Here is a 182,509-nt window from a genome sequence, read left to right on the forward strand (position 1 = left end):
TTCTGGAGGCCTACAAGGCCAAGACCATCATCGTCAACAAGCGCTCCATGGCCGCCGGCTACGCCGGTCTCGACAACGAGCTGTTCTACCTGGACAAGACCATGATGGTGTTTGGCGATGCCAAGAAGGTCGTGGAGGACATGGGCAAGGCGATCGAATGATTTAGAGGCAGCGTTCGAGAAAGTACTAGGGAAAACACAGCCATCAAGAGCTGTGTCGGCGACGACAATCCCGCCCGTTGATACAAGATTTTGGAGACAAGACAATGACAGACCGCATTTGGCTCAAGAGCTACCCGCAAGGCGTGCCCGCCGACCTCGATACCTCGCAGTACCCGTCCCTGGTGGCGTTGATGGAGGAGAGCTTCAAGAAGTACGCCGGCCGGACAGCCTACAGCTTCATGGGGCGGGATGTGACGTATGGGCAAACCGACAGCCTCAGTCGGGCCTTCGCCGCCTACTTGCAGAGCCTGGGCCTGGCCAAGGGCGATCGCGTGGCCATCATGATGCCTAACGTCCCCCAATACCCGGTGGCCGTTGCCGCCATACTGCGCGCGGGCTACGTCGTGGTCAACGTCAACCCGCTGTACACACCGCGCGAGTTGGAGCACCAACTCAAGGACGCTGGCGCCAAAGCCATTGTCATCATCGAAAATTTCGCTGCCACGCTCGAAAAATGCATGGCCGCCACGCCCGTCAAACATGTGGTGCTGTGCGCCATGGGCGATCAACTGGGCTTGTTGAAAGGCGCTTTGGTCAACTATGTGGTGCGCAATGTCAAGAAGATGGTGCCCGCCTACAACCTGCCTGGCGCGGTGCGCTTCAACGATGCGGTGGCGCGGGGCACCAAGGGCTCGGTCAAGGCCGTCAACATCAAGCCCGACGACGTGGCGGTGCTGCAATACACCGGTGGCACAACCGGTGTCTCCAAAGGCGCCGTGCTCTTGCATCGCAACGTCATCGCCAATGTGCTTCAGTCTGAAGCCTGGAATGTGCCGGCCATGAAGCAGGTGCCAGCCAATGAACAGCTGACCACGGTTTGCGCTCTGCCGCTCTACCATATCTTCGCTTTTACCGTTGGCATGATGCTGTCCATGCGCACTGGCGGCAAGCTGATCCTGATTCCCAATCCAAGGGATTTTCCGGCAGTCCTCAAGGAGCTGTCCAAGCACACCATCCACAGCTTCCCCGCCGTCAACACGCTGTTCAATGGACTGGCCAACCACCCCGATTTCAAGACCGTAGACTGGAGTCATCTCAAGGTGTCGCTGGGCGGCGGTACGGCCGTCCAAAGTGGAGTGGCCAAACTGTGGTTTGAAAAGACCGGGTGCCCCATTTGCGAGGGCTACGGCCTGTCCGAGACCTCGCCCTCCGCCAGTTGCAACCCCGTGACGTCCCGGGAATACACCGGCACCATTGGTGTGCCCTTGCCCAGTACCTACATGAAGCTGCTCGACGACGATGGTCATGAGGTAGCTCCCGGCCAGTCAGGCGAGATCGCCATCAAGGGTCCCCAGGTGATGGCGGGTTATTGGCAGCGCCCGGACGAGACCGCCAAGGTCATGACAGCCGACGGCTTCTTCAAGTCAGGTGACATTGGGGTGATGGACGAGCGCGGATTCTTCAAGATCGTGGATCGCAAGAAGGACATGATTCTGGTCAGCGGCTTCAATGTCTTCCCGACCGAGCTGGAAGATGTCGTGGCCCAGCTGGAGGGGGTGATGGAGTGCGCCTGCGTAGGTGTCCCGGACGAAAAAACCGGAGAGGCGGTCAAGCTGGTGATTGTCAAGAAAAATCCGGAACTGACCGAGCCGCAGATTCGTGCTTACTGCAAGGAAAATCTCACGGGCTACAAGCAACCCAAGATCATCGAGTTTCGCACTGAACTGCCGAAAACCCCGGTTGGCAAAATTCTGCGACGGGAACTGCGCGCCAAATAATTGACTACCACCGCCATCCTCAGCGCCCTGGCCGAAGAGCAGCAGGGCCTGATCGAACAGCTGAAAAATCCGGCGCCGGTCACGCGTGCCGGTCGCGATTTTTGGTGCGGTGAATTGCAGGGCCGCAGCGTGGTGTTGGCTTTGTCAAAAATTGGCAAGGTGGCGGCGGCCACCACCGCCACGACCTTGATTGAGGCGTTTGACGTCAGCCGTATCGTCTTTACGGGCGTGGCAGGTGGTGTGGGGGCCGGTGTTCACGTGGGCGATGTGGTGGTGGCCACTGAATTCGTGCAGCACGATATGGACGCTTCGCCGCTCTTCCCGCGGTACCAGATTCCTCTTTACGGACGCTCCCTGTTGGCCTGTGATGCCACTTTAACTGCAATGCTTTTAGAAGCCTCTCGTGCTGGATTGGCGGGGGCTAGCGGTCACTTTGATAAAAACAATGCGCGCGCCAGCATGGGCATTCACTCGGGCCTGATTGCAAGTGGTGATCGCTTTATATCCGGTGCCGACGAAGCACGGGCTTTGCAGCACGCTTTGCAGGCGGCAGGTTTTGCACCGCTGGCGGTTGAAATGGAGGGCGCCGCCGTGGCCCAGGTGTGCTTTGACTACGGCGTGCCATTTGCTGCCGTACGCACGATCTCGGACCGCGCCGACGACCAGGCCCATGTGGATTTCCCCTTGTTTGTCACCGAGGTCGCCAGTCGTTACGCGCTGGCGATCATTCAGAATCTCATGCCATTGCTATAAAATATATAGCTAATTGCGTATAAAGAGAGGGGGCTGCAGCCGGTTTTACTTCAACCAGCCACGTTTACGGAAGTACCACATCGGCACCAGTGCGCTGGCCACCATCATGGTTACGGTGTATGGGTAGTTCCAGGCCCCCAGAAACTCCAGCTCCGGGAACTTCAGGTTCATGCCATACACACTGGCAATCAGGGTCGGCGGCAGCAGTGCTACGCTGGCGACCGAGAAAATCTTGATGATCTTGTTCTGGTTGATGTTGATGAAACCCACGGTGGCGTCCATCAGGAAGTTGATCTTGTCGAACAGAAATGCCGTGTGCGAATCCAGCGAGTCCATATCGCGCAAAATTTGCCGTGCCTCTTCAAACTGCTCGCCATTGAGCATTTTGCTGCGCATCATGAAACTCACGGCACGGCGGGTATCCATCACATTGCGGCGAATGCGTCCGCTCATGTCTTCGTGCCGTGCGATGGCGCCCAGCACCTCACCCGCCAAGGCATCGGTCATATCGCCTGATAGCACTTTCTTGCTGACTTTTTCAACTTCGTCGTAAATGCCTTCCAGCGTATCGGCTGAGTATTCGGCGTCGGCGTCGAAGAGCTTGAGCAGCACTTCCTTGGCGTCTTCAATCAGTCCGGGGGCGCGGCGTGCCCGCATGCGCAAGAGCCGGAACACCGGCACGTCTTCATCGTGAATGGAAAACAGCACGCCCTTGCTTTTGAGCTCGTCATTTTCCATGTTCAGGATGAACGCGACCCGTACGGTGTGGGGTTCTTCGTCGTCGGCAACCAGAAAGTCGCTGCGAATATGCAATTCGTCGTTGTCTTCTTTGTAAAAACGGGCCGATTCCTCAATGTCCTCGTCCATCGCATCTTCCGGAATGGACAGGCCGTAATATTGCTTGACCCAGCGCTTTTCCTCGAGGGTCGGGGACTCCAGGTCGACCCAGATCGGCTGGAATTGGGACAGCTCTTCCAGTGACTCAATCTCTTCCTGGAAGAGTCGGCCATTGGCAAGCGTGAAGATGTTGAGCATGACTCACTCCCTTGAAATTGATTGCATCTGGCAGAGGTTGCGGGTTGTTGCTTTCAACCCCGATGCAGCTAAGGGAGTTGAAAGCTACCGACTAGGGCAGGTTTCCAAGGAGTTTTCTCCGGGAGTCAGAATGGCGAAATTATCGCATTGCGGCGTAGTCATGTATCAACGGAATATTCCAGAAGCACTGAATTTTCAACATCAAGGTGGGGCGCACACATGCCGATGGCGACGCAGGTCCCTCTCTTGGTGACAGGTCTTGTTACAGGTTTTGTTGTGTCGCGTCAATGATAAGTGTTGCATTTGCGGTCTATCGGGGGCATAGTTAATTCAGTGACGAGTTTGTGTGTTGCCTGCATTCTGTAGGCAGCTTTTTCAACCCCGAGAGCAACAGGAGGCTATTTATGAACTTGACGATCAGCGGTCATCACCTCGAGGTCACCCCCGCCCTGCGTACTTACGTTATAAGCAAACTTGACCGGATCGTTCGGCATTTTGACCAGGTCGTGGATGTCAAGGTGCTGCTCACTGTGGAGAAGCAAAAGGAGAAGGAGCGAAGGCAGCGGGCGGAGTGCAATATTCATGTCAAGGGCAATGACATGTTTGCCGAAAGTTCCCACGCCGATCTGTATGCTGCTGTAGATGAGTTGGTGGACAAACTTGATCGCCAGGTCGCCAGACACAAAACTCGCTTGCAAAATCATCATCACGATGCACCAAAGCGGATAATGTGAAGCCATAAGACTGAATCCGAACAAAGCCGCACGATAAATCGCGCGGCTTTTTTATGCCCGCCATGGCTTGGGTGCATAATCTGACACCGAATTATGAATCGACTCGCGTCCATCCTGCCCGCTGCACAAGTGCTTGTGCACGTTGATGCCACCAGCAAAAAGAGGGCTTTTGAAGAGGCTGGCTTGCTGTTTGAAAACCTGCATGGCCTCAGCCGTTCATTGGTGACCGACAGCCTGTTTTCCAGAGAGCGCCTGGGATCGACCGGACTGGGTCACGGCGTTGCCATTCCGCATGGCCGTATCAAGGGTCTCAAGGCCCCCATGGCCGCGGTTCTTCAGTTGGCAAACCCTATCGGTTTTGATGCACCCGATGAGCAGGCGGTCAGTTTGCTGATCTTTCTGCTGGTGCCCGAGGCGGCGACGCAAAAACACCTGGAAATCCTGTCGGAAATTGCCGAAATGCTCAGCGATGCGAGTTTGCGCGAAAAACTGGCCGGCAGTGCCGATGCGGCTGATTTGCATGGCCTTATCGCCAACTGGCAATCGGCGCAACTCGCCTGAAGACTGCTCGGGAATCTGCTTGCTGCCCCTGGATTTGATGTGAAGCCTACCGTTGTCAGCGCCGATGTATTGTTCGAGGAGTTTCGTGGCACCTTGAAATGGGAGTGGCTGGCGGGTCTCGGTGCCTCAGAGCGTCGCTTTGATGAGGTGGCGGTGCGTGCTGCGCGCTCCGGGGCCGATCTGGTCGGTTACCTGAATTACATTCATCCTTATCGCGTCCAGATTTTGGGGGAGCGCGAGATTGCCTACCTCACCAACGCCACGCCCGAGGACTGCGCCCGCCGGATTTCCCGCATTGTCACGCTGGAGCCGCCCGTGCTGATCCTGGCCGATGGCCAGCTCGCGCCGGATGCCCTGTTGTCCATGTGCGAGCGTGCCCAGATTCCCATGTTCGCGACGCAAGGCTCATCAGCGTTTGTGATTGATGTGCTGCGGGCTTACCTGTCCAAGCATTTTGCTGACCGCACCCTGATGCACGGCGTGTTCATGGACATTCTCGGTCTGGGCGTGCTGATCACGGGCGAATCGGGGCTGGGAAAAAGCGAGTTGGGTCTGGAGCTGATCTCGCGCGGCAACGGCTTGGTCGCTGACGATGCGGTCGACCTGTTTCGTATCAATCAGGACACCATTGAGGGTCGCTGCCCTGAATTGCTGATGAATCTGCTGGAAGTGCGGGGCATCGGCCTGCTTGATATTCGCTGCATCTTTGGTGAGACTGCGGTGCGGCGACGGATGCGGCTCAAGCTCATTGTGCATCTGGTGCGCCGCGAAACCATGGAGCGCGAGTACGAACGAATTCCCTACGAGCCCCTGACGCAGGACGTGCTGGGTGTGCCTGTGCGAAAAGTGGTCATACAGGTGGTGGCGGGCCGCAATATCGCCGTGCTGGTGGAGGCAGCGGTACGAAACACCATTCTTCAACTCCGTGGCATTGACACCTACCAGGAGTTCGTCGAGCGCCACCGCAAAGCCATGGATCCGGCGGAGTAAAACCGGCCTGAATTCTGCTGGGGCGAGGCGGGGCGTCCGTTAACCTTGACCGCGCGTGTTCACGGGCCGGTTCGGGCATTTGTCCTTGACACAGTGCGCGTAAAGACTCAAAGCATGGTCGGCGATGGCAAAGCCTTTGGCCTTGGCCACGGCGTGCTGGCGTTTTTCAATTTCGGCATCGTAAAACTCTTCTACCTTGCCGCAATCGAGACACACCAGATGGTCATGGTGCTGTCCTTCATTGAGTTCATAGACGGCCTTGCCACTCTCAAAATGACTGCGCCGCAGAATATCGGCTTGCTCGAACTGGGCCAAAACACGGTAAACCGTGGCCAAGCCGACATCAGAACGGTCTTCCAGTAAAACGCGGAACACATCCTCGGCCGTCATGTGCCGCTGCGTGCCCTTCTGGAATATCTCCAGTATTTTCAGCCGCGGCAAAGTGGCCTTGAGGCCGGTACTTTTCAGTTCGTCAATATTGGTCATGGATGTCTCTTGTCTGCGAGCCGGCAGGCTGCCCCTGCGGGTGCAGCCGGTACAATGGGTCGATCATATCGCCACACCTCATCTCATGTCTGATCTTCAACATCGTAGCGCCTGGTTGATTCTTGTCTGCGCCGCAAGCCTGAGCCTGGTGGCCTGTGGCAGCCTCAACGGGGCCAGCCGCAGTATTGCCGGCGTGGTCACGCCTTACAAAATGGACATTGTCCAAGGTAATTTTGTGTCCAAGGAACAAGCGGCCGCGGTCAAACCGGGCATGAGCCGGGTGCAGGTACGTGACATCCTGGGCACGCCATTGCTGACCAGTATTTTTCATGCCGACCGCTGGGACTATGTGTTCACCTTCAAGCGTCAGGGTGTGGAGCCGCAGGCGCGCAAAGTCACCGTATTTTTCAAGGGCGACGCGCTGGAGCGCATCGAAGCCGATGCCTTGCCCACCGAAGCCGAGTTTGTGGCCTCGCTGGATTCCGGGCGCAAGTCAGGCAAGGTCCCTGTGCTTGAGATGACGGAAGAGAGCTTGAAGCAGTTGCCTGTCCCGGCAAAAGCTGTCGATCCGAAGCCGCTGCCGCCCCTGCCCGCAAGTTACCCCCCACTGGAGCCTGCAGGCCAATAATTTGTGCCTGGTCCACTATGACTGAAACCAAGACCCATCGGATTACCGTCGCGGGCGCCTCTGGCCGCATGGGGCACATGCTGATCGAGGCCATCCGGGCGAACGAAGATTGTGAACTGGTCGGCGCGCTCGATGTCGCCGCAGGTCATGCCGTCGGCTTCGATGCGATGGCTTTCCTTGGGCGCATGAGTGGCGTGTCGATTACGGACGACCTAGCCGCCGGCCTGACGAACGCCCACACCCTGATTGACTTCACCCGGCCGGAAGGTACGTTGGCCCATTTGCGGGTATGCCGTGAACTGGGTGTCAACGCGGTGATCGGTACCACCGGCTTCACCGACACGCAAAAGTTGGAGATCGCGGCCGCCGCCCGGGACATCGCCATTGTGATGGCGCCCAACATGAGCGTGGGTGTCAATGTCACGCTCAAACTGCTTGAAATGGCCGCCAAGGCTTTGGCCACCGGTTATGACATTGAAATCATCGAGGCGCATCACCGTCACAAGGTGGACGCCCCGTCCGGCACCGCCCTGAAAATGGGTGAGGTGATTGCCGACGCACTCGGGCGTGACCTGAAAGACTGCGCGGTGTATGCCCGCGAAGGCGTCACCGGCGAACGCGATCCCTCCAGCATTGGTTTTGCGACCATCCGGGGCGGCGACATTGTGGGCGACCACACGGTGCTGTTTGCCGGTATTGGCGAGCGCATCGAGATCACCCATAAATCCTCCAGCCGTGCCACCTATGCCCAGGGCAGCCTGCGTGCCGTGCGTTTTCTGAGCAGTCAGAAAACGGGTTTATTCGACATGTTTGATGTACTCAAACTGAAATGAACGCGGCCCGCTTGCTGTTGCAGGGCGATGCGGTTACCCAGGGTGTCGCACTGCTGTTGCTGGCCATGTCGGTGGCCAGTTGGGTCGTCATCCTGTGGAAATCGTGGCTGCTGCACCGCTCCAGTGGCGATGTGGTGCGTTGCGTGGCGGCCTTTTGGAGCTCGGCGTCGATTGACGAGGCACTGCAGAAGTTAAGGGCTTTTGATCGTGAAACCCTCATCGTTCCCATGGTTGTTGCTACCCAGATTGAAGCCAATGGCACGCTGGCGGCAGCCGGCGACAAGTCGCAGCAGCTGACCCGCGTGCTGCGCGATGCGCTGCACGCCGCCCTGGCCAAGCTCCAGCATGGTCAGGTCTTGCTGGCCACGGTGGGGTCCACAGCACCTTTTGTCGGCTTGTTGGGTACGGTGTGGGGCATTTATCACGCCCTCATTGGCATTGCCAATGCCGGCCAGGTCACGATCGATAAAATCTCCGGCCCGGTGGGCGAGGCCTTGATCATGACGGCCGCCGGTCTGGCCGTGGCTATTCCGGCCGTGCTGGCTTACAACGTGCTCGGTCGCGCCATCGGGCGCATTGAGGCCGAGCTCGAAGGTTTTGCCCGCGACATCCGTGAGCTTTTGGCTGGCACGCCAGGGCCTGAGGCGCGATGAACGCCGCCGCGCCGGGCGGCGCAATGCACACCGTGACAAGCGTGGGAGCCGCGTAGCATGTCTTTTGGCCGTTTAGAGCGCACCCCGGGCCCGCAGCCGATGAGCGAGATCAACATGACGCCGCTGGTCGACGTGATGCTGGTGCTGGTGGTCATCTTCATCATCACGGCGCCGCTGTTGGCAAGTTCCATCAAGCTGGATCTGCCCAAAACAGAAGCCGCCCAAGCCGGTGAGGCGCCGAAGTTCGTGACGGTGGTGGTGGACAAGTCCGGCCAAGCCTTCCTGAACGACAAGCCACTGGTTCTGGCCGAGCTGGCTGCACAACTGACTCAAACTGCGAACGCGAATCCCGAGACCGAGGTGCAGTTACGCGCCGATGCAGCCGTGCCCTATGGCCGCATTGTGGAGGTCATGGGAACGGCACAAAAAGCGGGCTTGAACCGGATAGGTTTTGTGGCCGACGCGCCGACCCGTGTGGCGCCCGCCGTCAAACCCTAAAATCGTCTGATCGCGATCCCTTGATCGCCTGAGAGTGAATCCAAATGCAAGAAAAATACAACCATATTGACGTCGAAAAAGCCGCGCACAGCCACTGGACAGCGGCGGACGCCTATCGCGTGACGGAAGACGCTTCCAGGAAGAAGTTCTACGCCTGCTCCATGCTGCCTTACCCCAGCGGCAAGCTGCACATGGGCCACGTACGCAACTACACCATCAACGATATGCTCACGCGCCACCTGCGCATGAACGGTTACAACGTGCTCATGCCCATGGGCTGGGACGCGTTCGGCCTGCCCGCCGAGAACGCGGCGCTCAAGAACGGCGTGCCTCCGGCGCAATGGACTTACGAGAACATCGCCTACATGAAGAAGCAGATGCAGGCCATGGGTCTGGCGGTGGATTGGAGCCGTGAGGTCACCACCTGCGATCCTCAGTACTACAAATGGAACCAGTGGCTGTTCTTGAAGATGCTCGAAAAAGGCATTGCCTACCGCAAGACCCAGGTCGTGAACTGGGACCCGGTGGACATGACGGTGCTGGCCAATGAGCAGGTGATCGACGGCAAGGGCTGGCGCACCGGTGCGGTGGTGGAAAAGCGCGAGATCCCGGGCTACTACCTCAAGATCACCGACTACGCCGAAGAGTTGCTGGAGCATGTGCAAAGCGGCTTGCCGGGCTGGCCCGAGCGCGTCAAGCTGATGCAGGAAAACTGGATTGGCAAGAGCGAGGGCGTGCGCTTTGCCTTCACGCACGACATCGCCGACGCCTCCGGCCAGTTGATTGACGATGGCCGCATGTACGTTTTCACCACGCGTGCCGACACCATCATGGGCGTGACGTTTTGTGCCGTCGCGCCCGAGCACCCGCTCGCCACGCACGCCGCCCAGACCAACCCGGCCTTGGCCGCATTCATCGAAGAGTGCAAAAAAGGCGGCACCACCGAGGCCGAGCTGGCGGTGCGGGAAAAAGAAGGCATGCCCACTGGCCTGTACGTGACGCATCCCCTGAACGGCCACCAGATCGAAGTCTGGGTTGGCAACTACGTGCTGATGAGCTACGGCGATGGTGCCGTGATGGGCGTGCCAGCCCATGACGAACGCGACTTCGCCTTCGCCAAGAAATACGGCATCGACATCATCGAGGTGGTGCTGGTCGATGGCATGACCTACGACTACGACCAGTGGCAGGACTGGTATGGCGACAAGCAGCGCGGCGTCACCATCAACTCCGACAGCTTCAGCGGCTTGTCCTTCAAGGACGCCGTCAATGCCGTCTGCCACTCGCTGCAGGTCAAGGGCCTCGGCGAGAAAAAGACCACCTGGCGCCTGCGTGACTGGGGCGTGAGCCGCCAGCGCTACTGGGGCACGCCGATCCCCATCATCCACTGCCCGGAACACGGCGCCGTGCCGGTGCCCGAGAAGGATTTGCCCGTGGTGCTGCCGCAGGATTGCGTGCCCGACGGCTCCGGCAACCCGCTGAACAAGCATGAAGGCTTCCATGCCGGTGTCGTCTGCCCGATTTGTGGTGTGGCTGCGCGGCGCGAAACCGACACCATGGACACCTTTGTGGATTCCAGCTGGTACTACATGCGCTACTGTGACCCGAAGAACGACCAGGCCATGGTCGGTGCGGGCGCGGAATACTGGATGCCGATGGACCAGTACATCGGCGGCATCGAGCATGCCATCCTGCACCTGTTGTACGCGCGCTTCTGGACCAAGGTGATGCGCGACCTGGGACTGGTGAAAGTGGACGAACCCTTCACCAAGCTGCTGACGCAAGGCATGGTGCTGAACCACATCTACTCGCGCAAGGCCGACAAGGGCGGCATCGAGTACTTCTGGCCGCAAGAGGTCGAAGACATCCAGGACGTCACCGGCAAGGTCATCGGCGCCAAGCTCAGACAGGCCAAGGGCGACCTGCCCGCCGGCACGCTCATCACCTACGAAGGCGTGGGCACCATGAGCAAGAGCAAAAACAACGGCGTCGATCCGCAGGACCTGATCGAAAAATACGGCGCCGACACCGCGCGCCTGTACACCATGTTCACTGCGCCGCCCGAGGCCACACTGGAGTGGAACGATGCCGGCGTGGAGGGCAGCTACCGCTTTTTGCGCCGTGTCTGGAATTTTGGCGTCAAGCAGTCCGCTATTGATATGGGAGCTACTTACGCAGATGGGACGGGGGCTACAGCCCTAAAAGATATAAATTTCAGCAAGGACGCCAAAGTCCTGCGACTGGAAATCCACACCGTGTTCAAGCAGATTGACTACGACTACCAGCGCATGCAATACAACACCGTGGTGTCGGGCGCGATGAAGCTGCTCAATGCGCTGGAGAACTTCAACGACGATGGCGCCCAAGGCAGCCGTGCTGCGGTGCGTGAAGGCTTTGGCATCTTGCTGCGCGCCATCTACCCGGCCACGCCGCACCTGACGCATGCGCTGTGGGGCGAGCTGGGCTACGCTACGCAGTACGGCGATTTGCTCGATGCGCCCTGGCCGGTGGCGGACGAAGCCGCCCTGCTGCAGGATGAGATCGAGCTGATGCTGCAGATCAACGGCAAACTGCGCGGCGCCATCGTGGTGCCGGCCGGCGCGAGCAAGGCCGAGATCGAGCACGCGGCGACCCGCAGCGAGATCTTTCTGAAGCTGGCCGAAGGAGCGACACCCAAGAAGATCATTGTGGTGCCGGGTCGTCTGGTCAATGTGGTGGTCTGAGGCCATGAACATGAAACGTCGCTCCGTCATCACGCTATTGGGACAGGTCAGCCTGGCTGGTTTGACCTTGGGCGGCTGCGGCTTCAAGCTGCGCGGCCCGCAAAATTACTCTTTTCAGACCCTGGCAATCATGCCCAACCCGGGCGGGCCGCTGGTCACGGAGTTGCGCCGGTCTTTTGGCAGCAACGTGCATGTGCTGGCGCAGGGTGAGGCGCTGACGCAGGCGCAGGTCGTGCTCGAGATCCTGCAGGAGCAGCGTGAAAAAATCGTGGTCGGGGTCAACAGCTCGGGCCAGGTGCGTGAGTTCCAGCTGCGCATCCGGGTGAAGTTCAGGGTTCGCTCACCGCAGGGCCTGGAACTGACGCCGGACGCTGAAATTTTGCAGCAGCGCGACATCAGCTTCAACGAATCGGCGGTGCTGGCCAAAGAAGCCGAGGAAGTCTTGCTGTACCGCGACATGCAATCCGACATCGTGCAGCAGCTCATGCGTCGCCTGGCAACGGTAGGCCATGCAGCTAGCTCCTAGTCAACTCACGGCGCATCTGCAGAAAGGCCTGAAAAGCCTGTACACCCTGCATGGCGATGAGCCGCTGCTGATCCAGGAAGCGGCCGACGCCATTCGCACATTCGCCCGCACGCAAGGCTTTACCGAGCGCACATCGCACACCGTGGCCGGTGCCCATTTCGACTGGAGCGAGGTGCTGGCGGCCGGAGGTTCGCTCAGCCTGTTTGCCGACAAGCAGATTGTCGAGCTGCGGATTCCGTCCGGAAAACCCGGCAAGGAGGGCAGTTCCGCGATTCAATTGCTGGCCGAACAAGCGCGCGGCAATGATTCGACCCTCACGCTCGTCATGCTGCCGCGCCTGGACAAACTCACCAAGGGCGGCGCCTGGTTCGGCGCGCTGGAGAGCTTTGGCGTCACGCTGCAGGTTGAGCCGGTCGAGCGCAATGCCTTGCCGCAGTGGATCGCGCAGCGGCTCTCCAGCCAGGGCCAGCGCGTCGCGGCCGGGGAAGACGGCCAGCGCACCCTGCAGTTTTTTGCCGACCGCGTGGAAGGCAATTTGCTCGCCGCCCATCAGGAAATCCAGAAGCTCGCTCTCTTGTACGCACCCGGCGAACTGACCTTTGACCAGATCGAGAGTGCGGTGCTGAACGTCGCGCGCTACGACGTGTTCAAACTGTCCGAGGCCGTGCTGGCGGGCCACACCTTGCGCGTGCAGCGTATGCTGGACGGCCTGCAGGCCGAGGGCGAAGCCGAAGTGCTGGTGCACTACACGGTGGCCGAAGACATTCGCGCGCTCAAGCGCGTCAAGGATGCGATGGCCCAAGGCAAGCCGATGCCGATGGCGCTGCGCGAACAGCGCGTGTGGGGTCCCAAAGAGCGTTTGTTCGAGCGCGTGTTGCCGCGCCTGAGTGAAGCCACCTTGGCCCAGCTGCTGCAGGCGGCGCATCAGGTCGACGGCATTGTCAAGGGCCTGAAACAGCCGGATTGGCCGGTTGACAACTGGCAAGCCCTGCAACGGCTGGCCATGTTACTGTGCCGTCAATGCGCCGTACAGGCCCCGCCACCGCGCGGACGGTAAGGGTTTATCCCATGCGAAAATGAACTTCATGAACGCGCTCAACATCCCCGATTACACCCAAGCTCTTGGTTTAAAGGCAAAACAGGCCTCAGCCCTTATGGCTAAAGCGCAAGCAGCTACTAAAAATATAGCACTTCGCAAACTGGCCGAATTGCTGCGCGCCAACGTGCAAGCACTGCAAATCGACAACGCCAAGGACATTGAACGCGCCGTCGCGGCAGGCCTGGCCGCGCCGATGGTGGACCGGCTCAAACTCAGCCCCCAGGTGATCGAAACCTGCGCCCAGGGCTGCGAGCAGCTCGCCGCCATGCCGGACGTGATCGGCGAGATCATCGGCATGAAGCAGCAGCCCAGCGGCATCCGCGTCGGTCAAATGCGGGTGCCGATCGGCGTCTTTGGCATGATTTTCGAGAGCCGGCCCAATGTCACGATCGAGGCGGCCAGCCTGTCGATCAAGAGCGGCAACGCCTGCATTTTGCGCGGTGGCTCGGAGGCGATTGAGTCCAACAAGGCGCTGGCCCGGTTGGTGCAGGAAGCGCTGGCGGCCAGTGGTTTGCCGGCCGATGCCGTGCAACTGGTGCAAACCACCAACCGCGAGGTGGTCGGTCAGCTCATTACCATGCCGCAGTATGTGGACGTGATCATTCCGCGCGGCGGCAAGGGCTTGATCGAGCGCATCAGCCGCGATGCCAAAGTGCCGGTCATCAAGCACCTGGACGGCAATTGCCACGTTTATGTCGATGATCCCTGCGATCTCGAAATGGCGGTGCGCGTGGCGGACAACGCCAAAACCAGCAAATACAGCCCCTGCAATGCGGCCGAGGGCCTGCTGGTGGCGCGCGGCGTGGCCGCTGAATTCCTGCCGTTGATCGGCCGGATTTACACCGCCAAAGCCGTGGAGATGCGCTGTGATGCCGAAGCCCTGGCCCTGCTGGCCGTGGTGCCGGGTGCCAATGGCCAGACCGCCAGCGAGCAGGACTGGTATGAGGAATACCTGGCCCCCATCATCAGCATCAAGGTGGTGGAAGGCCTCGATGAGGCCATTGCCCACATCAACCAGTATTCATCGCATCACACCGATGCGATCATCACGCGCGACCACATGCACGCGCAGCGTTTTCTGCGCGAGGTGGATTCGGCCAGCGTCATGGTCAACACCAGCACGCGTTTTGCCGACGGTTTCGAATTTGGCCTGGGGGCTGAAATCGGCATCAGCACTGACAAGTTCCACGCCCGTGGCCCGGTCGGCATTGAGGGTTTAACGTCGCTCAAGTACGTGGTGCTGGGCGACGGCGAGGTGCGGGTTTAGCATCGGGGCAGGGCCGGGGTGTTCCTTGCAAGTGGGGCGCTCGTCCCCAAATCCTAGAATACATCCCGTTTCGTACTTTATTCATCCAAGAGGGCCGCATGGTTCCACATCTCGTCACTGCGCTCACTGGCCCCATCAACGAACTTGAGCAGCGCGTCCTCGACTCCATGCCCGCCATCGAGCGCTGGTTTCGCCTGGAATGGATGGAGCACACGCCGCCGTTTTACAGCGCCGTGGACGTGCGCAATGCCGGCTTCAAGCTGGCGCCGGTCGATACCAATCTGTTTCCCGCCGGCTGGAACAATATGACCTCCGAGATGCTGCCGCTGGCGGTGCAGGCGGCCATGGCGGCGATTGAGAAAATTTGCCCGGAAGCCCGCAATCTGCTGCTGATCCCCGAAAACAACGCGCGCAGCACAGCCTATCTGTCAAACGTGGCGCAACTGCGGCGCATTTTCCACATGGCGGGATTGAATGTGCGCATTGGCTCGATTGATCCGGCCATCAAGAAAATCACCACGATTGAGCTGCCCAACGGTGAAACCGTGACGTTGGAGCCTGTCATTCGCGGCAAACGCCGCCTGGGCGTCAAGGACTTTGACCCCTGCACCATTTTGCTGAACAACGATCTGAGTGCCGGCGTGCCCGGCATTCTGGAAGATATTCACGAACAATACCTGCTGCCGCCGCTGCACGCCGGCTGGTCGACGCGGCGCAAGAGCAAGCATTTCAAGTGTTACGAAGAAGTGGCCAAGCGCCTGGGCAAGTTGCTGGGCGTGGACCCCTGGCTGATCAACCCCATGTTCGAGAAGTGCGGCGCGGTCAATCTGGCCGACGGTGTCGGCATGGAAAACCTGAGCAGCCACGTCGATACCTTGCTGGGCAAAATTCGCCGCAAGTACAAGGAATACGGCATCAAAGAGAAGCCTTTTGTGGTGGTCAAGACCGACAACGGCACCCATGGCATGGGCATCGTGACGGTGCGCGACGCCAAGGATCTGGAGCTGCTCGGGCAAAAAGCGCAAAGTCAGACCAACGGCACACGGGACGGCCCGCAAACGCACGATATTCTGGTTCAGGAAGGCGTGCTCACCAAGGAGCGCATGCATGACGCAGTCGCCGAGCCGGTGGTCTACATGATGGATCGTTACGTGGTCGGTGGTTTTTATCGCATTCATGCCGGCCGTGGCGTCGATGAGAACCTCAATGCACCGGGGTCCAGCTTCGTGCCGCTGGCGTTTGAGCAAAGCACCCACTTGCCGCAACCCGGCATCCGGCCCGGCGCCAGCGCCCCCAATCGTTTCTATATGTACGGGGTCGTGGGGCGGCTGGCCATGCTGGCCGCCAGCTACGAGCTGGAAGCCACCGACCCGAATGCGGAGGCGTACGACTAAACGAGATTGGCGTGAAAGTCAACGTCGCGTCGGGTAGTTGTTGCGTTGCAACATTTTCTGAACCGGTCGAATTTAGAGCTTATCCCGCTATTGCAAGTCCGACGAGCGGGCGCACAATGGCGGTCCCCAATGTAACGGAACCCCGCGCTAGCAAGACGGGGTGATCTTGTGTCTGTATCCAAATCCTCCCTCACAGCGCTCACGCTGGGCGCCATCGGTGTTGTTTACGGCGACATCGGGACCAGCGTTCTGTACGCGGTCAAAGAAGTGTTTGGCTCAGGCCATGTGCCGTTCACGCCCGACAACGTCTACGGCATTCTGTCCATTTTCTTCTGGACCCTGACGATCATCATATCGCTCAAGTACGTCTCGCTGGTGCTGCGCGCGGACAACAATGGCGAGGGCGGACTGGTGGCCATGTTGGCGCTGGCCTCGCAGTCCGTCAAGGACAAGCCCAAGTTGCGGCGCGTGCTGCTGCTGGTCGGTATTTTTGGCACCTGTCTGTTCTATGGTGATGGCGTGATCACGCCAGCCATCTCCGTGCTGTCGGCCGTGGAAGGTCTGGAGGTGATTTCACCGGCCTTCAAGAAGTTTGTGATCCCCCTCACGCTGGTCATCCTGTTTGGCCTGTTCGCCGTGCAAAAGCGGGGCACCGCCGGCATCGGCAAGTTTTTTGGGCCAATCACCGTGGTCTGGTTTCTCTGCATTGCGGCGCTGGGTGTGGCGCAAATTCTGACCCACCCCACCATTTTGTGGGCCCTCAGTCCCCACTACGCGCTTGGCTTCATGTGGCACAACCCCGGCATCACCTTCATTATTTTGGGCGCTGTGGTCTTGTGCGTGACCGGGGGCGAAGCGCTGTACGCCGACATGGGTCATTTCGGCAAGCGGCCGATCCGGCTGGCCTGGTTTTCCATCGTCATGCCCTGCCTGACCCTCAATTACTTTGGCCAGGGCGCCTTGTTGTTGAACAACCCCGCAGCGGTCAAGAACCCGTTTTACATGATGGCCCCGGATTGGGCCCTGATTCCCCTGGTCGGTTTGGCCACCATGGCCACGGTGATCGCGTCGCAGGCCCTGATCTCGGGTGCCTTCTCGGTCACCAAGCAGGTCATTCAGCTGGGCTACCTGCCGCGCCTGCAGGTCTTGCACACCAGCGTGAAAGACACGGGGCAGGTCTACCTGCCCTTTGTCAATTGGGGCCTGTTTGTCGCCATCGTGCTGGCCGTGGTGATGTTCCGCTCCTCCAGCAACCTGGCGGGCGCCTATGGTATTGCCGTCACGCTGGACATGCTGATCACGACCGTACTGACCTTTTTCGTGATCCGCTACAGCTGGAAGTACCCGCTGGCTTTGTGCATAGCGGCGACCGGGTTTTTCTTCGTGGTCGACCTGGCCTTCTTCAGCTCCAACATGATGAAGCTGTTTGATGGCGGCTGGTTCCCTCTCATGATCGGGGGCTCGGTCTTTGTGCTCATGCTGACCTGGAAAGACGGGCGACGCATGATGAATGAGAAACTGCGGGTCGATGCCATCGACTTGAACAGCTTCCTGGAGGCTGTGTTTGTCAGTCCACCGGTGCGGGTGGAAGGGACTGCCGTGTTCCTCACGGCCGAGCCTGGCACCGTACCCAATGCCATGCTGCACAACCTCAAGCACAACAAGGTGCTGCATGAGAACAACCTGTTCGTCACGGTGCGCAACCACGAGGTGCCCTGGATCGGCATGGCCAAGCGCCTGACGATCGAGTCCCTGGGGCACGATTGCTGGCAGGTGATCGTGAACTACGGCTTCAAGAACGATCCCGACCTGCCCAAAGCGCTGCAGCACATCAAGGGCCGCGGTTGCGAACTCGATCCGATGACCACCAGCTACTTCCTTTCGCGCGACATCGTGGTGCCGACCATCGGCAGCGGCATGTCGCAGTGGCGCGAAAAGCTGTTTGCACAAATGCACCACAATGCCAGTGCCGCAGCCGAGTTTCTGAACTTGCCCAACAATGCGGTGGTCGAACTGGGCTCGAAAATCGAAATTTGACCCATTTTCAGACCCCATCCCGACGCCGGATGGTTGTTGTTTGCTCTTAATCTGGTAGTTTCCCATGAACATTCTCTTCATCGCCGATCCGCTCGAATCCTTCAAGATTTACAAGGACACCACCTTCGCCATGATGCGCGAGGCGCAAAGGCGTGGCCATAGCGTGGCGACCTGTGAACCGCAGGACGTGATGTGGCAGCGCGGCGCCCTGGTCACGGCGCATGTGCGCGATATCGTGCTCACCGGGCAGCCCGATGCGTGGTTCGAGGTCAAAGGCGCGCGCGCCGTGGCGCTGAAGGACTTCGATGCCATCCTCATGCGCAAGGACCCGCCCTTCGACAGCGAATACTTCTACGCCACCCACCTGCTGGAGCAGGCCGAGCGCGACGGCGCGCGCGTATTCAACAAGCCTGGCGCACTGCGCGACCACCCGGAAAAGCTCGCCATCATGGAGTTCCCGCAGTTCATCGGCCCGACGCTGGTGACGCGCGACGAGGCCGACATCAAGCGTTTCCACGCCGAGCACCAGGACATCATCCTCAAGCCGCTCGACGGCATGGGCGGCATGGGCATCTTCCGCGTCGGACCGGACGGCCTGAACCTGGGCTCCATCACCGAGACGCTTAACCGCCACGGTGCGCAGAGCCTGATGGTGCAGAAGTTCCTGCCCGAGATCGTGGATGGCGACAAGCGTGTGCTGGTCATTGGCGGCAAGCCGGTGCCCTATTGCCTGGCGCGTATCCCGCAGGGCAGCGAAGTGCGCGGCAATCTCGCGGCCGGCGGCAAGGGCGTGGCGCGGGCCTTGAGCGAGCGCGACCGTTTCATTGCCGAATCATTGGGGCCGATTCTGTATGACCGGGGTTTGCTGCTGGTGGGGCTGGACGTGATTGGCGACAGCCTGACTGAAATCAACGTCACCAGCCCGACCTGCTTCCAGGAAATCTTCGATCAGACCGGCTTTGACGTGGCTGCCATGTTCGTGGAGACACTGGAGCAGGCCATCAAGGGCTGACTCAGCCACGGCATGCGTGTGGTGCAGCTACAGCCTGCCACGGCGCCATCCACAAACACCTGAAGCTCGCCGGGGGCCATGGCGACCCAGGTCTCGTTGGTGGTCAGCGGCTCGGTCACCACAATGGCCAGCCGGTCTTGCGGGCTGTTGAGGCTGGCCAGATCGACCTTCACATCGTCATCCTTGAGATGCACTTCGGTGAACGGGTGCTGGCGCAGCACGTAATACAGTTTGGTGCTGGCATGCGCCCACAAGGCCTGGCCATTGCTCATCAGGAAATTGAAGGTGCCGTACTTGGCGATTTTGGGCACCAGCTCGGCCAGTGTGCGCGTCAGCTCGTCCACCGTGGGCACCCCGACATGTGACTTGGCCAGCTCCTGCAGCAGCCAGCAGAAAGCCAGTTCGCTGTCGGTATTGCCCACCGGCCTGAAGCTGCCGTGCAGCGTGGGCGCGTAGTTCTTCAGGTCGCCATTGTGGGCAAACACCCAGTAGCGCCCCCACAGCTCGCGCACAAACGGGTGGCAATTCTCGAGGGTCACAGCGCCCACCGTGGCCTTGCGCACATGGGCTACCACGTTATGGCTTTTGATCGGGTAGGTGCGCAGCATCTTGGCGATGGGCGAGGTGGAAGCCCCTTCCTTGTCGACAAAGTAGCGCACCCCTTTGCCCGGCTTGTCCGGCGTAGCATCTTCGCTCTCGAAGAAGGCGATGCCCCAGCCGTCGGCATGGTGGTCTGTGCAGCCGCCGCGCTGCGAAAACCCCGTAAAACTCAGGTGGAGACTGGCGGGCAGGCGGCTGTTCATTCCGAGCAATTGGCACATGTTGTAAGTTTACTGCGCTGTAACACTCATAGAAAGCCGTGTGTGGCCCGGAAGGCACGAATAGTTGATAAGCAAGTCATGTTTCTCCGTCCAGGCTGGACACTGTCCATCCGCGCTGCTATGGTTTTACAGGCGGTCTACACCACTAAAGCCCGTTTCATCGGGCTGACAGCCGGCCTACCGTACGACTCGCCGCCTTGATCCGCAAAACTTTGCGAGCGAAACACCTGTCATGCAACACGCCAAGGAGGATCTATGGCCACTCAAATCTTTGTGAATCTGCCCATCAAGGAACTCGCCCGTTCGGTTGAATTTTTCACCCGTGCCGGTTTCACGTTCAATCCCCAGTTCACCAACGAAAAAGCCACCTGCATGGTCGTCGCCGACGATATTTTTGTCATGCTGCTGGTGGAGGACTTTTTCAAGACCTTCACCCCCAAGCCCATTTGTGACGCCAGCAAGAGCACTGAAGTGCTGATCTGCCTCGCCCTGGAAACCCGGGCCATGGTGGACGAGATGGTCGATAAAGCCCTGGCCGCCGGTGCAAGCGGGCCCAAAAAGCCCATGGACCAGGGCGGCATGTACCAGCGAAGCTTTCAGGACCTGGACGGGCATCTGTGGGAAATCATGCACATGGCCAACACCGCCGTCAACATCGGCCCGGTGGACGTCTAGCCAAGCTGTCAGGGATCTCGCACCATGTCCACCAGCCCCGTCCTGCATGTCAAACCGCTCGGTTTTCCGTGGGAAACCATCGACCCCTTTCTGTTCTGCGCCTACCACGACGACGCCTACCCCCAAGGCAATGCGCAGATGGGGCCGAACGCATCGCTCACTGGCCGCGTCATGGGCACCGACTTCAGCCGCAAGGACGGCTGGAGCATGTACCACGGCAGCAAGGTGCCGGGCTTTCCTGCGCATCCGCACCGTGGCTTCGAGACCGTCACCATCGTGCGCAAGGGCCTGATCGACCATTCGGACTCGCTCGGCGCGGCCGCACGCTTTGGCCGGGGCGATGTGCAGTGGCTGACCGCCGGCAAGGGCGTGGTGCATTCGGAGATGTTTCCGCTGCTCGACACCGCCGGACCCAACCCCTTGGAGCTGTTTCAGATCTGGCTCAACCTGCCGGCTGCCGCCAAGATGTCGACGCCGCACTTCACCATGTTCTGGTCCGAAAACATCCCCCACCGCACGGCCAGCGACGCGCAGGGCTGTAGCACCGAGGTCGCCGTGATTGCCGGCCGGCTGCTGGACGATGATGCTCCGCTGCCGCCGCCGCCCGATTCCTGGGCTGCGCGAGCGGACGCCGACGTGGCGATCTGGACCATCCGCATGGCGCCCGGCGCCCGCTGGACCCTGCCCGCCGCGACTGGCCAACGCACGCGGCGCACCCTGTACTTCTTCAAGGGCCGATCGGTGACCATCGCCGGGCAGGAGGTGCACAGCGAAGTTGCGATCGAGCTGCGCGGCGATGCGCCGGTTGAGCTGGTGAACAGCGCGCAGAGCGACGAAGCGGCCGAATTCCTGCTGCTGCAGGGTCGCCCCATTGCCGAGCCGGTGCTGCAATACGGTCCGTTCGTGATGAACACCCAGGCCGAGATCGAGCAGACGCTGGCCGACTACCAGCGCACGCGCTTCGGCGGCTGGCCCTGGCCCGACGCCGCGCCGGTGCATGGTCACGACCCGGCGCGCTTCGCTCGCCACCCGGACGGGCTGGTGGAAACGCCCGGCTTGGACCTAAGCCGAACTTGACGGGTCCAGCTGCCGGTACAGCGCGTTCGCGCGCGTCAGGTGCTCGCGGATGGCAAACTCGGCGGCCTGCGGGTCGCGCGTGGCGATGGCATCGACCAATCGCGCATGCTCGGCCAGGGTGACCTGCTCTGCGCCGGGTGCGCGGACAAAGGGGTGGTAATACTCGATCGCCCAGCCGAACAAGGCCTCCAGAATGGCCGGGAAGATCGGGTTGCCGCTGATGCGCGCGATCTCGCGGTGCAAGGCCATGTCGCGCTGGAGGAATTCGTCCACCTTGCCGACAGAGGCGCGGTGTTCGGCCAGCCGTTCGCGCAGCCGCGCAATGTCTTCTTCGGTGGCGCGCTCGGCCGCCATGCGGGCCATGCCGACCTCCAGAAATACACGCGCGTCTTTCAGGTGTGCCAGCATGTCGGGCTGGCTGTGCAGCAGGTGGCGCGCGCCGCCGGCAAGTTGTTCGATCAGGCGCCCGGCCGTGGGGATGACGACCAGCGCCCGCTCGCCATGGGTGATCTCGACAATGCCCGAGCGCTCCAGTGCCTGCAAGGCTTCGCGCACCGCTGGCCGGCCCACGCCATAAAATTCCATCAGCTCGCGCTCGGAGGGCAGGTGGGCGCCGGGCGGAATCTCGCCGCTGCGGATTCGCTCCAGCAGCCGGTCAAGTACTTCCTGGTACAACTTGCGGCGCTGAATCTGTTCGGGGATCATGGTGAAGAGGTGCGAATGGCGGCGCAAAGATGGCTGAAAGAGGGGCTTTTAAGAGGGCTTTTTATTATCCCTTAGTCAAGCAGGCGGCCGGCCCGCACGGCGCCGAAAAACGAGTGCGTGCCCATCTGCCCGCCCTTGAGCACAATCTCCAGGCCGTCGCGTTCGCGCCGCTCCGACCAGGCTCGGCACAGCGGCGCGCCCGGCGCCAGGCCGGCCACCACACTGAGCGCGGTGATGTCGAGCGCGCTGGCCACTTCGCCCGAGCTGTCGCCGCCGGCGACCACCACGCGCGTCAAGGGCGCACGCGCCAACAAGCGCCGCATCACTTCAGCCAAGCCGCAAGCCACACGCTGCGCCGCCTCACCGCGGGCCAGCCCGGCTTGCGCGGCCGTGGCGTCGAATTGCAGCACGGCGGCGTCGTCCGGGCCGGCGGCCGAATACACCAAGGGGCTGATGCCTTGCTGGATCGCCTGCACGGCGGCAGCGACGGCGCGTTCGATCTCGGTCTCACCCTCGCGCGCATCGAGCAGGCGCGGCAGGTTCAGGCGCTCGGCGTGAAAGCCGTGTTCTCGCGCCCAGGCGATTTGCGCCGCCGACACCGGCGAGCAACTGCCGCTAACCACGGCGATGGTCGGGACGGCAGGCGCCGTCGGCAGCGAGGGCTGGGCCGGCAACAGGCCCTGGCTGCGCCAGTGCGCCGCCAGCGCGTATTGCAGGCCCGACGATGAGGCTGTGAACAGGCCCTGGCCACGCTGCGTCCACACCAGCCGGCCAGCGGCGGCCAACGTTTCTTCGTCGAGCACATCAATGAGCACCACCGGCGCATCGGCCCCGGCGAGCGCCTGCACGCGCTCGGCAGCGCCATCCGCACGCAGCTGCACCAGGTCGATCAATTCGCTGCGCCGCTGCGTCTGCGCTGCCAGATGCACACGCAGGTCGGCCTCGGCCATGGGCGTGACCGGATGGCGCGACATGGTGGGATGCCGGTCCAGGCGGTAGCCGACACCGTCAACCGCCGCGAACAAATGGCCGAAGGTCTGGTAGCGCTTCAGGCGCGGCGCACCGACCACCATCGGCGACCAGTTGCCCGGCATCAGCGGCACGCCGAGGTCGATGGCGCGGCCGATCGAGCCGAGCTCGGGCGAGGAGTCGAAGGTCGAGCAGACCTTGTATTGCAGAATCGGCGCCCCGAGTGCGGCCAGGCTGGCGAAGGCCGGCGGCAGCTCGCGCGCCATCCAGTCCGGACTGCGGCCACGCGACTGGCCGGCCAGACCGACGCAACGCACGTCGGGAAATCGCTTCAGCCAAGCGGGCGTTGGCGGACGCAGGAACAGCACGGTCGGCACGCCGGCGGCGGTAAAAGCTTCCATGACGTCGGTCGAGCCGGTGAAATCATCGCCGTAGTAGGCGAGCAGCAGGCCGTCGGGCCAGGCCTCGGTGGTCGAGGATTCCGGCGCGTTCATCACCAAAACTCAAGCGCCGCGCGCAACTCGGGATGCGTGCGCGCCTGTTCCGTCAAAGGCGTACCCGCCATCGCCGCATCCCACGCCTGGCGAAACGCGCTGACGCCGGCGGCGATGCCACCCGGGTGGCCGAAGATACCGCCGCCCGCCGCGTGAATCAGGTCTGCGTTGCCCAGCGCCGCATAGGTGCCGGGTGCCTGCAGCCCGGTCTGGCCGGAGCTGAACACTGGCATGGCCTGCATGGGGGCGTGCGCGAACAGCGGCTTCTGCACCGCACGCGCGGCGGCAATCACGCTCTCGTCGGATTCGCTGAACTTGTTGCGCAAGCCGTTCACATGCAAATGGTCGGCGCCAGCCAGGCGCCAAATTTGTTGCCATGGCGCGAAGTCCCAACCGAGCGCGGGGCTGCGGCTCAGGGCGCCCCAGCCACAGCGGTGGGCATGAATGGGCAGGCTGGCGTGGCGGCGCAATTCCATCAGGCCGACCAGGCCAATCGCGTTCAGGCTCGCCATGACGCAGGTGCCGCCCAGCGACTGCACCAGGTCGTGGCGCCGGCGCATCTGGTCCAGGTCGCCAGTCAGGTTGAAGGCCACCATCACTTTGCGCCCATGGCGCTGTGCGGCGTCGTTGACGACGTGCATCACGGCGCGCACGCGTTGGTCGAACGGGCAGTGCGGGCCATCGGCCTGCAACTCATCGTCCTTGATGAAGTCAATGCCACCCTCCACCAGTTGGCGCACCTGCTCCGCCGTCTCCTCGGGGTTCAACCCAACGCTGGGCTTGATGATGGTGCCGATCAGCGGCCCCTGCGCTACACCGGCGAGCCGGCGCGTACCCGCCACGCCAAAGGCAGGGCCGGGGTAGGCGGCGGCAAACGACGGCGGCAGCGTCAGGTCCAGCAGGCGCAGGCCCGACACCTGGCGCAGCTCGAACAGGTTGCCGGCGATGGTCGCCATCAGGTTCGGCAGCGAAGGCCCGAGGTTTTCGATCGGCCACGACAGTTCCAGCTTGCAGCGCGTGTAGACGCTGCTGGCCATGCCGCCCGGCAGGCTGGGCTGGCCGACCTGCTCCAGCACCTCCAGGCGCTCGACGCGCGCGCCGGAGCGCGCCTTCAGCGCCGGGGTCTCGTTCGGCAGCGCGAGGAAGGTGCCGCTGGACTGCTCGCCGGCGATGGCCTCGGCGGCGCGGCGCGGATCGTCACCGGTTTCCAGCCAATAGTTGGCGTAAATGCGTTCACTCATGGTTAGTCTTTCAGTTCGGCAGTGCCTGCACGATGGCGTCGCCGAGTTCGCGTGTCGTGGCCCGGCCACCCAGGTCCGGCGTGCGTGGCGTGTCTGCGCTGCCCAGCACTTTTTCAATCGTTTTGACAATCATCTGACCGGCTTCGACCTGGCCCAGGTGTTCCAGCATCATCGCCGCCGACCAGATCTGGCCGATGGGGTTGGCGATGCCGCGACCGGCAATATCGGGCGCCGAGCCATGCACCGGCTCGAACAGCGAGGGGTAGGTCCGCTCCGGGTTGATATTGCCCGAGGGCGCGATGCCGATCGTGCCGGTGACCCCGGGGCCGAGGTCGGACAGGATGTCGCCAAACAGGTTGCTGGCGACCACCACGCCAAAGCGCTCCGGCGTCATCACAAAGCGCGCCGTCAGGATGTCGATGTGGTCCTGGTCGGCGCGCACGTCCGGGTACTCGGCGCGGATCGCGGCAAAGCGCTCGTCCCAGAACGGCATCGAATGGAACAGGCCGTTCGACTTGGTGGCCGAGGTCACATGCAGCTTGCCGCTGCGCCGTGCCAGCTCAAAGGCGTAACGCATGATGCGGTCGGTCGCGCGGCGCGTGAAGATCGACTGCTGCACCACGATCTCGTGTTCGGTGCCGGCGTTTTGCCGACCACCAATCTGCGAGTACTCGCCCTCGCTGTTTTCGCGCACCACCCAGAAATCGATGGGTTCTGCACGCTCGCGCACGGCCGGCGTCACGCCGGGCATCAGGCGCACCGGGCGCAGGTTCACGTACTGCTCGAAGGCGCGGCGGATCGGGATCAACAACCCCCAGGCCGAGACGTGGTCCGGCACGCCGGGAAATCCGACCGCGCCGAGGTACAGCGCATCAAAGTCACGCAGGCGCTCCAGGCCATCGTCCGGCATCATGCGGCCGGTGGCTTTGTAGGTTTCGCAACTCCAGTCGAAATGCCGGGCCGAGATGTCAAAGCCGAAGCGCGCCGCCACCGCCTCCAGCACACGCAGGCCCTCGGGCACGACCTCGCGGCCGATGCCATCGCCGGGAATCACGCCAATGCGGTAAGTCGTCATGCTGCCAGTTCAGATGCAGCGGCCACCGTCGACTTCAAGCGCGACACCGGTGATGAAGTCGGCTTCCCCGCTGGCGAGAAAGGCCGCGGCCTTGGCAATGTCCAGCGGCTTGCTCAGGCGCCCGAGCGGGATGGTAGCGATGATTTTTTGCCGCACTTCCGCGCTGTCCTCGCCGGGCAGAAAGTCGGCCAGCAAGCCGGTCTCGCCCATCACCGGGTTGATCGCCACGACGCGGATCTTGTCCGGCGCGAGTTCGATCGCCATGGCCTTGGTCAGCGTGATGGCCGCACCCTTGGTGCCCGCATACCAGCTCAGGCCCGGTCGCGGGCGCAAGCCGGCGGTGGAGGCGATGTTGATGATGACGCCGCCGCGGCCCTGTTGGCGAAACACCGGCACCGCATGGCGCGCGCCGAGGTAAATGCTTTTCACGTTGGTGGCGTAGACGCGGTCGAAGGTCTTCTCGTCGGTCTCCAGCATCGGCTGGTTTTTGTGCGTGGTGCCGGCGTTGTTGACGAGGATGTCCAGACGGCCGAAACGCGCCAGCGTCGCCGCCACCATCGCCTGCACCGAGGCGTCCTGGGTCACGTCCACATGCACCGCGATGGCCTGGCCGCCGGTCGCCTCGATGGCAGCGGCGACCTGTTGTGCCGCCTCGTCACGCAGATCGGCCACCACCACTTGGGCCCCGAGTTCAGCAAAATGTTTGGCGATGCCTTCACCAAATCCGCCGCCGGCGCCGGTGACGATGGCCACCTGGTCTTGCAGTTTTTTCACGCGCTTCTCCTGGGTTGTTGAGTTGAAAAGATCAGCCATGCTGGATGGCGATGGTCTTGACCGTGGTGAAGCCGCGCAAGCCCTCGAAGGCTTTTTCGCGGCCGTAGCCCGAATGTTTCATGCCGCCAAAGGGCAGCTCGATGCCGCCGCCAGCGCCGTAGTTGTTGATGAACACCTGGCCGGCCTCGATGCGGTGTGCCACGCGCAACTGGCGTGCGCCGTCGCGCGTCCACACCGCTGCCGTCAGGCCAAAGGGCGTGCCGTTCGCGATCTCAATGGCTTCCTCCTCGCCGTCAAAACTCATCGCCGCCAGTACCGGGCCGAAGACCTCGGCTTGCGCAATCGTGTGCGTCGGGGGCACGGCACCGAGCAGCATCGGTTCGAAGAAAAAACCACCTTTTGGCGCGCCCGTCACCAGGCGGGCCCGTGCCGCCACTTGCACGCCGTCGCCGCAGGCCGCGTCCACCATGGCCTGCACGCGTTCAAACTGCTTGCGGTTGATCAGCGGGCCACAGTCGGGGCCTTGCAGGCCCGGGCCGGTCGTCAAGGCCTCGAAGCGGTCCTTCAGCAGCGCCATGACTTGGGCATAAATGGCACGATCGATCAGTACCCGGCTGCCGGCGGCACAGGTCTGGCCGGCGTTCTGCACGATGGCGTTTACCACCACCGGCAGCGCCAGGTCCAGATCGGCATCGGCGAACAGGATTTGCGGCGACTTGCCGCCCAGCTCCAGCGTCACCGGCACATGGTTGACCGCAGCGGCCTGCGCCACGGCGGTGCCGGTCTGCGGCGAGCCGGTGAAGGAAATATGGTTGATGCCGGTGTGTCCGGCCAGCGCCGCGCCGGCCTCCATGCCGAGGCCGCAGACGATATTCAGCGCACCCGCAGGCAGGCCGGCCTCCAGCGCCAGCGCGGCGATGCGTAGCGGCGTCAGGCAGGCGTCTTCGGCCGGTTTCACGACGCAGGCATTGCCGGCGGCCAGCGCGCCACCGACCGAGCGGCCGAAGATTTGCGCCGGGTAGTTCCACGGAATGATGTGGCCGGTGACGCCGTGCGGCACGCGCACCGCCAGCACGGTCGAGCCCTGCGCATAGGGAATGGTCTCGCCGTGCAGCTTGTCGGCCGCGCCGGCGTAGTACTCGAAGTAGCGCGCGCAGGCCGTGATGTCGGCTTGCGCCTGCTGGATCGGCTTGCCGGTGTCGCGGCACTCCAGTTCGGCCAGCGCGGCGTGCTGCCGCAGGATCAGGTGGGAGAGCCGCATCATGATGCGGCCACGCTCGGTGGCCGTGGTGCGGCCCCAGGCGCCGCGGTAGGCAGCCCGTGCCGCTGCCACGGCGGCGTCCACGTCGCGCGTCTCGCTGCGCGGCAGGGTGGTGAAGACCTCGCCGTTGGACGGGTCGAGCACGTCCAGCGTGCGCCCCGAGAGGGCGGCGCAATGCTCGCCGGCGATGAAGTTGCGTTGGGCTTCGATTGGTGTCATGGCATGGCTCCCAAAATCAGAAAAAAGAGGTGAGTGGCCGCGGCATCACTTCGGCGGATAAACCAGGTCGCGCAGCGCCAGGCTGATGTCGGGCACGTAGGTGACGAGCATCAGGCAGGCGATGATCACCAGCACGAAAGGCAGCAGGTGGCGCACGATCTGGTCCAGCGAAATCCGGGCCACCGTGCAGGCCGCAAACAGGTTCACGCCGAACGGCGGCGTGATCATGCCCAGCGCCAGGTTCACCACCATGATGGTGCCGAAGTGCACCGGGTCCACGCCGAAGTGGCGCGCGACCGGCACCAGGATTGGCGCCAGCACGATGATGGCGGCAGAGGTCTCGATGAACATGCCGATGACGAACAGCGCCGCGTTGACGCCCAGCAAAAACCACATCGGCGACTTCAGCACTTCGGTCAGCCAGGCGCCCAGCGCCTCCGGCACACCGGCGCGCGTGATCAGGAAGGCGAACAGCCCCGCGTTGGCGATGATGAACATGATGATCGCGCTGGAGATCACCGATTTGCGAAAGACCACCACCAGGTCCTTGAGCTCCAGCTCGCGGTGAATGAGCAGCCCCACCGTCAGCGCATAAAACACCGCCACCACCGAGGCCTCGGTGGGCGTGAAGATACCGCCGTAGATGCCACCCAGAATGATCACCGGCATCAACAGTGCCCAGCCAGCCTTGAGCGTGGCGACGCGCACCGGCAACCGGCCGTCGCCATCGCGCTTGCCCCAGCCCTTGTAGCGGCAGTACAGGTGCACAAACAGCATCAGCGCGGCACCGATCAACAGGCCCGGCCCGAAACCGGCAATGAACAGTTCGCCGATGGACACTTCGGCCGAGACGCCGTACAGAATCATCGGGATCGACGGCGGAATGATCACGCCGAGTTCGGCCGAGGTCGCCTGCAGCGCCGCCGCGTAGGCGGTGGGGTAACCGTGCTTGATCAGCGCCGGGATCAGGATGGCGCCGATGGCGAAGGTCGTGGCCACCGAGGAGCCCGACACGGCGGCAAAAATCATGCAGGTCAGCACGCAGGTCATCGGCAGCCCGCCCTGCACGCCGCCGACCAGCGACTTGGCGAACTCCACCAGCCGGCGCGAGATGCCGCCGGTTTCCATCAGGTTGCCGGCCAGGATGAAGAAGGGCACCGCCGCGAGCGGAAACTTGTCGATCGCTGTGAACATTTCCTTGGGCGCGAGCACCAGCTTGTCGGCGTCGAACAGCGCCAGGCCCAGCATGGCCGAGCCGCCGATGGCCACGGCAATGGAGACGCTCAGCGCGAACGCGAGCACCATGGAGATCAAGAGTGTGACGGGCATGGCAGCTTCCTACTGGGCGTTTTCAAGTTCTTCGTTCATTGGGTCGATGTGCTGGGCGAGCACCGCCAACACCGCCAGGGCCGCCCCGACCGGCAGCGCGGCGTAGGCCCAGGCCATCGACAGCTCCATGCTGGCAAAGGTCTGGAAGCGCACCCGCCACACCAGCTCGATGCCGAACCACATCAGCGCCAGCAAAAAGGCCAGCGACACCAGCGTGATCAGCGCGCGCACCGCCTGGCGCCACCAGCCGCGCGACACGCGCAGCATCAGGTCCACCGACACCAGCGCGCCCCGGCGAAACGCCACCACCACGCCCAGCATCACGCACCAGATCAACAAGCGCCGCATCGCCTCCTCGGTCCAGGTCGAGGGTTGCGAGAGCACAAAGCGCGCCACCACCTGCCACAGCCCGAGGCAGCAAATCACCGCCAGCAGCAGACAGGCGAGGTTCAAGGCGACGCTGGTGGTGCGCCGGTCGAGCGCGAGCACGCCGGTCCGCAGGCTGGCGTTCATTTCACCGCCTGAATCGCGGCGATGCGCTCGGCGCCGAACTCCTTGGCGAAGTTGGCGTAGGCCGGTATCACCGCCTTGCGGAAGCTCTCGCCGTCCACCTTTTCAACCACCTGCATGCCGTCCTTCTTCAGTTGGGCGATGCCATTGGCCTCGTCGTCGTTCACGCGCTTGCGCTGCGCCACGGCGGCTTTCTGCGCGGCCGCGAGGAAGACCTTGCGGTCCGCCTCCGACAGCTTGCCCCAGACCGTGGGCGACAAGATCAGCACCGCCGGTGAGTAGACATGGCCGGTCAGCGACAGGTATTTTTGCACCTGCGAAAACTTGGACGAAAGAATCACCGGAATCGGGTTCTCCTGGCCGTCCACCGTGCCCTGTTGCAGTGCCGTGAACAGTTCCGGAAAGGCCATAGGCGTGGGCAGCAGACCGAAGGTGCGGTAGCCGTCCATGTGCACCTTGTTTTCCATGGTGCGAATCTTCAAGCCCGAGGCGTCGCTGGCCTGCAGGATGGCGCGCTTGTTGTTGGTCATGTGGCGAAAGCCGTTCTCGGTCCAGGCCAGGCCCATCAGGCCCTTGGCCTGCATCTTCTTCAGCAGCTCCTGCCCGATCGGGCCATCCATTACCTTGCGGGCGTGGTCGTAGTCGCGAAACAGAAAGGGAATGTCCACCACCCGCGTTTCCGCCACAAAGTTGCCCAGCGGACCGGTTGAGGTGTTGACCAGGTCCTGCGTGCCGAGCTGCACCGATTCAATCATCTCGCGCTCGCCGCCGAGTGCCGAGTTGGGATAGTGCTGGCATTTGTAGCGGTCCTGCGTGCCCTTCTCGATCTCGTCGCAGAAGGTCGTCGCGCCGACGCCGTAATGCGAGTCCTTGGGCGGCGTGTAGCCGATCTTCAGGATGGTCTGGGCGCCGGCGCTGCCGGCAAGAGCCATCAAGGTGGCCAGGGTAGCGAGGCGAAAGGTGGAACGTGAGGTCATGTTTGTCTCCTAATGAAAAGGCATGCTGGAACCAAGGGGGGGCCGGGAACGCGAAAACTCAGGTGATGCGGCGGATGCTGTCGGCGATCTCGTCGCGGTCGAACACTTTTTTCCAGTCGTCGCGCATCAGGCGCGGCTTGCCGAAAGTGATGGCCTTGTTGCAGGCATCGGAGAACTGGCCCGGAATTTCCTTGAATATGACGGCCGCCAGAATCGTCATGTGGCCGAGCAGAAAGTCGCGCGCCGCGTCCTTGGGCACACCGCGCGCCACCACCTCGTCCATCGCTTCGCGCATCACGTCCAGCAGGGTGGCGCAGACGGTTTCGGACAGGCCCGGCTCCAGCAAAGCCATCTGGTCGACCGTGAGGCGATAGGAGCGCAGGATGGGCTGGTAAATCACCTTGGCCACCGCCTCGCCGAGTTCGAAATCGGCGTCCGTACCTTGCATCAGCGCGCTGACGATGGACTGCTTGGCGTGGGCGCCGCCGAAGAAGTCGCGCCGCGCCTCGGGCGTGCTTTCGTCGTTGAAGATCGGCGGATGGCAGGGATGGGCGACGAAGTAAACCAGGTCCGGCCGGTTCGGCAGGTGGCCGGCGAAGGGCGCGGCAGCGTCCAAGGTGATCACCATCGTGCCGGGCTGCAGCAGCGGCGAGATCTCGGCCGCTATTTTGCCGATCAAAGTGTCGGGCACCGCGAGGATCACGACCTGGGCGCCGTCCAGCGCGGCCTCGACCGACACGCAATCAATGCCCAACTCGTCCTTGAGCCGCTGGCGGCCGGTGGCGCCGACCTCGACATGGCGCACCCGGTAGTCCGAACCCTGCAGGTTCTTGGCCAGCCGGCAGCCCATTTTTCCTCCGGCGCCGAAGAGGGCGATGGTCGTATTCATTTTTTCAGACTCCAGTTGGTGGTGAGTGGAAGCACACCTCTTTCACGAGGAAAGTGCTGATGTGGTCTGATGGTATGATGAGTATGTCAATAGGTCAACATGGTGGAAACCCGAATGGCTAGAGGCCGGCTGGCCAGTAGCGCGTGCGCGGCGTCTTTATAAAGATAATTGCGAAGCCGCGCCCTTGGCGCCTACCGGAAAACCACCATGAACTTTGGACTTGTCGCACACCGATTGCACCGGCTCGGCCCGGACAGCAGCTTGCTGCACTGGGCGCGCGTTTGCGAGCCTGCCTTGCGTGCTCTCGGCTGGGGCCTGCACGCCACCGGCGGCGCCCATGACGCACTGTCGAAGTACAAATTGCTGGAGAGTCAACTCGTGCCCGTGGGCAACGGCCGCGACGGGGGGCTGATGCGCCTGGTGTCGCGCATGGCCGGCGGCCTGGTGCCGCAGGATGCGCTGGACGGCGTGTTTTTCCTGATCGACCCGGTCGACCCGACCTCGATTTACCCCGAAGCCCAGGCGCTCAAACGCCAGTGCGTGATTCACGGCAAACCGTTTGTGGCCACGCTGGCGGGCGCGATTGAATGGGTGGCGGTGGAACTGCGCAGCGCCGGGCTGAACGCGCTGAGCCTGCCCGAGGCCGCGCCCCTGTTTGACCTCGAATCCCAGGTGCTCGCCCTGATCGCTCACGATGCGCTGAAAAACAAGATGGTGGCCTTTGCCGCCGAGCATTTCGACACCCTGTCGCGCTTTGCCGGCCGCGTGGCCACCGGCACCACTGGCAGCCGCTTGAACGAGATGGCCTGGTCGCGTGGTTGGCCCGCATCCCAGCCATGGGTCACCTGCTACCAGAGCGGCCCGCTGGGCGGCGACGCGCAGATTGCTGAACTGGTGCTGGACCAGCGGTGCCAGAAAGTCATCTTTTTTGAAGACCCGCATGTGGCCCGCCAGCACGAGGCCGACATCCAGTTGCTGGAGCGCGCCGTGTGCAGCGCCCACCACGCCACCACCTGCTTCAATACCCCGGCCATGGCCACCCGCTGGGCGCAGGCCGTGTCGCGTCCGGTCTAGCGTTTTTCCGGTCGCAGGAAGCGCAACGATGATCGATTCCTTCCTGGGCGGGCTGTCTCCGGTTCCGGCGTGGATGTTTTTCGCCGTCGTTGCCCTGCTGGTGATCATCATCTGGTCGATCAGGCGTCATCGCAGCCCCAGGCTGCGCATCGAATGTGCTGACTCCATCGCAGATCTCATTCCTTCACTGGCCGGCTTGACACTGGGCACAGCCGTTGCCGGCAACTCCGTCGAATTGCTTGAGAACGGCGCTTTTTTTGAGGTGCTGCTGGCGCGCATCGGCGCCGCACAGAAGTCAGTGCACTTCGAAACCTTCTTGTGGAAAGAAGGGCGGCTGGGCCAGCGCGTGGCCAACGCGCTGTCGGAGCGCGCCCGCGCCGGCTTGAAGGTGCGTGTTCTGCTCGATGCGACGGGTTCCCGGAGAATGGGCAAGGGCACCCAGCGCCAGATGGAAGAAGCCGGCTGCAAGGTCGCGTTTTTCCATGAAAAGAAGTTTCGCAATATCGGCGTGCTGAACGACCGCGATCACCGCAAGCTCGTGGTCATCGACGGCCGCGAAGCCTTTGTCGGTGGCCATTGCATCGTCGACACCTGGCTGGGCGACGCCCAGGACAACCAACACTACGCCGACCTCAGCGTGCACTTGCACGGCCCCATCGTGAACAATGTGCAGGCCGCGTTCAGCGAAAACTGGGGCGGACAAACCGGAGAGTTGTTCGTCGGCGACGACGTGTTCCCGACGCTGGCACCGGCCGGCGACATATTGATCCACGCGGCGTACGCCAAGCCGGAAGGCTCGGCCCCGGCCGTGAAGATTCTTCACCACACCGCCATCTGCCTGGCCCGCAAGCGCATTTGGATTCAGAACCCCTATTTCATCCCCAAGCCCGAAGCGATTGACGCGTTCGGCGAGGCCGTGAAACGCGGCGTTGACGTGCGTGTGTTGATGCCCTCGACCAGTGGCTCGGACAACCCGATGGTGCAGCACGCCGGGCACCGCAACTTCGAAAAGCTGCTGCGCTGCGGCGTGCGCCTGTTCGAGTACCCGCACACGCTGCTGCACCAGAAAGTGATGACGGTCGATGGCGTGTGGAGCGCCATCGGCTCCAGCAATTTCGACGACCGGTCCTTCGACACCAATGACGAAATAACGCTGGGCATCAAGGACGCCGCGATCGCGCAGCAGCTCGATGCCGTCTTCGAGAAGTACGCCCCGCACTGCAAGGAGATCGAGTTGGCGGCGTGGACCCAGCGCGGGCTGTGGCACAAGTTCAAAGACAACCTGTTTTACCTGTTCAACGAAATTCTCTGAACTGGAACAACCGTTCAGCTCGCCACCACCACCCGGTTACGGCCGGCGCTCTTGGCCTCATAAAGCGCCCGGTCGGCCGCCAGCAGCAAGGCCTCCACCGTCGTGCCGTGCGTCGGAAACTGTGACAGGCCGATGGAAATCGTGACCGTTACCACTTCCTTGCCCGAGGCATGCAGCACCAGCTGCTCCACTTTTTGGCGCACCCGCTCCGCGCGCTCAAACGCCAGCTGGTCCGTGATGTCCGCCAGCACGATGGTGAACTCCTCGCCACCGTAGCGCGCCGCCACGTCGCTGCCGCGCGTCTGGCTTTGCAGCACCTGCGCCACCTCACGCAGCACCTGATCGCCGACCTCATGCCCGTGCGTATCGTTAAAGCGCTTGAAGTGGTCAATGTCAATCATCATCAGCGCCAAACCTGCGTAGTCGCCCTTGGTCTGCTGGCGCAAGGCACGTATCAATGCGCGCTGCGATGACTCATCGAAGAACCGCCGGTTATACAGGCCCGTCAACACGTCGCGTATAGCGGCCTGGCGCAATGATTCACGCAGCTTCAGGTTGCCGATGGAGAAGCCAACCTGCTCCAGCGCAAAGCGCCGGCTGCCTTCGTTTTCCTGACTCTCTTGCGGGTCGCTCGCCGCGTCCGCCTCCAGCACCACGATGCCCAACAATTCACCGTAGGCCATCAGCGGCAAGCATTGAATATTGTTGTTGTTGTGCGCACTCGCGTACTCGGATTGCAGATGCGCGCAGGAGGCCGAACCGGTCTCAAACGGTTGCCGAAACGGCTGCCTCAGCCGCGCCGCCCAACACTCGTTGGGCTCGAAGTATTCGACGAATGATTTGTCACCCCAGGTGAAGGCCTGGCGCAAGGGGTCTTGCCCGGCCGTCGCCAGATAGAGCGAACCGCTTGCCGCCCGCATCAAAGGCGGCAGGTGCTGCTTGAGCAAGCCCGCGGCTTCATCCAGGTCCTCGCAAGACTGCAAAAAGCGGCTCAGCTCGGACAAACCGTGCACTTGCTCGTTGCGGGTGGCCGCCGCTGCCAGCAGTCGCGACAACTCGACGTTGCGCTGATCCATTTCCTGCTGGGCAGCGTCCTTTTGGACTGCCGCGTTTCGAAAGCGCTGAACCAAGCCGGCCAGCAAAAGCAGGTTAACCAAAATCGACACCCCCAATGTCAAATAGTAATTTCTGATTTCCTGCTCAATTTCGGCCTCCAACTGGCTCGTGCGGCGAGCCTGATCCGTGCCCAAGCCACGCCACGCCGCGCGCACCGCGTTCATGGTCTGGTTGTCCGTGTCTGTCAGGATCAACTCCACCGCTTCATCGGAGCGTCCTTCACTCTTCAGCTTCACGATACGGTCAAGGTCCTGCAACTTGGCCGCGATGGCCTTGTCCAGTGCGCCCAGCGGGGCGATGGCGGATGGGTCCTGGCTCAGCGCCACGCCGAGTGCGGCACGCGACACCCGCATTTGGGTCAGCGCGGTGTAGTACGGCTGCAGATAGGGCGCGCGGCCACTGAGCAGAAAACCGCGCTGCCCGGTTTCTGCGTCCAGCAGCTGGTTCATCAGGTCATTCAAGGCCTTGTTGACGACCAGAGAATGGGTATTCACCTCGCGCGAATCCGCCAGGCGGGACAGGCTGCGCTGCGTCAGCACCGCGGTGGCGAACATGGCCGCGATCAGCAGCACCCAAATGGCCGAGGTCAAATTCCAGTAGCGTTTAGTTGGATCGGTGCGTGCGAGCGACATTGGCGATTCCCAGGTTTGAGGTCTATGGCCGACCTCTTGAAGCCAAGTAGAACAGCTTTGACTATGCACTGTTACAGGCCGTTTCTCTGTGCGGTGCCCCGCACAGCCACGCCCACCGGGCCTAACGCTGGTTCAGCTGCGCGGCCGAACTCAGCAACTCCTGCTGCAGCCAGTCGCGCAAGGCGACCAGCGGTGGCCAATCCTGGAGCTCGGGTGGGTGCAGCAACCAGAAAGCGTCCGCGCCCTGGTCCGGGTCCGCCAGCGCAATTGGCGACAGCTGCACCAGCCGCCCGTCACGCAAGGCATCCGCCGCCAGCAGCTGGCGGCCCAGCGCCACCCCCAAACCCTGCTCGGCCGCCTGCAGCAGCATGCCCATGTCGTTGAACACCGCCACCGGCTTGACGCGGCAACGCTGGCCCGCCAGCGCGAACCAGTGGTTCCACCGCTGGGCATTGCCCAGCAAGGGCTCATGCATCAAGGCCGCCGGGTCGCCGCCGAGCAGGCGCCGGGCCACCGTGGGGGAGGCCACCACGATCAGTGGCGAGTCGATCAGACAGGTGCCCGCCAGCCCCTGCCACGGGCCTTTGCCCTGCCGCAAGGCCGCGTGATAGCCCTCGCGCGGCAGGTCAATCACCTGGAGCGATGTATGCAAGTCGATCACGATGCCCGGATGCTGCTCACGCCAGCGCGCCATGCGCGGCAACAGCCAGTGCTGCGCAAAAGACGGCAGGGCGGTGAGGCGCAAGCTTTGCTCCGTGCCACTCGCCGCCAGCGCCGCCGCGCGCACGCCCTCGTCGATTTGCGCCAGTGCCGGCTCCACCGCGCTCAGCAGCGCCGCACCGGCCGCATTCAGCACCACGCGGCGGCCACGCCGGTCAAACAGGGCAAACCCAAGCTGCTCCTCCAGCACCCGCATCTGCTGGCTGATGGCGCTGTGCGTCAAATGCAACTGCTCCGCCGCCGCGCGCAGATTGGACAGCCGGGCTACAGCACGAAAGGTGGGCAAGGTTTGAAGCGGAATGCGGCTCATGCTGGTCAGTATATCTAACCAAATTCGCCAGAATTGATTGCTTTTATTGGCGCGTTTGGGTAGCTATGCTTACCTGTCACTCAACAAGGAGCCCCGCATGAACCCATCCACCTCCTGCACAACATTGCCCTTGGCTCCGGCCCAAGGCCCCTGGCTGGCCCGGCTGCTGCGGCGCACTGCGCGCACCAGCGGGCGCTACCTGTTTGCGCTGTGGAACCTGCGCCTCGGCCGGCCCGGGATCAGAGCCCGGCGCCTGTCATTGAGCGAGATGAACGACCACATGCTTCGCGACATCAACGGACGCGACGGTTTTGACCTGTGGCGCGAACTGGATCGCTACGAGCAAACCAAGGCGCGTTTGCCTCTGTAACACTTTTAGCAATTGGTTACAAAGAAATAGGGTGGGTCCATAATGCGCCACAAACCATCTCAGGGACGGGATAAGAACAATGGCTACCTTGATACCGGCGCTTGGCGCCTGCGTGTCGCGCATGACCGCAGGCGAGCGCCGGCTGGCTGAGCGGCTGGAGCAAAAACTCGACGACGATTATTGGTGATCACCGACCGCAATGATCTGGACGATCAGCTTTTTGACACCTTTGCAGCTTCTAAGCAGTTGCTGCGTCAGGAGGCCGTGGGCCTGATGCTGGAGAAACTTGAGGTGATCTCGGCCCTGTATCACGGCTTTGCCTATGAACACTATTTCGAAGCGGATACCGCCCAGAAGCTGTCGCTGATTCTCGCGGCGGAAGAGCATATCCTCGGCTTGGATGACGGCCGCAAGCGTTATATCAATGAGGTCACGGCACTTTCGCAAGCCTTCGCCATTGCCATACCGCATGAGCAAGCGATGGACGTGAAGGACGAAGTGGGCTTTTTCCAGGCGGTGAAGGCGAGGCTGGTGAAGTACGACAGTGTCGGGGGCGGGCGTAGCAACGAAGAAATCGAAACCACCATTCGCCAGGTGATTGACCAAGCGTTGGTGTCGGAAAAAGTGATTGATGTGTTTGACGCGGCGGGCATAAAGAAACCAGACATTTCCATTTTGTCTGACGAATTCTTGGCCGAACTGAAAGGCTACGAGCATAAAAACGTGGCCTTGGAAGTGCTCAAGAAACTCCTCAATGACGAATTGAAAATCCGCGCCAAGCGCAACCTGGTGCAGAGCCGGTCACTGATGGAAATGTTAGAGACCGCCATTAAAAAATACCACAACAAAATTCTGACCGCTGCCGAGGTGATGGACGAGCTGATCAAGGTCAGCAAGGAGATCGTCGCCGCCGACGATGAAGCTAGACACATGGGGCTTTCCGACTTTGAATATGCGTTCTACACAGCAGTCGCCAACAACGACAGTGCCCGCGAGCTGATGCAGCAAGACAAGTTACGCGAACTGGCTGTGGTGTTAACCCAACGTGTGCGCGAAAACGCATCCATAGATTGGACTATCAAAGAGAACGTCAGAGCCAAGCTCAAGGTGATTGTGAAACGTACCCTGCGGCAATTTGGCTATCCACCCAACATGGAATTGCTCGCGACAGAAACGGTACTTAAACAGGCGGAGATGATTGCGAACGAGCTTACGGGCGTTGTTTAGGTAACCATGAGCATTGACGACCGAGACTACCTGCGTGATCGACATGGAGCTTCCAACACGGAGGCTCGGCGATTCCGCACGTCTGAGCAGCAGAAAGCACGTCAGGCAGAAGAGTTGAAGAATCGTTTTGCCAGGTACAGCGGCTCTTCTCGTGGGCTGGCTGCGCCCAAAGCGCGTCGGAGTCGTTTCTTTCTTATCGCGCTGGTGTTGGTGATCGGGGTCATGTTCTGGACGCGCTGGCCAGACATTCCGGCGCGTTTTTTAGCCCGGTTTGCCAGCACCCCATTCCCAGAGACTGGCGCGGTGCGCTGGTTTACGCCGGTTGCGGTCAATGGGATGGGTGATGTGGAGAACCATGGAGAAGTACCAAGTTGACTTGGAGTTTCGAAGTAGTCCTTAATTGATAGCTACTCATGCAGGTAGGACGGGGGCTAGAGCCTTATTTTGCATAAAGTTTTGACTTTCAGGCCACCCCGCGTGAGCCGATTCAATAAAAATACGGCTCACATATTGAGCCGTATTAACTAGAATGCGGCTCATGACCACCCCATCGCAAGCCGCTCAACCCACCTACATCTGGCAATACCCCGGCTGGCCGACGCTCGTGTTTGATGCTGGGGCCGTGGCGCACGACCTGAATGTGGCCCATTTGCAAATGGGTCGGGTATTGGGTTTGCTGGACGCCATTGGCTTGACCGACGCGCAGGAAATTACCCGTGATCTATGGGTGCAAGAGGCCATCGCCACGGCGGCGATTGAGGGTGAACAGCTCGATCTGACCGCCGTTCGATCGTCGGTGGCGCATCGCTTGGGGCTGGCCGATGCCCCCACCCGTGACCGCCATGTGGATGGTTTGGTGGCGGTGATGCAGGACGCCACCAGCGGCTACCAATCGGTGCTCGACAGTGACCGTTTGTGTCGCTGGCAGTCCGCCCTGTTTCCGGGGGGCACGTCGAGTCTGCGTCGTATTACCGTCGGGCGTTACCGCGAGCACACCGATCCGATGCAGATCGTCAGCGGGCGGCAAGGGCACGAGGTGGTGCATTACACCGCACCTGCGTCAGACAAGATGGAGGCTGAAATGGCGAAGTTTCTGGCATGGTTTGAGGCCACGCGCCCCACCAGCGATGCAGCCCCCAGCCTCAACGGCCTAGCTCGCGCCGCACTGGCACACTTGTGGTTTGAGTCGATTCACCCGTTTGAAGACGGCAATGGCCGTCTGGGGCGCGCCATTGTGGACCTGGCGCTGGCGCAGGCGGTGGGCGCACCCGCGCGCCTGTTGGGCATGTCGCGGCAACTGCTGGCGACCCGTAGCGCGTATTACGACGCCTTGAACCGGGCGCAGTCAGGCGGGCTGGACGTGACGCCCTGGGTGCAATGGTTTGTGCAGGCCTTCACGCAGGGCTGCATCCAGTCGCAAGCGGTGGTGAGGCAGGCGCTGGACAAGGCCCGCTTCAGGCAGCGCGCGACCAGCTTGGCGGTCAATGAGCGGCAAAGCAAGGTGTTGAACCGTTTGCTGGAAGCGGGAAGCAGCGAATTGGGCGGCGGCTTTCTCGGCGGCATGACGGCGGAAAAATACAGCAAGATCACCGGTACCTCCAAAGCCACTGCCACCCGCGACCTGGCAGAGCTGCTGCGGCATGGTTTGCTCAAAGTTGAGGGCGTCGGCAAGGCCACCCGCTATGCCGTCAACGTCGAAGGGTGGAGCCAACCCACCACGAGTTGAATCGCCAAGACAGCAAGACGATGGGTGCGCGCAGGTCTTTTCCGTCTTTGTCCTGGTGCGGCAAGAGTCTGGCACTGGACTCGTCGGCACCTCACGGGCGTTCAGTGAATTGAAGCGACTAAGCTCGAATAATTGCTGCAATATGCGAGACCCTCATGAGCATTGACGACCGAGACTACATGCGTGATCGAAATCGCGCCTCCGACATGGAGGCTCGACGATTCCGTACGTCTGAGCAGCAGAAAGCACGCCAGGCAGAAGAGTTGAAGAATCGTTTTGCCAGGTACAGCGGCTCTTCTCATGGGCTGGCCGTGCCCAAAGCGCGCCGGAGTCGTTTCTTTCTTATTGCGCTGGTGTTGGTGATCGGGGCCATGTTCTGGACGCGCTGGCCAGACATTCCGGCGCGTTTTCTGGCCCGGTTTGCCAACACCCCATTCCCGGAGACAGGCGCGGTTCGCTGGTTTATCCCGGTTGCGGTCAATGGGGTGGGTGATGTGGCACCCCTGACAATTACCGGGCTGGCCGAGGCGGGTCAACATGTGGTGGTCAAGCTCGACACTTGGGAGGCCCACGCCCCCATCGCCATGATCCCCATTTTTGAGCCGCTGGAGTTTTACCGGGCGGGCAATCGGCTCATGGGGCATCGTATCGACCTGGGCGGTCGCATCAACGGCAACCTCAAAATTCGGCGGTCCAGTTTTGTCTAAGACAGAACAAGCGCTCGCTGGCGACGTTTGTGGCGCGGCCGGCGGTGGCGCGCGGATTGGGGATTCCGGCGCGATCCTGATTTGATAGCGGCTTGCGCAGGTGGGACGGGACTGGAGGGCTGTTTATTCAGGTAGCGTTCCCGCCCACTCCGCTAGTTTCTGTTGCAGCTCTTCCTTGCTGGGCAAATAGAGCTGGTATTCCTTGGCGTGGATGTTCGCGTCTTTGGGCAGGGTGATTTCAACCAGCGCCGCGTGCTTTTTCTTGCAGAGCACGATGCCGATGGTGGCGCTCTCGGCGTCGGTTTTCACGTAGCGGTCAAAGTAGTTGACGTACATCTGCATCTGGCCCAGGTCCTGATGGGTGAGCTTGCCGATTTTGAGGTCGATCAGCACGTAGCAACGCAACAAGCGGTTGTAGAACACCAGGTCCACAAAGAAGTGGTCGTCGTCAAAGGTAAAGCGCTTTTGGCGCGCTTCAAACAGGAAGCCCTTGCCCAGCTCCAGCAAAAAATGCTCGATCTGGCTGATGATGGCGGCTTCCAGGTCGGATTCAGAAAACCGGGCTTGTTCGGAGAGGCCCAAAAATTCCAGCACCAGTGGCTCTTTGAGCAGGTCATGCGGCTGGCTGACGATCTGCCCTTGCTTGGCGAGTTGGCGAATGCCGTCCTTGTCGCGGCTGAGCGCCAGTCGCTCGTACAGGCCACTTTGAAACTGACGCCTGAGTTCACGCAGAGTCCAGTTTTGGCTGGCGGCTTCGATCTCGTAGAAGCTGCGTTCATCCGCTTTCTTGATGCCCAGCAGGAAGACGTAGTGAGACCAACTCAGGCTGAAGGGGCGGTTTTCAGTGCTTTCCAATAAGTCAGACAGCGTCTGTCCAATGGGACGTTTCTGGATTTGGAATAAGCCAGACGCTGTCTGACCTATTCGCTGGGCGTGCAGCACATAAAACTGCCGCATGAGTTTGAGGTTGGTCGCCGAGAAACCGCTGCCAAATTCGGCAGTCAGGCGTTCGGCCAGGCGCTTGAGCACTTGCTTGCCGTATTCCGCGCGACTTTCTCCTTGCTGTTCGTATTCAACAATGTGCCGACCGATTTCGAAGTTGGTATGCACTTGCACCAGATCGACGCCACGCGCAACGGTGTTGCGGGCCGACGTGATCAGCGCTCGGATGCTGGCGTAAAGAGCCGATTCAGCGTCCGCCGCAGCCGACGCGCTCATCGCTTTGTTCATGCAAATCCCCTGATCTTCTGATGTGGGAGGCAATGTGCCTCTGCTCACTGAAGAATATACGAAGTCTGTTTTTTGCAACCGGACGGCGAACGGCCACGCTCCAGGTCTCGCTCGGGCGCTATCTCTCCCCCACGTCCTCAAACTGGCTCAGCAGATGGTTGCGTCGCTTGCCACAACAGCGACACCGGCGCCGCGTGCAGTCGCTCGTCAAACGGCGTGATGCGGTCATGGTCGTGCAGCACCAGATCCACCTCGTCTTGCTCCTTGGTTCGAAAGTGTGAGATGCGCAGCCGCTTCCCGGACCAGGTGGTGAGCTTGCGGACTTCGGACACGACGAAGTTCTCCAACAGCGGGCCATAGGCGGTGCGGTCTTTTTGCAGTTGGGCGGCGGTGACATCGCGCAGCGCAGCCAGTAAACAGGTGTCCAAAAAATGAAGCTTGGGCGTTTTCGTGAGGCGACTGACGGCGTTGCTGGACCAGGGCGGCACCTGCCGCGTCAAAAACAAGCGCTCCAGAATGCCCACATATTTCTGCGCCGTGGGTGTGGTCCAGCTGGTCGATGTTGGCGATGTCGCGCACATCCCGGTCCAGAATGAGCGCCACATAGTCTTGCAGCCAGGCCTGGCGGCGGCTGAGGCTGGTGCGGCGCAGCGCTTCGGGGTAGCCGCCCTTGAGCACGCAATCCATCGAACGCAATAACCGCGCCTTGATGGCGCTTATGGCGAGGCCGGCGGTGGTGGTGCCGGGGATTTTGGTGCGATCCTGATTTAATAGCGGATTGCGCAGGTGGGACGGGGGCTAGAGCCAGATTCGGCATATATTTTTGATCAAACTTGCCTGTCGCCCCGCAATACAATCCACATCGCCCGAGCGCCACGGGCTTCAAGCGCCCACATTCAGCCGCTACCAGCACCCAACATCTACAGCCGGCAGCGTGACCAAGGAGCAAGTGGCGATGCGCCTTAATCGTGACGTTCTGAGCGCCTTTCGCGCCGCTGGCTGCGCACGCATTCGGAGGTGTAAGGGTTGGCCGAGGTGGCCAAGCTGTCTTGCTTAAATCTCAAATGAGACACATAATTGAAGCCTGTAACACAGGAGGCCACACCATGGCAGCACAAACTTCAATGCTCCACATTCGGGTGGACGATGACATCAAAGAGCAAGCCACCGTGGCGCTGACGGCCATGGGCTTGTCGGTGTCGGATGCGGTGCGGCTGTTTTTGCGCCGGGTGGTGATCGATCAGGCCTTTCCGCTCGAACTCAAGGTGCCCAATGCGCAGACGCAGGCTGCCATGGAAGAGTCCCGCGCCATGATGGCCAGCCGTCGCCAAGCCGACGCAAGCCAAGCCCGTTTCGCAACCGCTGACGAACTGTTTGCCGATCTTGAAAAGAACAGCCGCCAATAAGCAGAGCAAGCGCGCGGCCCTGCCGCGGTCTGCCGACTACACAAAAGCATTTTTAAAAGACTGGGTGCGCTTGTCGCACGCCGGCCGCTATGACATGGTGCGACTCAAGGAGGCGATGATGTTGCTGATCGCAAACGACGCGCCGCTTGGCCCCGAATGGCTGGACCATGCCTTGAAGGGTGATTGGGCCGATCACTGGGAATGCCACATTGGGGGCGACTTCTTGCTGATTTATCAGGTTGAAGCCAACTCGATTAACTTCGTTCGATCCGGCACGCATTCTGAACTGTTCAGTAGTTAAGGAATAACGCATGAAGCCATCGTCATCCGCGACGAAAAGTTTGCCCGGGCCTACGCGCATGTGTATGACCACTACTACGGAGCAGGGTTGAGTGCTCATGCCCACCCCATCGCAAACCGCACAGCCCACCTGCATTTGGCAACACCCCGGCTGGCCGACGCTCGTGTTTGATGCCGGGGCCGTGGCGCACGACCTGCATGTGGCCCATTTGCAGATGGGTCGCGTATTGGGTTTGCTGGACGCCTTTGGTGTAGCCGCCGGGGGGTTGCCAATGGCGCAAGGGGGCTTGCTGGAGGACGGGCTCAATGGCCTGCAGCAGAACGCCATCACCCTCTCTGGCAAAGCCGTGCAGCAGTACCGCGCCGGGCGCGATCTGCGTCGGCGCGGTCTCGGGGGGCAAGTCGTCAAACAGGTCCATCGGGGTGATTTTGCTATTTTTTGCGAGCCTCTTGCCCGCCTCAGTTGGCGACGGTAAAGCGTTCTTTCACATGGCGCGGGGTTTCAATCTCGTCCACGATGGCGACCGCCAGATCGGCCACCGAGATACCGGCGGGCGCGTCACCCACGCCGGGCAGCACGTCGTCCAGACCCGTGCGGTACTGGCCGGTACGCGCGCCGGGGGCCAGGGCGATGGGTGGCGACACAAAGCTCCAGTCCAAGGAAGTCTCCAGCTTCAGTTGATTCAGCGCTTCACGCGCGGCCAGTGCGCCTTGCTTGTATTCGGCGGGGAACGGCGGCGTGTCCACCAGCTGCACGCCAGGCGCCACAAACAGGCTGCCCGCGCCGCCCACCACCAGCAGGCGTTTCAGGCCGGCGCGTTTCACGCCTTCCACAATGGCGCGGCTGCCCTGCAGGAACAGGTCATGGATTTGCGGCTCGGTCCAGCCCGGGTTGTAGGCGCTGACGACAGCGTCGTGACCGGCCACCGCCTGGGCCACCTGCGCGGTATCCAGTACGTCTGCCGCTACCACGGTCAGCTTGGGTTGTGCCGCCAATTTGGCCGGGTGGCGCGCCAGCGCGGTGACCTGGTGGCCCCGGCTGAGCAGTTCGACCAGGACAGCGCTGCCAACAAAACCTGTGGCGCCAATGAGTGCAATTTTCATGTGAATCTCCGGTGGGTGTAAGAAGGCTCTAGTGTGTTGGCTTCACAAACGTTTGAATAGTCGGTAAATTTCGCTAATACTGTGAAGTAAAACTAAACAAATAAAGGTTTTTTGCATGGGCCAACTCAAACGCATGGCGGTTTTTGCCGAGGTGGTGGCCGCCGGTTCGCTCACCGCCGCCGCCCGCCACTTGGGCATGACGCCGTCCGCCGTAAGCCAGCATTTGCGCCAGCTGGAAGGCGCGCTGGGGCTGGCGCTGTTGCACCGTTCCACACGCAAGCTGACGCTGACCGAGGCCGGCGCACGCTACATCGAGGGCTGCACCGCCATGGTGGCCGCCGCACGCGCCGCCGACCAGGCGCTGGCCCGCCACCGGGACGAGCCCGAGGGCGAGCTGCGCATCGCCGCGCCCATCGGCTTTGGCGGCTTGCTGGCGCAGGCGCTGGCACCCTTGCGCAACCACCCCAGGCTGACCCTGCGGCTGTTGCTGGATGACGCGCTGATTGACCTGATCGAGGAGCGCGTGGACATTGCCTTGCGCGCGGGCAGCCAGCCCGACTCCAGCCTGGTGGCCCGCAAGCTGGGCCGCATGGACGCCCAGATGTGCGCCGCCCCCGCTTACCTGGCGGAGCGCGGCTGGCCGCGTACGCCGCAAGACCTGGCCGCGCACGACTGGCTGGGTGGCCGGCCTTCCAGCAACGGGGCCGAGACTTTGGTTTTGCACAACCAGGGGGGTGAACAAGTGACGGTGCAGGTCAGCAGCCGGGCCCACGCCAGCCAGGTGACGGCCTTGCATGCGCTGTGCGTCGAGGGCTGGGGCATCAGTGTGGTGGTGAGTGATGACGACCGGCGCGCCCTGGCCGATGGGCGCCTGGTGCCGGTGTTGCCGGGCTGGCAGTTGCCCGACCTGCCGGTCTACGCCATCACGCCCCGGCGTGGCGAGCAGCCCGCCAAAGTGCGCCATGCACTGGCGCTGTTGGCCGCCCATTTTGAACAACTGCCACGCCAGGGGCTGTAGCGGGTGATCCGCCCCCGCCGCGGCAAGGCCAATAACTTTCCGGCCAAAATGCGCGACGCAGGGCGCTCACCGTCCCTCACCGCCCACATCCATCGCAAGGAACCCCATGACCGATCTCTCCCGCTTTCCCGTCACCCACAAATGGCCCGCCCAGCATCCCGAGCGGCTGCAGCTCTACTCGCTGCCCACGCCCAACGGCGTCAAGGTGTCGATCATGCTGGAGGAAACCGGCCTGCCGTACGAGCCGCATCTGGTCAGCTTCGAAACGCACGACCAGATGACGCCGGAATTCCTCTCGCTCAGCCCCAACAACAAGATTCCGGCCATCCTTGACCCCAACGGTCCCGGCGGCCAGCCGCTGGCGCTGTTCGAGTCCGGCGCGATCCTGCTGTACCTGGCCGAAAAGACCGGCCAGTTCCTTCCGCAGGACGCGGCGCAGCGCTACGAGACGATCCAGTGGCTGATGTTCCAGATGGGCGGCATCGGCCCGATGTTTGGCCAGCTGGGATTTTTTCACCGGTTCGCCGGTAAAGAGTACGAGGACAAGCGCCCGCGTGACCGCTATGTGGCCGAGGCCAAGCGCCTGCTGGCCGTGCTGGAGCAGCGGCTGACCAACCGCGACTGGCTCATGGGCGAGGCCTACACCATCGCCGACATCGCCACCTTCCCCTGGGTGCGCAACCTCATCGGCTTCTACGAGGCGGGCGATCTGGTGGGCATGCGGGATTTTCCGAATTTGAACCGGGCGCTGGCGGCGTTTGTGGCGCGGCCAGCGGTGGTGCGCGGGCTGGGGATTCCGGCGCGGTCCTGATTTGATAGCGGCTTGCGCAGGTAGGACGGGGGCTAGAGCCTGTTTTTAGTGTGAATTTAGAAGGCCTGATCCGGCTTGCTTCGACTCAAAGCTGCGAATCTCGGTCAGCGCCTCGCTCAGGCTCATTTCGCTGGTCTCCATCAGCTTGCCGACCAGGTGCTCGGTCAGCGGCTTGAGCCGGGCCAGCACGGTCTTGGTCTCAAGGTAGAGCCGCTCGCTCTGGGCTTCCATGATGGAGCGCGTCTCCGCATCCAACTCGCGGCCAACGCCCTGGCGGTCCTTGTTGAGCGCCCCAAAGTTCAGGCGGGTCTTGCGGTACATGCCCATCTCGCCCACCGCGTGATGCAGCAACTGCGTCACGCGGGTGATGTCGTTGTGGGCGCCGTTGGTCGTGCCTTCCTCGCCAAAGAACAGTTCCTCATTGGCCATGCCGCCCAGCAGCACGCGCACATCGTGTTCCATGTCGCTCTTGGTCTTGAGCAGGTTGACGCCCTGCTTGTGGAACACAAAGCCCAGTGCGTTGGTGCGTGGGTTGGCCTTGAGCGAAATCTTGATGGTCTTCATGTTGGCCAGGACCTGCGCCCAGTCGCTGTTGGGCAGCTGGCGTTCGTGCTCCAGGTCCACCAGGAAATGGCCCCATTCGTGCACGGCAATGATGCGGCGGTCGCGCTCTCGCTCCTGGGTGGTGTGGATGTTGACGTTGCCCACCAGCACGCGCTCGGCGGCCTGCATCAGGGTCTCGGCATCGATCATGCTGCCCGCCTGCACGGCCGTGATGCCCGCCTGGTTGACGATGGTTTCCAGATCGGCCGGGCTGCAGCCCTCGGTCACGTCCACCACATGGTGCAGGTCGAGATGGGGCAGCACCTTGTCGGCGCGCTGAAGCAGGTAGTGGCCGATGATGGCCAGGCGCTCTTCCCCATTCGGCATGCGAAAGTCCACCTTCATCTGAAAGCGCCGCAGCATGGCCTCGTCCATCTGCATGGTTTCGCTGTTGAAGTTGCTGGCCACGATCCAGATGATCTCGGCTTCGTTCTTGCTGCGCACGCCATCGAGCACGGACAGCAGTGTGTTGGCCGTGTCGTCGTCGAATTTGCGGCGACCGCCGCGCTTCATGAACAGGTCCTGCGCCTCGTCCAGGAAGACGATGCAGCGCTTGCGCCGCTGGGCCATGGCCACGATGCGGCCGAGTGTGGTCGCGCCGCCGGCCACGTAGCCTGTTTCCAGGTTGGCCGCCGAGTGGAACAGGATCGGCAGATTCAGCTCCTTGGCCAGGTAGCTGGCCAGCTTGGTCTTGCCGGTACCCGCCGGGCCACTGAACATCACATTGAAGGGCTTGTTGATGCCGTACTCGGCATACTCGGCGCGGCGCAGATATTGGTCCTTGATTTGCGCCACCTCGGCCTTGATGTCGTCCATGCCCACCAGGTCGTCGATGGAGCCTTGCACCTGCGTCGGCTCAAGGAACTTGAGCGACTTGTGCTGGCTCTTGAGCTGGATATACAAAAAGGCCAGCACGCCGAGCGTCAGCGCCGCCGACAAGCCGCCGCTCAGGCCGGCCTTCCAGCCCGCTTTCTCGGACTGCGGGCGGGCATCGGCAAAGCGCTGGTCCAGGCGCTCGAACACCGCCAGGCTGGCGGGCGAGAGCTCTGCCCGTGGAACAAAGTTCAGCTTGCTACCCCAAGGGGCGGTGACGGCTTTGTCGGTGAAGATTTTGGTCTCCATATCGCTTGGATAGTACGCGTGCTGTTTGCCCTGTGACTCAATAAGGACAATGCGCTCCGACACGTTCCACAGCAGGGGCTCATAGACCACTGTGATGCGCTCGACCGGGTTCGTTTCCAGAAAGTTCAGCACCGATCCGCTGCCCAAGACCACGGGCAGCTTGTCGTTGAGTGCCCACATTCCCTCGCCCGCCGTGCCCGCCACGGCCATGGCCTTGACCTGCTCGGCGAGGGCGGCCTGCTTGCGCAGAAGCGTGAACGAATAGATGGCGCTGACCGGAATCAGCACGGCGATGACCAGCACGGTCAGCTTGACGGCCATCGACTGGATCACGAACCAGTCCTGCAGCCGGCTGGCGGCTTTTTTGAGGGTGGGCCACGAGCCGGTTGGGGCCGCGGTTGAGGTTGAGTCCAACGCGGGGTCACCGGGTTTCGATAAATCTGACATGACAGTCCTTCGTGGCGGGCGCCCCGTTTGATACAAGCGATACAAGCCGCATGGGTTCGGCCGCCATGCTACGCTTAGATTTATCGGCCTGGAAGCCGTGCCGCCAAAATGCCGGCATCAAGACGCTCACGACCCGTGCCATTCCAAGAAACCCCATGTTCAAGCTCTTCCCATGACACTGACGTTACGAGACAAGGCGCGACTGTGGCGCAGCCCCTTGTTACCAGATGCTGAACTGCTGACAGCGGAGTACTACGCGCAGGAGTTTGCGCCGCATTGGCATGAGGGGTTTTCGATTCCGGTCATCCACACGGGTGCGCAGAGTTACCGTTATCGGGGCGCGCTTTGCATCGCCGGGACGGGCTGCATTGCGGCGATCAATCCGGGTGAAATTCATACCGGTCAACGTGCCACCGATAAGGGCTGGGCCTATCGCGCGTTTTATCCGTCCGTGGCCTGGATGCAGGGCCTGGCGTCGGATGTGGCGGGCCACCCGGTCGACGTGCCATGGCTTCCAGACGATGCGATTGCCGATGTCGAGGTGGCTGGCAAGTTGGAGTTTGCCCACCGGCTGCTCGAAGACGGGGCCGATACTCTGGCCGCTGAGTCCGCGCTGACCGGCGCGTTTGCCTTGTTGTTGTCACGTTATGCGCGCATCCAGATGCAAGCGCGGCCTCTGCACCCGGATGCCGTGCGGGTGGCGTGCATGAAGGCCAGGTTGGCCGATGATTTGACCGAACCGATCAGCCTGTCGGCGCTGGCCGCTGCGGTCGACTTGTCGCCGTTTTATGCGGCGCGTTTGTTCTCTCGCACCGTGGGCATGCCGCCCCATGCGTGGCGCAACCAATTTCGCCTCAGTCTCGCGCAAGGCTTGTTGCGGCAGGGCTTGTCGGTGACGGAGGTGGCCGCCATGCAGGGCTTTGCGGATCAAAGCCATTTCACGCGCCACTTCAAGCGGGCCTTTGGCATCACGCCGGGCCGCTGGCAAGTTTGACCAGCGCAAGAACGTACAAGCGCATATCAGGCGATCTGCCTAAGATTCCTCTCAGTTTGTTTGACAGGAGTTTTCATGACGCAGTCTTCTGCATTGGCCAGCTTCATGGCGGGCGCTCGGGATACCGTTCCGATGTTGGTTGGCGCCGCGCCCTTCGGCATCATTTTTGGCGCCCTGGCTGGCACCACGCAGCTGGCGCCATGGCAAGGGCAAATGATGTCGCTCGGTGTGTTTGCCGGGTCGAGTCAGTTCATTGCCATTGGGCTGATGGCGGGGCTGGCCGGCGCCATGGTGATCTGGCTTGCCACCTTCATCGTGAACCTGCGCCACATGCTGTACGCGGCAGCCCTGTTGCCGCATGTGCGTCATTTGCCCGGTCGCTGGCGCTGGGTGCTCGGCTTTTTGCTGACCGATGAAACCTTTGCGGTCATGGACAGCTACTACCGCAAGCACCCGCATGCGCCCTTGGGGCACTGGTATTTTCTGGGCTCGGGTTTGTCGATGTATGCCAACTGGCAATGCGGGACCCTGGTGGGGCTGTTGTTTGGCGCGGTTTTTCCCCAATTGCAAACACTGGGCCTGGACTTCGCGATGGTGGCGACTTTCATCTCTATCGTGGTGCCGCAAGTGGTTCGTTTGCCCCATTTCTCCGCCGCCGTGGCGGCCGCAAGCGTGGCGTATCTGCTGAAGGACGTGCCGTTCAAGCTGGGCTTGCTGGCGGCCGTCGTGGTCGGCGTTGCCATTGGCGTGCTGCTGACCAGACTGCGCACACCCGCTTCGACGCAAGGGGGCATGGCATGAGCGTTACCGTCACCATCATCGGCATGGCGGTGATCACATTCGTGATCAAGGCGCTGGTCTTTATTTTGGGTGACCGGGTGGTTTTTTCGCCCACCTTGAAGCAGGCGCTGGGCTTTGTTCCTGTCACCGTGCTCACCGCGATCATTGTGCCGATGGTGCTGGCACCGCACGGTCAAGGCTTGGAGTTGAGCTGGCGAAATCCGCAGCTGGTGGCGGCACTCGTTGCGGTGGCGGTGTGCGCCGTGACGCGGCACCGGCTGCTGACCATCATGGTCGGCATGACCGTGTTTTTTGGGTGGCAGTTTTTTTATGGGGCGACAATCTAGCCCCAACGCCTATGGCGAAACCTCCCCTATCACCACATTGAAGAGCCGCAACATGACCCAAGACTTGAACCCCAAAAACGAAGTGAAGACCCCGGCGCTGTGCGATTCGTGCGCCGGCATCCAGCGCAACTGGCGCGGCGCCCCCGGCCATCCCGAGCTGATGCAAGGCGTTAACCGCAAAGAGCCGCGCAGCCACGGCCAGGTCACCGTCACCAAGTACCGCTGTGAACGCTGCGGCACGGCGTGGGAGTACGAGAACAACAAGGTCAACTTGCACGCGGGTTGGTCGGTGGTGGGCTGATAGACGGCGCTCCGCAGACCTCTTCAATTCAACTCACCGCCATGTCCATCACCCTGGACACCCTGCGCCGCTACGCGGTGGCGCGCTCCCTGTTCACGCCCACCACCCTGGCCCGCGCCATCCAGCGTCTGGGCTTTGTGCAGGCCGACCCGATCCGCGCACCGGCGCGTGCGCAAGACCTGACCTTGCGCCACCGCGTCAAGGGCTACTGCGCGGGCGATCTGGAGCGGCGTTACGCCAGGCTCGACATTGAGGAGGACTTCTTCGTCAACTACGGCTTTTTGCCGCGCGCCACGCAGGCGTTGATGCACCCGCGCACGCCGCGCACGGCGTGGCCCCCGGCCCGCTGGGCGCAGGCCCATGCCGTGCTGGACTTTGTGCGGACACACGGGGTGGTGCACCCGCGCGAGGTGGACGCGCACTTTGCCCATGGCGCGGCACGCAACTGGTTTGGTGGTTCCTCCAATGCCAGCACGCAGCTGCTGGACGACATGCACCACCGCGGCCTGCTGCGCATTGCCGCGCGCGTGAGTGGCGTGCGCACCTACGTCGCCTGCGAGCCACGGGAGCCCTCGGGGCCGCTGGTCGATCCCGCCCAGACCATGGACGCGCTGGTCGATGTGATCGTGGGCAAGTACGCGCCCTTGCCTGAACGCTCGCTCGGCGAACTGATCAGCCACCTGCGCGGCGGTGCCCCGCAGTGGGCCGATCAACGCCAGGCGGCGTTCCGGCGCGCCAAGCTGAGGCTGGCCTCCATCAAGGTGGATGGCGTTGTCTGGTATTGGCCTGCGGATGAGTCACCGGTATCACGCCGGCCTGTGCCCGGCGCCGTGGTGCGCTTGCTGGCACCGTTTGACCCGGTGGTCTGGGACCGCCGGCGCTTCGAGCTTTTGTGGGGCTGGGCCTATCGTTTCGAGGCCTACACGCCCGCCGCCAAACGGGTGCGGGGCTACTACGCGCTGCCGCTGTTGTGGCGCGATCAAGTCATCGGCTGGGGCAATGTGACGGTGAGCGGTGAGCTGCTCAAGGTCGATCTGGGCTATGTGTCCGGCACCGCGCCGCGCGAAGCCGGTTTTGCGCATGCCCTGGCGGATGAATTGGCGCGGCTGCGCACCTTTCTCGCCTTGCCGGCGCTTTGAACGGTGCGCTGGATGGCCTTGATTTACTCCTGATTAGATAGCTGTCTACGCAGGAGATACAAGGGCTAGAGCCCGATTTATTTTAAATCGCTGTTCAAATCGCGCCAAGGTGCGGCAAGTGCTGCTCAAGCATCTCTTGCACGGTGTCGGCCTGCAGCACATCACGGCGGCGCTTCATGGCTTCGCGCTCGGTTTGGGTGGACATCCATCGCTTGAATGCGACAAACGTCGCGGGGTGGACTGTGTTCATGCGCGCCATGGTGCCATTGCTGGCCACGATCACGGCCGAGAATCCGGGCGAATCCAGCAACATATTGGCACGGCGCGCCTGGACTACCCAAAAGTCTTCGTCCTCAGCGCCGAGTTTGATCGGGTGCGGATCGTCCCCGGTACGCTCCCGGCGGATGATGTCCACTTCAAAGCCGTCTTTGTTGACGGCGGTGTATTTTTGGCTTTTGCGGATGCGAAATGAGCTGTCCACCTTTTTCAAGACGCCGAGCATGGAGCTGTCCACGCGCGCCAACTGGGTGGAAAAGATGATGTGTTTGCGTGTGTCCCCCAGCAGGTCGATGTCACGTGTCGCCAATGCCTCGGCGTCCAGACGAACCCCGGCGGCGGCCTCGTAGGCATACAGCGCGTGGGTTCCCACCACCCGAAAATGCTCACTCAGTTTGGTGCTCGCCAAACGGTTCAGCAAGGCGATGACAAGCGGGTCCACCCGGCCCACGCGCAGGGCGCGGTTGAGCCGCTGTTGTTGTACGAGGGCCGCCTGCAGGCCGGCTACCCGCTCGGCGCTTTCACGCTTTCTTTGCGTGAATCGGGCGTAGATGGCATCAAGTTCCGCAGTGCGTGCGCCCAGGCTGGTCTCGGCACCAGCGGGCGTGGTTCGCACCAGGTATTTGGAGTCGGGTGATGTGGGCGGGCCCGCATGCCAGTACATGCCGCCACGAACATGGGCCGCCTCTTCCAATGCCTCTTCCAGGGCTTCGAAGACCGAGACTGCATCGATGTATTGACGCGAAATGGTTGCACTTGTTTCTAACATTTCGGCATATTAGTATAAATTTCATTTTTATGCCGAATATTAATATAAAACAACGACTTACGCTTTCTATTGTCTTGCCTGATTGAGGCCAACTGGCGTTCGCATTCGGGTGTGCGAGCTGAATGGACTTTCATCGCGCCAGCCCAGCTGACGCCGATAAACTTCGGAGCTTCACCTTCCTGGAGTTGCCCCATGCTTTTGATAACCCGCCGCACTGCGGCCCTGGCGCTGTGTCTGGCCGCCAATCTCTGCCTGGCCCAGGCCGTGGCCCCGCCGGCATCCAGCGTGCGCTTGCGTGGCACGGTGCAAAGCGTGGCGCCCGGCCTGCTGACCGTGAAGGCGCGTGGCGGCGAAGTCATTGAGCTGGTGATGCCTGACAAGCTGGCCGTCCCGTCGGGTCGCACGCTGCGCCTGAAATACAAGGACGGCGAACGGGCGATTGTGGTTCCGCCGGATGCGCCCATCGTGACCTTCCGGCCCGGCGACCGCAGCCTGCTGGTGCCCGGCGCCAGCGTGTCGCTGACGGCGCAGGTGACGGATGGCAAGCCCACCATTTCGCGCATCAGCGCTGGTCGCAACGGCTTTGCGTTGCCCTACTGAAGACGTCGCGCCCGGGGCCACAGCCTGAAGGCCAGCGCCAGCAGCAGCACCACGATCGGCAGCACATAGACCGGTGACATCGGAATGCGCTTGCCGAAAGTGATCACGAAACTGATCCATAGGTAGTACATGCCGGCCAGGTGCAGCCGCTGCCAGGCGGGCCGCCCGAGCCAGGCGGCTGTGGCGTCGAACGAGGTGGCCGCGAGTACGGCGATGAAGCCGTAGGCGATGCCGCCCGAGATGAAATTGCCCACGCTGCTCGCCTGGTGAAAGGCGACCGGATCGAGCTGGGCGAAGGTGGCGATGGCCAGCGCGTGAATGGTGTGCGACACCGCGAAGCCCAGTCCCAGGTAGCGCCGGTTGCGCACTTGCCAGCGCGTCCACGCGCCTGGCCACTGGCGTGCCGCGGCCGAGGCCGTGAACGCCAGCAGAAACAGCAGCAGGGAGGTGCGCGCGGTCACGCGGATCAGGCGGCGCACGCCTTCCACGCTCGGGTCCAGCGCCAGCACGGCGGCGGCCAGCAGCAACAGGCCCAGGCTTAGAAAACCCAGCAGGCGCCAGCCTTGTGGCGTCTGGCTGGAAGGTAGGGTATGTGCGGTGTTCATTCGTGACTCCAATAAAAAATGAAAATACGTGACTGCAATGTGATCGGAGATTACATTTCTGGGTGAATACCGTCCAACCCCCACACAAGGTGCTTACATGGTCTTGCCCCGATCCGCCCCTGGCGCCATGCCGCGCACCTACCACCACGGCAACCTCCGCCAAGCCCTGGTGGAGGCCGCTCTCGAACTGGCCCAGCAAAACGGCCCCGAGCGTGTGAGCGTGCGCGAGGCGGCGCGCCGCCTGGGCGTGTCGCCAGCGGCGCCGTTTCGCCACTTCCCGAACCGCCGTGCGCTGATGACCGCCGTGGCCGAAGAAGCCGCTGAGCGGCTGCGCATCGAGGTGCGCAAGTCTTTGGGCGGAGAAAAAGGTGGCGGGCTCGCACGCTTGCACGCGGTGGGGCGGGGCTACCTGCAGTGGGCACGGCGCCACCCCGCGCATTTCAGGATCGTTTCGGCGCGCGACCAGATCGACCTCGAAGGCTCAGCGGCCCTGCGTCACAACATTGAAGAGGTGCGCGAGGTGACCGTGCAGGCACTGCAAGCGGCGCAGGCGCAAGGGCAGATCGCCAGGCACCACGACGCGTCGGCGCTGGCCTTGCTGGCGCGGGCCACGGTTTATGGGTTGGCGCGCATGGATCTTGATGGCCACTTCGGGCAGTGGGGCGTGGCGCCGGCCGCAGTGCCGGCGGCCATGGACGCGACGCTGGACTTGCTGATCACCCTGCTGGCTGGCGCGGCAGATCCTGCCACCGCTGCAACAAGTTAAGCCAGCGGCAGGTAGATGTCAGACAGCAGTTGCGCCGGTGGCGTGTCGCGCGGATTGTTCAGGTATTCCTCGAACACCGGGCTGTCCGCTGCCTCAAAGCCTGACTGCACCAGCCATTGTCCGTACAGCCACTGGTAGGCCGCGCGCATGGTGGCATAGGGACCCTGGTGGCGCAGCACGGCGCACAGGCCACCGCCCAGGGTGAAGGGTTCCAGCGGCGGCTGGGGCGCACCGCCTGCAGGCAGACTCAGGCCCGCGCGCGATTGCAGCTGCGCTTCCGGCACGGCAAAGGGGTCGTCGTAGTACACCGCCATCCAGCGCATGTCGGGGCGCGCCAGGCCTTGCGCAGCCATGCGGGCGTAGGCCATCTCAAACGCCTTGCCGATCTGCATATACGAGCCGCGGTGCGAAATGCCGGCCAATTGCTCCTGGGGCACCTGCCGCAATTCAACCGTGTAACCCGCCGTCGCCACGGGCTGCATCTGACCTTGCAGAAACGCTACGTGGCTGCCCTCGGCCCGGTAGCGCGTCGGGCTTGTGCCATACAGGCCGCTGAAGGCGCGCGTGAACGATTGCGCGTTGGGGTAGCCGCATTTGCGCGCCACTTGCGCCACCGGCAGGCTGGTGTTGGCCAGATAACCGGTGCCACGGTGCAAGCGCAGGCGCCGCACCGTGGCGGCAATGGTCTCGCCATACAGCGCCTGGTACACGCGATGCCAGTGGAAGGCCGACAGGTGCGCCACTTGGGCCAGGCGGTTCAGGTCCAGCTCCTCGGCCAAATGGTCGTGAATGTAGGCCGTGACGCGGCTGAGTCGTTCCTGGTAGTCGGTCCAGCTGTGGCTTTTGTTCATGGCTGCGGGGCAGAGGGGCTCAGGCCTATCGAGATGGTGATGTCGCCACTGGCGCGGTACTGCTCGTATTCTGCGACAAAGGTCTTGGCCAGCTCAGTGCGCGCCCAGATCGCTTGCCATGCGGCGCCGACCAGATCAAAACGGCCCTTTTCCACGCCAAACACCACGCGTGGCGAAGCCGGCACCACCACGCGCACCATACCTGCGGGCACCGGTGCGTCGGCCGGCACGGCGGCGCCGATGACCAGCGAGTACAGGCCGGTGTTGTTGCTGCCCGCGTTCTCGAAATGGGTGTACACCGCGAAGACATCGTCACTGCGCCTGAAGCCGATGTTGGCCAGCACGCCTTCTTGGCCAAAGCGCTGCCAGTGCGGGGGAATCGTCTGCATCGCCTCGGCGTTGGAGGTGCGCAGCTCGATACCGACAACGGTGATGGCCTGCGCCAGCGCTTCAAAATGATGGGGAAATTGGGGGGTGCTCATGCTCTTGCTCCTGGTGGGTTGGACATGGCATGGAGTCTAGAAGCCGCGGCATGACAAATCTTGCGGAGTTGCGGGATGCGGGTGCGAGGGCCTGGTCAAGACCGTCCCCATTTCCAGGCCGATGATGCCGCCGCCAGAATCAGCATGCGTTTGGGCACTTCTTTCAATTCCAGTGCGCCGGTCGAATCAACCACGCGTGGAACTTCCGGCATGAAGGGCAGGCGCACGGCCTGGCTGCCGGCGGCGATGATGCAGTTCTTGAAGCCTATGGTCTGCGTCTTGCCGGTTTTTTCTTGCGCGCTGCCGGTGGTTTCCTCCACCTGCACCTGGTTGGGCGTGGGCGCGCCAAAGTCAACGCCGATGGCAGCCAGGTGATTGACCTCGTCCATCACGGCGGCCACATGCAGCAAGGCCTTGGACGGGGATGCAACCCATAGTCTGTGACTTGATGTAAGAAAAATGGGCAACTAAGCACATCGTTTTCACGCATCCAGGGACTGGCATCGCTGACGCCGACTTGATCGGGCAAGCGGCTGGATTGGTTCCTTTGTAATCTACCTTTCGTTACAACTGTCGGCAACATTTAATAAAACCATAAGAATTGGATCTTATCGTTCATCAACGTTTCCTATTTACAAAAACACAACTCATTGGAGGTTCGACTTGAAAATCCGTATCCTTGCTATTAGCGTCGCGCTAGCTGGCGTCAACGTCGCATGGGGAGCGATGAATGAACCTATCAAACCCATATCGGCCGCCAAGGTCACCGACCCGGCCCTGGTCGAACTCGGCAAAAAACTCTTCTTCGATCCGCGCCTGTCAAAATCCGGCTTCATTTCCTGCAATTCCTGCCACAACCTGTCAATGGGCGGCACCGACAACCTGAAGACCTCCATCGGCCACAACTGGAACCAGGGTCCGATCAATGCGCCCACGGTTCTCAACGCCAGCATGAACATCGCCCAGTTCTGGGACGGACGCGCCAAGGACTTGCAGGCGCAGGCGGGGGGCCCGATCGACAACCCAGGCGAAATGGGCTCGACTCATGTGCTTGCGGTCTCGGTGCTGCAATCGATTCCCGCGTATGTCGCCGACTTCAAGAAATCGTTTGGCACCGACAAAATCGCCATAGAACAAGTCACCAAAGCGATGGCCGCTTTCGAGGAAACCCTGGTCACGCCAAACGCCCGATTCGACAAGTGGCTGGAAGGCGACCAGAAGGCCTTGTCGGCGAATGAGCTGGCCGGCTACAAACTCTTCAAGGACAGTGGCTGCGTGGCCTGCCACAACGGCCCGGCCGTTGGCGGCAATTCCTACCAGAAGATGGGTGTCGTCACGCCTTACAAGACATCCAACCCCGCTGAAGGCCGATTCGCCGTCACCAGCAAGGATGCCGATCGCTTCAACTTCAAGGTACCGACCTTGCGCAACGTGGAAATGACCTACCCCTATTTCCACGATGGCGCCGCCAACACCTTGACAGAAGCCGTCGACACCATGGGTCGCATCCAGTTGGGCAAGAAGTTCACGGGCGATGAGAACACCAAGATCGTCGCCTTCCTGAAGACCCTCACCGGCGACCAGCCGAACTTCAAGCTGCCGGCGCTGCCGCCGTCTTCCGACACAACGCCAAAACCGCAACCGTTCGCGAAAAAGTAAGCGCCTCGCCCGCGAAAGGCGAGAGCCAATGGGGAGCAATGAGGACTGCTCCCTTTCCCATTTCTTAATTGTTATGAAGGAATATTATGAGCTTGAGCACTACCCCCAAACGTTACGGATCGCTGTCCATCGGGCTGCACTGGGTCATGCTGCTGCTGCTCGTAGCGGTGTATGCATGCATTGAACTGCGCGGCTATTACCCCAAAGGAAGCGATCCGCGCGAGGCCCTGAAAACCTGGCACTTCATGCTGGGCCTATCGGTTTTTGCACTGGTCGTGGTGCGCCTGGTAGCCCGGATGATGAGCACCACCCCGCCTATCGAGCCCAATCCGCCCAAGCTGCAGACGCTGTCGACCAAGCTAATGCACCTTGCACTCTATGCCCTCATGTTTGGCATGCCGCTGGCTGGCTGGCTGCTTCTCAGCGCGGCCGGAAAGCCGATCCCGTTCTTCGGCCTGCACCTGCCGGCGCTCATCAGCCAGAGCAAAGATACGGCGGAGTTCATCAAGGAAATCCATGAGACCGGTGGCACCGTCGGCTACTTTCTCATTGGTTTGCATGCCGTTGCCGCCTTGTATCACCACTATGTGGTGCGCGATAACACGCTGCTGCGGATGCTGCCGAGCCGCGCTTGAGTCAGCACAAGCGCCGATGACCTCTGCCGATGCGCTACAGCCAACGCCACCGCCACGGTGATTGGATCAGCAGAACCGCCAGGGCCAGGTCTTCATGGCTGCGGTCACGCCATGGCCCGAAGATTAAGCCGGCCCGCGCAACAAGGAGGGCATCATTTCGCTCAAGACCGTGACGCGCTAGCCAATCAAAGCCTCCGCCGTGATCTGCGCCCAGACCACCCGGCCCGGCGATGCAACGCAAGAGCGTGGTTTTTCCGGAACCAGAGTGGCCGAACAGCGCGCTCACACCGCGCGCGGGCAAGTCCAATCGGTCCTTTCCACCATACCCTGCTGCGCGCCAACCACCAGGCAATCGGAGCGCCCAGCAGCAACGGCTTGCGGTCGGCCGCGCACGCAGCCTGTCGGCGGCAAAACCGATGTGTAATACTGCCTGTAGATCAGCGCAGCGCCGTCACTTTCAGCGTCGAGCAAGCTGTTGAACTCGGGGTACTTCTTGAGTGCGACCACGCAAGCCTTGATCAGGAACGCGAGCATGGTGATCTTGATGCCGCTCTTCTCGTTCTCCTTGTTGGTCGAGACGCGAAACGCTTCCAGGTCGGTGATGTCTACATCGTCATGGTTTGTAACAGCTGGAATCAGGATGGCGTTGCACAGTAGATTGGCACCGCTGATCTTCTTGATGCGGCTGAGTTCCTTGCGCTCGATCGGTCCGAACTTGGCAAAGTCCACTTTCGGCCAGGGGATCAGGCCCGAGCCCGGTCCATCATTGCCTGAAGAGGCTGCAGCCGGCTTGGCTTGTTCTTTAGCAGCTACCGTTTGGATAGCGCCGCTCATCACCGGGCGTGTAAATGACTGCATATCGTGGTCGGTGATGCACCCTTTCATGCCTGTGCCTTTGCGAGGCCGGCACCACCACGCACACCATGCCTGCGGGCACCGGTGTGTCGGCCGGCACGGCGGTGCCGATAACCAGCGAGTACAGGCCGGTGTTGTTGCTGCCCGCGTTCTCGAAATGGGTGTACACCGCGAAGACATCGTCACTGCGTTTGGCGTCGATGTTCGCCTGCGCCAGCGCTTGTGACCATAATATTGAGCCGCACGCCACCCCACGCAACCTATGAAATCGGAGAACCGCCATGGCCTACACCTTGCTGATCGTCGAAGACCCTCACCAGCGCGACACCCGGACGCCCGCCGAAGGGCGTGCGGCGTATGACAGCATGGTGCAGTTCGCGGAGCAGCTCAAGGCCCGGGGCTTGTTGCTGGCGACCCAATCCTTAACCTCACACGCCGCCGCTACCCGTGTGCGGGTGCGCGATGGGCAATCACAGGTGCTGGACGGTCCGTTTACCGAGGCCAAGGAAATGGTGGGGGGCTTCTTTTTGCTCGATTGCAAGACCCAGGCGCAGGCCATTGCCATCGCCGCCGAATGCCCGGCGGCGCAGTGGTGCACGGTGGAGGTCAGGGAAGTAGGCCCCTGCTTCGTGTGATGCGGCCCTGGAACCGGGTGATCAGGGTTTTCACCTAGAGAGTAGTTGTCGAAATGGATGGCGCTGGTTCGTCGTGGAACTGAGGAATGCAATGACCGATCAACACCAGACCGGCCCATGGCGCCTCAACCCGCAACACACAAGGAGAGCCCATGCGATTCATGATTATTGTCAAAGCCACGCCGGACTCGGAGGCGGGCGTGATGCCACCCGACACGCTGCTGGCCGAGATGGCCGACTACCACGAGCAACTGGCCAAAGCCGGTGTGTTGCTCGATGGCTCGGGCTTGCAGCCCAGCGCCAAAGGGTGGCGCATCCGCTATGACGGCAAGAAGCCGGAGGAGCGCACGCTGATCGACGGCCCGTTTTCCGAGAGCAAGGAACTCATCGCCGGTTACACCCTGATTCAGGTGCGCACGCGCGCGGAAGCGCTGGAGTGGACGCGGCGTTTTCCCAACCCCTCGATCGATGGCAGGCAAGCCGAGATTGAAGTACGCCAATTGTTCGAGCTGGAAGATTTTGGCCCGAGCGAAGTCGTGGAGCGCTTTCGCGACATCGGCGTGGGTGCGTCTGCGCAAATTTCCAATCCCCCTCAACATTGAAACAAGGAGTCCTGATCATGTCCCAACCATCCGTCAAGCCCATTCCCGAGGGCATGCACACGTTGACACCGCACCTGGTCTGCGCCGGTGCGGCCGATGCCATCGAGTTCTACAAAAAAGCCTTTAACGCGGTTGAGGGCTATCGCCTGCCGGGGCCCGATGGCAAGCTCATGCATGGCAGCGTGGTGATTGGCGACTCCATGCTGATGCTGGTGGATGAAAATGCCGCGTGGGGCACGCTCGGACCCAAGAGCTTGAAAGGCTCGCCGGTGACGATTCACCTGTATGTGCCAGACGTCGATGCCGCCGTGGCCCAGGCCGTTGCTGCCGGTGCAACCGTCACCATGCCGGTCGCCGACATGTTTTGGGGCGATCGCTATGGCGTGCTGCAAGATCCTTTCGGCCACAACTGGTCGGTGGCGACGCATCAGCGGGATTTGAGCCCGCAAGAGATACAAGAGGCGATGCCCAAGATGGACACGATGAACAAGACGTGCACTTGAGCCGCTGCAGCCGTGGTGGCCAGCGTGACACAACAGTCGCTGGAGGCGATTTGGCGGATTGAGGGCGCCAGCATCATCGCGGCGGTGGCTCGCATGGTGCGCGACATCGGCCTGGCCGAAGAACTGGCGCAGGACGCCTTGGTCGCGGCGCTGGAACACTGGCCCGCTGACGGCGTGCCGCAGAATCCGGCCGCCTGGCTGATGACGACTGCCAGGAACCGGGCACTGGACCATTTGCGACGCGCCAGGATGCTGCTGGAGAAGCACGATCAGATCGGCCATGAGCTTGAGGCCCAGCAGGCTTTGTTCGTGCCCGATTTTGTGGATGCCCTGGATGCGGCCCGATCGGACCAGATCGGCGACGACTTGCTGCGCCTCATCTTCACGGCCTGCCACCCAGTGCTCTCGACCGAGGCGCGCGTTGCCTTGACCCTCAAGCTGCTTGGCGGCCTGAGCACCGCCGAGATCGCACGGGCCTGCCTGGTGCCAGAGCCCGCCGTCGCGCAACGCATCGTGCGCGCCAAGCGAACGCTGACCGAGGCGCATGTGCCGTTTGAACTGCTCCAGGGGGACGCCTTGAGACCGCGCCTGGGCTCGGTGCTGGAGGTGATTTACCTGATTTTCAACGAAGGCTATACCGCCACCCGTGGCGGCGAGTGGATGCGCCCGGCTCTCACCGACGAAGCCGTGCGCCTGGGGCGCGTGCTGGCCGGGCTGGCCCCCGGGGAAGCCGAAGTGCATGGACTGGTGGCGTTGATGGAGCTGCAGGCCTCGCGTGTCGCCGCACGCATTGACGCATCGGGCCGGCCCATACTGCTGCCCGATCAGGACCGCAGCCGGTGGGACCGGCTGCTCATTCGCCGCGGCCTTGCGGCATTGGAACGTGCTGAGTCGTTGGGCGGGACGCTGGGGCCTTATGCATTGCAGGCGGCCATTGCAGCCTGCCATGCCCGCGCCAACACGCACGCAGAAACCGACTGGCCGCGCATCGTCGCTATTTACGATGCCTTGGCGCAGGTGATGCCCTCACCCATCGTCGAGCTCAACCGTGCCGTCGCCGTAGGGATAGCTTTCGGCCCGGCTGCGGGGCTGGAGATCGTGGATTCTTTGTTGGCCCATCCACAATTGGCGCGTTACCAATGGTTACCCAGTGTGCGGGCCGACTTGCTCGCCAAGCTGGGTCGGCATGACGAAGCGCGGACAGAGTTTGAACGTGCGGCAGGGTTGGCGCAGAACGCGCAGGAACGCCAGCTGCTGCAGGAGCGTGCGCTGGCGCAGGCCCGTTACCGGTAGCGCGGATCGCTGGGCCGTGCGTCCCACGGATTGGGCACCCCATCGCCGTCACGGTCGCGGTCGTAGCGGTTCGGAACACCGTCGCGATCCTGGTCGCGCGTGCGCGGGCGGCTGGGCTGAGCCCGGCCGTCATCGCCGTAGCGGTACACGCCGCTGCCATAAACGGTGACCGGCGGCGCCACCTGCGCCCGAGATGGGCCATAGCCGCCATGCGGGGCCGGGTACACGGCGCAACCCGAGACACCGGCGGTGACCACCAAAACCAAAAGAAGTTTTTTCATGAAATGTCCTGACATCCGCCAATGACGGGCACATCCATTGGATGCGCGAAAGGTGTCTGGGAGGTGTCGGCTTGTGCAACAGGGGTGTCTGTTGGTTACCAAGTGTTGCGGTGCGAAACGCAGCAGGTGCCGGGTAAGGGGAACTATCGGCCATGGGCGGTGGTCGCACGACATAAGCAAAAAACTGGAGTATCGCTATGCAAATCGGCATGATCGGATTGGGGCGCATGGGCGCCAACATGACAACGCGGCTGCTGCGTTCAGGCCACGCCTGCGTCGTCCATGGCACGCACCCCGAGGTGGTCGAGCGCCTCGTCGCCCAAGGCGCCACCGGTGTGGCCTCGCTGACGCAGCAGGTCAAGACGCTGACGCAGCCGCGCGTGCTCTGGCTGATGGTGCCGGCGGCCGCCGTCGACGAGACGCTGGACAAACTGGTGCCGTTGCTCGACGCTGGCGACATCGTCATCGACGGCGGCAACTCCTGGTACCGCGACGACATCCGGCGCGCCACCGCCTTGCGGGCCTCGGGCCTGCACTATGTCGATGTGGGCACCAGTGGTGGCGTCGCCGGCCTGGCGCGCGGCTACTGCCTGATGATCGGCGGCGAGGTTGACGTCGTGCAGCACCTGACGCCGCTGTTCGCGGCGCTGGCGCCCGGGGCGGGCAGCGCCCCACCCACGCCGGGGCGCAAGCCCGACAGCGGCAGCGCCGACCAGGGCTACCTGCACTGCGGACCGCACGGTGCCGGGCACTTCGTCAAGATGGTCCACAACGGCATCGAGTACGGTGTCATGGCCGCCTACGCCGAGGGCCTGAACATCCTGCGCCACGCCAACATCGGCAAGCAGACTGGCGCGGTCGATGCCGAGACCACGCCCTTGCGCGAACCCGAGATGTACCAGTTTGAAATGGACCTGCCCGAGATCGCCGAGGTCTGGCGCCGGGGCAGCGTGATTGGCTCGTGGCTGCTCGACCTGACCGCCAGCGCGCTCGCCGCCAACCCGACGCTGGAAGGCTTGCAGGGCCGAGTCTCCGATTCCGGCGAAGGGCGCTGGACCATCCAGGCCGCCGTGGACGAAGGCGTGCCGGCGCCGGTGCTGAGCGCCGCGCTCTATGCCCGCTTCGGCTCGCGCGGCCAGGCCGACTTTGCCAACCGCGTGCAATCGGCAATGCGGCACGAATTCGGCGGCCATGTCGAGAAGGCTACGGACGAACCCAGGCCGGAGTCCTGAGATGGGTCTCGGGATGCCCGCCGATCTGGTGCGCGGCCAGTATGCCGGCTACCGCGACGAGCCGCGTGTTGCCAAGGACTCGGACGTCGAGACCTACTGCGATTTGTGGTGCCGGGTCTTGAAGGGAAGGGCTTTGGGCGAGCGGCGCACAATCAGGCCAGCAAGGGGGACCCTGAATGCATCGTAGATTCTTTTTAAGCGCAGTTCGTTGCCTGACATTGGCCGGGGTGGTTTGGGCGACCTTGCCGGGTGCCCAGGCCCAGCCTCGCTACACCGTGTCTGCCGAGCAACTGCAGCAGGCGGCAGCGCAGCGTTTCCCGCTGCGTTATCCGGTGGCGGGTCTGCTGAATCTGGACGTGCAGGCGCCGCGCCTGCGCCTGCTGCCCGAGCAAAACCGCCTGAGCGCCGAGATGGCGGTCGAGGCCGCCGGCCCGGCGCTGGAGCGCAGCCACGCGGGCACTTTCGAGATGGACTTTGCGTTGCGCTACGAGGCCAGCGACCGCACTATTCGCGCTCACCAGCTGCGCTTCAAGCGCCTGCGCTTTGCGGATCTGCAGCCGGCGGCGTCCGAGTTGCTCAACACCTACGGGCCAGCCTTGACCGAGCAGTCCTTGCACGAGGTGGTGGTGCACCAATTGCGTCCGCAGGACCTGGCGCTGGCCGATACCATGGGGCTGCAACCGGGCAGCATCACGGTGACGGACAAGGGCCTGGTGATTGGCTTTGTGGCCAAGCCGCTTTGAACGCGGACTGACCGAACTTAGCGGCGACGCGGATCGTGGGGTCGGCGATCGAAGCGGTTGGGAACGCCATCGTGGTCACGGTCGCGCATGCCGGGACGAGCGCGGTAGTAGCCTCGCGGGTAAACGTGAGGGGTGGCGCGAGGGTAGGCGTTCTGGTACACAACGCTGCCGTGAATGTACAGAGGCGGCGCCACCACGTAAGGCGCGCTCGGGCCATAAGTTTCATACGGGGCCGCCGGGTAAACCGCGCAACCCGACAGGCCGGCAACGGCCAAAACAAGTAGAAGCGTTTTCATGATGCGTCCTGACACCCGGCATGACAACACGCTGGGTGATTTGATTGGACTCGCCCGAAGTTTCGCGCGTATGTCGGCTTGTGGAGAAGGTGTATCTCCCGTTACCAAATGTCACATAAGTAGGCAGGCCGTTGACGCCCCGTTCAGTCCTGAAAATACCAATAGCCGGCATTCACCCAGGCGCTGAGCTGACGCGCAAACTCAGGGTCTTGCAAGCCGGTTTTCAGCATGGCATGGCTCAGGCTGTCGTTGTCGCACAGCACCCTGACCGTGGCCTGGAGCGCCGCGCCGAATTCAAAACGCTCGCCGTCGATGTGGCAAACCCCTTGTGTCACCGTCTCGTCCACATAAAAGCAGCGCAAGCCACCGGTTCGGAGCAGGTCTTGTTCCCTCAGGGTGTTGGCCATATCCGCCGCATCCAGGGGTTCCTCCAGGGCTTGCAGATCGAGTGCGCATTTGGTCCTGGACAGAAAGCTGCCGGCGAAATCCGCCATCAGGGCATCGTTGTCCAAAAGGCCTTGTAGCTGCGCTTTGATCATCGCGAAATCGCGCGCGTTGATCTGACCCTGATGCTGGTGAATCGGCCGCCCGGGGTCGCTCAAGAGCGCCTTTCCGAGCTCCTTGTCGATCACATGGTCGGCCAGCCCGCTGAGCATGTCGCAGGCCGATTTGCCGCGGAAACCGACCGAAAAACTCATCGACTTTTCCAGCGATACGCCGTCATGGGGGAAGCCCGGCGGGATGTACAAAATATCGCCGGGCAGCAGTTCGACGTCAATGATGGCCTCGAAGGGATCGGTATGCAGCAGCGCGGCATGGGCGGCAAATTGCCGGTGATCGCCCCGGTCGCCCACGCGCCAGTGGCGACGCCCGGAACCCTGGCAAATAAAAACGTCGTACAGGTCGATGTGCGGGCCGACACCGCCGCCGGGCGTGGCGTAGCTGATCATCACATCGTCGAAACGCCACTTCGGGATGAACGAAAAAGGCGGCACCAGCGCGGCCACCTCGGGCGACCAGTGGTTCACGGCCTGCACGACGAGCGTCCAGCCCTCGTCGCCAAAACGCGCATAGGACTCGAACGGACCGACCTCGGCCTGCCACTGGCCGGCGTCCTTGTAAACCAGGCGCGACTCCACCTCTTCCTCGCAGGCCAGCCCGGCCAGTTCATTGGGGCTGATCAAGTCCGCGAAGTGCTCAAAGCCCTGCCGGATGACCACCGGCTTTTGTTGCCAGTAATGCGCCATAAAGTGTTCCAGGGAGAAGTCAGCCAGGTTGAGTTTGAGCATTGCCGTCGAGTAGAAAGGTGAAGCGAATAGGAAATCGAGGCCTAGTGTCGGGGCTTATGGCCGTGGTTTGCAGCACCTTGACCGACAGCTTGCCAAGTTATTGTTTTCGATCAAGCATTCGCGCGGCGAAACGTCAGATTGATGCGGCGCCGGCCCAGCAGCGCATGCTCGCCGTCCGCCAGGGGGGCGACGCCGTGGTACGCCAGCCGCGCCGGCCCGCCCCAGACGACGACGTCGCCATGGCTGAGCCGGTAGCGCTGCGGACGCTCGCTGCGGCGCGGCGTGCCAAACAGAAACACCGCGGGCAGGCCCAGTGACAGCGAAACAATGGGGGCGGAAAAATCCTTCTCGTCCCGGTCCTGGTGGAGCGAGAGCTTGGCGCCGGGCGCGTACTCGTTGATGAGGCAGGCGTCGGGCCGGAACTGCGCGAAGCCGGCCTGCGCTGCCGCCCGTTGCGCCAGATCCAGGCAGCAGGCCGGCATGGCCGGCCAGGGCTGGCCCGAGAGCGGGTCCAGCGCGGCGTAGCGGTAGCCGTCCGGGTCTGACACCCAGCCGAGCGGGCCGCAGTTGCTCATGGCCACCGACGTGGTGTAGCCGCCGGGCGTGCGCATGTGGCGCAAGGGCGCCCTGGCGATGACCGCGTTGATGGCCTGCAGCAGGGCGGCATCGTCCGCCCGGGCAAAGCCATGCAGCAGCACGGCGCCGGGCGCCAGCAGCGTCTGCGCGGCCTCGCAGGACGGCGGCAAGTCATCAAAAAGATCGGCGGTCAAACGGTTTCCTGTGGCGTGTGTTGAGATCCTGCCATGCTACTGCGCATCATGAAAAATTACACCCAGTGTGTGGCGCTGGCCCGAGCGCAGCTGGCTCACGCCATGGCGCATATTGACCCGGTAAAAACCCTTGCTGCCCTGCACCGGTCGGTGGTGCACGGCAAAAATCACCGCATCGCCTTGCGCCAGCGGCACGACCTCGGGCCGGGACTGCATGCGCGGGCGCTGCTCGGTCAGCACAAACTCGCCACCGGTGAAATCTTCATGGGGCCGTGACAAGAGCACCGCCAGCTGCAGTGGAAACACATGTTCGCCGTACAAGTCCTGGTGCAGGCAGTTGTAGTCGCCCTCTGCATACTGCAACAGCAGCGGCGTCGGGCGGGTCTGGCCCGCCGCGTGGCAGCGCGCCAGAAAATCCGCATGTTCCGGCGGGAAACGCACATCAATGCCCATGGCCTCGTTCCATCGATTCGCCACGCCGACCAGCCGGGGGTACAGCGTGGCGCGAAGCGCTTGTACCAGCCCGGGCAGCGGGTAATTGAAGTACTGGTATTCACCGCGGCCAAAACTGTGTCGCGCCATCACCACCCGGCTGCGAAAGTGGCTAATCTGCGGGTAGAGCTTGACGAGGGACTCGCACTCGGCAGCGCTGAGCAGTTGCGCAAGCACCGCGCTGCCATGACTTTGCAGCGTTTCTGTGAGCGCTGTCCAGTCGGTATCCGACCGCAGGTGCGGCCCTGGCGGGGCTTCAAATACAGGGTTGGTGTTCATCGCTTCGAGTCTAGATCGACAGCGATGCCTTGTCTGGCCGGAAACGGACCCGCCCTTTTGCCCTTGCCGCTGTCGTGGCCTGCGCTGGACAGCCGCACCGTGCCCCCGACATAATTCAAAAGAACTCCTGACGCGACAAGAGAACCATCCATGCTGGCTAACGCGCAATCGCCTTGTGATGAAGGGATTATTCAGGCCCAGCGCAAGCTGGCGCGTGCTGCTTCAGCTGCATCCCAGCCATCTGCTCGGCCCGCTTCGGCCGGGGGAGAGACGTCCAGAAAAGGCTACGCCCTGGCCGCCACCGTGCTCGGCTCGTCCATGGCCTTCATCGACGGTTCCGTCGTCAACATCGCGCTGCCCGCGATTCAGCGTGACTTTGCCACTGGCGCCGGCGGCAATCTGGCGGCCATGCAGTGGATCATCAATGCTTATCTGCTGACACTGGGTTCGCTGGTACTGGTAGGTGGCTCGCTCGGGGATCGGTTCGGGCGCCGCCGCATGTTGATCACGGGCATTGCGATTTTTACCGCGGCCTCCGTGGCCTGCGGGCTGGCCTCGGGTGCGACGGCCTTGATTGCCGCGCGGGCGCTGCAGGGCGTGGGCGCGGCGCTGCTGGTGCCGGCCAGTCTGGCCATCATCGGCAATGTGTTTGACGGTGATGCCCGCGGCAAGGCGATTGGCACCTGGGCGGCGTGGGCCTCCATCACCGGCGCGGCCGGGCCGGTGATGGGTGGCTGGCTGGTGGATGCGGTGTCGTGGCGCGCCATCTTTTTCCTGAACCTGCCGCTGGCCGCGGCCACCGTCGGGCTGGCCTGGTATGCGGTGCCGGACAGCCGCGACCCCGATGCGCCACAGCAATTCGACTGGCTGGGCGTGCTGCTGGTGGCCAGCGGCCTGGGAGCCCTCACTTATGGGCTGACGCGGGTCCCCGAACTCGGCTGGCTCCACCCAAGCGTGTTGTGGCCCATGGTGCTGGGCGTCGTCACGCTGGCGGCTTTTGGCGTGGCGCAGGCGCGGGTGCGCGCGCCCATGATGCCGCCCGCCTTGTTCCGCTCACGCGATTTTGTCGGCGCCAATCTGCTGACCTTGCTGCTGTACTTTGCACTGAGCGGGGTGCTGTTTTTTCTGCCCTTTGTGCTGATTGGCGCTTTCAGTTATTCAGCCACTGCGGCCGGTGCCACGCTGCTGCCTTTCTCCCTCATGGTGGGCCTGCTGTCATCCACTGCCGGCAAAGCCATGGAGCATCTTGGCGCCCGGCGCATGCTGACTTGGGGTCCGGTGATTGCCGCCCTCGGCCTGGCGCTGATGGCGCTGCCAGGTGTCGGCTGGTCGTACTGGGCGGGTTTTTTCCCGGCTATGCTGGTGCTCGGCCTGGGCATGACGATTGCCATCGCGCCGCTCACCACCACGGTGATGAACGCGGTCTCAACGGCCCACGCCGGGGTCGCCTCGGGCGTCAACAATGCGGTGGCGCGTGTGGCGGGTTTGCTGGCCGTGGCCGTGCTCGGTGTGGTGTTTGCCCTGGCCCTGGGCGGCCCGCTGGCAGGCGCACCGGCCGCGATGCTGATCCATGCGTTTCGCTGGGTCGTGCTGGCCACCGTGTTGTGCGCGCTGGCCTCGGCGGCCTGCGCCGTGGTGTTCATAACGCCTTGTCAATCGCCTCGTGCAGGTGCTGCAGGCCAAATGAAACATCGGTGAGCAGGCCATTGACATAGAACGCCGGCGTGGCGCGCAGGCCCAGTTGCTGTCCGCTTTGCATATGCTCCTGCACGCGCTGCAGGTAGACGTGATCGTTCATCTCGTTTTGGTAGCGGGCCATGTCCAGGTCGAGCCGGCGGGCGTACTCCAGCAGGTGTTTTTCCTTCAGGTGCTGCTGGTGCTCGAACAGCAGGTCGTAATACGGCCAGAACTGGCCCTGAGCAGCAGCTGCCTCGGCCGCTTCGGCCGCCAGTTCGGCATCGGGATGGGCCTGGCGTTGCGGGTAGTGACGGTAGACAAAACGCAATTGGGGGCCGAAATGCGCGAGCATGATTTTCATCGCGGTATGCGCCTGCGCACAGGACGGGCATTGGAAGTCCCCGTATTCCACCAGCGTCACGCGGGCCGACGCGGGCCCCTGGACGTGTTCAATGGCTGCGTTGGGTTCGAACACAGATTTGGGCCTGGCATGCTTGTTCATGACAATCACCTCTGAAATGTGAACAGCACAGTATGCACCGCATGGCGCTTCCATGCAGCGCAGATCAGGGTACGCGGACTTCGTTTGCCTGTGGCTCCGGCTCGCTCGGTCCTGGTGTGACTAGTGGTTCAGACGCCGGTCCGGTCGGCGAACTTGCGGGTGGTGCCTGCGGCGTAACCGTAACTTCCGTCGGATCTAGGCGCTTCTCAGGTGGCAAGCCCGCCTCGGCGGGCGGCAGCGACTCCGTTGGGGCCGCTGGCGGTAACTCGGGTTCGGGCTCAGGCGTGGGGGCCGAGGCGGGGGCTGGCGCTGGCGCGGGTTGCGGCACCGGCTGGGGTTCGGGCGCCCGCCCGGTCTCTGGCGCTGGACCGAAAACGCTCTGACGCCAATCGCGCAGGCGGTCCCGCAGCAGACTGAAAAAGCCTGTGTCTTGCGGTGGCGCAAAACGGGCGCGCGAGTCGATGGCGCGCGCGCGCAGCGCCTGCACGGTGAAGTCGCCCACGATGGGCAGTGCACTGTGCGCGCCCTGGCCCCAATAGTCGCTGCGCAGGGTGACGCGGCCGTCGTTAAAGCCGACCCAGGCGCCCATCACCAGCTGCGGGTGCATCAGGATGAACCAGCCGTCGGTGTTGTCTTGCGTGGTGCCGGTTTTGCCGGCCAGGTCGGCGCGCAGCCCGTAGCGGCTGCGAATGGCGTTGCCCGTGCCCTTGTCCACCACGCCGCGCAGTGCGTCGAGCAGGGTGTAGTTGGCCTCGGCGGACAACGCAGGCTCGGGCGTTGCGGGGGCGAGCTCGGCCAGTACTTTGCCCTGGGCGTTTTCAATGCGCGTGACCAGCACCGGCTCCAGATAGGCGCCGGCGTTGGCGATGGTGGCGTAGGCACTGACCATCTCTTTCAGGCTGACCGGACTGGTGCCCAGCGCGAGCGAAGGCACGAGGTCGAGCTTGCTTTGGCGTACCCCCATGGCGCGGGCCAGTTTGGCAACCCGTTCCGGGCCGACGGCCTGCATGAGCTGGGCTGTGATGGTGTTTTTGGAATAGGCGAGGCCGTCGCGCAGGCTGATGGTTTGGCCGCTGGGTGGGGTGCCGTCGGTGGGGCGCCATACTTCGCCGCCCGGCATGGGGATTTCCACGGCCTGGTCGATGAAAGTGTCATCCGGGCTGGCCCCTTTGTCAAACGCGGCGCCGTAGACAAAAGGCTTGAAGGTGGAGCCGGGCTGGCGCCGCGCCTGCTGCACATGGTCAAACGGGTCTTGTGCGAAATCGCGGCTGCCGACCCAGGCGCGGATCTGGCCCGTGCGCGGGTCCAGCGCCATGAAGCCGGCCTGCAGCCGGGTTTTTTGCTCACGCAGATTGCGCATGAAGTCGACATCTTTCATGAGATTCTGCAAGGCCTTTTTGGCCGGCAGCCCGGCCTCCAGGGCGTTACGGTACTCGGGCGATTCGCGCACAAAAGCTTGCACCAGCGGGTTGCGCTCGCCCCAGACCGCGCGCGCTTGCCAGGCGGCATCGGCCACGCCCTGCAGTTGCCGGCCCTGGCGCGCCACCGCCTGGTTGGCCAGGTTTTGCAGGCGCGAGTCGAGGGTGGTGCGCACCACCAGGCCATCGGTGTAGAGGCTGTAGTCGTTGCGGTCGGCCCAGTCGATCAGCCATTTGCGCAGTTGCTGGGCGAAGTGGGGTGCTGGGCCGGCCGGCTCGGTCTGGCGTTCGAAGTCGACACGCAGCGGCCGTTTTTGCAGCGTCTCGAATTGGGCCGCATCGAGCTGTTCGCGCTTGACCATTTGCGCCAGCACGATGTTGCGGCGCTGCACGGCGCGTTCGGGGTTGAGCACCGGGTTGTAGTAGCTGGTGCCCTTGAGCATGCCGACCAGCGTGGCGCTCTCCAGCAGGTCGAGCTGGTCGGCCGATTTGTCGAAATAAGTGCGCGCCGCCATCTCGATGCCGACGGCGTTGTAGAGAAAGGGCACGGTATTGAGGTAGGTCTCCAGGATTTCACGCTTGGTGTAGAGGGCCTCGATCTTGAACGCGGTGATGGCTTCCTTGAGCTTGCGCGTGAGCGTGGGCGCGCGACCCACTTCCTCCGGGTACAGGTTGCGCGCCAGTTGCTGGGTGAGGGTGGAGCCGCCTTGCCGGTCCCCCGAAAAGGTGCTCAAGGCGGCCGCGCCGGTGCGCCGCCAGTCCAGGCCGTGGTGCTGGTAAAAGCGGTGGTCTTCGGTGGCGATCAGGGCCGCGACCACCGAGGGGGCGATCTGTTCCAGCGGCACCCAGTCGCGATTCGCCCACTTGTACTCGGCCAGCAGCTTGCCGTCCGCCGAGAGGATCTGCGCGGGCTGTTCCAGCCGGGCCTTGCGGATGTCGCTGATGCCGGGGGTGAAGGGAATCAGCGCCAGCACATACAGCAAGAACAGCGCCGGCACGGCGGCCAGCGTCCATACCACGACGCGCCGGCTGGGACGGTGAAGGTGATGCAGCCGCTCTGAGAGCAGGGGTTTGAGTTGGGACAGTTTGATCACGCAAGAACCAAGGACGAGGGGTGGGAAGGCCCGGGGGGTCTATTGTGGCTGTCACGGGATTCGGGTAGCGCCGGTGATCAACTTGGTCTATGCTGCAGCGCAATATAAACTTCAGGGAGTAACGATGAAAAGCAAAATAGTTCTTGCACCAAGTCGGCGTTGGGGGGCAGGCGCGCTGGCATGGCTGTTAGCGTGCGGTTTGGCCCAAGCGGCAGATGATTTGCCTGTGCTGCATGCCCAACCGCAACGCACCTCGGTCTCGGGCCTGTCCTCGGGGGCCTTCATGTCGGTGCAGTTTGGCACCGCCTACTCGGCCAGCGTCATGGGCGTCGGGGTCGTGGCCGGTGGTCCCTACAACTGTGCCTACGTCAACTTCGGGGGCATCATGACTTGCATGTCGGGCAGCCCATCGGGACAGCTGTCCTGGCTGGCGGCAGAGGGCTTTTCCACACTGGGCCAAATCGATCCCGTGGCGGGTATTGCCAAGCAAAAGGTCTACGTTTTCAGCGGCACCCAAGACTCAGTGGTCAAACCACCCGTGGTGCAGGCCACGCGGGATTTCTACCAGGCCGCCGCCGTGCCCCAGACCAATCTTGCTTACGTGAACTCCTTGCCCGCCGGACACGCCTTTATTGCGTCGGCATTTGGCAATGTGTGCGCCACCAATGCGGCGCCCTACATTGACCAGTGCGCTCAAAAAGGCAAAGCGTATGACCAACCACGGGCCATCCTGCAGCATATTTACGGGCCGCTGCAGCCCGCCGTGGCCAGTCTGTCCTCCACGGTGCGACCCTTCGATCAGCGTACCTTTGCCAGCGCCGACACCGGGCTGGACAGCGTGGGCTATTACTACGTGCCCACCAGCTGCACGGCCAATTCAAGCGCGTGTGCCGTGCATGTGGTGTTCCATGGCTGCCAGCAGGGTGCCGCTGTCGTGGGCAGTGATGTGTACAGCAAGGTGGGCTACAACGCGTGGGCCGATAGCAACCGCGTCATTGTGTTGTACCCCCAGATACTGGCCAGCCAAATGTCTCCTATGAACCCGGAAGGTTGCTGGGACTGGTGGGGTTACAGCGGCGATAACTTCCAGGTGCAAAGCGGGCCGCAGATGCTTGCCGTCAAGGCCATGGTGGATCGCCTCACTACGCCTTAAACACATCAAGCCAACAAGTACTCCCGGGTCAGAGTGCGGGCGCGGTGCAAGCGGCTTTTGACGGCGGCCGACGTCAGCTGCAGCTGGACAGCGATTTCAGCAATCGACAGTTCTTCAAAGTCGCGCAGCAGGATGACCTCCCGATACGGCGCGGGCAAAGACTGCAGCGCGGCCGCCAGATCCAGCCGTAAATCAGCGGTCGAGTGGCGCGCCACCCAATGCTCAACCGCTGCTTCGTCGTAGGGGTCGTACTTAAAAGCCTGGCGGCCCAGGCGCCGGCACTCGCGTTTCACCACGGTGAACAACCAGCCCGAAAAAGCGGCCAGGGTGCGCACCGACTGCAGCCGGCGCGCCAGCACCAGCAGGGCCTCCTGCACGGCATCGTCCACATCGCTGATCAGGCAGTGGCGTTGCGCATAGCGACGAATGTCGGGGCGACACACGCGCAGCAAGGTCTCCAGCGCGCCAAGGTCACCGCCGTGCGCGGACTGCAAGACCAAGGCGTTTTGCGCACTGAGGGCCATGAAGGTTCAGGCCTTTTTGTCCAGCCGGCGCCCCACCAGCGCGCACATGGGGCAAAAGCCCACCAGGCCAGACACCGCCATACCCAAGGCGCCTGCGGCCACCAGCCAACCGGCAAGACCGGCCAGGGTGTAGACCGCGAATCCGGCGACAGCCAGGCCCATCAGGACGCGCAACAGCCGCTCCCAGGCGGGAAGATTTTTTACATACAAAGCAGACATGGTTTGAAACCTTTTGACATTCCGGGAACATTCCCATGAGCTAAGAGGCGGGCGCCCGGGCAATGGATTCGCGTGCATGCAACTATTTTTTATTTCTTCACGGTGCGGGGAAGGATAAAGCTAGCTTGCGCTCGGCCACAGGCGCACCGCCAGCGCGGTCAGGCCGGCGAGGGCCGCCATCGCACACACACCTTGCCAGCCCCAATGGCCCAGCACCAGGCTGCCCAATAAGGCACCGCTGGCCATGCCAATGAACATGCCGACAAACAGCACCGCATTGAGCCGGCTGCGGGCAGCGGGCTCGATGCTGTAGACGAGGGTCTGGTGGGCAATCAGCGCCGCCTGGGCGCCCAGGTCAAACACCACGGCGCCTGCCGCGATCAGCCACAACTGGCCGGGGCTCAGGGCCATCGCCACGAAGGCACCCGTCATCAGGGCGGCACCCAGGCGGGCGACCCGCTCGGGGCCTTGCCGGTCGGCCAGTCGTCCCGCCAAAGGCGCCGCCAGTGCGCCCGCCGCGCCAGCCAGACCAAAGGCCCCTGCGGCACTGCTGCCCAAGTGAAAAGGGGCGGCGTGCAGCATCACCGCCAGGGTGGACCAGAAGGCGCTGAAACCCAGGCTCAGCAGACCCTGCGCCAGGGCGGCGCGACGCAAGCCGCTGTGCCGCAGCCACAGCGTAGCCAGTGAACCCAGCAGCGCGCCATAGCTCAATTGGGTGGTGGGTGCAAAGCGTGGCAGGCCGTGCCAGACGGCCACGCCCAGCAGAGCAATGCTGACAGCGGCGGCCACAAACATGGTGCGCCAGCCCAGGTGTTCGGCCACGAAGCCGCTGACCACGCGGGACAGCAAGATGCCCATCAGCAGGCCGGTCATCACGGTGCCGACCATCTTGCCGCGTTGCGCCTCGGGCGCCAGCGTGGCGGCAGCCGGCACGATGTCCTGCGCCAGCGTGGCCGCCAGGCCAATGGTCAGGCTGGCCGCCAGCAGCACACCCAGTGAAGGCGCGCTGGCCGCCACCAGCAGCGCCGCACTCAGCGCCACCGCCTTGCCCAGAATGATGCGGCGCCGGTCGAAACGGTCGCCCAGCGGCGCCAGCAACAAGATGCCCAGCGCATAGCCCAGTTGCGTCAGCGTCGGCACCAGGCCCATGGCGCCGGGCGGGGACTGAAACGCTTCTCCCAGTAGGCCGAGCATGGGCTGGCTGTAGTACAGGGTTGCGGCGGCCAGCCCGGCGCCGGTGGCCAGCAGAAGCATCAGGGAGGTGGGGAGGGAAGTCCCTGATTGGTTATGCGTAATGACATGGGACGACATCGTAAAAACTCCGTTTTTGGGTGAGGCGCTAGTGTCGGATAGCTGAATTGCTTCTGGAACCCCCGGGCTGAGCACAATTGTTATACGCTATGCGTATGAAAACCGCCCCAGACCGGATTGAACTCATGCAGACCTTTGTGCGCATCGTGGAGGCGGGCAGCCTGTCGGCGGCGGCGCTCCAGATGGGGGCGACCCAGCCCACCGTGAGCCGGCGCCTGCAGGCGTTGGAACGCTCGCTGGGACTGCGGCTGCTGCAGCGCTCGACCCATGCGATGAAGCTGACGGAAGAGGGTCAGCGCTGCTTTGCCCGCGCCAAGGAATTGCTGGGCAATTGGCAAGCCTTCGAGGCCGACCTGCGCGGCGCCACGGATATGCCCGAAGGTACGCTGCGTGTCGTCGTGCCGCACGCCATTGGCCAGCAGGAACTGGTGGCGCCGCTGGCAGAGTACCTGCGGCGCTACCCGCGCGTGGCGGTGGAGTGGCTGCTGCACGACCGCACACCGGAGTTCATTGCCGGCGGCATTGACTGCGCCGTCCATGTGGGCGCGGTGGACGATCCGTCGGTGGTGGCCGTCAAGATCGCCGAGGTGCCACGCATCGTCGTCGCGGCACCGTCGGTGCTGGGCGATGCGCCTCTGCCGGCGCATGCGTCGGAGCTGGCCGGGCTGCCCTGGCTGGCGTTTCGCACGTTCTACCGCAACGACATCACCTTGATCCACGCCCAGGGCGAGCAGCACCGCTTGCCGATCCAGCCGCGCATGAGCACCGACAGCCTGTTTGCCTTGCGCAACGCGGCCTTGCTGGGCTTGGGTGTATGTGTGGCATCTGCCTGGGCGGTGGCCGACGATGTGGCGCAGGGCACGCTGCTGCACCTGACGCCGCAATGGCACGCCGCGCCCTTGCCGATTTACCTGCTCTACCCCTATGCCCATTTCTACCCGGCCAAGCTGCGCCGCTTTGTGGAAGTGCTGCGTGCGGCGCTGCCCGAGGACATCGGCCAGCCGCCCTCGCCCTAGGTCCCCGACCCCGGCTGCTGCACCAGCGCCATGGCGAAAGTGCCTTCGCCCACGGACCAGTCCGAGTAATCGTTTTCGTGCATGAAGATGAACACATCCTGCGGCGCCACGTCGGCGCGCTGCGCCAGGTTGCGGGCGATGGCCGCGTACAGGGCGCGTTTCATGGCGTCGCTGCGGCCACGGCGCATGGTGATTTCGACCACCACGACGCGGTCGGAGCGCGCCATGCCGTTGAACGTGCGGTTGCACCAGAATTGGCCGGGTTCGTAGGGCGCCACCATGTTGAACAGCTCATCTTGCGGCATGCCGATGCTGTCCACCAGGGCCTGATGGATGCCTTCCACAATGCCTTGTTGCTGCGCGGGGCTGGTGTCTTTGGGAAGATGGGTGTGAATGAATGGCATGTGATTTTTTCTCAAAAATAAAAACAGAGACGTCGATTTTTTAAGAAATTTCATCCAAAGAAAAGCGAGTTTTTGGGACTGTCTATATGACATAAACTCAAATAATGAAACGCCGCCTTCCCCCTCTCAATGCCTTGCGCGCCTTCGAGGCCGCAGCCCGTCTGGGCCGGATGACGGCAGCCGCCGACGAGCTGGCGGTCACCCCCGGCGCCATCAGCCGCCAGGTCCGGCAACTGGAAGACAGCCTGGGCCTGAGCCTGTTTGAAGGGTCCAAAAACAAACCCGAACTCACCTCGGCGGCACGCACCCTGCTGCCGGTACTGTCGGCCGCGCTGGACAGCATCGAGGCGGCGGTGCGCGCCCTGGGCGATACCGACAGCGGCACGCTGGATGTGTCCTGCTTCAGCACCTTCACCGTCAAGTGGTTGATTCCCCGGTTGTTTGATTTCCATAGCCGCTACCCCGACATTGAGATCCGGCTGCAAACGGCGGGGCATCTGGGCGACCTGGCGCGCGAGCGCTGCGACATGACCATCACGGTGGAAGCGTCCGCACCAGTCCAGGCCGAGGCAGGCACCACCTTGCCACTGTTCCCTGAACGTCTGGGTCCTGTGCTGACCCCCGCATTGGCCGCCCGCGTGGGGCTGCGCACACCGGACGATCTGGCGGGCCAGACGCTGCTGCAGTCCCAAACCCGGCTCAATGCCTGGGCGATGTGGGCGCAGGCCCACGGATGCGCCGCACCCACTCCCACCGGCCCGGTGTTCGAGCACTACTACTTCGCACTGCAAGCGGCCGTGGCGGGTCTGGGCATTTGCGTGGCGCCCTGGCATCTGGTGGCCGATGATGTGCAGGCCGGCCGCCTGCTGGCACCGCTGGGCTTTTGTGACAGCGGCTACCACTACGTGGCCAAGCGCCGCCCGCAACGCAGCAAGAAACTCGACCTGTTTGGTGCCTGGCTGCAGGCGCAGGCGGCGCAGACCTGACGCGACTTAACGCGCCGCCCATTGCCGCACATAGCCGGGCGGTGCCACGGTGCACAGCGGGTCCACCACGGGTGGCGCGGCCTGCACCACCCAAGGCAAGACACCGGCCCAGGCCGCAATGTGCATGTCTTCGGCATCGTCCACCGGCCCGCCGCTGCGCACCTTGCAGGCGGCCTCAATCAGCCCGATGCGCATGACGGTGGTGGCGGCAAATTCCTTGTCGCTACCGGTGCGGATTTCAGCCTGCCGGCCTAGCGCAATCTTGTCCATGAACGCGGCCATGGAGGTGTGTTTTTCCAGCACCCGTTCGAACACGCCATACACCATGGCCGAGCGGTAGTTCATCGAGTGGTTGAAGGCGGAGCGCGCCAGCACCAGCCCGTCGAGATGGGTGATGGTGACGCAGGCCTGCGTGCCCTTTTGCAGCAGCTTGAGCAGACGCCCGCCGTTGGAACCATGGATGTAGAGGTGCTCGCCTTCGCGCCAGCAGGCGGTGGGGATGCAGTGGGTTCCCTTGTCGTCGGCAAACGCGATATGGCACAGGTAGGCGGCGTCGATGATGGCGTGCAGGGTGGCGTGGTCGTAACGGGCGTTTTCGGCAATGCGCCGCACCTGGGTGCGGTCGGAAGGGGCGTGGGCTGCGGTGGTTTCCATGGTGTTTCAGCAAAGGGGTTATGTGTGAATGGGGAGCAAAATGTAAGAGAAATATGGCTCCAAAATAAGATCCATAGACGTATTATTTTTTAGGACCACAAAAATGGACTATCAACTCTTGTTCAGCGCTTTCACGGCGCTGCCGGCACACATGCCCTGGTCACGCCAGCGGCAGTTGCATGAATGCCTGCGCGGCGCCATCCGCAACGCCACCCTGGCCCGCGGCACCCGCTTGCCAGCCAGCCGCACCCTGGCGCTGGAACTGGGGGTGTCGCGCAACACCGTGCTGTACGCCTACGACCAGCTGGCGACCGAGGGCTTCGTCCTGTCGGACCGGCGCGGCACGGTCGTGGCCTCGCTGGGTGCCGTGGCGCTGCCAGACCGGTTGGCGGTGCCCTTGCGCACCGGTTTGTCGCGGCGCACCCAGGGTCTGTCGGCCTTGCCGGGTTCGGACATGTCGGTGGCGTTTGCGCCCGGCGTGCCCTCGCTGGGGGATTTTCCGGTGACGCTGTGGCGCCGCTTGCTGGACCGCGCCTGGCGCTCGCTCAAACCGGCGCAACTCAACTACGCCGACCCGGCGGGCGAGTTGCCACTGCGCACCGCCATTGCAGACCACCTGCGGGTGGCGCGTGGCGCGCTGGTGGAGAGTGGGCAGGTGTTTATCACCGATGGCACGCAAAGCAGCCTGGACCTGTGCGCGCGGGCCTTTGCCGACCCCGGCGACAAGGTCTGGATGGAAAACCCCGGCTACCAGGGTGCACTGGCGGCCTTTCGCGCCGCGCAACTGAAACCCGTCGGCATTGTGGTCGACGCCGAGGGCCTGGCACCGGTGGCCAGCGACTGGCTGCGCCACCGCCCCAAGCTGATTTATGTGACGCCCTCCCACCAGTACCCGGTGGGCACGGTGCTCAGCCTGGCGCGCCGCATGGCCCTGATCGCGCAGGCCAGAAACGCGGCGGCGCTGATCATCGAGGACGACTACGACAGCGAGTTTCGCCACGAGGGGCCGCCCCTGTCGTGCATGCAGGGGCTGGCACCCGATGCGCCGGTGCTGTACCTGGGCACCTTCAGCAAGACCATGTTTCCGGCCTTGCGCATTGGCTTCATGGTGGTGCCTGCCGCACTGGTGGCACCGCTGGCGGCCCTGCTGGCGCGCTCGGCGCCGCGGGGGCGCACTGCCGACCAGTTGGCGCTGGCGGAGTTCATGCAAAGAGGCCATTTCAGCCTGCATTTGCGGCGCATGCGCCGCCTCTACCGACAGCGCCGGGACGCGTTGGTGGCGGCGCTGGAACAGCATCTGGGCGATGTGGCCGACGTGTATGGCGGCTCCGCCGGCATGCACCTGGCCCTGCGGCTGCGCGACGCAAGCACCGACGATGTGCGGCTCAGCACGCGTTTGCTGGGCTTGGGCATCGTGGCGCCGGCGCTCAGCCTGCATGCGGTGGGCACGCGCATACAGCCCTGGCGGGGCTTTTTGCTGGGCTACGCCCAGGTGCCCGTCGAGGCGATGGAGAAGCTGGTGAAAATGCTGGCTGCCGTGGTTCACAATGCCTCATGAAGTCCTGAAACGATAGCTGCTTGCGCAATATAGACGGGGGCTAGAGGCCGATTTGGCTTAAATTCTCCGCAGCAATCGTCCTGAAGCCTGTCGACACCCGCGCATCGCTTGCCACCGCCTGCCAGCAGGCGCAGGGTGCGAGCGTCCTCTGGCGTCAGCAGGCCGCGCGCCAGGAAATTGTTGATACGCAAGGCATGGTCTTTCTGGATGTGGACACTGTTCGAAAGCAGCGGCACATACCCACTGCCGATCGCTGTTTTGACCCATGGATAACAAAAAGAGGAGATGAAACATGAGCGAGAACAAGGCCACCGTCGAAAGATACATGGACGGCTTTGGCAAATCCGATCACGCGCAAATCTTGTCGTGCCTGAGCGAGGACATTGAATGGGACATGCCGGGCGCATTTCATCTGGTCGGACGGGACGCGTTTGACAAGGAAATTGAAAATCCGGCATTCGTCGGCCGCCCAAGCATCACCATCAGCCGGATGGTCGAGGAAGATGATGTTGTCGTGGCCGAGGGGGCGGTACGCGCCCAGAGAAAGGACGGTGGTCTTCTCAACGCCGTATTTTGCGATGTGTTCGTCATGGAACACACGAAGATCAAGCGCTTGACGACGTACCTGACCGCGGTGACATAGTGCCTTTGTTGGAGGAACCCATGGCTCAACTGACTCTTACGGCTTTTTTGACCCTTGACGGCGTCATGCAGGCCCCCGGTGGCCCGGACGAAGACACCAGCGGCGGTTTTACCCACGGCGGCTGGCTGGTGCCTTATGCGGACGCCGACATGGGGCAGTTCATGGTCGAGGTCCTTGCGCGTGCCGACGCGTTTTTGCTCGGGCGCGGCACCTATGAGATTTTTGCCGCGCACTGGCCCCGCGTCACCGATCCCACCGATTCGATTGCCACAGCGCTAAACGGGCAACCCAAATACGTGGCATCGAAGACGCTGGAGCGCGCCGACTGGCAGGGCACGACCGTGATCCGCGACGTGGTGGCCGAGCTCGCGCGGCTGAAGCCGCAATACCCGCGCGAGATCCAGGTGCACGGCAGCCCCGGCCTGGCGCAAACACTGCTCGCCAATGACCTGGTGGACGTGTACCACCTGCTGCATTTCCCGCTGGTGCTGGGACAGGGCAAGCGCCTGTTCGGCGCCGGCACGGTTCCCGCCGCGCTCAAGCTCGCCGCCACCCAAACGACCAGCGCCGGCGTGATGATCAGCACCTACCAACGCGTCGGACAGCCAGCCTACGGTTCGTTCGAGGTGGACGAGCAGCCCAGGTTCTGGGATTGATCGAGCCCATCCATGATCAAGTCAATTCTGGGGCTTGAAAACCTGAACTCGATTACAGAGAATGAGTTCCGGTCGTTTCATAACAAGCCAGCTTAAGGAGTAGATCTGTATGCAAAAAATTACCCCCTTCCTGTGGTTCGATAACCGGGCCGAAGAGGCCATGAATTTTTACACCTCGATTTTCAAGAACTCCAAGGTCTTGACGGTCACCCGTTACGGCGATGCCGGGCCAGGGCCGAAGGGCACGGTCATGACCGCCAATTTCCTGCTCGACGGGCAGGAGTTTGTGGCATTGAACGGCGGCCCGGAATACAAGTTCACGCCGGCCATCTCCTTTGTCGTGAACTGCGAGTCGCAGCAAGAGGTTGATGAGTACTGGGACAAGCTCTCCGCTGGTGGACGGGAAGACCAATGTGCCTGGTTGCAGGATAAGTTCGGTGTGTCCTGGCAGATCGTGCCCACAATTCTCGTCAAGTTGTTGAGTGACCCCGACCCGATCAAGGCGCAGCGCGTCATGGCGGCCATGATGAAAATGAAGAAGATCGACATTGCTGCTTTAAAGCGCGCCTACGAGCCGCAATAGTTCGTTGTCATTCACCCGCCGATATCGGCAACACAACCCCCATCAAGGAGCACACCCATGAGTACAGTCAAACCGACGCCCGAGGGCTTTCACGCCATCACGCCTTATCTTTCGGTCAAGGATGCGAAAGCCGCTATCGCGTTTTATGAAGGCGTCTTTGGCGCGAGCGAGGTTGGGCGCATCCTCATGCCGGGCGGCACCGTGGGGCACGCCGAGTTGCAGATCGGGGATACCCGGCTCATGCTGGCCGAGGAGATGCCCGAGTGGGGCAATAAAAGCCCGACGACACTGGGCGGCTCGCCGGTCGGCATCGCCTTGTATGTGGCCGATGTGGATGCCACCTACCAGCGGGCGATCGACGCGGGCGCGACCGTGGTCGAGCCGGTGAAAGACCAGTTCTACGGTGACCGCGCCGGGTCCTTGCTGGACCCGTTCGGGCACAAATGGCACGTCATGACGCACATTGAAGATGTCACGTTCGATGAGATGCAGAAACGCTGCGACGCGATGTTCGCGGCCAAGGAAACATGATGGCCCAAAGCAGCACCGTCAATGGCCGAGGCACGGGTGAAGCCGAGATTCGCAGCCTGGTCGCGGATTCGGTCAAGGCCTTGCGTGCCAAGGACATCGACCGACTGGTGGCCAGCTATGCGCCGGACGTTATGTTGTTCGATGTTGTCAACCCACTGCGCTCCCGGGGTGCGGATGCCGTCAGAAAGCGCCTGGAAGATTGGCTCACGTTCCGGGACCCGATCGAGTACGAAGTTCGGGACCTGAGCATTAGTACGGCCGGTGACGTGGCCTTTTCCCACAGTCTGAACCACGTCAACGCCACAACAAACGACGGAAAGAAACTTGATATGTGGTGGCGCGCCAGCGTGGGTTACCGAAAGCTGGACGGCAAGTGGCTTATCACGCTTGAGCATGTGTCCGTGCCTTTCGACGTGACCAGCGGCAAGGCCTCGCTGGATCTCAAGCCGGAATGACGCTGAGAGAACACATGATTTACAAAGGTAGTTGTCACTGCGGAAAAATCGCATTTGAAGTGGATGGCGAACTCACCGGGGCGATGGCATGCAACTGCTCTATCTGCTCTCGCAAAGGCTCGCTCATGTGGTTCGTGCCGCGTGACAAGCTTCGCTTGCTCACATCGGAAGAAGGCATGGGCACCTATACCTTCAACAAGCATGTCATCAAGCACCACTTCTGCCAGACTTGTGGCATACATCCGTATGGTGAGGCGGTAGACCCCCAAGGCAATCGAATGGCCGCCATCAATATTCGCTGCCTCGAAGACCTTGACTTGACCACCGTTCCGGTGAAAAACTTCGACGGTCGAGCCCGGTGACGGCCGTGAAGAAGTGAGATGGAGAGATCAACACTAACCACTGATAAAGGAGATAGCCATGCTGGTTCAGCCCTATTTATTCTTCGATGGCCGCTGCGAAGAAGCCCTGGAGTTTTACCGCGCCAAGCTGGGCGCCGAGGTGACGATGCTGATGCGCTTCAAGGAAAGCCCGGAGCCGATACCCGCCGACATGTGCCCGCCCGGCTCGGAAGACAAAGTGATGCACGCGAGTTTCACCATCGGTGAGACAACGCTGATGGCTTCGGATGGCCGCGCCACGGGGAACCCGGTGTTCAAGGGTTTTTCGCTGTCGCTGTCGGTCCCGAATGACGCCGAGGCCCAGCGCCTGTTCAACGCCTTGAGCGAGGGCGGCAAGGTGGAAATGCCGCTGGCCAAGACCTTTTATGCCTCGTCCTTCGGCATGGTGGCCGACCGCTTCGGCGTGGGATGGATGATCATCACGGCGCCTTGAGGCGAGCCAGCTCATAAAAAAAGCGCCCGAAGGCGCTTTTTTTATCGAAGCCGAAGGCCGCTTATTTGGCGACGACGCGCACCATTTCCAGGCACTTGTTCGAGTAACCCCATTCGTTGTCGTACCAGGCGACGATCTTGACGAAGGTGCCGTCGAGCGCGATGCTGGCGTCGGCGTCGAAGATCGAAGTGCGGGCGTCACCGCGGAAGTCGGTCGCGACGACCTTGTCTTCGGTGTAGCCAAGCACGCCTTTGAGGGCGCCTTCACTCTGGGCTTTCATCTCGGCGCAGATTTCCTTGAGGGTGGCGTCCCGGTTCAGCTCCACGGTCAAGTCAACCACCGACACGTCGGAGGTCGGCACGCGGAACGACATGCCGGTAAGCTTTTTGTTCAGCTCGGGAATCACCACGCCGACCGCCTTGGCCGCGCCGGTGCTGGAAGGAATGATGTTTTCCAGAATGCCGCGGCCGCCGCGCCAGTCCTTGTTGCTGGGGCCGTCCACGGTTTTTTGCGTGGCGGTGGCCGCATGCACGGTGGTCATCAGGCCGCGCTTGATGCCCCATTTGTCGTTCAACACCTTGGCCACGGGCGCCAGGCAGTTGGTGGTGCAGCTGGCGTTGGAGATGATGGCCTGGCCGGCGTAGGTCTTGTCGTTGACGCCGAACACGAACATCGGGGTGTCGTCTTTGGACGGGGCCGAGAAGATGACTTTTTTGGCGCCGGCAGCCAGGTGTTTTTCACCAGACGCTTTGTCCAGGAAGAGACCGGTGGATTCCAGCACGATGTCGGCGCCGATTTCATTCCACTTCAGGTTGGCGGGGTCGCGCTCTTGCGTCAGGCGGATTTTCTTGCCGTTGACGATGAGGGTGTTACCGTCAACCGAGACCTCGCCCTTGAAGCGGCCATGCACCGAGTCGTACTGCAGCATGTAGGCCAGGTAGTCAGGCTCGAGCAGGTCGTTGATGCCGACGATTTCGATGTCGCTGAAGTTCTGCACGGCGGCGCGCAACACGTTGCGGCCGATGCGGCCGAAGCCGTTGATACCAATCTTGATCGTCATAATTTTCTCCGATAGTTAAAAATTGAAAACTGATTACTTGCGCAAAACTTGTTCCACGGTGTCCGCGACATTGTCCGGCGTGAAGCCGAAATGCTTGAATAACACCGGCGCTGGTGCGGATTCGCCGTAGGTGTCGATGCCGACCACGGCTGCACAACCGTATTTCCACCAGCCATCGGTCACGCCCATTTCCACCGCGATGCGGGGCACGCCGGCGGGCAGCACGCTGCTCTTGTACTCGACGCTTTGCTTGTCAAATGTGGTGGTGCTCGGCATCGAGACCACACGTACCGCGATCTTGCGGGTGGCCAGAATCTCCTGCGCCTTGAGCGCCAGCTGCACTTCGGAGCCGGTGGCGATGATGACGGCCTGGGTCTTCTTCTTCAGACCGACTTCGCTCGGCTCGGCCAGTACGTAAGCGCCCTTGCTGATATCACCCAGGCTGCTCTTGGGTGCGTAGTTGATGTTCTGGCGGCTCAAGAGCAGGGCGGTGGGCTTGTTCTTGTTTCGCAGGGCCACGGCCCAGGCGACGGCGGTTTCAGCCGTGTCACCCGGACGCCACACGTCCAGGTTCGGAATCAGGCGCAAGGATGCGGCGTGTTCGATCGACTGATGGGTCGGGCCATCTTCGCCCAAGCCAATCGAGTCGTGCGTGAACACATGCACCACGCGCAGCTTCATCAGCGCCGCCATGCGCACGGCGTTGCGGCTGTAGTCGCTGAAGGTGAGGAAGGTGCCGCCGTAGGGAATGAAGCCGCCATGCAGCGCGATGCCGTTCATGATGGCGGCCATGCCGAATTCGCGTACGCCGTAGTTGATGTGGCGCCCGCCCACCGCCACGCCGTCGGCGTTCGGCGTCTGGACCACGCCACCGGTGAAGTTGAAGCGCAGGCTGGGCGTGCTCTTGGTGTTGGTCAGGTTGGAGCCGGTCAGGTCGGCCGAGCCGCCCAGCATTTCCGGCAGCGCGGCGGTGAAGGCTTCCAACGCCAGTTGCGAGGCTTTGCGCGAGGCCACGGTGTCGGCCTTGGTGTGGGCGGCCACGGCGGTGTCCACGGCCACCTGGGCAAAGTTCTTCGGCAGCTCGCCCTTCATGCGGCGCACCAGCTCGTTGGCCAGTTCGGGGTGCGCAGCTTTGTAGGCGGCGAACTTGTCGTTCCAGGCGGCCTCGGCGGCGGCGCCGGCGGTCTTGGCGTCCCACGCGGCGTACACGTCTTGGGGGATGCTGAAAGGCTTGTGCGCCCAGCCCAGCGCGGCGCGGGTCAGCAGGATTTCTTCCGCGCCCAGGGGTTCGCCGTGCGCCTTGGCGGTGTTTGCGCGGTTCGGGCTGCCCTGGCCAATGGCGGTCTTGCAGATGATGAGCGTGGGCTTGTCGGTCGAGGTCTTGGCCTCGGCGATGGTCTTGGCCACCAGTTCGGCATCGTGGCCGTCGATCGGGCCCAGCACGTTCCAGCCGTAGGCGACAAAGCGCAGGGCGGTGTTGTCGATGAACCAGGGCGCGACCTGGCCGTCAATCGAGATGCCGTTGTCGTCGTACAGGGCAATCAGCTTGTTCAGCTTCCAGGCGCCGGCCAGGGCGGCGGCTTCGTGGCTGATGCCTTCCATCAGGCAGCCGTCGCCCATGAAGGTGAAGGTGTTGTGGTTGACGACGTCAAGGCCTTCGCGGTTGAATTCACTCGCCAACAGTTTTTCCGCCAAGGCCATGCCGACCGCGTTGGAGATGCCCTGGCCGAGCGGGCCGGTGGTAGTTTCCACGCCGGGCGTCACGCCCATTTCGGGGTGACCGGCGGTTTTTGAGCCCAGCTGGCGAAATTTCTTCAGCTCAGTCAGCGGCAGCTTGTAGCCGGTCAGGTGAAGCACCGAGTACAGCAGCATGGAGGCATGGCCGTTGGACAGCACGAAGCGGTCGCGGTCGAACCAGTGCGGATTGACTGGGTTGTGTTTGAGGTGTGAACCCCACAAAGCCACGGCCATGTCGGCCATGCCCATGGGCGCGCCGGGGTGGCCCGAGTTGGCCGCTTGCACGGCGTCCATCGCCAGGGCACGAATGGCGTTGGCCATGTCAGCGTGATTGGCAGCGCTTGTGGGCTCCGCTTGTACCGTTGGAACAGATTGCTGTTCTGGTAGCGCTAATTCTGTTTGATCTGTATTTGCCATCTGTGCCAACTCCGGGGTAGTTCTGGGTGTGTGGGGGAAAACCCAGCATTTTACCGGGCGCAGGGAAATGCCCGATTTGTTCGGCTTGCTGGCCGCTGCCACGCCTTGCATGCGTATAGTCTCCACCCATGCACGGACTCCACCTCACCGCCGATCTTCACCAGTGCCAATGCGCCTCGCAATGGCTGACGGACGCTGCCTTGTTGGGCGAGCGTTGTGTGCTGGCCGTGGCGGCTGCGGGCCTGCAGGCGGTGGCGCATGTTGTTCATGCCTTTCCCGGCACGGCGCAAGGCCCGGGCGGCGTCACGGCCACGGTGCTGCTGGCCGAGTCGCACCTGTGCGTGCACACCTGGCCCGAGCAACAAGCCGTGACGCTGGACGTCTATGTCTGCAATTTTGGCGGCGACCACAGTGCCAAGGCGCACCTGCTGATGGCCGCGCTGGTGGCCTTGTTTGAACCTGGCGACGTGGTGCGTAACAGCCTGACACGAGGAAGAATCACCGCATGAAATTGACGCCTGCATCCACGCACCCCAAGACGGTGTCGCCCATCAAGGCCATGATTCTGGCGGCCGGGCGTGGTGAGCGCATGCGACCGCTGACCGACACCACGCCCAAACCGCTGTTGCCGGTACGTGGCAAGCCGCTGATGCAGTGGCCGCTGGAAGCGCTGGCGCGCGGCGGCTTTGACGCGGTGGTGGTGAACACCGCCTGGCTGGGAGCGCAGATTGCCGACCGGTTCAAGAGTGTTTTTGTGCTCCAGCCCCCGTCCAATAAGCGCGAACAGCTACTAAATGAGGAGTGCTTGCACATCACGTACTCGGATGAGGGGCGTGACTTTGGCGGCGCCCTGGAAACCGCTGGCGGCATTGCACGGGCCTTGCCGCTGCTGTGTCCGCCGGCCGCCATCGGCGCCAGTGCGGAGGTGTTCTGGGTGCTGGCCGGCGACGTGTTTGCGCCGGATTTTGTGTTTGCGCAAGCGGCGGTGGATCGCTTTGCTGCCAGTGACAAACTGGCCCATCTGTGGCTGGTGCCCAACCCCGAGCACAACCGCAAGGGCGATTTCGGCCTGTCGGTGAATCCAAATGACGTACAGGGCATGGGCCTGGCGCTGAACCTCGGCCCGGATGACGCGCGCCCACGCTACACCTATTCCACCATCGGCCTGTACCGGCGCCAACTGTTTGCGCAACCCTGGTGCGACATCGCCCCCGGCAATCCTCACGGCATCAAGGCGGCGCTGGCGCCCTTGCTGCGTGCGGCCATGGATCAGGCACGGGTCAGCGCCGAGCTCTACACGGGATGCTGGACCGATGTCGGTACACCGCAGCGGCTGGCGCAATTGAACGCCTCAGCCCCTTAACTTCACCAGGGCTGCCATACGGGCAGCGTCCGTGCCCTGGCTGCTCAACCCGGCCGCAACACCTTGCTGGTCGGCAGCGGTGCAGTTCTGGCTGACCTTCCATTTGCCCACCCAGCGTTGCACCGGGATCTCGATCGCGACGATGGCTTTGAGCATGCTGGCGATGTAGTCGGCCGGCGCGTCAGACACCTGCCAGGGCAGGGCCTGGCCAGCCTCGTGGGCCTGGGTCAGGCGGGTCACCACCTCCAGCACCCGGGCCGGATCTTCGAAGGCCTGCGGCACGCCGTGGGCGTGCACGGTGGCGTAATTCCAGGTCGGCACGGCCTTGCCGTGGGCGTGCTTGCTGGGGTACCAGTTGGGCGACACATAGGCCTGCGGCCCGGTGAACACCGCCACCGACGGGGCACCTGCAGCCAGCGCCTGCCACACCGGATTGGCGCGCGCCACATGGCCGACCAGCGTGCCGTGTTCGCCCCGGTCCGCGTCCAGCAAAAACGGAATGTGGTTGACCAGCAGCTCGCCCTGGTGCTGGACGATCCAGGTGGCCAGCGGGTGGGTGCGCACCAGCGCGTGCAGCGTGGCGGCGTCGGTCTCTTCGAAGTGGGGCGGCAGATAGGTCATGGGTTGGAGCTGGTGGGGGTTGCAAAAACGGGTTCGCACAGCACTTCGGTCTTGACCGAGTTGGCGATAAAGCAGGAGGCATGTGCGCGGTGGTGCAAGTCCTGTAGCTCCGCCAGCGTGGGGCAGCGCTCTGGCGCAAACTGCACGGCCGGGCGCAGGGTGACACGGGTCATGGCCACCTGGCCTTCGGCGTTGCGCGCCATCACGCCCACGGCCTCGTCGCGGTAACTGTCCACCACCCAGCCGGCCCGGGCGGCCACGTCCAGAAACCAGAGCATATGGCAGCTGGACAGGGATGCGACAAAAGCCTCCTCGGGGTCCACGCCCGCCGGGTCGGAATAGGGCAGCGGCACCACATGCGGCGAGGACGAAGCGCTCACCACCGCCCCGCCGTCGAAGTGCCAGGCGTGGCGGCGGCTGTAGCGGTGGTCGGTAAACGGCGCTTGGTCGCGCTGCCAGAGAACGGTGCTGGTGTGCTGGGCCATGGTGGGCTCTCGGTTGGACTGCAAGGAAACGACGCTGAAGGCGCCTTGGGCGCGGTAGCACGGGCTGCTACAGTGGTTCCTTAGTTTATAAAACTTCCATGCATTGCAAAGGGCCAATTCAGCATGAGTCAAAGAGCCAATGCACCCAAGACCGCACCTCAACCGCGCGCCGAGTCGGTGCGTCAGCGGGTTTACCTGGAGCTGCGCCGCGCCATTGAACAAGGCACTTTCAAGCCCGGCACGCGCCTGCCCGCGTCGCGTGCGCAGGCCCAGACCCTGGGGGTGTCGCGCAACAGCGTGTTGTGGGCGCTGGAGCGCCTGCAGTCCGAAGGTTATGTGGTGGCGCGCGTGGGGGACGGCAGCTACGTGGCCGACGACTTGGGCGCCTTGGGTGCTACGCCCATGGGCTTGCGTCCCGCCGTGAGTGCCGGCCTGTCGCAGCGCGGGCAACTGATTGCCGACACCGTGCTGCACTGGAACCCGCCCCTGCAGGCGGCGCTGCCTTTTCGCATCGGGGCGCCCGAGGTGGCCACCTTCCCCTTTGCCCTGTGGGACCGGCTGGCGCGCCAGGCCTCCAAGGCCCAGCGCATGGCGCAAGCCCAGTACCTGGACCCGGCCGGTGCGCCCGCGCTGCGTGACGCCGTTGCGCAGTGGCTGTGGGTATCGCGCGGCATCCGCTGCGAGGCCGGCCAGGTGGTGGTGTGCTCGGGCTCGCAGCAGGCCATCGACCTGATTGGCCGCCTGTTGCTGGACGTGGGCGATGAAGCGCTGGTGGAGGACCCCGGCTACCCCGGCATCCGCGCCAGTCTGGCAGGCCATGGGGTTAGCGTACGGCCCGTGCCGGTCGATGCAGAGGGGCTGGTGATCGACCAGACCGTCACGCAATGGCCCGCCGCGCGGCTGGCGGTGGTCACACCCACCTCGCAGTTTCCCACCGGCGTGCGCATGAGCCTCAAGCGTCGCCTGGCCCTGCTGGATTGGGCCAACGCGCAGCGCGCCTGGATTGTCGAAGACGACTACGACGGGGAGTTCCAGTACGGCACACACCGCCTGCCGGCCCTGTGCAGCCTGCCCCACGCAGAGCGCGTGTTGTATGTGGGCACCTTTTCCAAAACACTGCACCCCGGCTTGCGCCTGGGTTTTGTGGTGCTGCCGCATGCGCTGGCCAACGCTTTCGCCATGGCCCGCGCCATCAGCGACCGCCATGCGCCCGGCGACGCCCAGGCGGTGCTGGCCCGCTTCATCACGGAGGGTCATCTGCTGCGCCACTTGCGCCGCATGCGCGAGCTCTACCCGCAGCGCCAGCGGGTGCTGATAGACGCCCTGGCCGACGCCAGCCACGGCCAGCTGCAGCTGCGGCCCAGCGAGCAAGGCCTGCATTTGCTGCATGAATTGCCGGCGGACCAAAACGACCAGACCCTGTCCGCGCGCGCCCAGGCTGCGGGCATTCTGCTGGCGCCCCTGTCGCGTTACACCATCGCGTCCACGCGCCGGGGCTGGCTGTTTGGTTACGCCGGTTATGACACGGCTGCGCTGCGTGCTGCAGCCGCCAGGCTCGGTGTTTTGCTGCAAGCCAAGTAGCCAAGCACAAGTCAGTGCCGCGCTTTACACTGGACCATTGAACACCTGATCCACACCATGACCTTCGCCCTGTATTCACAACGTCGCGCTGCCCTGGCAGCCCAACTCGGCCCCAAGGGCATCGCCATTTTGCCCACCGCGCCCGAACAGCAGCGCAACCGCGACGCCGACTTTTTGTTCCGGCATGACAGCTACTTTTATTACTTGACTGGTTTCACCGAGCCCAGGGCCTGGCTGGTGATTACCGGCGACGGCAAGAGCACTTTGTTTTGTGCGCCGAAAGACCTGGAGCGTGAAATCTGGGATGGCTACCGGTTGGGGCCGGAGGCCGCGCCCGCCCAACTGGGTGTGGACGCGGCTTTTTCGGTTACTGAGTTGGACGCCCAGATGTCCGGTCTGCTGGACGGCCGCGATGCCATCTGGTATCCCTTTGCCACCCACAAGGGGCTGGAATCGCGCGTCGATGGCTGGCTGGGCAGCCTGCGCGCCCGTGTCCGTTATGGCACCTTGTGCCCCGAGCAGCAACGCGATTTGTGCGGTCCGCTCGACGAGATGCGACTGGTTAAAGACCCCTATGAGCAAGCCACCATGCGCCGCGCCGCGCAGATCAGTGCCGGTGCCCACATCCGCGCCATGCAGTTGAGTGCCCGCATGCTGCGGGGTGGCCAGGAGGTGCGTGAATACCACCTGGACGCCGAACTGCTGCACGAGTTTCGCCGCCATGGTTCGCAGTACCCGGCCTATGGTTCCATCGTGGCCGCCGGCGCCAACGCCTGCGTGCTGCACTACCGCGCCGACACGGCTCCGGTGCGTGACGGTGAACTGGTGTTGATCGACGCGGGTTGCGAACTCGATGGCTATGCGTCCGACATCACCCGCACCTTCCCCGCCAACGGCAAGTTCAGCGGACCCCAGCGCGCGCTGTACGAGCTGGTGCTGGCCTCGCAGGAAGCCGCCATTGCCGTGACAAAGACCGGCGCCCGCTTTACCGACCCGCACGAAGCCAGCGTCAAGGTGTTGGCACAGGGCCTGCTGGACTTGGGGCTGCTGGACGCCAATAAGGTGGGGACACTACAGGACGTGATTGAAAAACGCGCCTACTTCCAGTTCTACATGCACCGCACCGGCCACTGGCTGGGTATGGACGTGCACGACTGTGGTGGCTACATCGAGCCGTCAGAAGTCGGCACGGTGAGCGAGCGAAAAGACCCGTTGAGCGGCGAAGTCATCAAAAACCGGCCCAGCCGCATTCTGCGAGCCGGCATGGTGCTGACGATAGAGCCCGGCCTTTATGTGCGGCCGGCTGACGGGGTGCCGGCCCAGTTCCACAACATCGGTATTCGCATCGAGGACGATGCCATCGTGACGGACTCCGGCTGCGAATTGATCAGCCGCGGTGTGCCGGTGCAAGCGGACGAGATTGAGGCACTGATGCGGGAGTGAGTGCATTCAGGGCGCCAATCCCGTCGGGATATTGCGAATTAGCAACTGAACCGTCAATATCGAGGCAGTTGGCGTCGGATTCCGATAGCATGTTTGCTCAAGGATCAAACATGCCATGCCTATCCATATCGGTCACCAGACGCGAACTGCCCTAGTCACTGTCGGCTGTGTCGGCGTCATCGGCATGGCCGGTCTGGCCCGCGCCGAACCGATGGTTGAATTGACCGCAACGCACATCCCTGCGTTTGGCCCGGTCAAGAACGTCCCATGGTGGGAGAAAGAGGCCAGTCCAGCGTTGGATGCCACCGATGTCGAAGGCCGGACAAACGATGCCGATGATGCAATCTCAGCGCAAGAACTGCTTGTCAGGAATCGTCCAGCGGGTCACTCAGATGCCGGACGAAGTGAAAGAGGACAAGCCGCAAGATCGCTGTTGCCGGCGGGCGCCCAAGTCACGGGGCCATCGACTTCATTCGCGGAGGCCTCGGGTGTCAAAGAGGACGCGGCGTGGCGCGCTGAACTTGCCCACACCGTTCTGGACGCGGTTCGCCCGGCCTACGAAGGACTGGCCGGCGCTGGCGTCCTGGGTGCCATACGCGATATGGAGTCTGGGCTCGGCCTGGACAGGGGCTGGTCGTTTGATGACGCACTGTCAGGCAATTACTCGCCGAATGGAGGCCCGGGCTCCCATGCCGAATCGGTGTCGTGGGCCGGGTCCGGCAATCGATCCGACACGTCCAATCGACCGCGCTCCGCCGCACAGATCGCCGATGACCAGAGGAACGCCGCAGTCCTCCTGGAAAAATTCATTGACGAAATCATGCCGTGGGTCCTCGCGCTGGTCGGGGTGTATGCGCTCGGGTACATGGTCAAGTTTTCGCTGGAATACAGTCAGTGGAGAGCGGTACGCCGGCGCAAGCGCAGCGCCTTCAGTTCAAGACAGCCGGTACGCACGGTGCGCAAGCGACACAGGCGACATAAACACCGCCCCACGGTCTGATTTTCGACGCCTGTTGCCGATTATTTTTGGGACAGCGGGCGCTCAGCGAGGAAGATTTCAATACGGCGGTTCCTGGCCCGACCGGTCTCGCTGTTGTTATCCGCAATCGGCTCGCGCGAACCCCGGCCATCGATCTGGATGCGACGCCCATCCACGCCGCGCGAAACCAGATAGTCGCGTGCGCTGGCCGCACGGTTGACCGACAAGGGATTGTTGATGGCGTCAGATCCGGTGCTGTCGGTGTGTCCGATCACACGGATTTCAGTATTGGCCTGGCTGCTCAAGCCTTGCGCAAACTGGTCAAGAATGGGCCGCAGGTTCGGCCTGATGTCGGATCGGCCTGTGTCGAACGAGATATCACTCGGAATGTTCAGCTTGAGCTGGTTGTCGGGCGTCTGCGTCACAGCCACACCGGTGCCCGCCGTGGCCTTTTCCATGGCGGCCTTTTTCTGGGCCATCTGGTTGGACCAGATGTAGCCCCCCAGTGCACCCAAACCGGCGCCGACTGCCACCGCGCCCCGGTCATCCCCGATGGCCGCACCCGCCAGGGCGCCTATGCCCCCGCCGATGGCTGCACTGCGCTGCGCATCGCTCATGTTGGCGCAGCCTGTGGCCAGCACGGCGACGGCGCCAAAAATCAAAGCGATCGAACCGCTACGTGATGCAATAGTTGTCATAAGTCATCCTTCATGTGAAGTTTTAGTGTAACTATTTGGCGCTTTTCATGGGGGAGGCGGCTCCCCGCACGGGCTCAATGATGCAGCGTAGTAGCACCGTCTTTGTCCATTTTTGCGTTTTCGCAATGGGCGATTTCCGGTTTCTGAATTTAATGATTCACCAGTCAGCCGCAGGTGCGGCGATGCCGGTTCGTGCATGGCCCGGCTGCGACGCGAAGGAGGCCCACCATGAGCACGATCACGACAAAAGACGGTACCCATATTTTCTATAAGGATTGGGGGGCGGGACAGCCGCTGGTGTTCAGTCACGGCTGGCCCCTCAATGCGGACAGTTGGGAGTCCCAGATGCTGTTTCTGGCCTCACACGGCTTTCGCTGCATCGCCCATGACCGCCGCGGCCATGGCCGGTCGAGCCAGCCTTGGGGCGGCAACGACATGGACACTTTTGCTGACGACCTGGCCTTGCTCATCGACACGCTGGTTCTGCAAGACGCCGTTCTGATCGGCTTCTCCATGGGCGGCGGTGAAGTGGCCCGCTACATCGGCCGTCACGGCACGCAACACGTGGCCAAGGCGGCGCTGATCGCCGCCGTGCCACCGCTGATGCTGAAGACGCCGGCCAATCCCGATGGTGTGCCGATGGCGGTGTTCGATGGCTTGCGGGCCAGCGCCACCGCCGATCGCGCCCAGTTGTACAAAGATCTCGCCAGCGGCCCGTTCTTCGGGGCCAACCGGCCCGGTGCCAAGGTTTCGCAGGGCATGATCGACGCCTTCTGGCTGCGCGGCATGCAGGCCAGTCACAAGAGCACGCTGGACTGCATCAAGGCCTTCTCCGAGACCGACTTCACCGACGACCTCCAGAAATTCGACGTGCCGACGCTGATCGTGCATGGCGACGACGACCAGATTGTCCCGATCGCCACCTCGGCCTTGCGCGTATCGAAGCTGGTCCCGAAGGCGAGCCTGAAGGTCTACGCCGGGGCACCCCATGGCCTCGCGGATACGCACAAAGACCAGCTCAACGCTGATCTGCTGGCTTTCCTGCGATCCTGAAGTCGAGTTTGAATTGCTCAGTCGCGGCGACCAGCGCGCTGGCAATACCGGGTTCGAAGGCCGCGTGCCCAGCGTCTTCAATCATCCGAAAACTCGCCTCGGGCCAAGCCTGATGCAGGCGCCAGGCGGAGCGCGGGGGGCACACCACGTCGTAGCGCCCCTGAATGATGACGGCCGGCAGGTGGCGAATTCGGTCCACGTTGCGGATCAGCTGGTCGTCCGTCAAAAAAGCGTCGTGGCGAAAATAGTGCGCCTCCAGCCGGCCCACGCCCAGCGCCACCGCGTCCGAGCCAAACTCGTCCGCCACCTCGGGGTGGGGCAGCAGATGCAGGCAACTGCCCTCGTAACGGCTCCAGGTACGCGCCGCCTGCAAATTTTCTTCCGCGTTGTCGCTGAACAGGCGCTTGACGTAGGCTTGCAGTAAATCACCCCGTTCTGCCTCTGGAATATTGGCCACGAACTGGGCATGCTCTTGCGGAAAAAACCACTGGACGCCATTCAGAAACCAGTCGATCTCGGGCTGGGTGCACAGAAAGATGCCGCGCAGGACGAAACCGGTGCAGCACTCGGGGTGCGCCTCGCCATAGGCCAGGGCCAGTGTTGAGCCCCAGGAGCCGCCAAACACCAGCCACTGCGTGATGCCCAGCATCTGCCGCAGGCGCTCGATATCGCCAATGAGCAGCTGGGTGGTGTTGTTGCGATACTCGCCCAGCGGCGTTGACTTGCCCGCGCCGCGCTGGTCAAACAGCACGATGCGGTAGTAGGCCGGGTCAAAAAATTGACGATGCCGCGGTGACAGGCCCGCGCCCGGCCCACCATGCAGGAACAGCACCGGCACCCCCTTGGGGTTGCCGCACTCTTCCCAATACAGGGTGTGCACCTCGTCCACTGGCAAGCGGCCGCTGCGGTAAGGTTCGATGAGGGGATAGACGGCGGTGCGCAGGGTCAATTCAGTCACGGGCATTTCCTTTCGATGGGATGGCGACACTGTAATCTGGCGTGCAGTGCCCGCGTGCGTGGATGGTATGGTCAGGCCATGAAAACACAAATTGATCATCTGGTTGTCGTGGCGAAAACCTTGGAGCTCGGCGTGCAGTGGTGCGAGGCCACGCTGGGCATCACGCCCGGTCCGGGCGGTGAACATGAACAGTATGGCACCCACAACCGCTTGTTCAAAATCGCCACACCGGCCCACCCGCTGGCTTATTTCGAAATCATCGCCATTAATCCAGACGCCAAAAGGCCCGCCAATGCGCCGGCCAGGCGCTGGTTTGACATGGACGATGAGGCGCTGCGAGCGGCCGTCGCGATTGAGCCAAGGCTGGTGCATTTCGTGGCCAATACCGACGACATTCAGGCCGCCCGCATCGCCTTGAAGAAGCAGGAGATTGAACGCGGGCTGGCCGTGCAAGCCAAGCGTCATTCACGCAAAGGCGTATTGCAATGGCAAATCACCGTGCGCGAGGATGGGCAACGTCTGTTCAATGGTGCACTGCCCAGCCTGATTCAATGGGGCAAACCCGATGCCGCCGAGCCCTTGCGCCTGCACCCCCGGAACAGCCTGCCGCGTTCGGGCGTGACGCTGCAGAGTATTGGTGTCACCCATCCCACGGCCGTCAAACTGCAGGCGGCTTTTGAGGCCATCGGGCTCACGGGTGTGGCGGTTGAGACGGGCCCGGCCAACATCACCGCAACCCTGCACACCCCCAAGGGCACCATCGAGCTTCATAGCCACGGGATTTAGCGGCAGCTCTCTAATCCGCACGCTTTTCGTGCACGGATGCACTGAGTTTGTGCGATACTAGGGTTTACCCTAGGAAGACGGGGGTGTCGTCTTCATTTCCGGAGTCATCGCCATGAACATCCTCTTTTCCCTGTGGTTCTCTGCCCGAAGTCTGGTCCGCGCTTGGGCGCGCCTTGTCGACCGGCATGAGCAGCGGGATCTCGAATCCTATCTCTCCCAATCCCAGTCTCTCGCCGACCTTGAGTACCGCGAACGTCACGGGATGCAACCTCACTAATCGGGCGGCCTCCCGTTGCCAACGGGCACCCGACCCAGACTTTCCAGAACATTTATATGCACATCTTTTTTTTCCTCAAATCTCTTTTCGCCGCCCCCACATTCGAGGCGGGTGAACGCGTCAATCTGGTTCGCCGCGGCACCATCGAGCGCACCGACGGCTACGTTGTTGGCCAGACGGCCGAGGGCGTCCTGGTCGAATGGCCGCGCGCAGGTTCCAGCTTTGTGGACGCCTCGGAGCTGTCCGTCATCGGCTAAATAACTGGCACGGCGCTCTTGTCATGCGCTGTTCGCAGGAAGCATCCAGTGGCATGGTCGTTGACAATGCCCACCGCCTGCATCCACGCGTAAACGATCGTTGGCCCGACAAACTTGAAGCCGCGCCGCTTCATTTCAGTCGAAATCCGTGCTGAGAGCGGGGACGAGGCGACGAAAGTCCTGCCGTCACCGTGGAGCACCTGGCCATCGGTGAAGGACCAGCAGAACGCGCTGAAGTCCTCTGCCCGATCCGCCATGTCGCAGAAGATGCGGGCGCCCTTGATCGTGGCCTCGATCTTGGCGCGCGAGCGGATGATGCCCGGGTTGTCGAGCAGTCGAAGCACATCGCTTTCAGTGAAACGTGCCACCTTGACCGGATCGAAGCCGGCGAACGCTTCGCGGAACGCCTCACGCTTGCGCAGCACCGTGATCCAGGCGAGGCCGGCCTGGAAACCTTCGAGCATCAGCATCTCCCACAATGCACGTGAGTCGTGCTCCGGCACGCCCCATTCTTCATCGTGGTACGCCTGCATCAGCGGCTCAGTGCCGGCCCAGCTGCAGCGTTGGCAAGTAGGCAGGCCGGTCGTGGCATGGTCAGTGTTCAAAGTTCAAGGCCGGTTTAGCGGTCCGCAATTGGTTTTTCGGTGAACAAGTAGTCCTTCAGTTCGCTGGAAAACTTGGGGTCTTTGCGCCGGAGCCACTCCTGCACCATGGAGGCGTGCTCCTTCTCCTCGTCTCGATTGTGCTCAAGTATGGCACTACAAAAAAACCTGTCGAAAATGTTGGAACTCCGCGTGGCGCGTCCTCCAGGACGACAAAAAGCAAGGTCTCAGCTTTGGTGAATCCGCAGAGACCGGCCGCTGTCGCCAGGCGCTGCTGCGCCTCATCCACCGACGACGCCTCCACGGTCAGCTGGATTTGTCGGGTCACTGGGTCAAAGGCACAGTAAAAGCGGCCCCTGATGCCGATATTTTCCGCTTGTCGAAATGCTGAAGTGTTCATGACTTGATTACCGGAAAAGTTGCGTGCTTGAATTCAAGGGTTCAACAAAATTCACTGGCCTGATCCATTTTTCATGCCGCATAGTAGGTCAGACAGGCCTTGCGCATCTGTGCGACACCGTACGCTGTGTGGCTTACATTTGAGGCGTTCCCTTTGTCATCGAAAATCACCGCGGGCGCCTCCTGGCCCAGGACCAACTACACATCAAGGCGCCCATGGTTGCTGCATATAAGCCACAAATTACCCCCATCTCCTACGACGGTATTGACAGCAATACTTCAGCAGGGGCGTTGCCCGAGCTCCTGGATCGCCTCGATTCACGAGGGGGCTACGACCCCCGGACCGGCAAGCTGACCCCGTTCAAAAACATGAGCGATGATTTTGACGAGAGCCTGATCAACGAAATGCTCGACAGCCTGACCGCCGCCGTGGAAGCGGGCTTGAGCACGCCAGCCACTTTCTTGAAGGACTTCTTTGCCACTGACGCAGATGTGCAGAACTTTGCCGATGCACTGGATGAGTACGCCGACGAAGGCACGTTCTGGGTCAATGACCGGCACTTCAACGCCTTCGTCAATGCAATCAATGCCGACGAAAGAGACGCGGTGACTTACGCGGCGATGGCAGAACGCATTCGCGAACTGGTGGAGTTGGCGCGTGAATCGGCTCAAAAATCCGCCAAATCGGCGGCCAAGAAATCCAGGTAATTGATTCAGGGAAACCCTTTTAAGTTTGCTGTCCGTCAAATGCCGAGCAGCGCTTTGGCCTCGTCCAAGGCTTTCAAGGAGTCCTCGTGCTTGCCTTCCTTGTGCAGCTTCTCGCCCTCGGCACGAAGGGATTTAACTTTTGACAAATCAGCGGCAGCCAGAGCGGGTTTGGTGGCGAGCTTGGCATCAATCGCTTTCATCTCGTTCGGACAGTGGTTGGCAAAAACTGAAGTGGCAACAAGAGCCATTGAACAGAGCAGAAATTTTTTCATACGGCACCTCATGAGTGGCCAGAATATGCTGGCGAATTAATTTTCATGCAGCCCAACTGGGGCGTCCGCGCCTTTTGGGATAACTACTCTCTCAGTGATGTTTTCCTGAGTTGGCGGACAACGCGGGCGAGTTCATACGGGGGGCGCGGATTGGCCGTCCCTACGTCCACTACTGTTTGCCCATGGCCACCGCGTCATGCCCCAGCGTGAAGGCTTCTTCAAACACCGAGTAGCCTGCCCAGTCGCTGTGGGCAAAACTCAGGCGATCGTGGGTTATCACTTGTTGCTCTCGTTTTTGTAGCTTCTTTCGCATATGGAACGGGGGCTGCAGGCCGATTTCATCCCTATTTCTCGGTACAGGGATGGCCATGGCGTGGCCGTAGCGTGTGATGTCGATGCGGCTGGTCTTGGCGGCCAAATCGGGATGCGCTACAGCCAGCTCGGCCAGGATCTCGTCGCGCCACGCCTGCCACGGTTTCTCCAGCAGTTGACGCCGGCCAGTGCCGGGGCCGCCGCGCACGTCGCCCAGCGACCGGTAATAGCTCAGCACCGTGGCGCCCGGCACCGGCCGCAGGCTCTGGTGCATGGCGTCCACATAGCCCAGGCCGGGCGCGCCATACAAGACGTTGTCCCAGCTCGGCGCCGGGCCGGGGCGGTCATGCAGCGGGGACTTGATGTGGATATTGGCCACCAGCCAGGGCGCATACACGGTACGGAGCGCCGCCTGGCGCAAAAAGTCGGGCGCATCCTGCACCACACGGGCCGCAACAAAAAGCGGCAGCGCGACGATGGCGCGACTGGCCTGCCAGCGCTCCACGGTCTGGGTGGCGGTGTTGAAGGCGTCCACCTCCACGCCGTGTTTGAGGTTGGCGATGCGCAGCACCACGCGTCCGGTGTGCAGGCGCTCCTTCAAGGGGGCGGCCAGGCGCTGCGTGAGCCAGGCGTTGCCCTCGGGCCAGGTCAGCACGCCCTCGCGCTCCGCCGTCTCCATGCCGAGTGCGTGAAAACCGTGGCGGCTGGCAAAGTAGTGGAGGCCGGCCCAGGCCGACACGGTGGCGACGCCGGCGCCATAGTCGTCGCGGCAACAGTAGTCCAGGTACCAGCGCAGCTGCGGGTCACTCAGGCCGTTCTGGCGCAGGTATGCTTCGAAAGTGATAGCTGAAAGCGCATGTTGTACGGGGGCTAGAGGCCTGTTTGACACTGGAATCGTCCAGCGCGCCTGCTGGCGAACCTGCTCCACCAGGGCCGCGAACTTTTGGTACTGCTGCAGCGTTTCGCGGCCCACCCCTTGCATGGGCAGCAGGCCGTCTTGCCATTCGCCATTGAAGAACAGGCGCTCCTGCGGGCTGTGGCACAGGTGGCGCTCGTCGTATTGCCAGCGGCCGGCGATGCGACGGCGCAAGCCCAGCTCTTCCAGCAAGTCCTGCACCGCGGGCGCATCGTCGCTGGGCACGGGCAGGTAGTGCGCGCCCAGTGGGCAGGCGATGCCGTTCACGGCGCCGCCTCGGCTGTTGCCACCGGGGCTGTCCTCCAGCTCCAGCAAAGCAAAATCGTCGCGGCCCTGCAGACGCAAGGCGCGCGCGGCAGCGAGGCCGGCCACGCCGCCGCCGGCAATCAGCACGTCGGTTTTGAACGTGACGGACGGCGCCGGCCACGACTTGCCATCGCGCAGCAGATGGCCACGTTCATGGTTGATGCCGGTGAAGCCGCCGCTGATGTCATCGGGTTTTGTGCAGCCGAGCAAGGGCAGGGCGGAGGCGGCGAGAAAGTGGCGGCGCAGAATTCCGGAAGATTCTTGTGATGGCGCTGGCTTGGCGTCCATCAAAGTGCGATAGGGCTGGTGCGCAGGGCTTGGAGTTCTCTTGGGCTCAGACGCATGGTGTTGTCAGGTGAAGTATTTGGCAAGTTTACTGTGCCACCTGAAGAAAATGAGAGAACAAGCCCATGTGAGCCCACCATGGTCAAGTGCGAGTGGGGTCTACTCTCGGTGATTCGGCCGTCAAATGGCGTGGCCCAAAGCCTCAGCCTTTGGCTGCAAGTAGTCTGTCAATCCTTGAAACCACATCACTTCCACAAAGTCGCCACTGATCACCAGATCCTCGTCGTGCAGGGCTGCCAGAAAGGCTTCCTTGCCATCCTTGGCGGAAAGAATGGCATACCCCCTGGCCGCATCTTTAAAAGTCAGGCTGAACTTCGGACTGCCAGTGAGTCCCGCGATAGAGCTCACCTGACCATTTCTGATGCTGAAATGGCGGCCAACTCCGTCATTCGTTTGAATCTGAAATACAAGTTCCTTTCCTTCCACATACTTCGCGCACGCAGGATTTCTTTTGACGGCTCTCTGTAGTAGCTTCGTCAAGGCCCATAGCAAAATTTTGAACTTCAACATAGTGGTTTACTTTTTTTAAATTTGTTTCGTACGTCTCTACCGCGGACTACTCGCCGAGAAACTGGAGAGCATGCTTCAGGAAGCGTTCCGGGTACTGGAACTGCGCCGCATGGCCGGCGTCCGGGTAGACGAATAGCTGCGCATTCGGGATGTTCTGGACCATGTACCAGGAATTGATGGTTGGAATCATCACGTCGTTCACGCCATTCAAGATAAATGTCGGCTGTTTGATGTCACGCAAGTGGGCGAAAGGCGCTTTGGAATCCAGCTTTGGCAGGTAATACATGTTGGCCTCGACTTGGGCCTGTATCACGGCGGGAGAGCTTGGCGGATCCTGGTCCACACGCTGGTGACGGCGCTTCCAGAAGTCGCGCCCGGCTTGCTGCGCAACTTCGGAACGACCAAAGAAAAGGAACAGGAAATCCTCGACCGTCGGAACCGGACGCGGTGCCGCTTCCAGCACGCCAGGATCTGAGTCGGGATTGCCACCCCGTGGCCCGGTTCCCAGCAGCATGAGCTGGCGAACCAGATCAGGGTGGCGCCGCGTCAGGTCCTGGGCCTGAAACCCACCCAGCGAGAAACCCAGGACATCAACCTTGGGAATGCCAAGTGCTCGTATGACCGCTGCCGCGTCGTCTGCCATATGTTCAATGCGGGTGCGGGGTTGGCCGGACGAGGAGGCAACGCCACGACCGTTGAAGAGGATCACCTCGCGCCCGGCCGCCAACCCGTCGGTCATCAGCGGGTCCCAGTGGTCCATGCCTCCACGGAAGTGCTGGAGGAAGAAGAGTGGCGGCTGGTCCGTCGCAGGGTTGCCCCAGCGGCGGTAGGCAAACTGGTCGCCATCGATTTCCACGAAGCGGGTAGGGGCGGTGAGGTGGGTGTGGTTCATGTTGAAATCCTTCGGTGATGAGTGGGGTCTGCCTGCGCTGCTGCGATCTCAAGTCACGCTTCGCACCGGCAACACGAATCGCGGCTTGCCGAGCACTTGGGTCGCAACCCGTGATGCCAAGCGCCGCGTCAAGAAGCGCACGCCGAAGGTTGATAGCTTGTTGAACAGGCCGGGCACCACCGTGCGCTTGCCAGCCAGCATCGCGCGGATCGCGGCCTGCGCCACAAACTCTGGGCTTTTCGTCGACGCGTTCGCGATCCACGAGTAGTCGCCCCCGCCGGACGCGGCGTGGAACGCGGTCTCGGTGCCGCCAGGGCAGATGCAGGTCACCGACAGCGGCGCGCCACGGTGCTCGTCATGGAGGCCCTCGCTGAAGTTGCGCACGAATGCTTTCGACGCGGCGTACAGCGCCATGTTCGGCACCGACTGGTACGCGCCGGTCGACGCGATGTTCAGCATGTGCGCGGGCGTGGTGCTGGCCTTGTGCGCGTCGACGAAGCAGCGCGCGAGCGCCACGAGCGAGGTCATGTTGAGTTGGACGAGCTCGGCGTCGCGCGCCCAGTCGACCTCGTCGAACCGGCGGAAGTAGCCGAACCCGGCGTTGTTGATCAGGATGTCGATCGGACCACCGGCGGTCGCGGCCGCCCACAGCGCACGCGCGGCATCGGGCTTGCCGAGATCTGCGGTGACGATCTCGACCTTGACGCCCTTGCAGGTCGCGGCGACCGCCTCCAGTGCGTCGCGGCGCCACGCCGTCAGCACGAGATCGATGCCCAGCGCCGCGAGCTCACGCGCAATTGCCGCACCAATGCCGCTGGATGCGCCGGTCACCAGTGCACGCTTGCCCATGTGGGCGGAGGTGTAGGTACTCATATCGTTCTCCTTGTTGCGTGTAACGGCCAAGGACCTCCAAGGCCTGCGAGGTTTGCGTGTTCGAGTTCGCTGCCATCAGGGACGCTTGATGCTCAACCCGCGAGCGCCGGATAGTCCGTGTAACCCTTGGCGCCGGGCGTGTAGAACGTCTCCGGGGCAGGACCATTCAATGGTGCGTCTTGGCGCATGCGCTCGACCAGGTCAGGGTTGGCGATGAAAGGCCTGCCCATGGCGGTCAGGTCCGCGCGGCCTTCGCTCAGCGCCTGTTGTGCGCTGGCTTTGTTGAGCCCGCCGGCGAGGATGAAGGGGCCGTCGAATGCAGCCTTCAAATCGGCCTTCAGCTTCACCGGAACAGGCGGGGCGCCCATGGCCGAATGGTCCAGGACGTGAACGTACATGAGGCTGAGTGCGGAGAGTTGCTTCACCAGAGCCAGGTACTGTTCGTCCACGCCCTCGAATGCGCCGGTGCTATTGACCACACCGTGAGGCGACAGGCGGATGCCGACTCGCTCAGCGCCGATCTCCTTCACGGCCGCACGGGCGACCTCGAGCACCAGCCGGTTGCGCCCTTCGGCGGTGCCGCCGTAGCCGTCGGTGCGGCGGTTGACATTGGCGTTCAGGAATTGCTCAAGAAGGTAACCGTTGGCCGCGTGCAATTCAATGCCGTCAAAGCCGGCCTTGATCGCGAGGCGTGCGGCCGTTGTGTACTCTGCAATCACGGCCTGGATGTCGGCCTCGGTCATGACGCGCGGCGGCGTGTGCGGCTGGCTGCCTTGCGTATCGGTCCACATCTCGCCAGGGCAGGTCTCGGGCGAAGGTCCAAAAACTTCGGCGCCGGCCGGCAGGTTGGCCTGGTGGGACACCCGACCGGTATGCATCAGCTGCACGACGATCTTGCCGCCCTTGGCATGGACCGCGTCGGTCACCAGCTTCCAGCCTTGCACCTGGGCGTCATTGAACAGACCCGGTATCCGGGCATAGCCCAAGCCGTTGGGCGACGGTGAGGTTCCTTCCGTGATGATGAGGCCGGCGCTTGCACGCTGGGCGTAGTAGGTGGCCATCAGGCTATTGGCCGTGTTGTTGTCGCTCGCGCGGCTGCGCGTGAGCGGGGACATCACAGTGCGATTGTTGAGCGGGGTGGCACGCAGGGAGAAGGCTTCGAAGAGCATGGGGTTGTCCTTGGAAAAATGGAAAAGGGAGAGAAAGGAAAGAGCAGCAACGGTCAGTTAGCTGGAATCAACCGATCTTGTAACGAGGGGCCGGCGTTCCAGCTTGGGTACCCGCGAACAGTTCGGAGCGAGCTGCTTCGTACTTTTCCCACAGACTTGCATCGGCGACTGACGGCCAGGTGATCGTTTCGCCCTGGTCCAGGCCCGCCAGCGCCGCATCGACCATGTGCTCGGTTGTCATCAAGGTCTCCTTGTTGAGGGCCGCCAGTGGGACGCCCGACAGATCCCAGAGCTCGGTGGCTGTCGACGCTGGCAGGACCAGCTGAACCTTCACCCCGGTTTCAGCCAGTTCTTGCTGCAAGCCTCTGCTGTATTGCAATACGAAGGCCTTGGTACCGCTGTAGATGGCGCTGATCGGCAGCGAGTGGACGGCCAGGACGGAAGCGATGTTGATGATCAGGCCCTGGTTCCTCGCCACGAAGGCCGGCACCGCAGCTTGCGTCAGGCGCGTCAGTGCGGTGATGTTGAGGGCAATCTGGGACAGCACGTCGTTTGCAGACGTCTGGGCAACAGGTGCCAGGCGCGCAACACCGGCATTGTTCACCAGGACTTGCACATCCGCATTGGTGGCCAGAATCGTCTCGATTCGCGCCACATCCTGATCTTTGGTCAGGTCGGCCACGATTGGATCCGCTTTGACGCCGTGCGCCTTTGAGACCTGCGTGCAGAGGGCTTCCAGGCGGTCAGCGCGCCGGGCGACAAGGATGAGATCGTATCCACGCGCAGCGAGGCGATCCGCATAGACGGCGCCGATGCCGGAGGAAGCCCCGGTGATAAGGGCGAATTTTTTAGAACGAGGATTTGTCATTGATAGCTTTCTAATTAAATTGAGTGCTTAACGTGCGAATGCCTGAATCTGCCTATCGGGCAAGGAACTCCAGTGCGCTGGGCACGAAATCGGCATGGAACTGGAATATGCCGCCATGACCCGCATCGGGATAAACGATCAAGGTGCTGTTCGGAAGCCGCCGCGCCAAGTCGTGGGTGTTCGGCGTCGGGACCATGCGGTCAGCATCACCATTGACCACGAGTACGGGTTGCTTCACGACCGAGAGGTCCACGGGTTCTTTTTTGCCCCAGGCACGCAGCGCCTCCAACTGGGCTAGAAATGCACTCACGGTGATTTCCTTGTCACGATTCTCAGAGCGCTCCTTCAGTCGATCAAGGAACGCCTTGCCAGCCTCGATGCCATTGGGTGTACGCGTGAAGAACAGGTACTGCTTCGCATCCTGGCCCGTAAAGAAGCCCCTGAGCATGTCGTAGAAGGTCACACCCGACACTGAACTGATGCCCTCGCCACCCGCAGGTCCTGTTCCTGCGAGAACCATTTTTCGCACGAGTTGTGGCTCCTTCAAAACGATTTCCTGGGCAATCATGCCGCCCATGGAAAATCCCAAGAGGTCAACCTGCTTGAGCCCCATCGCCTGGATGAAAGTGATGGCGTCGTCGGCCATTTGCGCCATCGAATTCGACGGTGAACCACTCGACGCCCCGATGCCGCGGTTGTCAAACGCGATGACGTGGTGCTTGGCGGCAATGCCATCCACGATGCGCGGATCCCAGTTGTCGAGTACGGCTGCCAGGTGGACGAGAAGCACCACCGGCGTGCCACCATTGCTCTTCCCCAGCTCGCGGTACGCGAAGCTCACGCCGTCTGCCGTGATGGTTTGCGTTGCTACGGTTTTCCAAGAATTTTGGGTTACACCTTGGGGTATCGCTGCTGGCAACTCAGTGGCTGTCGCATAGAGGGATGCGGCCAACGTGAGTCCGAAGATGGCGAACTTGAGTAAATGCTTCATGATGCCTGGGGCAGGTAGGCTGGACGTGGTGCCGTCAGACCTTGCCGGATCTGTTGGGTCAGCGCATCGGCCAGCACTTCATCCGCACCCGCTTCCAGTCCGTCCAGCGCGCGCTGGACGATTTCCTCGGCGCTGCTCTTCTGAACTTCGAAGCCCCGTGTGAGATCGGTATCGACATAGGCCATGTGCAAGCCCAGCACCTGGGTCTTCTGCCCCGCCAGCTCATGGCGCAGTGCATTCGTCAGCGACCAGGCTGCCGACTTGCTCGCCGAATAGGCGGCCAACTCGCCACCGTTGATCCACGATGCGACCGACAACACATTGAGCAGCGCGCCACCGCCATTGGCTTTGAGCACGGGCGCAAAGGCCTTGCTCATGTTCAGCATGCCAAAGACGTTGGTCTCAAAAATGCGGCGTGTGACTTCATCACTGTCCGGTGCGAGAAACCCGCCGGGTTGGGCGATGCCCGCGTTGTTAATCACCAGCGTCACATCAGATGCTTGTTGAACGGCAGCAGCGACCTCTTCAGGTTTGGTGACGTCAAGCTGCAAAGCCTCGACACCCGGCAAGGTCACGGAGGCGGGATTGCGCGCGGCAGCGTAGACCTTGCGCGCGCCACGGGCGAGCAAAGCGCGCGCAAAGGCCAGACCGATTCCGCGGTTGGCGCCGGTGATAAGAACAACAGAATTTTCAATTTTCATGGGGGACTCCTGGGGTTAAATGGGTACTAGGCATGACGAACGTCATACAAAAAGACGTGCCATTGCGTGAGCAATGGCGACGATTCAGCGAACCTTGATCACAGCCTTGCCTTTGGCACGTCCGCTTTCGACGTAGGCCAATGCCTCGTTGGTGGATTCGAAGGAAAAGACCTTGTCGACGACCGGGCGTATGGCGCCCGACTCGATCAAGGGCGTGATCTGCCGCAACTGGCTCCCGCTGGCTTTCATGAACAGGAAGGAGAAGCCGACATGGAGGCGCTTCGCTTTTCTGCGGGTTCCAAAACTCAGAGCGCGCATCACCTGTTTCACAAACCAGGGGGCCTTGATTTCTTCAGCAAACGCGGGATCAGGGGGGCCAGAGATGGAGATGAGTTTTCCGCCGGGTTTGAGCACATTGAGAGACTTCCCTAGCGTTTTGCCATCCTGGCTGTTCAGGACCACGTCGTAGTCGCGCAAGACATCCTCAAAGTCCTGCTTCTTGTAGTCGATGACGACGTCCGCGCCCAGACTCTTCACGAGCGCGACATTGGTCGTGCTTGTCGTCGTGGCGACGGTCGCGCCCAGATGCTTGGCCAACTGGATGGCAAAAGTGCCGACACCACCGGAGCCGGCCTGGATGAAGACCTTCTGCCCCTTCTTTAGCTTGGCCCTCTCGACCAGCGCCTGCCAAACCGTCAAAGCCACCAGGGGAATGGAAGCGGCTTCTTCCATCGTGAGATTCTTGGGCTTGAGCGCCAAGGAGCCTTCTTTGACGGGGACGAATTCCGCGAACGTGCCGATCCGAAAATCATCCGGCCGCGCATAAACCTCATCGCCTGGTCTGAACTGCCGCACGCGCGGGCCGACCTTGACGACCACCCCTGCCACATCGTGACCCAAGGCGGTGGGCAGTTGATAGGGCAGGATGAGCTTGAACTCTCCGCTCCGGATCTTGGTGTCCAGCAGGTTCACGCCTGCGGCGTGGACCTGGACCAGGACTTCGTCATCGCGCAGCTCCGGCGTCGGCATCTCTGCCAAGCGCAACGCGCGCTTTTTCCCATATCTCTCAAGAATAAATGCTTTCATGTTTTTTTCCTTATGTAAGTGCGACTGCAAGAACGCCATGGCGAGCGCGATCTCGACGGCAACGGCCACCAAGACGTCGGGCCCGACAAATAGTGCCCAGAATGCGGTTGATGGGGAGGTGTCGCGGCATATTCATGCGTTGACGTCAACGACGGTGCGGCCCTGGACTTGTCCGGCGAACAATCGCTCGACGATCGCGGGCACGTCGGCCAGGGCCACCACCTGAGTCGTTCGCGCGAGCTTGCCCAGATCGAGGTCCCGCGCCAGTCGTGACCAAGCCTCGATGCGCACTTGTTGGAGCGCATTGACCGAATCGATGCCGGCCAGCGTTACGTTGCGCAGGATGAAAGGCAGCACCGAGGCCGGAAGATCCATGCCCTGGGCCAGGCCGCAAGCGGTGACCACGCCGCGGTACTTGGTCTGTGCCAATACATTGGCCAGCGTGTGGCTACCCACCGAGTCGACGGCGCCGGCCCATCTTTCAGCCGCGATCGGCGCGCCCGGCCCCGAGAGGGTCCGGCGATCCATGATCTCGGCGGCCCCCAGGCTGCGCAGATACTCGCTTTCCTCAAGTCGCCCTGTGGACGCGACGACGCGGTAGCCCAGACCCGACAGGAGGGCGATGGCGATGGAGCCGACGCCGCCATTGGCACCCGTCACGAGAATGTCTCCGTGCTGGGGTGTGAGCCCGCCATGCTCGAGCGCCAGCACCGACAGCATCGCCGTGTAGCCCGCCGTCCCGATGGCCATCGCGTCCTTGGTGGACAGGGCCGCTGGGAGTTTGACCAGCCACTCGCCTTTCACGCGCGCCCGCTGCGCATAGCCGCCGTGGTGGGTTTGGCTCAAGCCCCAGCCATTGGCGACGACGCGGTCGCCCGCCGCGATGCCGGGGTATGAGGAGGTCTTGACCGTGCCGGCGAAGTCGATGCCGGCAATCAGGGGGAACTGGCGAATCACCTCGGCACGACCGGTGATGGCCACGGCGTCCTTGTAATTCACGGTGGAGTAATCGACGTCGACCACGACGTCTCCGGGCATGAGGTCTTGTTCGCTCAGCGAGACCACGCTGGTCGTAATCTTGTCACCCGTCTTGCTTGCGAGCAGTGCTTGGAATGTCATCGTTTTCTTTCAAATAGAGTGTTATCAAAGGCCAAAAGCGGCATGCGAAACGGCTAGCCGCCTAGGCTTCGAGTCGAAGGTCTTTCCGAACCCCGGCATCCAGCACGCTGGCGGGCGCAAACCTGCGCAGCAGGCGCATGCGGTTGGCCATCAGGTGCACGGCCCAACAAAAGGGTTCGCCGGGGGGGGGCGGTATGTTTATGTCGCATGATGATTATCATATTTATGGGTGAGCGAAAAGGCAGTGAGTCTCCGTGGATTCAGGCGGGAGGCAGGTGCTTCAATGCGGCCGCGCACAAGCTGTCCGACAGCGCGGGGTCGTCGACCACTCGGGCCAACAGCAATGTGCCCACCATGGTGGAAACGGTCACGAGGGCGCGTTCGTGGGCCCCGGGCTGCCCCCAGTCAGGCGACTGACGGGCGACAAGATCGATCATTTCCTTGATGTGCCGGGTGGTCACGCGGCGGACTTCGGGCGCCTGGCGCGGTGTCTCCGAGCCCAGTGCGGCCAGGGGACATCCCATTTCAATCTGCACCAGATGCTCTGGCGAGAGGTAGGCGCGAAGCATGGAGGCCAAAGCCTGTCCGGGAGGCACGCTGGCAACAACCCCCGCCACGACGGCGGCTGACTCCGCGCACGCCCGGCCCGCGGCTTCCGCCAGCATGGCCTCGCGCGATGCGAAGTGGGCATAGAAGGCGCCATGGGTCAGGCCGGCCTCCTTCATGATGTCGGCGACGCCGGTGCCGTCGTAGCCGCTGCGCCGGATCGCCCGCGCCGCGGCGGATACGATGCGCTCGTGGGAGGCTTCCTTGGCTGCTGTTCTGACGTTGTGCTTTGAATTTCGCATGATGCATATCATACACAATTTCCCAAAAACACGTGCAGGGACATTTTGGCAATGCCGACCGACCGACTTGAGGGGCAACCCCCGACCTTGGCAACCGCCTTATTCCATTTCTAAATCATCCGTGTCGTTGTTGCTTCGCCTTGTCGTGCTACAGCACTGCCTGCGGCTTCGCGCCTAGACACGAATGATTTGGAAACGGAATTACTTCGCCACCTTCCCCCACTCCGCTTCATACGTCGTCACCAGCAGCTGATTCGACAAACGGTTCACCGGCGTGGGCAGCCGCGCCATGTCCAGCGGAAAGTCAAACAGGGGCGGCAGGCTGTGCGGTGTAAGGAAGCGCAGGCCTTCAGGCAGGGCTGTGGGCAGCCGGTACGGCCGGCGGCTGGCGACGACAAAGCCCCATTCACCGAAGCTGGGCACATGCGCGTGGTAGGGCGTGGCCGTGAGCCCGACCGACTCGATGGTGCTCACCACGGTCCAGAAACTCTTGCGCGCCACCAGCGGCGAGGTGGTCTGGATCACGGCATAACCGCTGGCGGCGAGGTGTTTGTCCAGCAGCGCGTAAAACGAGTTGGTGTAGAGCTTGCCGATAGAAAAATTGGTGGGGTCGGGGAAGTCCACCACGATCACGTCAAAGGTTTCTGTGCTGCGCTCCATCCAGCCGAAGGCATCGGTGTTGATGACCTTGACCTTGGGCGACTGCAAGGCCGCGCCATTGAGCTGCACCAGTGTGGTTTGCGTGGAGAAAAGCGTGGTCATGGCCGGGTCCAGTTCGACCAGGGTGACGCTTTCCACGCCCGGGTATTTCAGGATTTCACGCACCGCCATGCCGTCGCCGCCGCCCAGCACCGCTACTTTTTTCGGCACGCCACCAGAAGCTGAGAAGGCCGCCATCACCGGGTGCACCAGCGCTTCGTGGTAACGGTATTCGTCGCGCTGGGCGAACTGCAGGTTGCCGTTCAAAAACAGCCGGTAGCCGGCCCGGCCCTCGCCACCGCCGTAGGTGAGCACAATGCGCTGGTAGGGCGAGGTGCTGGCAAACACCACGCGGTCCTGGTACATCTTGTCTTCGGCCCAGGTGGTCATCTGGTCGGCCGCCGCCATGCCGGCGGCCAGCGCGGCCAGCGTGGCGACGCAGGCGAAGGCGTGCGCCCTGAATTGCCGCAACTCATGGCGAAACAGCCACAGCGCCCACAGGGCCACGGCCGCGTTCATCAGGCCAAACAACAGGCCGGTGCGGATCAGGCCCAGCTGCGGCACCAGCACCAGCGGGAAGGCGAGCGACACCGCCAGCGCGCCCAGGTAGTCATAGGTCAGCACCTGCGACACCAGGTCTTTCAGCGCGACGTTGCGCTTGAGGATGCGCATCACCAGCGGAATCTCCAGCCCTACCAGCGTGCCCACTGCCAGCACCAGCGTGTACAGCAACAGGCGAAAAGAGCCAGGCAACCAGGCGTTAGCTATAAAAAGAATAGCTGGTAGCGCACCACCGACGAGGGCTACCATCAGTTCTATGCGCAAGAAGTGAGCGGGGAGCTGGCGCTCGAAAAAACGCGACAGATACGAGCCCACGCCCATGGCGAACAGGTAGGTGCCGATGATGGTGGAAAACTGCAGCACCGAGTCGCCCAGCAAATAGGACGCCAGTGCGCCGGCCGCGAGTTCATACACCAGGCCGCAGGCCGAGACGACAAAAACCGAGGCCAGCAGGGCGACTTCAACCGGGCGCGGCCCGGTCTGCTCGGCCGGGCTCACCCGTGGATGGCGGCTGCCACGATGATGCAAATGCCCAGCGACATGGCGGCCACCACCAGCGCCAGCGCCCGGTTTTGCTTTTCGACAATTTCTTCCCACAGGTTGTAGGGCGTGAGCTTGTCGATGATCACAAAGGCCACCAGGAAAATGATCACACCCATCAGTGCAAACATGATGGAGCCAAAAAAGGCTCCCGATTTCAACCATTCCATACCCATGATGCGTTCCTTTAAAAATTCAAATCGTCGTCATCGCGAGCGCAGCGTGGCAATCCAGGCTGCATGGATTGCCACGCTGCGCTCGCAATGACAGAACAGTGTCATTTATGTCCACCGCCACTGGAGAAGCCGCCAAACGAGCCGCCGGAGCTGCGCGAACTGGTGCTTGAACAATTCTCGACCTTTGGGTCGCAGCGGGAGCAGCGGCTCATCAAGAACAGGAACAGCAGGATGATGAGAAAGAGCACGATGACCGTGCCGCAGCCTACCCCTTTGGTGAGGCTGGCGGGACCGGCGTCGCTGCGCTTGAGCAGCTCTTTTTTGTCTTCCAGCTTGAAGGCCTTGGCGACGGTATCGCTCTCGATCTGGTTGCCCGCCGACCAGGTGACTTCGTTTGGCGACTGCTCCAGCGACAGCAGGCTTTTGCCGCTGGCAAAGTCGCGGTTCGAGGTCTTTTGCCCGCGGCTGACCTGCCAGTAAAACTCGCCGGCCACATAGGTGGTCTCGGCGCTGTAACTCTCCTTGAGCTGGTAGCGGGTGCCCAGGTACGTGGCGCTCTGGCCGTTGCTGCTCATCACCGGCGCGCCGGTGGTGGGCTTGACCACGCTCCAGCCCTCGGTCGAATCCACCAGAAGAGTAAAGCCGCGTTTGGCGTTGTAGAGCAGATACTCTTCCCAGCCAAACTGCTCGTCGGGGTCGCTCGGGTCGCGGCCCATGCGGTGCTGAAAGCCCACCACCTGCCAGTCCAGACCCTGCAGTTTGCCTACCGTGCCGAGGGCGATCAGGGGCTTCACCGGCTCGTCCTGAATCGCGTGCTTCAGCTCCGCGCCGACGCCCTGAGACAGGTCGATGAGGCTGTTGCAGGAGGCACAGCTCACGCTCTTGCTGGTGGCCAGCAGCACCGCCACGGGCGCGCCGCAGTTGGGGCAGCTGAACTGGCGGCCTTTTTCATCCTTGACCGATTCGTCGCGCAGGCCGGACAGCTTGAGATCGTCCAGCAACACCGATTGGCCGATGGACACATTCGGCGGCTGGGTGCCGTAGTCGATGCTCAGCACGTCACCCGGCGAACGCCCGGTGGAACTCGTTGCCAGGTTTTGCCCGATGAGCCTGGTCCCGCCCTCCGGGTTGGTGCTGCTTGTGCCCTGGCTGCGCAATTCCACCATCGCAAAGGGCTGGCCCAGCGCCGGCAGGCGCGGTAGCTCGCCCTGCGCGGACATCAGGCTCACCTGCTGGTTGGACGCAACGGTGAATGAGGTGCCGTTGATGGCGGTGGTGGCGCCAACCCGAAAGCGCTCGGCCGCCGGCAGTTCGCGCTGCAGGGCCAGGGGCGTGCTGAAAACGTAGGCGCCGTTGTCTTCGCTCAAAAAGGCGCTGCGGCCGTCCGCCAGCACAGCGTGCCACTCGGTCCAGGTGCCTTCGCCATAACGGTATTGCAGGCGGCCCACCAGTGTGAACGCCTGGCCCTTCCAGTTGCCGCTGACCTGAAGTTGCAACGGGCTGTGGTCGTCGAACAGCTCGGCCATCTTGCCGATGCGCGAGAGCGTTTCGCCACTGCGCACCACCGTGCTCTGGCAATAGGCGCAGACTGCATGGGTGGACTGCGCACTGCGGAATTCAACCGGCGCGCCGCAGCCGGGGCAGGGCGCGCGGTAGGCGCGCTGGGGGGATTCGGTGGCCAAGCTCAGACCAGTTTTTTCAGCAGCTCCGCCTTCTTCGCGTCAAACTCTTCCTGCGTCAGAATGCCCTTGGCTTTGAGTTCGCCCAGTTTTTCCAACGTCGCCATCACGTCTTCGGGTTTCACGCCCACCACGGGCGCCGCAGCGGCCGGGCCGGCAGCCGCGCCGCCCTGCAAACCGGCCTGCAGGTTCTGCGCCAGCACCTGGCCCAGGGCGACGCCTGCGCCCAGTCCCATCGCGTCCCCGGCAATGCCACCGCCACCGGAGCCGGCACCTTCGGCAAATTTCGGAATCGCCTGGGCCGTCTGGTACTGCATGAACTTCGCCATGTCGTTGCCCACCATGCCCATGCCGATTTTCTGGTCGAGGATTTTTTGCAGCTCCTCCGGCAGTGACAGGTTTTGCACCGTCATGCCTTCGAGCTTCAGGCCGATCTTGGCGAACTCGGGCGCCAGCTGCGTGGTGAGCGCCTGCGCAAACATCAGCTGGTTGGCGGCCAGGTCCAGAAATGGAATGCCGCTGCTGGCGATGGCATTGCTGATGTTTTGTAGCACCAGTCCGCGCAATTGGCCATCCAGATCGCCCACGCCGTAGCTGTCGCGCGTGCCCGAAATTTCGGTGTGGAACAGTGCCGGCGTGGCCACGCGGAAGCTGTAGTTGCCAAAGGCGCGCAGGCGTATGGCGCCAAAGTCATTGTCGCGGATGGTGATGGGCTGGGGCGTGCCCCACTTCTGGTCGACCTGCTGGCGTGTGCTGAAAAAATACACATCGCTCTTGAAGGGTGACTCGAACAGCTTGTCCCAGTTCTTCAGGTAGGTCAGCACCGGCAAGGTCTGGGTGCCGAGCTTGTAGGTGCCGGGTCCGAACACGTCGGCAATCTTGCCCTCGTTCACAAACAGCGCCATCTGCGACTCGCGCACGGTCAGCGAGGCGCCGTTCTGGATCTCCATCTCCGCCATGGGAAAGCGCCAGGAAAGTGTGCCATCCGAGGTTTCGGTCCACTGAATGATGTCAATGAACTGTTTCTTGATGAAGTCCATGAGTGCCACGGGCTGCTCCTGTAGGTGGGATGGGATTGGAATGATACCCGGCGTGGGGCAATGCGGCGCGATTTTGCGTTTTCTCAATGGAGGGTTTTTCCGGTCGCGATAAACGTATCGCCTCAAGACTCAAAAGACGCGCGAGCCCTGCATTCGCAGATGCCGGGAATGCTGGACTGTTTGCTTCAATTTCATACAAAGCCATGTCAATTGCCCTGCACTTTGTCCCCACGAAAGCCCCGCCCATGAATGGCGCCCTGCGCCAGCGCTGGAGGCGGCTGGTCCTGCTGAGCGCCTTACCGTTGGCGCTGATCGCCTGCGGCAAGTCCACGGGTGCGCCCGACGGCGCCGGGGGCGCCATGCCGCCGCCCGAGGTGGCGGTGGTCACCGTCCAGGCCAAGGCCCAGCCGGTGGAGCAGGAATATGTGGGCCAGACCGCAGGCTCGCGCGAGACCGAAGTGCGGGCGCGGGTGGCCGGCATCCTGCAAAAGCGCCTGTATGAAGAGGGCACGACGGTCAAGGCCGGCACGCCCTTGTTCCAGATTGATCCGGCCACTTTCCAGACCCAGCTCGCCTCCGCCGAGGCGGCGGTGGCGGTGGCCGAGGCCAGGCTCAACCAGGCCCGGCGTGATGCCGCCCGCCTGGGGCCGCTGGCCGCCGAAAACGCCATCAGCCAGAAGGAATTCGACGACAGCAAATCGGCGCTGGAGACCGCGCAGGCCTCGCTGAAGCAGGCCACAGCGCAAGCCCAGGAAGCGCGCCTGAACCTGGGCTATACCCGGGTCGTGGCCCCCATTGGCGGCACCACGGGCAGCGCGGCCAAGTCGGACGGCAGCCTGGTTTCCGCGGGCGACAGCCTGCTGACGACCCTGGTGCAAACCAACCCGATGTACGTGAACTTCAGCATCTCGGAAAACGACTTGCTGCGCATGACCCGGCAGGTCAGCAGCGGGCAGCTGACCGTGCCCGGCAAGCGCGCCGCCAACGGCAGTCTGGGATTCACGGTGACCGTCAGGCTGGCCGACGGCAGCCTGTACCCGCGCAGCGGCAAACTCAATTTCGCCAGCGAACGGGTCAATCCCCAGACCGGCAGCTTCGATGCGCGGGCCGAGATTCCCAATCCGGACGGCAGCCTGCGTCCCGGCCAGTTTGTCCGTGTGGTCCTGGGCGGCGCGAGTCGCCCCAACACCTTGAGCGTGCCGCAGCGTGCCGTGATCGACAGTCCGATGGGCAAGATGGTGTTCGTGGTAACCCCGGACAACAAGCTGGCCCCGCACCCGGTGGAGCTGGACGGCTGGACCCAGGGCGAGTGGATTGTGAGCAAAGGCCTGAAAGACGGCGACCGCGTGCTGGTGGACGGTTTCATCAAGGCGCATGAGCCGGGCATGACCGTCAAGCCCGTGCCGTATGTCGCCAATGCACAGGAAAAAACCGCTGCAGCGCCCGTTAATAAAGCGTCATCCGCTACAAAATAAGGAGCGACGTTTTATGTTCTCCAGATTTTTCATCGACCGGCCGATTTTTGCGTCGGTGCTCGCGCTGTTTGTCGTGCTGGCGGGGCTGGCGTCCATGCGCATCCTGCCCGTCTCGCGTTACCCGGAAATCTCGCCACCGGTGGTCAATGTGTTCGCCATCTATCCCGGCGCCTCGGCCGAGGTGCTGGAAAGCACGGTGGCCGCGCCCATCGAGCAGTCCATCAACGGTGTCGAGCGCATGCTCTACATGGACAGCACCTCCTCGGGCGACGGCACGGTTTCGATCAACGTCACGTTTGATGTCGGCACCGACCTGGACATCGCGGCGGTGAACGTGAACAACCGCGTCAACCAGGTGCTCTCCAAACTGCCGCAAGAAGTGCAGCGCCAAGGCCTGACGGTGTCCAAGAGTTCGGCCAATTTCCTGGTGGTGGCCACGCTCTACTCGCCGGATGATCGCTACGACACCTTGTTCATCTCCAACTACATCACGCAAAACGTGCTCGACGCCATCAAGCGCGTGCCCGGCACGACCAATGTGCAAGTCTTCGGTGCCAAGGATTACGCCATGCGCATTTGGCTGCGTCCGGACCGCATGGCGCAACTGGGCGTGACGGTGGCTGACATCTCCAGCGCGGTCCGCGAGCAAAACGCCCAGTACGCCGCCGGCAAGATCGGCGCACCGCCCGACAACACCGAAGAGCTGACCTTGACCGTCACCGCCCGGGGCCGCTTGCTCGAGCCCGAGCAGTTTGGCGACATCGTGATCCGCAGCGGCGACAAGGGCGCCATCGTGCGCCTGAAGGATGTGGCGCGGGTCGTGCTGGGTTCCAAGGACTACAGCTTTTATGGCCGCATCGACGGGCACCCGTCGGTGCCGGTGGGGGTCTTTCTGCAGACCGGTGCCAACGCGCTGGACACCCGCGAGGCGGTGGAGAAGACTCTGCAGGAACTCAAGGCCAAGTTCCCTGAAGGCATGACCTATTCCACACCCTACGACACCACGCCGTTCGTGACGGAATCCATTTATGAGGTGCTCAAAACCCTGGCGGAAGCCATGGTGCTGGTGTTTCTGGTCGTCTACCTGTTTCTGCAAAGCTGGCGCGCCACCATCATTCCGGCGCTGGCGGTACCCGTGTCCCTGATCGGCACCCTGGCCGGCCTGCAGCTGCTGGGCTACAGCATCAACACGCTGACCCTGTTCGGCATGGTGCTGGCCATCGGTATCGTCGTGGATGACGCGATCGTGGTGCTGGAAAACGTCGAGCGCCTGATGCACGAAGAAAACATGAGTCCGCGCGACGCCGCCATTGAGGCCATGCATGAGGTCACCGGGCCGGTGGTCGCCATTGTGCTGGTGCTGTGCGCAGCGTTTATTCCGGTGGCTTTTCTGGGCGGGCTGGCCGGCGAGTTGTACCGCCAGTTCTCGGTCACGATCTCGATCGCGGTGGTGCTCTCCGGCCTGGTCGCTTTGACGCTCACGCCGGCCTTGTGTGCGGTCTTCCTCAAGCCGGGGGCCGAGCGCAAGAACGCGTTTTTCAATTGGTTCAATCGCAGTTTCAGTCGCGTGACCCAACGCTACACGAAAGGTGTGGCCTTTTTTCTCAGGCGTGGCGTGCTGGGTCTGATCCTGTTCATCGCGATGGGGGCCCTGACCGGGCTGCTGTTCAAACTGGTTCCCGGCGGCCTGGTGCCGGACGAGGACCAGGGCTATTTCATAGGTGCCGTGATCCTGCCCGAAGGCTCCTCGCTGGAGCGCACCAACCAGGTCGTGAAGCAGGTGGAAGCCGCCATGTCGCCGAATAAAAATATCGAAGCGGTGTTCAGCCTGGTGGGCCTGAATTTTCTGGGCGGCGGTGGCCTCAAGTCGTCGGCGGCCACCATGTTTTTTCCACTGCGCCCGTGGGGTGAGCGCAACCAGACCGCCCAGGAACTGGTGATGGAAACCTATATGAAGACCGCCGGCATCAAGGAAGGCCTGCCGCTGGCGTTTGCCCCGCCGTCCATCCAGGGCCTGGGCCAGACCGGCGGTTTTGAGTTCTACCTGCAAAACCGGGGCGATGGCGGCGTGCGCCGGCTGGCGCAACTGCTGCCGGGTCTGTTGGCAGAAGCCAACAAGCAGCCCGAGCTGCAAGGTGTCAAGACGATATGGCAGGCCAATTCGCCGCAGCTGTTTGTCAGCGTGGACACCGAAAAGGCGCACGCCATGGGCGTTGTGACGGCCGACATCTACAACACCCTGGCCGCCACCCTGGGCAGCCTCTACGTGAACGACTTCAACAAGAGCGGGCGCATCTACCAGGTGCTGATGCAGGCCGAAGGCCAGTACCGCGCCAAGCCGCAGGACATTGGCGCGCTGTATGTGCGTGCCAAAACCGGCCAGATGATCCAGATCCGCTCGGTAGCCGAAGTCACGTTTGTCGCCGGGCCGGACTCGGTGCAGCATTTCAACGCGCTGCCCGCGATCCAGATTCTGGGTGAGGCCAAACCTGGTTACAGCTCGGGCCAGGCCATCGCCGCGATGGAACGGGTGGCCAACCAGGTGCTGCCCGGTGATGCGGCTTACGACTGGGGTGGTTCCGCCTTCCAGCAAAAGCGCAGCAGTGGTGCGGGCGGTCTGGCACTGGGGGCGGGCTTTGTGATGATCTTTTTGATTTTGGCCGCGCAGTATGAAAAGTGGTCGCTGCCGTTCTCTGTCTTGCTGGCGCTGCCGTTCGGTATTTTTGGCGCCTTCCTGGCCGTGTATTTGCGCAACTTCACCAATGATGTGTATTTTCAGATCGGCCTGGTCACGCTGCTGGGCCTGTCGGCCAAGAACGCGATTCTGATCGTGGAGTTTGCGATGATGAAGGTGCACGAAGGCCTGTCGCCAGTCGCCGGCGCGCTGGAGGCGGCGCGCTTGCGCTTTCGGCCGATTCTGATGACCTCGCTGGCCTTTATCCTGGGGGTCTCGCCGCTGGCCTTTTCCAGCGGCGCGGGCGCCGCAGCGCGCCAGTCGATAGGCACCGGAGTGCTGGGCGGCATGCTGGCGGCCACCTTCCTGGCGATATTTCTGGTACCGCTGCTGTTCAAGCTGGTGAACGACTGGCATTTCCGCAGCCAGCCGGAGGACTACCAGTACCTGAACAAACCGGCCCATGGCCAGGGAGCGCCCCATGGCTGAGCGCACCCCCATTCGCTGTTCAATAACTATCACTTTGGTCGCTGTCTGCGCCCTCGCAGCCTGCGCTAGCACGTCTTTAGGCCCAGCCTACCAGCGGCCTGCGCTGGCGCTGCCCGACAACTTGCCTGCGACCGGTGGCAGCGCCCGCGTGGACTGGGCGGTGTGGTGGAAAGGTTTCCAGGACCCGGTGCTGGACGCCCTGATGGCCGAGGCCGCGCGCAACAGCCAGGACCTGGCGCTGGCCAGTGCCCGCATTGCCGAAGCCCGCGCGACCCTGGCGCAGAACCAGGCCAACTTTTACCCGACGGTGGACCTGAACGCCAGCGCCGCCCGCCAGCGCGCAAGCGAAAACGCCGCCAGCTTCAATGCCGAAACCCGTCCTTACTCGACCACGCAACAACTGGGCTTGAGCGCCAGCTACGAGATCGACTTCTGGGGCAAATACGCGCGTGCCGATGACGCCGCCCGGGCCCGTCTCCTGAGCCAGACCGCCAACCAGGGTACGGTGCTGACCACCTTGTACGCCAACGTGGCACAAAGCTATTTCGCCCTGCGCGCGCTCGATGCGCAGACCACGCTGGCGGAGCAAACCCTGGCCACCCGGCAAGAGAACCTGCGTTTGCAACTGCGCCGCTTTGACGGCGGTGTGATCGGCGAGCTGGACCTGCGCCAAGCCGAGTCGGAGGCGGCCGGCGTCGAGGCGACCCTGCAAGCCACCCGGCAAAACCGCGGCAACGCGGAGTCCGCGCTGGCGCTGCTGCTGGGCCGCCAGCCGGCCGGCATCATGCAACCGGTGCTGACACGTGGTCTGGAGGTGGGGGCGCTGTATGCCAGCCAGTCGATTCCGGCCGATTTGCCGTCGGACGTGTTGAGCCGCCGCCCCGACGTTCTCAGTGCCGAGCAAAGCCTGGTGGCCGCCAACGCCGACATCGGGCAGGCGCGCGCCGCCTACTTCCCTAAATTGAGCCTGACGGCGGGCCTGGGGCAGCAGTCGAAAGACCTGTCCAGCCTGTTCGATCCGGCCTCCCTGTTCTGGAACCTGATGGCGAATTTGACGCAGCCGGTGTTTCGCGCTGGCGCCATCGGCGCGGTGGTGGCCGCCGCCAATGCCCGAGAGCAGCAAGCCCTGGCCCAATACACCCAGACGGTGCAAAACGCCTTTCGCGATGTGCATGATGCATTGAACAATGTAGCGGCCGGGCGCGAGATTGCCGCCACCACCAGCCGACGCATCGAGGCCCTGCGCAACACCTTGCGGCTGTCCGATCTACGCTACAAAAACGGCTACTCCAGCTACCTGGAGGTATTGAATGCCCAGCGCGATCTGGCCCAGGCCGAATCCGCCCTGATCGACACCCAGCGCAGCCAGCTCAATGCGGTGGTCAGCCTGTACCGGGCTTTGGGGGGTGGCTGGGAGGCGCAGGGCGGGGTGGCGCAAGCGGCCACGCCCTGATGACCGCTTAGAGTTTGGCCGCCTTGAATTCGCTTGTTTCGATGAGCTCGCAAAAGATGCGCATCAGGTGCGGGTCGTGTTTCTCGCCGGTTTCCTGGTGCAGTATGGGCATGATTTGCGCGTGCGTTTTCGAGCGATGGTAGGAGCGGGTCTGGGCCATGGCGTCGTAACTGTCGGCGATGCTAATGATGCGCGAGGCAATTGAAATGGCTTCGCCAGCGAGCTGGTCTGGGTAACCCCGGCCGTCGTAATGCTCATGGTGGTGGCGAATCGCCAAAGCCGCCTGCCGCGCGCCTTCGAGGTGGGTGACGGACATGATTTCCCAGCCGATCTCCGAGTGTTGTTTCATGATCTCCCACTCGGGCGGGTCAAATTGCGCCGGTTTCAAAAGGATGCAGTCGGGGATGCCGATTTTGCCAATGTCATGGAACGATGCGGCAATCTTCAGGATGCCCAATTCTTGTCGGGACAGGCCGCACGCCATGCCAATGGTTTCGCTCAGGCCCCGCACCCGCTCGGAGTGGAGCTGTGTCAAGGTATCGCGGTAACCCAGCGCCACCGAGAGCGCTCGGGTGTAGCTGTACAGGGCCACGTAGACGGGGTCTTCTGGTTCCATTTGAGCCTTTGGAGAAAGTCTGGGGTCGCTGGGGCGCTCAAATTATGACCGGCATCACAGTCTGCGAATCGGTTTCTTGCGCCAGACCAGCCGGTAATAGCATGTCTGCAAGGTCAGCATGGCCAAAAACGCCACGGGGTAGGCCGCCCAAATGCCGTTCAAGCCATAGGTGCTGCTCAACACCCAGGCCACCGGAATTTCAATGCAGGCGATGGCAAACATCGCAATCGCCGTGGGCGCGAACACCGTGCCGCTGGCCCGCATCAGGCCCGACAAGACCATGGACATGCCCATGATGACGCTGCTCCACAGCATGATGTGCAACAGCGTTTGCGCCATATCCACCACGGCCGCATCGGTGATGAACAGCCCGATGATGTTGCGCGAAAACAGGTAGCCCAGCAAGACCAGCGAGCCAGTCAGCATCACATTCATCATGATGCCGGTGCGGGCAATCTGGCCCAGGGTGTGGGCACGTCCGGCACCAATGGCTTGTGCGCCCAGGATGGATGCCGTGATCGCGATGGAGATGGCGGGAAACTGCACGTAGGACACAATTTGGTTGACCGCGCCATAGGCTGCGGTGGCTTGCGAGCCATAGCGGTTGACCAAAAACAGCACGGCAATTTCGGCCACCGAGATCGTGATCATTGACAAGGCCGTGGGCAGACCCACGAACAACACTTTTCTCAAAATGTGGCGGTCGATGCGCAGGTGTTTCATGAAGGCCGCGTTGGGTGCGAGGACGTGCTTCTTGCGCAGCAAATACCACGCGGTCCAACCCAGCGCGACGAGGTACGACATGACAGCGGCGTAAGCACCGCTGGCTACCCCCATGGCGGGCAATCCCGCCCAGCCCCGGATCAGCGCCGGTGTCAGCAACAGACCCACGGCCGTGGAAATCAGCAGTGTCATCAGCGGCGTGGTGGTGTCCCCGACGCCGCGCAGCATCGAGGTGATCAGCAAGAAGATAAACACGCCAGGTGTTGCCATCAACATGACGCGGGCGTAGGCGGTTGCCCCCGGCAAGATGTCAGCGGGTGTGCCCAAGGCCCGCAGCATCATTTCCGCGAAGGTACCGCCAAAGATCGCGACGACCAGTCCTGCGCACAGGCCCACGCTCAGGGTGGTGCCGGCAATGGCCTTGACGCGCCCCATCTCTTTGGCGCCCCAGGCCTGACCAATCAGGACGGCGGCGCCCGAGCCCATGCCGATCACGAAGGCAATCAGGAAGAACAGCACCGGAAAGAATGCAGACACCGACGCCATCGCATTCACGCCCAGCATTTGCCCCAGATAGATGTTGTTCACTGTGCCCGAGAGCGCTTGCAGGATGTTGCTGATGATCATGGGCAACAGAAATGCCAGATAGCTTTTCCACAAGACGGGCGGCGATGCCGCAGGGCCTGAGACCGTCAAGTCCGTGTTGGGGGTCAGGGCGGTATTTGTATTCATGGCCATTTCAGTGGTCATGCCCCGAAGGTGCTCATCAGGATTTTTTTCAGATGGGTTTGCACGTCCACGGGCCAGTTGGCGATCTGCGCCTCGAACCCGGCCTGGTCCCCGGCAAACAAGGCGCGGCTGGCTTCCTCGAAACAACGTTCATGACCGGCCATGGTGGACATGAACTTGTAAGCCGCCGCACTGCTTTGCCGCACGCGGTCTTTCACTTCGGTGTCGCGCCGGGCCACTTCCACCAATTTGCGCAGCGCCACCGAGGCGCCGCCGGACTGGCTGCTGAGCCATTCCCAATGGCGCGGCAGCAGTGTGACTTCACGCGCCACCACGCCCAAGCGAGGGCGACCGGGACCGCGCGCTGCGCCGGCGCTGACCCGGGGATCGGCCGCTGGCTCGGCAGCCGTTTGCGGAGCGGCGGTCTGGTCCGGCCCGGCAAGGGCGGTATTCGCTTGCGCCTGCAGACGCAGTCTGGCCGTGAACTCGTCCATCGAGCCGCGCCAGTCCAGCTCCAGGGTCTCGCTGCTGGCGTTGTCAAAGATCAGCACGGGGAGGGCTGTGCTGCTGTTTGCGGCCCCGTCAACCGCGATCTTGGCGACGACGGCCACGTCCTTGAGTTCTCCCGTCGCGATGCATTGGCTGCCTTCAAAGGCGGTGCAGAGGGTCTTGAGCCATTCCATAATTTATCCGGGTTTAATTAAAGATTGAATTTTATCCGGGTATAAAAACCTTTAGTTTTAGCCGGGTAATACTGTGATTGTCTTGGCGTGACCGATAGTTCCTATCAATCATTTAGCCAAAAGCAATTGGCTCAGTTGATTGATGCGTTCTACCATTCAACCCATGCCGATTTAAAACCTCTATCGGCAATTGTTCAACCCACTGGAGCCCACGATGACTGCAAGCCAACGCCCCGAGATCAAAACCATGGCCAATCTGGAATCCGCCTTTGCTGGCGAATCCATGGCGCACATCAAATACCGTTACTTCGCCAAACTGGCACGCGAGATGGGTGACGAGGAAACGGCCCGCACCTTTGAAGCCACCGCCGACCAGGAGGTGATGCACGCCTTTGGCCACCTGGATTTGCTCTACCCCAAGGCCAGCATGACGCCGGCCAAGGCGCTGCAAATTGCCATTGACGGCGAAACCTACGAGTACACCGAGATGTACCCCGGCTTTCGCAAAACGGCGGAAGAAGAAGGCCATGCCGCCGCCGTGGCCGAGATGGACGAGCAGATTGAAGAGAGCAAGCTGCACGCCGCTGCCTTCCGCGCCACGCTGGAAAAAGCCCAGAAGCGCTTTGCCGCGCTGGCCAAGGTCGAAGAGCGCCACGCCAATCACTACAAGGCCCAGCTGGCCAAAGTGGTGGCGACAGCCTGAACCGGAGTCCGGCCGCGGTAGCTACTTAATTAATAGCTATCTGCGCTTATTCGACGAGGGCTGGAGCCCGATTTGATCAATATTTACTGGAATACCCCATGAAAACCTATCTTTGCATTGTTTGCGGTTTTGTCTATGACGAGGTCAGCGGCCGCCCTGAAGACGGCATTGCGCCCGGCACGAAGTGGGCCGACGTGCCCGAGTCGTGGGAGTGCCCGGACTGCGGCGTTGCCAAGGCCGATTTCGAAATCGTGGAAGTATGACCCCCACGCTTGCCACTTCGTGTGCTGCGCTGCCCCCCGAGGGGGCGAATTTTGGCTCTCGCCGAACTTCGTTTCCTTGGGGCGGCCCGGCGGAAAATTGTCTTGAGAAGCCGATCATCATCATTGGCGCCGGCCTGGCCGGCTGGACCACGGCGCGCGAGTTGCGCAAGCTCGACACCAGCACGCCGCTGATGCTGATCACGGCGGACAGTGGCGACTTTTATGCCAAGCCCTCGCTGTCCAACGCCTTCAACCAGGGCCGCATCCCGGCGCAATTGGTCAGCACGGCGGCGGCGAAGATGGTGGAAACTCTCAAGCTCACCCTGTTGGCCAACACCCGCGTGCTGGCCATCGACCCGCAAACCCGCACGGTCAGCACGGCGCAGGGCGAGTTCCCCTTCAGCCAGCTGGTGCTGGCCACCGGGGCGCAGCCGATTCGCGTGCCCATGGCAGGGGATGGGGCGGACCAGGTGCTGTCGATCAATTCCCTGGATGACTTCTCAAAGTTTCATGCCCGTTTGACGGGCGCAGACGGTTTTGAAAACCGTCGCCGCCCCCACGTCCTGATCATGGGTGCGGGCCTGATTGGCTGCGAGTTTGCCAATGACCTGGCCGCTTCCAACTACCAGGTCAGCGTGGTGGACCCGTCCAGCGGCCCGATGGCGGCCTTGCTGCCGGCCGAGAGCAGTGCGCAACTGCACGACGCGTTGGCGGCTCTGGGCGTGACGTGGCATTTCGGGGCCACGGTGACAGCGGTGAATTCGATCAAGGGTGCGGTCAGCACGGGCGACAAGCCCAACGGTCACACGCTGCAGGTCGATCTGTCCAATGGCCATCGGGCGCCCGTCGATATGGTACTGAGTGCCATCGGATTAAGAGCCGACACAACACTGGCACAAGCCGCCGGCCTGGTCTGCGAACGCGGCATCGTGGTGGACGCCGCCCTGCAAACCAGCGCGCCGCACATCTATGCCCTGGGCGATGGCGCGCAATATGCCAGCGCGGGCGGCCGAACCCTGCCTTATGTGATGCCGATCATGAGCGCCGCCAGGGCACTGGCGGCCACCCTGGCCGGCACGCGCACGGATGTGGTTTTCCCCCTGATGCCGGTCGCCATCAAGACCCCGGCGCTGCCCATTGTGGTGGCAGCTCCAATCTCCGGCTCTGCCGGTGACTGGCGTGGCGCCGAGCCCGGGCTGTGGCAGTTCATCGACGCACAGGGTCAGGCGCGCGGCTTTGTCCTGAGCGGCCAACAAACGGCCCGGCGCGCGGAACAGTCCAAACTGCTCATCACGGCCTGAGCCTCTGCACCGGCGACAAGCACGGGCCGAATCCCCAGCGCCGTCAGTAGCCCCAGGCAAGCGAGGGGTGCTTGTTGGGGCTAGCTTGTATCGAGCGGGGTCGCTATCTATACTGGTTTTTGCTGCTGCTTTGTGCATCAACCATTGGGGAGCTCACCATGATTCATGATCCGTTCGGCGCCTTGCAGGATTTCCGGCTCGCCTCCGGAAAAGTGGCGCGTTACTACGCGCTGTCGACACTCGAAGCGGCCGGGCTCGGCCCGGTGTCACGGTTGCCGGTGTCCATCCGCATCGTGCTGGAGTCCCTGCTGCGCCATTGCGATGGGCGCAAGGTCACCGAGGAACATGTGCGCCAGCTGGCCGGCTGGCAGCCGACCGCGCCGCGCAGCAGGGAAGTGCCCTTTGTCGTTGCGCGCATCCTGTTGCAGGACTTCACCGGTGTGCCCTTGCTGTGCGATCTGGCGGCCATGCGCGGCGTGGCGCAGCGCTTCGGCAAGGACCCGAAGATCATCGAACCACTGGTGCCGGTGGACCTGGTGGTGGACCACTCGGTGCAGGTGGACCACTACAACGTCGCCAACGCGCTCGACCTCAATATGCGGCTGGAATTCCAGCGCAACGCCGAGCGTTACCGCTTCATCAAGTGGGGCATGCAGGCCTTTGACACCTTCCGCGTGGTGCCGCCCGGCATCGGCATCGTGCACCAGGTGAATCTGGAATACCTGGCGCGCGGCGTCTGGCAAAAAGACGGCGTCTATTACCCCGACACCCTGGTCGGCACCGACTCGCACACCACCATGATCAACGGCCTGGGTGTGGTCGGCTGGGGCGTGGGCGGCATTGAGGCCGAAGCCGGCATGCTGGGCCAGCCGATCTACTTTTTGACCCCCGACGTGGTCGGTGTGCACCTGGGCGGCCAGTTGCGCGAAGGCGTCACCGCCACCGACCTGGTGCTGGTGATCACCGAGATGCTGCGTCGCGCCAAGGTGGTGGGCAAGTTTGTCGAATTCTTCGGCAGCGGCGCCGTCTCGCTGACCCTGCCGGACCGCGCCACGCTGGCCAATATGGCACCCGAATACGGCGCTACCATGGGCTTCTTTCCGCCGGACGAAGAAACCGCGAACTACCTGACCGCCACCGGGCGTACCGACGAGGAGGTCGATGCGTTTCGCGCCTACTTCCAGGCGCAAGGCCTGTTCGGCATGCCCGAGCCGGGGCAGATCGATTACAGCGACGTGCTGGAGCTGGACCTGGCCTCGGTCGTGCCCAGCGTGGCCGGGCCGAAGCGGCCGCAGGACCGGATTCCCCTGCCCGAGCTCAAGGCCAAATTCACCGAGCTGTTCAGCCAGCCGGCCGCGGTCAATGGCTACGGCAAGTCCGCGCTGGACTTGGGTCAGCGCCATGTCCTGCCGCACTATCTGCCGCTGGAATGCCTGCCCGCCGTCGAGGCCAGCGGCAAGGGCCACGCCATGGCCCGGAACGAGGTCGAAATGGTGGACAACCGTCCCGCCGGCGGCCCGGTCTGCCCCGACCCGGAAGAGCATGTGGAAGGCATCAAGCAGCCGGTCGGCGACATCGGCCATGGCGACGTGCTGATAGCAGCCATCACCTCGTGCACCAACACCTCGAATCCGGGCGTCATGCTGGCCGCCGGCCTGCTGGCGCAGAAGGCCGTGGCGCGCGGTCTGACGGTGCATCCGCGCACCAAGACCTCGCTTGCCCCCGGCTCGCGCGTGGTGACCGAATACCTGACTCAGGCCGGGCTGCTGCAACCTCTGGCGCAGCTCGGTTTTCGCCTGGTGGCCTACGGCTGCACCACCTGCATCGGCAACTCCGGCCCGCTCGACAGCCGGCTGGAAGAGGTGCTCACCGAGCAGGATCTGGTATGCGCCGCCGTGCTCTCGGGCAACCGCAATTTCGAGGCCCGCATCCACAGCAGCATCAAGGCCAATTTCCTGATGAGCCCGCCGCTGGTGGTGGCCTTCGCCATCGCCGGGCGCGTCGGCATCGACCTGATCAATGAGCCGCTGGGCCTGGGCCGCGACGGCCAGCCGGTGATGCTGAAAGACATCTGGCCGAGCGCGCAGGAGATTGCGACGGCGATGAAGCATGCCACCGATCCCGCGACCTACCGCGCGCTGTACCAAGACTTTGCGCGCGGCAATCCGCTGTGGAACGAAATCTCGACCCACACCGGCCAGGTCTATGCCTGGGAGCCCTCGACCTATATCGCCGAGCCGCCTTTCTTCGAGGGTTTCAGCTTGACGCCGGGCGCCGTGCAGGACATCAGCGCCGCGCGGGCGCTGGCCATCTTCGGCGACTCGGTCACCACCGACCACATCAGCCCCGCCGGCTCCATCAAGCCGGGCTCACCCGCCGGTGAATACCTGCTGGCGCACGGCGTCTCGGTCGCCGACTTCAACAGTTACGGCTCACGCCGCGGCAACCACGAGGTGATGATGCGCGGCACCTTCGCCAATGTGCGCATCCGCAACCTGATGCTGGCGCCGCAGGCGGACGGCGCGCGCGTCGAGGGCGGGGTCACGCGTTTGCAGCCGGGCGGCGACGTCATGTCGATCCACGCGGCAGCGGTGACCTACCAGGCGCGCGGCACACCAACCCTGGTGTTCGCGGGCGAGGAATACGGCACCGGCTCCAGTCGCGACTGGGCGGCCAAAGGGCCGCGCCTGCTGGGCGTGCGCGCCGTGGTGGCCAAAGGCTTCGAGCGCATCCACCGCTCCAACCTAGTTGGCATGGGCGTGCTGCCGTTCCAGTTCAAGGGGGCCGACAGCGTTGAATCTTTGGGCATTGTTGGCGATGAGGAGTTTGACTTGCTGGATCTGGATGCCCATCTGCGGCCCGGTCAGGATGTGGTGCTGACGATCCGCCGGCCCGACGGTACGCGGCGCGAGGTGACGCTGCAGCTGCGGGTTGATACGCCGATCGAGGTGGACTATCTGCGCCATGGTGGCATCCTGCCTTACGTGCTGAGCGAGCTGCTGACGGGCGCTCCCAGCTAAGCGCGATCTACATGGTCAAGCTCGCGACCTGACAATTCGGACCGCCCAACGGGCGCTACGAGGAAAATCGGCCTCTAGTGACCGTATTCATTGCGCAAGAAGCTATTGAATTAGGAGTAAATTGGCCTCCCCTCGGCCTGCTCCGCCTACTTTTGGAAGCCCGAACCGGGCACGCGAAGGCCTAGAATCGATCAACCGGCGCTAAGGCGCCTTTTTTCTGCCAGTCTGATCGTTTCACCCAGCCCATGTCCCCATCCAACTTCACCTACGATCACCCCGCCAGCAAGTCGAGTCACGTCGTCAAGGAAGAGCAGATCGAGTACGGCTTCATTGGCAAACTCCAAGGCCTCAAATACGAATACCGGGCCGACATTCGCGACCGCGCTGCGCTGGAGCGCAACTTTCGTGAAAAGTTCGAGGCCCTCAACCGCGTTCACCTCTCCGATGGTGAGTTCGCCCGCCTGCTTGACGAAATCGTCACCCCCGACGTTTTCACCGCCGCTCGCACCCTCCGCGGCATCAACGCCTTCACCCGCGAAGACGGCACGCCGCTGAACTACACCCTGGTCAACATCAAAGACTGGTGCAAAAACACCTTTGAGGTCGTCAACCAGCTACGCATCAACACCGACTACAGCCACCACCGCTACGACGTACTCATCCTCATCAACGGGATGCCGTGCGTACAGGTCGAGCTGAAAACGCTGGGCATCAATCCGCGCCGCGCCATGGAGCAGATCGTTGACTACAAAAACGACCCCGGCAACGGCTACACCAAGACCCTGCTGTGCTTTTTGCAGCTCTTCATCGTCAGCAATCGCACCAACACCTACTACTTCGCCAACAACAACGCGCGCCACTTTGCGTTCAATGCCGACGAGCGCTTCCTGCCCATCTACCAGTTTGCGGACGAGGCCAACAACAAGATTGCCCAGCTCGACGAGTTTGCGGACAAGTTCCTCGTTAAATGCACCTTGGGCCAAACCATCAGCCGCTACATGGTGCTGGTGGCAAGCGAGCAAAAGCTGCTGATGATGCGGCCCTACCAGGTGTATGCGGTCAAGCAAATCGTGGACTGCATCCACCAGAACTGCGGCAACGGCTACATCTGGCACACCACCGGCAGCGGCAAAACGCTCACGTCCTTCAAAGCCTCTACCCTGCTCAAGGACAACCCCGACATTGAAAAATGCCTCTTTGTGGTGGATCGCAAAGACCTCGACCGCCAGACCCGCGAGGAATTCAACCGCTTCCAGGAAGGCTGCGTGGAGGAGAACACCAACACTGCAGCGCTGGTGCGCCGCCTGCTGTCTGACGACTACGCCGACAAGGTCATCGTCACCACCATCCAGAAGCTGGGCCTGGCGCTGGATGAAAACAGCAAGCGCAACAAACAGCAAAAGAAAGACGGCAAGGCAACCTACAAAGAGCAGCTAGCGCCGCTGAGCGACAAGCGCATCGTCTTCATCTTTGACGAATGTCACCGCTCCCAATTTGGCGCGAACCACGACGCGATCAAAGAGTTCTTCCCCAAAGCGCAGCTCTTTGGCTTTACCGGCACGCCCATTTTTGAAGCAAACGCAACAGCCAAACAGTTCGAGGGTGAAGAAGGGCAGTTCAGAACCACGGAAGACCTCTTCCAAAAGCAGCTGCACGCCTACACCATCACCCACGCCATTGAAGACGCGAACGTGCTGCGCTTCCATGTGGACTACTTCAAGCCCGAAGGCAAAAACCCGCCCAAGCCTGGTGAGGCTTTGACCAAAAAGGCGGTGATCGAAGCCATCTTGGCCAAGCACGGTACGGCCACCGCCGGGCGCCGTTTCAACGCCATTCTGGCCACCGCCAGCATCAACGACGCCATCGAATACCACAAGCTGTTTGCAAAGCTGCAACAAGCCAAGCAAGCGGCTGACGCCACCTTTGTGCCGCTCAACATAGCCTGCGTGTTCTCGCCACCTGCCGAGGGCGATGCCGATGTCAAACAAATTCAAGAAGACCTGCCGCAAGAAAAAGAAGATAACCAGGTAGATCCCGAAGGCAAAAAAGCCGCCCTCAAGGCCATTCTGGCCAGCTACAACACCCGCTATGGCACTAACCACACCATCAGCGAATTTGACCTGTATTACCAGGACGTGCAAAAGCGCATCAAAGACCAGCAATGGCCCAATGCGGACTTTCCCGCAGCCCAAAAAATCGACATCACCATCGTGGTGGATATGCTGCTCACAGGCTTTGACTCCAAGTACCTCAATACCCTGTACGTGGACAAAAACCTCAAGCACCACGGCTTGATACAAGCTTTTTCACGCACCAACCGCGTGCTCAACGGCACCAAGCCCTACGGAAACATCCTCGACTTTCGCCAGCAGCAGGGCAATGTGGATGCCGCCATTGCCCTGTTCTCGGGTGAGAAGACGGGTGAGCAAGCCCGCGAGATCTGGCTGGTAGACAAGGCCCCCGTCGTCATTCAAAAGCTGGACGCAGCCGTGCAGAAGTTGGCCGACTTCATGCAGTCCCAAGGGCTGGCTTGTGCGCCAGAGTCTGTGCCCAACCTCAAGGGTGACGACGCCCGCGCCGTCTTCATCAAAAACTTCAAGGAAGTGCAGCGCCTTAAAACCCAGCTCGACCAATACACCGACCTGACCGAAGACAACGCGGCCGCCATTGCGCACATCTTGCCCGCAGAAAACCTGCAAGGCTTTCGCGGTGCATATCTGGAAACAGCCCAGCGCCTCAAGCAACAACAAGCCCAACAGGACAAGGGTGGCGAGGCGAAAGACGGCGACGCGGCAGATGTGGACCAACTCGATTTTGAATTCGTGCTCTTCGCCAGCGCCGTCATTGACTACGACTACATCATGGGCCTCATGTCCCGCTTCTCGCAACAGGGGCCGGGCAAGCAGAAAATGAGCCGCGAGCAGCTCATTGGCCTTATTCAGGCCGACGCCAAGTTCATGGACGAGCGCGACGACATTGCTGCGTACATCAACACCCTGAAGGCGGGCGAGGGCCTGAGCGAGGCCGCCATCCGCGAGGGTTACACCCGATTCAAAAAGGAGAAGGACAGCGTTGAACTTGCCAGCATCGCGGATAAGCACCACTTGGCGCCCGCTGCCCTGCAAACCTTTGTGGACGGCATCTTGCAGCGCATGATTTTTGATGGCGAGGCCTTGAGCGACCTCATGGCCCCGCTGGAGCTGGGCTGGAAGGCGCGCGCCCAGGCTGAACTGGCGCTAATGAAAGAGCTGCAGCCATTGCTGACTAAGCGCGCACAGGGTCGCGAGATTTCTGGACTGAGTGCGTATGAGCAATAGAAACAAGGCTACGCTGGTACCTAAGCTGCGCTTTCCGCAGTATCGGGGGGACGGGCAGTGGACCGTTGAAGTACTTTCCGAGGTTGCAGAATTCGTTAACGAAAAGATCTCACTTGAGAAGATCGAATTGGACAACTACGTCAGCACGGAAAACATCCTTCCTGACTACAGCGGAGTAACTCGGGCCTCCAAATTGCCGACGACGGGCTCGGCCACTAGGTTTAGACCAAACGACACGCTGGTTTCTAATATTCGGCCCTATCTCAAGAAGGTATGGTTTTCAAACAAGGATGGCGGTGCATCGAATGACGTGATCGTGATTCGCGCAAAACACAAACTGCTCACCCAATACCTTCCCTTCCTGCTCAAGAATGATTCGTTCATCGACTATGTAATGACTGGGGCAAAGGGCGTGAAGATGCCTAGGGGCGATATTGACTCGATGAAGAAATATCCAACCTTCTTCCCTGCACCGTCCGAACAACAAAAAATCGCCGATTGCTTGAGCTCATTGGACGAGCTAATCTCCGCGCAAGCCCGCAAGGTGGATGCACTCAGGACCCATAAAAAAGGGCTGATGCAACAGCTTTTCCCCCGCGAAGGCGAAACCCAACCGCGCCTGCGGTTTCCTGAGTTTAGGGATGCAGGGAAGTGGGAAAAGATGACCCTAGGTAAAGCCGCGAACTTCTACAACGGCCGAGCGTACAAACAGGAAGAACTTCTCGAAGCCGGGAAATATAAAGTGCTTCGCGTTGGAAATTTTTTCACCAACAACAATTGGTATCACTCGAATCTTGAATTGGATGAAACGAAGTATTGTGAGGACGGCGACCTCCTTTATGCATGGTCTGCCTCATTCGGGCCACGCGTCTGGCGTGGCGAAAAAACCATTTATCACTACCGTATTTGGAAGGTTGTTGAGCAGTCTGGGATCGATAAACAATTCCTCTTCATCGTCCTAGAACACGAGACCGAGAGAATGAAAGCCAAGACCACAAACGGGCTTGGCATCATGCACATCACAAAGGGCGCGATCGAGAGCTGGGAAAGCACTTTCCCGGGCATCGCAGAGCAGAAAAAAATTGCTGAACGGCTAATGAATTTGGATGGCGCGATCAGTACTGGAACTCGAAAAATTGAACTTCTCACCGGGCACAAAAAAGGACTTATGCAGCAACTTTTTCCGTCCTTTGATGACATCAAAATATGAGCAAGGCATCCACCATCACCAGATTCAGATCCCTGGAATCTCTGGCCCGGAAGTTCCGCAAGGATTTAAAGGGCATCCAGAAGCGTAAGAAGACCCCCCAGCGTAAGGGTACTACGGCGGTTGCGGGTAATGACTTCGTTCTGGTGTTTGCGCACAATGGCGTAGGAAAAACCCGGCTGTCAATGGAGTTTAAAGGCCTTGGCAAAAATGAAGAGAAAAGAGACACGCTTTACTTCAATGCCTTTACTGAAGATCTCTTTGATTGGGACAATGATTTCGATGAAGACAAGGATCGCAGGATTAAGTTCAAGGCCGAGTCCCAATTCTTTGATGGCCTTGATGGTATGGGTATTGAAGGGCAAATTCGACCGCTCTTACATCAATACACTGACTTTGATTTCAGAATCAACTACGCTGCAGCAGAGATACGCTTTTATCGCGACGTGACGATAGCCGGAAATCGCAGACGACTTGAGGACATCAAGATATCGCGAGGTGAAGAAAACATCTTTGTCTGGTGTTTCTTCCTGGCTATTCTTCAATTAGCGATCGAGGCGGAAAAAGGCCAGCCCTACGATTGGGTGAAGTATGTCTATATTGACGACCCAATTTCTTCATTGGATGAGCAAAACACCATTGCAGTTGCGGCCGGCCTCGGAGGCTTGTTGAAGCGCGAAGACAATAAGCTCAAGGTCGTCATATCGACGCACCACGGTTTATTCTTCAACGTAATGTTTAATGAGCTCACAGGGAAACGAACCTCTGAGAACAAAGAAAATATCAAGAAGAAGGCATATATCCTTCACCGGTTAAACGAGGCCCAGACATACTCTCTCGAAGATACAGGCGAGTCTCCATTTTTACATCATGTCGCGGCTTTAGAAGAACTGCGTACGGTTGCAAAATCAGGAAAGATATCTCAGTACCATTTCAATTCACTTCGAAGCATTCTTGAGAAGACGGCCATATTTTTTGGCCGCCAACACATCTCATCGTGCTTTGAGGGGCTTCCTAAAAAGGCGCTATATGCGCGCTTTCTGAATGTGCGAAGTCACGCGAAATATTCAGTATTCGAGTCTGAATCCATCACCGCATCCGATAAAGAGATGTTTCGGGAAATACTGACTGCTTTCCTCACCCGTTATTCGTTTCGCCTTGCAGCGGCTGGGGCTATACCAGCGCAAAAAACCATTCCATCGTCAACTCCTGTCACATGACTTAGCAATACCAAATGCAACAAGCTAGCAATGCTTCACCCAGATGCAGGAGATGAGTGCATGAACAACCTGATTCTTTACACCACTGATGACGGCATGAGCCAGATTCAACTCCGGGCCGACCTAGGCACGGTGTGGCTGACCCAGTTGGAAATGGCGGAGCTGTTTGACGCTACCAAGCAGAACATCTCCCTGCACCTCAAGAACCTCTTTGAGGACGGTGAATTGGATGCAGCGGCAACTGTCAAGGAATCCTTGACAGTTCAAACCGAGGGCACGCGCGAGGTAAAGCGGCCCATCACGCTCTACAACCTCGACGCCATCCTGGCCGTGGGCTACCGGGTGCGTTCGCCGCGCGGCGTGCAGTTCCGCCGCTGGGCGTCCACGGTGCTCAAAGAGTACCTGGTCAAGGGCTTTGTGATGGATGACGAGCGGCTGAAGAACCCGGATGGCCGCCCGGACTACTTTGACGAGATGCTGGCGCGCATCCGGGACATAAGGGCCTCGGAAAAGCGCTTCTACCAAAAGGTGCGCGACCTGTTTGCGCTGGCGGCGGACTACGACAAGTCAGATGAAACGACACAGACGTTTTTTGCCACGGTGCAAAACCTACTGCTGTACGCGGTCACACAAAAAACTGCTGCCGAACTGATCGTGAGCCGTGCCAACCCTACCGACCAACACTTTGGACTGCTGAGCTGGAAAGGCGCCCAGGTGCGCAAGCAAGACATTGTGGTGGCCAAGAACTACCTGACCGAGGACGAAGTCGATACTCTGAACCGGCTGGTGGTTATCTTCCTGGAGACGGCAGAGCTGCGCGCCAAGCGGCAGGCCATCACCAGCATGAGTTTCTGGCGCGAGAACGTGGGGCAGATCGTCGTGTTCAACGGCTTTCCACTGCTCAGTGGCGCGGGCACGGTGAGCCACGCCCGCATGGAGCAAAAGCTGGAGCCGTTGTATCTGGACTTTGACCAACGCCGCAAGACGGAAGAGGCCCGTACCGCTGATGCGCAGGATGAGGCTGATTTAAAGGCATTGGAAAGCACGATCAAGAATCGACCAAAGACATGACTGGACAAAGCAAGAAACAACTTGGCAAGAAGGTCAGCGGAGGTAACACGCTCGCTGAAGACGTTGCACCTTTGCTGGGCGCTTTGCGCCAAATAATTTCCGATTCGCGCCAGCAGGTTCTGCGGTCGGTGGATGTGGTGCAGGTGCAGACCTACTGGCACGTCGGGCAGCACATTTTGGAGTTTGAGCAAGGCGGTGCGCAGCGGGCAGCCTATGGGCAGCGCTTGCTGCCACAGTTGGGGCAGGCACTGTCGGCGGAGTTTGGACGGGGCTTTGATGCTACCAATTTGCGGCACATGCGCGGGTTCTACCAGGCGTTTCCAATTCGCGACGCACTGCGTCGCGAATTAAGCTGGACGCACTACCGCCTGCTGCTGCGGGTGAACAGCGACGAGGCCCGCCAGTGGTACGTGCAGGAGGCCGCAGCCCAGAACTGGAGCACCCGCGCGTTGGAGCGGCAAATCGGCAGCCTGTATTACGAGCGCTTGCTGCTGAGCCAGGACAAAGCGGCGGTGACTGTCGAGGCGCAAACCAACTTGGCTGCACTGGATCAATCGCCGCGCGCTTTTGTGCGCGACCCGGTGATGTTGGAGTTCTTAGGGCTGGCAGACACGGGCCGCCTGTTGGAAGCCAAGCTGGAGACGGCCTTGATGGACAAGCTACAACATTTTTTGATGGAGCTGGGCAAGGGCTTTGCCTTTGTGGCCCGCCAGCAGCGCATTAGCACCGAAACGCAAGACTTCTACATTGACTTGGTGTTTTACAACTACTTGCTCAAGTGCTTTGTGTTGATCGACCTGAAAACGGGGCCACTCACGCACCAGGACGTGGGCCAGATGGACATGTATGTGCGCATGTACGACGACTTGCGCCGAGGCGAGGATGACAACCCCACGGTGGGCATCTTGCTGTGCGGAAGCAAAGACAAGTCGGTGGTGCGCTATTCCGTGTTGAACGGCAGCGAACAGCTTTTTGCCAGCAAGTACCGTTTGGTGCTGCCCAGCGAAGAAGATTTGCGGCTAGAGCTACAGCGCGACCGTGAAGAAATTGAAGCCCACCAAGACCTGCGTGGCGAAGGCAACGACGGTAGCAAAACATGACCGAACAAAACCAAAAACAACTGGGTAACACCCTCTGGGCGATTGCCGACCAACTGCGCGGGGCGATGGATGCGGATGATTTCCGCGACTACATGCTGTCCTTCCTGTTTCTGCGCTACCTGTCTGACAACTACGAAGCGGCGGCCAAGAAAGAGCTGGGCAGCGACTACCCCCAAGTGGAAAAAAAGGACGATAGCAGTGCGCGCCCCGTGCCACTGGCGCTGTGGTACGCCAACAACCCGGCGGACGTGACCGCGTTTGAAAAACAAATGCGCCGCAAGGTGCACTACGTTGTCCAGCCGCAGCACTTGTGGAGCAGCATTGCCAATATGGCCCGCACCCAAAGCGGTGAGCTACTCAACACGCTGCAAGCGGGGTTCAAGTACATCGAGACCGAGTCTTTTGAGAGCACGTTTCAGGGCTTGTTTTCTGAAATTGACCTGGGTTCGTCCAAGCTCGGAAAAGGTTACCCAGAGCGCAACGCCAAGCTGTGCGTCATCATCAAAAAGATCGCGGATGGGCTGGCAGAGTTCTCTGATAAATTGGACACCTTGGGTGATGCGTATGAGTACCTGATTGGCCAGTTTGCCGCTGGCTCAGGCAAGAAGGCGGGTGAGTTTTATACGCCGCAGCAAATCTCTGACATTCTCTCCACCATAGTGACGCTGGACAGCCAGGAGCCTAAAACGGGAGTAAAGCAACGGCTGGAAAGCGTAATGGACTTTGCCTGCGGTTCAGGTTCGCTGCTGCTGAACGTCCGCAAGAAAACCAAGGAAGCTGGCGGCACTATCGGCAGGATTTACGGGCAAGAGAAGAACATCACCACCTACAACCTGGCGCGCATGAACATGCTGCTGCACGGGGTGAAGGACACCGAGTTTGAAATTTTCCACGGTGACACACTGACCAACGACTGGGACATCCTGCGTGAGCTGAACCCGGCCAAGAAGCCCACGTTTGACGCCATTGTGGCCAACCCGCCGTTTAGCTATCGCTGGGAGCCTACTGACGCGTTGGCCGACGACGTGCGATTCAAAAACCACGGCCTGGCCCCCAAGTCTGCGGCGGACTTTGCCTTTTTGCTGCACGGCTTTCATTTCCTGAAAGACGAGGGGGTGATGGCCATCATCCTGCCGCACGGCGTGCTGTTTCGTGGTGGGGCGGAGGAACGCATCCGCACCAAGCTACTCAAGGATGGGCACATCGACACGGTGATTGGTTTGCCATCCAACCTGTTTTATTCCACCGGTATCCCGGTTTGTATTCTGGTGCTCAAGAAGTGCAAGAAGCCAGATGACGTGCTGTTCATCAATGCGGCAGAGCACTTTGTCAAAGGCAAGCGCCAGAACCAACTGACTGACGAAAACATTGCCAAGATCATCGAGACCTACCAGTTCCGCAAGGAAGAGGCTCGTTACTCACGCCGGGTCGAGATGGCAGAGATCCAGAAAAACGACTTCAACCTGAACATCTCACGCTACATCAGTACGGCAGTGGGTGAGGCGGAAATCAACCTAGCAGAAACGAATCGCAAGTTGGTCGAAATTGAAAAAGCCATTGCGGCGGCCAAGCAAAAGCACAACGACTTTTTGAAAGAGTTGGGGCTGAATCTGTTGCCGTGAATACCATGAACAGCAGGCGCCCAGTCGGCGCCGACTGGGCGTATCGATGCCGCGTACTTCGATGCTCTGCGCAAGCGTATCAGCAGCAAGAAATCTAGGTGATTCCAGGTGATTGCTTAAGTAAGTTCCAAAGTTGGAATCCGTTCGTACCCCCGACCTGACGGTTCAAGTTCATGGCTTTGCGTTGGCCAGGCAAAACGCAACGACCGCATTGGCATGCCCATGTCTGAGTGAACCTGCTCATTTCGCTACCTAAGTCACGAACAGCAGCGCCGGGCATTCGAGTGTGCGGCGCACCGCCTGCACAAAACCCGCTGCGTCCACGCCGTCGACCACGCGGTGATCAAACGAAGACGACAGGTTCATCATCTGGCGCGCCACCACGGCCCCGTCGCGCATGACCGGCCGCAGCACCATGCGGTTGACACCGATGATGGCCACCTCGGGCGCATTGATCACCGGTGTCGAGACGATGCCGCCCAGCGGCCCGAGGCTACTGAGGGTGATGGTCGAGCCGGTCAGTTCGTCGCGCGTGGCTTTGCCGGCGCGGGCGCTGGCCGCCAGGCGCGCCAGCTCCGCAGCCATTGACCACAGGTCGCGCGCCTCGGCGTGGCGCAGCACCGGCACCATCAGGCCGGCCCCGGTCTGGGTGGCGATGCCGATGTGCACCGCACCATGGCGCGTGACAATGCCGGCCTCGTCGTCAAAACGCGCATTGATCTGCGGGAACTCGCGCACGGCCAGCACCATGGCGCGCAGCAGCAGGGGCAGCAGCGTCAGGTGGCCACGCTGCGCCGCCCATTGCGCGTTCAGCTGCGCGCGCAGCGCCTCCAGTTCGGTGACATCGACTTCTTCGACATAGGTGAAATGCGGGATACGACGCTTGGCGTCCTGCATGCGCTGGGCGATGCGCCGGCGCAGGCCGATGACCGGTATCTGTTCTTCGTCGTGGCGCGGCGCGACGCCCGCACCGGCAATCGCGCCCGTGGCGGCTGGCGTGCCGACGCCATGCGCCACGACGTGGGCATCGAGATCGGCTTGCAGGATGCGGCCACCGGCACCGCTGGCCGCCACCTGCGCCAGGTCAAGACCCAGTTCCCAGGCGCGCCGGCGCACGGCGGGCGAGGCGATCGGCTTGTCGACGCCGGTCGGTGCGTCGACCGACTCAGAGCGAACCGGACCCGCTGTGGCCTGCGGCGTGACAAGGTCAAGCGGTGTTGGCGCTCGCGCCGGTTCGGGTGTTATCCCCGGCGGCGCGGCGGGCGCCATGGCCTGCGGTACCTTCGACGCAGCAGCGGACATTTCGCTGCTGGCCCCCGGTCCAGCCCCCGCCACCTGAATGCGGATCAGCTCCGCCCCCACCGCCAGCACCTGGCCGACCGCGCCGCCCAGGGCCAGCACCGTGCCGACCACCGGTGACGGGATCTCGACCGTGGCCTTGTCGGTCATCACGTCGGCCAGCACCTGGTCCTCGGCGACGCGCTCGCCTGGCTGCACACGCCAGGCTACCAGTTCGACCTCGGTGATGCCTTCGCCGAGGTCCGGCATCTTGATGACGTGAATTCCGGACGTTGTATTCATGTCATTTCTCCATCGCCCGCAGGAGCGCCGCGCCCACACGCGCCGGCCCCGGAAAATAAGCCCACTCCTGCGCGTGGGGATAAGGCGTGTCCCAGCCGGTCACACGTTCAATCGGCGCCTCCAGGTGGTAAAAACAATGCTCCTGCACCAGCGCCGTCAGCTCTGCGCCAAAGCCGCTGGTGCGCGTGGCCTCGTGCACCACCACGCAGCGCCCAGTCTTCTTTACCGAGGCGACCATGGTCGGTAGGTCCAGCGGCCAGATGCTGCGCAGGTCGATGATCTCGGCGTCGATGCCGGTCTCGCGCGCGGCCGCCTCGGCCACAAACACCATGGTGCCGTAGGTCAGAATCGTCAAGTCGGCGCCGGCGCGGAACACGCTGGCCGATTCCAGCGGTACGGTGTAATAACCCTCCGGCACCTCCGCCGACGGATGGCCGGACCAGGGCACCGCCGGTTTCTCGTGGTGGCCGTCGAACGGGCCGTTGTACAGGCGTTTGGGCTCCAGAAAAATCACCGGATCGTCGTTCTCGATGCAGCTGATCAGCAAGCCCTTGGCGTCATAAGGGTTGGACGGCATCACCGTGCGCAGCCCGCAAACATGGGTGAACAGCGCCTCCGGACTCTGGCTGTGCGTCTGGCCGCCGAAGATGCCGCCGCCGCAAGGCATGCGAATCGTCATCGGCGCCGTGAAGTCGCCGGCCGAGCGGTAGCGCAGCCGCGCCGCCTCCGACACGATCTGGTCCGATGCTGGGTAAAAATAGTCGGCGAACTGGACCTCCACCACCGGGCGCAAGCCATAGGCCGCCATGCCGATGGCCGTGCCGACGATGCCGCCTTCCGAGATCGGCGCATCGAACACGCGCGAGCGGCCGTGCTTGGCCTGCAGTCCCTCGGTGCAGCGAAACACGCCGCCGAAATAACCCACGTCCTGGCCGAACACCACGACGTTGGGGTCACGCGCCAGCATCACGTCCATCGCCGAACGCAGGGCCTGGATCATGGTCATTTGCATGCTCAGGCCTCCCGCCGTTGTTTGTCCATCTCAGCGCGCAGCATTTGATCGCGCTGCTGGCGCAGGTGTTCCGGCATGTCCTTGTAGACATCCTCGAACATGGCGGCGGCGCCGGCCATGTGGCCGGCGGCCAGCGAGCCATAACGTTCGGCTTCTTTCAGCGCGGCGCTGACCTGGGCCTCCAGTTCCTGCCGGACCGCCTCGTGCTCGTCTTCGGACCAGGCGCCCAGCAGCATCAGATGGGCTTTGAGTCGGGCGATCGGGTCGCCCAGCGGAAAATGCGCCCAGTCGTCGGCCGGGCGGTAGCGCGAGGGATCGTCCGAGGTCGAGTGCGCGCCGCCGCGGTAGGTCACCCACTCGATCAGGGTCGGCCCCAGGTTGCTGCGCGCGCGCTCCGCCGCCCAGAGCGAGGCGGCGTGAACGGCGAGGAAGTCGTTGCCGTCGACGCGCAGCGAGGCAATGCCGCAGCCCACGCCGCGCGCCGCGAAGGTGGTGGCCTCGCCGCCGGCAATGGCCTGAAAGGTCGAGATCGCCCACTGGTTGTTGACCACGTTCAGGATCACCGGCGCGCGGTAGACATGGGCGAAGGTCAGTGCGGTATGAAAGTCGGACTCGGCGGTGGCGCCGTCGCCGATCCAGGCCGAGGCGATTTTGGAGTCACCCTTGATCGCCGAGGCCATGGCCCAGCCCACCGCCTGGATGAACTGCGTGGCCAGGTTGCCGGAGACGGTGAAAAAACCGGCGCGTTTGTACGAATACAAGACCGGCAACTGCCGCCCCTTGAGCGGATCACGCTCGTTGGACATGAGCTGGCAGATCATCTCCACCAGGTCGATGTCGTCGCGCGCCAGCAGCAGGCCCGGCTGGCGGTAGGTCGGAAAACACATGTCACCGGGCTGCAGCGCCAGCGCTTGCGCGACGGCGATGGCTTCCTCGCCCAGGCAGCCGATGTAGAACGAGATTTTTTTTTGCCGCTGCGCGATCAGCATGCGGGCGTCGTAGATGCGCGTTTTCATCATCGCCCGCAGCCCGGTGCGCAGCCGCTCGGGCGCCAGCTTCGGGTCCCAGGGGCCGAGCGCGTTGCCCTCCTCGTCAAGCACCCGCACCAGGCTGTAGGCCAGGTCGCTGGTGTCGGCGGGCGCGGCCTCGACCGGCGGGCGCCGCACCGCGCCGGCCGGTGACAGATGCAGATAGGAAAAATCAGTGACCTGCCCTGGCCGCCCCGAAGGTTCCGGCACATGCAGACGCAACGCTTGGCTTTTGTTCTGGTTCATCAAGGCCCCCTTGCGCGCCTATCGTAATCCTGAGTGGGGCAAGACGCAAACGATAGCGAGACGGCGGCCGGCAAGGGTGCGCGGCGATTGCAACAGGTCTGGACCTCGGAAATGCTGGCGCATGACTTGTGAGAAAATTTATGCTAAATCAGGCTCTAGCCACTATGGAATAAGCGCATATAGCTATTAATTTAATAGTGAATAGATCGGCGCCCGTTGTCAGGTCCGTTCCAGAAATTGCTGGATCACTTCATTCACCTGCTCGGGGTGGGTCACCGGGCCCATGTGGCCAAGATGTTCAAACTCCACCAGCTCCACGCGCGGCAGCGCGCTCGCCAGCAGCCGTGCCACGCCGTGCGCCGACGCTGTCGAGCGCTTGCCGACCATGTAGAGCACCGGGATATCCAGTGCGCGGAATGCCGCCAGCGGGGTGGGTTCCGTGAACAAGGCGTGCGCCCAGCGCCGCACATTCGTCACCGACGTGGCAATAGCCGGCTTGCGGGCTTCGGGCGTCTGCTGCCAGGCGCCGGCACCCATCCAGTAGTCAATAAAGTGCTCGGCGGCAGCCCCCGGCTTGCCGGCGTCCAGGGCAAGGCTGGCCTGCGCGGCGGTCTCGCGGATGCCGTCCGCCTCGTTCGGCGCCGGCGTCTGCGCGTCGAGCAGCGCAAACAGCGTCGGCTCAAACAGGGCCATGGCGCGGACCCGACCGGGGTTGGCCTGGGCGGCGATCAGCGCAACCGCCGCACCATAGGAATGGCCCACCAGCGCCAGTGGCGAGCCGGCCCGCGTGAGCACGGGCTCGATCAGCGCGACCTCGTCGCCAAGGGAGATGACGCGGTCCGACGGCCAGGGCGGGCTCTTGCCGGCGTCGTACGAATCAGGCGCGAGGACGTGGAAATTCGGCGCCAGCCGGTCCAGCAGCCCGCGCCATTGCGCCGAGCTGCTCGCGTTCGCGTGGGTGCAGACAACGCCGGGGCCGGCTCCAGCCTCGCGGAAGAAGGGGGTTGGTTGATGCATACCTGGCTCCTGGTTGGGTTCCACGCCGAGACCTATTTTGACCTTGTTCCGGTGCGTTCGCCGTTCGGCGATTTGGTGCGAACATACGTCCTGCAAACAAGCTCTCACCGTCAGCCATTCTTTGGAGCCTCTCATGATTGTCGAACGCATCTGGACCGGAAACGCCTACCGCAACTTCAACTACCTGATCGCCTGTCCCGAAACCGGCGAAGCCCTGGCGATCGACCCGCTTGACCATGAAAAAACATTGGCCACTGCCCGCGTCAAGGGCTGGCAGATCACCCAGATTCTCAACACTCACGAGCACCACGACCACACCGGCGGCAACGCGGCCGTGATTGCCGCCACCGGCGCCAAGCTGATCGCCCATCACCGCGCCGGCGGGCGCATTGCCGGCGTGGACCGGGGCGTGCAGGCCGGCGATGTGATCAAGGTCGGCAAGACCGTCGAGCTGGAATGTCTGGACACGCCCGGCCACACGATGTGCCACATCTGCCTGCTGGCGCACACCGACCAGCCGGCGCTGTTTTCGGGCGACACGCTGTTCAATGCCGGCGCCGGCAATGTGCACAACGGCGGCGATGTCAACGCGCTGTACGCCACCTTTGCCGAGCAGCTGGCGCGGCTGCCGGAGAGCACCCGGGTCTATCCCGGCCATGATTACATCGAGAACAATCTGCGCTTCACCCTGGACCGCGAACCCGACAATGCCGCCGCCAAGACCTTGCTGCCGAGCGTGGTGGCGCATGACCCGGCGACGTCGGCGGTCACCACGTTGGCGACGGAAAAACAGGTCAACACATTTTTGCGCCTGAACAGCCCCAGCGTCATCGCCCGGCTGCGCGACGATTTCCCCGACCTGCCGGACGCGCCCGATGCCAGGACCGTGTTCAGCAAATTGCGGGAACTGCGCAACAAGTGGTGAGCGCCGCGGCCGACCTCATGCAGTGCGATGTCGCCCTCCGAGCGCTGATCCAGCAGCACTTGCACGCTTTCAGCGTCGAGGTGGGCGTGCGTGAGCTGCAGCATGCGGCGGCGGTGGCCGTGGCCATCACCGACGCTGGCCATGGCGCCGGGCTACCGGGTCTGCCGCGCCACGCGGCGTGGAGCACGCAGGCGGCGCTGATCCTGACACGCCGCGCCAGCCATCTGCGCAAGCATGCGGGTCAGTGGGCGCTGCCGGGCGGGCGCATGGATCCGGGCGAAACGCCGGAGCAGGCGGCCCTGCGCGAGATGGCCGAGGAGGTGCATCTGGAACTCGACGCCGACGCCGTGCTGGGCCGATTGGATGACTTCGTCACGCGCTCTGGTTTTGTCATCACCCCGGTCGTGGTGTGGGCCGGCGCGGCCCCCTACATCCGGCCCAATCCGGCCGAGGTTGCCAGCATTCACCGTATCCCGATTGCCGAGTTTTTGCGCAAGGATGCGCCGTTGCTGGAGCGCGTCGAGCACAGCGAGCATGCCGTGCTGCGCATGCCGGTTGGCAGCGGCTGGATCGCGGCGCCGACGGCCGCCATCCTGTACCAGTTTCGTGAGGTTTGCATCGAAGGCCGGCCGACCCGCGTGGCGCATTTCGAGCAGCCGGTGTTTGCCTGGAAATGAGGACGCGCTAGAGGCTGACCGCCGCTGGCATACCCGCGAGCGCGTGTCAGGATCGGGTCGCGGCCGCACAATGCCACCGACATAACCCTGTGCTACTTCCCAGGAGATGCCATGGCCTTGCCAATGCACGTTCACCGGTTCCCCGTCACCCGCCGCACCGCCCTGGGCGCACTCTGCGCCGCCTTGCTCATGCCCAGCACTGGGCGTGCCCAGGCACTCAGTTCCGCTCGCCTGCAGTCCTGGCCGCTCAAGACGCCGCGCAGCACCGGCATTCATGACGTGGCGCCGGCACCCGATGGCGGGGTGTGGTTCTCGGCGCAGCGCAGCGGGCACCTGGGCTGGTTCAACCCGCGCACCGGCCAGTCGGAACTGATCGCCCTGGGCAGTAACAGCAGTGGCTCGTCGCCGCACGGCGTCATTGCGGGACCCGACGGCGCGGCCTGGCTGACCGACGGCGGGCAAAACGCCATCGTTCGCGTGAGCTGGCCGGCACGCGAGGTCAAGCTTTTTCCCTTGCCCGCCGGCACACCCTACGCCAACCTCAACACCTGCGCCTTTGATGGCGACGGTGATCTGTGGTTCACCGGGCAGGGCGGCTTTGTGGGCAAAGTGGCCGTGCGCGGCGGCGTGGTCAGCGTGCAGGCGTCGCCGCGCGGGCGCGGGCCTTACGGCATCTGCGCCACGCCCAAGGGGGAGGTCTGGTGGTGCTCGCTGGCCGGCTCGTTTATTGCGCAGATCGACCGACAGAGCGGGGCGTCGCGCATCGTCGAGCCGCCCACGCCGCGCCAGGGTGCGCGCCGCGTCTGGTCCGACAGCCGTGGCCGCATCTGGGTGGCCGAGTGGAACAGCGGCCAGCTCTCGGTGCACGACCCGGCGCTGGGCACGGGGGCCGGCAGCTGGCGCAGCTGGAAGGCCCCGGGCAGCCATCCGCAGGTATACGCCGTGTACGTGGACAACCAAGATATCGTCTGGGCGTCGGAGTGGAGCAACAACGCCATGCTGCGCTTCGACCCGGGCAGCGAGAAGTTCGACGTCATCACGATGCCGCGGCCCGGCGCCAACGTCCGCCAGATCCTGGGCCGGCCCGGCGAGGTCTGGCTGCCGGAGAGCGGGACCGAGTTCATCTCGGTGTTCCGAACCGGCTGACCGACGCGAAGCGCCCTTGTACGCACATTCCCCTATCCGGGGTGGGCTGTGCCAGGGTCTACAATTTCAGGCCCATACAGTCGCTGACGGGCTGGCCGTTCGGTCATACTGATTGCAGCAGGAGACAAAAATGCCCCATACAACGGCCAACGCCGAAGAAAAACGCGCCGAATTGCGCCGTGCCGCCCTCGAATACCACGAGTGCCCCCGTCCCGGCAAAATTGCCATTGCCGCCACCAAGCAGCTGGTCAATCAGCATGATCTTGGCCTGGCTTATTCACCCGGCGTGGCGGCGCCCTGCGAAGAAATCGTCAAAGACCCGAACAACGCCTTCAAGTACACCAGTCGCGGCAATCTGGTGGCGGTGATCACCAACGGCACCGCCGTGCTGGGTCTGGGCGACATTGGCCCGCTGGCGGCCAAGCCGGTGATGGAAGGCAAGGGCGTGCTGTTCAAGAAGTTTGCCGGCATTGATGTGTTTGACATCGAGATCAACGAAAAGCACGACCTCGACAAGCTGGTGGACATCATCGCCTCGCTGGAGCCCACCTTTGGCGGCATCAACCTGGAAGACATCAAGGCGCCCGACTGCTTTTATGTGGAGCGCAAGCTGCGCGAGCGCATGAAGATCCCGGTGTTCCACGACGATCAGCATGGCACGGCCATCTGCGTGGGCGCGGCGATTCTGAACGGCCTGAAAGTGGTGGGCAAAGACCCCAAGCAAATCAAGCTGGTCACGTCGGGTGCCGGCGCGGCAGCATTGGCCTGCCTGGGCTTGTTGTTGAAGCTGGGCATTCCGCGCGAAAACATTTATGTGACCGATCTGGCCGGCGTGGTCTATGAAGGTCGCACCGAGTTGATGGATGAAGACAAGATATTCTTTGCGCAAAAGACCTCGGCGCGCACGCTGGGAGACATCATCGAAGGGGCTGACGTCTTCTTGGGTTTGTCGGCGGGCGGCGTGCTTAAGGCCGACATGGTGCGGAAAATGGCGCCGCGGCCGCTGATATTCGCGCTGGCCAATCCGACCCCGGAAATTCTCCCGGAAGAAGTCAAGGCCGTGCGTGACGATGCCATCATGGCCACAGGGCGTTCGGACTACCCCAATCAGGTCAACAACGTGCTGTGTTTCCCGTACATCTTTCGCGGTGCGCTGGATGCGGGTGCCTCCACCATCACGCTTGAGATGGAAATTGCCGCGGTGCACGCCATTGCCGAGCTGGCACAGGCGGAGCAGAGCGAGGTGGTGGCCGCGGCTTATGCCGGCGAACAGCTCGCCTTCGGACCGGAATACCTGATCCCCAAGCCGTTCGATCCGCGGTTGATGATGAAAATCGCGCCGGCCGTGGCCCAGGCGGCGGCCGACAGTGGCGTGGCCTTGCGTCCCATCCTGGACATGGATGCCTACCGCCAGAAGCTGCAAAGCTTTGTCTATGCCTCAGGCACTGTGATGAAGCCGATCTTCACCGCAGCCAAGATTGGGCTCAAAAAGCGCGTGGCCTATTCGGAGGGGGAAGACGAACGCGTGTTGCGGGCCTGTCAAATTGTGGTGGACGAGGGTCTTGCCCTGCCAACCCTGATCGGCCGCCCCGTCGTGATTGCCGAACGGATCAAGAAGTTTGGACTGCGCTTGCGTGAAGGTAACGACTACAGCGTGGTGAACGTGGAGCAGGACCACCGCTACCGCGATTTCTGGCAGACCTACCACCGCTTGACCGAGCGCATGGGCGTCACGGCCCAAATGGCGAAAATTGAAATGCGCCGCCGCCTGAGCCTGATTGGCGCCATGTTGCTGCACAAAGGCGACGTGGATGGCCTGATTTGCGGCACTTGGGGCAGTACGGCGCTGCATTTGCAATACATGGATCAGGTGATTGGCAAGCGCGCTGGCGTGAACACCTACGCCTGCATGAACGCACTGATCTTGCCCGAACGCCAGTTGTTCCTGGTAGATACGCACATCAATTACGACCCCACCGCCGAGCAATTGACGGAGATCACGATCATGGCGGCGGAGGAAATGTTGCGTTTTGGCATCCAGCCCAAAGTGGCCCTGTTGAGCCATTCCAACTTTGGCAGCAGCAGCCAGCCGAGCGCCATCAAGATGCGCCAGACATTGGAAATGCTGCGCGCGCAGGCGCCCTGGCTGGAGGTGGACGGTGAAATGCACGGTGATGTCGCGCTCGATGGCAAGGCTCGCGCCACTCTGATGCCCCGCAGCACCTTGTCAGGCGACGCCAACTTGCTGGTCTTGCCCAATATTGATGCTGCGAATATTGCCTACAACCTGCTGAAAACAGCTGCCGGCGGCAATATTGCCATTGGCCCGGTACTGCTGGGTGCGGCCAAACCAGTGCATATTTTGACGGCCAGCACGACAGTGCGTCGAATTGTCAATATGACGGCACTCACGGTGGCCGACGCAAACGCCACCCGTTAACTGATGCAGCTCAAGCTGGTGCTCACTAACCAGCGCTGATTTCACCTGCGAGCTGCCCATTTATTGGGCAGTCGCTTGCATTTTTTAACGAAATACGCGACACTACGAACCTTGAAATTCCGGGTAAACCCGGAGTGTTTTGGGACGTATTTTTTCATGTCGCGTTTTGCAAGCTTGAAGTTAGCCGTCACTGGCTTGGTGTTGACGGCGTTTTTTACTTCAGGTCTGGTGCAGGCCAAAGGCCCTGGATTCGCAGACACCCAGGCCACCTTGTCGATGGTCGAGTTGCCCCGACAAGGCGTGCAAGTCTATGGACTGATCCGCCAGGGTGGTCCATTTGCATATGAAAAAGATGGGGTGGTTTTTGGAAACCGCGAGCGTTTGCTGCCAATCCAGAAGCGTGGTTATTACCGTGAATACACCGTCCCAACACCCAATTCGCGCGACCGGGGCGTCCGGCGCATTGTGTGCGGGGGCCAAGCCATGGCGCCGGACACTTGTTATTACACAGCCGATCACTATGCGAGCTTCCGCAAGATCGTGCCGTAATTTTTGTTTTAGTCAATTTGGAAAGTGAAGCAGGAATGAATATGTCACTTAGTCAAGAAACATCAGCACCCCAGCGTGCTCCCATGGACGTGCCGCTACGCGGTATTCGGCCTAATATTGTCCAGTCCATCCGAGCTTTTCGGGTGCAGGAGTTACAGGACGCAGCCCAGTCGCTGGGCCAGCATTTTCTGTACGCCAATCTGGCCAACGCCCAGACCAAGCAGGATGTGCTGGACTTGATCGGTCAGCAATTCAAGCTGTCTGCGCATGTGGGCAAGAATTTTGATGCCCTGTATGACAGCATGACCGACCCGCTGCATAAATCCGGCCCACAGCCTGGTTTTATCGCGGTGCTGGAGCACATCCCGGCCAATACCAAGTTTGACAAGGAAGCCCGTGAGCAGTTGCTGGATATCTTCCGGGACGCGGCCGACTATTGGGGAGATCGAAAAATTCCCTTCCGATGTTTCTATTCTTTTCTGTAGCCCGTTCTGCACACACCAGCCAAGCAGAACGGGCGAACGAGGCAAAAAGCACAGACATGGGCAACCACGTTGTGCCAGGCATTGAACTCACCACCGAATCGGGTGAAAAAATGCCGACCGACAAGTTGTTGGATATTTCACCCTTGGCGCTGCGCATGAGCAGCCCCTTCAATGCGGGGTATTGGTTGACCGCAGCTTGATCGCATCATGTGCTGGCACAAAAAAGGCCCATCGAGAGATTGGGCCTTTTTTTCTTGAGTTGCAAACTCATCCGCGCCTGTCGAGCGCCTCGTCACTCTTCAGAGACTACGGGGTGGTGTTTTTAATCTGCTCGGCCAAGGCCAGATACTCACTCACCGGGACTTCTTCGGCCCGGCGCTGCACGTCGAACTGGCCTGAAAAATTCTTCTCCTGCAGCCATTTGCCCAAGGTGTGGCGCATCAATTTGCGGCGTTGGCTGAATGCCACCTGCACAATTTCACTCAAGAGGCGCACGTCCACCAGGGCTGGACTCTCCCGTGGCACCATGCGCACCACGGCGCTGTTCACCCGCGGCGGTGGAACAAAGCTTTCCGGCGGCACAAAAAGCACGTTTTCCATGGCATAACGCCATTGCAGCATGACGCTTAGACGACCGTAGTCCGAGGTGCAGGGGCGCGCCACCATGCGGTCGATCACTTCTTTTTGGAGCATGAAATGCTGGTCCTCAATGACCGCAACGAAATCAAGCAGATGAAACAGGATGGGCGTCGAGATGTTGTAGGGCAGGTTGCCGACGACTCTTAAATTGGCTGTTTTCTGCGCTTGCGCAATGTGGGCAAAGTCAACTTTCAGCACATCGGACTCAATCACGGTGAGCTGCGGGTGCGAGCGCAGGCGCACGGCCAAATCGCGGTCCAACTCGATCACGGTGAGGTGGCCCAGCCGTTCCGCCAGGGGTTGTGTCAGCGCGGCCAGACCCGGCCCGATTTCCACCATCACCTGCCCCGGCTTGGGCGCGATCGCGTCAACGATGGCCTCAATAATGCTGCCATCGGCCAGAAAGTGCTGGCCGAAGCGTTTGCGGGGAATATGTTTCACTGGGGCGGCTCGCGCATTTCCACGTAGGCGCGGCCACGCAGGTCCTGCATCCAGGTCGCGTAGGTTTCGTCCAGCTTCTTTTCTCGCAACATGGCGCGCACGGCCTCGCGCTGCTCGCGCGGGTTCAACGTGGCCTTGCGACGTTCGGTTAACTGGATCAAATGGACGCCAAAGCGCGACACCAGCGGATCGCTGATCTGGCCGGGGGTCAGCCGGTTCATGACTTCCTCGAACTCGGGCACAAACATGCCCGGATTGGCCCAGCCCAGATCGCCGCCCTGCGCGGCACTGCCATCCTGCGAGTTGTCGCGGGCGAGTGCCGCAAAATCAGCCTGACCCGCCATGATGCGTTTTTTGAACTCGTTCAGCTTGTCGCGTGCGGCTGTCTCGCTGAGTTGCGGGCTGACACGCAACAAAATATGGCGCGCCCGGCTTTGCGTCACCGTCATGGCCGGTGCGCCGGCACTTTTCTTCTCCAGTACTTTGAGTACGTGAAAGCCGGCGCCGGAACGCACCAGTGCTGAGACATCGCCAACCCCCAGGTTTTGCGTCGCCTGGATGAACAGCGGCGGGTATCGGTCAGCCGTTCGCAAACCCAGCTGGCCACCGCTGGCGCTGTCTGATGCATCCGAGAATTCACGCACTAGGGCGACAAAGTCCTGGCCCGCACGGGCGCGGTCAAGCGCGCGCTGTGCTCGCGCTTGCAAAGCCGCAATCTGCACCGGGCTGGCCGCGTCCGGCACGGTCACCAGAATCTGGGCCAGGTTAACTTCCTGCGTCGCGGGGTTGCTGTCATTCTGTTGCTCACGCAGGTATTGATCGATCTCCAGATCAGACACCCGTGCGCGGGGATCCACATCGCGCTCGCGCAAGCGCGTCAGCAGCAGTTGGTCGCGCAGTTGCGCGCGGAACTGGCTGAGCACCACGCCCTCCTGCGCCAGGCGTCGATGTAGTTCGGTCACATCCAGCTGATTTTGACGCGCAATATTTTGCTCGGCCAGATCGATGGCCGCCTCGTCCACCTGGATACCGGATTCACGCGCCAGTTGCAGCTGCGCTTTTTGGTTGATGAGGCTCTCCAGCACCTGGCGCGCCAGCAGTTTGCTGTCCGGCTGGGGCCGGCGCTGCTGGGCCAGCTGTTGCATGGCCCGCTGCATCTCTGTCCGCACCTCGTTGTTGGTGATGGGCTCGGAATTGACCACGGCCACGATGTAGTCGGCTTGACGCTGGACTTCGGGTTGCAGGCGAGCGGGCGGCGTGGCGACACCGGTGCCGGTCGATGGCCGCAAGCCCTGAGCCTGCGAGGTCAAGGGAGCAAGAATGGCAAAACCGGCCACGGTCAGGGCCAAGAGGCGATGGGTCATGATGGATCAATCGTAATTGCTGAAACGGCTGGGAGGGCTGGTGGGCTCTCTCAGGTACTGGTAACCTGAAATATTGTCTTTCAAGGTCTTCAAGGGGCTGACGCCCAAACGGGTAAATCCCACAAACTCAAGCTGGAACATGATGCGCTGGCTGACCGCCGTGGTACTGGTCTGCAGCCGTTCCATCACGGCACGGCCCAGCCAGCAACCTGCATCGTACTCAAAGCCGACGACGGCATCGACCAGCTTGCCCTCGTTCAAGCTGTAGTTGAGGCGGCCCACGCTGTACCAGCGACCATCGCCCTGGCCTCGTCCTGCCCCCAGGTCCTGCCCGCGGTCGCCCCAAAGGTCATTCACCGGCCACTGCCAGCCCACGGACAGCTGCTCGCTGATCTCGCGCTGGTAACGATAGGAGCCCGTCACGACCCGGTAGTTGCCAGGGCTGTAGCGCGCGCCGATGGTTGAGCGCACCGACTTCTCGGTGGTGGGGTTGAACTGCACGGTCGAGTCAAAAGCCCACTTGGGGTCCCAGTTGACCGATGCGCCGAGCAAAATATCACTGATGCCTTCGGCCGCTGGCGTGCCCCCCGGCAGCGTGACGTTCTGGTCCGAAAAGCGCAAACGCTGGGCAATGCCGAAACGGGCGGCCTCGGCGCCGGTATCCGGGTCCAGCAGGCGCGTGGTCACGCCCAATGTCAACAGGTTGCTGTCGGAAATACGGTCGTTGCCGACGAAGGCATTTTCCGTGTAGATGGTGGCGAAATTGAAATCACTGGCGCCCGAGTCGTAATTGGGCAGCAGGCTCTGGTCGCGGTAGGGCGTGTTGACATAAAAAGCGCGGGGCTCAAGGGTCTGACGAAATCCCCGGCCGAAATAATTGGCATCGCGTTCGAACACCAGACCCGTGTCCAGGCTGAAGGTCGGCACCACACGGCTTGCCGAGTTGGTGCCGTTGGCCAAAGGCGTTTCAAACTGGTAGCTGGTGGCATGCAGTTGGAGCTTGGGCGTGATGAAGCCGGCGGGGGCAAGCCAGGGGCGGCTGACCTGCAGTAATGAGAACGCCCGCTGGGCATTGGGCTGCAGCGTGAGTGAGCGGTCAGCCTGAAACTGGGTGTAATCCGCGTCCACCGAATAGTCGACCCCATCAAGGTTGGTGCGTACATAGTGGGTGGCCAGTTGGGGCAGGCGGTCATAGGGCGGAACGATGGGCGCGGTGGCGTCCTGCAGGGTCTGCCATTTGAGCGTGCGCACACTGCTTGAGAAATAGCCGTTGGTCCAGGACAGTGAGGCGTCGGTGGGCAACAGCCGCTGGGTACCGGAGGTCGAGGCGCGGTTGAAATCGCGCCAGTAATTGTCATCGCTCACCCGGTTCAGGTTGAGGTTCAGGGCCATGCCGCCATCCGTCAGGCGGCTGGTCAGGCTGTTGTTGAGCGTCCCCTGATGCCCGTACGACAGGCCCCAGCGATTGCTGTCACGCAGTTTGTCGACCGGCATCACATCCAGACGCAATTGACCGACATAGTCGGCCTCCAGGTAGCGAAACTCGCTGCCCAGATTCACGCCGCGCTTGCTCATGACCGTGGGGGTAAAGGTGGCATCGCGGTTCGGCGCGATGTTCCAGTAGTAGGGCACCGACACCTCGGCCCCATTGACATTGTCCAGGCCCAGGGTCGGCGGCATGAAGCCCGACTTGCGCTTGTCACTCAGGGGGAAGCTGAGGTAGGGAATGGGCAGCAGCGGCACGCCTTTGAAGCGGAGCAGCGCGCCTTCGGCCGTGCCCACGTCCTCCTCGTTGTCCATGCTGATGGTGTTGGCCCGCAGAATCCAGTCCGGCATCCAGCTCGGGCCGGGCAGGCGGCGGCAGGTGGTGAGTGTCGCGTTGTGGATCACCGCGCGCTGGTCATCAATGAAATCCGCCCGATCGGCTTCGCCATGCGAGTCGTTCTTCAGAAAATAATAGCGCGGCTCGTTAAAGAAGCCTTCAAATGACTCCAGCTTCAGCTCCAGCAGCGGCCCCTCGTAGACATTGCCGGCGCGGTTGATGCGCACCTGACCCGCGGCCTTGGCCAGATCCGTGGACTGGTCATATTCCAGCCGGTCGGCCTTGATCACCATGTCGCCGCGACGCAGCACCGCATTGCCTTCCACCACGGTTTCCAGGTCGGGGCGGCCAAACAGGCGCTCACCATAGATGAAGGTCGGCAAGGCGCTGCGCGCGGCGGCGGGTATCTGCTCTTGCAGCAAAGGGCTGCTTTGGAGCTGAACCGGGGCTTCATCTTGCGTCGGCGCCGCCGGGGAGGGCAACGCTGTCCCTGCGTCGATCCCTTGCGCGAAGAGCGAGGTTCCGTGCAGCAGAGCCCAAGCCACCAGGGCAACCGGGCGTGGCGTAAAGCGAACAAGGGACGCCCTGGGTTTCAGGTGGTGCATCAAAAAGCGCATCGGGCAGGGGAGGTATCGATTGTTCGAGCAGGTTGAAAACGAACGCAGACGCGTTCGGGTTTGTAGAATGGATTATCCATGACCCAAGCTCACACCGTCCAATCCCCCCCAATCCCCGCCGTGGTCTGGCCTCACGCACAACGTGCGGCCGACTTCAGCGCCTGGCTGACCCACTTGGCGCCCGCCCACGGACTGCGCATTGAGTCGGTGCGCAGCGCGTCGGCCGACGCCAGTTTTCGGCGCTACTTCCGCGTCGACGGCGCCCAGGGCAGCTTCATCATCATGGACGCCCCGCCCGACAAGGAGGACTGCCGCCCCTTCGTCAAAGTCGCGCGTCTGATGGCCGAGGCCCACGTGCAGGTGCCGCAGGTGCTGGCCTGGGACGAGGCCAAAGGCTTCATGTTGCTGACCGACCTCGGGGCGCAGACCATGATGCAGGTGATCGACCGCGAAAAACCTGAGGCCAACCAGGGCCTGTACCTGCAGGCGGTGGACGCGCTGATTGCCTGGCAAACCGCATCAAGCCCGGACGTATTGCCCCCTTACGACGAAGCCTTGCTGCGCCGCGAACTGGAATTATTCCCCGAGTGGTACCTGACCCGGCACCGGGGCGTGGCGGTGGAGGGCGACGTGCGCCGCACGCTGGACGAGGCCTTCAAATGCATTGTTGAACGCAACCTGGCCTGGCCCAGCGTCTATGTGCACCGCGATTTCATGCCCCGAAACCTGATGGTGGCCATGCCCGGGGCTGGCTTGGGCGTGCTGGACTTCCAGGACGCCGTCTACGGCCCGATCACCTATGACATTGCCAGCCTGATGCGGGACGCCTTCCTGAGCTGGGACGAAGACTTCTGCCTCGACATCACCATCCGTTACTGGGACAAGGCGCGCAAGGCCGGCCTGCCGGTCGGTGACGACTTTGGCGAGTTTTACCGCGGCGTAGAGTGGATGGGTCTGCAGCGCCACCTAAAGGTGGCGGGCATTTTTGCCCGCATCACGCTGCGCGACGGCAAACCCCAGTACCTGGCGGACACGCCCCGCTTTATTCACTACATCCGTGCCACCTGCGAGCGTTACCGCGAACTCAAACCGCTGCTGCGCTTGATCGAGCGCGTCGAGGGCATTGAGCTCGCCAACGGCTATGCTTTTGGTCGGATTTAAATAAAATAGGGCTCTAGCCCTCATGTAGCCTGCGCAAGCAGCTATCAATAACATAGTAATAATTTCTCATGCCCCGCTTTTACTGCCCCACACACCTGGTCACGGGTGAGTTGCTGGACCTGCCCGCCGGGGCGGCGCGCCACGTGCAGGTGCTGCGCCTGCAACCCGGCGACACCCTCACGCTGTTCAATGGCGGGTCCGGCATGGCGGGCAGCGGCGGCCAGTTCGAGGCCACCGTGACCCGCATGGGCCGCAGCGATGTGCAAGTGCAGGTCGGCGCGCACTTGGCCGTAGAGCGTGAAGCGGCGCGCGCCGTGCACCTGGCCGTGGGCATGCCCGCCAATGACCGAATGGACTGGCTGGTGGAAAAAGCCACCGAGCTGGGCGTGGCCAGCATCCAGCCGCTGATGACGGAGCGCAGCGTGCTGCGCCTCAGCGGGGAGCGGGCCAGTAAGAAAGTGGCGCACTGGCAAAGCGTGGCCGTAGCGGCCTGTGAGCAATGCGGCGGCAACCGGGTGCCGCTAATTCATGAGGTCATGGGTTTTTCGGCATGGGCCAAGGCCCGGTCTGGCGCAGGGACAGGGCAATCACTGTTGCTGTCGTTGCGACCGGGCACACAAAGTTTGCGTGACGCCGCCGGCACCGCAGAAAGCCCGACAAGTGCCGTGACCTTTCTGTCCGGCCCCGAGGGCGGCCTGAGCAGCGCGGAAGAAGACGCCGCCCTGGCCAGCGGCTTTGCGCCGGTCACGCTGGGGTCCCGCGTGCTGCGCGCTGAAACGGCCGCCTTGGCGGCCTTGGCGGCGCTGCTGGTGGCGTGACGGTGTTTTTCGAAAACCTAGCGGATGCGCGGCTCGGCCAATAGTTGCTCGGGCAGCGTGAAATAGGCTGCCGTCGCACCACGACAGGCCCGCGCCTGGTCTAGCTCATGGCGGGCCACCGTGCGCAAATGCACTTCATCCGGGCCATCCAGCAGCTGCATGGCGCGACCCCAGGTCCAGAAGTAGGCCAGCGGCGTGTCCGGCGACAGGCCCATGGCGCCAAACACCTGCATGGCGCGATTCACCACGCGCGTTTGCAAGCGAGCCGCCACCACCTTGATGGCGGATACATCGACCCGGCTCTGAGTGCGTTCTTCCTGGTCCAGCCGCCAGGCGGCGCGCAGCACCAGCAGGCGGGCCTGATCGATTTCCAGGCGCGACTCGGCGATCCACTCCTGCACGTTGGCGAAGTCGGCCAGGTACTTGTCAAAGACTTGACGCTCCAGCGTGCGCTCGCACATCAGCGTGAGCGCCAGTTCACACTGACCGATGGTGCGCATGCAGTGGTGAATGCGCCCCGGGCCGAGGCGCGCCTGGGCCATGGCAAAGCCCGCACCTTCCTGGCCCAGCAGATGAGTCACCGGCACACGCACGTTGGAGAAGGTGATCTCGCAATGCCCCTCGGGCGACTGGTGCTGCATGACCGCGATGTTGCGCACCAGCGTGACGCCCGGCGTGTCCATCGGTACCAGCACCATGCTGTGTTGGGCATGTTTGTCGCCGCCCTCGTCGCCACTGCGACACATCACGATCAGTAACTTGCAGTTCGGATGGGCGGCGCCGGTGATAAACCATTTGCGACCCTGGAGCACCAGTTGCCCGCCCTCATGGTGCATACGGGTCTGCAGGTTGGTCGGGTCCGATGAGGCCACATCCGGCTCGGACATGGCGAACGCGGATCGCATCTCGCCGTCCAGCAAAGGGCGCAACCAGCGCCGGTTTTGCTCTGGTGTGGCAAACAAATGCAGCAACTCCATGTTGCCCGTGTCGGGGGCGCTGCAGTTGAATACCTCGGAGGCCCAAGGCAGCCGTCCCATGATCTCGGCCAGGGGTGCGTACGCCAGGTTGCTCAGACCTTCACCGGGTTCATCGTCGCGCAGACCGGGTAAAAAGAGATTCCACAGGCCTTCCGATCTGGCCAACGCCTTGAGATCTTCCATGAAGGGCGGTGGGTAGACCCCTTGCGCGACCGAGCGGTGCCAGGCGCTGTTGTAGGGCAACACATAGCGGTCGATGAAGCTTTCCAGCTGCTGGCGCAAAGTCTGCACCTGCGGCGAATACTCGAAATCCATGGGTGGCCTTTTAGTTCGTCACAAACTTGGAGTCTGCCAAATCCGGGCGACTTTGGCTGTCACTTGGGCGCCCCAGCGTTGCGCGAACCCCATACAGGCGTCCTGCGGCGTTGACACAAAGTTTTTGTCAGGGATACTGTGGACCATGATTGCACATCTCATGAGAATCGCAAGGCTCCGTCACGGTTCAAACGCCAAGTTCAGGCGAGCGCTGTTGTTGTGGGCGGTGTTCGGTTTTTCATCGATGGCAGCCACGGCCGATTCGATCAAGATTTTGACTGAAGAATTCCCCCCCTATAACTTTACCGAGAGCGGCAAGATCACAGGCTTCAGCACCGAAGTCGTCGAAGCCGTGCTGAAGGAAATCAAGGTTCAAGGTGATTTCCAGTCCATGCCCTGGGCCCGCGCTTATGAGCTGGTGCAAAACACGGGAAGTACGCTCATTTATTCGATTGGACGCAGCAAAGAGCGCGAGAGACTCTTCAAATGGGTGGGCGTCATTGCGCCGGCTGACTATTATCTTTTTTCCTTGCAGGGCAAGAATCTGAAATTTGACCAGCTTGACCAGGCCAAAAAATACCAGATCGGCACGGTCAACGAGGATGTTGGCGAGCAATTCCTGGTCTCCAAAGGCTTCATCAAAGGGAAGAATCTGCAGTCCAGCGTCAAGTACAGTTTCAACTACGAAAAGCTCAAGCTGGGGCGTGTCGACCTTTGGGTCATTGGCGAGCTGACCGCCTATTACCTGGCGAGACAGGCGGGCGACGATCCGGCCAAAGTGCTGGTCAAAGCGCACCGTATCAGCGGCCTCGGAAGCGACGGCTACTACATGGCCTTCGGCATCAATACGCCGGATGCGCTCGTCGAGCGCTTTCGCGTCGGGCTGGAAACCATCAAGAAGAACGGGACTTTCGATAGCTTGAAAAGAAAATGGCTTTGACCTCGCGTCTCGACACGCCCATGGAATCTCTGGGCGCTCGCCTGGTGCTGGCGACCCTCAGTTTCTGCCTGGTCTTTACCTTGCTTGCGATCGCGGTACTGACCTTGTCGGCCTGGAAAGTAGGGGTTGCCGCCATGACGTCCGAACTGACGCAGATCGAGCAGGTGTACCAGGCGACCCTGTCCAAATCCATTTGGGAAATGGACCGCGAATCGCTTCAAACGCACCTCGACAGTGCTGCAAGTGTGCCCGCGGTGGGTCAGGTGACTTTGAAGATTACATCCGCCAACCGGGCGCCGGAAATCCTGGTACGCACCAGCGCCGGCTGGTCAGCATCAAGCTGGGCTCCGACGCGGCGTCTCGCCTTGGTTTACGAGCCCTACCCGGGGGCCCGCGAGACCCTCGGTGAACTCGCGCTCTATGGTGACGAGCGAGTGCTGTGGGCCCGGTTACGTGGCGAGGTCAGCACCATCATCGTCACCCAGGTTGTCCAGTCCTTGTTGCTCGCGGGGCTGATCATGCTGATGTTCACCCGTCTGGTAACGGTTCACGTTCAGCGCATCGCCAGCCACCTCGGTCAATTGGCTCCGTCAAACCTGGGCCAGGCCCTGGTGCTCAACCGAAAGAAATTGCACCACGACGAACTGACGCTGCTCGTCACCGGTGTCAACCAGTTGCAGGGCAGTCTGGCCGAATACCTGGCGAAACAGCAACGCTTCGAGCATGAACTGGCGGAGCATCGCGATCGGCTGGCCGGGCTGGTGCAGGAGCGTACGGCCGAACTGGAGGCTTTGAGTGCCGCACAGCACGTTGTGCTGACATTGTCCAATCGTCTTATTCACGCACCGCTTGCCGAATTCGATCACTACAATTTTGAGTGCCTGCGCGACATCGCGCAGCGGCTGGACGCCAGTGACGCGCTTTGGTATGTGCTGGAGCCGAACGGCACCGAATACCGCGTGTTCCTGGCGTGGCACGCCAATGCTTCCCCCGTGCCGCTCGCGGAGCCCTTGCGTGTCGGGGGGTGGCCCCGTCTGTTGGACGAGCTCGCGCGAGACGATCTGCTGACCTTTCCTTCGCAGGCTGCGTTGGCAAATTCAATCACCCCTGGCGAAGCGGCACCGTTCGCCGCTTTGCGGCTGGAGGCCACGGCATTCGCGATGCTGCGGGGGGTTGACGAGCAGTTCGGATTTCTGGTTTTTGGCAAGCGGATGGCAGTGTCCAGCTGGCGATCCGATGAACTGGCCCTGTTGGCGATGACGTCCCAGATGTTGCTGCAAAGTGCGCGTCACAAGGCGCAACTGGTCGATATCAGCGAAACCCAGCATGCCCTGCAAACCGCCAATACACGGCTGGAGAATCTCTCCCGCACCGACCCGCTCACCGAGCTTCCCAACCGGCGTCACTTCGACGAGGTCAAGGAGACCGAGTTCCGGCGCGCCCGGCGGACGGGACAACCGCTGTCGCTGCTGATTTGCGACATCGACTTCTTCAAGGGATACAACGACACCTATGGACATGCCCTGGGCGACCAGTGTCTGTGCGCGGTGGCGGGCGCGCTGCGTGCCAGCCTGCGTCGTGCGGGCGATTTGGTGGCGCGCATCGGGGGTGAGGAATTCGCTGTTTTGCTGCCGGCTGCCACCCAGGAAACCGCACTGAAGCTCGCCGAGTATTTCCGCCAGGCCGTTGCTGATCTGACTATTTTGCATGCAGCCTCCAGTGTGGCGGGGCATGTCACGATCAGTATTGGCCTGGCGGTACTGGCAGCCGATGGTGTCGACAACTTCGACGCCCTGTTCAAGCAGGCTGATCAGGCGCTGTACCGGGCGAAAGCGGGCGGGCGCAATCGCGTGGTGTGTGCCGTGCCGGTCAAAGACATTCTTGATGAAAAGGAAGAATCATGAAAGCGCTGATCCCCGTATTGATGGTGGCAATTCTGAGCGCGCCCCTTGCGCAGGCGCAGGCCGTCCGTGTCGTCACGGAGGCGACCTCTTATAGTTTTCTGAAGGACGGAAAAATGGCCGGTCCGGCGACGGAAGTTGTCGAGTTGAGCCTGAAACGGGCCGGACTTGTCGATTACCAGATCAATCTTTACCCCTGGGCCAGATCCTACGACATGGCGCTCAAGGAGCCTAATGTTCTGATCTACCTAATTGCCCGAACGCCGGCGCGGGAGCCGCAGTTCAAGTGGGCGGGGGAGATCATGAAGATGCAGTACCACTTGTATAAGCTCAAAGACCGAAATGTCATGGTCAGAAACCTTGAGGACGCAAGGAACTTCACTATTGGGGTCATGCGCGATGATGTGCGACATCAGTACCTGAAAGAGAAGGGCTTTACCCGCCTCGTCGTCTCGGCGCAGCCCGCGGACAATTTCCGGAAGCTGTTGAGTGGGCAGGTGGATATTGTTCCATTGCCAGACGACGACGCGGCATCCATGTGCAAGGAAACGAACTTCAGTTGCGAAAATCTGCAGAAGATTTTTACGCTTGACGAAATGTCGACAGGACTCTACATGGCCTACAGCAATTCGACGCCGGACGCCGTCGTGCAGCGAACCAAGGATGCGTTCGAGAAAATACGGGCGGCCGGGATCGTCAAAAGCATCATGGAAAAGAGGCGCTAGAACCTGCGCGGGATTCAATTTTAAATATTGCTTTGTTTGCGAAATCGCACAGCCTCCCTTGGGCAAAGGCGGAGAGTGAGTCCATCACGAGGGAGATGAAGATGAACAACTCAGAGCGTTGCGGCGGGATGCTGCGGTGGTTTATTGTGCTGCTTCTGGCCTTCATTGTGCTGGGATGTGGAAGTGGAGGCGGTGGTGAGAATGTCAATGGCATCCAGGCCGTTAACCCGGCAGTGGTACCTGGCGCTCCTGGCGCTATTCCACCCGGAACAACCCCATCGGGTACCGCACTGGCAGGCACCACTTCCTCCGGCACCGCCTTATCAGGGAGCTCATCCGGTACGGGCTCATCGGGTACCGGTTTAACGGGTACCGGTTCCGCAGGAACCATCCCATCAGGCTCTGGTTCATCTGGAACTACACCATCGGGTACCGCGCCATCCGGCACCACTGGCACGGGCAACGGCCCGACAGTCCTCTCTTCCAATCCCACCAATGGGGCCATCAACGTGGCAGTCAGTACCATTGGGTCTGGCAACGTAGTGATCCCGAGAACCATCAGCGCAACGTTTAGCGAAGCAATGAATCCGGCATCGATCGTTTCACCCGCCGTGTCTTTTACGGTCAAGGAAACGGCCAGCGGTAGCAGCGTTGCGGGTAGTGTCAGCATGAATGCCACAAATACCATTGCGACTTTCGCGCCGCATGCCGTTCTGGCCAGCAATAGGCAATTCACCGCGATCGTTACCACTGCGGCCAGCAACCCGGCTGGCACCGCCCTCGTCAGCAACTACGGCTGGAGCTTTACGACAGGGACGCAAATCGGCCAAGCGCCCATCAACCTCGGAACTGCGGCCAATTTCATGGTCTTGGGTGGCACGTCCATCGCTAATAGCAGCGCAGCGTCCAACCCGACCCGAGTCAATGGCCAGTTGGGCATCGATCCAGGCAGTGCCACCAATGTGACTGGCTTTAGCGACTCCACGCCTTCGGGGACAGGCATCATTCTGACGGGCGGCATACAGTTTGGTCCGATCATCAGGCAGGCCAAAAACGACTTGTCTGCAGCGCTTGCCGAGGCGAATGCCCGGACCAATAATCAAATCTCGGTGGGTAGCAACGATCTGGCCTCGACCATGGTCAACGGCGGCAGCCCCGGCGTCTACCCACCCGGCTTGTACGCGTCCGTGTCGACGCTCATTTTGAATGCCGGCAACATGACGCTTGATGCCAAAGGCGACCCGGATGCGATCTGGGTGTTCAAGGCAGGAAGCCATCTCATCGTGGGCGACACGCGCCAGATTCTGCTGCTCAACGGCGCCAAGGCCGCCAATGTTTTCTGGACCCTGGGCAGTTCAGCAACCCTGGGTGATCAGGTTGGTTTTAAGGGCAATATTCTGGCCGGTACATCCAATACGCTGGGCACCACATCGGCGCTCGGCACCACGGTGGAAGGGCGCATGCTGTCCGTTTCCGGACTGAACATGTACGCGGCCACGGTCAACGCGCCAGCCCCGTAAGGCCGTTAGACTGCGGGTTTCTGCTTTTATTCAAATGCCATCTATAAAGCGTATCGCCGCGCTCGTCACCCGTCTAGCCCTTCTCGTCCTGCTCGGCGGCTGCGCCTCGCGTGAGCCGCTGGACCCGGCCTATTTCGAGATCGAGCCGGGCCGCCTGCCCGCCGCGGACGTGTCACTCCATATTCCCGGCCTCGGCCCCTGCACCGACAACCCGGACCGCACGCTGCGTTTGAACGCCAGTCAGCCGGTCAATGTGCTGGTGCATGGTTGTTTTGGCTCCTCCGGTCAGTTCCGCGGCTTGGCGCAGGTGCTGGCTTTTCATGGTCAACAGACGGCCTGCTTCACCTACGATGACCGTGCCGCACTCACGTTCAGTGCCACCGAATTGCGCGGCGCCGTCAATCAACTCGCGGCGCAAACCCGTTCACCGCAAATCACCGTGATCGGACACAGCCAGGGCGCACTGGTCGCACGCAAGTCGCTGACCGAACTCCCGCTCACGCCGCCGCAGGGCGGCCCCGCGGAGCTGCGCCTGGTGACCATCTCCGGCCCCTTTGCAGGCATTGCAGCGGCGCAAACCTGCGGCAAGGCTTGGCTGTATCCGTTCACGCTGGGCCTGTTGCCGGCGAGCTGCTACTTGGTGACCGGTGCCAAGTGGGCCGACATCACCAACGGATCACGCTTCATCCGCGAGCCTGGCGCCCTTGTGCCGCAGGTCAGCAACTACCTGAAAATCGACACCGACGAGCGCGGCAGTTGCCGCCGCGAGGAGGGCGGACGCTGCGTGGAAGACGATGATGTGTTCTCGCTGGCCGAGCAGCGCAACGCGCTGGTGGAGACCGATTCACGCACACAACGCGTGGAGGCGCGTGCCGGCCATGTCGAGATCGTGGGCGACAAGCGCGTATCGCCCCTTAAGCTGATCTCCATCCTGCAGGCACAGGGCGTGCTGCACGCCACCGCGCCAGAGCGTTTGACGGCTTTCAGCCGATTGCTCGCCCGGGTCTATCAGGACTTTTGAGGGAACTTGGGCGCCTGCTCAGGCTTCATCCTTCTTTCTCATTTACCGGCCGATTACATCTATGAATGCCATTGAAGACAATGCCTGGCGGGCGGGCTGAAGTTTGATACCGTCGTCCAGGACCAGATCAAGAAGGGCCAGCTCGACGCGCTGCCCGCGCTCGGTGTTGTGGGGGTGAGCAAGGGCTTGCAAGGCTTTGTTGACGCTTTGGCGACTCACGCCCAGCCCTTGCGCTTTTTATCATCTCAGCTTCAACTCACAATAGGAGACACCGATGGCATCCCCTTTTCGTCCCGCCAGCACCTTGCTGATTCAATATGCGCAATACCACCGTGACCGCCGCAACATTGCGACCCACTTTATCGGCATCCCCTTGATCGTGTTTGGCGTGGCGGTGTTGCTCGCACGCGTCTCGCTGCCATTGGCAGGGCTGGCACTGACCCCGGCCTGCATCGTCGGTGGCTTGGTCACGCTGTGGTATCTCAGCCGTGGCAATCTGGTGTTGGGTCTGGCCGTCAGCGCGGCTACGTGGGGCCTGATCGCGCTGGCCCATCTGTTCGCCAGTGGCAGCCTGGGCCTCTGGCTGGGCTGGGGCCTCGGCAGCTTTGTCGTGGGGTGGATCAGCCAGTTCATTGGCCACTATTACGAAGGCTGCAAGCCCGCTTTTGTCGATGACTTGATTGGCCTGCTGGTGGGCCCGATGTTTGTTACCGCCGAAGCCTTGTTTGCCCTGGGCTGGGAGCCAGCTTTGCATGCCGAGATAGAGCGTACGGCCGGGCCCACCGTGATGCGTGACCTGTCCCGCCTGCCTTCATAACGCCCAAGCTGGCTGCAACTCATCCGTGCGGCCCGCGCGTGGTGGAGGCCTTGCACCAACAGGGCCTGACGCGGACCGATCGGAGCGGTCAGGGCTCGCAACAATAACTCCTAAATTGATAGTTGCTCACGCTTATTTCATGAGGGCTAGAGCCCTATTTGCTTGAAACCTTCTAAGAGCCCAGCGTCTGCCAGATATGCTCCATTTTGGCCGTCACCCCGGGCGTCATCTGCATGGTGCGCCCCCACTCGCGGCTGGTCTCGCCCGGCCACTTGTTGGTGGCGTCCAGCCCCATCTTGCTGCCGAGGCCGCTCACGGGCGAGGCGAAGTCGAGGTAGTCGATCGGCGTGCTGTCCACCAGCAAGGTGTCGCGCGTCGGGTCCATGCGCGTGGTGATGGCCCAGATCACGTCGGGCCAGTCGCGGATGTTGATGTCCTCGTCCACCACCACGATGAACTTGGTGTACATGAACTGGCGCAGAAAACTCCAGATGCCAAACATCACGCGCCGGGCGTGGCCGGGGTAGGACTTCTTGATGCTCACCACCGCCATGCGGTAGCTGCAGCCCTCGGGCGGCAGGTAGAAATCGATGATCTCGGGGTACTGGCGCTGCAGCAACGGCACAAACAATTCGTTCAGGGCCAAGCCCAGCATGGCCGGCTCGTCCGGTGGTTTGCCGGTGTAGGTGGAGTGGTAGATCGGCTCGCGTTTGAGCGTGACGCGGTCGATGGTGAACACCGGGAACGCGGCCTGCTCGTTGTAATAACCGGTGTGGTCGCCGTACGGGCCTTCGAGCGCGTGCTCGAAGCCACTGGCGTGCGCGGCGTCGGGGTAGATGTGGCCTTCGAGCACGATCTCCGCTGAGGCCGGCACGCGCAACTCGCTGCCCAGCGCCTTCACCAGCTCGGTGCGGCTGCCGCGCAACAGGCCGGCGAACTGGTATTCGGACAGGCTGTCGGGCACCGGTGTCACCGCGCCCAGAATGGTGGCCGGGTCGGCGCCCAGCGCCACGCACACCGGATAGGGCTGGCCGGGGTGCAGCGCACCGTGTTCCTTGAAGTCCAACGCGCCGCCACGCTGCGGCAGCCAGCGCATGATGACCTTGTTGCGGGCCAGCACCTGTTGCCGGTAGATGCCCAGGTTTTGCCGCGCTTTGTGTGGGCCTTGTGTAATCACCAGACCCCAGGTGATGAGCGGCGCCACATCGCCGGGCCAGCAATGCTGGATAGGCAGGCGGGCCAGATCAACATCCTGGCCTTCCCACATCACCTCCTGGCAGGCGGCGTTGCGCAGCTCTTTGGGCGCCATGTTCCAGAGGGTTTTGACCATGCTGCCCAGGCCCATCAAATCCTTGAAGCCCTTGGGCGCTTCGGGTTCCTTGAGCATGGCCAGCACATGGCCGAACTGGCGCAACTCCGACACATCGCTCACGCCCATGCCCAGCGCGACGCGGCGCGTGCTGCCAAACAGGTTGCCCAGCACCGGGATGCTGTGGCCGGTGGGGTTTTCGAACAACAAAGCGGGGCCGCCCGCGCGCAAACTGCGGTCGCACAAGGCGGTCATCTCCAGATACGGCGAGACGGGTTGCGGGACGCGCTTGAGCTCACCGAGCTGCTCCAGCTGGGCGATAAAGTCTCTTAAATCACGATAGGACATTGGGGTACTCCGTCATTGCGAGCCTCCAGTTCCGCGTCTGAACCGCATGGGCCTTGAACCACCGGCCGTCACTGCGAGCGAAGCGCGGCAATCCATGCATTCAGAAGTCATGGATTGCTTCACTGCGTTCGCAATGACGGTTGATGCTGCGGGGGCGGTTCATGGTGCGGGGGTGCTTACGGACTGAAGCGGCAGGCCGCTCCAGCGCGGCGCCTGTGGCTGAGCCAGGCCCAGCAAATCGACCACCCGGCTGACGGTGTGGTCCACCATCTCAGCCAGGGTCTGCGGCCGGTGATAAAAACTGGGCACGGGCGGGAAGATGATGCCGCCCATTTCGGTCACGTTGGTCATGTTGCGCAGGTGCGCGAGGTTCAGCGGGGTTTCGCGCACCATCAAAATCAGCCGGCGTCGTTCCTTCAGCATCACATCGGCGGCGCGCGCCATCAGGTTGTCCGACAGGCCATGGGCCACCGTCGCCAGCATGCGCATGGAGCAAGGCGCCACCACCATGCCGTCGCATTGAAACGAACCGCTGGCAATGGCCGCGCCGACCTCGCGCACCGGGTAGGCCACATCGGCCAGTGCCTCCAGGTCGGCGCGGCTCATGTCCAGTTCTTGCTGCAGATTGAGCAGGCCGGCGTCGGACACGGTCAAATGGGTTTGCACGTTGCCCAGGGCGCGCAAGACCTGCAGCAGGCGCACGCCGTAGACGGCACCGCTGGCGCCGGAGATGGCGACGATGATGCGTGTGGGCGCTTGTGAGTCAATGGCTTGCATGGGGGGGAGGACTTGGATGCCGTGGTTTACCCGATGGACTGGGATGTGTCTGATGGGCCCAGTCCCGGCGTTTGCAGATCGGTCATCACTTGGGTCAGCACCGTCTGGGCTTCTGCGAGGTCAAAGTCGGCGTGGTAGCGCTTCTTCACGCCATACTGGTTCAATTGGTAATGCCGGTGCGCCACCAGCCCGTGCCGCGCCAGACAACTCTTGACGCAGACCAGCGGGCATCCGTCCAGCGCGATGATCGCGCGCCCCGAATGGACAACCTTCAGCAGGTAAGGTACGTCGCCGCCGACGCCAGCGATGCATGACATTTCGGCCGCGCCGCGCCGGTCCAGCTGCAAGGCCACATGGTTGGCCAGTTGGGCCGCGCTGGAGCAACCGGAACAGGCGTAAACCAGCGGCCGATGGTGTTGGTTTGGGTGCATGGCAACCACCGGCTTGGCTCAGGTTGACTCAGTGGGGGATCAAGCGGGCGCGCAGTCGCGTGAGCACGTTCAAGGGCTTGAATTGCTCCAGATTGAACACCGGCAGCTCAATGGCATCCAGCGTGTTTTTGACCAGCAGGCCCAGCTCGGTGTCGCCTTCCATGGACAGGCGGCGGCTGAAGAACAGGGTGTCGGGGTCTTCCTGGCGACGGGCCAGCAAGACAAAGTCGTAGGCACTGGCGCTGATGGTCAGGTCGGCCGCGCCTTTGTTGGTACAGGCGGCAAAGCGGCCGTTGACCCATTCAAAGTCAAAGGCCCACTGGGTGTCGGTCACGCGCAGGCGCAGTTTTTTGCCCACCAGCATCTGCGTCACGTCGGGCGCCAGACGCTTGGCCAGCGCCAGGTTCAAGCCGGTCACAAACAGCAGCGAGCCCGGGTAGGCGGGCAGGCGCGACAGGAGACTGCCCATGGGTGGTGGCAGGAGAAAAGGGCTTGTGCTCATGCTGCTTCCTTGAATCGTTTTGTTTAGTCGTCATTGCGAGCGCAGCGCGGCAATCCAGGGGTCGTGGATTGCCGCGCTGCGCTCGCAATGACGGTCATGGTTAAGCAAGTTCGGTGCTCTGTGCGAGCTGCTCCAGCCCCGGCTTGCCGTACCAGTAGCCGTTGCAGGCCTGATCCGGCATCAACCCGTCCATGGTCTGCAGGGCCGCTTCGACGCTGCTTTGCTGCGTCAGCACGTCATGGAACAAATGAACAATCTCAGCCGTGTGCTGCGACTGCGGGCTGATGCGCACCACATCCACGCCCATGGCCTGCATCGGGCCCAGTTCCGGCAGCAGGTTGTAGACCTTGGCCGACTGGGTTTGCGTGCCATTGAGCACCAGAAAACCCTCGTTCTCGCGGGTGCGCATCAGCAGGCCGTCAGCGTGCGCCAGGCAGCTGAACTGGCAGTCGTCCTTCGGCAAATTGCGGTGGCGCGCGGTAAAACAACGGGCTGAGAACGCCAGCGGCATGCGGCCATAAACGAAGACTTCGGTCTGCAGTCCGGCGGGGCGGCCCTGCTGCATCAGCGCCAGGTCGTCACGCCCCATCTCCAGCGGCATCACCCAGCGCTGGATGCCCAGACCGGCCATCCATTGCAAGGTCGGTACGTTGTAAATGTTCAAGTGCGGGCCGGCGATGAAAGGGGCTTTGCCGCTCAGGCAGTGGGCGGCGCCCATGTCGTTGGCTTCAACCAGAAAGTCGCCGTTGGCCGCGATTTTGTGCAGCACCGTCACATCGGCGCCCGACTCGATCAGCACCTGGGTCGACAGCACCACCTCCTTGCCGGCGTCACGCAAGCGCCCGGCAATGCTCAGCCAGTCGGCCAGGCGCAGCTCGTGGCGGCGCGAACAGACGGTTTCGCCCAGATACACGATATCCACCGGGGTCGCCGCGATGGCTTTGTAGAAGTCGAACACGTCATTGCGCGCCCAGTAGTACAGCAGCGGTCCTAAAGAAATCTTCATGTGGTTCACTTCCATGGCCGGTGGTAGGCGCCGAGCGTGTGTTGCTGTCCTTCGGCGACCTTGTCCAGGTCACTCATCCAGGTCGGTTTGGCCGTGTAGCGGTGCGGGTTGTCGCGGCAGTTGTCGATGGCTTCGCGCCACACCTTGGTGACTTGGGCCACGTAGGCCGGGCTGCGCTGGCGGCCTTCGATCTTGATGGCGCGCACGCCCATCTTCATCAGCTGTGGCAGCAGCTCCAGCGTGTTGAGGCTGGTGGGCTCTTCAATGGCGTAATAGTTTTTGTCGTCACCGACGTCAAAACGGCCTTTGCACAAAGTGGGATAACCGGCGTTTTCACCGGGGCTGTAGCGGTCAATCAGCACGCCGTTCAGACGCGACTCGCGGCCCTGCGGCGTCTCCACCCAGCGCACCGCTTTGGGTGGCGAACAGACACCGTTGGTATTGGGCGCTTCGCCGGTCACGTAGCTGGAGAGCGCGCAACGCCCTTCCACCATGACGCACAGGCTGCCAAAGCCGAACACTTCAATTTCGACCGGTGTTTTTTCCCGCACCTGCTCGACCTGCATCATTGACAAGACGCGCGGCAGCACGGCGCGTGCGATGCCAAAGTGCTGGTGGTAGAAATTGATGGCCTCGTAGTTGGTGGCCGAACCTTGCACCGACAGATGCAGGCGCAGATCCGGCTGGTGCTTGATGGCGTAGGCCATCAAGCCCGGGTCCGCCAGAATGACCGCGTCCACCCCGCTGTGGGCGGCGCGGTCTATGGCCCTTTGCCACACTTGCGGGCTGGCCGCCTGCGGGTAGGTGTTGAGCGCCACCAGCACTTTGCGGCCCCGGTCGTGCGCGTAGCGAATGCCGGTGTTGATGGCGGCCTCGTCAAAATTGAGACCGGCAAAGTTGCGCGCGTTGGTGGCGTCGCGAAAACCGAGGTACACACAGTCCGCGCCGTGGTCAATGGCGGCTTTCAGGGCGGGCAGGCTGCCGGCCGGGCAGACCAGCTCCAGGGGCGGTGTCACGGGTGTCCCATGCGGGGGCGCGAGAGAGCTTTCGGCTAAGGAATTCATTGTGGGCTTTGGAGTGGGCCACCTGTGCCGAAGGGGTCAGGCACGTCGCAGAGGGCCCCAAAAGGCAGGCAAATTTGCATGCGGCAAAGTTATCAGACCCGAGCTGAAAATCCGATGACGCAGGTCAAGCAAGTTGGAGTTAGACCACCCCAAGCTGGTTTGGCGGACGGTGGCGTTCAGCCGCAGCAGGCACCACCGGAACAACAACCACCGGCTGCGGCCTTGGCGCTCTTGCCGATCTCCACGCGCCAGACTTGCGGACCTTGCTCCAGGTAATTCCAGCTGAATTGGCCGGGCGAACGCATCTGGAATTGCGCATGCAGGGGCATGGGGTCATGGTCATTGACCAGCTCCAGGCTCTGGCCGGGCAGCAGGGACTCAAAGGTGCTGAAGATCAAGGAATGGCGCTGGGGCGGGGCGATTTGGCGGAGGTCAAGGGCGCTGGCGGATGCAGACATGGAAGATCCTTTTAAAGATGTATAGTTAATGCCTGTTTAGTGTAGCCGCTTGATTCAGGCAAAGCAATGCGCTGAATGAATCTTTAACTATCCGCTGAGCCCCGCCATGCCGCGTCGGCTTTTCAAGGTGAACGTGGGCACCTTGTCTCAGGGGGCGTATTTGGCAAGAAACACCCGCACATCGCGGAAATCTGCCAGGCGCTCGGTCAGTGTGTCGTGATCCCAGTCCCACCAGGCCGTGGCTTCAAGGGCTTCGGCAATCGCTCGCGGAAAGCGTTGGCGGATCACCCGGGCCGCGACGCCGCCAACGATGGCGTAGGGCGGCACATCCTTGGTCACCACCGCGTTGCTGCCGACCACCGCGCCGTTGCCAATGCGCACGCCCGGCATGATGACGGCGCCGTGGCCGATCCAGGTGTCGTGGCCGATGACCACCCGTTGCCGGCGGCGCCATTCAAAGAACGCGGCATCGTCCTGCGCCGCCATGCCGTACATCGTGGGGCGGTAGGTGAAGTGGTGCAGCGTCGGATACTCCATGGGGTGAAAGCCCGGGTTGATGCGCACCATGGATGCGACGTTGGCGAACTTGCCGACGTCGGCCGACATCAGGTCGCAGTAAGGCTGGACATACGCGTAGTCGTCGAGCAGGCAGTGGGCCATGTGCACCTGTTCGCCGACCTGGGTGTAGCGGCCGAAGCGGCAGTCGCGCACGACGGCGCTTGGCGCGAGTGTGGGGGCTGGCGCCAAGCGGACGGCAGGCGGCAGGTTGTAGGACTCAATGTGGGTGTAACTCATGGCAGATCCTCTTCAAATTCAGGGAACTTCTATGACTCCGTCGTTGCGAGCAGTTCCGTTATGGCGAACGTAGCGCGGCGATCCATGACCCCTGGATTGCAGCGCTACGCTCGCAATGACGGAGCGGGAAGGTGTATCGCGCCCTTATTCTCCTTCCCGGCGGCTTCAGAAGGCGCGTTTGCCGCCAAGCCAGGTCTCGATCACCATCGGCATGCCGGCGCGGTTCATGCGCACGCGCAGCAGGTCGGCGCGCTGGCCCACCGCCACGTCGCCGCGGTCCTGCAGACCAATGGCGCGCGCCGGGTTGCGCGTCACGGTGCGCACCGCCTTGGGCAGCGTCCACTGTTCCAGACCGCCCAGCATGAAGGTGGCCAGCAGCAGGCTGCTCGGCACATAGTCGGACGAGAAGATGTCCAGCAAGTCGCACTGTGCCAGCTCGGCGGCCGACACGTTGCCCGAATGCGAGCCGCCCTTCACCATATTGGGCCCGCCCATGACGATGGCCATGCCGGCGTCGCGCGCTGCCTGCGCCGCTGCCAGCGTGGTTGGGAACTCCGATATGCCCACACCCTCCTGGATGGCGAGCTGCACGTCGCTGAGCAAGGTGTCGTCGTGACTCGCCAGGGGTATCGCGCGCGCCCGGCTGGCCTGGACGATGGCCTGGCGGTGCGGCAGCGAATAGGCCTGCTGGTCGGCCCTGCGCTGGGCGACCATGGCATCGAACTCTTCGGTGTTGTAGCGCCCGTTGCGTTCGGAATAGCGGCGGTAGCTTTTGAGGTCGCGCCATTGGCGCTGGCCCGGCGTGTGGTCCATCACGCTGATGAGTTTGAGCAGCGGGTCGTCAACGTACTGGTTAAAAACCTCCATGATGTCCGGTGCCGAGATCTCGCAGCGCAGGTGCAGCAGGTGTTCGACACGCATCAGCCCTTCGTCGCGGCACTGGTGCAAGGCGGCAATAGAGGTGTGCTGGGTCTGGCAGCGGGGTCCGCCTTCATCGAGGTCGCCGACCACGACCGAATCCAGCACGGTGGTGATACCGGCCGCTGCGCATTGCGCGTCATGCACCAGCATGGCCGAGTGGGCATTCCACAGCACGCCGGGGCGGGGTGACAGGTGTTTCTCCAGGTTGTCGGTGTGCAGCTCCACCAAGCCGGGCAGCAACCAGTCGCCAGCCCAGTCTTCGGCACCCGGCACCGAGGTGTCGCCGGGGTCCACGCGGCGGATGAGGCCGTCTTCAAGCACCACCGTGCCGGTGAATTCTTCGGCGGCCGTGACGATGCGGGCGTTGCGGAAAATGCGTTGTTTCATACAAAAAGTTCCTTGAAATTCAAATAGGGTTTTGGTGCTGCTCGACGTCAAAGCAATGCGTGGCCACGGCCTCGCGCACTTCGTCGTCATGAAAAATGCCGACGATGGCAGAGCCCTGCGCGCGTGCCGTGCGGATCAGCTCCACCACCACGCGCCGGTTGTCGGCGTCGAGTGAGGCGGTGGGTTCGTCCAGCAGCAGCACCGGCGGCGCGGTGATCATGCCGTGGGCGATGTTGACGCGCTGCTGCTCGCCGCCTGAGAAGGTGGCCGGTGGCAGATGCCACAGATGCTCGTGCAGGTTCAGGCGTTTCAGCCACTGCGCGGCTTGCCTGCGGGCCTCCTCGGCGCCCACGCCCAGACGGCGTAGCGGATCGGCCACGATGTCGAGTGTCGAAACCCGCGGAATGACGCGCAGGAACTGTGAGACATAACCCAGGGTGCGGCGGCGCACCTCAAACACCTCGCGCGGCGCGGCGCCCGACAGGCTGACCCAATCGCCCAGATGGCGAATGCGCACGTCGCCGCTGCTGGCGCCGTAGTTGCCATACAGGCAGCGCAGCAAGGAGCTTTTGCCGCTGCCGGAATGCCCGGTCAGGGCCAGGCATTCACCGGGGCGCACGCTTAAATCAATGCCGGCAAACACCGGCAGTTGCAGGCCGCCGCGTCCGTGCAGCGTGAATGTCTTGGACAGGCAAAGAGTTTTTATGAGAGCGGTCATGGCGTCAGTACCGAGGAAACAAGCAGTTGGGTATAGGGATGCTGGGGGTCGTCCAGCACGCGGTCGGTCAGGCCCTGCTCGACCACGCAACCGTCTTTCATGACCAGCATGCGTTGCGCCAGCAGCCGCGCCACCGCCAGGTCGTGCGTGACCACCACGGCTGCCAGTTGCAACTCGTCCACCAGCTCGCGCAGCAGGTCCAGCAGCCGCGCCTGCACCGACACGTCCAGGCCGGTCGTGGGTTCGTCCATGAACACCAGGCGCGGATGCGTCACCAGGTTGCGGGCAATCTGCAGGCGCTGCTGCATGCCGCCGGAGTAGGTGCCGGGCAGGTCGTCAATGCGGCCGGTGTCGAGCTCCACGCGCTGCATCCAGGAGAGCGCCTCGCTGCGCAGCTGGCCGTAGTGCCTGGCGCCCAGTGCCATCAGCCGCTCGCCGACATTGGCACCGCCCGAAACATTCATGCGCAGGCCGTCTCTGGCATGCTGCTCAACAAAACCCCAATCGGTGCGCGCCAGCCAGCGCAGGCGCGCCTCCGACAACTCCGCCAGGTCCAGCAAACCGGCGGACTCGTTCCCGGACTCGGCGCGCACGTCGTAATGCACCGAACCTTCATCGCAGGCATGTCGCGCCGCCAGCAGGCGCAAGAGCGTGCTCTTGCCGGAACCGGACTCCCCCACCACCGCCAGCACCTCGCCCGGATAGAGGTCAAAACTCACATCACGGCAGGCCCAGCGCGGCTGGCCCTGGTGCACAAAGGCCTTACCGGCCTGGCGCACCGACAGCAGCACGGGCGGGATCACTCGCGTAGCTTCGTGCTGCGCACTGCGGTGCGAGTTGGCTTGGGGGCGGCCCGGCACGGCGCTCATGCAGCCTCCTGTTCGCTCGGCATCGCCGTGTCAATTGAAGTGGCCAGCACATCGCGCAAAGTCACCGCCTGCTGCGTGCCCACATGGCCGGCCTCGCGCCGTTCCTCGCAATAGTCGCTGTCGGAACACACAAACAAGCGGCTGCCGGCGTCGTCCACGATCATCTCGTCGAGGTAACTCTCGCTCGCGCCACACAGCGCGCAGGCATGCTCCCAGCGCTGCACCTCAAACGGGTGGTCCTCAAAGTCCAGGCTGCGCACGACGGTGTAAGGCGGGATGGCATACAGGCGCTTTTCACGCCCGGCGCCAAAGAGTTGCAGGGCGGCATTCATGTGCATCTTGGGGTTGTCGAATTTGGGGATGGGCGAGGGCGACATCAGGTAACGCTCGTTCACCATTACCGGGTAGTCGTAGGCGCGCGAGATGGCGCCGAGCTGCGCGATGTCCTCGTACAGGCGCACATGCATCAGGCCGTATTCGCTTAACGCGTGCATCTTGATGGTCTCGCGCCGGCTCGGCTCCAGCCGGGACATGGGCTCGGGCATGGGTACCTGGTAGACCAGAATTTGTGACTCGGTCAGCGGCGCCTCCGGGATGCGGTGTCGGGTCTGGATCAGCGTCGCGTCCCGCGTTTTTTCGGTCGTGGCCACGCCGGTGGTGCGGGCAAAAAAGCGCCGGATGTTGACCGCGTTGGTGGTGTCGTCCGCGCCCTGGTCGATGACCTTGAGCACGTCGGGCCGACCGATGATGCTGGCCGTGATTTGCACGCCGCCGGTGCCCCAGCCGTAGGCGAAAGGCATCTCGCGCGAGCCGAAAGGCACCTGGTAGCCCGGTACCGCTACGGCCTTGAGTAGGGCGCGTCGGATGCGCTTCTTGGTGCGCTCGTCCAGAAAAGCAAAGTTGTAGTTCTGATTCATCATGCTGCATCCTGCTGAGTCGCGGTGAAAGGAGTGACGCTGTCGAGCGCCGCCTTGGCCGCCTCAGCGTGGGCCACGCGCAGCTTGCGCACCAGCTCCAGTTCGGCCTGAAAGTCCACGTAGTGCGGCAGCTTCAAGTGCTGCACAAAACCCGAGGCCTCGACGTTGTCGGCATGCGACAGCACAAACTCCTCGTCCTGCGCCGGGGCCACGCGTGGCTCGCCCAGCTCGTCGGCGCGCAGCGCGCGGTCCACCAGCGCCATGGCCATGGTCTTGCGTTCGGCGCCGCCAAAGGCCAGGCCATAACCCTGGGTGAACTGCGGCGGCAGCTCGCGGCTGCCGCTGAACTGGTTGATCATCTGGCACTCGGTGACCTCCAGGTCGCCAATGTCGATGGCGAAGCCCAGCTCGTCTGGCACCAGTTCCACACTGACAAAACCGCGCCGGATTTCGCCCGCGAACGGGTGTGAATTGGCATAGCCGCGCTGGGTCGAGTAGCCCATGGCCAGCAGCCAGCCTTCGTCACCACGAGCCAACGCCTGCAGGCGCAGGGCCCGGTCGGCCGGAAACATCAAAGGCTCGCGGGTCAGGTCGCCCGGTGGCGCCGCGTCAAAAGCTTGTGGTGTTTCCAGCAGGCCTTCGCGCGCCAGCAGCTCGTTGATGCGGGGCACGGTGACAGGTCCTGATACGGTCTGCGCTTGTTCGCCAGCCTGCGTGTGCTTGCTGAGTTCATCGGGCGCGCTGTCGGCGTCCTCACCTTCCGCCAGCAGCGCAAAGTCGAGCAGGCGCTGGGTGTAGTCGTAGGTCGGCCCGAGCAGCTGGCCGCCCGGCACCTCCTTGAACGTGGCCGAGATGCGCCGCACCAGCGCGATGCGCGCCGTGTCCAGCGGCTCGCTGTAACCCAGGCGCGGCAAGGTGGTGCGGTAGGCGCGCAACAAAAATATTGCTTCCATCAGGTCGCCGCTGGCCTGCTTGATGGCCAGCGCCGCCAGTTCCGGGTCATACAGAGAGCCTTCGCTCATGACCCGGTCCACCGCCAGCGAGAGCTGCGCGCGGATCTGTGCCACCGACAACTCGGCAATGACGGTGTCGCCGCGGCGCTGTGTCTCCAGCAGGCGCCAGGAGCTTTCAATCGCGGCGGCGCCGCCTTTCACTGCAACATACATATCAGACTCCTTGCAATCGACGAACCCGCGTCGTGCGCGGCAGGCCCAGCGCGTTCTCGCCGCAGGTAAAAACAATGTCCACACCCTGCGGGAACGCCGCGTGGTTGGCTTGCCACTGCGCCCAGAAATTGGCCGGCAGCCCTTGCAGACCGACGCGCTGCACGTCCTGAATGCCGGGGCCGCGCCATTCCAGCGCTGGGCCACCGGCCAGGCCGGGCAGTTCGATCAGCACGGTGCTGGAAAACTCGGGCGCCGCCGCTGTGCCTGCCGCGAAGTCGCTCAGTGCGAATCCCTGGTCGATGTCGGTGAACACCGCAAAACTGGCCGTATCCGGCCGCTCGGCGAGTCCCGCGCCAGTGTGAAAGCGCAGCCAGTGCTGCAGGCACGCATCCGCCTGCTGCCACCAGACCGGGGTTTCGTCGTCGCTCAGGCTAAGCAGCAGCCGGGCCAGCGCGCCGCCCAGTGCCACATCGGGCAGAGCCGGGCCGATGGTGCGGACTTGTCCCGGTCGCGCCAGCGCATCGAGCACCGCGCGAAACGCCAGCTGGCTGTCATGCACGTCGTCCGGCAGACCAGGTGCCAGGGTGTGTGCGCTATTCATGCCTCACCTCGCACGAAGGTGAAAAATTCGACTTTGGAGCCCGCCACGTCGTGCTGCTTTTTTGCCCGGGCCTGGGCCTGCGCCAGAGCCAGCGGCGCGATCAGGGTGCGCTGCAAGTCGTCGTGATGCTGCGGGTCCTGCAGCAGGGCGTCAAACAGTGCCGCCAGCTCAGCCCGGCGCTTGTCGCGGCCCAGCGCATAGGACACGCCCAGCGGGCCATCGCCCAGGCGCACGGCGCAGCGGACCACGCTGGCCTCGCCCAGGTTGAACGGGTTGCCGGTGCCGCCGACGCGCCCGCGCAGCATCACCATGCCAATTTCGGGCGGTCGCACGGGTTGCACCGGCGGCCATGCGCCCGCTGCCGGCGCCATCGCCTCCAGTTGGGCCAGGGTCGCGCGCGCCAGCACGGCCAGCCAGGCCGGTCGCGCGGGGTTGTCGCTAGTTCGGGTGTCGCTTGTCATGCAGAGGTCTAGAGCAGTCCGTTAAGTTGGAAATCGACGCACAGTGGTGGGAACACCGTTGTGCCAGCCAGTGCGTAGTTGACTTGCTCAACATGAAAGATTTGTGACATTCCAACCAGGCCGGTGCACGTCGCCCCATCCGCCACGCCGCATGGGTCTGTGGTGTTGAAGTTGCTATTGTTTAGATAGCTGCTTGCGCTTATGGGACAGTGGCTACAGCCTGTTTTTATATAAATTTAATGCTCAAGGCCGGGTTTGTCATACAGATGTCTAAATCAATCACTAAAGTGTTGAGCCAGCGCACAAGGGCCTGAGCCGGCGGTGCCAGGCAGACAGTTCACTTCACCGACAAAAATAGACACCTATGACTTTCGGACAACTCATCACCAGCAGCCCCGGGCGGCGCAGCGGCGTCTCGGTCTGGCGCCAGATTGCCGACACGCTCACGACCGAAATTCGTGACCGCGCCTATGCCGACACCGGCCGCCTGCCGGGCGAGGTCGAACTGTCCGCCCGCTTCTGCGTCAACCGACACACGCTACGCCAGGCCGTGGCCGCGCTGCAAAGCGAAGGCCTGGTGCGCATCGAGCCGGGGCGGGGCATGTTTGTGCAGCACGAGTTGTTGGACTACGCACTCTCCAGGCGCACCCGCTTCAGTGAAAACCTGCTGCGCCAGGGTTTGCTGCCCAGCAAGCAGTTGCTGACGGCACGTGAAATGCCGGCGCCCGAGCGCGCCGCGCGCGAGCTCAAGCTGGACAAGGGTGCCAAGGTGCTGATGGTCGAGATGCTGGACGAGGCCAACGACGCGCCCATCGGCCTGGCCACCGCCTATTACCCGGCGCTGCGCTTTGCCGGCCTGCTGGAGATGCTGGCGCAAGGCTCACGCACCACCGACCTCCTTAAACATTTTGGCGTGCAGGACTACGTGCGGGCGCAAAGCCGCATCACCACGCAGATGCCCAATGACGAAACCGCGCGCCTGCTCAAGCAGCCCGGTACCCGGCCGCTGCTGTGCGTGGAGTGCCTGGATGTGGACATGGAGGGCACGCCGATCAAATATGGCGAGACGGTTTTTTGTGGTGACCGGGTGCAGCTGGTGGTGAACGCGGGGGGTGAAGCTTGACATCACGCTACGCTATTTATTTCGCGCCAGAACCAGGCTCACCGTGGTGGGAGTTTGGTGCGCGCTGGCTCGGCCGTGACGAGTGCCGGGACGTCAATAAAGTCCAGCACGCGCTGGACCAGATCGGGCCCGTCGAGCTGCGGGAGATCACCGCGCAGCCACGCCGCTACGGGTTTCATGCCACCTTGAAAGCACCATTCAGCTTGAATGGCAGCCACACCGCTGACGACTTGATAGCGCGCCTGCAGGCGCTGGCGGCGACGCTCAAGCCGCTGCTGCTGGGGCCTATGCAGGCGGCCATGCTGGGCGACTTCGTGGCCTTGGTGCCGGCGGTGGCGTCACACGACTTGATGGCCCTGGCCGCGGTCTGCGTGGCGACACTCGACGATTTACGCGCGCCCTTGTCCGAGGCTGATCTGGCGCGCCGCCGGATTGCGGAACTTGATGCGCGTGAACAAGAACTGCTGCATCTGTATGGCTACCCGCATGTGCTGGAGCGCTTTCGCTTCCACCTGACCCTGAGTGGACCGGTGACGCGACCCACTGCGCAGCGGGTGCTGCAGGCGGCAATTGATCCGGTCGCTCGACTGAACGAGACGACGCCCCTGGTGCTGGACCGGCTGTGCCTGTTTGTTGAACCGGCGCCGGGCCAGCCCTTCAAACGCATCGCCGATGCAGGGCTGCTCGCATGAGCGGCCTGTGGGTGTTTGTATGCGGCCCCTCGGGCGCGGGGAAGGACAGTGTGCTGGGCTGGGCCGCCCAGCAACTGGCGACGCGGCGGGATATTGTGTTTGCCCGTCGCATGGTGACGCGCGCCTCACTGCCTGGCTCGGACCATGACCCGGTGACGCCCCAGCAGTTTGCGCGCCTGATCGGCTCCGGTGGCCTGGTCTGGTGCTGGGAGGCGCACGGGTTTCACTATGGCATCGAGGCGCGTTATGCCGCGCACGTCGCCGCCGGCAAGACGGTGGTTGTGAATGGCTCCCGCGCGCATGCCGACGGCTTGGATGGCGAAAAAAAAGTGCGGGTGGTGCAAATCGTGGCCGACGCTGAACAGTTGGCGAGTCGGCTGGAACTGCGTGGGCGTGATGCGCCGCACGAGGTCACGCGGCGACTGGCGCGCAACGCGCTTTTCTCCGACTTGCGCGCCGATCACACCATTCTTAATCAGGGAGAACTCGCGGATGCCGGCCGCCAGTTGGTGGACTATTTGGTGGCTGGGGTTGGGTCTTCAACCCAGCGCTGACGGCGCGAGACTGCTGGTCCTTGCGTTCTTGGCTTGCCGAAACACTGCGGAAGACAGGGAAGAGTCATTCGCCAACTTCGCGCCACGGTCAAGTCTGTGCCCTTACCATCGGGGATGGACTGCGTACTTTGGCATCAGCCAGTGCTACCGTCCAGCCCCGAAACTGGACGAGTGGATCAGACGGCGCATGTGCTATTGGAAACAATGGCGCTGGGCGCGCACCAAGATCAAGAATCTGCTGGCCTTGGGGGTTGACCTGAAGTCGGCAATTCAGCACGGTGTCAGTAGCAAAAGCTATTGGCAGATGTCCAGAACCCCGGTGATCAACCAAGCCATTTCCAACGCGTGGCTAAAGGAGCAAGGTTTGCTCAGTGTCAAAGACTTGTGGTGAAAGGCACAAGGTTACATGGCAAAGAAAGGGAAGACTTCGTCGAGCGTGCCAACTTGTTGAACCGCCCACTGCAGACCCGCACGGTGGGTGGTGTGGGGGCTGGGAGTTAGAAACTCCCGGCTACCTGATTAGGCGGCTCGATGTGCATGGCCAATGCTACCCAACAGCAGCCAGCTTTCGGGAGGCTGCACCAAGGAGAACGCGGGAATAGGCTTTGTGAAAGCCAAGAAGTGCTCTGAACTGCCACCCCATGCGAGGAGCTCCAGAACCAGCGGAGCGGCTTGGAACTACAGCAGAGCCGAAGTACAGCCTTGTAGTGGAACTGCTCGGCCCAACTGGGGATGCCATTAACCATGATCGCGTGCGGCCAGCGGCGAGCAGGACTTGATTTGGGCTGCTTTGCTCGACGGACCAGGCAGAGAACGTGCTCAAACTCCCGGCCGCAAGCTGACGGGCCTCGGCGTCGGTAGACGGGCAAGACAGGAACTTGGCGAGCAGCCAGCGCTCGACTTTGAAAACGGAGGTTGTGTAGAACGCCTCCACGAATTCGCTTTGCGTGACGTGGCGAGCCAAATCAACGGCATAGCAATCCGTGAAGGCGCCGTGTCCTGATCTAATAACTTCGTACACACAGATAGGTGGAAATCACCTGAGAAAATAAACGTGACGAAATCAAAACGAAGAGTCTTTGACGCGAGCTTCAAGCTGCAAGTCGTTGAAATGATCCGGGC

Annotated in this window: 187 protein-coding genes and 5 pseudogenes; 102 read left to right on the forward strand and 90 right to left on the reverse strand. The window is 62.3% G+C overall.

The features are described from left to right. From C5P05_RS26115 to C5P05_RS26125, 3 genes are all read left to right on the forward strand, one after another. The coding region (locus C5P05_RS26115) for an NAD(P)(+) transhydrogenase (Re/Si-specific) subunit beta (RefSeq protein ID WP_198674873.1) at positions 1–161 on the forward strand (161 nt) is incomplete at its 5' end. Positions 162–265: 104 nt separating this feature from the next. After that, complete coding sequence (locus tag C5P05_RS26120) at positions 266–1,939, forward strand: long-chain-fatty-acid--CoA ligase (protein WP_114972794.1); 1,674 nt, start codon at positions 266–268, stop codon at positions 1,937–1,939. Next, complete coding sequence (locus C5P05_RS26125) at positions 1,940–2,692, forward strand: 5'-methylthioadenosine/adenosylhomocysteine nucleosidase (RefSeq protein WP_114972795.1); 753 nt, start codon at positions 1,940–1,942, stop codon at positions 2,690–2,692. It abuts the gene before it with no gap. A 45-nt stretch (positions 2,693–2,737) separates the two neighbouring features. On the opposite strand, the gene corA is transcribed toward C5P05_RS26125, so the two are convergent. Beyond that, positions 2,738–3,727: a magnesium/cobalt transporter CorA gene (corA, locus tag C5P05_RS26130; RefSeq protein ID WP_114972796.1), complete on the reverse strand. Its 990-nt coding sequence runs from the start codon at positions 3,725–3,727 to the stop codon at positions 2,738–2,740. Between the two features lie 404 nt (positions 3,728–4,131). On the opposite strand from corA, the gene hpf reads away from it, so the two are divergent. From hpf to hprK, 3 genes are all read left to right on the forward strand, one after another. Next, complete coding sequence (gene hpf / locus C5P05_RS26135; RefSeq protein ID WP_114972797.1) at positions 4,132–4,461, forward strand: ribosome hibernation-promoting factor, HPF/YfiA family; 330 nt, start codon at positions 4,132–4,134, stop codon at positions 4,459–4,461. Positions 4,462–4,554: 93 nt separating this feature from the next. Then, positions 4,555–5,022: a PTS sugar transporter subunit IIA gene (locus C5P05_RS26140; RefSeq protein WP_114972798.1), complete on the forward strand. Its 468-nt coding sequence runs from the start codon at positions 4,555–4,557 to the stop codon at positions 5,020–5,022. 39 nt (positions 5,023–5,061) lie between these two features. After that, a complete protein-coding gene (hprK, locus tag C5P05_RS26145; protein ID WP_114972799.1) occupies positions 5,062–6,012 on the forward strand; it encodes an HPr(Ser) kinase/phosphatase in 951 nt (316 codons plus the stop codon). Between the two features lie 39 nt (positions 6,013–6,051). Here the strand turns inward: hprK and fur are convergent, their stop codons facing one another. Beyond that, positions 6,052–6,498, reverse strand: a complete 447-nt coding sequence (gene fur, locus C5P05_RS26150; protein ID WP_114972800.1) for a ferric iron uptake transcriptional regulator — start codon at positions 6,496–6,498, stop codon at positions 6,052–6,054. 85 nt (positions 6,499–6,583) lie between these two features. Here fur and C5P05_RS26155 point away from each other — a divergent pair, with 85 nt between their 5' ends. The 11 genes from C5P05_RS26155 (at position 6,584) to gshB (ending at position 19,168) form a co-directional block, all read left to right on the forward strand. After that, on the forward strand, positions 6,584–7,126 hold the full coding sequence (locus C5P05_RS26155; protein WP_114972956.1) for an outer membrane protein assembly factor BamE: 543 nt from the start codon (positions 6,584–6,586) through the stop codon (positions 7,124–7,126). 17 nt (positions 7,127–7,143) lie between these two features. Continuing rightward, positions 7,144–7,959: a 4-hydroxy-tetrahydrodipicolinate reductase gene (gene dapB, locus C5P05_RS26160; protein ID WP_114972801.1), complete on the forward strand. Its 816-nt coding sequence runs from the start codon at positions 7,144–7,146 to the stop codon at positions 7,957–7,959. Continuing rightward, entirely contained in the window at positions 7,956–8,612 is a 657-nt protein-coding gene (locus tag C5P05_RS26165; protein ID WP_114972802.1) for a MotA/TolQ/ExbB proton channel family protein, read from the forward strand. Before dapB ends, C5P05_RS26165 begins: the two co-directional genes overlap by 4 nt. Positions 8,613–8,669: 57 nt before the next feature. After that, positions 8,670–9,110 carry an ExbD/TolR family protein gene (locus tag C5P05_RS26170; protein WP_114972803.1) on the forward strand — a complete coding sequence of 147 codons (441 nt, stop codon included), beginning with the start codon at positions 8,670–8,672 and terminating at the stop codon, positions 9,108–9,110. Between the two features lie 44 nt (positions 9,111–9,154). Next, positions 9,155–11,833 carry a leucine--tRNA ligase gene (gene leuS / locus C5P05_RS26175; RefSeq protein ID WP_114972804.1) on the forward strand — a complete coding sequence of 893 codons (2,679 nt, stop codon included), beginning with the start codon at positions 9,155–9,157 and terminating at the stop codon, positions 11,831–11,833. A gap of 10 nt (positions 11,834–11,843) precedes the next feature. Then, entirely contained in the window at positions 11,844–12,359 is a 516-nt protein-coding gene (gene lptE / locus C5P05_RS26180; protein WP_114972805.1) for an LPS assembly lipoprotein LptE, read from the forward strand. Beyond that, entirely contained in the window at positions 12,343–13,416 is a 1,074-nt protein-coding gene (gene holA / locus C5P05_RS26185; protein WP_114972806.1) for a DNA polymerase III subunit delta, read from the forward strand. The genes lptE and holA overlap by 17 nt, the downstream gene beginning before the upstream one ends. A gap of 28 nt (positions 13,417–13,444) precedes the next feature. Then, positions 13,445–14,725, forward strand: a complete 1,281-nt coding sequence (locus C5P05_RS26190; RefSeq protein WP_114972957.1) for a glutamate-5-semialdehyde dehydrogenase — start codon at positions 13,445–13,447, stop codon at positions 14,723–14,725. Positions 14,726–14,823: 98 nt separating this feature from the next. Further along, complete coding sequence (gshA, locus tag C5P05_RS26195) at positions 14,824–16,119, forward strand: glutamate--cysteine ligase (protein WP_114972807.1); 1,296 nt, start codon at positions 14,824–14,826, stop codon at positions 16,117–16,119. 168 nt (positions 16,120–16,287) lie between these two features. After that, entirely contained in the window at positions 16,288–18,156 is a 1,869-nt protein-coding gene (locus tag C5P05_RS26200) for a potassium transporter Kup (protein ID WP_114972808.1), read from the forward strand. A gap of 64 nt (positions 18,157–18,220) precedes the next feature. Further along, a complete protein-coding gene (gene gshB / locus C5P05_RS26205) occupies positions 18,221–19,168 on the forward strand; it encodes a glutathione synthase (protein WP_114972809.1) in 948 nt (315 codons plus the stop codon). Here the strand turns inward: gshB and C5P05_RS26210 are convergent. Further along, entirely contained in the window at positions 19,105–19,989 is an 885-nt protein-coding gene (locus C5P05_RS26210; protein ID WP_114972810.1) for a class II glutamine amidotransferase, read from the reverse strand. The genes gshB and C5P05_RS26210 overlap by 64 nt on opposite strands. Positions 19,990–20,244: 255 nt before the next feature. Here C5P05_RS26210 and C5P05_RS26215 point away from each other — a divergent pair, with 255 nt between their 5' ends. Both C5P05_RS26215 and C5P05_RS26220 read left to right on the forward strand, forming a co-directional pair. Next, positions 20,245–20,664, forward strand: coding sequence for a VOC family protein (locus tag C5P05_RS26215; RefSeq protein ID WP_114972811.1), 420 nt, complete (start codon positions 20,245–20,247; stop codon positions 20,662–20,664). 24 nt (positions 20,665–20,688) lie between these two features. Next, positions 20,689–21,741, forward strand: a complete 1,053-nt coding sequence (locus C5P05_RS26220) for a pirin family protein (protein WP_114972812.1) — start codon at positions 20,689–20,691, stop codon at positions 21,739–21,741. Here the strand turns inward: C5P05_RS26220 and C5P05_RS26225 are convergent. The 10 genes from C5P05_RS26225 to C5P05_RS26270 all read right to left on the reverse strand — a co-directional run bounded on the left by C5P05_RS26225 (position 21,727) and on the right by C5P05_RS26270 (position 32,184). Beyond that, positions 21,727–22,443 carry a transcriptional regulator NanR gene (locus C5P05_RS26225; RefSeq protein ID WP_114972958.1) on the reverse strand — a complete coding sequence of 239 codons (717 nt, stop codon included), beginning with the start codon at positions 22,441–22,443 and terminating at the stop codon, positions 21,727–21,729. The genes C5P05_RS26220 and C5P05_RS26225 overlap by 15 nt on opposite strands. A 74-nt stretch (positions 22,444–22,517) precedes the next feature. Then, on the reverse strand, positions 22,518–23,909 hold the full coding sequence (gene oiaK, locus C5P05_RS26230) for a 3-oxo-isoapionate kinase OiaK (RefSeq protein WP_114972813.1): 1,392 nt from the start codon (positions 23,907–23,909) through the stop codon (positions 22,518–22,520). Continuing rightward, positions 23,909–25,150 (reverse strand): ribulose-bisphosphate carboxylase large subunit family protein, encoded by a 1,242-nt coding sequence (locus C5P05_RS26235; RefSeq protein WP_114972814.1) that lies wholly within the window; start codon positions 25,148–25,150, stop codon positions 23,909–23,911. The genes oiaK and C5P05_RS26235 overlap by 1 nt, the downstream gene beginning before the upstream one ends. Positions 25,151–25,160: 10 nt before the next feature. Then, positions 25,161–26,225 (reverse strand): tartrate dehydrogenase, encoded by a 1,065-nt coding sequence (locus tag C5P05_RS26240; protein ID WP_114972815.1) that lies wholly within the window; start codon positions 26,223–26,225, stop codon positions 25,161–25,163. Between the two features lie 9 nt (positions 26,226–26,234). Next, positions 26,235–26,999, reverse strand: a complete 765-nt coding sequence (locus C5P05_RS26245; protein WP_114972959.1) for a glucose 1-dehydrogenase — start codon at positions 26,997–26,999, stop codon at positions 26,235–26,237. A gap of 31 nt (positions 27,000–27,030) precedes the next feature. Then, positions 27,031–28,470 (reverse strand): aldehyde dehydrogenase family protein, encoded by a 1,440-nt coding sequence (locus tag C5P05_RS26250; RefSeq protein ID WP_114972960.1) that lies wholly within the window; start codon positions 28,468–28,470, stop codon positions 27,031–27,033. Between the two features lie 54 nt (positions 28,471–28,524). Next, positions 28,525–29,808 (reverse strand): TRAP transporter large permease, encoded by a 1,284-nt coding sequence (locus C5P05_RS26255; protein WP_114972816.1) that lies wholly within the window; start codon positions 29,806–29,808, stop codon positions 28,525–28,527. Between the two features lie 9 nt (positions 29,809–29,817). Next, positions 29,818–30,321 (reverse strand): TRAP transporter small permease, encoded by a 504-nt coding sequence (locus C5P05_RS26260; protein WP_114972817.1) that lies wholly within the window; start codon positions 30,319–30,321, stop codon positions 29,818–29,820. Continuing rightward, complete coding sequence (locus C5P05_RS26265; protein WP_198674875.1) at positions 30,318–31,295, reverse strand: TRAP transporter substrate-binding protein; 978 nt, start codon at positions 31,293–31,295, stop codon at positions 30,318–30,320. The genes C5P05_RS26260 and C5P05_RS26265 overlap by 4 nt, the downstream gene beginning before the upstream one ends. Positions 31,296–31,353: 58 nt before the next feature. After that, the gene (locus tag C5P05_RS26270) at positions 31,354–32,184 is read right to left on the reverse strand and encodes a phosphogluconate dehydrogenase C-terminal domain-containing protein (protein ID WP_114972818.1); all 831 of its coding nucleotides are present in this window, start codon (positions 32,182–32,184) and stop codon (positions 31,354–31,356) included. 207 nt (positions 32,185–32,391) lie between these two features. Between C5P05_RS26270 and C5P05_RS26275 the strand changes: the two genes are divergently transcribed. Both C5P05_RS26275 and C5P05_RS26280 read left to right on the forward strand, forming a co-directional pair. Then, entirely contained in the window at positions 32,392–33,258 is an 867-nt protein-coding gene (locus tag C5P05_RS26275; RefSeq protein ID WP_114972819.1) for a methylglyoxal synthase, read from the forward strand. 28 nt (positions 33,259–33,286) lie between these two features. After that, positions 33,287–34,570, forward strand: a complete 1,284-nt coding sequence (locus tag C5P05_RS26280) for a phospholipase D-like domain-containing protein (RefSeq protein WP_114972820.1) — start codon at positions 33,287–33,289, stop codon at positions 34,568–34,570. Positions 34,571–34,584: 14 nt separating this feature from the next. Here the strand turns inward: C5P05_RS26280 and C5P05_RS26285 are convergent, their stop codons facing one another. Both C5P05_RS26285 and C5P05_RS26290 read right to left on the reverse strand, forming a co-directional pair. Further along, positions 34,585–36,318 carry a diguanylate cyclase gene (locus C5P05_RS26285; RefSeq protein ID WP_114972821.1) on the reverse strand — a complete coding sequence of 578 codons (1,734 nt, stop codon included), beginning with the start codon at positions 36,316–36,318 and terminating at the stop codon, positions 34,585–34,587. Positions 36,319–36,439: 121 nt separating this feature from the next. Then, entirely contained in the window at positions 36,440–37,360 is a 921-nt protein-coding gene (locus C5P05_RS26290) for a LysR substrate-binding domain-containing protein (protein WP_232834678.1), read from the reverse strand. Between the two features lie 85 nt (positions 37,361–37,445). Here C5P05_RS26290 and C5P05_RS26295 point away from each other — a divergent pair, with 85 nt between their 5' ends. From C5P05_RS26295 to C5P05_RS26315, 6 genes and pseudogenes are all read left to right on the forward strand, one after another. Continuing rightward, a complete protein-coding gene (locus tag C5P05_RS26295) occupies positions 37,446–37,718 on the forward strand; it encodes a hypothetical protein (protein WP_114972822.1) in 273 nt (90 codons plus the stop codon). A 79-nt stretch (positions 37,719–37,797) separates the two neighbouring features. Then, a pseudogene (locus tag C5P05_RS26300) lies at positions 37,798–37,899 on the forward strand (NERD domain-containing protein); the annotation flags it as partial. Positions 37,900–37,901: 2 nt separating this feature from the next. Further along, a complete protein-coding gene (locus C5P05_RS26305; protein ID WP_232834669.1) occupies positions 37,902–38,945 on the forward strand; it encodes a DUF3387 domain-containing protein in 1,044 nt (347 codons plus the stop codon). A 6-nt stretch (positions 38,946–38,951) separates the two neighbouring features. Then, a complete protein-coding gene (locus C5P05_RS33840) occupies positions 38,952–39,320 on the forward strand; it encodes a hypothetical protein (RefSeq protein ID WP_157979460.1) in 369 nt (122 codons plus the stop codon). Between the two features lie 163 nt (positions 39,321–39,483). Further along, positions 39,484–40,671, forward strand: a complete 1,188-nt coding sequence (locus C5P05_RS26310; RefSeq protein WP_114972823.1) for a Fic family protein — start codon at positions 39,484–39,486, stop codon at positions 40,669–40,671. 155 nt (positions 40,672–40,826) lie between these two features. Then, positions 40,827–41,378 carry a hypothetical protein gene (locus tag C5P05_RS26315; protein WP_114972824.1) on the forward strand — a complete coding sequence of 184 codons (552 nt, stop codon included), beginning with the start codon at positions 40,827–40,829 and terminating at the stop codon, positions 41,376–41,378. Between the two features lie 123 nt (positions 41,379–41,501). Here C5P05_RS26315 and C5P05_RS26320 read toward each other — a convergent pair whose 3' ends face one another. Together C5P05_RS26320 and C5P05_RS26325 are read right to left on the reverse strand one after the other, a co-directional pair. Then, on the reverse strand, positions 41,502–42,608 hold the full coding sequence (locus tag C5P05_RS26320) for a PDDEXK nuclease domain-containing protein (RefSeq protein ID WP_114972825.1): 1,107 nt from the start codon (positions 42,606–42,608) through the stop codon (positions 41,502–41,504). A 137-nt stretch (positions 42,609–42,745) separates the two neighbouring features. Further along, the gene (locus C5P05_RS26325; protein WP_198674876.1) at positions 42,746–43,213 is read right to left on the reverse strand and encodes a DUF4143 domain-containing protein; all 468 of its coding nucleotides are present in this window, start codon (positions 43,211–43,213) and stop codon (positions 42,746–42,748) included. A gap of 501 nt (positions 43,214–43,714) precedes the next feature. Between C5P05_RS26325 and C5P05_RS26330 the strand changes: the two genes are divergently transcribed. The 3 genes from C5P05_RS26330 (at position 43,715) to C5P05_RS26340 (ending at position 44,790) form a co-directional block, all read left to right on the forward strand. Then, positions 43,715–44,014: a type II toxin-antitoxin system RelB/DinJ family antitoxin gene (locus tag C5P05_RS26330; RefSeq protein ID WP_232834670.1), complete on the forward strand. Its 300-nt coding sequence runs from the start codon at positions 43,715–43,717 to the stop codon at positions 44,012–44,014. Continuing rightward, entirely contained in the window at positions 43,983–44,315 is a 333-nt protein-coding gene (locus C5P05_RS26335) for a type II toxin-antitoxin system YafQ family toxin (RefSeq protein WP_114972827.1), read from the forward strand. Before C5P05_RS26330 ends, C5P05_RS26335 begins: the two co-directional genes overlap by 32 nt. Positions 44,316–44,412: 97 nt before the next feature. Further along, positions 44,413–44,790, forward strand: coding sequence for a DUF4172 domain-containing protein (locus tag C5P05_RS26340; protein WP_114972828.1), 378 nt, complete (start codon positions 44,413–44,415; stop codon positions 44,788–44,790). On the opposite strand, the gene C5P05_RS26345 is transcribed toward C5P05_RS26340, so the two are convergent. Continuing rightward, on the reverse strand, positions 44,774–45,418 hold the full coding sequence (locus C5P05_RS26345) for an NAD(P)-dependent oxidoreductase (RefSeq protein ID WP_114972829.1): 645 nt from the start codon (positions 45,416–45,418) through the stop codon (positions 44,774–44,776). The genes C5P05_RS26340 and C5P05_RS26345 overlap by 17 nt on opposite strands. Before the next feature lie 115 nt (positions 45,419–45,533). On the opposite strand from C5P05_RS26345, the gene C5P05_RS26350 reads away from it, so the two are divergent. Further along, entirely contained in the window at positions 45,534–46,436 is a 903-nt protein-coding gene (locus C5P05_RS26350) for a LysR family transcriptional regulator (RefSeq protein WP_114972830.1), read from the forward strand. 106 nt (positions 46,437–46,542) lie between these two features. Next, positions 46,543–47,247: a glutathione S-transferase N-terminal domain-containing protein gene (locus tag C5P05_RS26355; RefSeq protein WP_114972831.1), complete on the forward strand. Its 705-nt coding sequence runs from the start codon at positions 46,543–46,545 to the stop codon at positions 47,245–47,247. A 45-nt stretch (positions 47,248–47,292) separates the two neighbouring features. Here C5P05_RS26355 and C5P05_RS26360 read toward each other — a convergent pair whose 3' ends face one another. Beyond that, positions 47,293–49,419, reverse strand: a complete 2,127-nt coding sequence (locus C5P05_RS26360; protein WP_114972832.1) for an AAA family ATPase — start codon at positions 49,417–49,419, stop codon at positions 47,293–47,295. Positions 49,420–49,591: 172 nt separating this feature from the next. Here C5P05_RS26360 and C5P05_RS26365 point away from each other — a divergent pair, with 172 nt between their 5' ends. The 5 genes from C5P05_RS26365 to C5P05_RS26385 all read left to right on the forward strand — a co-directional run bounded on the left by C5P05_RS26365 (position 49,592) and on the right by C5P05_RS26385 (position 52,980). Then, complete coding sequence (locus C5P05_RS26365; protein WP_114972833.1) at positions 49,592–50,413, forward strand: AraC family transcriptional regulator; 822 nt, start codon at positions 49,592–49,594, stop codon at positions 50,411–50,413. 75 nt (positions 50,414–50,488) lie between these two features. After that, a complete protein-coding gene (locus C5P05_RS26370) occupies positions 50,489–51,214 on the forward strand; it encodes an AzlC family ABC transporter permease (protein ID WP_114972834.1) in 726 nt (241 codons plus the stop codon). After that, the gene (locus C5P05_RS26375) at positions 51,211–51,540 is read left to right on the forward strand and encodes an AzlD domain-containing protein (protein ID WP_114972835.1); all 330 of its coding nucleotides are present in this window, start codon (positions 51,211–51,213) and stop codon (positions 51,538–51,540) included. The genes C5P05_RS26370 and C5P05_RS26375 overlap by 4 nt, the downstream gene beginning before the upstream one ends. A gap of 52 nt (positions 51,541–51,592) precedes the next feature. Further along, complete coding sequence (locus C5P05_RS26380) at positions 51,593–51,841, forward strand: hypothetical protein (protein ID WP_114972836.1); 249 nt, start codon at positions 51,593–51,595, stop codon at positions 51,839–51,841. Positions 51,842–51,882: 41 nt separating this feature from the next. Next, positions 51,883–52,980 carry a DNA glycosylase AlkZ-like family protein gene (locus C5P05_RS26385; protein WP_114972837.1) on the forward strand — a complete coding sequence of 366 codons (1,098 nt, stop codon included), beginning with the start codon at positions 51,883–51,885 and terminating at the stop codon, positions 52,978–52,980. 94 nt (positions 52,981–53,074) lie between these two features. Here the strand turns inward: C5P05_RS26385 and C5P05_RS26390 are convergent, their stop codons facing one another. Then, complete coding sequence (locus tag C5P05_RS26390; protein ID WP_114972838.1) at positions 53,075–54,025, reverse strand: GSU2403 family nucleotidyltransferase fold protein; 951 nt, start codon at positions 54,023–54,025, stop codon at positions 53,075–53,077. A 192-nt stretch (positions 54,026–54,217) separates the two neighbouring features. Between C5P05_RS26390 and C5P05_RS26395 the strand changes: the two genes are divergently transcribed. Then, positions 54,218–54,625, forward strand: a complete 408-nt coding sequence (locus C5P05_RS26395; RefSeq protein ID WP_114972839.1) for a hypothetical protein — start codon at positions 54,218–54,220, stop codon at positions 54,623–54,625. On the opposite strand, the gene C5P05_RS26400 is transcribed toward C5P05_RS26395, so the two are convergent. Beyond that, positions 54,619–55,230 carry a hypothetical protein gene (locus tag C5P05_RS26400; protein WP_114972840.1) on the reverse strand — a complete coding sequence of 204 codons (612 nt, stop codon included), beginning with the start codon at positions 55,228–55,230 and terminating at the stop codon, positions 54,619–54,621. The two genes, C5P05_RS26395 and C5P05_RS26400, sit on opposite strands and share 7 nt — an antisense overlap. Positions 55,231–55,327: 97 nt before the next feature. Between C5P05_RS26400 and C5P05_RS26405 the strand changes: the two genes are divergently transcribed. Beyond that, positions 55,328–55,996, forward strand: a complete 669-nt coding sequence (locus C5P05_RS26405; protein WP_114972841.1) for a TetR/AcrR family transcriptional regulator — start codon at positions 55,328–55,330, stop codon at positions 55,994–55,996. Here the strand turns inward: C5P05_RS26405 and C5P05_RS26410 are convergent. From C5P05_RS26410 to C5P05_RS26420, 3 genes and pseudogenes are all read right to left on the reverse strand, one after another. After that, positions 55,993–56,847: an AraC family transcriptional regulator gene (locus C5P05_RS26410; protein WP_114972842.1), complete on the reverse strand. Its 855-nt coding sequence runs from the start codon at positions 56,845–56,847 to the stop codon at positions 55,993–55,995. The genes C5P05_RS26405 and C5P05_RS26410 overlap by 4 nt on opposite strands. Continuing rightward, positions 56,844–57,329: a GyrI-like domain-containing protein gene (locus C5P05_RS26415; RefSeq protein ID WP_114972843.1), complete on the reverse strand. Its 486-nt coding sequence runs from the start codon at positions 57,327–57,329 to the stop codon at positions 56,844–56,846. Before C5P05_RS26415 ends, C5P05_RS26410 begins: the two co-directional genes overlap by 4 nt. A gap of 99 nt (positions 57,330–57,428) precedes the next feature. Further along, positions 57,429–57,751: pseudogene (locus C5P05_RS26420) on the reverse strand (FAD-dependent oxidoreductase); the annotation flags it as partial. Positions 57,752–58,055: 304 nt separating this feature from the next. Here C5P05_RS26420 and C5P05_RS26425 point away from each other — a divergent pair. Together C5P05_RS26425 and C5P05_RS26430 are read left to right on the forward strand one after the other, a co-directional pair. Then, complete coding sequence (locus tag C5P05_RS26425) at positions 58,056–58,988, forward strand: cytochrome-c peroxidase (protein WP_232834671.1); 933 nt, start codon at positions 58,056–58,058, stop codon at positions 58,986–58,988. A gap of 86 nt (positions 58,989–59,074) precedes the next feature. Next, a complete protein-coding gene (locus tag C5P05_RS26430) occupies positions 59,075–59,623 on the forward strand; it encodes a cytochrome b (RefSeq protein ID WP_114972845.1) in 549 nt (182 codons plus the stop codon). 223 nt (positions 59,624–59,846) lie between these two features. Here the strand turns inward: C5P05_RS26430 and C5P05_RS34725 are convergent. The 3 genes and pseudogenes from C5P05_RS34725 to C5P05_RS34085 all read right to left on the reverse strand — a co-directional run. Then, positions 59,847–59,975, reverse strand: a pseudogene (locus C5P05_RS34725) (ATP-binding cassette domain-containing protein); the annotation flags it as partial. 48 nt (positions 59,976–60,023) lie between these two features. Continuing rightward, positions 60,024–60,520 (reverse strand): annotated as a pseudogene (locus C5P05_RS26440) (2-oxo acid dehydrogenase subunit E2); the annotation flags it as partial. Then, positions 60,426–60,761 (reverse strand): hypothetical protein, encoded by a 336-nt coding sequence (locus C5P05_RS34085; RefSeq protein ID WP_198674885.1) that lies wholly within the window; start codon positions 60,759–60,761, stop codon positions 60,426–60,428. The pseudogene C5P05_RS26440 and the gene C5P05_RS34085, both read right to left, overlap by 95 nt. Between C5P05_RS34085 and C5P05_RS26445 the strand changes: the two genes are divergently transcribed. From C5P05_RS26445 to C5P05_RS26460, 4 genes are all read left to right on the forward strand, one after another. Continuing rightward, on the forward strand, positions 60,760–61,113 hold the full coding sequence (locus tag C5P05_RS26445) for a YciI family protein (protein ID WP_114972846.1): 354 nt from the start codon (positions 60,760–60,762) through the stop codon (positions 61,111–61,113). The two genes, C5P05_RS34085 and C5P05_RS26445, sit on opposite strands and share 2 nt — an antisense overlap. A 152-nt stretch (positions 61,114–61,265) precedes the next feature. Beyond that, a complete protein-coding gene (locus tag C5P05_RS26450; protein WP_114972847.1) occupies positions 61,266–61,715 on the forward strand; it encodes a YciI family protein in 450 nt (149 codons plus the stop codon). Between the two features lie 17 nt (positions 61,716–61,732). Next, positions 61,733–62,218 (forward strand): VOC family protein, encoded by a 486-nt coding sequence (locus C5P05_RS26455; protein ID WP_114972848.1) that lies wholly within the window; start codon positions 61,733–61,735, stop codon positions 62,216–62,218. Between the two features lie 24 nt (positions 62,219–62,242). After that, on the forward strand, positions 62,243–63,511 hold the full coding sequence (locus C5P05_RS26460) for an RNA polymerase sigma factor (RefSeq protein ID WP_420130777.1): 1,269 nt from the start codon (positions 62,243–62,245) through the stop codon (positions 63,509–63,511). Here C5P05_RS26460 and C5P05_RS26465 read toward each other — a convergent pair. Next, positions 63,502–63,792: a hypothetical protein gene (locus tag C5P05_RS26465; RefSeq protein WP_114972850.1), complete on the reverse strand. Its 291-nt coding sequence runs from the start codon at positions 63,790–63,792 to the stop codon at positions 63,502–63,504. The two genes, C5P05_RS26460 and C5P05_RS26465, sit on opposite strands and share 10 nt — an antisense overlap. 197 nt (positions 63,793–63,989) lie before the next feature. Between C5P05_RS26465 and gnd the strand changes: the two genes are divergently transcribed. From gnd to C5P05_RS26480, 3 genes are read left to right on the forward strand one after another with little or no spacing between them, the layout of a single operon-like run. Further along, the gene (gene gnd, locus C5P05_RS26470) at positions 63,990–65,024 is read left to right on the forward strand and encodes a phosphogluconate dehydrogenase (NAD(+)-dependent, decarboxylating) (protein ID WP_114972851.1); all 1,035 of its coding nucleotides are present in this window, start codon (positions 63,990–63,992) and stop codon (positions 65,022–65,024) included. A 1-nt stretch (position 65,025) separates the two neighbouring features. Beyond that, positions 65,026–65,211 carry a hypothetical protein gene (locus C5P05_RS26475; RefSeq protein ID WP_114972852.1) on the forward strand — a complete coding sequence of 62 codons (186 nt, stop codon included), beginning with the start codon at positions 65,026–65,028 and terminating at the stop codon, positions 65,209–65,211. Then, on the forward strand, positions 65,201–65,767 hold the full coding sequence (locus C5P05_RS26480; RefSeq protein ID WP_114972853.1) for a DUF1439 domain-containing protein: 567 nt from the start codon (positions 65,201–65,203) through the stop codon (positions 65,765–65,767). The genes C5P05_RS26475 and C5P05_RS26480 overlap by 11 nt, the downstream gene beginning before the upstream one ends. A 17-nt stretch (positions 65,768–65,784) precedes the next feature. Here the strand turns inward: C5P05_RS26480 and C5P05_RS26485 are convergent, their stop codons facing one another. The 4 genes from C5P05_RS26485 to C5P05_RS26500 form a co-directional block, all read right to left on the reverse strand. Further along, positions 65,785–66,063 (reverse strand): hypothetical protein, encoded by a 279-nt coding sequence (locus C5P05_RS26485; RefSeq protein WP_157979463.1) that lies wholly within the window; start codon positions 66,061–66,063, stop codon positions 65,785–65,787. A gap of 143 nt (positions 66,064–66,206) precedes the next feature. After that, positions 66,207–67,352 (reverse strand): cupin domain-containing protein, encoded by a 1,146-nt coding sequence (locus C5P05_RS26490; protein ID WP_114972855.1) that lies wholly within the window; start codon positions 67,350–67,352, stop codon positions 66,207–66,209. Between the two features lie 110 nt (positions 67,353–67,462). Then, complete coding sequence (gene alkB / locus C5P05_RS26495; RefSeq protein ID WP_114972856.1) at positions 67,463–68,122, reverse strand: DNA oxidative demethylase AlkB; 660 nt, start codon at positions 68,120–68,122, stop codon at positions 67,463–67,465. 36 nt (positions 68,123–68,158) lie between these two features. Further along, on the reverse strand, positions 68,159–68,893 hold the full coding sequence (locus tag C5P05_RS26500; protein ID WP_114972857.1) for a 2OG-Fe(II) oxygenase: 735 nt from the start codon (positions 68,891–68,893) through the stop codon (positions 68,159–68,161). A 150-nt stretch (positions 68,894–69,043) separates the two neighbouring features. Between C5P05_RS26500 and C5P05_RS26505 the strand changes: the two genes are divergently transcribed. Then, positions 69,044–70,591, forward strand: a complete 1,548-nt coding sequence (locus tag C5P05_RS26505) for an MFS transporter (RefSeq protein WP_114972858.1) — start codon at positions 69,044–69,046, stop codon at positions 70,589–70,591. Here C5P05_RS26505 and C5P05_RS26510 read toward each other — a convergent pair. Together C5P05_RS26510 and C5P05_RS26515 are read right to left on the reverse strand one after the other, a co-directional pair. Continuing rightward, positions 70,533–71,072, reverse strand: coding sequence for a DsbA family protein (locus C5P05_RS26510; protein ID WP_114972859.1), 540 nt, complete (start codon positions 71,070–71,072; stop codon positions 70,533–70,535). The genes C5P05_RS26505 and C5P05_RS26510 overlap by 59 nt on opposite strands. A gap of 64 nt (positions 71,073–71,136) precedes the next feature. Continuing rightward, positions 71,137–73,584 (reverse strand): penicillin-binding protein 1A, encoded by a 2,448-nt coding sequence (locus C5P05_RS26515; protein WP_420130778.1) that lies wholly within the window; start codon positions 73,582–73,584, stop codon positions 71,137–71,139. 226 nt (positions 73,585–73,810) lie between these two features. Between C5P05_RS26515 and C5P05_RS26520 the strand changes: the two genes are divergently transcribed. Next, positions 73,811–74,737: a depolymerase gene (locus C5P05_RS26520; protein ID WP_232834672.1), complete on the forward strand. Its 927-nt coding sequence runs from the start codon at positions 73,811–73,813 to the stop codon at positions 74,735–74,737. A 5-nt stretch (positions 74,738–74,742) separates the two neighbouring features. On the opposite strand, the gene C5P05_RS26525 is transcribed toward C5P05_RS26520, so the two are convergent. The 3 genes from C5P05_RS26525 to C5P05_RS26535 all read right to left on the reverse strand — a co-directional run bounded on the left by C5P05_RS26525 (position 74,743) and on the right by C5P05_RS26535 (position 76,791). Beyond that, positions 74,743–75,261, reverse strand: a complete 519-nt coding sequence (locus tag C5P05_RS26525; RefSeq protein WP_114972861.1) for an RNA polymerase sigma factor — start codon at positions 75,259–75,261, stop codon at positions 74,743–74,745. A gap of 6 nt (positions 75,262–75,267) precedes the next feature. Continuing rightward, positions 75,268–75,480 (reverse strand): YgaP family membrane protein, encoded by a 213-nt coding sequence (locus C5P05_RS26530; protein ID WP_114972862.1) that lies wholly within the window; start codon positions 75,478–75,480, stop codon positions 75,268–75,270. A 120-nt stretch (positions 75,481–75,600) separates the two neighbouring features. Beyond that, positions 75,601–76,791 (reverse strand): MFS transporter, encoded by a 1,191-nt coding sequence (locus C5P05_RS26535; RefSeq protein ID WP_114972863.1) that lies wholly within the window; start codon positions 76,789–76,791, stop codon positions 75,601–75,603. A 95-nt stretch (positions 76,792–76,886) separates the two neighbouring features. Here C5P05_RS26535 and C5P05_RS26540 point away from each other — a divergent pair, with 95 nt between their 5' ends. Then, a complete protein-coding gene (locus tag C5P05_RS26540; RefSeq protein WP_114972964.1) occupies positions 76,887–77,807 on the forward strand; it encodes a LysR family transcriptional regulator in 921 nt (306 codons plus the stop codon). Here the strand turns inward: C5P05_RS26540 and C5P05_RS26545 are convergent. Beyond that, positions 77,804–78,211 carry a tautomerase family protein gene (locus tag C5P05_RS26545; RefSeq protein WP_114972864.1) on the reverse strand — a complete coding sequence of 136 codons (408 nt, stop codon included), beginning with the start codon at positions 78,209–78,211 and terminating at the stop codon, positions 77,804–77,806. The genes C5P05_RS26540 and C5P05_RS26545 overlap by 4 nt on opposite strands. Before the next feature lie 104 nt (positions 78,212–78,315). Here C5P05_RS26545 and C5P05_RS26550 point away from each other — a divergent pair, with 104 nt between their 5' ends. Beyond that, positions 78,316–79,197: a LysR substrate-binding domain-containing protein gene (locus C5P05_RS26550; protein ID WP_114972865.1), complete on the forward strand. Its 882-nt coding sequence runs from the start codon at positions 78,316–78,318 to the stop codon at positions 79,195–79,197. A 6-nt stretch (positions 79,198–79,203) separates the two neighbouring features. On the opposite strand, the gene C5P05_RS26555 is transcribed toward C5P05_RS26550, so the two are convergent. Beyond that, positions 79,204–79,851 (reverse strand): pyridoxamine 5'-phosphate oxidase family protein, encoded by a 648-nt coding sequence (locus C5P05_RS26555; RefSeq protein WP_114972866.1) that lies wholly within the window; start codon positions 79,849–79,851, stop codon positions 79,204–79,206. A gap of 103 nt (positions 79,852–79,954) precedes the next feature. Here C5P05_RS26555 and C5P05_RS26560 point away from each other — a divergent pair, with 103 nt between their 5' ends. The 8 genes from C5P05_RS26560 to C5P05_RS26595 all read left to right on the forward strand — a co-directional run bounded on the left by C5P05_RS26560 (position 79,955) and on the right by C5P05_RS26595 (position 85,111). Continuing rightward, positions 79,955–81,409: a PLP-dependent aminotransferase family protein gene (locus C5P05_RS26560; protein WP_114972867.1), complete on the forward strand. Its 1,455-nt coding sequence runs from the start codon at positions 79,955–79,957 to the stop codon at positions 81,407–81,409. Between the two features lie 292 nt (positions 81,410–81,701). Further along, entirely contained in the window at positions 81,702–82,052 is a 351-nt protein-coding gene (locus C5P05_RS26565; RefSeq protein ID WP_114972868.1) for a nuclear transport factor 2 family protein, read from the forward strand. Positions 82,053–82,072: 20 nt separating this feature from the next. Then, positions 82,073–82,708, forward strand: coding sequence for a dihydrofolate reductase family protein (locus C5P05_RS26570; RefSeq protein ID WP_114972869.1), 636 nt, complete (start codon positions 82,073–82,075; stop codon positions 82,706–82,708). Between the two features lie 109 nt (positions 82,709–82,817). After that, positions 82,818–83,291, forward strand: coding sequence for a VOC family protein (locus C5P05_RS26575; RefSeq protein ID WP_114972870.1), 474 nt, complete (start codon positions 82,818–82,820; stop codon positions 83,289–83,291). 57 nt (positions 83,292–83,348) lie between these two features. Then, complete coding sequence (locus C5P05_RS26580; RefSeq protein WP_114972871.1) at positions 83,349–83,822, forward strand: VOC family protein; 474 nt, start codon at positions 83,349–83,351, stop codon at positions 83,820–83,822. Continuing rightward, complete coding sequence (locus C5P05_RS26585) at positions 83,819–84,277, forward strand: YybH family protein (protein ID WP_114972872.1); 459 nt, start codon at positions 83,819–83,821, stop codon at positions 84,275–84,277. Before C5P05_RS26580 ends, C5P05_RS26585 begins: the two co-directional genes overlap by 4 nt. A 14-nt stretch (positions 84,278–84,291) precedes the next feature. Continuing rightward, the gene (locus C5P05_RS26590) at positions 84,292–84,639 is read left to right on the forward strand and encodes a GFA family protein (protein WP_114972873.1); all 348 of its coding nucleotides are present in this window, start codon (positions 84,292–84,294) and stop codon (positions 84,637–84,639) included. Positions 84,640–84,697: 58 nt separating this feature from the next. Continuing rightward, positions 84,698–85,111, forward strand: coding sequence for a VOC family protein (locus C5P05_RS26595; protein WP_114972874.1), 414 nt, complete (start codon positions 84,698–84,700; stop codon positions 85,109–85,111). A gap of 61 nt (positions 85,112–85,172) precedes the next feature. On the opposite strand, the gene gap is transcribed toward C5P05_RS26595, so the two are convergent. Continuing rightward, a complete protein-coding gene (gene gap / locus C5P05_RS26600) occupies positions 85,173–86,171 on the reverse strand; it encodes a type I glyceraldehyde-3-phosphate dehydrogenase (RefSeq protein WP_114972875.1) in 999 nt (332 codons plus the stop codon). A gap of 33 nt (positions 86,172–86,204) precedes the next feature. After that, positions 86,205–88,325 carry a transketolase gene (gene tkt / locus C5P05_RS26605; RefSeq protein WP_420130779.1) on the reverse strand — a complete coding sequence of 707 codons (2,121 nt, stop codon included), beginning with the start codon at positions 88,323–88,325 and terminating at the stop codon, positions 86,205–86,207. 128 nt (positions 88,326–88,453) lie between these two features. Between tkt and C5P05_RS26610 the strand changes: the two genes are divergently transcribed. Next, positions 88,454–88,834, forward strand: a complete 381-nt coding sequence (locus C5P05_RS26610) for an S-adenosylmethionine decarboxylase family protein (protein WP_114972877.1) — start codon at positions 88,454–88,456, stop codon at positions 88,832–88,834. 50 nt (positions 88,835–88,884) lie between these two features. Continuing rightward, positions 88,885–89,688, forward strand: coding sequence for a nucleotidyltransferase family protein (locus tag C5P05_RS26615; protein ID WP_114972965.1), 804 nt, complete (start codon positions 88,885–88,887; stop codon positions 89,686–89,688). Here the strand turns inward: C5P05_RS26615 and C5P05_RS26620 are convergent. Both C5P05_RS26620 and C5P05_RS26625 read right to left on the reverse strand, forming a co-directional pair. After that, positions 89,677–90,309 carry an FMN-binding negative transcriptional regulator gene (locus C5P05_RS26620; RefSeq protein ID WP_114972878.1) on the reverse strand — a complete coding sequence of 211 codons (633 nt, stop codon included), beginning with the start codon at positions 90,307–90,309 and terminating at the stop codon, positions 89,677–89,679. The two genes, C5P05_RS26615 and C5P05_RS26620, sit on opposite strands and share 12 nt — an antisense overlap. Continuing rightward, entirely contained in the window at positions 90,306–90,794 is a 489-nt protein-coding gene (locus C5P05_RS26625) for an OsmC family protein (RefSeq protein ID WP_114972879.1), read from the reverse strand. Before C5P05_RS26625 ends, C5P05_RS26620 begins: the two co-directional genes overlap by 4 nt. A gap of 123 nt (positions 90,795–90,917) precedes the next feature. On the opposite strand from C5P05_RS26625, the gene C5P05_RS26630 reads away from it, so the two are divergent. From C5P05_RS26630 to C5P05_RS26640, 3 genes are all read left to right on the forward strand, one after another. Further along, positions 90,918–92,375: a PLP-dependent aminotransferase family protein gene (locus tag C5P05_RS26630; protein WP_114972880.1), complete on the forward strand. Its 1,458-nt coding sequence runs from the start codon at positions 90,918–90,920 to the stop codon at positions 92,373–92,375. A gap of 57 nt (positions 92,376–92,432) precedes the next feature. Next, entirely contained in the window at positions 92,433–93,818 is a 1,386-nt protein-coding gene (locus tag C5P05_RS26635; protein ID WP_114972881.1) for an aminopeptidase P N-terminal domain-containing protein, read from the forward strand. Between the two features lie 115 nt (positions 93,819–93,933). Next, the gene (locus C5P05_RS26640) at positions 93,934–94,818 is read left to right on the forward strand and encodes a hypothetical protein (protein WP_114972882.1); all 885 of its coding nucleotides are present in this window, start codon (positions 93,934–93,936) and stop codon (positions 94,816–94,818) included. A gap of 20 nt (positions 94,819–94,838) precedes the next feature. Here C5P05_RS26640 and C5P05_RS26645 read toward each other — a convergent pair whose 3' ends face one another. Beyond that, positions 94,839–95,495, reverse strand: coding sequence for an OmpA family protein (locus C5P05_RS26645; protein WP_114972883.1), 657 nt, complete (start codon positions 95,493–95,495; stop codon positions 94,839–94,841). A gap of 174 nt (positions 95,496–95,669) precedes the next feature. Here C5P05_RS26645 and C5P05_RS26650 point away from each other — a divergent pair, with 174 nt between their 5' ends. Then, on the forward strand, positions 95,670–96,548 hold the full coding sequence (locus C5P05_RS26650; RefSeq protein WP_420130780.1) for an alpha/beta fold hydrolase: 879 nt from the start codon (positions 95,670–95,672) through the stop codon (positions 96,546–96,548). On the opposite strand, the gene pip is transcribed toward C5P05_RS26650, so the two are convergent. Further along, the gene (pip, locus tag C5P05_RS26655; RefSeq protein WP_114972885.1) at positions 96,514–97,512 is read right to left on the reverse strand and encodes a prolyl aminopeptidase; all 999 of its coding nucleotides are present in this window, start codon (positions 97,510–97,512) and stop codon (positions 96,514–96,516) included. The genes C5P05_RS26650 and pip overlap by 35 nt on opposite strands. A 72-nt stretch (positions 97,513–97,584) precedes the next feature. On the opposite strand from pip, the gene C5P05_RS26660 reads away from it, so the two are divergent. The 3 genes from C5P05_RS26660 (at position 97,585) to C5P05_RS26670 (ending at position 98,826) form a co-directional block, all read left to right on the forward strand. Next, positions 97,585–98,292 carry a VOC family protein gene (locus C5P05_RS26660; RefSeq protein ID WP_114972886.1) on the forward strand — a complete coding sequence of 236 codons (708 nt, stop codon included), beginning with the start codon at positions 97,585–97,587 and terminating at the stop codon, positions 98,290–98,292. Between the two features lie 112 nt (positions 98,293–98,404). Further along, positions 98,405–98,569 carry a hypothetical protein gene (locus C5P05_RS33860; RefSeq protein WP_157979465.1) on the forward strand — a complete coding sequence of 55 codons (165 nt, stop codon included), beginning with the start codon at positions 98,405–98,407 and terminating at the stop codon, positions 98,567–98,569. A 56-nt stretch (positions 98,570–98,625) separates the two neighbouring features. Continuing rightward, positions 98,626–98,826 (forward strand): hypothetical protein, encoded by a 201-nt coding sequence (locus tag C5P05_RS26670; RefSeq protein WP_114972888.1) that lies wholly within the window; start codon positions 98,626–98,628, stop codon positions 98,824–98,826. Here the strand turns inward: C5P05_RS26670 and C5P05_RS26675 are convergent. Further along, positions 98,823–99,404: a DNA-3-methyladenine glycosylase I gene (locus C5P05_RS26675; RefSeq protein WP_269813970.1), complete on the reverse strand. Its 582-nt coding sequence runs from the start codon at positions 99,402–99,404 to the stop codon at positions 98,823–98,825. The genes C5P05_RS26670 and C5P05_RS26675 overlap by 4 nt on opposite strands. Positions 99,405–99,445: 41 nt before the next feature. Continuing rightward, on the reverse strand, positions 99,446–99,607 hold the full coding sequence (locus C5P05_RS35340) for a hypothetical protein (RefSeq protein WP_420130781.1): 162 nt from the start codon (positions 99,605–99,607) through the stop codon (positions 99,446–99,448). A gap of 436 nt (positions 99,608–100,043) precedes the next feature. On the opposite strand from C5P05_RS35340, the gene C5P05_RS26685 reads away from it, so the two are divergent. Continuing rightward, entirely contained in the window at positions 100,044–100,535 is a 492-nt protein-coding gene (locus C5P05_RS26685) for a hypothetical protein (RefSeq protein WP_114972890.1), read from the forward strand. A 35-nt stretch (positions 100,536–100,570) separates the two neighbouring features. On the opposite strand, the gene C5P05_RS26690 is transcribed toward C5P05_RS26685, so the two are convergent. From C5P05_RS26690 to C5P05_RS26770, 17 genes and pseudogenes are all read right to left on the reverse strand, one after another. Further along, positions 100,571–100,807 carry a hypothetical protein gene (locus C5P05_RS26690; RefSeq protein ID WP_114972891.1) on the reverse strand — a complete coding sequence of 79 codons (237 nt, stop codon included), beginning with the start codon at positions 100,805–100,807 and terminating at the stop codon, positions 100,571–100,573. 169 nt (positions 100,808–100,976) lie between these two features. Further along, on the reverse strand, positions 100,977–102,629 hold the full coding sequence (locus C5P05_RS26695; protein WP_114972892.1) for an FAD-dependent oxidoreductase: 1,653 nt from the start codon (positions 102,627–102,629) through the stop codon (positions 100,977–100,979). A 177-nt stretch (positions 102,630–102,806) separates the two neighbouring features. Further along, the gene (locus C5P05_RS26700; protein WP_114972893.1) at positions 102,807–103,196 is read right to left on the reverse strand and encodes a helicase; all 390 of its coding nucleotides are present in this window, start codon (positions 103,194–103,196) and stop codon (positions 102,807–102,809) included. A 46-nt stretch (positions 103,197–103,242) separates the two neighbouring features. Next, the gene (locus tag C5P05_RS26705; protein ID WP_114972894.1) at positions 103,243–104,088 is read right to left on the reverse strand and encodes an alpha/beta fold hydrolase; all 846 of its coding nucleotides are present in this window, start codon (positions 104,086–104,088) and stop codon (positions 103,243–103,245) included. Between the two features lie 48 nt (positions 104,089–104,136). After that, the gene (locus tag C5P05_RS26710) at positions 104,137–104,961 is read right to left on the reverse strand and encodes an SDR family NAD(P)-dependent oxidoreductase (protein ID WP_114972895.1); all 825 of its coding nucleotides are present in this window, start codon (positions 104,959–104,961) and stop codon (positions 104,137–104,139) included. 92 nt (positions 104,962–105,053) lie between these two features. After that, positions 105,054–106,130 carry an alkene reductase gene (locus tag C5P05_RS26715; RefSeq protein WP_114972896.1) on the reverse strand — a complete coding sequence of 359 codons (1,077 nt, stop codon included), beginning with the start codon at positions 106,128–106,130 and terminating at the stop codon, positions 105,054–105,056. Positions 106,131–106,197: 67 nt separating this feature from the next. Beyond that, the gene (locus C5P05_RS26720) at positions 106,198–106,998 is read right to left on the reverse strand and encodes an SDR family NAD(P)-dependent oxidoreductase (RefSeq protein WP_114972897.1); all 801 of its coding nucleotides are present in this window, start codon (positions 106,996–106,998) and stop codon (positions 106,198–106,200) included. Between the two features lie 52 nt (positions 106,999–107,050). Continuing rightward, positions 107,051–107,989: an alpha/beta fold hydrolase gene (locus tag C5P05_RS26725; protein WP_114972898.1), complete on the reverse strand. Its 939-nt coding sequence runs from the start codon at positions 107,987–107,989 to the stop codon at positions 107,051–107,053. Beyond that, the gene (locus tag C5P05_RS26730) at positions 107,986–108,690 is read right to left on the reverse strand and encodes an SDR family oxidoreductase (RefSeq protein WP_114972899.1); all 705 of its coding nucleotides are present in this window, start codon (positions 108,688–108,690) and stop codon (positions 107,986–107,988) included. Before C5P05_RS26730 ends, C5P05_RS26725 begins: the two co-directional genes overlap by 4 nt. An 84-nt stretch (positions 108,691–108,774) precedes the next feature. Continuing rightward, the gene (locus C5P05_RS26735; protein WP_114972966.1) at positions 108,775–109,776 is read right to left on the reverse strand and encodes an NADP-dependent oxidoreductase; all 1,002 of its coding nucleotides are present in this window, start codon (positions 109,774–109,776) and stop codon (positions 108,775–108,777) included. A 132-nt stretch (positions 109,777–109,908) separates the two neighbouring features. Further along, positions 109,909–110,895: an MDR family oxidoreductase gene (locus C5P05_RS26740; RefSeq protein ID WP_114972900.1), complete on the reverse strand. Its 987-nt coding sequence runs from the start codon at positions 110,893–110,895 to the stop codon at positions 109,909–109,911. A gap of 61 nt (positions 110,896–110,956) precedes the next feature. Continuing rightward, positions 110,957–111,046, reverse strand: a pseudogene (locus C5P05_RS34730) (short-chain dehydrogenase/reductase); the annotation flags it as partial. 109 nt (positions 111,047–111,155) lie between these two features. Continuing rightward, a complete protein-coding gene (locus C5P05_RS26750; protein WP_114972901.1) occupies positions 111,156–111,755 on the reverse strand; it encodes a TetR/AcrR family transcriptional regulator in 600 nt (199 codons plus the stop codon). Between the two features lie 189 nt (positions 111,756–111,944). After that, positions 111,945–113,531, reverse strand: coding sequence for a polyamine aminopropyltransferase (locus C5P05_RS26755; protein WP_232834673.1), 1,587 nt, complete (start codon positions 113,529–113,531; stop codon positions 111,945–111,947). Further along, positions 113,498–113,719 (reverse strand): DUF350 domain-containing protein, encoded by a 222-nt coding sequence (locus C5P05_RS26760; protein ID WP_114972903.1) that lies wholly within the window; start codon positions 113,717–113,719, stop codon positions 113,498–113,500. Before C5P05_RS26760 ends, C5P05_RS26755 begins: the two co-directional genes overlap by 34 nt. A gap of 101 nt (positions 113,720–113,820) precedes the next feature. Continuing rightward, complete coding sequence (locus C5P05_RS26765; protein ID WP_114972904.1) at positions 113,821–115,401, reverse strand: DUF4178 domain-containing protein; 1,581 nt, start codon at positions 115,399–115,401, stop codon at positions 113,821–113,823. A gap of 2 nt (positions 115,402–115,403) precedes the next feature. Further along, positions 115,404–116,447 carry an SPFH domain-containing protein gene (locus C5P05_RS26770; protein ID WP_114972905.1) on the reverse strand — a complete coding sequence of 348 codons (1,044 nt, stop codon included), beginning with the start codon at positions 116,445–116,447 and terminating at the stop codon, positions 115,404–115,406. Between the two features lie 236 nt (positions 116,448–116,683). On the opposite strand from C5P05_RS26770, the gene C5P05_RS26775 reads away from it, so the two are divergent. From C5P05_RS26775 to C5P05_RS26785, 3 genes are read left to right on the forward strand one after another with little or no spacing between them, the layout of a single operon-like run. Further along, the gene (locus C5P05_RS26775) at positions 116,684–117,913 is read left to right on the forward strand and encodes an efflux RND transporter periplasmic adaptor subunit (protein WP_114972967.1); all 1,230 of its coding nucleotides are present in this window, start codon (positions 116,684–116,686) and stop codon (positions 117,911–117,913) included. 13 nt (positions 117,914–117,926) lie between these two features. Next, on the forward strand, positions 117,927–121,076 hold the full coding sequence (locus tag C5P05_RS26780; protein WP_114972906.1) for an efflux RND transporter permease subunit: 3,150 nt from the start codon (positions 117,927–117,929) through the stop codon (positions 121,074–121,076). After that, the gene (locus tag C5P05_RS26785; RefSeq protein ID WP_157979466.1) at positions 121,069–122,529 is read left to right on the forward strand and encodes an efflux transporter outer membrane subunit; all 1,461 of its coding nucleotides are present in this window, start codon (positions 121,069–121,071) and stop codon (positions 122,527–122,529) included. Before C5P05_RS26780 ends, C5P05_RS26785 begins: the two co-directional genes overlap by 8 nt. Before the next feature lie 7 nt (positions 122,530–122,536). Here C5P05_RS26785 and C5P05_RS26790 read toward each other — a convergent pair whose 3' ends face one another. Genes C5P05_RS26790 through C5P05_RS26800 form a run of 3 tightly spaced genes read right to left on the reverse strand, consistent with a single transcriptional unit; the run spans position 122,537 to position 125,280 of the window. Then, positions 122,537–123,145, reverse strand: a complete 609-nt coding sequence (locus tag C5P05_RS26790; RefSeq protein WP_114972908.1) for an HD-GYP domain-containing protein — start codon at positions 123,143–123,145, stop codon at positions 122,537–122,539. A 54-nt stretch (positions 123,146–123,199) separates the two neighbouring features. After that, positions 123,200–124,600 (reverse strand): MATE family efflux transporter, encoded by a 1,401-nt coding sequence (locus C5P05_RS26795; protein WP_198674878.1) that lies wholly within the window; start codon positions 124,598–124,600, stop codon positions 123,200–123,202. Positions 124,601–124,614: 14 nt separating this feature from the next. Further along, positions 124,615–125,280 (reverse strand): DUF2239 family protein, encoded by a 666-nt coding sequence (locus tag C5P05_RS26800; protein WP_114972909.1) that lies wholly within the window; start codon positions 125,278–125,280, stop codon positions 124,615–124,617. Positions 125,281–125,494: 214 nt separating this feature from the next. Between C5P05_RS26800 and C5P05_RS26805 the strand changes: the two genes are divergently transcribed. From C5P05_RS26805 to C5P05_RS26850, 10 genes are all read left to right on the forward strand, one after another. Then, a complete protein-coding gene (locus tag C5P05_RS26805; RefSeq protein WP_114972910.1) occupies positions 125,495–125,983 on the forward strand; it encodes a rubrerythrin family protein in 489 nt (162 codons plus the stop codon). A 98-nt stretch (positions 125,984–126,081) separates the two neighbouring features. Further along, positions 126,082–126,246, forward strand: coding sequence for a rubredoxin (locus C5P05_RS26810; RefSeq protein WP_114972911.1), 165 nt, complete (start codon positions 126,082–126,084; stop codon positions 126,244–126,246). Continuing rightward, a complete protein-coding gene (locus C5P05_RS26815; protein WP_114972912.1) occupies positions 126,243–127,547 on the forward strand; it encodes an FAD-dependent oxidoreductase in 1,305 nt (434 codons plus the stop codon). The genes C5P05_RS26810 and C5P05_RS26815 overlap by 4 nt, the downstream gene beginning before the upstream one ends. A gap of 158 nt (positions 127,548–127,705) precedes the next feature. Beyond that, positions 127,706–130,567: an aconitate hydratase gene (locus C5P05_RS26820; protein ID WP_114972913.1), complete on the forward strand. Its 2,862-nt coding sequence runs from the start codon at positions 127,706–127,708 to the stop codon at positions 130,565–130,567. 245 nt (positions 130,568–130,812) lie between these two features. Further along, on the forward strand, positions 130,813–133,884 hold the full coding sequence (locus C5P05_RS26825) for a type I restriction endonuclease subunit R (RefSeq protein ID WP_114972914.1): 3,072 nt from the start codon (positions 130,813–130,815) through the stop codon (positions 133,882–133,884). Next, the gene (locus C5P05_RS26830; protein WP_114972915.1) at positions 133,874–135,094 is read left to right on the forward strand and encodes a restriction endonuclease subunit S; all 1,221 of its coding nucleotides are present in this window, start codon (positions 133,874–133,876) and stop codon (positions 135,092–135,094) included. Before C5P05_RS26825 ends, C5P05_RS26830 begins: the two co-directional genes overlap by 11 nt. Next, positions 135,091–136,311 (forward strand): AAA family ATPase, encoded by a 1,221-nt coding sequence (locus C5P05_RS26835; RefSeq protein WP_114972916.1) that lies wholly within the window; start codon positions 135,091–135,093, stop codon positions 136,309–136,311. Before C5P05_RS26830 ends, C5P05_RS26835 begins: the two co-directional genes overlap by 4 nt. A 60-nt stretch (positions 136,312–136,371) precedes the next feature. Continuing rightward, a complete protein-coding gene (locus tag C5P05_RS26840) occupies positions 136,372–137,382 on the forward strand; it encodes a virulence RhuM family protein (protein WP_114972917.1) in 1,011 nt (336 codons plus the stop codon). After that, entirely contained in the window at positions 137,379–138,482 is a 1,104-nt protein-coding gene (locus tag C5P05_RS26845; protein WP_114972918.1) for a PDDEXK nuclease domain-containing protein, read from the forward strand. Before C5P05_RS26840 ends, C5P05_RS26845 begins: the two co-directional genes overlap by 4 nt. Next, the gene (locus C5P05_RS26850) at positions 138,479–140,104 is read left to right on the forward strand and encodes a type I restriction-modification system subunit M (protein WP_114972919.1); all 1,626 of its coding nucleotides are present in this window, start codon (positions 138,479–138,481) and stop codon (positions 140,102–140,104) included. Before C5P05_RS26845 ends, C5P05_RS26850 begins: the two co-directional genes overlap by 4 nt. A 252-nt stretch (positions 140,105–140,356) precedes the next feature. Here C5P05_RS26850 and C5P05_RS26855 read toward each other — a convergent pair whose 3' ends face one another. The 4 genes from C5P05_RS26855 to C5P05_RS26870 all read right to left on the reverse strand — a co-directional run bounded on the left by C5P05_RS26855 (position 140,357) and on the right by C5P05_RS26870 (position 145,123). Beyond that, positions 140,357–141,685, reverse strand: coding sequence for a dihydrolipoamide acetyltransferase family protein (locus tag C5P05_RS26855; RefSeq protein ID WP_114972920.1), 1,329 nt, complete (start codon positions 141,683–141,685; stop codon positions 140,357–140,359). Position 141,686: 1 nt separating this feature from the next. Continuing rightward, positions 141,687–142,697 (reverse strand): alpha-ketoacid dehydrogenase subunit beta, encoded by a 1,011-nt coding sequence (locus C5P05_RS26860; RefSeq protein WP_114972921.1) that lies wholly within the window; start codon positions 142,695–142,697, stop codon positions 141,687–141,689. Between the two features lie 2 nt (positions 142,698–142,699). Further along, a complete protein-coding gene (locus tag C5P05_RS26865) occupies positions 142,700–143,971 on the reverse strand; it encodes a 3-methyl-2-oxobutanoate dehydrogenase (2-methylpropanoyl-transferring) subunit alpha (RefSeq protein ID WP_114972922.1) in 1,272 nt (423 codons plus the stop codon). 219 nt (positions 143,972–144,190) lie between these two features. Continuing rightward, positions 144,191–145,123 carry an alpha/beta fold hydrolase gene (locus C5P05_RS26870; protein WP_232834674.1) on the reverse strand — a complete coding sequence of 311 codons (933 nt, stop codon included), beginning with the start codon at positions 145,121–145,123 and terminating at the stop codon, positions 144,191–144,193. On the opposite strand from C5P05_RS26870, the gene C5P05_RS26875 reads away from it, so the two are divergent. The 7 genes from C5P05_RS26875 to C5P05_RS34735 all read left to right on the forward strand — a co-directional run bounded on the left by C5P05_RS26875 (position 145,122) and on the right by C5P05_RS34735 (position 151,410). Further along, positions 145,122–145,913 (forward strand): hydroxyacylglutathione hydrolase, encoded by a 792-nt coding sequence (locus tag C5P05_RS26875; RefSeq protein WP_114972924.1) that lies wholly within the window; start codon positions 145,122–145,124, stop codon positions 145,911–145,913. The two genes, C5P05_RS26870 and C5P05_RS26875, sit on opposite strands and share 2 nt — an antisense overlap. After that, on the forward strand, positions 145,910–146,590 hold the full coding sequence (locus C5P05_RS26880; protein ID WP_232834675.1) for an NUDIX hydrolase: 681 nt from the start codon (positions 145,910–145,912) through the stop codon (positions 146,588–146,590). Before C5P05_RS26875 ends, C5P05_RS26880 begins: the two co-directional genes overlap by 4 nt. Before the next feature lie 111 nt (positions 146,591–146,701). After that, positions 146,702–147,736, forward strand: coding sequence for a lyase (locus C5P05_RS26885; RefSeq protein ID WP_114972925.1), 1,035 nt, complete (start codon positions 146,702–146,704; stop codon positions 147,734–147,736). Positions 147,737–147,866: 130 nt separating this feature from the next. Then, positions 147,867–150,176 carry an NADP-dependent malic enzyme gene (locus tag C5P05_RS26890; RefSeq protein WP_114972926.1) on the forward strand — a complete coding sequence of 770 codons (2,310 nt, stop codon included), beginning with the start codon at positions 147,867–147,869 and terminating at the stop codon, positions 150,174–150,176. A 156-nt stretch (positions 150,177–150,332) separates the two neighbouring features. Then, positions 150,333–150,725 (forward strand): ribonuclease domain-containing protein, encoded by a 393-nt coding sequence (locus tag C5P05_RS26895; RefSeq protein ID WP_114972927.1) that lies wholly within the window; start codon positions 150,333–150,335, stop codon positions 150,723–150,725. Positions 150,726–150,760: 35 nt separating this feature from the next. Next, positions 150,761–151,210, forward strand: a complete 450-nt coding sequence (locus tag C5P05_RS26900; RefSeq protein ID WP_198674879.1) for a barstar family protein — start codon at positions 150,761–150,763, stop codon at positions 151,208–151,210. Between the two features lie 56 nt (positions 151,211–151,266). After that, complete coding sequence (locus tag C5P05_RS34735) at positions 151,267–151,410, forward strand: hypothetical protein (protein ID WP_157979467.1); 144 nt, start codon at positions 151,267–151,269, stop codon at positions 151,408–151,410. Positions 151,411–151,516: 106 nt separating this feature from the next. On the opposite strand, the gene rsmA is transcribed toward C5P05_RS34735, so the two are convergent. From rsmA to C5P05_RS26915, 3 genes are read right to left on the reverse strand one after another with little or no spacing between them, the layout of a single operon-like run. After that, positions 151,517–152,290, reverse strand: coding sequence for a 16S rRNA (adenine(1518)-N(6)/adenine(1519)-N(6))-dimethyltransferase RsmA (gene rsmA, locus C5P05_RS26905; protein ID WP_114972929.1), 774 nt, complete (start codon positions 152,288–152,290; stop codon positions 151,517–151,519). Continuing rightward, on the reverse strand, positions 152,287–153,654 hold the full coding sequence (locus tag C5P05_RS26910; RefSeq protein ID WP_114972930.1) for a peptidylprolyl isomerase: 1,368 nt from the start codon (positions 153,652–153,654) through the stop codon (positions 152,287–152,289). Before C5P05_RS26910 ends, rsmA begins: the two co-directional genes overlap by 4 nt. Before the next feature lie 6 nt (positions 153,655–153,660). Further along, a complete protein-coding gene (locus C5P05_RS26915; protein WP_114972970.1) occupies positions 153,661–156,081 on the reverse strand; it encodes an LPS-assembly protein LptD in 2,421 nt (806 codons plus the stop codon). Between the two features lie 90 nt (positions 156,082–156,171). On the opposite strand from C5P05_RS26915, the gene C5P05_RS26920 reads away from it, so the two are divergent. Further along, complete coding sequence (locus C5P05_RS26920; RefSeq protein ID WP_114972931.1) at positions 156,172–157,254, forward strand: aminoglycoside phosphotransferase family protein; 1,083 nt, start codon at positions 156,172–156,174, stop codon at positions 157,252–157,254. A gap of 68 nt (positions 157,255–157,322) precedes the next feature. Next, positions 157,323–158,072, forward strand: a complete 750-nt coding sequence (locus C5P05_RS26925) for a 16S rRNA (uracil(1498)-N(3))-methyltransferase (RefSeq protein WP_114972932.1) — start codon at positions 157,323–157,325, stop codon at positions 158,070–158,072. A gap of 17 nt (positions 158,073–158,089) precedes the next feature. Here C5P05_RS26925 and C5P05_RS26930 read toward each other — a convergent pair whose 3' ends face one another. Further along, positions 158,090–159,364: an acyl-CoA dehydrogenase family protein gene (locus C5P05_RS26930; protein ID WP_114972933.1), complete on the reverse strand. Its 1,275-nt coding sequence runs from the start codon at positions 159,362–159,364 to the stop codon at positions 158,090–158,092. On the opposite strand from C5P05_RS26930, the gene C5P05_RS26935 reads away from it, so the two are divergent. From C5P05_RS26935 to C5P05_RS26960, 6 genes are all read left to right on the forward strand, one after another. Next, positions 159,306–160,304 (forward strand): substrate-binding periplasmic protein, encoded by a 999-nt coding sequence (locus C5P05_RS26935; protein ID WP_198674881.1) that lies wholly within the window; start codon positions 159,306–159,308, stop codon positions 160,302–160,304. The genes C5P05_RS26930 and C5P05_RS26935 overlap by 59 nt on opposite strands. Beyond that, positions 160,295–162,208 (forward strand): GGDEF domain-containing protein, encoded by a 1,914-nt coding sequence (locus tag C5P05_RS26940; protein ID WP_114972934.1) that lies wholly within the window; start codon positions 160,295–160,297, stop codon positions 162,206–162,208. Before C5P05_RS26935 ends, C5P05_RS26940 begins: the two co-directional genes overlap by 10 nt. After that, positions 162,205–162,930 (forward strand): substrate-binding periplasmic protein, encoded by a 726-nt coding sequence (locus tag C5P05_RS26945; protein ID WP_114972935.1) that lies wholly within the window; start codon positions 162,205–162,207, stop codon positions 162,928–162,930. Before C5P05_RS26940 ends, C5P05_RS26945 begins: the two co-directional genes overlap by 4 nt. 101 nt (positions 162,931–163,031) lie before the next feature. Then, entirely contained in the window at positions 163,032–164,450 is a 1,419-nt protein-coding gene (locus C5P05_RS26950; protein WP_198674882.1) for an ice-binding family protein, read from the forward strand. A gap of 34 nt (positions 164,451–164,484) precedes the next feature. Further along, complete coding sequence (locus tag C5P05_RS26955; protein WP_114972937.1) at positions 164,485–165,471, forward strand: esterase/lipase family protein; 987 nt, start codon at positions 164,485–164,487, stop codon at positions 165,469–165,471. A gap of 274 nt (positions 165,472–165,745) precedes the next feature. Beyond that, on the forward strand, positions 165,746–166,288 hold the full coding sequence (locus C5P05_RS26960; protein ID WP_114972938.1) for a DUF962 domain-containing protein: 543 nt from the start codon (positions 165,746–165,748) through the stop codon (positions 166,286–166,288). Positions 166,289–166,460: 172 nt separating this feature from the next. Here the strand turns inward: C5P05_RS26960 and ubiD are convergent, their stop codons facing one another. The 15 genes from ubiD to phnG all read right to left on the reverse strand — a co-directional run bounded on the left by ubiD (position 166,461) and on the right by phnG (position 179,018). After that, a complete protein-coding gene (gene ubiD / locus C5P05_RS26965; RefSeq protein WP_114972939.1) occupies positions 166,461–167,945 on the reverse strand; it encodes a 4-hydroxy-3-polyprenylbenzoate decarboxylase in 1,485 nt (494 codons plus the stop codon). Between the two features lie 159 nt (positions 167,946–168,104). After that, positions 168,105–168,722, reverse strand: coding sequence for a UbiX family flavin prenyltransferase (locus tag C5P05_RS26970; RefSeq protein ID WP_114972940.1), 618 nt, complete (start codon positions 168,720–168,722; stop codon positions 168,105–168,107). 26 nt (positions 168,723–168,748) lie between these two features. Further along, complete coding sequence (locus C5P05_RS26975) at positions 168,749–169,153, reverse strand: putative zinc-binding protein (protein WP_114972941.1); 405 nt, start codon at positions 169,151–169,153, stop codon at positions 168,749–168,751. A gap of 28 nt (positions 169,154–169,181) precedes the next feature. Next, positions 169,182–169,655, reverse strand: coding sequence for a ubiquinone anaerobic biosynthesis accessory factor UbiT (gene ubiT / locus C5P05_RS26980; protein ID WP_114972942.1), 474 nt, complete (start codon positions 169,653–169,655; stop codon positions 169,182–169,184). Between the two features lie 100 nt (positions 169,656–169,755). Then, positions 169,756–170,661: a ubiquinone anaerobic biosynthesis protein UbiV gene (ubiV, locus tag C5P05_RS26985; RefSeq protein ID WP_114972972.1), complete on the reverse strand. Its 906-nt coding sequence runs from the start codon at positions 170,659–170,661 to the stop codon at positions 169,756–169,758. A 5-nt stretch (positions 170,662–170,666) separates the two neighbouring features. Then, positions 170,667–171,725 (reverse strand): ubiquinone anaerobic biosynthesis protein UbiU, encoded by a 1,059-nt coding sequence (gene ubiU, locus C5P05_RS26990; protein ID WP_114972943.1) that lies wholly within the window; start codon positions 171,723–171,725, stop codon positions 170,667–170,669. 176 nt (positions 171,726–171,901) lie between these two features. Beyond that, the gene (locus C5P05_RS26995) at positions 171,902–172,183 is read right to left on the reverse strand and encodes a DUF2249 domain-containing protein (RefSeq protein ID WP_114972944.1); all 282 of its coding nucleotides are present in this window, start codon (positions 172,181–172,183) and stop codon (positions 171,902–171,904) included. 147 nt (positions 172,184–172,330) lie between these two features. Beyond that, a complete protein-coding gene (locus C5P05_RS27000; protein ID WP_114972945.1) occupies positions 172,331–172,978 on the reverse strand; it encodes a DapH/DapD/GlmU-related protein in 648 nt (215 codons plus the stop codon). A 165-nt stretch (positions 172,979–173,143) separates the two neighbouring features. After that, positions 173,144–174,286 carry an alpha-D-ribose 1-methylphosphonate 5-triphosphate diphosphatase gene (locus C5P05_RS27005; RefSeq protein WP_114972946.1) on the reverse strand — a complete coding sequence of 381 codons (1,143 nt, stop codon included), beginning with the start codon at positions 174,284–174,286 and terminating at the stop codon, positions 173,144–173,146. A 19-nt stretch (positions 174,287–174,305) separates the two neighbouring features. Continuing rightward, positions 174,306–175,004, reverse strand: a complete 699-nt coding sequence (gene phnL, locus C5P05_RS27010) for a phosphonate C-P lyase system protein PhnL (RefSeq protein WP_114972947.1) — start codon at positions 175,002–175,004, stop codon at positions 174,306–174,308. Next, positions 175,001–175,873, reverse strand: coding sequence for a phosphonate C-P lyase system protein PhnK (phnK, locus tag C5P05_RS27015; RefSeq protein WP_232834676.1), 873 nt, complete (start codon positions 175,871–175,873; stop codon positions 175,001–175,003). The genes phnL and phnK overlap by 4 nt, the downstream gene beginning before the upstream one ends. Beyond that, positions 175,870–176,793, reverse strand: coding sequence for an alpha-D-ribose 1-methylphosphonate 5-phosphate C-P-lyase PhnJ (locus C5P05_RS27020; RefSeq protein WP_114972948.1), 924 nt, complete (start codon positions 176,791–176,793; stop codon positions 175,870–175,872). Before C5P05_RS27020 ends, phnK begins: the two co-directional genes overlap by 4 nt. Next, positions 176,790–177,956, reverse strand: coding sequence for a carbon-phosphorus lyase complex subunit PhnI (locus C5P05_RS27025; protein WP_114972949.1), 1,167 nt, complete (start codon positions 177,954–177,956; stop codon positions 176,790–176,792). Before C5P05_RS27025 ends, C5P05_RS27020 begins: the two co-directional genes overlap by 4 nt. A gap of 1 nt (position 177,957) precedes the next feature. Further along, the gene (phnH, locus tag C5P05_RS27030) at positions 177,958–178,557 is read right to left on the reverse strand and encodes a phosphonate C-P lyase system protein PhnH (RefSeq protein WP_114972950.1); all 600 of its coding nucleotides are present in this window, start codon (positions 178,555–178,557) and stop codon (positions 177,958–177,960) included. After that, positions 178,554–179,018, reverse strand: a complete 465-nt coding sequence (gene phnG, locus C5P05_RS27035) for a phosphonate C-P lyase system protein PhnG (protein WP_114972951.1) — start codon at positions 179,016–179,018, stop codon at positions 178,554–178,556. The genes phnH and phnG overlap by 4 nt, the downstream gene beginning before the upstream one ends. A 364-nt stretch (positions 179,019–179,382) precedes the next feature. On the opposite strand from phnG, the gene phnF reads away from it, so the two are divergent. From phnF to C5P05_RS35055, 4 genes are read left to right on the forward strand one after another with little or no spacing between them, the layout of a single operon-like run. Next, entirely contained in the window at positions 179,383–180,141 is a 759-nt protein-coding gene (phnF, locus tag C5P05_RS27040) for a phosphonate metabolism transcriptional regulator PhnF (RefSeq protein WP_114972952.1), read from the forward strand. Further along, a complete protein-coding gene (locus C5P05_RS27045; protein ID WP_114972953.1) occupies positions 180,138–180,833 on the forward strand; it encodes a DUF1045 domain-containing protein in 696 nt (231 codons plus the stop codon). The genes phnF and C5P05_RS27045 overlap by 4 nt, the downstream gene beginning before the upstream one ends. Beyond that, positions 180,830–181,387, forward strand: a complete 558-nt coding sequence (locus tag C5P05_RS27050; protein ID WP_114972954.1) for a phosphonate metabolism protein/1,5-bisphosphokinase (PRPP-forming) PhnN — start codon at positions 180,830–180,832, stop codon at positions 181,385–181,387. Before C5P05_RS27045 ends, C5P05_RS27050 begins: the two co-directional genes overlap by 4 nt. Further along, positions 181,326–181,778 carry a group II intron maturase-specific domain-containing protein gene (locus C5P05_RS35055; protein ID WP_114972955.1) on the forward strand — a complete coding sequence of 151 codons (453 nt, stop codon included), beginning with the start codon at positions 181,326–181,328 and terminating at the stop codon, positions 181,776–181,778. The genes C5P05_RS27050 and C5P05_RS35055 overlap by 62 nt, the downstream gene beginning before the upstream one ends. The last annotated feature ends 731 nt before the right edge of the window (positions 181,779–182,509 follow it).

The sequence above is a fragment of the Rhodoferax ferrireducens genome, from assembly GCF_003347515.1.
Lineage (GTDB): Bacteria > Pseudomonadota > Gammaproteobacteria > Burkholderiales > Burkholderiaceae_C > Rhodoferax.

Bases quoted from the DNA above. Each gene is read 5' to 3' on its own strand.
- C5P05_RS26120 (WP_114972794.1), top strand. From the start codon at position 266: ATGACAGACCGCATTTGGCTCAAGAGCTACCCGCAAGGCGTGCCCGCC.
- corA (WP_114972796.1), bottom strand. From the start codon at position 3,727: ATGCTCAACATCTTCACGCTTGCCAATGGCCGACTCTTCCAGGAAGAG.
- hpf (WP_114972797.1), top strand. From the start codon at position 4,132: ATGAACTTGACGATCAGCGGTCATCACCTCGAGGTCACCCCCGCCCTG.
- C5P05_RS26140 (WP_114972798.1), top strand. From the start codon at position 4,555: ATGAATCGACTCGCGTCCATCCTGCCCGCTGCACAAGTGCTTGTGCAC.
- fur (WP_114972800.1), bottom strand. From the start codon at position 6,498: ATGACCAATATTGACGAACTGAAAAGTACCGGCCTCAAGGCCACTTTG.
- C5P05_RS26155 (WP_114972956.1), top strand. From the start codon at position 6,584: ATGTCTGATCTTCAACATCGTAGCGCCTGGTTGATTCTTGTCTGCGCC.
- dapB (WP_114972801.1), top strand. From the start codon at position 7,144: ATGACTGAAACCAAGACCCATCGGATTACCGTCGCGGGCGCCTCTGGC.
- C5P05_RS26165 (WP_114972802.1), top strand. From the start codon at position 7,956: ATGAACGCGGCCCGCTTGCTGTTGCAGGGCGATGCGGTTACCCAGGGT.
- C5P05_RS26170 (WP_114972803.1), top strand. From the start codon at position 8,670: ATGTCTTTTGGCCGTTTAGAGCGCACCCCGGGCCCGCAGCCGATGAGC.
- leuS (WP_114972804.1), top strand. From the start codon at position 9,155: ATGCAAGAAAAATACAACCATATTGACGTCGAAAAAGCCGCGCACAGC.
- lptE (WP_114972805.1), top strand. From the start codon at position 11,844: ATGAAACGTCGCTCCGTCATCACGCTATTGGGACAGGTCAGCCTGGCT.
- holA (WP_114972806.1), top strand. From the start codon at position 12,343: ATGCAGCTAGCTCCTAGTCAACTCACGGCGCATCTGCAGAAAGGCCTG.
- C5P05_RS26190 (WP_114972957.1), top strand. From the start codon at position 13,445: ATGAACGCGCTCAACATCCCCGATTACACCCAAGCTCTTGGTTTAAAG.
- gshA (WP_114972807.1), top strand. From the start codon at position 14,824: ATGGTTCCACATCTCGTCACTGCGCTCACTGGCCCCATCAACGAACTT.
- gshB (WP_114972809.1), top strand. From the start codon at position 18,221: ATGAACATTCTCTTCATCGCCGATCCGCTCGAATCCTTCAAGATTTAC.
- C5P05_RS26210 (WP_114972810.1), bottom strand. From the start codon at position 19,989: ATGTGCCAATTGCTCGGAATGAACAGCCGCCTGCCCGCCAGTCTCCAC.
- C5P05_RS26215 (WP_114972811.1), top strand. From the start codon at position 20,245: ATGGCCACTCAAATCTTTGTGAATCTGCCCATCAAGGAACTCGCCCGT.
- C5P05_RS26220 (WP_114972812.1), top strand. From the start codon at position 20,689: ATGTCCACCAGCCCCGTCCTGCATGTCAAACCGCTCGGTTTTCCGTGG.
- oiaK (WP_114972813.1), bottom strand. From the start codon at position 23,909: ATGAACGCGCCGGAATCCTCGACCACCGAGGCCTGGCCCGACGGCCTG.
- C5P05_RS26235 (WP_114972814.1), bottom strand. From the start codon at position 25,150: ATGAGTGAACGCATTTACGCCAACTATTGGCTGGAAACCGGTGACGAT.
- C5P05_RS26240 (WP_114972815.1), bottom strand. From the start codon at position 26,225: ATGACGACTTACCGCATTGGCGTGATTCCCGGCGATGGCATCGGCCGC.
- C5P05_RS26255 (WP_114972816.1), bottom strand. From the start codon at position 29,808: ATGCCCGTCACACTCTTGATCTCCATGGTGCTCGCGTTCGCGCTGAGC.
- C5P05_RS26260 (WP_114972817.1), bottom strand. From the start codon at position 30,321: ATGAACGCCAGCCTGCGGACCGGCGTGCTCGCGCTCGACCGGCGCACC.
- C5P05_RS26265 (WP_198674875.1), bottom strand. From the start codon at position 31,295: ATGACCTCACGTTCCACCTTTCGCCTCGCTACCCTGGCCACCTTGATG.
- C5P05_RS26270 (WP_114972818.1), bottom strand. From the start codon at position 32,184: ATGAATACGACCATCGCCCTCTTCGGCGCCGGAGGAAAAATGGGCTGC.
- C5P05_RS26275 (WP_114972819.1), top strand. From the start codon at position 32,392: ATGAACTTTGGACTTGTCGCACACCGATTGCACCGGCTCGGCCCGGAC.
- C5P05_RS26280 (WP_114972820.1), top strand. From the start codon at position 33,287: ATGATCGATTCCTTCCTGGGCGGGCTGTCTCCGGTTCCGGCGTGGATG.
- C5P05_RS26285 (WP_114972821.1), bottom strand. From the start codon at position 36,318: ATGTCGCTCGCACGCACCGATCCAACTAAACGCTACTGGAATTTGACC.
- C5P05_RS26295 (WP_114972822.1), top strand. From the start codon at position 37,446: ATGAACCCATCCACCTCCTGCACAACATTGCCCTTGGCTCCGGCCCAA.
- C5P05_RS33840 (WP_157979460.1), top strand. From the start codon at position 38,952: ATGAGCATTGACGACCGAGACTACCTGCGTGATCGACATGGAGCTTCC.
- C5P05_RS26310 (WP_114972823.1), top strand. From the start codon at position 39,484: ATGACCACCCCATCGCAAGCCGCTCAACCCACCTACATCTGGCAATAC.
- C5P05_RS26315 (WP_114972824.1), top strand. From the start codon at position 40,827: ATGAGCATTGACGACCGAGACTACATGCGTGATCGAAATCGCGCCTCC.
- C5P05_RS26320 (WP_114972825.1), bottom strand. From the start codon at position 42,608: ATGAACAAAGCGATGAGCGCGTCGGCTGCGGCGGACGCTGAATCGGCT.
- C5P05_RS26325 (WP_198674876.1), bottom strand. From the start codon at position 43,213: ATGTGGCGCTCATTCTGGACCGGGATGTGCGCGACATCGCCAACATCG.
- C5P05_RS26330 (WP_232834670.1), top strand. From the start codon at position 43,715: ATGGCAGCACAAACTTCAATGCTCCACATTCGGGTGGACGATGACATC.
- C5P05_RS26340 (WP_114972828.1), top strand. From the start codon at position 44,413: ATGCCCACCCCATCGCAAACCGCACAGCCCACCTGCATTTGGCAACAC.
- C5P05_RS26345 (WP_114972829.1), bottom strand. From the start codon at position 45,418: ATGAAAATTGCACTCATTGGCGCCACAGGTTTTGTTGGCAGCGCTGTC.
- C5P05_RS26350 (WP_114972830.1), top strand. From the start codon at position 45,534: ATGGGCCAACTCAAACGCATGGCGGTTTTTGCCGAGGTGGTGGCCGCC.
- C5P05_RS26355 (WP_114972831.1), top strand. From the start codon at position 46,543: ATGACCGATCTCTCCCGCTTTCCCGTCACCCACAAATGGCCCGCCCAG.
- C5P05_RS26360 (WP_114972832.1), bottom strand. From the start codon at position 49,419: ATGTCAGATTTATCGAAACCCGGTGACCCCGCGTTGGACTCAACCTCA.
- C5P05_RS26365 (WP_114972833.1), top strand. From the start codon at position 49,592: ATGACACTGACGTTACGAGACAAGGCGCGACTGTGGCGCAGCCCCTTG.
- C5P05_RS26370 (WP_114972834.1), top strand. From the start codon at position 50,489: ATGACGCAGTCTTCTGCATTGGCCAGCTTCATGGCGGGCGCTCGGGAT.
- C5P05_RS26375 (WP_114972835.1), top strand. From the start codon at position 51,211: ATGAGCGTTACCGTCACCATCATCGGCATGGCGGTGATCACATTCGTG.
- C5P05_RS26380 (WP_114972836.1), top strand. From the start codon at position 51,593: ATGACCCAAGACTTGAACCCCAAAAACGAAGTGAAGACCCCGGCGCTG.
- C5P05_RS26385 (WP_114972837.1), top strand. From the start codon at position 51,883: ATGTCCATCACCCTGGACACCCTGCGCCGCTACGCGGTGGCGCGCTCC.
- C5P05_RS26390 (WP_114972838.1), bottom strand. From the start codon at position 54,025: ATGTTAGAAACAAGTGCAACCATTTCGCGTCAATACATCGATGCAGTC.
- C5P05_RS26395 (WP_114972839.1), top strand. From the start codon at position 54,218: ATGCTTTTGATAACCCGCCGCACTGCGGCCCTGGCGCTGTGTCTGGCC.
- C5P05_RS26400 (WP_114972840.1), bottom strand. From the start codon at position 55,230: ATGAACACCGCACATACCCTACCTTCCAGCCAGACGCCACAAGGCTGG.
- C5P05_RS26405 (WP_114972841.1), top strand. From the start codon at position 55,328: ATGGTCTTGCCCCGATCCGCCCCTGGCGCCATGCCGCGCACCTACCAC.
- C5P05_RS26410 (WP_114972842.1), bottom strand. From the start codon at position 56,847: ATGAACAAAAGCCACAGCTGGACCGACTACCAGGAACGACTCAGCCGC.
- C5P05_RS26415 (WP_114972843.1), bottom strand. From the start codon at position 57,329: ATGAGCACCCCCCAATTTCCCCATCATTTTGAAGCGCTGGCGCAGGCC.
- C5P05_RS26425 (WP_232834671.1), top strand. From the start codon at position 58,056: ATGAATGAACCTATCAAACCCATATCGGCCGCCAAGGTCACCGACCCG.
- C5P05_RS26430 (WP_114972845.1), top strand. From the start codon at position 59,075: ATGAGCTTGAGCACTACCCCCAAACGTTACGGATCGCTGTCCATCGGG.
- C5P05_RS26445 (WP_114972846.1), top strand. From the start codon at position 60,760: ATGGCCTACACCTTGCTGATCGTCGAAGACCCTCACCAGCGCGACACC.
- C5P05_RS34085 (WP_198674885.1), bottom strand. From the start codon at position 60,761: ATGGCGGTTCTCCGATTTCATAGGTTGCGTGGGGTGGCGTGCGGCTCA.
- C5P05_RS26450 (WP_114972847.1), top strand. From the start codon at position 61,266: ATGCGATTCATGATTATTGTCAAAGCCACGCCGGACTCGGAGGCGGGC.
- C5P05_RS26455 (WP_114972848.1), top strand. From the start codon at position 61,733: ATGTCCCAACCATCCGTCAAGCCCATTCCCGAGGGCATGCACACGTTG.
- C5P05_RS26465 (WP_114972850.1), bottom strand. From the start codon at position 63,792: ATGAAAAAACTTCTTTTGGTTTTGGTGGTCACCGCCGGTGTCTCGGGT.
- gnd (WP_114972851.1), top strand. From the start codon at position 63,990: ATGCAAATCGGCATGATCGGATTGGGGCGCATGGGCGCCAACATGACA.
- C5P05_RS26475 (WP_114972852.1), top strand. From the start codon at position 65,026: ATGGGTCTCGGGATGCCCGCCGATCTGGTGCGCGGCCAGTATGCCGGC.
- C5P05_RS26480 (WP_114972853.1), top strand. From the start codon at position 65,201: ATGCATCGTAGATTCTTTTTAAGCGCAGTTCGTTGCCTGACATTGGCC.
- C5P05_RS26485 (WP_157979463.1), bottom strand. From the start codon at position 66,063: ATGAAAACGCTTCTACTTGTTTTGGCCGTTGCCGGCCTGTCGGGTTGC.
- C5P05_RS26490 (WP_114972855.1), bottom strand. From the start codon at position 67,352: ATGCTCAAACTCAACCTGGCTGACTTCTCCCTGGAACACTTTATGGCG.
- C5P05_RS26500 (WP_114972857.1), bottom strand. From the start codon at position 68,893: ATGAACACCAACCCTGTATTTGAAGCCCCGCCAGGGCCGCACCTGCGG.
- C5P05_RS26505 (WP_114972858.1), top strand. From the start codon at position 69,044: ATGCTGGCTAACGCGCAATCGCCTTGTGATGAAGGGATTATTCAGGCC.
- C5P05_RS26510 (WP_114972859.1), bottom strand. From the start codon at position 71,072: ATGAACAAGCATGCCAGGCCCAAATCTGTGTTCGAACCCAACGCAGCC.
- C5P05_RS26525 (WP_114972861.1), bottom strand. From the start codon at position 75,261: ATGGCCCTCAGTGCGCAAAACGCCTTGGTCTTGCAGTCCGCGCACGGC.
- C5P05_RS26530 (WP_114972862.1), bottom strand. From the start codon at position 75,480: ATGTCTGCTTTGTATGTAAAAAATCTTCCCGCCTGGGAGCGGCTGTTG.
- C5P05_RS26535 (WP_114972863.1), bottom strand. From the start codon at position 76,791: ATGTCGTCCCATGTCATTACGCATAACCAATCAGGGACTTCCCTCCCC.
- C5P05_RS26540 (WP_114972964.1), top strand. From the start codon at position 76,887: ATGAAAACCGCCCCAGACCGGATTGAACTCATGCAGACCTTTGTGCGC.
- C5P05_RS26545 (WP_114972864.1), bottom strand. From the start codon at position 78,211: ATGCCATTCATTCACACCCATCTTCCCAAAGACACCAGCCCCGCGCAG.
- C5P05_RS26550 (WP_114972865.1), top strand. From the start codon at position 78,316: ATGAAACGCCGCCTTCCCCCTCTCAATGCCTTGCGCGCCTTCGAGGCC.
- C5P05_RS26555 (WP_114972866.1), bottom strand. From the start codon at position 79,851: ATGGAAACCACCGCAGCCCACGCCCCTTCCGACCGCACCCAGGTGCGG.
- C5P05_RS26560 (WP_114972867.1), top strand. From the start codon at position 79,955: ATGGACTATCAACTCTTGTTCAGCGCTTTCACGGCGCTGCCGGCACAC.
- C5P05_RS26565 (WP_114972868.1), top strand. From the start codon at position 81,702: ATGAGCGAGAACAAGGCCACCGTCGAAAGATACATGGACGGCTTTGGC.
- C5P05_RS26570 (WP_114972869.1), top strand. From the start codon at position 82,073: ATGGCTCAACTGACTCTTACGGCTTTTTTGACCCTTGACGGCGTCATG.
- C5P05_RS26575 (WP_114972870.1), top strand. From the start codon at position 82,818: ATGCAAAAAATTACCCCCTTCCTGTGGTTCGATAACCGGGCCGAAGAG.
- C5P05_RS26580 (WP_114972871.1), top strand. From the start codon at position 83,349: ATGAGTACAGTCAAACCGACGCCCGAGGGCTTTCACGCCATCACGCCT.
- C5P05_RS26585 (WP_114972872.1), top strand. From the start codon at position 83,819: ATGATGGCCCAAAGCAGCACCGTCAATGGCCGAGGCACGGGTGAAGCC.
- C5P05_RS26590 (WP_114972873.1), top strand. From the start codon at position 84,292: ATGATTTACAAAGGTAGTTGTCACTGCGGAAAAATCGCATTTGAAGTG.
- C5P05_RS26595 (WP_114972874.1), top strand. From the start codon at position 84,698: ATGCTGGTTCAGCCCTATTTATTCTTCGATGGCCGCTGCGAAGAAGCC.
- gap (WP_114972875.1), bottom strand. From the start codon at position 86,171: ATGACGATCAAGATTGGTATCAACGGCTTCGGCCGCATCGGCCGCAAC.
- tkt (WP_420130779.1), bottom strand. From the start codon at position 88,325: ATGGCAAATACAGATCAAACAGAATTAGCGCTACCAGAACAGCAATCT.
- C5P05_RS26610 (WP_114972877.1), top strand. From the start codon at position 88,454: ATGCACGGACTCCACCTCACCGCCGATCTTCACCAGTGCCAATGCGCC.
- C5P05_RS26615 (WP_114972965.1), top strand. From the start codon at position 88,885: ATGATTCTGGCGGCCGGGCGTGGTGAGCGCATGCGACCGCTGACCGAC.
- C5P05_RS26620 (WP_114972878.1), bottom strand. From the start codon at position 90,309: ATGACCTATCTGCCGCCCCACTTCGAAGAGACCGACGCCGCCACGCTG.
- C5P05_RS26625 (WP_114972879.1), bottom strand. From the start codon at position 90,794: ATGGCCCAGCACACCAGCACCGTTCTCTGGCAGCGCGACCAAGCGCCG.
- C5P05_RS26630 (WP_114972880.1), top strand. From the start codon at position 90,918: ATGAGTCAAAGAGCCAATGCACCCAAGACCGCACCTCAACCGCGCGCC.
- C5P05_RS26635 (WP_114972881.1), top strand. From the start codon at position 92,433: ATGACCTTCGCCCTGTATTCACAACGTCGCGCTGCCCTGGCAGCCCAA.
- C5P05_RS26640 (WP_114972882.1), top strand. From the start codon at position 93,934: ATGCCTATCCATATCGGTCACCAGACGCGAACTGCCCTAGTCACTGTC.
- C5P05_RS26645 (WP_114972883.1), bottom strand. From the start codon at position 95,495: ATGACAACTATTGCATCACGTAGCGGTTCGATCGCTTTGATTTTTGGC.
- pip (WP_114972885.1), bottom strand. From the start codon at position 97,512: ATGCCCGTGACTGAATTGACCCTGCGCACCGCCGTCTATCCCCTCATC.
- C5P05_RS26660 (WP_114972886.1), top strand. From the start codon at position 97,585: ATGAAAACACAAATTGATCATCTGGTTGTCGTGGCGAAAACCTTGGAG.
- C5P05_RS33860 (WP_157979465.1), top strand. From the start codon at position 98,405: ATGAACATCCTCTTTTCCCTGTGGTTCTCTGCCCGAAGTCTGGTCCGC.
- C5P05_RS26670 (WP_114972888.1), top strand. From the start codon at position 98,626: ATGCACATCTTTTTTTTCCTCAAATCTCTTTTCGCCGCCCCCACATTC.
- C5P05_RS26685 (WP_114972890.1), top strand. From the start codon at position 100,044: ATGGTTGCTGCATATAAGCCACAAATTACCCCCATCTCCTACGACGGT.
- C5P05_RS26690 (WP_114972891.1), bottom strand. From the start codon at position 100,807: ATGAAAAAATTTCTGCTCTGTTCAATGGCTCTTGTTGCCACTTCAGTT.
- C5P05_RS26695 (WP_114972892.1), bottom strand. From the start codon at position 102,629: ATGGACGCCAAGCCAGCGCCATCACAAGAATCTTCCGGAATTCTGCGC.
- C5P05_RS26700 (WP_114972893.1), bottom strand. From the start codon at position 103,196: ATGTTGAAGTTCAAAATTTTGCTATGGGCCTTGACGAAGCTACTACAG.
- C5P05_RS26705 (WP_114972894.1), bottom strand. From the start codon at position 104,088: ATGAACCACACCCACCTCACCGCCCCTACCCGCTTCGTGGAAATCGAT.
- C5P05_RS26710 (WP_114972895.1), bottom strand. From the start codon at position 104,961: ATGAGTACCTACACCTCCGCCCACATGGGCAAGCGTGCACTGGTGACC.
- C5P05_RS26715 (WP_114972896.1), bottom strand. From the start codon at position 106,130: ATGCTCTTCGAAGCCTTCTCCCTGCGTGCCACCCCGCTCAACAATCGC.
- C5P05_RS26720 (WP_114972897.1), bottom strand. From the start codon at position 106,998: ATGACAAATCCTCGTTCTAAAAAATTCGCCCTTATCACCGGGGCTTCC.
- C5P05_RS26725 (WP_114972898.1), bottom strand. From the start codon at position 107,989: ATGAAGCATTTACTCAAGTTCGCCATCTTCGGACTCACGTTGGCCGCA.
- C5P05_RS26730 (WP_114972899.1), bottom strand. From the start codon at position 108,690: ATGAAAATTGAAAATTCTGTTGTTCTTATCACCGGCGCCAACCGCGGA.
- C5P05_RS26735 (WP_114972966.1), bottom strand. From the start codon at position 109,776: ATGAAAGCATTTATTCTTGAGAGATATGGGAAAAAGCGCGCGTTGCGC.
- C5P05_RS26740 (WP_114972900.1), bottom strand. From the start codon at position 110,895: ATGACATTCCAAGCACTGCTCGCAAGCAAGACGGGTGACAAGATTACG.
- C5P05_RS26750 (WP_114972901.1), bottom strand. From the start codon at position 111,755: ATGATATGCATCATGCGAAATTCAAAGCACAACGTCAGAACAGCAGCC.
- C5P05_RS26760 (WP_114972903.1), bottom strand. From the start codon at position 113,719: ATGGGTATGGAATGGTTGAAATCGGGAGCCTTTTTTGGCTCCATCATG.
- C5P05_RS26775 (WP_114972967.1), top strand. From the start codon at position 116,684: ATGAATGGCGCCCTGCGCCAGCGCTGGAGGCGGCTGGTCCTGCTGAGC.
- C5P05_RS26780 (WP_114972906.1), top strand. From the start codon at position 117,927: ATGTTCTCCAGATTTTTCATCGACCGGCCGATTTTTGCGTCGGTGCTC.
- C5P05_RS26785 (WP_157979466.1), top strand. From the start codon at position 121,069: ATGGCTGAGCGCACCCCCATTCGCTGTTCAATAACTATCACTTTGGTC.
- C5P05_RS26790 (WP_114972908.1), bottom strand. From the start codon at position 123,145: ATGGAACCAGAAGACCCCGTCTACGTGGCCCTGTACAGCTACACCCGA.
- C5P05_RS26795 (WP_198674878.1), bottom strand. From the start codon at position 124,600: ATGAATACAAATACCGCCCTGACCCCCAACACGGACTTGACGGTCTCA.
- C5P05_RS26800 (WP_114972909.1), bottom strand. From the start codon at position 125,280: ATGGAATGGCTCAAGACCCTCTGCACCGCCTTTGAAGGCAGCCAATGC.
- C5P05_RS26805 (WP_114972910.1), top strand. From the start codon at position 125,495: ATGACTGCAAGCCAACGCCCCGAGATCAAAACCATGGCCAATCTGGAA.
- C5P05_RS26810 (WP_114972911.1), top strand. From the start codon at position 126,082: ATGAAAACCTATCTTTGCATTGTTTGCGGTTTTGTCTATGACGAGGTC.
- C5P05_RS26815 (WP_114972912.1), top strand. From the start codon at position 126,243: ATGACCCCCACGCTTGCCACTTCGTGTGCTGCGCTGCCCCCCGAGGGG.
- C5P05_RS26820 (WP_114972913.1), top strand. From the start codon at position 127,706: ATGATTCATGATCCGTTCGGCGCCTTGCAGGATTTCCGGCTCGCCTCC.
- C5P05_RS26825 (WP_114972914.1), top strand. From the start codon at position 130,813: ATGTCCCCATCCAACTTCACCTACGATCACCCCGCCAGCAAGTCGAGT.
- C5P05_RS26830 (WP_114972915.1), top strand. From the start codon at position 133,874: ATGAGCAATAGAAACAAGGCTACGCTGGTACCTAAGCTGCGCTTTCCG.
- C5P05_RS26835 (WP_114972916.1), top strand. From the start codon at position 135,091: ATGAGCAAGGCATCCACCATCACCAGATTCAGATCCCTGGAATCTCTG.
- C5P05_RS26840 (WP_114972917.1), top strand. From the start codon at position 136,372: ATGAACAACCTGATTCTTTACACCACTGATGACGGCATGAGCCAGATT.
- C5P05_RS26845 (WP_114972918.1), top strand. From the start codon at position 137,379: ATGACTGGACAAAGCAAGAAACAACTTGGCAAGAAGGTCAGCGGAGGT.
- C5P05_RS26850 (WP_114972919.1), top strand. From the start codon at position 138,479: ATGACCGAACAAAACCAAAAACAACTGGGTAACACCCTCTGGGCGATT.
- C5P05_RS26855 (WP_114972920.1), bottom strand. From the start codon at position 141,685: ATGAATACAACGTCCGGAATTCACGTCATCAAGATGCCGGACCTCGGC.
- C5P05_RS26860 (WP_114972921.1), bottom strand. From the start codon at position 142,697: ATGCAAATGACCATGATCCAGGCCCTGCGTTCGGCGATGGACGTGATG.
- C5P05_RS26865 (WP_114972922.1), bottom strand. From the start codon at position 143,971: ATGAACCAGAACAAAAGCCAAGCGTTGCGTCTGCATGTGCCGGAACCT.
- C5P05_RS26875 (WP_114972924.1), top strand. From the start codon at position 145,122: ATGATTGTCGAACGCATCTGGACCGGAAACGCCTACCGCAACTTCAAC.
- C5P05_RS26870 (WP_232834674.1), bottom strand. From the start codon at position 145,123: ATGAGAGGCTCCAAAGAATGGCTGACGGTGAGAGCTTGTTTGCAGGAC.
- C5P05_RS26885 (WP_114972925.1), top strand. From the start codon at position 146,702: ATGGCCTTGCCAATGCACGTTCACCGGTTCCCCGTCACCCGCCGCACC.
- C5P05_RS26890 (WP_114972926.1), top strand. From the start codon at position 147,867: ATGCCCCATACAACGGCCAACGCCGAAGAAAAACGCGCCGAATTGCGC.
- C5P05_RS26895 (WP_114972927.1), top strand. From the start codon at position 150,333: ATGTCGCGTTTTGCAAGCTTGAAGTTAGCCGTCACTGGCTTGGTGTTG.
- C5P05_RS26900 (WP_198674879.1), top strand. From the start codon at position 150,761: ATGAATATGTCACTTAGTCAAGAAACATCAGCACCCCAGCGTGCTCCC.
- C5P05_RS34735 (WP_157979467.1), top strand. From the start codon at position 151,267: ATGGGCAACCACGTTGTGCCAGGCATTGAACTCACCACCGAATCGGGT.
- C5P05_RS26910 (WP_114972930.1), bottom strand. From the start codon at position 153,654: ATGACCCATCGCCTCTTGGCCCTGACCGTGGCCGGTTTTGCCATTCTT.
- C5P05_RS26915 (WP_114972970.1), bottom strand. From the start codon at position 156,081: ATGCACCACCTGAAACCCAGGGCGTCCCTTGTTCGCTTTACGCCACGC.
- C5P05_RS26920 (WP_114972931.1), top strand. From the start codon at position 156,172: ATGACCCAAGCTCACACCGTCCAATCCCCCCCAATCCCCGCCGTGGTC.
- C5P05_RS26925 (WP_114972932.1), top strand. From the start codon at position 157,323: ATGCCCCGCTTTTACTGCCCCACACACCTGGTCACGGGTGAGTTGCTG.
- C5P05_RS26935 (WP_198674881.1), top strand. From the start codon at position 159,306: ATGAAGCTTTCCAGCTGCTGGCGCAAAGTCTGCACCTGCGGCGAATAC.
- C5P05_RS26930 (WP_114972933.1), bottom strand. From the start codon at position 159,364: ATGGATTTCGAGTATTCGCCGCAGGTGCAGACTTTGCGCCAGCAGCTG.
- C5P05_RS26940 (WP_114972934.1), top strand. From the start codon at position 160,295: ATGGCTTTGACCTCGCGTCTCGACACGCCCATGGAATCTCTGGGCGCT.
- C5P05_RS26945 (WP_114972935.1), top strand. From the start codon at position 162,205: ATGAAAGCGCTGATCCCCGTATTGATGGTGGCAATTCTGAGCGCGCCC.
- C5P05_RS26950 (WP_198674882.1), top strand. From the start codon at position 163,032: ATGAACAACTCAGAGCGTTGCGGCGGGATGCTGCGGTGGTTTATTGTG.
- C5P05_RS26955 (WP_114972937.1), top strand. From the start codon at position 164,485: ATGCCATCTATAAAGCGTATCGCCGCGCTCGTCACCCGTCTAGCCCTT.
- C5P05_RS26960 (WP_114972938.1), top strand. From the start codon at position 165,746: ATGGCATCCCCTTTTCGTCCCGCCAGCACCTTGCTGATTCAATATGCG.
- ubiD (WP_114972939.1), bottom strand. From the start codon at position 167,945: ATGTCCTATCGTGATTTAAGAGACTTTATCGCCCAGCTGGAGCAGCTC.
- C5P05_RS26970 (WP_114972940.1), bottom strand. From the start codon at position 168,722: ATGCAAGCCATTGACTCACAAGCGCCCACACGCATCATCGTCGCCATC.
- C5P05_RS26975 (WP_114972941.1), bottom strand. From the start codon at position 169,153: ATGCACCCAAACCAACACCATCGGCCGCTGGTTTACGCCTGTTCCGGT.
- ubiT (WP_114972942.1), bottom strand. From the start codon at position 169,655: ATGAGCACAAGCCCTTTTCTCCTGCCACCACCCATGGGCAGTCTCCTG.
- ubiV (WP_114972972.1), bottom strand. From the start codon at position 170,661: ATGAAGATTTCTTTAGGACCGCTGCTGTACTACTGGGCGCGCAATGAC.
- ubiU (WP_114972943.1), bottom strand. From the start codon at position 171,725: ATGAATTCCTTAGCCGAAAGCTCTCTCGCGCCCCCGCATGGGACACCC.
- C5P05_RS26995 (WP_114972944.1), bottom strand. From the start codon at position 172,183: ATGTCTGCATCCGCCAGCGCCCTTGACCTCCGCCAAATCGCCCCGCCC.
- C5P05_RS27000 (WP_114972945.1), bottom strand. From the start codon at position 172,978: ATGAGTTACACCCACATTGAGTCCTACAACCTGCCGCCTGCCGTCCGC.
- C5P05_RS27005 (WP_114972946.1), bottom strand. From the start codon at position 174,286: ATGAAACAACGCATTTTCCGCAACGCCCGCATCGTCACGGCCGCCGAA.
- phnL (WP_114972947.1), bottom strand. From the start codon at position 175,004: ATGACCGCTCTCATAAAAACTCTTTGCCTGTCCAAGACATTCACGCTG.
- phnK (WP_232834676.1), bottom strand. From the start codon at position 175,873: ATGAGCGCCGTGCCGGGCCGCCCCCAAGCCAACTCGCACCGCAGTGCG.
- C5P05_RS27020 (WP_114972948.1), bottom strand. From the start codon at position 176,793: ATGATGAATCAGAACTACAACTTTGCTTTTCTGGACGAGCGCACCAAG.
- C5P05_RS27025 (WP_114972949.1), bottom strand. From the start codon at position 177,956: ATGTATGTTGCAGTGAAAGGCGGCGCCGCCGCGATTGAAAGCTCCTGG.
- phnH (WP_114972950.1), bottom strand. From the start codon at position 178,557: ATGAATAGCGCACACACCCTGGCACCTGGTCTGCCGGACGACGTGCAT.
- phnG (WP_114972951.1), bottom strand. From the start codon at position 179,018: ATGACAAGCGACACCCGAACTAGCGACAACCCCGCGCGACCGGCCTGG.
- phnF (WP_114972952.1), top strand. From the start codon at position 179,383: ATGACTTTCGGACAACTCATCACCAGCAGCCCCGGGCGGCGCAGCGGC.
- C5P05_RS27050 (WP_114972954.1), top strand. From the start codon at position 180,830: ATGAGCGGCCTGTGGGTGTTTGTATGCGGCCCCTCGGGCGCGGGGAAG.
- C5P05_RS35055 (WP_114972955.1), top strand. From the start codon at position 181,326: ATGCCGGCCGCCAGTTGGTGGACTATTTGGTGGCTGGGGTTGGGTCTT.